Genomic DNA, 230,686 nt, shown 5'->3' with positions numbered 1-230,686 from the left:
TGACGCTGCCTTGGACGGTGAGGATGAATCGGAAGGCGCGGTAACATCTGCAGATGCGGTAATACCACAAACCGGTGATGTCGTTGCAGAAGCAGAAATTTATGTGGCCTATGGTCGCTATGACCAAGCGGCGAGTTTACTGAAAACGGCCATTTCTCAAGACCCAGAAAATGCCGAGCTCCGTTTAAAGCTTATCGATATTTATCTAGATACCCGTGATCAAGATAATTTTGAGCTGGCCTACCAAGACCTGCTTAGCTTAAATAACGATTCGGCAGTTGCCCGTGTTAAAGAGTCGATGTCGGCCATTGAGGGCGTTAGCCACTGGCTGGGTGACGAATCTCAGGCGTCAGATAATACGGTTGATGTAAGCCGAGCGAGTGTTGCAGTCGATGCGGCGGATGAGTTGGATTTTGATATCGCTGGTGAGGCAGAGGAAGAAATTCACAGTCTCAGTGACGATGATATTGATTTTGAGCTAGATGAGCCGGAGGCTAATGCTACTCCGCTTGAGCCAAGTCCGATCAGCAATATCAATGAATCAGGCACGATTGATGATATCGAGCCGGGCACTGACTCTGACACCTTGGAATCCTTAGATGTTGATCTAGCGGATTTAGATTTTGATTTTGACGGCGATTTCGGTGGCGCCTCCGGTGTGAGCGAAGAGGTTGTTGAGGACGTTTCCACGCCAAGTCCGCTTGCTTTAGAGGACGATGCTCCTGTTGTCGAAACAGTCGATGCCGAAGACGACGATGTTATTTCTTTCGACGAAGACGAACTTGGCAGTTTTGAATTGGATGATCTCGCCTCCAGCGAGCCAAAGTCTGGCGACGAAGACACGCTGGAATTTGATATCGGTGCCTCTGGCTTAGGTGATTCCGAACTCTCTGACATAGCGGCATCTGGCGATGAATTAGGCGCAGAGCTTGAAGAGCAGCCAGAGCAGGTGCTAGAGCCGCTGGCTGAAGAAGAAAGTGTTGATTTGGACCTCTCTGACCTGGATATGGATTTGGCGGAGCCAGCGCAGGCTCCTTCTGTGTCAGATTTACAAGATGATGAAGATGAGATCGATCTCGAGCTTTCTGACTTTGATATGCCGCTTGGCGAAGTTGCAAGCACAGAGCCGGTTTCCTCTGTTGATGATGAGCTCGAAATTGATGAGACCTTCTTTACCGAAGATGACGCGAATTCAGACGCTAGCTTAGAGTTTGCTGAAACGCCTGCTCAAGAAAGTGATGCGCCGGCAGAGTCATCGTCAACTTCGTCCGAAGCGGCGTCACCTGTTGACGAAGCGATCTCTGTTGAGGATCTCGTGTTTGACGAGTTTGATGCTGGTGAGGAAGAAGCCGAAGGGTTTGACGCGCTGGTAGATGCTGAGTCAGTTGCGACCAAGCTGGACTTGGCCCGCGCCTACATCGATATGGGTGACAGTGAGGGTGCTCGCGAAATGTTGGAAGAAGTCCTTCAAGAGGGCGACATTCAGCAGCAAAGCGATGCACAGACACTTTTAGACAATATCGGATAATACTGGCTGTAGACTCCTGTGATTGCAGATGTAGATTGTTTCGACCGGTTTGAGGACGAGCCCTTGCCGGTCGGTTGCCGTATTGCGATGGCGGTGGAATATCAGGGCAGCGCCTACCGAGGCTGGCAAAGCCAGGATAAACCCCGTGTCGCCACCGTTCAGGATTCACTCCAAGCCGCTATTTCTTCAATTGCCGCGACGACAGTGACGGTAATTTGTGCTGGTCGCACTGACGCCGGTGTGCACGCCACCCATCAAATAGTCCATTTTGACGCCACCGTTTCCCGTTCATTAAAGGCCTGGGTTGCAGGTGTAAACGCCAAGCTTCCAGAAGACATTGCTGTGCAATGGGCTAAGCCTGTCAGTAATGATTTTCATGCTCGGTTTTCCGCTACGGCACGGCGTTATCGCTATATTATTTTGAACCAGGCGCGTCGTTCCGCGCATTTGGCTAAGGGCGTGACCTTGATTGACCAACCTCTCGATGCAGACTTAATGCATCAAGAGGCTCAGGTATTACTCGGTGAGCAAGATTTTAGCGCGTTTCGCGCGGCTTCTTGTCAGTCAAAGACCGCTATGCGCAATATTCACCATGCCAATGTGAGTCGCTACGGTCGCTATATTGTGCTGGATATTGCGGGCAATGCATTCTTGCATCATATGGTCCGAAATATTGCTGGGGTTCTTATCGCGGTGGGAAGTGGGCAGATGCCGGTGGGGTGGACCCAGCAAGTTCTAAATAGCCGTGATCGCAATCAAGGTGGGGTGACGGCTAAACCACACGGCTTGTATTTGGTCGATGTAAGCTATCCCGCGCACTTCGAATTGCCGGAATCGCGCGTCGGCCCTGATTTTGTTCCCAGTTAGCGACCACATCTACAGACAAATAATGCAGTTATTTGTTAGTATTCGTTCCGGTTAATTGTCTGGCTGTACATCCAAGTGTTTCGTACTCGCGTAAAAATTTGTGGTATCACTCAAGCTGAAGATGCGCTTGCCGCAGTTGATGCCGGTGCTGATGCCTTGGGGTTTGTATTTTACCCGCGCAGTCCGCGTGCGGTCAGTGTTGAACTAGCAGCTAGTATCATGTCGATGTTACCGCCATTTGTAAGCAAAGTAGGCTTGTTTGTGGATGCTAGTGAGGCGGAAATTCAGAATGTACTGACGAGCTGTTCGCTTGATCTCATTCAATTTCACGGCGATGAGACCCCTGAGTTTTGCAACTTGTTTTCCGTGCCTTATATGAAAGCGCTACGTATGCGAGATGGTCTGGATGTGGCTGCGGCCGCGCGGGCTTATTCTTCAGCAAGCGCGCTATTGTTAGACAGCTATAAGCCAGGTATTCCCGGTGGGACTGGTGAATCTTTTGATTGGGATAGAGTGCCCCGTGAATTGGCGCTCCCGATTGTGCTAGCGGGTGGACTAACCCCGAGTAATGCCGGTGCAGCAGTAGCGGCCTGCCATCCCTTTGCCATGGATGTGAGTGGCGGGGTGGAGAAGGCGCCCGGCATAAAATGTACGCAAAAAATGACAGAATTTATTAAGGCGGTCAGCCGTGCTGATCGACGGGAGGATTGAGTGAGTAGTAAAGTAGCTAAAGCTGATTTTAGCCAGTTTCCAGATGCCTCTGGGCATTTTGGTATCTACGGTGGTCGCTTTGTTTCGGAAACCTTGGTGTTTGCCTTGGATGAATTGGAGGCAGCCTATCAGCGGCTTCGCAAAGACCCGGACTTTCAAGCCGAGTTTGATCATGACTTGGCGCATTACGTGGGTCGTCCTTCACCGCTGTATCACGCCAAGCGCTGGTCTACAGAAGTAGGCGGCGCGCAGATTTACCTTAAGCGCGAAGATTTAAATCACACTGGCGCGCACAAGGTTAACAACACCGTCGGACAGGCGCTGCTCGCGAAATACATGGGTAAAAAGCACGTTATCGCGGAGACCGGTGCGGGGCAGCACGGTGTCGCCTCTGCGACGGTTGCGGCTCGTTTAGGGATGAGCTGCAAAGTATTTATGGGTGAGGATGATATTCATCGCCAAGCCTTGAATGTATATCGTATGAAGTTGCTCGGCGCTGAGGTGATCTCAGTTAAATCGGGCTCTAAAACCTTGAAAGACGCTATGAATGAGGCGATGCGCTACTGGGTTACAAATGTTGAAGATACGTTTTATATCATTGGCACTGCCGCTGGCCCGCATCCCTATCCGATGTTGGTGAGAGATTTTCAGTCGGTGATAGGCCGCGAAGCGCGGGAACAATGTTTGACTCAGAATGGACGTCTGCCCGACGCACTGGTTGCCTGTGTTGGTGGCGGCTCTAATGCGATTGGTCTTTTCCATCCTTTCTTAGACGATGAAGACGTCGCGATGTACGGTGTCGAGGCGGGTGGCGACGGCGTTGACACAGGACGTCACGCCGCCCCCTTAAATGACGGCATTCCTGGCATATTGCACGGCAACCGTACTTATTTGATGCAGGATGAAGGCGGTCAGATTATCGAGACGCACTCGGTCTCCGCCGGTTTGGATTATCCCGGCGTCGGTCCAGAGCATTCATGGCTCAAGGACTTAGGGCGCGTGAACTACGTCGCCATTAACGACGATGAGGCGCTGGCAGCGTTTCGCAAGCTAACCCTTGTGGAAGGCATTATGCCTGCTCTAGAGTCAGCCCATGCGGTGGCCTATGCAGAGAAGCTGGCCAAAACCATGAGTCCAGAGCAAAGCATCGTGGTCAACTTGTCGGGTCGTGGTGACAAGGATATTCATACCGTCGCGACTATTGACGGTATTGGCATTGAATAACGGGGAAGTACTTTGAGTCGTTTAGCTGCAGTATTTGCGAAATTAGAGAAAAGCGGCCGCAAGGCATTGGTACCGTATATCGTGGCGGGCGATCCTTCGCCCGCACTGACTGTGCCGCTAATGCACGAATTAGTGCGACAAGGTGCTGATATTTTAGAAATTGGCGTGCCTTTTTCAGATCCCATGGCCGAAGGTCCTGTAATTCAGCTTGCGCATGAGCGCGCTTTAGCGAATAAGGTTACCTTGACGATGGTGCTTGAGTTGGTTACCGAGTTTCGCAAGTCCGACCAGGAGACGCCATTGGTGTTGATGGGGTATGCCAACCCGATCGAGCGTATGGGTTATCAAGTATTTGCTGACCGCGCTGCGTCAGCCGGTGTAGATGGCTTGTTGACCGTTGATATGCCGCCAGAAGAGGCAGAGCAGCCAACCCGAATTCTGCGCGCCGCCGGCATCGATAATATTTTTCTGCTTGCACCGACAAGCAGCGAAGACAGAATTAAGAAAATCGTGTCCTTGGCAAGCGGCTATTTGTACTGCGTGTCCTTGAACGGGGTAACCGGTGCCGGGAATTTGGATATCAAGGCCGTCTCTGAAAAATTAGCCAGTATTAAACGCTTCACAGACCTGCCAATAACCGTTGGCTTTGGTATTAAAGACGGCGTGTCTGCGGCCGCCTTAGCGCCGTTATGTGAAGGTGTGGTAGTCGGAAGCGCGCTGATCGAACGGTTGGTTGCGACGGATGCCGACAAGACAGTAGAGCAGCGAGCCGCATTGGCTGCCGCATTGATCGCCGAGATTCGCTCAGCAATCGATGCCTGAGAATTATCGCCTTAGCCTATTGTATGTTGGCAGGGTTTATAGGGTAAAGTAATGCACAGCTAATGCCTGCGTGCATTTTATAAACAGATTAAAAATGACTACAGGAATGGATTATGAGTTGGGTTGATAAGATTCTTCCCTCGGGAGTGCGACGTGTTGATTCGGATGAGCGTCGAGGTGCAAAAGGTGTTGTACCCGAAGGGCTTTGGAAGAAATGCGTTAAGTGTGAAGCGGTACTTTATCGTCCCGAACTAGAAAGTAACCAAGATGTTTGTCCTAAATGTGATCATCACATGCGTATTGGCGCGCGGCGTCGAATTGCTTTGTTTTTAGACGAGGCGGGCCGCGAAGAAATTCTTAGTCATATCGAACCCGTCGACCGACTCAAATTCAAAGACAAAAAGAAGTATCGCGATCGTTTAACCGCGGCGCAAAAAGCAACTGGTGAGAAAGACGCGTTAATTGCCTATAAAGGTAAGGTAAAAGATTTACCCGTAGTGGTTGTTGCCTTTGAGTTTAATTTCCACGGTGGCTCGATGGGATCTGCGGTGGGCGAGAAATTCACGCAAGCGGCGAATGTTGCTCTTAAGGAACGCTGCCCGCTGATTTGTTTTTCTGCGTCGGGTGGTGCTCGTATGCAGGAAGCGCTTATCTCTCTTATGCAGATGGCTAAAACCAGCGCGGTACTGGAGCGGTTGAAGCAAAATAGTGTTCCCTATATATCGGTTATGACCGACCCAATTTACGGTGGGGTTTCCGCGAGCCTGGCCTTGCTGGGCGACATAAATGTTGCGGAGCCTGGTGCGCGTGCGGGCTTTGCTGGTCCGAATATTATCGAGCAAACGATCCGTCAAAAATTGCCGCCGGGATTCCAGCGCAGCGAGTTTTTGCTGGCACATGGCGCTATCGATATGATTGTTCGTCGCGCGGATATGCGTGACACCCTCGGTCGGGTGCTCGGCGGCTTGATGCATTATCAGCGCTAATTACACTTTATGAGGTACACACAGGTCGGCGATTGGTTGCGGTGGATGGAAACTCAGCATCCCCGCGATATCGATCTCGGTCTTGAGCGCATCGCGCGAGTCGCACTGCAACTTAATATCACGCTTAATATGCCGGTAATTACCGTTGCCGGTACTAATGGTAAAGGCTCTTGTGTGGCTCTGCTGTCGTCGATATTTGGTCAGCAGGGCTATCGAGTCGGCGCTTATACTTCCCCCCATATCATTCATTATCAAGAGCGCATCGTTGTCGCAGGTAACAATGTCGACGACGAGACTCTGTGCAGTGCGTTTGCTGCGATAGATGAAGCCCGAGGCGAGATCTCGCTGACGTACTTTGAGTTCGGCACCTTGGCTGCGCTGCTCATTTTTGAGCAGCAGGCTGTGGACGTTGCGGTGCTTGAGGTTGGTTTAGGCGGTCGTTTAGATGCCGTGAATATAGTTGACGCTGATGTTGCCATAGTCAGCTCTATTGCCATCGATCACGAAGCTTGGTTGGGCTCTGATCGAGAAATGATTGGCCGTGAAAAGGCGGGGGTTTTTAGATCTGGCCGGCCGGCAATTATTGGTGATCCTCAGCCTCCGCAGGCTCTTTTAGATTATGGCTTGCAGCTGGGGGCAACGCTCGTTTGTCGCGACGACGATTTTAGCTTCACAGAACAGACTGGCTCCACCTGGTCGTGGCAAGGCCTAGCAAAAAATGGTGAGCGGTGTGAATATAAGGACTTACCTCGTTCGCCGTTGCTCATAGACAACGCCGCGACCGTGTTGCAGGCCTTGCAATATATTGACTTACCCCTATCTGAAGAATCCATACGGCAGGGGTTGAGCACGGTTAACATTTCCGGCCGCTGTGAGCATATCAATTATCGCGGTATCGATCTTGTGTTGGATGTGGCGCACAATCCCGCATCGGTGCAAATACTGTACGATCACTTGGTTGCCAATCCTATTGGCGGTCGGACGACGTGTTTGTTTGCCGTGATGGCAGACAAGGCGATTGACCAGATTATAGCCATAGTCAAACCCTGTTTTGCACACTGGACTTTGGTGCCGCTGCTAGGGAATGATCGAGCGGCAACAGCTGAAGAAGTAAAAGTGGCGCTGCAAGCGCAGGGGGTTGCTCAGGTGTCAGTTGGCGATTCGTTTGGCGAAAACTTGGATAGCGCTTTGTCGAGTCTGTCGGCAGGTGATCGCTTAGTGGTTTTTGGTTCATTTTTCACTGTGGCCGCTGCCATGGCAGAATTCGCTGACAGGCTCAGCGCAGAATAAGTAGTAGGGGATACGACATGATGAGACAACGCTTGGTCGGTGCACTCGTTTTGCTATGTGGCGGGGTGATACTTTGGTCACTGTTATTTACAGGCCCTGCAGCGTACAAATTAGACAGAGATACGCAGATTCCAGACGCACCTTTGGTTGACCCGGTAATCGATACGCCGCCGCAGAAACCCGACGGCGTTATGCCGGCAGATACTCAGCTGGTGCCGGAACAGCCAAATATGCCTATTGCCGATGAAGACTCGGAAAAGGGGGCGGCAGTACGGGCGGAAGCGGCGAATGTTCCTGAACCTAGTGCTCGCGAAACGGCATCACCAGCTGTGGTTGCTAAGCCGAAACCTGTTGAGGTGAAAAAGTCAGCGCCTACACCGCTTAGCAAGGAAAAGTTAGACGCTAATGGCTTGCCACCGGCATGGGTCGTGCAGGTTGGGGTTTTTGGTAGCGAGTCGAATGCAGAAGCGTTACTGAAGTCCCTGCAGGGCGCAGGCTACAAGGCATTTATTGATAAAATTCAGCGAAACTCAAAGCCGCTCTATCGTGTATTAGTGGGGCCGGTAATTAGCAACGAGAAAGCTGTATCGCAGCAAGCTGCTATCAATAAGCGCTTTAATGTGAAGTCAATTGTTAACCGATTTGAGCCTTAGTTGGTGCTTAAAGCAAAATCTTACTTGGGATGCGGCGCTGGGCTTGTTAGAATTCGCGTCTCGAATTCTTGCGGGAGCCGCTTACAGTGCTAAGCACGTTTAACTGGGCTGACTGGGCCATTCTTGGCATTGTGACAGCCTCGGCACTTATCAGTTTGATACGTGGTTTTGTAAAAGAAGCGCTGTCTTTGTTGACCTGGGCTATCGCATTTTTTGTCGCTGTTGCCTTTCATCCTCAAGCAGTTGCTTTGCTCGAGCCCTTAATCGACAAAATATATATGCGCGAAATACTCGCCTATATTCTCGTCTTTATTACCACCTTAGTGGTGGGCAGTTTAGTCACTCATATAATTGCTGTCATGGTGAAACGCACGGGTTTAAGTGGTACCGATCGCTTGCTCGGCATGATCTTTGGTACCGCCCGAGGCTTAATTGTGGTGCTGGCAGTCTTGGTGTTATTACCGTCGCTGTTGACGGGTGTTGAAAATGATCAGTGGTGGAAGGAGTCTCAGCTGGTCCCCGAGTTTCTGTTGATGAAGGACTGGTCAGAGCAGAGCTTCAATGATGTGGTTAACTGGGGCTCGTCATTACTGGCCAGTCAGAGTAATTAATCGCGTTTGATCTTCGTCCTAATGAGGTAGTACTGCATGTGTGGCATCGCGGGTATAGTCGCTAAGACTAATGTAAACCAGGATTTGTACGATGCGTTAACGGTGCTGCAGCACCGTGGTCAAGATGCTGCTGGTATCGTGACATTTGAGCATGGAAAATTAAATCAACGCAAAGGCAATGGTTTAGTTAAAGATGTTTTTCACACGCGGCATATGCAGCGTCTATTGGGCAATATTGGCATTGGCCATGTGCGCTATCCAACCGCGGGTAGTTCAAGTCCCGCCTTGGCGCAGCCTTTTTACGTTAACTCGCCATACGGAATCAGCCTTGCCCACAACGGCAATTTAACCAACGCTGCTGAGCTGTCAAAAGAATTATTCCAATCTGATTTGCGTCACTTGAATACTGAGTCTGACTCCGAAGTATTGCTGAACGTGTTCGCCCATGAGCTGCAAAAATTGGGTAAATTAGTGCCGACTGCTGACGATGTGTTTGCTGCGGTTAGTGGCGTGCATTATCGTTGTAAAGGTGGTTATGCGGTTGTCGCGATGATCGCAAACTACGGCATTATTGGCTTTAGAGACCCCAATGGCATCCGCCCCCTGGTTTACGGCGTGCGCGAATCTGCGCAAGGTAAAGAGTATATGTTGGCGTCTGAGAGCGTGGCTCTCGATGGTTTAGGCTATAAATTAATTGGCGACGTTGCACCCGGCGAGGCGGTCTATATCGAAACCAATGGTGAGATTCATGTTCGCCGTTGCGCGGAAATTAGCGATTACCGCCCCTGTATTTTTGAACACGTCTACTTCGCACGACCAGACTCGATCATGGATGGCATCTCGGTTTATAAATCTCGTCTACGTCAGGGCGAGCGTTTAGCAGAGAAGATTTTGCGCGAATATCCGGATCATGACATTGATGTTATCGTGCCGATTCCAGATTCCAGTCGTATCGCTGCCCAGTCTATGGCGGCAAAATTGGGTGTTAAATTCCGCGAAGGTCTGGTGAAAAATCGCTACATTGGTCGCACGTTTATCATGCCCGGCCAAAGTGCACGCAAAAAATCAGTCAAACAAAAATTGAACGCCATTGGTTTGGAGTTTAAAGACAAGAACGTCATGTTGGTAGACGACTCTATCGTCCGTGGCACGACCTGCCAGCAAATTATAGAAATGGCACGCGATGCGGGCGCACGCAAAGTGTATTTTGCTTCCGCCGCGCCGCCGGTGCGTTACCCCAATGTTTACGGTATTGATATGCCCTCAGCTGAGGAGCTCATTGCACACGGCCGCACGCCAGACGAGGTGCAGACGGAAATTGGCGCCGACTGGCTGCTTTATCAGGACCTTGATGATTTGGTGAGTTGTTCCTCAGAAGGTAATCCCAAAATTACGCATTTCGAGTGTTCGGTATTTGACGGCAATTACGTCACCGGTGATGTTGATCAGGCCTATTTGGATAAGCTTGCAGCAGATCGCAATGACGACTCTCAAAGTGAGCGAAATGCGGTTATCGGTGAAGGTGCCTTGATTGGCCTGCACAACGACGTATCATAAGAGACGACGTAATATTGCGAGCTGAGTGGCGGAGAGAGCAACAATAATGACCGAGCAAGACTATCTGGCGCAGCGCCAAGCGGTATTGGCAGAGGCTGAGCTTGACACGCGCGCGGTGCGCGCAGGTCAGGTACGCACCGCCGAGGGCGAACACGCTGAGCCTATTTTTATGACCTCAAGCTATGTGTTCGCATCAGCAGCTGAGGCGGCGGCAAGATTCTCAGGCGAACAAGCCGGCAATGTTTATTCGCGTTATACCAATCCTACCGTGCGGACGTTTGAAGAGCGCATAGCCGCTTTGGAAGGCGCGGAAATGGGCGTCGCTACTGCGTCGGGTATGGCCGCAATACTAAGTACCTGCATGGCCTTGCTTCAGTCAGGCGATCATATAGTGTGTTCGCGCAGCGTATTTGGTACAACCACCGTTTTACTGACAAAGTATCTTGCTAAGTTAGGTATTGACGCGACCTTTGTGTCGCCGATTGATGTGCAGCAATGGCGCGATGCGATACGCCCGAACACTAAAATATTGCTGTTGGAAACGCCTTCCAACCCGCTGTCTGAGATTGCGGATATTCGCGCCTTGGCGGACGTAGCTCATCAACATAATGCCTGGCTAGTAGTTGATAATTGTTTTTGTACTCCGGCACTGCAACAACCCTTGGCACTGGGTGCTGATATCGTTGTGCATTCTGCGACCAAGTATCTTGATGGGCAGGGGCGCGCTGTGGGTGGTGCGGTCGTCGGTCGCAGAGAACAGATGAATGAAGTGCTTGGTTTTATTCGTACAGCGGGTCCTAGTATGAGCCCATTCAATGCATGGGTTTTCTTAAAAGGCCTAGAGACCTTGCGCTTGCGAATGACGGCACATAGCGCTAGTGCACTTGCATTGGCGACGTGGTTGCAAGAGCAAGCTGGTGTCAAAAAAGTGTATTACTCCGGGCTGCCCGATCATCCTCAGCATGCGCTTGCGGCATCGCAGCAAAAGGCGTTTGGCGGTGTGCTGTCCTTTGAAGTTGGCAGTGACAAAGATGCCGCTTGGCGATTTATAGATGCGACCCGTTTAGTTTCTATAACGGCTAATTTGGGTGATGCGAAGACCACTATTGTTCATCCGGCAACAACCACTCACGGTCGTCTTAGCCCCGAGCAGCGTCAGCAAGCTGGTATTGCTGATAATTTGATTCGAGTGTCTGTCGGTTTGGAAGATATTGAAGATTTGCGAAAAGATATGCAGCGCGGTTTGGGCGCGCTGTAATACATGGATATCTTCGCGCAGGTTATCCAAGAGATATCTAAAGTTGTGCTGGGCAAAGATAGGCAGGTGCGCCAAGCACTTTGCTGTCTGCTGGCGAGAGGGCACTTGCTGATAGAAGATGTGCCTGGTGTGGGTAAGACAACCTTGTCGCAAGCTTTCGCTAAAGTGACGGGGCTAGATTATCAGCGTATGCAATTTACCAGTGATCTATTGCCCTCTGATATTCTTGGGGTGTCTATTTTTGATCGGAATAGCAACGCCTTTCACTTTCACGCCGGCCCGGTTTTTACCCAATTTCTATTAGTCGATGAGATAAACCGCGCAAGCCCGAAAACCCAAAGTGCTCTGTTAGAAGCAATGGCTGAAAAGCAGGTTACTATCGAAGGTGAGACGCGAGTTCTGCCTGCCCCATTTTTCGTTATGGCAACGCAAAATCCGTGGTTTCAATCAGGTACATTTCCATTGCCGGAATCTCAGCTTGATCGTTTTCTAATGCGCATCTCGCTGGGTTACCCGGATGAATTGTCAGAGCGACAGTTACTTGCGGGGGGGGATCCCCGTGCCATTATTGGCCAATTGCGAGCCTTACTCAGCGCAGAAAAAATTATTTCCCTACAGGCGATGGTCGATAAAATTGAGATTCGCGATAGTGTTATATCCTATGTGCAGAGGCTAATCGCTTTCACTAGGCAGGATTCCCATTATGCTTTCGGGCTTTCTACTCGCGCCGCATTGGCATTGATACAAGCGGCAAAAGCGTGGGCAATGTTAGAGGGGCGCGAATACGTTTTGCCGGATGATATTCAATTTTTATTGGAACCGGTCGCCGCTCACCGTTTAAAACCAGCGGCGGACAATCAAAATGATGGCCCTGATTTAATACGGCGTTTGTTGTCACAGGTGCCGGTAGTGGTGTAATTATGGCGGGCAAAATGACAGCGTTTGTTCGTCGCCGCTTTGACGCTTGGTTAGAAAAGCGCAGCCCACCTTGTAGTCACGTAGAACTCAATCAACGCCGAATTTTTATTATTCCCTCCCGCGGCGGCGCTGCCTACCTGGTCATGCTTCTCGGCCTCCTTATACTGGCTATCAACTACCAAAATAATCTGATTTTTGCGCTGACCTTCTGGCTCTTCAGTCTTCTTCTGGTCGCGATTCTTCACACCTTTGCGAATCTAGCTGGAATAACCCTGCGCGCCGGGGCAGCGGAGCCGGTGTTTGCCGGTCAATTAGCTTCGTTTCACTTACATCTAGAGGCGGGCGGACGGGATAGACATCGATTGTATTTGGGGTTTACCGAGCAGGCCGCGGTGACGTGTAGCCTCGATGCAAAAAAAGGGGGTAGCAGCGTAATTCTAAAGTACCCAGCGCTTAAACGCGGTGCCATGCGGCCGAGTCGTATGACTATTACCACCCGTTATCCTTTAGGTATATTGCGCTGCTGGAGTGCGCCTAAACTTGATTGGCATTGTCTTGTTTATCCCCAGGCGCGGCTTTTGCGGCCTTTAGTGAATAGCGCTGCAGAAGGTGAGGGCAGTATTCCCGATATTAGCCGAGACGGAGATGAATTTACTGGCTTCCAGCTTTATCAGCCTGGCCAGCCACCCCGCCGAATTTTTTGGAAGGCTTACGCCAAAGGGCAGGTTTTGCAGACTAAGCAGTTTGAACAATCGCAATCTGATGAATTAATACTGGATTGGAATGAGCTTGAGGGCCTTGGGGTAGAGGAACGATTGAGTACCTTGTGCGCCTGGGCTCTGGATTGTAATACCCGAGGGTTATCCTTCGGCCTGCAAATGCCTGGAGTAAAGATCTCTGCAGCAAGCGGCGGCGATCAGTTGACCCGTATTTTACGTGCATTGGCTTTGTACTAGTGTCCCTTAAGTTAAGTTCATCGCCATTCAGAATGCGCAATCAGCCTCGAAATAAGGCGCAGCCTGCCGCCCATAGCGGGCCTATTGGCAAGGGCTGCAACGCAGTAGCGGGGCTGATTGATCATTCCCGCAGGGCGCCTCCCGTGTGCCTTGTGGGCGGCATTGCACGCCTTGAAAAGGGTGGCACCCTTACCGGCGAGCGCGCCTTGGCACAAGGCATACGGGAGACGCTGAGAATCGACGAACTTATGTTAAGGGACACTAGCGTGAAGACCTTAACTAGAACGAGGCAGAGGTCATGAACGCAGCTGAAAACCGTCATGCTGTTGTCTGGTTATTGCTCGCACAATTATTGGCGATACTTCCTTTAGTTGCGGTACTGCCGCTGTGGATTATTGCCGTGTGGGTGGCGTCAGCGTGGTGGTATTGGCGGATAATTTCGGCGGGGTGGTCGTTCCCCATAGGTGCGGTGAAAGGCTTGTTGGCTCTCGCAGCCATCGTCGGTGTTTATTTTTCGTTTGCGTCGCTTTTTGCCATTGAGGCGATGGTGGCAATACTTGTCCTCGCTGTCATTTTAAAGTTGCTGGAACTCAAAACCGAGCGAGATCACTGGCTAGTGCTTATGCTCAGTTATTTTGTAGTTGCCTGCAATTTGCTATTTTCCCAGCAAATAATTGATGTCTTACTCAGTTTGCTGCAGGTCGCGGCCTTACTCGGTGCTCAGCAAACTATGAATCGAGATAAAACAGCAGTCACTACGATGTTGCGATCGGTAGGGCTGATGGCACTGCAATCTCTGCCGTTGATGTTACTCCTATTTGTGATTTTTCCGCGCATCGGGCCGCTCTGGACAATGCCATTGCCCGGAGGGCAGGGCAAAGTCGGTATGTCAGACTCCTTAGAATTTGGTGACATCGCAAAATTAAGCCAGTCTGGCGAGTTGGCTTTTCGAGTTCGTTTTGACGGTGAGCTGCCGGATCTAGCATCGCTGTATTGGCGTGGATTGGTTCTTGATGAGTTTGATGGTCGACGCTGGAGTCGAAATACATGGTCAGCCCGAAATAAAATCTCGCAAGCTGCTCTTTCAGAACCTTTTGTATCTTACACAGTGACCCTGGAATCTGCCTTACACCAGTGGTTTTACGTCTTACCACTAGGCAAGATTGATCGCGACGACGTTTACTATTCAGCTCAGCACCAGTGGCTGAGTAAAAAGCCTATTAACGGTCGCGTAGAATATTCTGCTAAGAGTAATTTTGATCAGCCGCTTATGGATGACTCGGGCGGTCAGCGTCAAAATTTACAGCTGGGCAGTCGTTCAGAAAATTCTCAAGCGCGTGCTTTAGCTGCGCAATGGCAAGAAAAATTTTTAGAGCCAAGGGATCGAGTGAGTGCCGCGATTGCGTTCTATAAAGCAACTCCCTTTGTGTACACCCTGACTCCGCCGCTATTGGGACAAAATAACGTTGATGAGTTTTTGTTCAATACTCAGCAGGGCTATTGCGAGCATTTTGCTGGCAGCTTTGTCTATTTAATGCGAGCAGCGGGTGTGCCTGCACGGATTGTAGTGGGTTATCACGGCGGTGAGTTCAATAAGCGCGATGGCTATTTACTGGTGCATCAATCTGACGCTCATGCATGGGCTGAGGTTTGGTACGAGGACGAAGGGTGGGTGAGAGTTGACCCTACGGCGACAGTCGCCCCTTCTCGTATACGCCTCGGTGCAGAAGCACTATTGAGTAGACAGAGCGGCTATTTACAAGACTCACCGATGTCGCTAAGACGATTTGAGTGGGCCACTCGCCTGCGTTATTTTGTCGATAATATGAATTATGCTTGGGCTCGATGGGTGTTGAATTTTGACAGCAATATCCAAAACAATTTTTTGCGGGGAGTGCTTGGGGAAATTAGTCCCCAGCGTATGTTGATTGCGGTTATGCTAGTGGGTGGTTTACCGTTAGCGATTGTCGCCTTTTTTAGTTTGCGCCTACCTACGAGGCAGAGTGAGGATTTGGCTGCGCGATATTACTTGGCGAGCTGCAGGGCGTTGGCGAGACGGGGTGTTCCAAGATTGGCTGGCGAAACCCCCGAGGATTTTTTACGCAGAGTGATGTTTGAATATCCCGTTTGGTATGAATGGCTGGCGGTGCAAACACGTTTATTTAGTGAGTGTAGTTATTCTTCGGCTGGTGGTGAAAATTATCAGCGGAGTTTGCGAAAGTTGAAAACATATCGACGTCCGCGAAAATGGTTGGACAAGTCAGCTATTAAAGCATTAGAGGGTGAGTGAAGTGATTACCAAAGTAGTACTTGTTGTCGTTGTTGTTGCGCTAATGATTTATTTAAATCGAATTGTGACCGGTATACTGCTGCAGTTTGCAAATAAAAATCGAATATCTGCACTGCGTTTGGGCTATGTGAGAAAAGCGGTGAACATCGGTTTTTTACTGATGGGCTTTATTTTCACTTGTTTTCTTTTTGGCTTGGGCTATCAACAAGTCTTTATATTTATGTCGTCTTTTTTGGCTGTGTTGGGTATTGCTCTCGTAGCGCAATGGTCGATTCTCAGCAATATTACGGCAGGTGTGATTATCTTTTTTGCCTTCCCTTATCGTATCGGCGATCGAATCAAAGTTGTCGATAAGGATGATGATATTAGCGGCAAAATTGTGGAAATAGCGCTGTTTCATGTGCTGATTCGCCGAGATGACGGCAGCACAGTAACTTACCCAAATAGTATTATTCTACAAAAGGCTGTGATTCAACTAAACGGTTCTAAAAATACTGAGGTTGAAGCTTTCAGCGAAGATAAGTGTTAATCATTAACGGCTTATTGATACTCGGTGTGAGCCCCTCTGTAGTGCTGTGGTGGCAACTCCGATAACCTAACCTGTGCCTTGCTATGCTCGGTAGGATTTGTAAAACATTTCTGCACACTTTTCCGCGTAGAGATGTAGATCGGAATCTGATTTTAGCTTTTCTAACCCAAGTAGGCTGCGAAATTGAGACTCACATACCACCATGGCGATAAGTTGGCTTGCCGCCGTGTCAATATCGTCGATTTTTAAAGTTGATAATTTGTTTTGCTCCGCTAAATAGGCGTTGAGCTGGCTTCTTATTTTTTGAGGTCCTGCCTGCCAATATAAGTCGCTCACTTCTGAACGTCCGGCTTCGGCGACACAAACCCTAAACATACCGATTGCATCGTCACTTATGAGTAGGGCGGCGAGGTGAGTGCAAAAAAAACGCAAGTATTCTTCGCAGTGCATTGCGCTTGGTATTTTGTTGGGCGCAAGGTCGTATTCTTCACATTTACAGTCAATGGCGGCGGTAAATAATTGCTGTTTATTTCCAAAATGGCTGTACACCGTTTGCTTTGATACGCCCGCTGATTTGGCGATTTCCTCCATGCTGACTTTTTCAAAGCCATTCACGATGAATAGCGCTCCTGCAGCGTCAATAATCTGATTACGCTTTTCTTCGCTTTTTAGTCTAACGCGTTTTTCTTGCACGGTGTTGTTTGCCTTCTTTCAATATGTTGCGCGACGACGGATGTTGCTGAACTGTAATACTAATTTATCTAAAATAGACTAGACAGTCTAGTATGGTTTATTTATATTCGAGCGGTTCACACTATATCGAGTTTTGTTTATGCAGCGTTTTATTATGTTGGCGTGTTTTTTCGCGACAGCTTGGCTCACGCCACCCGGCGCACTCGCTGAAATCACCGTTCATCGTGTTAGTAGCGCAGTAATAGAGCGGCTACCGGCGTACGAGGCACAGCGCTTATTTGCAGGCAGAGTAGTGGGCAGTCAGCGGGCTGATATTGGCTTTGAGCTCGACGGGAAAGTTGCCGAGGTCTCGGTGGAAGACGGCCAACAAGTAAAGGCAGGGGACGTTCTTGCGCGCCTTGATACTCGATCTTTAGAAATAGAAAAGTCAGAATTGCTTGCCGCGCAACAAGAAGTTAGCGCGAGATTAGAGCAATTAGAGAAAGACGTTATTCGGTTTCGTAATTTGCGTGAGAGTGGCTACGTATCGGCAGGCCAGCTTGATGAATTAACTTCTCGGCGTAGTGCGACCGAGGCTCAGTTGTCACAGGTTGATGCCCGTCTGAGAGGTGTGGACTTGCGAATGAAAAAGTCTCGGATGACGGCACCCTTTAGCGGCGAGGTATCTACTCAGAATTTAGAAGAGGGCGTGTTGGTCAGCGCCGGACAGCCCTTGATGCAGTTAGTTGTTACTGGCAGTACCGAGGCGGTGTTTGGTATCTCCGATCGTTTAGGTCGAAATCTTAGCTATGGTCAACAGTTAGTGATTTCTGGTGACTTTGGCCGGTGGCCGGTATCTGTCATTTCCGTAGCTCAAAATTTAGACTGGCGAACTCAGACACGTACGGTGCGGGTTCAATTACCGCCCGAGACGTCTGCGGTTGATGGCAATACTACCTATTTGCACTTCCCTGAAAAGCGGCAGGTTGCCGGATTTTGGCTGCCATTGTCGGCTCTGTTAGAAGACGTTCGGGGAACCTGGGCGGTCTATTTTCTCGCTCCCGCAGATGACGGTTTGTATCAATTAAGAAAGCGTTCGGTGCAGCCGGTTTTTCAATACCAAGGTCGGGTCTATGTCGATGGTGAGTTACAGACCGGCGATCGGGTGGTTACGGCAGGTCTACACGGCCTTTCGCCGGGGCTGCATGTCAGCCTGGCGGCTGAGTAATTCGATATGATCTCTAAAATGCTGACTAATCCTCGCATGGTTGCGCTTCTGATCGCCTTGATACTGGTGGCTGGTCTTGCTGCTGTGGCCAGTTTGCCGCGACTTGAGGATCCCCACCTTGTAAATCGTCACGCAATACTAGTGACGCCCTTTCCCGGCGCCAGCGCAGAACGGGTGGAAAGCCTGATTGCTGAACCACTTGAAAATGCTATTCGTACGGTGCCTGAGGTGCTTCATATCACCGCCCATTCTAGTGGTGGTGTGTCTGTGATTGTTGTGCAGCTAGAAGATGCTGTATTGCAGGAGGATGGGGATCAACTCTGGGCTGAGTTAAGAGACAAAATTCAACAGACTGCACGTCAACTCCCTGATGGCGCGGGCGAGCCGTATTTAGACACCGACCGCCACTCGGCGTTTACGTGGATTGGCGCGTTAATGTGGGAGGGAAGCGGGTCAGCAGATTTATTGCGCTTGGGTCGTTACTCCGATGAGTTGGCGAGCAGGTTAAGAAACTTAACCGGTACCGACATTGTGGAGATTGTTGGTGCCCCAGCAGAAGAAGTACAAGTCAAAGTGGATGTTGTTAAGGCAGCGGCAGTTGGCTTGGATGTACCCAGAATCGCAGCAATACTGCGTGACAGTGACGCGAAAACGGCGGCCGGCGAGCTGACCAATGACCAGCAGCGTATCTCTATTGAGTTAATTGGCGGGTTTGATGCCGTTGAGCGCATTAAGCGCACCCCAATATTGACCTTTCCTGGTGGCGGATCCCTTCAGCTGCAGGATATTGCTCAGGTTTACCATGGGCAGCCAGATGTCCCCAGAGATATGGCAATAGTGAGTGGCGAGCGTGCCATCGCAATTGGGTCTCGGATGTTGCCTGATATGCGGGGTGATCGCTGGACCGCCGCACTGCAAGCAGAGGTCGCTAATTTTGCGACAACATTGCCGGATGAGATCAAACTAAAAGAACTTTTTGTTCAAGAGCGCTATAACGATGTGCGTTTGGGTGATTTAGTAAATAATATCTTGCTCGGTTTTGCGTTCATTTTCGCGATCCTACTTGTCACCCTAGGTTGGCGATCAGCTGTGATTGTCGCCCTGTCCTTACCATTGACGATGCTGTTTTCTCTGGCTTGTATGAGGATGACGGACCTACCTATCCATCAGATGTCGGTGACAGGTCTGATAGTGGCTTTGGGGATCATGGTAGACAATGCGATTGTCGTTGCTGATACCGTAATGCGATATCGCCGTGATGGCTATTCCGCTGTAGCAGCAGCGACAAAAGCACTCCGTCATCTATGGGTTCCTTTACTTGGGTCAACGTTAACAACGATATTAACCTTTATGCCGGTGGTCCTTATGCCGGGACCAGCAGGTGAATTTATAGGTCCATTAGCTCGCGCGGTTATATTTTCACTGCTTGGTTCTTGGGTGATTTCCCTCTTCATTATCGCGCCCGTGGCAGGGAAATGGCTGTCAAATAATCAGGCAAGCGGAATAGCTGCTCCGCGTTTAAATAGTTGGTTTCGTCGGTTATTGTCGTGGGTGTTACTCCGTCCTCGACGGATGATGATGGTGGCTTGCATATTACCTGTGCTGGGCTTTATTACCATTCAAACCCTGCCAGAACAGTTTTTCCCGCCGTCGGACCGCGACATGATAAACCTCGAAATTTACCTGCCAGCTGGCAGTAGTATTGAGCATACGCGGCGGGCGACAGAGCAAGTGGCTGAAGTGATAAATCGCCACCCGGAAGTGACTTCCTTGCACTGGTTTATCGGCCGCAGTGCATTGTCGTTTTATTACAATTTGACCAATACCAAAGACGGCGCATCTAACTACGCGCAGAGTATGATGACGATGGTGGACTTTGCGCAGGCCAACCGCTTAATCGCCGTATTGCAGGGGGAGCTGGATGAGGCCTTTCCCGATTATCAAATTATCGTGCAGCGTCTCTCTCAAGGGCCACCGGCCAATGCGCCGGTCGAGCTCCGTTTGTATGGCAGCAGTTTACCGCGCTTAAAATCCATGGGTGATGAGCTGCGTCGAATCGCACAGGAGACCGAAGGTGTTGTTCACGTGCAGGACACGCTTGGTCAAGTAGTGCCGAAAGTGTGGTTGGATATTGATGAGAGTGAAGCTCAGCGGAGCCAAGTTGGGCTGAAAGATGTGTCATCCTTACTCGCGGCGAGTATTGATGGCGTGGTGAGCAGTAGTATGTTGGACGGTACTCAGCAGTTACCAGTGCGTGTGTCCGGTGCTGATGTGAAAGCCACCAGTATCGATAGATTGATGACCTTTCCACTGGCACTGCCATCGGGCCCAAGGCCGTTGTCAGCTCTGGCCAATGTGGAGTTGCGGCCCGCGCAGGCTAAAATATCTCGACGCGATGGCCGGCGGGTAAATATGGTGGGGATATTTATTCGAGATGATGTACTCCCCTCAGAGGTGCTGGATCGCATAAAAGTCCGATTAGCGGAGGAAAATTTTGAAGTGCCAACGGGCTACACACTCGAAATTGGTGGTGAATCGGAAAGCCGTAATGAGGCAGTTGGTAACCTCATGGGCAGCGTTGGTATCATTTTTGTTCTGCTCATAGTTACCGTGGTGATGGCGTTTGACTCCTTTCGATTATCGGCCTTGGTATTTGCGGTCGCGTTTCAGTCGGCGGGAATGGGAATGCTAAGTTTGTGGCTTGGCCAGTATCCTTTTGGCTTTACAGCAATTATCGGTTTGATGGGCTTGATGGGGCTGGCAGTGAACGCAGCCATTGTGATCTTGACCGAACTTAAAGCGTCGCCTTTAGCTATGGCTGGCGATAAGGCAGAGATTGTAGATATTGTGTCGGTGTGCACGAAGCATATTAGTTCGACAACAATTACCACCGTTGCAGGACTGATTCCTTTGATTTTGTCAGGCGGCGGCTTTTGGCCGCCGTTTGCCGTGGTACTCGCAGGCGGTACGGTGTTAACCACCATTTTGTCATTGTTCTTTGTGCCCGCCGCGTTTTTGGTGCTGCGAAAGCCTTACGTGCTGAAGTATTTGCCGCAAAGATCGGGTGCCGATGCCAGTTAGTTTGGTTCTCAACCGTGTAAGTACTGGTTTGCATTTCTAGCACCGATATCGAACTTTTTCGGCTAGGCTCCTTAGTTACATGGGCGAACGTTACGATAACCTCGGTGCTTTATCGCCGTTTGTTTCCTGGATATTGTTATACTGCCGCCATTAGTGATACATGTCGAAAGAGCGTTCACTGTGTCATGTAAAAATTGAATGAGAGCGGACAATGAATTTAAACAAAGATATCCAGCAGTTAAACAATAAACTAGACCTTCTTCGACGGAAATTAGATGACGCGAAGGCCAAGGATAATCAGCCTCTGGTTCTTCAGTTTAAACGTGAGCTGGCAACAGTGAACAAGAAGATCGCCAGTATCAAAGGTATGCAGAGTCGTAATAATTCTGCTCAGGTTGAAGCTTTGAAGGCGCTGGCTTTTAATCGAGTGCTTACTAAAGTCGAACAGGCCGATATGGGCAAGTTTAAAAAGTCTGTACGCGGCCTTATCGTTGTTCATCCTTTGACAGCTTTAGGTAAGGAGATGGGCATAACGGAAGTTACCGGTTACGCACCTAAGTCATTCTAACAACTGCCAAGATAATAATGACGTTTTGAGTATTTTTTAGGGCTGCGTTTTATGTTTGTTTAGTAGGCTTTTTTAAAATACACATGAGGTTTAGCTGGCGTGTTTATCGTTCGATCCTTTAGAAATGCATCTTTTTTTCCTAGTGGTTTAAGTTTACATAAATCGCAGACGTAAAAAAGCCGCCCGAAGGCGGCTTCCTTTTAACGACTTAAGTCAAAGACTTGCGTCGCACTTACATAGTTACTTCTGTAATTTCTACCGATGCAATACGCTTGCCTTCTTCCGCACCTTTTTGGAAGGAGGCAATCTGATCGAAGTTCATGTAGCGATAAATCTCGCCAGACATGGCATCCAAATCTTTGCAGTATTCCATATACTCTGCCGGCGTTGGCAGGCGGCCAAGGATCGCGCCAACCGATGCTAGTTCAGCAGAGGTTAGGTAGACATTGGCGCCGTTACCGAGACGGTTGGGGAAGTTACGCGTAGAGGTAGACAGTACGGTTGAGCCGTCGGCAACACGAGCTTGGTTACCCATGCACAATGAGCAGCCAGGCATTTCCATACGTGCGCCAGATGCGCCGAAGATATTGTAATAACCTTCTTCCATTAGGGTGTGCTGGTCCATTTTCGTTGGTGGTGATAACCACAAACGGGTGGACAAGCTGCCTTTGTTGGCGTCGAGCAGTTTACCTGCAGCGCGGAAGTGGCCGATGTTGGTCATGCAGCTACCAATGAAGACTTCGTCAACTTTGTCGCCAGCAACTTCAGACAGCAGTTTCGCATCATCTGGGTCGTTAGGGCAGCACACAACGGGCTCTTTTAGCTGGTCTAGATCGATTTCAATAACCGCTGCGTACTCGGCATCGGCATCGCCTTCGAGCAGGCTTGGGTTCGCCAGCCACGCTTCCATATTGGCGGCGCGACGCTCTAGGGTACGCTTGTCGCCGTAGCCTTCGCTCACCATCCAGCGAAGGAGGGTGATGTTCGAACGCAGGTATTCAGAAATCTCTGGAATGCCTTGTTTGATGGTACAGCCGGCGGCAGAACGTTCCGCTGAGGCGTCAGACAATTCAAATGCCTGCTCAACGGTCAAACCGGCCAAGCCTTCGATTTCGAGAATACGGCCAGAGAAGATGTTCTTCTTGCCCTTTTTCTCAACGGTCAGATGACCTTCTTTAATGGCTTGGTAAGGAATGGCGTGAACCAAATCGCGCAGGGTAATACCGGGCTGCATTTTGCCTTTAAAGCGAACCAATACAGATTCAGGCATATCCAGTGGCATAACACCGGTAGCAGCAGCGAAGGCAACTAGACCAGAACCCGCCGGGAAAGAGATACCCATGGGGAAGCGAGTGTGTGAGTCGCCACCGGTACCGACCGTGTCAGGCAGCAGCATACGGTTCAGCCAGCTGTGGATGATGCCGTCGCCTGGGCGCAGCGATACACCGCCACGGGTCATGATGAAGTCAGGCAGATTGTGCTGGGTGTCGATATCGATTGGCTTGGGGTAGGCCGCGGTATGGCAGAATGACTGCATGGTCAAATCGGCAGAGAAGCCTAGGCAGGCCAGATCTTTCAATTCGTCGCGGGTCATTGGGCCAGTAGTATCTTGCGATCCTACCGTGGTCATTTTGGGTTCGCAGTACGTGCCTGGACGAATGCCTTCGCCTTCTGGTAAACCGCAAGCGCGACCAACCATTTTTTGCGCTAGGGTGTAGCCTTTACCTGTGTCGACGGGCTGCTCTGGCAGACGGAACAGGGTAGAGGTAGGAAGACCTAGTGATTCGCGAGCTTTAGCCGTTAGGCCGCGACCGATAATCAGGTTGATACGGCCGCCAGCGCGAACTTCGTCTAACAGTACAGGCGACTTCAGTTCGAAGGTACTCAGCGTCGCGCCTGTTTCAACATTTTTGATCACGCCGTCGTATGGGCGGATTTCAATGACGTCGCCCATGCTTAGGTCGTCAACCGGAGCTTCGAAAACCAATGCACCAGCGTCTTCCATGGTGTTGTAGAAGATCGGTGCCACTTTACTGCCGATACAAACACCACCAGAGCGCTTGTTAGGTACGCCAGGCATATCGTCACCGAAGAACCACAGTACCGAGTTGGTTGCTGATTTACGCGAAGAACCCGTACCGACAACATCGCCGACAAAGGAGATAGGGTGGCCTTTTTTCTCTAGCTCTTTGATTAGCGTTAGTGGGCCAACACTGCCTTGGACGTCTGGCTTGATGCCGTCGCGTTCCATTTTGAACATCGCCAATGCGTGCAGCGGGATGTCTGGGCGTGACCATGCGTCTGGTGCTGGTGATAAGTCATCGGTATTGGTTTCGCCGGTGACTTTAAAAACGGTATTAACGATGCTTTCCGGTACTTCGGGGCGATTCGTGAACCACTCAGCATCGGCCCAGCTTTGGATAACTTCTTTCGCCAGTGCATTTCCGGCTTTCGATTTTTCTTCTACATCGTGGAAGGCATCAAACATCAGCAGGGTGTGCTTGAGCTCTTTGGCGGCGAGTTTAGCTAAATCAGCGTGGTCGAGGAGTTCTACCAAGGTGATAATGTTGTAGCCGCCGTGCATATTGCCTAAGAGCTTAACGGCAACTTCTTTGCTGATTAGCGGGCTGCTTGCTTCGTCTTTTACCAGAGCGGCGAGGAAACCTGCTTTAACATAGGCGGCTTCGTCAACGCCTGGTGGTACACGGTTGGAGATCAGGTCAACAAGGGTTGCTTCTTCGCCAGCAGGCGGATTTTTGAGCAACTCGATTAGGCCCGCGACTTGTTCAGCGTTGAGTGGCTGGGGAACAATGCCTTGCGCGGCGCGTTCGTCGACGTGTTTCCGATATGCTTCGAGCACAGTGTAACTCCTCTTTTCAGTTTCGGTACCCGTATCCACCGGGATCGCCGGGGCCGGGGCTATCGATGCCCATCATCGATGCGAAATAGGGGGCTGCAAGTATACTGAAAAACCCTACATAGGTTAAGTGAATAAGCGCGCTTGCCTGTGCTTTGAGGGTAGCTTACTCTTTGCGCCTAAGCCTGCTGTCAAAATTGGAGCCAAATTTGTCGACCGCTATTCCCCGTGTCATTACACCCTGTACCGGCGTCTGTTCTACCGCGCTGGGCGATGATGTGTGCCGCGGCTGCAAACGATATAGTCACGAGGTAATCGACTGGAATAGTTATACCGATCAGCAAAAGCAGATTATTGATGAACGCCTGGATGGTTTCCTAATACAGGTGATGTCGAATAAATTAAGTATTCGCGATACCCGTATTTTGCAGTGGCAGTGTCAGGTTCAGCGGGTTCGCTATCCAGCTCATAAGAGCCCATATATTTGGCTGTTCCAGTTACTCCGGGCCGGCGCTGGCCAGATTAGCGACCCTGCGCAGTTTGGCTTTGTACTTGATTCGCAGTATCGGGATGTGCCCCTCTTACAGCTGCGAGACATGATAGATAAAGAGTTTTATCTTCTTTCGGAAGCGCATTATCAGCGGTATATAGGGATGTATCTTCACGCCGAGAAGTAGTTCTTTTGGTGACGCTAGCGCTACTCGGTTCTGATCCCGCGTCGGATTTTGGTATACTGCGCCGGTTTTATTAAGCCGGATACACTTCGATGTCAGTTGATATTAGCGAAATTTTAGCGTTTTTGCCCTGTGAAACCCCGCAGGGATGGGTTGACGCCGCCTTGGCTCACCCCGAAGAAATGCTGATTGATCATGCCAATTGTGAAAAAAAAGCAGCGGGTACTGCATTAAATTTGATTTTTCGCTATGTCGATAAGCCCGATTTAATGAATCGCATGTCTAAGCTCGCGCGCGAAGAACTGCGGCACTTTGAACAAGTGATGGCCATTATGAAAAAGCGCGGTATTGAATATCGGCATTTATCGTCGGCACGCTATGCCAACGGTTTACGAGCTGAGGCGCGGACCAGTGAGCCGCATAAGCTCATCGATATTTTAATTATTGGCGCCTTAATTGAGGCGCGCTCGTGCGAGCGATTTGCCCGCATAGCACCGCTGTTAGATACCGAGTTAAGCGCCTTTTATTACTCCTTATTAAAATCTGAAAGCCGCCACTTTAAAGACTATTTGAATTTGGCCGAGCGCTACGCTACCGAAGATATTGCGCCGCGAATTGCGGTGTTTAAACAAAAAGAACAAGAGTTGATTGAAACCGCTGACGAGTTATTTCGTTTTCATAGCGGGCCCTTGGCAGCTTAAGTTTGCTCGCGGCTATATTTTGTTAGACAAAAGACCCCGTTTCCATTAGCTGGCGAGCAACATCAGTAATAGAGCGCCCTTGGCGATTGGCGTTCTTGTTGAGTAGGTCGGTGGCTTGCTCGTCGGTAAGGCCATACGTGTCAACGATGAACTTCTTGGCACTGTTTAAAATTTGGCGCGCATCTATTTCAGGTTTCAGTGCCAGCACCTCAGCCCGCAAGCGATCAATGCTGTGGAAAAAGCTCAAGGTAATATCGATAAGTGACTGCAGTAAACGCGGCGGCATATTGTCTATGGCGTAAATGCTGATTCCCGCGTCAGCCGCAAGTCGATTAATACTTTCCGAGCGATTATTACCAAGTTTAATTACTGTGCGGGGATATTCTTTGTTGAGCTGCGCCAGGTGCTCAAGTGTGTCTCGGTTAGCTGAGTTGGTATCGACTAAAATGATTTCCGGGTGCATTTCACCCACAATGTGATAGATGTCGGCATGTTGATTGTTGAAATTGATTAACTCGATACCGGCCGATGCCAAAATAGAGTCAATTTTATTCGCGCGGCTATCATCAATATCAATCAGTAGTACTTTCATTTGCGCCTTCAGGCCTCTTTTTGCACGTTAATAAGTCGCAGCGCGGGGATGTCGGCCTTGGATAGGCTTTGTTGTTCCAGGTATTTAATAATGCCGCCGACACTAATTACCTGGCCATCTAAAAATTGATTGGGGCCTATTTGCAGCGACTTCATCAGCAAGTTTTTCTCATGTAAATTGCCTTCGGTTTTTCTGTCTATGCTGGGGCTTTCTAAACCAACGGCTTCGGCAGCGATGCGGAATAGCGATGGTTTATATACGGCGGCAACGGTCTCCTCGATGTTAATCGGTGTCGTTAGCTGGCCCCAGCGGTACATTTGGGAGATAAACCACTCGGCATGGTTGAGCCATGGAAAGTTTGCTGAGTACCGGTGGAATACATGGAAATCGTCAACCTTTTCTGGCATCTGCCCAAAATGCTTTAAGGATAAACCCATAAGGGAAAGCGCGACGGTTTCTTCGGGTAGGGCGATATAGGGTGCTTGGCTGATCATTTTTGCTGCGGTTTTACGGTTCTCTTTTTTATCGAGCCAAATACACGCTTTGATTAGAGCTCGTAAAATAGCCTGGTGAGTGGCGGGGTTTTCATTCGACCAACTCTCACTAACCGCAAACACTTTTTCAGGACTGTTATTCCAAAGTTGGTATTTTGTAGCCACCACGTGACCAAGTTGTTGTTGCACCGCTAAGGTGTTCCAAGGTTCTCCGACACAAAATCCGTGTATATCTCCGTCGGTCATGGCGGTTACCATTTTTGAGGGCGGAATGACCACAATTTCGATGTCTCTATCGGGGTCGATACCGGCACTAGCTAACCAGTAGCGCAGTTCATAACTTTGGGTGGAGCAGGGGTAAACCACACCGAAACGTAATTTTGGCCGCTTGGCGCGTTTATTTTCTTCAACGACGCATTGCAGTGCCTGGGCGGCAATCAATGGGCTGAACTCGCTGCGCGGATCAACGCTAAATAGGTGGTCGTAGAGGTCATTATTGACAGTGATGGCATTGCCATTCAAGTCCAGCACCATGGCGCTGATCATATCTATTCTTGGCCCGCCAACACCTAGGCGGGAGGCGACAGGAATAGAGGCGAGCATTTGTGCGCCGTCGAGTATGCCTAGACCTACTTTGTCGCGAATGCCCGCCCAAGATGCTTCCCTAGAGAGGGTTACATTCAGTCCTTCGTTGCGGAAATAGCCTTTTTCGAGAGCGATTACCAGCGGTGCGCAATCGGTTAACGGAATAAAGCCGAGACTAATGTCAGTTTTTTCCAAGCGAATACCATTTTTATTATTGATTGTGGGCATTTTAAGCTCCTGTTGCTTTTTTAAACGCTACTTCTGCTGGTTTGTTGGTGTCGGCTAGCCGTAATTCATGCGGCTTTTTTGTGCTCGTTTTGTGATCTGACTTCGCCTGCTTTTGGTGCAGGAATGTCAGTACTGCTGCGCGGTAGTGGTTGTAATCTACGTTGTCTGCTAACGCTAATCGCTCTCTTGGACGCGGTAAATCAATGCTGAGTATCTCCCCCACAGTAGCGGCAGGGCCGTTGGTCATCATCACAATTCGATCAGATAGCAAAACGGCTTCGTCGACGTCGTGAGTGATCAGAATAACGGTATTGTTCAATTCGGCTTGAATTTCCATTAGGGCGTCTTGTAAATGTGCTCGCGTAAGTGCGTCTAGTGCTCCAAAAGGCTCGTCCATAAGCAGTACTTTGGGCTCCATCGCCAGTGCCCGGGCAATCCCGACTCGTTGTTTCATTCCGCCAGAGATTTCTCCAGGCAGCTTGTGGCTGGCGTGTGACATTTGTACTAAGCCTAAATTGTACTCAACCCAATGTCGTATTTCAGCCTTGGACTTTCTGCCCTTAAACACTTGCTTGACCGCCAATTCGACATTTTGGTAAACCGTTAACCATGGGAATAATGAATGATTTTGGAACACTACTGCACGATCTGGGCCAGGTTGGTTAACTTCTTTAGACTCCAAAACAACAGCGCCTTCGGTAGCTTGATAAAGGCCGGCGACAATATTTAGTACGGTTGATTTGCCACAGCCCGAGTGGCCGATAAGTGATATGAATTCCCCTCTGGCTATTTTAAGGTCAACTTTTTCTAATGCTCTAAAGGGGCCTGTTTTGGTGGGGAAGTCGATACTGATTTGTGAAATATCTAAATAGGTAGACATGTCGTACTCCTTAAGCGCCAGCGTCGTCGTGGGCTATCATTTTGTGGAGCGTATGCATGAACGAGTCCAGTACAAAGCCAATAAAGCCGATAGTCACAACAGCGACCATTATGCGGGCGAGGGATTCGGAGCTGCCATTTTGGAATTCATCCCAAACAAACTTTCCCAGCCCTGGATTCTGAGCGAGCATTTCAGCTGCGATGAGAACCATCCAGCCAATGCCCAGTGAAATTCGAAGGCCGGTAAATATCATTGGTAGTGCGGCTGGTATGGCGATTTTCGTTACCTGAGTAAACCAGCCAAGTTGAATGACTCGGCCGACATTGATGAGGTCTTTATCAATATTGGCAACGCCAACGGCAGTATTAATGAGAGTTGGCCACATACAGCACAGCGTGACGGTAATCGCCGAGTTGATAAACGATTTGGAAAACGCGGGATCATCACTTACGTAAACAGCGCTGACAACCATGGTAACCAGCGGTAACCATGCCAGTGGCGACACCGGTTTTAATATTTGGATAATTGGTGCTATCGCGGTATTGAGCAGTGGGCTGAGACCGCAGGCTATCCCGATGGGAATCGCGATAATAGACGCCACTAGAAAGCCCGTGAAGACAGTAATTAAACTTGTAAAAATTTGATCGAAGTAGGTGGGTTTGCCGGTGTAGTCACGAATTTTAACTTCTGCGTCGGGGTTTTTTGCTAATTTGACTTTGTTGCGGTCCTCTTGTCGCTGGTAAAACGCCTCGGCTTTTTCTCGTTCCGCTAAATGTTCCTGATATAAGCCACTAGCGGCTGATGCGACAACGCCTGGCCCTGGAAAGGTACCGAGGCTGGTATCGATTTTTGAGGCGGCAGTGGACCAGATTGCTAAAAAAACGAGAATGGCAAATAGCGGTAATGCAATTAATCTAACGATTTCTTGCCCTTGTTCGCGAGGGTTTTCCCAGAAGGCGAGTTTTATTACCGGCACCATCCAGCGAAAGCCCGCCACACTCAAATAATGTAGGGTATTTTGTTTCAACATATGTGCTCCAAAATTGCCCCGCCGCGGCGGGGCAGGATGATTACTTCAGTAGATCTTTAGCTTTTAAGCCGATGCTAAATTTGCTGATGTACTCATTGGGCTTGCGACCGTCGTAGGTGATGTTGTCTATGAACTCTGATTGCGGTGGTTTGTAACCAGTTTCAGATGCGAAGTTTGGGAATTCGCTGGCGCTGACTTTACCTTCTGCAATTAGCTCTTCAGCAGCTTGTCGATAGATATCAGGGCGATACACTTTCTTGGCGATGTCCATATACCAGCTGTCAGGCTTGTGTTCGGCAATCTGCCCCCAGCGGCGCATCTGGGTTAAGTACCAAATGGCATCCGAGTAGTAGGGGTAAGTCGCGTTGTGCCGGAAGAACACGTTGAAATCGGGGACTTCGCGTTTGTCGCCTTTTTCGTATTCAAATGTGCCTGTCATAGAGTTGGCGATCACATCGTAGTCGGCACCAACGTAGCTCGACTTTGATAGAATTTTTACTGCCTCTGGGCGATTGGCGTTGTTGTTGTCGTCCAGCCATTTTGCGGCGCGAATCATCGCTTTGACGACCGCAATGTGAGTGTTGGGGTATTTTTCCGCCCATTCATTACTAACACCAAACACTTTTTCGGGATTGTTTTTCCAAATCTCGTAGTCGGTAATAACCGGTACCCCAATGCCTTTAAACACGGCTTGCTGGTTCCAAGGCTCTCCTACGCAGTAGCCGTGAATAGTGCCGGCTTCTAAGGTGGCAGGCATCTGTGGCGGCGGGGTGACCGACAGTAAGGCCTCTGCGTCGATAGTGCCGCTGGTGTCACCTTTCAGCGGCGCGTAGTAGCCGGGATGAATGCCGCCAGCTGCTAGCCAATAACGCAATTCATAGTTGTGAGTTGAGACAGGGAATACCATACCCATTTTGAAAGGCTTACCTTCACTTTTATATTTGTCGATAACAGGCTTTAAGGCGTCAGCCTTAATGGGGTGAACGGGTTTGCCGTCAGCTTGCATCGGAATATTCTTCTTCATCTCCGTCCAAACGTTATTGGAGACGGTGATGCCATTGCCGTTTAAATCCATGCTAAAGGCAGTGATGATATGTGCTTGGGTGCCAAAGCCAATGGTGGCACCCAGCGGTTGTCCCGCTAGCATGTGAGCGCCGTCCAATTCACCGTCTATTACGCGGTCAAGCAGCACTTTCCAGTTCGCTTGCGCCTCGAGAGACACATACAGGCCTTCGTCTTCGAAGTAGCCTTTTTCATAAGCGACAGCCAGCGGAGCCATGTCTGTTAACTTAATAAAGCCAAATTTTAGCTCTTCTTTCTCCGGTTCTGCCGCTATGGCAAGGCAACTTGTTGTTAATGCGATTGCGCTTAAGGTGCGGGTAAACAGGCTGTGATACCGAGGCATCGGTTCGTCTCCAAAGTAGTTAATGCCAGGCATCGATGTGATCAGCATTGATGCTTGCCATCGGTTCTATGCATGTCGAACATATGCTCGTTGCAAGGGGCGTAGAACGTTCTGAGGAGTTAATAGCAATAGCTATGCCATAAGACATAAGTTTATTAATATCATAGTCTTATCGTAACTTTTTGCCTATTGGTGAAGGGAGTTCGTGCACCGCTCTGAGGCGGATTTTGGGTGTGGTGCGCTATTTCACTTGCACAAGATCGCCTCAAATTGGTGCGATCTCTCTTTGGGGCGGGGGTTAGCTTACGATAGATGCGGAATTTAAGCTGATTTCGTTGTTGTCTACTTTTAAATACCACAGCTGGTGATCCCAGTCGCCGAGGACAATGCGCTCTGTGATTTCTTTAGTGGTGGTAATCGAGTGACGATTAGGGCGATGCGTGTGTCCGTGGATTAGTCTTGTGCAGCGGTGTTTCGCCATTTCGGCGTTAACTGCAGACGCATTCACATCCATTATATCTGTGGCTTTATTGCTATTTGATTCGCCGCTTACCATACGCATGTGTTTGGCTATCGCACGGCGTTCCGCAAGGGATTTGCTGAGCGCATCTTGCTGCCAGAGAGGGTCTCGCGCCATTTTCCTGAATTGCATATAGTCCTGGTCATCAGTACATAAACTGTCGCCGTGCATTAATAAGGTTTGTTCTCCCGCTAGGGAGATAACGCTTGGGTCGGGGAGAAGTTCGGCGCTGACGTCGCGACAAAATGTATCGCCGATTAAAAAATCGCGATTGCCGTGCATAAAATAGAGTGACGCGCCGCGATCGGTAAAATCTTTGAGGGCTTGCTTTACCGAGTTAACAAATGGTGATTCGTCGTCATCACCGACCCAGCTTTCAAAAAAATCCCCAAGGATATAGAGGTCGCTGGCATCGCTGGCGGTGGTTTTTAAAAACGAAAAAAACGCCCGGGTGATTTCCGGGCGCGATTCATCCAGATGGAGGTCTGAGATAAATAAAGTGCTCATAGCGATATCAGTCTACCCAAACCGCTTTTTCAATAATCACATCTTCTGCGGGCACGTCTTGATGGCCGGCTGCGCTAGTGGTTTTAACGCCTTTGATTTGGTTTACAACGTCCATACCGTCAACGACTTTAGCGAAAACAGCGTATCCCCAGCCTTGCATGGTTTTGCTGCTGTGGTTCAGGAAGTCGTTGTTCTTCACGTTAACAAAGAATTGTGAACTGGCTGAGTGGGGGTCAGATGTACGGGCCATAGAGAGGGTGCCTACATCATTTTTTAAGCCGTTATCCGCTTCATTTTCGATAGGGGCACGGGTTGTTTTTTGTTTCATGCCGGGCTCAAAACCGCCACCTTGCAGCATAAAGCCATCGATTACGCGGTGAAAAATAGTACCGTCGTAATAGCCGTCAACCACATACTGTTTAAAGTTTTCTGAGGTTTTCGGCGCATTTTCGAAGTCCAACTCAACCTTAATGTCGCCGAAATTTGTAGTGAAGATAATCATTTACGCTGATCTCGCTTATAACCGGAAATTAAAGCCGCTATAATACGGCTTTTGGCTGCGGGGCGAAACCGGCGCTAAACCTTTGTGTTTATCGCGTGCAGATTCCTGCGGCCTCGGCGGTTTACAGTAATTCGCCGATTTTGGACATTTGGAACCCATCAATGACTGACAATGCAGTATCCGGCAATAATTTTCTACGTACTATCGTAAAGGAAGACATCGCCTCGGGTCGTTTGAGCGGTGAACTCGTCACGCGCTTTCCACCAGAGCCAAATGGTTTTTTACATATCGGGCACGCTAAATCGATCTGCCTGAACTTTGGTCTTGCCAAGCAGTTTGGCGGGCGCTGCCATCTGCGTTTTGACGACACCAACCCAGCAAAAGAAGAGCAGGCCTATATAGATGCTATTCAAGAAGATATCCGCTGGTTGGGGTTTGAGTGGTCGGGTCCGATTCGCTATGCATCGGATTACTTCGACACCTTGTACGACTACGCACTGCATTTGGTTCGCAACGGAAACGCGTATGTGTGCGACTTAAGTGCGGATCAGGCTCGCGAGTACCGAGGCACCTTGACCGAAGCCGGTAAAAATAGCCCGTATCGCGACCGCAGCGTGGAAGAGAACCTCGCCTTGTTTGACGGTATGCGCAATGGCGAATTCGATGAGGGCAGCAGGGTGCTGCGCGCTAAAATTGATATGGCAGCGCCAAATATCAACCTTCGCGACCCTATCATTTACCGTATTCGCAAGGTGAGTCATCACCAGACTGGTGATAAATGGTGTATTTATCCGACATACGACTTTACCCACGGCCAGTCAGATGCGCTGGAAGGCATTACGCATTCAATCTGTACCTTGGAGTTTGAAGATCACCGTCCTTTATATGAGTGGTTTATCGCCAATTTGCCAGTGCCAGCGCAGCCCAAGCAGTATGAGTTTGCGCGTTTGAATGTAAATTACACCGTGACCAGCAAGCGTAAATTAAAAATGCTGGTTGATGAGAGCGTGGTAGACGGTTGGGATGATCCCCGAATGCCGACTATCGCGGGAATGCGCCGCCGCGGATTTACGGCGGCTGCGCTCAGAAATTTCTGCGATATGGTTGGTGTTGCACGCAGTGAAGGTGTGGTAGATGTCGCCATGCTCGAACACGCAATCCGAGATGATCTTGATAAAAATGCACCGCGCGCCATGTGCGTAATGGACCCGCTTAAAATTATTATTACTAACTATCCCGACGACAAAGTCGAGTGGTTAAATGCGCCGGGTCACCCCAATCGTGATGATTTGGGTGAGCGCAGCCTGCCTTTCAGTCGCGAAGTTTATATAGAGCGCGAAGACTTCCGCGAGGAGGCCAATAAAAAATTCAAACGTTTGGTATTAGGTAAAAAAGTGCGTTTGCGCAGTGCTTATGTACTGTTGGCTGAATCCGTTGTTAAAGACGCTGCCGGTAATATTGTAGAAGTGCATTGCAGCTACGATGCGGCAACCCACGGTGCTGACCCAGAAGACGGTATAAAGCCAAAAGGCGTTATTCACTGGGTATCGGCAAGTCACGGTAAGCAGGCGACAGTGCGTTTATATGACCGTCTATTTACTCATGAGTCGCCAGATAGAGGCGGGGAAGAGTTTCTTGATCATGTTAATCCAGCGTCATTGAGCATCATTGAGCATTGTTGGATTGAACCGAGCCTTGCCGACGCGGCGCCAGAGGCGAGTTTTCAATTTGAGCGAACGGGCTATTTTGTTGCCGACAAGCTTGAGCACACAAGCGGTGCGCCGGTATTTAACCGCACGATTGCCCTTCGTGATACGTGGGGTAAGGAGTCGGACGTCTGAGGTCGGATGTCTGTCGAAAGCGATGGCGCTAGATGCTAGACCGGAGAGGGGAGACGCAAAAGCTGTTTTCCCGCTTCGAGTCTGAAGCCTGGCAGCTGATGGATATAATCAAATTTTTATAACGGGCTTGGGTTGATTTTGACGTTGCATCTCCCGTCCCCCGTCCAGCATTAAGCGATCAATTATGACGATTCAAATCTACAACACCCTCAGCCGCAGCAAGCAGCCTCTTGTGCCCCTGCAGGACGGCAAGATTAATATGTACGTCTGCGGTATGACGGTATACGACTTCTGTCATCTCGGACATGCGCGGGTGTTGGTGGCGTTTGACGTCATTACACGGTATTTGCGTGGCAAGGGTTTTGCCGTCAACTACGTGCGCAATATCACTGATATCGACGACAAAATATTGCGCAGGGCGGATGAAAATAATGAGCCCTTTGAAGCGTTAACTGAGCGTTTTATTAAGGCCATGCACGAAGATGCCGCGCGGCTGGATATTATGCCGCCAGATATGGAGCCCAGAGCGACCGCTCATATCGCTGATATCTTAACTATGATCGCCACATTGATAGAAAAGGGCTTCGCCTATACCGCTGCAAATGGCGATGTGTATTATCGGGTCACTGCATTTGTTGACTACGGAAAGTTATCGGGTAAAAACCCGGATGAGTTGTTATCTGGCGCGCGTATTGCGGTCGATGAAGCTAAAGATGACCCCCGTGACTTTGCGTTGTGGAAAGCGGTTAAAGACGATGGTGTGAGCTGGCCGTCGCCTTGGGGGAAGGGCCGCCCGGGCTGGCATATAGAATGTTCAGCCATGTCTACTTGCTGCTTAGGAAATACCTTTGACATACATGGTGGTGGGCCGGATTTGGTTTTCCCGCATCATGAAAACGAGATAGCGCAGTCTGAAGCGGCAACAGGTCAGCGTTACGCGCAGACGTGGATGCATGCCGGCGCGGTGCGGGTCGATAATGAGAAAATGTCGAAATCGCTGGGGAATTTTTTCACCATTCGTGAAATTCTCGATCGCTATCATCCGGAAGTGGTGCGTTATTTTCTTATTTCCAGCCACTACCGCAGCGCTATTAATTATTCAGAAGATAATTTACTTATTGCCAAGCAAAACCTGGAGCGCTTTTATCACGCCTTTAAAGGATTGGGTGTTGTCATCGCGCGACCTTATGCAGAGCTAGATAAAGACGATGTTTACGTTAATCGATTTGATGCCGCTATGGCAGACGATTTTAATGCACCCGTCGCCTTGGCGGTGCTTTACGATATGGTAAGAGAGTTAAATAGTGCAAAAGAAGCACTCGAAACTGAACGTGTTGCGTGTTTGGCTAGCAATTTAAAATCCATGGCGGCCTTGCTCGGCATTTTACAGTTATCAGCCGATGAGTTTTTACAGGCGGGTAGCGGTGATCAGTTAGCGGCTGACGCTATTGAGGCGTTAATTGCAGAGCGCGTGCAAGCCAAGAAAGATCGGCAATTTGCTCGTGCAGATGAAATTCGCGATTCCTTAAAAGCGCAGGGTGTCATTTTGGAAGACAGCCGCGAGGGCACTACTTGGCGCCGTGAATAAAGGCGCCTCGTCGCAAAGGCTGTTCAAATTAATTATTGGTTGGGTAGGGCGTTGCGGTGAAAAAAAGTATTCTTCTATGGATGTTTGCAGTACTCGTCGGGTGCACCACGCCAAACCTATTGTTAGATGGTGGCTTCTTGGCGACGGCAGATTATTTTCCTGTTACTGGCCGGCAAGGCTGGTTGATTAATCAGCGTCTCGGTTTTGCGTCTTTTGTCACTGGCAAGGTAGACCGCGATTGGGACAAGACTAGCACGCTCGAAATTGGCGATTTTGAAAGTGTCCGTCAAGCCGGTGCATATCGCTTTTCATTTTCTGATGGCGTCGAAAACGTTGCTCAGCTTGATTGCAAAAGTGGAGAAGACAGCGACCATGTGAATCTTCGCGGCGTGCTCGGCGGCGACGCCAAGTGGATCGTTGATGCCGAATCCTTTCTGAATTGCTCGTTGTTAGAGTGGGGCGAAACCGTTGCTTGGAAGCTGGTGATGTCGGCTAACGACGAACACTTACGCGGCTATTTATTCTCCGGCAAAGAGGCGATGCCGGTATACGAAGTGCTTGGCACTGATGAGCTAGAAGGCAGCGCTTGGCCTGTGGGTAAGATTGTAGGCTATCTCGTTTATCGCGATGGCCTGCAGCTTGCGGCAATTCAGGTGATGAACGAAGGCGGTGTGTGGATCGATAGCAAATTATCCCCAGTTGAGCGGCGCAGGCTTGCTAGTCTCGCTGCGGCTTTGCTGCTTTATAGCCCGAGTGAATCTTAGTCTTATCCGAGCTGTTTGATTGGCGGACAAAGTCTGAGTAACAGTAGGCCGAAAATAGCGCCCAGACTATTTGCAAGGAAATCTAATATCGACGCATAGCGACCTGGTGAATAGGCTTGCGCTATCTCCAGTAGACCGCCGTAGGCACAAATTGCAATGACGGCAAGGTGTAAATGGTGACGTTTAAGCGTCAGCGGGTAGGTCAATAAGACAAACACCAGGTAGGCGCCAAAGTGCTGAAGCTTGTCCCACAGGTTTAGGTCTGGCATCGCCGCTGAGGGGACTATTGAAAAATAAGCGATGAAAAGCGCGAAGCTCAGAACGGGCATGAGTCTGAGCGTGTTTCCGGTGACTGTCATTTTGCCTGATAATCATCCGGTAACAGGGCCGCTAATCTCTTTTCTGCGGCGCTAACAATGTGTTCAATGTCTTGGCCGTCAAAGTCTTCTAGTGGAAAGCGCTCGCTGTGCAAGGTCACGTTACCAAAGGGTTTCGGGAATTTAGATTTGTCCCAAGTTGACTCAATTCTCCAGCCTTGATATTCCGCTCGGATGAGGTAGAGCGGCACCTTTGCCCGCATGGCTAACACGACTGCGCCGGCTTTCATTTCATGACGGGGGCCGCGAGAGCCATCGACGGCGAAGGCGACGGTTTTGCCTTTTCTCGCCGCTTTAAGTAGCTGCACAAAGGCGTCTTTGCCGCCCCGGCTCGGCGAACCGAGGGCGACTTCGTAGGTGTAGCGTTCCATCACCATTGCTATTGAGTAGCCGAAATGATTTTGTGAGGCTATTGCGGCGATATTCTGGTTTTTATATCTGTGAATAATGGGGAGGAGTTCGTCGTGATAAACCGCCATCACACAGGGTTGTTCTAACGCCAGCTGGCCTTTAAAGCGCAGAGTATTCATTACCCAGAAGAAGATCTGCAGAATACCGCTAAGCAGCAGCCGCGCAAACTTCTGCGCGGGTCCTATTTTTTTGGGTGGTTTGTTTACCCTAGCCATGATGCTTGTCCGTGTTAGGCGATGGCTTTTTCGCCGGAGTCCACGCTTTGGAATATCAGAGTATTGATCGTCATGGGGCCAACCCCGCCTGGTACAGGAGTGTAAGCACTAACCCGATCGACTAGAGGTGCAAGCTCAATATCGCCGACGCCGCCCGGATGGTAGCCGGCATCGACAACAACCGCGCCGTCTTTAATCCATTCCGCTTTGATAAATTCAGGTTTACCCACTGCGCCGACTAAAATATCCGCCTGCTTTATCAAGGCTGGTAGGTTTTGCGTGCGTGAGTGGCAGATAGTCACAGTGGCATTGGCCTCAAGTAGCATCATGGCCATTGGCTTGCCGAGAATGGCGCTACGACCGACTACAACAGCATGCTTGCCTTCGATCCCAATCTTATAGTGCTCTAATATGCGCATAATGCCCTTGGGGGTGGCGCAGCCATAAGCTTCTTCGCCCATTGCCATGCGGCCAAAGCCGAGGCAGGTCACGCCGTCGACATCTTTGTGAAGAGCAATCGCATCGAAACAAGCGCGCTCGTCTATTTGTTCTGGAACAGGGTGTTGTAGCAAAATGCCGTGAACATTGGGATCGCTATTTAACTCGTCAATTTTGGTCAGCAACTGCTCTGTGGTGGTCGATCCGGGCATTTCCACTGCCAGTGAATCCATGCCTACGCGTCGACAGGCATTGCCCTTCATCTTGACGTAAGTAGCGGAGGCGGGGTCATCGCCAACCAAAATTGTCGCGAGTATGGGGGTGCGGCCGTTTGAACGGCTTTTTAGCGCCGTTACGCGGTTTGTGAGTTGTTCTTCCCAGCTTGCAGCCAGTGTTTTACCGTCTAAAATCAACGCCGTCATTCAGATAGGTCTCGCATAAAAAGGTGATTTAAATTAGGATGTTATTGTCGCATGTGCACAAACTACAGGCCAACAAATCAATCGAATAATTTTTCCCAAAACCGTTGACGAGATAAAAAGGTCTGCGTATCATGCGCAGCTCCTGTAGCGGGGCATACGGGAAACGAAAAACGGGGTATAGCGCAGTCTGGTAGCGCGCCTGCTTTGGGAGCAGGATGTCGGGAGTTCGAATCTCTCTACCCCGACCATTTTTCGTATCTCAGTTCGGACGGTTTTGCGCCCGTAGCTCAGCTGGATAGAGCAACGGCCTTCTAAGCCGTCGGTCACAGGTTCGAATCCTGTCGGGCGCGCCATTTACAGGACGATTTTTCCCCCAATGGTGGCCGTAGCTCAGTTGGTAGAGTCCAGGATTGTGATTCCTGTTGTCGCGGGTTCAAGCCCCGTCGGCCACCCCATTTTCTAAATATCTCCCCTAAAAACAGTTCGCGTTTTCAGCGCGCAGTTCGCATTTTTAATGTTGGTTTTTATCTGTTTTTTTATTGCGGTTTCGATTTCTCGCCACACCTTATCTCCTCCTAAGTTATGGTTTTTTTAAATTTATCCTAGCCGTCAAGCCGGCAAATTGCTTCGAATGTGTCGTAGTCGCCATTTTCGCGTTTTGGCTGTGTGATTGCCGTCACAAAACAATATTAATAGCGGTTTCTACCTATTGCTTCGCTATTTAAGCTTCAAGGCTTTGATTAGTATTGGCGCCATAGGTTTAGCCTGTGTTTATGGTTCACTGGGATTTCTTTTTTTGTGTTGTTAAGTACCGCGGAACAATGACGTTCCAGTAGAGGGTTTCTGCTGCGTACATGGAGAATGCAATTTTGATCTATGTACGCAATTTGTTTGCGAAAATGTAATGTTGCAACTGTTTTTAAAGGCAGCTGCGGAAAACACGCTCTTATATCTCGCAATATTTTCGGCAAATCTTCTCAGCTGTATTTAATTTCCTTATTTATCCGTCGTTTGAGTTTTGTGACCGCTAGCAAAGTGATTGCTGGCGGTCGTCTGGCGTGTGGTTTTGGTAATGTGTCTTCGACAATTGAGTTGGAGATTTAGTGTTCAATTGGGAGCGTTATAATGGCGTGTTTACGCAAGCTATTGTCTATATTTACGGTGACGATGGCATTGTTATTTTCGACGGTTGCAACAGCAGATGCTCTTACAGATCTACTTAATACCTTAGGTTTAACTCAGCTTTTATCGGAGGTCGGAACCACAGTAGGGACCGTTGGTGCCTCAGTTTTGGATCCCGTCGGCACTGGTGATAATGACTTTCTTGGCGCGGATGCCCTCAACCCAGAGAATGATCTAGGCCTTACGTTGGCTTCGGGGGAGCTGCTTGGTTTTGGCAATAAAACCGGTTCTGGTACTGCAATACCTATAGATGCGCTGGGTTTGTCGCAGTTAATAGGTGCGCTTGGCTTAAATTATGAAAGCGGCATTGTCACGCAACTGCGCAGTTTAGTTGGTCCTGAGGGAGCGATAGTGGTTCCCGTGGTGGGCGCACTAGAAGGTCTTACCGACCAGCTTACTGCTGGTGGTGTTCAGATGGCTCAAATGTTGTCGCTGCCAGGCTTAGATGGTCAGCCAATAGGTCTAGCCTTACTTGGTGCGGCTGACTCGGGTAACGCCGCTGCAGACGGCTTGGCCGGAATTGCGTTGTTAACACCCGGTTCTTCAGGTAACGGCGGCATAATTGGTCTTGCAGTATTGTCTGGTAATAATTCAGGCAATGGCGATTTGATTGGTGTTTCTGTTTTAAGTGGCAGCAATAGTGGCAACGGCAGTCTTGCTGGCATAGCTGCAATATCTGGCAGTAATTCCGGTAACAGCGATGCTGTTGGCGCAGCTGTTTTGTCTGGCGACAATGTCGGTAATGGCGGTAGCGCGGGGCTGGCAGTATTGAATGGCGATAATTCCGGTAATTCTGACTTTGGCGCAATTGCTGTGTTGAATGGCGATAATTCAGGTAATTCCGAAACCGTCGCTGTTGGTGCATTAAACGGTGCTAACTCGGCGAATGGTGGATTAGTCGCTGTGGGCGCGCTGAACGGGCCTGGATCTGGAAATGGCGGTTTAATTACGGTTGCAGTAGCGAATGAGGCGGGTAATGGTGGTGATGGCTCTGGTGGTGGTGATGCAGGTAATTGTGCTGCTACCGGTGGGGTGGGCTGCGCGGATCGCAATAATGTAGCTTTGCTGGATAGCTGTAAAGATTTGGATGCTGACGGCGTTTGTGATGATCGAGATGAGTGTTTAGATACGCCGGCTGATATGCCGGTCTTTTTAACCGGCTGTCACTTAACCGAAGATGCGGCGCTTGTTTTGCGTGGTGTTAATTTTGAATTCGATCGCGCTGATCTTACGCCAGAGTCGTTGCCAATTCTTGAGCATGCCGTAAAGGTACTTGAGGCTAAGCCAGCAGCCTTGGTAGCTGTGGATGGGCATACTGATGCCAAAGGCAGTGATGAATACAATATCCGTCTTTCTTACGCTCGTGCAGCGACCGTGTATAACTATTTGATCGAAGCTGGCATTGAAGACAAGCGTCTTGCATATCGCGGCTATGGCGAATCTGTTCCAGTTGCTAGCAACGAAAATGACGACGGCAGTGACAATCCGGCAGGGCGTGCTGAAAACCGTCGCGTAGAGTTGAATATTCTCGACGGTGACGTGTTTCAATCCGTTAAAGAACAGAACAACGCTGATCAGTAATTATGACGACGGTCAGCTTTTGGCTGCCCCGTCGAATCTCTATTAAATTTAATATGCTTACAATTGCATATTAAGCCTTTATCAAAGGACTTGTATTTATGGCAATTGATTTTCCTCCGGCGTTACCACCACAGTTAACGACTCCGCAATATATCGAGTCAGTGTCTGGCGCCTCTGCAAGCTACAATGGGAAGGTTAACGGTTACGAGTTGCGGGTTTCTGGAACCCACTATTTAAGTAACGACGAGTTAGATGCCATTTTCGTGGCCGCGAAAACACCGTCACAAGCAATTTTTTTAATGAACTCGCTGGTTTTGCGCAAGGGTCATTTGTTGGTGACGATGCAATATGCACCGGACAGTAATGTTGTTTATATACACGCTGTACAAGGTCGAGTGGCGGATGTCCAGGGCGATCAGCTTGGTGAGTTTTTTGAGGGTTTAGTTGGTGATGCGGATTTAACGCGGGCTGAGTTTGAGCGCGCTCGAGTTATGGCAAATGTAAAGAGTCAGCGGATCGGAATGGATTACTCAGTATCGTATCAGAATGATGCTAATAATCCTGAAGATGTTGTGCTGGTTTTTGAGCCGCGGCCAGTAGAGGATTTTGACTCAACTGACGTGGTTTTCCAAATTGGCAACCAGGGGAGCCGCTACGTTGGCCGTTATTTTGGCGATGTGGGTATAAGTCATAATTTTGAGAACGGTACGCGAGCAACTTTTGGCTATGAAACGGCGTTTACTGACTTAGGTGAGTCGCGAAATGGTGAGGATTATCACCGCTTTCAGTTGTCCGCTGATCGTGCATTTAGTACTGGCCTATATGGCATTACAGCTAGTCATACTGAATACACACAAAATTTCGGTCCGGTTCCAATCACGACAATTACGGGCGGCGGAACCCCGCTTTGTGATTTGCTAGGGCCTTTGGGCGGGCTGCTTGGTTGCAGCGCGCCGACAACGACCACGACGACGCAAAACCTCTCTTTAGATGCGGACATTAATGCGGTCGCGTTAACAGGTGAGCAGGTTTTATCTGCTGATTTGACGCACCGCTTTAATTTATTTGAGCGAGTTGAGTATATTGATTCCCAGATTGACGCCGGGATGTTTGGCAGTCTGCAAGACGAAAAATATGGCACTGTGGAGCTTGGTGCAAAATATTTTTCTGCTACTTTGATCGACGGCAAAACCTTCCGTTGGTCGGCGCAATTGTCGTTAAAAGCAGGTGTAACTGGCGACAGCGGTACTCTTGGTACGGCAACAGCGACGTCGCCCGAAGTCGGGCCTACGACGCGCACTGCGGAATTTGTTGTGGTGTTGCCGAAGGTTGCGGCGAAACTGCCTTTATCCGACGCTTCGGAACTGAATTTTAATTTCTCTGCGCAGATTGCGGATGAGCAGCTACCGCAGCAGCAGCAATGGGTGCTTGGTGGTATGAGCGCACTTAGTGCTTACCTGCCAGGTGTATTGTCTGGTGATTCAGGTTACTTCACGGCAGCGGATTTTACGCATAAATTTATATTGGGTGGCGTTGATCTCTCGGCCTCAGTATTTGTTGAATACGGTGCATCGCAATTTGAAAATGCTAGTGGGTCAGCGGGTGCTGAACGCAGTATTGCCGATATGGGCGCGCGTATTGGAGCTGACTTAGGTTGGGGCATAACTCTTGATGCTGTGGCTGCTAGACCACTTATGGACGACGGTTTTGAGTCGAGCGATGAGCTAGATAAGCTTGAGGCAGACTTTTACGTTGTACTCAAAAAGGTATTTTAATTAAGCCATTGAATGGCGCTTACCTGCTTAATGTAGATAAGCGCCGCTTTTAATAAGTCTAGTAAAAACGCGACGATTTTAATTTTGGGGTTTTAACGCAGGCAGCTCAGATACGATTTAATACAGTTATCTAAGCCGAGTTCGATGGCGTCAACGGTAAAGGCGTGACCGATGGAGACTTCTAATAGTTTATGCACGCTATTCTTAAATAAAAATAAATTGTGAAGGTTTAGATCATGTCCTGCGTTAAGGCCAAGCCCGACTTCTACGGCTACGTCACTGGCGGCTATAAATTGCTTCAGCACGTTGTCCTGATGAAGTGAGCCGAAACTTTCTGCATACGGGCCGGTGTAAAGCTCAATGCGGTCTGCGCCAATGTCCTTTGCAAGTCGAATTTGAGCTGGATCTGGATCCATAAAAAGGCTGACGCGAACACCTAGGGATTTTAATTCTGCAATGATTGGCGTAAGGCGATCGCCATCTTTACGTAAGTCGAAGCCGTGATCAGAAGTAAGTTGGCTGTCGGTATCCGGTACTAACGTGCATTGCGCAGGTCGTGTTAAGCGGATTATTTCCATAAAGCCGGGATAGTCGCTTACGTCACGTCGATCGCTTTTGCAGGCTGGTGCGAAAGGGTTGCCCTCGATATTAAACTCGACGTCTAATAAGGTGGCGAGTTCGTAGCAATCATCCGCGCGAATATGGCGTTGGTCAGGGCGTGGATGCACAGTAATTCCGTGTGCGCCGGCGCTTATGCAGCGCACTGCGTGCAGGGCAACGCTGGGGTATTCTGTATCGCGGGAATTGCGAATTAAAGCAATTTTGTTCAGGTTGATACTTAGCGCAGTCAAAATGACCCCTCGCGCGTAGGCGCAATAGTTTCGCTTACTTGATTGTCGTGCTAATAATCAGAATTGGTTCAACCGGCACGTCGTCCATGCCGCCAACGGAGTGAGTGTTGCTGATGGCGATGTCGCGAACGATGTTCTCTCCCTCAATCACTTTGCCAAATACGGCATAGCCATCGCGTCCCATACGGGAGTCAAGGTCCAGATTCATGCGCATGTTAATGAAAAATTGAGAGCGGGCACTATTAGGGTCGTCTGTGCGAGCCATGGCAATAGTCCAGCGATCGTTTCTAAGTTTACTGGTTTTGGACTCGTTGACAATACTTTCGCCATTGGGCTTTTCCACTAAGTCTGGCGTAAAGCCGCCGCCCTGAACCGCAAAGCGGCGAATGACACGATGAAATATGGTGCCGTTATAAAACCCGCTTTTTACGTAGCCTAAAAAGTTTTCAACGGTGACTGGCGCTTTATCCGGGTAAAGCTCAAGGGTGATGTCACCCTTCGAGGTCTCTATCACAACCACGGGATTGGCCTTAGTTTCCTGCCCTAAAGCCGGCGTAACGGCGGCTAGGCCGAAAATGGCAAAGACCAGTGCAGGTAGAAAGCGCATGTTTAGCCCCAATCAGAACGTCGTTTAGGCATCATTCGCGGGGCTATAAGAGCAATCATCACGCCGATAAGTACGGCGAATGCCCCGTTTAAGAAGAATTCGTTTTCTTTGTTTTCACGAAGGCGGGCATTGTCGGTCTTTAATACGTCGACTTCACTGCTGAGCATTTGATTTGATTCAAGCAAGCGGCGGTTATCGTCATCGAGTTTAATGCTGTTGGCAGAAATACGTTTAATCTCTTCTAGCTCTTCGGCTAGTGATTTATTTTCAAGTTGAAGCTCTTCAACGATGCTATTGGTTTCCTGGCTGCTTTGGGTGGTGTTTTCCAGTTTTTTTTGCAGCTCCTTGTTGATGCCGCTCAGCTCATCAATTTGCTTCTTGTTGGCGGCCAACTGGCTTCTTGCGGCTGGAGAGCTTATCAAATAATGGCTTGGCAGCCAGCCTTCAACGCCCTTGTCAGTGCGAACCTTTGAGTAGCCGCTGTCTTCGTTTGTACTGATTAATTCGAGCTTCTCGCCACTTGGTAGGCCGCGATGAATGATGCGGTATTTTGAACCGTCACCTACGCGCAGTGGTACATAAATTTTATCGCTGATATAACGGGTGTCGGCGAAAGACGCGCTTGTCAAACAAAACAGGATCACTGACAAGCCGAATATAAATGATTTTTTCACTGTATTTTCCACGTTAATAAACTGCGCTAAATATTTAACATTGAAGGATAAAGCACTTATTAGAGTAGTTCAAATTCTGCATCAATTACGGTAATACTTTTTTGTAAGGCTTAACTAACACCTTGGCGTAAACACCGGCTTCAATATAGGGGTCGCTGTCGGCCCATTGCTGTGCTTCTTGAAGCGATGCAAACTCAGCTACGATCAAGCTGCCGGTAAAACCTGCTTCGCCCGGATCCTCGCTATCAATAGCGGGGTGAGGTCCAGCTAGCACGAGGCGCCCCTGGGCTTTGAGTGCTTGAAGTCGCTCAATATGTGCGGCTCGAGCGCCTAGTCTTTTACTGAGGCTGTCTGCAACATCTTCACTGATTACTGCGTATAACATAGAAAATCCTAATGTATTCTGAAAATGTCGTCGAAACTGAGCGCGGTTAATTTTTCGATCTGTTTGACTAAATAGAATAGGGCGCCCAGCATAACTAAGGTGCAAGGCAGCGCTATTACCGGAAAGCTGAGGCCGGTCATCTTTCCTAATTCCGCACTGTATTCAGCTGTTCCCGGTGGGCTCACCAAGAGTACTTTGGCGAGGATATAATTGAGCGTCGCCGACAGAAAAAATGAGAAGGCGACTAAATAGGTCGCGTTGCGAAGTGCCGCGTCAAACATGCTTGCGTTGTTATGCTCCTGCAGCGCGCTGCTTATTTTTTCAGTGTAGATAACTTCGTCATTGAAGAGGAAGGTTTTGATCAGGGGGTAAGGGGTATACAGTGACACTAAAGTGGCGATACCGATAATTGCCGGTATGCTGGCTTCCTTAATGGCGATGTATTCGGCGTCCAGCTCCAATAGGCTAATACCGCCTGTTAATAAGACGCTGATAAAGCCAAGGATCGCAAAGGCATTGGCGCGACGTGATTTCATGAAGTCGTAAATGCCAAAACTTAATGGGAAGGCGAGGGCAATCACGATACTATAGCGAGGCCCCAGGTAGGCATCGCCGCTGAGCTTAGTTAGTATCAATGTGGGTACAATGATGTTGAACAAAAGATTGACGATGACGCTGTGGCGCTGAGGTGTATTTGCCTGGTCCGGCATTGGAAATCCCGTCGATAAATGTCAGTAAAAGGGTTGGAGAAGATTATCCGCCCACTATACCCATTTTAATTTTTCACCACTAGCCTCGGAGCATATTTGGCGTGATAGTTGATTTACATACCCACACCACAGCCTCAGATGGCGGCTTGAGCCCAGAGGAGTTGGTGTTGCGCGCCAAGGAGTGTGGAGTGCAATTACTGGCGGTGACTGACCACGATACCATTGACGGCTATACATCGATCAGCGAAATCAGCACTGGAGAATTAAAACTCATCGCGGGGATAGAGCTATCGTGTACGTGGTCGGGCGTTAATATTCATGTGCTTGGCTTGGGTATAGATACCACTTGCAGTCGGTTACAGGCAGAGCTGTCTGATCAGAGCGCTGCGCGTGGCGAGAGAGCTAAAATCATCGGCGATCGGCTTGCAAAGCTCGGATTCAAAGACACATTTGAAGGTGCATCAGCGCTAGCTGATGGACGAGCCATTGGCCGCCCTGATTTTGCACGGTTTATGGTGGCACAGGGTTATGTAGATTCAATGGCGACTGCATTTTATAAATATTTAGGTGCGGGCAAAGTGGGTGATGTTAAGGCGATGTGGCCGTCACTTGAAACCATAATAAACTGGATTAAATCAGCAGGTGGGGTGGCGGTATTGGCACATCCACTGCACTACAAGCTGACCAATGCCAAGCTGCGGCGCATGTTGGCAGATTTTAAAGAAGCCGGTGGTGAGGGCTTAGAGGTCTGCAATGGCCGACCATCGCCTAGTGATTTAAATTACCTCCGTCAGCTCTGCACTCAATTCGACTTTGAGGCGTCTGCAGGCAGCGATTTTCACCAGCCCAGTAATTGGCTGGAACTCGGTTGCAATGCCGATATCGTGGCGCCGTGCAAGCCGGTTTGGGCGCGCTGGCAACATGTAGAATCAACAATATAAGTACTTTAAGGTAGGCGCAGTGACTCAATTTTTTCAAATACATCCAGAAAACCCGCAAGCTCGTTTAATTAAGCAGGCGGCCGATATCATTCGAGGGGGCGGGGTGGTTGCTTACCCAACCGACTCGGCTTACGCACTAGGTTGTCAATTAGGTGATAAATCAGCGCTTGAGCGTGTGCGAGCTATACGCCGCTTAGATGAAAAGCATAACTTCACCTTAATGTGCAGCGATCTTTCTGAGCTGGGAACCTATGCCAAGGTCGACAATAGCGCGTTTCGCTTGCTGAAAGCACATATCCCTGGGCCGTATACGTTTATATTGCGGGCGACGCCAGAGGTGCCAAAACGCTTACATCATCCTAAGCGTAAAAGTGTAGGTTTGCGTGTGCCGGCAAATCAGATTTGCTTGGATTTAATGGCGGAGCTCGGCGAGCCCTTGATGAGTGTGAGTTTAATATTGCCCGGTGAAGAGCTACCCATGACGGATCCCTACGATATTCGCGATACCATCGGCAATCTCGTAGACCTTGTTATTGACGGCGGTTACTGCGGCATGGAGGCCACCTCGGTGATCGATTTGGTTGACGATGTTCCCGTCATTATTCGCCGTGGTTTGGGTGATGTGAGTCAATTTGAGGATTCGCTGTGACGGGCGCCCAGATCAACGTATAATCGCGCCCTTGGTAGATGATATCGTGAGATCTCAGTAACAGTGCAAGATAAACCTTCAGAAAAGCTCGCCGTAGAACAGCCTGATGCAGCGCCGCTGGCTGAACAGGATTCGGTGTCGCCTGACATATTGCTCGGTCGTCTGGAGCCTTTGCCAGACGCTGCGCAGCAAGCCATCGAGATTGTTAGTCTCAAGGCTATTCGGCAATTACCACAGCAGGGCGAAATGCCTTTCGCGGTGGTGCAGGGCAAGCCGCTCACCGAAATTCCCAAAGATTTGTATATACCACCTGAAGCACTAGAGGTGTTTTTAGAGGCGTTCGAGGGGCCACTCGATCTGCTGCTTTATCTTATTAAGCGTCAAAACCTCGATATTCTGGAAATAAACGTCTCGCAGATCACTCAGCAGTATATGCAGTACGTGAATATGATGAGCGCGATGCAGTTTGAATTGGCGTCGGAATACCTCCTCATGGCGGCCATGCTGGCCGAGATCAAGTCGCGTATGCTGCTGCCTCGTTCGGCGGACGTGCTCGACGACGAAGAGGATCCGCGTGCGCAGCTGATTCGCCGCTTACAAGAATACGAACGCTTTAAACAAGCGGCTGAAAACATCGATCAACTCCCGCGAATGGGGCGTGATAATTACGCGGTTGTTATTGAGCCACCACCGATGTCAAAGGTGCGCGCTGAGCCGGATGTAGACCTAAAAGAATTGCTTATTGTGTTGGGCGAAGTATTGCGTCGTGCCGACCTATTTGAAAGCCATCAAATACAGCGCGAAAAGCTGTCAACTCGCGAACGTATGTCCGAGGTCTTAGCCGTATTGCGATCGGATAGCTTCGTGCCGTTTGTTACCTTGTTTAAAGCGGAAGAGGGACGTTTAGGCGTCGTGGTAACTTTTCTGGCGATTATGGAATTGATCAAAGAATCTTTAGTAGAAATTGTACAATCAGAGGCCTTCGCGCCAATCCACGTAAAAGCGAAAGTTATATGATGCCGGATTTACCGCAGTTAAAACGAATCATCGAAGCCGTCTTGATGGCAGTGGGGAGGCCCGTATCCCTGCAGCATATCGCCGAGTTATTTGACGCCGACGAAAGGCCGAGTACGGGTGATATTCAAGATGCGCTGAATGCGATTGGCCAGGACTGCGCTGGTCGAGGGTATGAGCTTAAAGTCGTCGCCAGTGGCTACCGCCTTCAGGTGTGTGAAGATCTCGCGCCTTGGGTAGGTCGCCTGTGGGAGGAAAAACCGCAGCGTTACTCCCGCGCCATGCTAGAAACCTTGGCTTTGATTGCCTATCGCCAGCCGATCACCCGCGGTGATATTGAAGATATACGCGGTGTAGCGGTCAGTTCGCAAATCATTAAGACTATGTTAGAGCGCGAATGGGTGCGCGTGGTGGGCCACAAAGATGTACCTGGTCGGCCTGCGATGTATGCGACCACCCGTAAATTTTTAGATTACTTCAATTTGCGTAATCTCGATGAATTGCCGAGCCTGGCTGAAATTACCGATCTCGATACGATGAACGGTGAGTTAGAGCTGCACACCGGTGAGTTTGCTTTAGATAGCAACAACGGCGAAGACACGACGGCGGAGTCAGACGCGCAGACGGAATCAGAGTCCGAGCTAGTTACCGAAATAGATACTGAAATAGAAGCTGAGTCGGAAAGCAACGTTATTGAAGACGAGGTTTACGACAAAGAATTCCCACCCGAGACCAACTTTTAATGATACAAACCGACGAAAAACTGCAGAAAGTATTGGCTCGAGCTGGCTTGGGTTCACGCCGGGAAATGGAAAAAGTAATTAGCGAAGGTCGTGTACTCGTCGATGGCCGCGTAGCAACGTTGGGCGACCGCGTAGACTCGGCAGTCAAAATACAAGTAGATGGTAAGCCTTTGCGTCTCGATACCGCTGCGGCAAAGCCGCGGGTATTGCTGTATAACAAGCCTGAGGGCGAGATCTGTAGCCGCAAGGATCCCGAGGGGCGACGCTCGGTATTTGATCGTTTACCGCGCTTACAAGGTGAGCGCTGGATATCCGTTGGGCGTTTAGATTTCAATACTACCGGCCTGCTATTGTTTACAACCGATGGCGATCTCGCGAATAAGCTAATGCACCCCTCAACAACCATTGAGCGCGAGTATCTGTGTCGGGTGATGGGTAATGCGACAGAAGACGTGTTGAAGCGCTTAACAGACGGTGTGCAGCTGGAAGACGGTGTCGCGCGCTTTAGCGATATCGTCGACGGTGGCGGAGAAGGCATTAATCACTGGTATTACGTGGTCATTATGGAAGGTCGCAACCGCGAGGTTCGGCGCCTGTGGGAATCCCAAGAATTACAGGTTAATCGTTTAAAGCGCGTGCGTTACGGTTCGGTATTCATTCCCTCTAAAGTCAAAGTGGGGCAGTGGATAGAGTTAGATGAAAAAGAGATTGCCAATGTCTACGGCATGGCAGAATTAGCGATGCCAGTTACCGAAGCACCTGCTGGCGGGCGGGGGCGTAGAACGCGGTAATTAAGTTGCTGATCAATTTTAACTTGGAATTGGATTGGTTTAACTAGGTATTGAGCGGGAATAAAAAAAGGCCCTAAGGGCCTTTTATCTACAGTATTTGATTAATGAAACGCCTGTTTTTCCAGAGCGGTGGCGGTATCAATACCATCCCAATGATCGGTGCGTCCCTCTCGCCAGCCTGTCATCCACTCCTGTTTAAGTTGCTCTTGATTATGGGGACAATTGTCTTTTTGCCTGCCGGAAATGCCTGCTTGATAACCACGTTGATATGCTCTTTCAGTCATGTCGCGTTTCTGTCTTCTCATAGGGCATTAGCCTCCACGTATTTAGTCAACATGTCGCTACGGTATTGCTTGTTCGCGCAACAGCCGGTTTTCTGTCACCATCGCGATGCGTTTGATCGCGACAGGATCTTCATGTAATCAAACTTTCATATGTTTCGTCGAAGACCTATTACTTATAAGTATTGCTGGTTTTAGATGTAAGACGTATAAAGAATTAAGTTGTTGTTAAGTAAGTTGAATTTTTCCATCACTAGCACCCATTAGAGGTTTTATGAGTCAAAGATATTCTTTTATTGCTACTTGCCCAAAGGGTTTGGAGCAACTTTTGGCTTCAGAAATCTCTGCCTTGGGGGCAGAGCTCAATCGCGAGACCGTCGGTGCGATGAGTTTTAGCGCGGATGTCGCGACAGCCTACCGAATTTGCTTGTGGTCGCGCTTGGCCAATCGTGTTTTGCTGGTCTTGACTGAATTTCGCGGCGAAAGCGCCGATGCACTGTATGACGGCTTAAAAAATCTAAAGTGGGATGAGCATTTATCTGCAGATAGCAAAATAACCGTCGACTTTAATGGCCAGTCTAATGATATCCGCAACACGCATTTTGGTGCTTTAAAAAGCAAAGACGCCATAGTCGATTATTTTTTGGCTAGGGGGGCGCAGCGCCCAAGTGTTGATAAAGAAAACCCTGATGTGCGAGTCAATGTGCGCTTGCGCAAGGGCTATATCACCGTAGCAATCGATTTATCAGGGGAGAGTCTGCACCGCCGCGCCTACCGCAGCAGTGGCGCTATGGCGCCGCTAAAAGAAAATTTGGCCGCGGCATTATTGTTGCGTGCCGACTGGCCGGGTATGGCAAGCCGAGGGGGTGGCTTAATTGATCCAATGTGTGGATCAGGCACCCTGCTGATCGAGGCGGCGATGATGGCGATGCAGATTGCGCCGGGTTTGTTACGAAGCCGCTGGGGGTTTACCGGCTGGCGTGGCCACGACTCAATCGCATGGGATAGTCTCTTGGAAGAGGCGCGCGCGTTGCGCAGTAAGGCGATGGCTAAAGACTGGCCGGAAATTCGCGGTTACGACGCCAACGGCAAAGTTGTCGCCCAAGCTGAGGAGAATATCGACAATGCGGGGCTAGGTCGCTTTGTAAAAGTATCTCGTCGTGAGCTTGCGCAATTAGCAATGCCGACTCACAGAACCGTGCCTGAAGGTTTGCTCATTACCAACCCGCCTTATGGTGAACGCTTGGGGGAGCAGGCGGAGTTGCTGCATTTATACCGTCACCTTGGTCAAGCCATGAAAGCTCATTTTACAGGCTGGCAAGCGGCGATATTTACCGGGAATCCGGATCTCGGTAAGCGTATGGGCGTGAGAAGCCATAAGCAATACCAGCTCTTAAACGGCACCATTCCTGCGAAGTTATTATTATTTAATATTAATTCTGAGGCATTTGTCGTCGAGCGCGATCAGGCGCAGCAGCAGGATAAAAACGCGGCGTCGGATGTGCAGCTGACTGCCGGCGGTCAAATGTTTGCGAACCGTCTTCGGAAAAATATTAAACGTTTAAGCAAGTGGAAAAACAAAAACGAGATTGAATGCTACCGGGTTTACGACGCCGACATGCCCGAGTACGCCGTGGCGGTAGATTGTTACGGCAGCGCAGTGCATATCGCCGAGTATATGGCTCCGGTGACTATTTCAGAAGAAGATGCTGAGCGCAGATTGCGGGAAGTCATCGAAGCGGTAAGCCAAGTATTTTCTGTTTCCGCCGGTAATATCGCTATCAAAGAGCGCAGGCGGCAACGCGGCAAAGATCAGTACCAGCGGCAGGCACCACGAAATTCTTTTATGGAATTGAGAGAGGGGCAGGCTAAGATTCTGGTTAATCTATTTGATTATCTGGATACGGGACTTTTTCTAGATCATCGTCCGGTTCGTTTAGATATTGCCGCGCGTGCAAAGGGAAAGCGGTTTTTAAATTTATTCAGCTACACCGGCGTTGCATCCGTGCAGGCTGGTATCGGCGGTGCGCGCTTTACTACGTCGGTGGATATGTCGCGAACCTATTTGCAGTGGGCGAGGCGTAATTTATCTCTAAATGGCCTCAGCGAGGCTAGGCATAGAACTGAGCACGCGGATTGTCGAAAGTGGTTAAAAAGCTGCGAAGATCAATATGACCTTATTCTGTTAGACCCGCCTACATTTTCAAATTCAAAACGCATGGATGATGTGCTCGATACTCAGCGCGATCACGGCGAGTTAATAGATGACACAATGCGCTGCTTAGCACCGGATGGCTTGCTGATATTCTCTACCAATAAACGCGACTTTAGTCTCGACGATGGCGTGGCAGAGAAATATCAAATAGAAGATAAAACGAAATGGTCCTTAGATGAGGACTTTTCCCGCGGTGGTAAACCGATTCACTACTGCTGGTATATACGCCACCGCTAGGGGGGGCGTTTTTCTTCAATAATGACGGCGAAGTTTAGTAGCTATAACCTATTCGCAGACCGTAGGTGTCGAGTCCACGATTGTCGTCGTTATTGAGAATGCTGCCATTAGATATGTGGTCCAAAAATAAGCTGGCAGATATCGCATCGCTTATTTGGTAGCCCAAGCTTATTTCAAATCGGAATAGTTCTCGCGATCCCAGCTCGCGCTTGTTATTCGATTTCTTTTCCAAATCACCATCGTGTACTGCGAAGCCGACACCGATCTCTCCATACACTGGGGAGGCACCGAAGGCGAGTCGCCCCGTGCCGCCAAGATAGGCGTAGCTGGTGCCATCTGATAAGTTGATGACAGCGCCGCCATGTGCGTAAAGGCCAGAATTGTCGAAGCGTTTCAGCAAATGATGATAGGCAATGTTTACGTCGGGCCCATCTTCGGTTTCACTGGCGATTGGACCCTTGTTGTGGGCTAAACCACCCAAAAAGACGATGTGTTTAGGTAGCATATTGGGTGTCGAAGATTCAGCGTGGGCGCCAAGACTCATTAATAAAGCTGCCGATGTTAAGCAGAGAGTGCGAGTGAAATGCATTGCGGTCATTGTTGTTTTCCCTGAAATAAATAGCGTGAACGGCTGTGCTCAACTTTCCAATGTTTACCACCTGCCACGGCAGAGCGGCGATCGCTAATTCGGCATATTACCGGCTTCGCTTGGGGAATAGCTGGGAAGAAAAAGGGCGCTGCAATTGCGGCGCCCTAGATAAATCAGAGAAGTGTTACGTTTGCTGCTTGAGGGCCTTTCTGGCCAGTCGTCACGTCAAACTCGACTGCCTGACCTTCTGCCAGGGTTTTAAAGCCTGAACCGCCAATGGCGCTAAAGTGAACAAAAACATCTGGTCCGGAGTCTTGCTCAATAAAACCAAAGCCTTTAGTTTCGTTAAACCATTTTACTTTTCCAGTGCTTCTGGACATATTGTGTACCTCGTTGCGTGGTTGCCTTTTTTGGTGCTTGAGCTGAGATAGGCAGGGACTTATGAAACAGAACGAGGTACTAAAAACGACTTCGTGGTGCTATATACATAAAACCAAGCTGCATCCGTAGCCAGCAGATCCATTATATACATACTCGCAAGCACGATAGGAAGACTTTTGCACCCTAAAAAATGAATTTTTTATTTCGTTTTTCTCGGCGGCAAACCCGTGTGCTGAGTGAGAATTCTGCGACCTTTGCCATTTTTGGGCGTCCAGTTGGCGGGTTGGCGCGGCGGGACCAAGTGCTTTTTGCCATAACCGATTAAATCTTTACGGCCCATGCTTAGCAGTGAGTCGCGAATCGATGGCCAGCCCTCGGGGTCGTGATAACGCAGATAGGCTTTATGTAAGCGCCTTTGTTTTAAGCCTTTAGCACTGACAACGTCTTCGCTGGTTCTCGATACTTTCTTGAGCGGATTTTTGCCGGAGTAATACATGGCGGTCGCGTTGGCCATTGGCGAAGGGTAAAAGGCTTGAACTTGATCGGCCCTAAAACCATTGCTTTTTAACCACATCGCCAGATTCATCATGTCTTTGTCGGTGGTGCCGGGATGAGCCGCGATAAAGTAGGGAATTAAATATTGTTCCTTGCCCGCTTGTTTTGAATATTTATCGAACATGGCTTTGAACTTGTCATAGCTACCCATACCCGGTTTCATCATTTTGGAAAGCGGGCCGTCTTCCGAATGTTCGGGGGCGATTTTTAAGTAACCACCAACGTGGTGAGTGACTAATTCCTTCACGTACTCCGGGGTTTCGATCGCTAAGTCGTAACGCAGACCTGAGGCGATTAACACTTTCTTCACGCCGTCCAGTGAGCGCACGTCACGGTATAAATCTATCAATGGTGTTTGATCGGTATTCAGACTTTTACAAATACCGGGAAACACGCAGGACAGGCGTCGGCAGCGACTTTCTATTTCGGTACTCTTGCAATTTAGCCGCCACATATTTGCTGTTGGCCCGCCAAGGTCCGAGATGACGCCGGTAAATTCCGGGGTTTTATCGCGGATGTTTTCAACTTCTTTGACGATCGATTCGTGGGAGCGACTCTGGATAATACGGCCTTCGTGCTCAGTGATAGAGCAGAAGCTACAGCCGCCGAAACAACCGCGCATGATGTTGACTGAAAATCGAATCATGTCGTAGGCGGGGATTTTTGCCTTGCCGTACACCGGGTGCGGTTTACGCTGGTAGGGTAGTTCAAACACCCAGTCGAGTTCTTCGGTGGTCAAGGGAATGGGCGGTGGATTCAGCCAGACTTCTTGATCGCCATGGCGTTGAACCAGGGCGCGGGCGTTGCCGGGATTGGTTTCAAGATGTAAAACCCGTGCCGCGTGGGCGTAGTTTACCGGGTCATTTTTAACGACCTCGTAGTCCGGCAGGCGAATGACTGTTTTTGCTGAATCGGTGCCAGCCTTGCGCGCTTGCAAGGGATCAATAATGCGGACGGTTTGAACTTCTTCTTGGGCTTTGGCAACGTCTTCATCGTCGTTCTTTTTACAGCTCTCGGTGGCGCTGGTATCGACGTAGGGGCTGGTAATGGGGTCGACCTTGCCTAATTGATCTACGCTCGCAGAGTCAATTACGGTCCAGCCCGTTGGGATGTCTCGAATAACGTAGGCTGTGCCGCGCAAGTCAGTGATGCTATCAATTGGGTCGCCGCGGCCTAGCCGGTGAGCAACATCAATTATTGCTCGCTCGGCATTGCCGTACAGCAGTAAATCTGCCCGAGAATCAAGTAGTACCGAGCGCCGAACTTTGTCGCTCCAGTAGTCATAGTGGGCGATACGCCTAAGGCTGGCCTCGATGGAGCCAATAATAATGGGCGTGTCTTTATAGGCTTCGCGGCAGCGCTGTGAGTAGACAATAACGGCGCGATCAGGTCTTTTGCCACCCTCGTTATCCGGTGAGTAAGCATCGTCATGACGCAAGCGGCGATCAGCCGTATAGCGGTTGATCATCGAGTCCATATTGCCCGACGCGACCCCAAAAAACAGATTGGGCTGGCCCAGTTGTTTAAACGCCTCAGCGGACTGCCAATCAGGTTGGGCAATAATGCCAACGCGAAAGCCCTGCGCTTCTAAGACGCGGCCAATGACCGCCATGCCAAAACTTGGATGGTCTACATAGGCGTCACCGGTCACAATGATGATGTCGCAGCTGTCCCAGCCCAGCGCATCCATCTCCGCCCGTGAGGTCGGAAGGTAGCTGGCGGTGCCAAAACATTCAGCCCAATATGGGCGATGGCTAAATATGACTTTAGGTGTTTGCATAACTGATGACATGGTGCGGACGCAGAATTCTGAATGAAGGCGCATTATACGTGATAATGTGGTTTCTTGCTGGCCTGAGTCAGCTTCCAACGAAATATAAAATCATGCAGTAAGTGCTTGAATATTTTAATAAATAATTACTAAATAGATGCCTTGTGGGCGGACCTTTTGTAAAGGGGTACAAAATGGAGTGGTTAAATACCAATATTGCGTATTGGCACTGGATGGTTTTTGGCATGCTGTTGGTGGCAAGTGAGATTTTTATCCCCAGTTTCGTGATGATCTGGTTTGGCGCTAGCGCCATTGCGGTAGGCCTAATTTTAGCCGCGATTGACATGCCGTTTAGCGTCCAGTTGCTGGTGTGGTTACTCATGTCGGTGATCGATTTGGCGGTGTGGTTTAAGTTTGTTCACCCCAAGATGAAAAACAAATCTTTGTCGGGTATGTCACGCGAGCAGGTGGTAGGGCAGGAAGCCATGGTAATAAAGCTGGGGGCAGAATTTGGTCACGGCACCTTGCGATTTTCCATACCGATATTGGGCAGCGACGAATGGGAGTTTATATGTCGCGACCCCGTATCTGTAGGTGATCGGGTAGCGGTTGAAGATGTGTCTGGCAATTCACTGATTGTCAAACTGGCTTTAGGGCAGGCGCACTAAGCAATTTATTGGAAATGGTATTACGTCATTAAAGGAGATGGGCGATGGATGGCTTAGCAGTGGTAGTCGCGTTGGCGATTTTGGTAGTGGTGACCTTAGCGAAGGGTGTTCGCACCGTGCCACAGGGTTACAAACACATTGTGCAGCGTTTAGGTAAGTATCATGTCACATTGAATCCCGGTTTGAATTTTATTATCCCCTACATTGATGCGGTAGCCTACAAGCTCACCACCAAAGATATAGTACTGGATATCCCCTCGCAGGAGGTCATCACCGAAGACAATGCGGTCATCATTGCAAACGCTGTTGCTTATATAAACATCGTCTCACCCGAAAAAGCGGTTTATGGCGTAGAAAATTATACCTTTGCCATTCAGAATTTAGTGCAAACCGCATTGCGTTCTATTGTTGGTGAAATGGCGCTGGATTCGGCCCTATCGTCACGGGATCAAATTAAAGCCAAGTTGAAAGCAGCGATATCAGCCGATATCGCTGACTGGGGCATCACCTTAAAGACTGTAGAAATACAGGACATAAATCCCTCCATGACCATGCAGCAGGCAATGGAAGAGCAAGCTGCAGCAGAGCGTCAGCGACGTGCTGCCGTGACTAAAGCCGAAGGTGAAAAACAGGCTGCGATTCTGGAGGCGGATGGTCGCTTAGAGGCATCTCGTCGCGATGCGGAGGCGCAGGTAGTGTTAGCCAAAGCCAGCGGCGAGGCAATTACCCTGGTGTCGGAAGCGGTTGGCGACCAGGATTTGCCAGTTTTGTATCTTTTAGGCGAGAAATACGCGGACGCCTTAGTGAAACTATCAACCTCAAACAATGCTAAAACAGTCGTATTGCCTGCAGATTTGCCACAGGCCTTGCGCGGAATTTTGAATAAGGTTTAAACATCTTCATGAATCATACATTTCGATTGGTAATCAGTTGCCCAGATCGGGTGGGTATTGTTGCGCGAGTAAGTCAGTTTGTAGCGGATCAAGGCGGCTGGCTTACGGAGGCTAACTATCATGCTGATGCTGAGAATAATTGGTTTTTTATGCGCAATGAAATCCGCGCCGATTCTCTGCAGATGGGGGCGGAGGCTGTTCGCGCCGCCTTTGCCCCGATCGCAGACGAATACGGTATGCGCTGGGAGTTGGTGGATTCGTCGGTAAAACGCAAAGTTGTCATATTGGCGAGTCATGCCTCGCACTGTATTGCAGATATTTTACACCGCTGGCATAGCGGTGAGCTGGATTGTGACATTCCCTGTGTCATCTCTAATCACGAGAATTTGCGTAGCATGGTGGAGTGGCACGGTATTCCCTTTGAATACGTCGCTATTGACCCCCAAAACAAGGCGCCGGCACACGCGCGCATTATGGAACTTACTGGCGAGTATCAAGCAGATTGCGTGGTGCTCGCGCGCTATATGCAGATTATTCAACCTGAATTTTGCCGAGCTTACACGGGGCGAATGATCAATATCCACCATAGCTTTTTGCCGTCATTCATTGGCGCAAACCCTTACCAGAAAGCGTTTGATCGAGGTGTGAAGCTGATTGGCGCAACCAGTCATTACGTGACGGAGCACCTTGATGAAGGGCCGATAATCGAACAAGATGTTATTCGCGTGTCGCATCGCTACAGCAAGGACGATCTTGTTCGGCTGGGTAAAGATGTCGAAAAGTCTGTGCTCGCGAGGGCGTTGCGAAATCATTTAGAAGACCGGGTGCTAGTGCTCGGGAATAAGACGGTAGTGTTTGATTAATCTAGATAAACGGGCACTGTCATAAAATTGTCACCAAATGTCGTTTTAATGCTGCTTACAAATATTGTTAAAAAAGGGTAGAGGGATGACTGCAACCACCATACTGATTGTCGACGACGAGGCCGCCATACGGGAAATGATCCGCGTTGGGCTAGAACTTGCCGGCTACGAGTGCCTGGAGGCAAGCAATGCACAGGACGCTCACGGTATTATTGTTGATCAGCGCCCCGATTTGGTCTTGCTAGACTGGATGATGCCGGTCACAAGCGGTATAGAGTTGTTGCGACGCTTGCGCAGAGATGAGCTCACCCGCGACTTGCTCGTTATCATGCTAACGGCGAAAGACGATGAAGATAATCGTGTGCAGGGCTTGGATGTCGGCGCAGACGATTACATTACCAAGCCCTTTTCCTCCCGTGAGTTGATGGCGCGGATTAAGGCGATTATGCGCCGGTCTACCACCCGTGAGCAGGAAGAAAGTATTGAAGTCGGCGGTTTAAAATTGGATCCCGCTAGTCATCGCGTTTTTGTCGACACTCAGCCCTTAGATATGGGGCCGACAGAATTTAAACTACTTAAGTTTTTTATGACCCACCAAGAGCGTGCCTACAGCCGTGGTCAGTTACTTGACCAAGTCTGGGGCAGCAATGTCTACGTCGAAGAACGCACGGTAGACGTGCATATTCGTCGCCTCCGCAAAGCCCTGCAAACTGATCAACGAGACTGTGGTTTGCTGATCCAGACGGTACGTGGCACCGGTTATCGTTTTTCGACGACAGGTGTTTGCGCTTAGCGCACATGAATTAATGCGCTATTACAATTGGAAAACGGAATTATTGCGCATTGGCCTACTGCTGACGGCGGTAGCGGCTGTTTGTGCAATTTTTGATTTGGGTTTGTGGCCTTTATTTATCGCAGCGCTGTTGGTTTGTGCTTGGTTGCTACGCAACTTGCAGCACTTGTCAGATTGGCTTTACAGCGGCGTTGATAAAGAGCCTCCGGAGGCATCGGGAATGTGGGGGCAGGTTTTTGATGTCATTTATGACATGCAGCGTGAGACCACGCAGAATAGCGCCAAATTACAGGCGATGATCGACTATCTTCACTCTTCATTCGCCTCGATGTCAGATGCCGTTGTGATGCTAGATCCCGTGGGTAATATTGAATGGTGTAATGCCTCAGCCCACGACTTACTCGGTTTACGACAGTCTGACGACACCGGTCGGCAACTGATCAACCTAATTCGAAGTCCGGCTTTTTTGCGCTATTTCGAAGCGGAGCGTTATCAGACACCACTTGAGATGACGTCGCCAGTGAATGGCGGTTTAAGTTTGAGCGTTAGTGTGAACTTCTTCGGCCAGCGCAATCGATTGCTTTTTGCCCGTGATGTCACCAGAACCCACCGCTTGGAAAAAATGCGCAAAGATTTTGTTGCCAATGTTTCCCACGAACTTCGCACGCCGCTAACCGTGATAAATGGCTACCTCGAAACGTTTTCAGAACACGGCGGTGATAACCCGCGCTGGGATCGTGCAGTAAGCCAGATGCTTCAGCAATCACGCCGTATGCATATGCTGATTCAGGATCTTATGCTGTTGTCGCGCTTAGAGGCGGTTCCCAAAGCCGGCGATGATACCGTTATAAGCTTGCGGTCTTTGATGGAGATGATTAGAGAGGAGTGCGGCTCCGCGGCGAAAGGTCCGCGTCGTATTGTGATTGAATGTGACGATACGATTTCAATCCGTGGAAATGCCAATGAGTTGCGCAGTGCGTTTTCTAATTTAGCGATCAATGCCGCTCGGTATACCGCAGAGAACGACACCATAACCCTGCGCTGGTACCGCGATGATGACCACGCTTACTTCGAGGTCGAAGACACCGGTATCGGAATAGAGCCGCAATATATACCGCGTTTGACTGAGCGGTTTTATCGCGTAGATCAAAGTCGCTCGCTGGACACTGGCGGTACAGGTCTCGGCTTAGCCATTGTTAAGCATGTTTTAATTCGACATCGGGCAGAGCTGCGGATTCGAAGTGTGCCAGAAAAAGGTAGTGTGTTTACCTGTGTATTTCCCCGTTCCGCCGCGGTTCAAGTTAAGACGGCTTAAAGTCGTCACTATTCCTAGCGACTGTCACAAAGTTGTCATAATTGCCCTATAAAGTGGCTGCGTTAATGTAATTAATTGGTTTGGGAGTAGGGTGCGTGAACATTAAACAGTATTTGGCGGGATCCATTGTTGCCTTGTCTTCAGTAGCGGCTATTGCGGCAACTGAAGTTGATTCGGCGTTGCCGACATACCAAAGTGCGTCCGGTGTCTCCGGCAACCTGTCCAGCGTTGGTTCAGACACGCTGGCCAACTTGATGACATTATGGGGCGAAGATTTCAAACGGTTCTACCCCAACGTCAATATTCAAATCCAAGCTGCGGGCTCGTCTACAGCGCCGCCAGCCTTGACAGAAGGCACCTCAAACATCGGCCCTATGAGCCGTAAAATGAAAGACAAGGAAATTGAGGCGTTTGAAATCAAGTACGGCTATAAGCCAATGGCCATTCCGGTAGCGATAGATGCCTTAGCGGTTTTTGTACACAAAGATAATCCGATTGAAGGCATGACCATGGCGCAGGTAGATGCGGTTTTTTCTAGCACGCATAAGTGTGGCCACCCCGACAACGTAGAGACCTGGGGCGCGTTGGGAATGAGCGACGCATGGACGACTCGCGATATTCAAATGTTCGGCCGTAACTCGGTATCGGGTACCTACGGGTACTTTAAAGAGGCTGCACTGTGTAAGGGTGATTTTAAAAATGGTGTGAACGAGCAGCCAGGATCAGCCTCTGTGGTGCAATCGGTTTCTACCTCAGTTAACGGCATCGGTTACTCGGGGATTGGTTATAAAACCTCTAGCGTGCGCACAGTGCCCTTAGCGAAAGATGACAAAAGCGGGTTTGTCGAAGCAAATTCAGAAAACGCGACATCTGGCACCTATCCACTGTCTCGTTTTTTGTATGTCTATTTAAACAAAGCACCGAATAAACCACTTGCTCCTTTGGAGCGTGAGTTCCTGAAACTGGTTCTGTCTAAGCAAGGGCAAGAAGTCGTCGTAAAAGATGGCTATATACCGCTCCCAGCGAGTGTCGTAGAGAAAATTAAGGCGAAGATGGCGCTCTAGCAATGATGGAGTGATCAGCATAAATGCCGTAGGAATACCCGCGGCATTTTTTTTGAAAAGCCTCCGTCATCAAACTGTAACAAAAGTGTCATATTGTGTTTGTGAGTTTTCAGAGAGCTAGAAGAAATGAGTCAATCTGAGGTACGAGCTACCGCTTCCGCCTACCGTAAATGGCGACAAGTAAAAGACGGAATCGCTACGACGACGATCACCGCTGGCGGCATCGGTGTGCTGTTCGCCATCCTCCTTATCTTTTTCTATCTGCTATATGAAATTATGCCGCTGTTTCAATCGGCGTCTATAAAGGCGGACTCGCAGTTCACAACGGCTAGCGAATCGCCAGCCCTATATCTTGCTATGGAAGAACAGGCGGAAATAGGTTTCCGTTTGGATTCTAAGGGTTATGCAGAGTTCTTCCAGCTCAGCGACGGCAGCGTGTCGTCCGCCTCAGATTTACCCTTGCAGGGAGCGGACATTCTCAGCTTTGCACTTGAATCTGAGCAAAGCCGTTTATTTGCTTTGGGTTTGAGCGATGGGAAAGTACTTATCGCCAAACATGATTACCGAACCAGCTACCCCAATGACCAACGCCTAATTACACCGGTATTACGTTACCCCTATGGTGAACAGGCTTTTTTACTCGCAGAAGACATGCCGATTGAACAGCTTGGCATTAGTGATAATGATGATGCGCTTATTGTTATAGGCATTAGCGAGGGTAAATTATTTGGCCGCCGTTGGGTGAAAGAAGAAGATTTCCTCAGTGAGGAAGTGACTCTCAGCGAAGAAGAACTACTGCTGCCTAAGTTAGATATTGTGCCCAGTCGAGTCTTAATTGGTCCTGCCCAGCAATGGCTTTATGTATTGGCGGCTGATGGCGGTTTTCGTTTAATTGATCTTCGCAAGCAGGTCGTTACAGATCGTGGGTATTTATTCGACAACGGCAAGCTGAGCCAAGCGCGGTTTTTACTGGGAGGTATTTCCCTATTAGTTGCCAGTGATCACGGTTCGGTTGGGCAGTGGTTTGTCGTCCGCGACAAAGAGCGTGAATCTGGTTATAAATTACAGCCGGTTCGGGATTTTGAGATACCCGATGGTGGCAGTGCCGCCTTGGTGACAGAGCACCGTCGAAAAGGGTTTGTGAGCATATCGCCTCAGGGCCAATTAGATTTATTTTACACCACCTCACATCGTCGCTTGCTGAGCAAAGACCTTGATGTTGGCAGTGTGAGTGCCCTGGCGATCTCGCCCCGTGCGAATAAAATATTAGTAGAAAATAGCAATGGCGGACTCGCCAGTTTCGACCTGCATAATGAGCACCCTGAGTTGTCATGGACAGCCCTGTGGAGCAAGGTGTGGTATGAAAGTTACCCCGAACCGGATTATGTATGGCAGTCATCGGCATCGAGTAATGATTTTGAGCCGAAGTACAGTTTTGCACCCTTGGCTTTCGGAACCTTAAAAGCCGCTTTCTACGCGATGCTAATTGCCGCGCCGCTGGCGATATGCGGCGCTATTTACACCGCCTATTTTATGGCGCCCGCTCTGCGCAGAAAGACCAAACCGCTAATTGAGTTGATGGAAGCCTTGCCAACCGTCATTCTTGGTTTCTTGGCGGGACTTTGGTTGGCGCCGTTCATTGAGAAAAATTTACCGGCGGTATTTTCATTATTCCTCTTACTTCCCGTAGGCATTTTGTTATTCGCTTGGTCGTGGTCAAAATTACCGTCTACGTTTCGGCGCCACGTCCCTGACGGCTGGCATTCGCTTTTGCTTGTGCCCGTCGTACTCTTTGTTGTGGTGGGCTGCGTCGAGATGAGTGCGCCAATGGAGCGATGGTTTTTTAACGGCGATATGCGTTCGTGGTTAACAAACGATATCGGCGTGTCGTTTGATCAGCGAAATGCCCTAGTTGTCGGTATCGCCATGGGGTTTGCGGTTATCCCCACCATTTTCTCGATCGCCGAGGACGCCATTTTTTCAGTACCAAAACACCTAAGCTACGGATCGTTAGCCTTGGGGGCAACGCCGTGGCAAAGCTTAGTTGGCGTGGTAATGCCCACTGCTAGCCCAGGGATATTCTCAGCGCTAATGATTGGTATGGGCCGAGCCGTTGGCGAAACGATGATTGTCCTGATGGCCACGGGCAATACGCCGATCATGGACGCCAATATATTTGAGGGTATGCGTACCTTAGCGGCGAATATTGCGGTAGAGATCGGTGAGACCGAGGTGGATAGCTCGCACTATCGCGTGCTGTTTTTAGCGGCCTTTGTGCTGTTTATGTTTACTTTCGCGGTGAATACCGTCGCCGAAACCGTGCGTCAGCGCCTGCGTATGCGCTACGGAAACCTATGATGTGTTTACTGAATTTACTGATGCGCCAGACTAAGAATTACGGGATGTTAAGTCATGTCATTGCACGATGATAACAAGCAAGGCTTTATAGAGTGGTGTAAGCGCGGCGAGCCTATGATTTGGCTCAATGCGTCGGCGGTAACCGTCAGTACCTTGGCTGTTATCGGCTTGCTTTTGCTATTAGCTGTTCGTGGTTTTGGTCATTTTTGGCCCGCGTCAGTAATGCAGGCTCAATATACGCTTCCTAGCGAGCAGGCTACTCCGGTTTTAGCTGAGCAGGTAGAATCCGAAGCAGTACCTATAGAGCAGCTGCTGAGTGCGGGTTTTAAGATTGAAACGGATGATGCATTTGTTGACCGTCAACTCGTTAAGTTAGGTAATCGTGATGTCACTGGTGCAGATTTTAAATGGGTAATCACGCGCTATTTGTCTGAGATAAGTTACCCAGCTGATGCTGTTGTTATAGAACGGCTTGAGTGGGGGAATTTTTATGGCTATTTACAAAATGTCAAAGAGCAGGGCAATGTCGTCGCTAGCATTGACGACGGCAAGGCGTGGGATGAATTCCAAGCGCGCATTGCACGCGCAAACAATATTCACGAAGAAATTAAAAGAATAGAAAAGAAAGACATTGGCGCAATTAATTATCGACTTGAGAAAATGCGCTTGAAAGAGCGCGGTCTTGAACTTGATAGCTCAGTAAGTGAAAGCCGGCGCCAACAAATGCAGGCAGATATCGCGGCAGAGCGCGCCGAGTTAGATGTTGAGTATAAAGTGTTGCAGGGCCAGCTTGCTGATCTCTATAAACAATGGCATCGCGATACCTTCACGATGAAAACGGCGGCGGGCCAAATTAAAGAGCAGCGTATTTCGACGGTAGTGAAAGCATATCAGCCTAATAGCATGAACCTGATTCAGAAGGTGGGCTTCTATTTTGCGAAATTTGGCGAGTTTTTAACAGACGAGCCGAGGGAGGCCAACACCGAAGGTGGTATTTTCCCAGCCATTTTTGGAACCGTCATTATGGTGCTGATTATGTCGGTATTGGTGACGCCGTTTGGTGTGGTGGCAGCAGTATATTTACGGGAATACGCCAAACAGGGCTTGATGACTCGTATCGTGCGCATCGCAGTAAATAATTTGGCTGGTGTGCCGTCTATTGTTTATGGTGTGTTTGGTTTGGGTTTCTTCATCTATTTCCTTGGTGCGGAGATGGACAAGGCCCTCTTTGCTGAAGCATTGCCTGCGCCAACCTTTGGTACACCTGGGTTATTGTGGGCATCAGTGACCTTGGCACTGCTGACGTTGCCGGTTGTTATCGTGGCGACGGAAGAGGGCTTGGCGCGTATTCCTCGCAATTTGCGTGAAGGTAGCTTAGCGTTGGGCGCAACGAAAGCTGAAACGCTTTGGCGTGTGGTTTTGCCGATGGCTAGCCCGGCAATGATGACCGGTTTGATACTTGCGGTTGCGCGTGCGGCCGGTGAAGTAGCGCCACTTATGCTGGTAGGGGTTGTTAAATTAGCGCCATCGCTGCCCGTTGATGGCAATTTTCCTTACTTCCACTTAGATCAGAAATTTATGCATTTGGGTTTTCATATTTACGATGTTGGATTCCAAAGCCCCAATGTAGAAGCGGCGAGACCCCTGGTTTATGCCACGGCCTTGCTGTTGGTTGTTATCATCGCCTTACTGAATTTAAGTGCGGTGGCTTTGCGTAATCATCTGCGCGAAAAATACAAATCATTGGAAATGTAATCGTGAATGAACTGAACGATAAGGCGGCGAGTTTTATGACAAGTGACAAATCAACGGTAAAGGCGCACGCTATTAATATGGAGTCGCTTGGACGTAATCGCGTGGAACAATCTATTCACGATGAAGACATCACCTTGACCGTAAATAATCTGGATCTCTATTACGGTGAGAAGCAGGCCTTATTTGATGTGAATATGGTCATCCCGCGTAAAAAGGTCACGGCATTCATCGGGCCAAGTGGTTGTGGTAAGTCTACGTTACTGCGCTGTTTTAATCGCATGAACGACTTGGTTGATACCTGTCGGACCGATGGCGGGATTTCCTTAGATGGTTCCAATATCTATGACAAGCGGGTAGATGTTGCCACCTTGCGCCGCCGCGTTGGTATGGTGTTCCAAAAGCCGAACCCCTTTCCTAAATCTATCTATGAGAATGTGGCGTACGGTTTGCGCATCCAGGGCATAAACAAAAAACGAGTGCTGGATGAAGTGGTTGAACGCTCTTTGCGAGGTGCTGCACTCTGGGACGAAGTAAAAGATCGCTTACACGACAATGCTCTAGGAATGTCTGGCGGGCAGCAACAGCGTCTCGTTATCGCTCGTACCATCGCGGTAGAGCCAGAAGTGCTATTGCTAGATGAGCCCGCGTCGGCCCTTGACCCTATTTCTACACTAAAAATAGAAGAACTTATTTACGAGCTAAAAGACAAATACACTATCGTTATCGTTACTCATAATATGCAGCAAGCGGCGCGTGTTTCAGACTATACGGCGTTTATGTATATGGGCAAATTAATTGAGTTTGATAACACGGATATTCTTTTTACAAACCCCAGTAACAAGCAAACCGAAGATTATATTACCGGTCGCTATGGTTAAGGCAGTTCTGACTCATTCGGTAATGCCTTGAGGTTTGCTATTAGATTTTTGGGAGATTGAAAATGAAAGAAAAAAATTTGCATACCCATCATATATCTCAGCAGTTTAATACTGAGCTGGACGATATAAAAACGCGTATGTTGGAAATGGGGGGCTTGGTCGAAAAGCAGGTTGCCGATGCCACTAATGCGTTTATGAACTTGGATACTGGCTTAGCCTCAGACGTAAAGCTGGGCGATAAAATCGTTAATAATTTAGAAGTCTCGATTGATGAAGAGTGCACCATCATTCTGGCGCGTCGTCAGCCGGCGGCAAGTGACTTACGGCTGGTGTTATCGATCAGCAAAATATTAAGTGATCTTGAGCGCATGGGCGATGAGGCCAGCAAGGTTGCGGACAGCGCTATTAAACTCACTGAGCTTGGCGGTTTACCGCGCAGCGTCTTGGAAATCCGTCACATTGGCGATCATGTGTCTGGCATGGTGCGCAATGCATTGGATTCCTTCGCACGCCTTGATATCGATTTAGCCTTGGAAGTCGCTGAAGAAGATAAGGCAGTCGACTTAGAATACGGCACCGCCATGCGCAGCTTGGTGACGTACATGATTGAAGACCCGCGTACGATTTCCTCTGTGTTACAGGTCATGTGGGCCTTGCGTTCATTAGAGCGAGTCGGTGATCACGCGCGAAATATTGCCGAGCATGTTATTTATTTAGTGAAAGGCGCCAACGTACGTCACGTCGATATCGATGAAATGGCGGCGACGGTTCAGGAGTAAGTGAGCCACTTTGCCTAGGTTCAGGTTTTAGCCTGGACCTAGGGGTAAACCTGCCGCGAGCCAAAGACTGAGCAGTAGGGCCCATCCGACAAGAAATATCACCGAGTAAGGCAGCATCAAGGCGATTAGGGTACCCATTCCCGCTTCACTGTCATGGCGCTGCATGAAGGCAACAACAACACCAAAATAGGGCATCAGCGGCGTGATAATGTTGGTGCTTGAATCGCCGATGCGATAGGCCATTTGTGCTGATTCTGGATCTACCCCCAATAGATATAACATCGGAATGAAAATGGGTGCCATCAAAGCCCATTTCGCTGACGCACTGCCAATCAAAAGGTTGATGCTCGCGCTGATTAAAATAAAGCCAACTAATAGACTAGCTTTCGACAGGCTGAGTCCGGCAAGCCAATTTGCACCATTTATGGCTGAGATGGCGCCCAGGCCGGTCCAGTTGAAGTAGTTCACGAACTGCGCGGCGAAAAACATCAACACCATATAGCCAGACAGGGTGCGTACACCTGTCTCCATGCCAGCAATCCAGTCGCGGTGACGTTGGTATTTACCGGTACTGTAACCAAATATCAGCCCACTAATCGTCGCGTATAGCGCAATAAAAACCACGATGCCATTTAACAGCGGTAAAGCGGCCAAACCATTGGGCTCGGGGTTTCGTAAGATGCCATGGTCGGGAACAACTAAGTAAACTAGCAACCCTATAAAAAATAGGCTGAATAGGCCGACTCTGCGCATGCCGGTTTTTAAGGCTGGGGATTCAATAGCTGTCGAATCTTCCGCAAGCGCAGTCTGATCGCTGGGTTTCGATAGTCTTGGCTCGACTATGGTTTCATTAATCCAGGCGCCAGTGATGGTGATAAATAATGTAGACGCTAAGGTAAAATAATAGTTGGCGCTGGTTAATACTTGCTGGTCCGGTGCGACTAACGCAACCGCTTCGGTGCTGATGCCCGACAAAATAGCGTCTACAGGACCAAGTAACAGGTTGGCGCTATACCCACCGGAAACACCCGCAAATGCGGCAGCTATACCCGCCAGTGGCGAGCGACCAGCTGCTCGGAAAATAAGCGCTGCCAATGGTATGAGCACGACGTAGCCAGAATCAAAACCGATGCTAGACATCACCCCCGCGAATACGATAAAGCTACTCAGGCTGCGCGGTGGGGCATTCGCCGTTAGACGCTGCAGTGTGTGGCCGAGCAGGCCCGAATCTTCCGCGACCGCAATGCCCAGTATCGCCACCAAAACTGAACCGACCGGCGCGAAATGAATGAAATTACCGACGGTATTGGCGACCATCCACTTTATACCGTCGGCACTTAGTAAAGATTTTGCGGCGATAATGTCATGGCTAACCGGATGAACGGCGGAGACTGCGAACATATCGGCAATGGCCGAAATACCGATAATGGCGATACAGAATAAAATGAATAGCAGTACTGGATCGGGGAGTCGGTTGCCCATTCGCTCAAGCCGATTTAGCCAGCGTTGGATTAAAGTTGGGCTTTGTTCCACATTATTCATCTTTGAAGCCTGCGTCTTAGATCTTTAATTCGTAAGTATAACCGCTAGCGCAGCTATTTTTTCAGCAATAGGTGTCGTCAATTCTATTCTGCAAGCGGTGTGTAAGTGATGTGCGGAAGCCCGTCGCTAGGCAGCCGTGTTAGCAGCATTCCCGTTTAAGCTATCTTTATTCTTAACTTTCTATTCTGGCATAGCTGCGGCGTAATTTTACTGGCTTACATTTTCGCTATTGCTTAGCAGTGCTAAAATCTCATGTGTGTAGTTTTGGCTTCGTGTATTTATTAATCAATTTCTGAATATTTTCAGCACGATTAAGGTATATAAAGCCCAACTAGGTCATAATTTAATCTCGGTTCGCCATGTCTCTGCGTTCCATTCGGCCGTGAGGTGGTGATTAGTGAGTAGTGTTTCAGAAGTAAACGCGATAAAGCCTAGTAATAAGGCGATGTTCAGTCTTTACCTTGCCATGATGTGTGTTGGCATGGGCCAAACAGTGGTGTTCGCAATACTGCCGATGCTCGGCAGAGAGCTTCAACTCGATAAGCTAGTATTCCACATTCCTTTTTTCAACCTCGACGTTCAGCCCAAAGAACTCGCAATTACCTCACTGTCAGCACTGACTGCGTTTGTATTTTTTATCGTGGCGCCAAAATGGGGGCGCCTCAGTGATCGCTGGGGGCGCAAACCGCTCATTATATTAGGATTGTTTGGCTATGTTATTGGCACGCTGCTATTTAATGCTGTTGCTCAATTAGGCCTTTCGGGGGTTTTGCTGGGCGTGCCTCTGTTTATTCTATTGATTATCAGTCGCGCATTTCACGCGGTGATAATGACGCCAACACACCCGGCATCGGCGGCGTATATGGTGGACGTTACGACGGTTCATGAGCGCACCAAGGGCATGGGCAAACTACAAGCCTTTAACCAAATAGGGGTGATGGTCGGCCCCGCTTTGGCATGGTTTGTAACGCTTAGTTATCTCGCACCCTTGTATATTCAAGCTGGAGTTTCCCTCATTGTTGGGGTACTAGTTTGGCGGTACCTGCCACCGATTGCCGCCAGTAACAGCAGTGGTAAAAAGCTGCCTAAATTGTCGTATTTTGACCCTCGATATCGGGTGTACATCGCCATTGGTTTTACCATATTCAGTTTGTTGGGAATGGTTCAGCAGACCTTGGGTTTCTATTATCAAGATATCTTAGGTGTGGATGGTAAACGTGCAGCACAATTGTTCTCGACTGCAATGGTTATTTCATCGATATCCGTATTACTGGCTCAGTTGCTTGTGGTGCGTCGCTATAGCGGGCTGCCGATGCGTTTACTGCGCGTCGGCCTGCCATTCATGTTGTTGTCGTATTTACTTTTGGCCAATGCCAGCAATATTGCAATGCTATATCTTGCGATGGCTTTGTTTGGCTTTGGCATGGGCTTAACCGGCCCCTCATTTACCGCTACTGCAACCATGACGGTTGAAGCTCACGAGCAGGGTGGATTAGCTGGTTTGTTGGGCGCTATAGCGGGACTTGGCTTTATGTTCGGACCCTTGTTGGGCGGTGCGCTATATCGTATCTCGCCGAGCTACCCCTATTGGTGTGCGGCGATGGTGATGTCAGCGGTCATTTTGTTATTTATGTTTTTCGAGAAGTCCTGGCGAGCATAAATCATAGGTATGTGACAGTTTGGTTAAAAACTATGCGGTTTCTCTCGTGTACCATGAGCCTTGCCTCAAGCTAGTAATCTACATGCTTATCCACAAGCTTATTCACCTTTATTGGGGAAAACTTTCTTTCGGTGCCATCTTTCAGCAAGGACTTATACACAGCTAAGTGAAAACTCGGCGATGGTAGTTACTTGACCCCTACGGGGCGAATTTGTGATTGTGTTCACATTTCGGTGGGCGTTTAATAGGAGTGTGCTTTTTGGCTTAATTTTTATAAGACGGGATTCTACTCTGCCTAATGAATATGATTGGTGACTGGCAGGGTCATTAGAGAGTTATATTATGGGACTAGGCAAACTACCAGCCCTACTGCCGCTGTGTATGGCGGTTTTCATGGCGCGAGATGCAATGGCCTTGGGTTTAGGGTCGGCAAATTTGGACTCAAAACTTGGGCAACCCTTGTTTGCGCGAATTCCGATCTTTGGCGCTGAGGGCATCGGTAGCGAGCAAGTGAGAGTCTCATTGCATTCCGTTATCGATCCAGACACGGGGGTCGAAGTTGGGAGCGTCGATACTCGGTCTATTTCCGCGGTGGGTGAAATGGGCAGTTTGGGCGCCGGGACAATTTATCTTCGAAGCAATGCGGTAGTTAATGAACCGTATCTTCATTTTTTGATCACGGTTCGCTGGCCGGGCGGTCAATTAAGCCGCGCTTATACCTTACTTCTAGATTTGCCTGACAGCATTGCGAGCACGTCGAATACCCAAGTTTTGAATAATGCTGCCCTTAGTATTGCTGGTCCGTTAAACGAACGTAGGCAGTCTGCCAGTATTTTGCCAGCGGCATTGAGTCGGGGGGGCGCAAGTGAAAATTCCCCGGCGCAAGCAATGAATGCTGATACCCGTGTTTATACAACTGTTCGCGGAGATAGTCTCTGGAGTATTGCGCAGCGCGCTGCCCGTGCAAAGGGGGGCAGTGCCAATGAATGGATGGAGCGCCTGTATTTAAATAATCCCCGTGCGTTTATTCGCAATAATCGTAATTTATTAAAAGAGCGTGTCACGCTGGATTTGTTTGAAAGTGTAGTTGATGCGGAAGTAGTAGCGCGAAGCGCGGCGGTTGAACCGCTGAAGCCAGCAAGAAAAGATGAATTGCGGGGTAGCCCGAGCGGACAACCAGGCTCATCAGCTGAGGCAATGAACAATGCCGGCCTACGGCGAGAGTTTGATTTAGGTGATTCATCGGGCAGTGAGGCACTGACCGAGAAACAATTCTTACAAGAAAGTCTAAAACAAGTACGCACACAGGTTGCGGACGTATCTGCCAATATCGCCCTGATGACAGATAAGTTAGCAGCATTAGAGGTGCAGTTAGCGAGTTTAAACGCGCAAGCGATATCATTGAATTCTGAACCGAGCGAAGAGGCTAATTCAACTCCTCAGCCTGAAGCCATGTTGCTGGAAAGTCAAAGCACGGATTCGTCGTCGCAATTTGATGATGGGGCATTTCGCGACGTTACCTTGGACGATGGCGTTATCGTCGCCGACCCAGCTCAAAGTGACGAGGCTGAATTCGTCGATGATGTCATGATTAACGGCGGAGTTGCTGAGCCGGCAGTGGCAAACGTTGATAATAGTCCGGTGATGGTATCTCAACACACTGAATCATGGTCTTGGCTGTGGTGGTTGTCGCTACCCGTAATTGGGGCGATATTGCTGTTAATGCGCAATCGACGTGAATCGCCGTCGTCGCACCATACCGATGATCTTAGTGTGACTGGCGAATTATCAGACGTAAGCGCTGCGGTTGCCGCTAAAGCACAGGCAGACCGGCATCTTTCCAAGGATAATTTCAACGATATTTTTTCGGCACTAGACGCAAAGTCAATCGGTAGACGGTTCGAGAATAGCGCACCAGATGGCGAAATAGACGAGGCAGAGCCTAAGTTGGGCAACCCGGCCGCGCTGTCTGCGGGCGCAATCGGCAACACCAATATGTCTGATATTGACGATGATTTTTTTGCTGATCTTGACGAGGACGCCCTCCGTCAGCACGGCAATTTGGAAGATGACAAAGAGTTTTTAGCACTAGATATTAATGATCTCGAACGAGATTGGTCGGCATCTGGAGCGAGCGATGAACAGATTGAAAGTTTTATTAGCCGAGCGTCCGCATGCATTGAGCTAAGCGACTATGCGGGCGCGCGGGAGATACTGGAAGAGGGTGCTATCATTCACCGCGATAACGTGGCGCTAAAAATGCAGTTGCTGGATCTATATGCCAGCAGTGGCGAGCGTGACGAGTTTGAAAATTTAGCCTCGCAGATTGAGTTGTCGTCGTCTGAGGCGTCAGTTAAAAGAGAGATAAAGGTGTTGCGTGAACAGCTAGAAAAAAATACGTTTTTCTTTGGCAACGGCAGAGCTGATTAAAAGATTCATGACGAGTACCCGCGAACTAACTTATTTAATTGTAGAAAATAATGAAGATTACCTCGTAGTCAATAAAGCGCCTGGCGTGAACTTACATCGAAATCAGCATCAACAGAGCTTGCTTGATGTTTTGCATGCAGATTTTCCCGGAGAGTCTTTGCATTTGGTACATCGCTTGGATGATGCGACGTCTGGTTTGTTATTGATTGCAAAAAGTCCACTAGCCGCCGCGGAGTTAGGCAATCTATTTGCGAATAGAGAGGTTGAAAAATTCTATTTTGCACTCGCCGATGGCAAGCCGAGTAAAAAGCAGGGCACCATTGTTGGCGACATTAAAAAGAGCCGCAGCGGCAGTTACCTGCTCAGCCGCACGCGCACTAATCCCGCGGTGAGCCAATTTTTTAGTTATTCACTAAGTGATGGGCGACGCGCCTACCTTCTAAAGCCCCATACGGGTAAAACACACCAATTACGCGTGGTAATGAAGAGTCTTGGGGTGCCTATCCTTGGTGATCGCCGCTACGGGCCGAGCAATCAAGAGTGTGGTCGCATGTATTTACACGCCATGGCATTGCGTTTCCAATTCCGTGGTATAGAAAAGCATTATGTCTGTTTCCCTCATGAAGGAGAGGCATTTAGCGATGCAGCCATACAAACAGTGCTGTTAGACTGTGATCCGCCTTGGGATATCAAATGGCCCGCCCTGAATTAACGTTAGCACGCTATGTAAAACGGCGAGTGATGATCTTTGTTTTTGAAAATATATAAGGTATTCGTGTGACCCCAGATGAATCTTCCGAGTTAATGCTCAAGTTGAATCGTGAAACCTCTCGTATTCTGTGGACTGAACTACAGCGTTTTTATGCGCAAGGCGCTGTATTAGTGGTGGCGCCAGAGTTAGATTTAATTGCCACTGCTGCAGCGGTCGCGAATGACGATGCCGCGGCTGTGTCGACGTGGATGAAAGACAATCTATTGCAGAAAGCAACGGAAGAGCTTGCGATGACATGGTTGGCGGAAAATTGCGAAGTGTGGGCGGTCGTTGTTGCGCCGTGGGTTTTGGTGCAACAGGATCGGAGTCCGGCGTGACAGCGTCAGTTTCGGTCCAGTATTTAGCCGCGTTGGAGGAGCGACTTACGGCATTTTTTGATGATCAAGCATCCGGCTTAGATATTCCTCCCGCCGTATTGTATCGATTAGAAGGGTTTATTGAGGCCGGAATTCTCTCCTCTTTTATTAGTGAAACTGAAATAAAAAGCCGCCTAGTCAAACTTGCAGGGCGTTATCTGGGTGACGATAGCGCTGCCCTGTATCGCGACGACGAGCGACTTGTTTTGCATCTCCGTATGCATGACGCGCCGGTATATCCTTCTAAGGTCGATTAGTATTATGAAAATAGCGAAGCTACAGCAGTTTGTTGAGCAGCTTCGTGAAGTGGCTCAACATAACGGTCATCGGTATTTAATATTTCTTAGTGGCGAGCCCAACTGGGCTGAGGAACAACTCACGTGCTTTGCGCTAGGTGAAACCGAAACCTTGTTACTCGCCGCACATCCACTGTGTGGTGTAAAACCTAAGATTGCAAAGCAACAATTGGGCCGAGAGTTTAGCTCTGTTGTTATTGACGCCAATTCCGCACAGTCCGTAGATGATTGGCTGGCGGCCGCGGGCACGCTGTTGGCCGGGGGGCTGCTCGTAATTTTATGCCCAGATTTTGGCCGTTGGCCGCAAATCTTTCAACGTCATTCTGCCGCTGCAAAGGATTACCCCGAGTCTCAATTCCTAGCCCGAATATTGACGATGGTCGGTGATAGCGCGGGGGTTTATCACCTTAGCCGGCAGGGATTGTTGGACAGTCAAAGCCTTCCGCAACTGCCAGGTAAAAGCCAGCAGTGGCTGTCGCAATTGCCGACGTTTGATCAGCAATCCGCGGTGGATGCGATCATCCGAGTTGTCACCGGCAGAGCGAAGCGACCACTGGTGATTCGATCAGATCGCGGGCGTGGTAAGTCCTCCTCACTTGGTATTGCGGTGGCAGAACTTTTTCAAGGTGGACTGTGTCGGCGCATTGCGATAACGGCGCCGCGCGCAGAGGCCGTTGAGGCCGCATTTCGCAGGGTTCAGACGTTGATGCCGGCGGGGGAGAGGCACGGCGATGCTTATTATTTCAATGACTGCGAACTGCAGTTTTTGCCGGCCTTTGCTTTAAAGCCTACTGATAATTGGGATTTAGTGCTGGTAGATGAAGCGGCGACTCTTCCCGTAAGCGTGTTGAGCGAGTTGCTACAGCACCCGAGAATTGTTTTTTCGACAACGGTTCACGGCTATGAAGGCAGCGGACGCGGTTTTGATATTCGTTTTAAGGATATTCTCCATCGGGAACGGCCTCAGTGGCGGCGCATAGAGTTGCGAGAGCCGGTGCGGTGGGCAAGTGATGATCCTCTTGAGCAATTCTTAAACAATGCATTTCTTCTAGATGCCGAGCCGAAAAAAACCAGTTCGTTAAATCACGTTAGCGTACGCGTGCTGCATCAAACAGATTTGGAGCAGCAGGGCGTGCTAAGCCAAGTTTTTGGACTACTTGTTCAGGCGCATTATCAAACTACGCCAAGTGATCTCCAGTATTTAATGGATTCACGATGCCAAGTGATTGCCGCAGAATCTGATGGCTGTATCGTCGGCGTTTGCCAACTATTGGCAGAAGGGGGGTTGGATGAGGCAACTACCAACGCAGTTATAGCGGGCGAGCGTCGCCCGAAAGGGCACTTGGTCGCGCAGCGTTTAGCGCATATCAGTGGCAATGCTAACTACGCTCGCGGTCACAGCTATCGTGTGAACCGTATCGCGGTAGCGGCTGAATGCCGTCGACAAGGTGTTGGCCGCCTGATGTTGGGGATGGCTGAGGAGTGCGCTCGACATAAAGGTGCGAGCTATCTATCATCCAGTTTCGCGGTATCTGCAGATGTTATTCTGTTTTGGCGGCGGCAGGAATTTCTACCCGTTTGGCTTGGGAGTCGCAGAGACTCCGCTAGCGGAGCGTATTCTCTTCTTGTCGTAAAATCGCTGGGTGACGGTTTGGATACCGATTTCAATCTTATGCAGCAGCGCTTGCGCAGTGATTTACCACTGAGCTTGAGAAGCGTGCATCGAAACCTGAGTACTGATTCACTGGCGACACTGTTGTCTTGTTTTGGGCCTGGAACGCTATCTCTGTTTGATAGCAATACGGTGCGCCGCTATTGCCGCAGAGAGTTGGTTTTCGAGCAGGCTGTCGCTAGCGCCACGCGCTTAAGTCTGTGTGTTGATCTTTGCGCAGTAACGTATTCGGCGCTGGCAGTCGATTTACTCTTGTTCGCACTTGATTGGGCTAGCGTGTCTCTCAAGTATCAATTAGCCGGCCGAGCTGCTGTTGAGCAAGAGCTCAGAAAGGTGTTTGAACAAATGCTAACTATTGTAGAAGTGGAGCAAAAATGAGCAGTATATTTACTAAAATAATTCAAGGTGAGCTGCCCGGTCACTTTGTATGGCAAGACGAGCATGCAGTCGCCATTTTAACCATTGAACCGATTCAGGAGGGGCATTTATTGCTTATTCCTAGGCAGGAGGTCGATCATTGGGACGATCTGCAGCCCGAGCTGGCAGCACATTTAATGTCGGTAGCTCAGACCTTAGCGAAGGCCTTGAAAAAAGCTTACGCCTGCCAGCGTGTCAGCATGATGATTATTGGCTTGGAGGTACCCCACACCCATATTCACCTCTCGCCAATTAATGACATGGCCGATGCAAATATAAGCAATGCCAAGCGCGCTGATGGCGATTCCCTAGCAGCCGCGGCGGAGAAAATACGCGCTGCTTTAAGTACACCCTGAATCAACTAGGTTGCACTGGTTTTACATTGGGGTGAAGTATTTTCACTGTCTGGATATCGACTTGGCGGTGCAAAATTTCTCCCCTCAGCCATGCGCCGCCGTCAGGATCTTTTAAGATACTGCCAACACCGCCTGGACTTTTGATCAAAAGACTTTGTGACGTCGAGGGGGCGAGGTCTTCCTCGCAGGGAAGGCTTAGGCAGTCGAGTGCCGCTTTGCTGCTGAGGGCATCGAAATCAAAGTCGTATGTGATTTCAGTTGCGCTACCACAGCGTGGTGACAGGGCGTGGTCTAAGGCCAGTATAAAGCGGGTATCAGCGATAAAATGGCTGTTAGCACTGGCTTGTAAAAAGTCACTGACTTCTTTCTCTATCAGTGAATACAGCCGTTTAGGGTCGTTAAGAATACACGTATATATTCTGGCGCGATGTTCATAGACCGTCATTCGGTCTTGTAGGTCTAGATCGGTCAGCTCGTCTTGATATTCGGTGCATACAGCGCGCAACAAGGCGCGGAGTAGCGGTGCAGTTGTGATGCCATTTTGCAGCGCAAGGAAACGTATTGCCAAAGGAATCAAATGGCCGTGGGCGAAGAGAATATGCGCAGTGATAAGGAAATAGCCTTCAATTCCTTCATTGCGATCAAACGTATGGCAGGCAACCACATATTCACCCTTGGCTTTGCCATAACCCGCGACGGGAATGGTTTCAATCTGATATTCAAGCCGCTTTTCATAAAACTCTGTGCCTGGTAATAGCGTGTAGGCAAAGATATTGAGGTTTGGAAAGGTTCGCAGTAATTGATCTAGATTGCGCTCAAAATCCGCGAGATTGTCCCCCGGTAAGCCCCAAATTAACTCGGCGGCGATTGGTACACCTTCGGCTGCCATTTGGCGGGCAATGGGCTCGTATTTATTAGCGGCCATATTCTGGCGATTACTCAGTTCTAAAGCCAGTGGTGTCAGTGTTTGCAGCGCTAATTGGTAGTGGGGAAGCAGCCCGTTTTTATGCAGCAGGAGTACAATCTCCTGCACTCTCGGGCTGTGTTTTTTTGACCACGACGTGGCGAAACTGCTGGGTAAGCCGGTTTTCTCTTTTAGTTCGCAAATCAGTTGCGCCTTCTCAAGATCTTCTTTTAATGCGCCAAAATTTGAATCGGCAAGCCATATATCTTTTATGCCTGCATCGACAATCCTGTGCCAATCGCTGCGCACTCTGTCCATTGAAAACTGGTACATTTTGCTGCCAATAGCGCCGGTGCCCCATTCGCAAAAAGCGCACTTAAAGGGGCAGCCACGACTGGTTTCATATGAAATGGAATCATAGAGGGGCTTGCCTTCTGCGTCGGATAGTTCAACAACATCAAGCGGCGAGGGCAGTTCATCGAGATTTTTTCTGCGCTGGCGCTCAGGCGTTTTTTGAATTACGCCGTTTTCTAAGTACGCGATACCGTTAATTGAAGGCCAATGAGAGCGTTGTGGTGCATCTAAAATTTCTTGGAAGCTAGTTTCACCCTCGCCAAGAATAATGATATCGATAGGGTCTTCACCGAGATAATCCTCCGCTTGTTGAACGTGCGGGCCGCCGGCGATGCAGAGCACATCTGGACATTGAGCTTTTATCTGGTGGATGAGATCGAGAAATTCGGCAGCGTTCCAGGTGTACATGCTAAAACCGACAATCACCTGTTCTCCGCGCTCGGTGGCGTCCTGTATCGCAGGCAGGTAGTGGTCTTGCCACGATTGCTGCCAACAGACGATGGCGGATTCATCCTTAAAATGAATTAAATCAATATGATATTTTTCAGTTTGACTACCGTATTTTTGGTAATAGGCTTTTAAACCGCCGGTTGTGGTGGGTGCCGCCCAAAATTGGTCCGAGTCCATGCTAAACAGCAGCACGGGCGTGGTTGGTGTAGCCTTCATATTTGTCTTCCGATCGTCTCGATATGCCTGACGCTTTTTATGTTAAGGGTCTGTTACCTAAGAGTAACAGCCTTTAAACAAGGCGCCAATTAGCGAAGGTTTACATTGCAAAAGGTTTAGGAAGAGATAAGCCGTTCGGGTGAGGCTTGATTTTTAGTGATGAGGCATGATGCGAGAAATAACTTACGTCATAAGGTAGCAATAAAGCATGGTTGAAACACATTTGGCGCGGGAGTTAGATATTCCCGCCGAGCGAGTCTGGGCACTTTTGGAAGATTTTGGCGATATAAGTTGGGCGCCAGGTATTGATAAAATCGAATTGATTGGCAGTGGTATCGGGATGACCCGTCGTTTACATATCAAGGGCATCGATCCTATTGACGAGGTATTAACCGCGCAAGACGCTTCTACGATGAGTTTCGCCTACGATATTCCACGGGGTGTGCCGATGCCGGTGACCAATTATTCAGCCAACGCGAAAGTTACTGCGCTAGATGATGGCCGCTGTCAAATTGATTGGTATGGCCGCGCTGAGCCCCAAGGTGTTAGCGATTCCGATGCGGTTGCAATGATCAACGGTGCCTACGAAATGCTGCTGCAGTGGATTGCCGATTGGTTTGCCGCCGAGAAATAAGCCAATGATGAGCTTAGTCCGACAGGGCTAAGCTCTGCGACGTGTCATTAACTCTGGAAGTCCCGGAATACCGTTTATATATCGTCTCAGAAGATCTAGGCCCAATGCCGTCACCAAGGTTTGAAATAGGCCGCGGTCTACGGGAAGGAAAAACTTTTCTACACGTAAGTCATCTCTACTACCCCATGCCATCCAGACGGTTCCGGCCGGCTTCTCTTTAGTGCCGCCATCTGGTCCGGCGATACCGGTGACGGCAATGACCAAATCAGCTTTGCAAACCTGCAAGGCGCCTAGCGCCATTTGCCTAGCGACGGTTTCGCTAACGGCTCCTTCGCTTGCCAAGCTGGATTCTGAAACGCCGAGAACCTGTTGTTTTAGTGCGTTGGAATAACTCACGATGCCGCCGGGGAATACCGTCGATGAACCAGGCACTCCAGTGAGCTCTGCGGCAATTCTGCCGCCTGTGCAAGACTCCGCGGTACAAAGACTTAGCTTATGTTGTTTGGCTGTAGCAATGACTGCCTGCGCGATCGTTAACGGCATATCCCCAAGTAAATGATCGCCAATTAGGGCAATTATTTTACTGCGCCATTCGCCTAATTTTTCGCCTGCGTCTTGGCCGTAAGTGGTGAGCTTTACTTCAAGTACTGGCATCGACGCTCGAAAGCCGAGTTCAACGTCATCCGGCCAGTCTGGGTAGGCTGCGTTGACCTTTTCTTGGATGGACGATTCTCCCAGACCGAATACAGCTAGTCGTTGAGTTTGCACGTAGTCGGATTCAAATTGCCTTTTCAGCAAGGGGATAATTTCATCGTTCATCATTGTGCGTAATTCGCTAGGCACGCCGGGTGTGGCCAGAACTAAGCAGTTGCCTATTGTCAGTCTTATGCCGACCGCGCTGCCCCCGGCATTGGCGATTATATGGCAGCCAGCTGGCAACATTGTTTGTTTTAGGTTTGATGCATTGAGGCGAAACCCTTTTTGCTCGCACCACTGAGTCAAATGAGTAAGGGCTTCCGGGTGCTCGCAGATGGTGTTGCCCGTCACCTTCGCAAGGGCTAGAGAGGTCATGTCGTCCACGGTTGGTCCGAGACCGCCGTTTATAATGAGTACTTCGCACTCCGCAGCTAAGCTGCGAATTTGATTCTCTAGTAATTGAAGGTTGTCACCAACCGTCACTTTTTTTCCAATACGCCATCCATAGTCGGTTATGAGCTCGGCTATCATGGCTGAATTTGAGTCAATGGTATCGCCGGCCATAAGCTCATTACCGGTGAGAAGTAGCTGTAATTTCATTCTGTACGGAATTCCCCAATGCTTAAATGATTGTCGCGGCTGGCTGTGCGGTATATAAAGTTGGCCTATGCTTTATTCTCGTAACATAGTAATGTCTTTAGAGATTAAGCTCTATTTTTAATGCGTGAAAGTGCGGTAGAGGTGTCTATGAAATCATCCGTTGGTGTGTTGCTCGCAGCCATTATTGTATTTGTTTTACTCGCCTTTGAGTATTGGCAGTATCGAGATGAGCAGGCTTATCGAAACGCCTTAAATACTCAGTTGATAAGTTTGTCGCAGCGGGTGGATAGTATTGATGAGCGGATCCAGTCAGCTAAAACAGAATTAGACACAATGAAGCAGAATTCGCTCGGCGGCTTAATTGAAAGCGCAAACGACGCTCTGATTCACGGCTGGTCCGCTATGATTGATTCAGTGGAAAAAGAGTTGGAGCGAGCGAAAAAGGGGATTGCAAGTCAAAAGCAAACAACGCAGCCTAGTCAAACATCACCGGGTACCGATCCTGCACCTAATACTGGTAACGGTCCGCTTTAATACGAGATTCTGTCAATGCCTGAAATAAAACGCCCGGTACAAGCAATAGAAGTAAATTATGTTTGCGATAAGTGCGGACACGGCATGATGGTCAGCGCGGGAGAGATGAATCCGTCGACCGGTGAAATCCCGCATAAGTGCATGATTTGCAGTTATCAGCAGATATTTAAATGGGTATCGTACCCAAAGATCAGCTATATCGGTTTAGACGAAGGAAATAGTTAAATCGTGGTGTACTACCTGCGCTAATAGCGCAGGCGTGCATCCAACTCATCGACAAGTTCGGCCCACTCGGCGTCAATATCTAGTGACTCTTTAAGAAATTGTGCCTGTGCTGGTTTCCAGAAGCTTGCTTCGTGAATTTGTAAGCCTCTGGGTAGGGGGCGGTGTCGCACAATGAAACGCTCTATCTCTTTGTCTTCGCTAGGCAGGCCAAGCTGGTCAAAGAGCAAGTTCATTGTATGTAGTTCGGTGTCCATTGGGTCCTCCACAGACGAAATCGTAGTTACCCGCCCAATATAGAAGACCCTTTGCTAGCTTTCCAGTGTTTGTTTAGATGTGGCCTAAATCAAGAGCTTGGCAACATGCTGAGACGGAGCCCCGCCTGCCAGCCACCGTCGACGAGAAACTCTGCGCCAGTTGAGTAGCTGCTCTCGTCAGAGGCTAGAAATAAGGACATATTTGCCACCTCAATTGGTAAACCTACTCGGGGAAGGGCGTGGTTAACGTAAAATGCATTGTCTTGTTCGGATGGCTCAGCTTGGCCTTCAGCGCCGTGCATGGCGGTGAATATTCCGCCTGGATGAACCGTGTTCACTCGAATCTTGTGTGGCCCTAATTCAATTGCAGCTGACTTGCTAAGGCCTCGTACCGCCCATTTGCTTGAGACATAGGCAGACAGGCCATTTTTTGCTTGTAGGCCATCGATGGATGAAATGTTAATAATAGAGCCGCCGCCTGCTTTTTTCATCGGCGCTATTGCCGCGCGAATACCCAAATAGGTGCCTAGCTGGTTGATTTTTATAACCCGCATATAGTCCTCGGCATTGGAATCGGCAATGGAGGCGGCGTGTAATATCGCGGCGTTGTTTACTAGAATATTTAAAGGGCCTAGCTTTTCCGCTTCACTTACTAGTTTTACCCAATCAGCCTCGCTTGATACATCGGCGTGTACATACTGAGCACTGTCACCAAGTGAGGTAGCCAAGGACTCGCCAGCGTCGTCGAGAATGTCTGCAATAATAACCTTAGCGCCTTGTTTAACGAATAACTTAGCGGTTACCGCACCCATGCCGCGAGCGGCGCCAGTGATTATGGCGACTTTTCCAGCTAGTCTGCTCATTTTATATTCCTTATTTCTTGGTGGTGTAAAATGAGCTAAATGTATACGCCACTTTTGATCTTGGCTATTGTCCAATTGGACTAGTACTCTTTCAATTTGAAAATGACGTGTGACTTTGTAGGTTGGGTGGAGCGGTAGCGATACCCAACAAGCGTTGGTAGGGCATCCCGCCATGTTGGGTTTGATAAACCCCTTCGGGGCGCCCTGACGGGCGTCCAGCCTGAAGGCATGTCGTTCCTCAATCTACAAACTTTGGCATTAGGCAACATCAAATTGAAGGAGTACTAGGGTTTGTGGATTGTCTTTAAATAAGTTGAAAGGTAGGTATGTTGAGTCGTTATTTGTTAATGATTTTTTTTAGTGTGCTACTACTTGCATGCGGTGAAAAAGTTAAACAGGAGCGTGGGGTATTGCAAGAGCAGGATTCCGGTTTAATTGAATTGAAGCAGGGCAGTGTTGAGGCCAAAGAAGCAATGGTTTCGGTGCCTGCGATACCACCTCCTGTTACGTCATCACAGGAATTAAAGCCCTTGGATTTAAGTTTGCCAAGCAGCGAGAAGTTAAATACCCAAGATTGGAATGCGCAGCAAGAAAGCCGTTATGGTGTTGAAACCTGGTTCGAGGAGGGCAAAAGTGAGGAGCGACGTTTAAAGTTAAAAACGAAACTTCGTATCAAGGAGGGCGCAGAGTTCGATAAAAATAGTAATTTAGGTAGTTACGGGGATTCGGTGGACGGCGCAGAAATGGGCTTTGAATATAAAACGTTTTAGCATTGCCGTTGCTGCAACGGTTATTAATAAATAGAAATAAAAAAGGCCGCAATAGCGGCCTTTTTTATTTATTAACGCTTGTCTAGAGGCACAAAATCGCGCTGAGCTGGTCCAGTGTAAAGCTGGCGAGGGCGACCGATACGGTAGCTGCCGCTTATCATTTCATTCCAGTGTGCGATCCAGCCTGGGGTGCGCCCCAGTGCAAAAATGACTGTAAACATGCTTGTCGGAATGCCAATCGCTTTAAGAATAATACCTGAGTAGAAGTCGACATTTGGATAGAGTTTTCTTTCAATAAAGTACTCGTCTTCCAGCGCGATTTGCTCAAGGCGTTTGGCAATAATCAAAAGTGGATCATTTTCTAAGCCTAGTTCTGCTAGCACTTCGTCAGCAGCTTGTTTCATTACCTTGGCGCGTGGGTCGAAGTTTTTGTAAACCCGGTGACCAAAGCCCATGAGGCGGAATGGGTCGTCTTTGTCCTTGGCTTTTGCAACAAACTCATCGATGCGCGATGCGTCGCCAATCTCGTTAAGCATATCCAATACGGCTTCGTTCGCGCCGCCGTGTGATGGTCCCCACAGTGCTGCAATACCGGCAGAAATGCAGGCAAATGGGTTTGCGCCGGTTGAGCCCGCTAAGCGCACAGTAGACGTTGATGCATTTTGCTCGTGGTCGGCGTGCAATAGGAAAATTTTATCCATTGCTTTAGCAAGTACGGGATTTACCTTGTCTTGCTCGCAAGGGTTGCCGAACATCATGTGCAGGAAGTTTTCTGAATAACTCAGGTGGTTCTGCGGGTACATAAAAGGCTGGCCAATGGTGTATTTGTAGGTCATTGCCGCCAGGGTTGGCATTTTTGCAATTAGGCGAATAGCTGAAATTTCGCGGTGTTTTTCGTCAGTAATGTCAAGTGAGTCATGGTAAAACGCAGACAGCGCGCCAACCACGCCACACATGATCGCCATAGGGTGAGCGTCGCGGCGGAAACCTTTGAAGAAGGTGCTCATTTGGTCGTTGACCATGGTGTGCATACGTACCTTGTTAACAAAGGTTTCTTTCTGCGTTGTGTTTGGCAGGGCGCCGTAAAGTAAGAGGTAACAAGTTTCTAGATAATCTGAGTGTTCTGCGAGTTGCTCAATAGGGTAGCCGCCGTGCAGCAATACGCCTTTGTCGCCGTCAATATAGGTGATTTTTGATTCACATGCGGCTGTTGAAACGAAGCCGGGGTCATAAGTGAAGTATCCGTTCCCCGTCAGGGCGCTGACTTCGATGACGTCAGGACCGATGGTGCCAGAGTGGACTTTAAGGTCCAGCGTTTTTCCATCGATACTCAGACTTGCTTTCTTATCGCTCATTGGGACGGGCTCCTGTAACTTTTGACATAGCTTGTGGCGTTAGTACCCCTTGTCTAGCATTTGGCAAGGTATTGCCAAGAGTAACAGAGGGGAAATCCGCTTTTGCGGGAGTGACAAATATAGAGAGCTGAAATGTTTTGTCAACGGTCGCATATTTTAGCCTGCTATTGGCTCGGATGGAATTCTAAATATACGGGAAGGGAAGGTTTTTATCGTTTGTACATAAATGTCCACTAAATATTGAATGTTAATTTGGGTCGCTCTGAAAAATTGTATGGCGCCATAATGGTGCGAAATAGCGCTTTAAGCCCTTGATATTCGAGTTTTTTGCCGCTGATTTATGGGGCCGTAAGGGTTTGTAATTGCACTTCGATGGCCCTATAATGCGCGGCGTTTCTACGGGAGTTTATCTACTCCTGTTCCTAAAGAAGCGATGCCGGATTGGAGAGTTCGGTGTCTGATTGATCCACTCCCTTTAAACCGCTCGTAAAAAACGGGCCAGAAATTAAAAGTGTGGCAAATACCGTGAACGATAAACGACCTGTAAACCTGGATATCGGAACAATCGCGCTGCCGATTACCGCATATACCTCTATTTTACACCGCATTAGTGGTGTGTTTCTTGTGGCGGGCGTAGCCCTGCTGTTTTGGTTCCTGGGCACTAGTTTGGATGGCCCTGAAGGGTTTGCTCAAGCTAAAGCCTGTTTGGCATCGTTCTGGGGCAAGTTAAGTATTTGGGCCGTATTGATCGGTTTGAGCTACCACTCTGCTGCCGGTGTAAAGCATCTGGTAATGGATGCCGGTATTGGTGAGAGTATGAAAGGTGGTGAGACTGGCGCTAAATTGGTGTTGGTCGTTACGGCGGTATTGGTTCTGCTGACGGGGTTGTGGATATGGTAAGTTCAGTAACAAATTTAGGCCGTAGCGGCTTATCTGACTGGTTGGTTCAGCGGGTTTCTGGTGTGGTGTTACTGGCATATATGCTGGTGGTTGGTTTTTATTTGCTGTGCAGTGGCTCAGACCTGACATATGTGCAGTGGAGCGGCTATTTTGATAGCACCTTTATGCGTGTTTTTAGTACCGCTGCGGTGTTGTCCATTGTTGCGCATGCTTGGATCGGTTTGTGGTCTGTCTCTACCGATTATTTAACTGAACGAACGATGGGTGGTCGAGGCACAGTGCTGCGCTTGGCGTTTCAGGCAGCGTCAGCTGTTGTGTTGTTCACCTACCTCGTTTGGGGCATCCAGATTCTTTGGAGTTAAACAATGGCTAATATTCGTACAATTTCTTTTGATGGTGTAATTGTTGGCGGCGGCGGTGCTGGTATGCGCGCGGCATTGCAGTTGGCGCAATCAGGTTACAAAACAGCAGTAATTTCTAAAGTATTTCCAACGCGTTCGCACACAGTGTCGGCTCAGGGTGGTATTACCTGTGCGATTGCCAGCTCAGATCCACAGGATCAGTGGCAGTGGCATATGTATGACACTGTAAAAGGGTCTGATTATATCGGTGACCAAGAAGCCATTGAGTATATGTGTCAGGTTGGCCCTGAGGCTGTATACGAGCTGGATCACATGGGTATGCCTTTTTCGCGTACCGAGGAGGGCCGTATTTACCAGCGTCCTTTCGGTGGTCAGTCTAAGAATTTTGGTGAGGGCGGTCAGGCTGCTCGTACCTGTGCTGCGGCTGACCGCACTGGTCACGCGCTGCTTCACACCTTGTATCAAGGTAACCTGAAAAACAATACCGTATTTTTCAATGAGTGGTATGCCACTGATTTGGTTAAAAACGACGATGGCGAAGTGGTCGGTGTTATCGCGATTTGCATCGAAACTGGCGAAGTGGTCTATGTAAAATCTAAGGCTACCGTATTCGCAACCGGTGGTGCTGGTCGTATTTATGCTTCTACTACCAATGCTCATATCAATACCGGTGACGGCGTGGGTATGGCTTTGCGTGCTGGCTTTCCAGTGCAAGATATCGAAATGTGGCAGTTCCACCCAACCGGTATCGCCGGCGCTGGTGTACTTGTAACAGAAGGCTGTCGCGGTGAGGGCGGTTACCTCGTCAATAAAGATGGCGAGCGCTTTATGGAGCGTTACGCCCCAAATGCTAAAGATTTGGCTGGTCGCGACGTCGTCGCGCGTTCAATGACCTTGGAAATTCTTGAAGGTCGTGGCTGCGGTCCCAATGGCGATCACGTTTACTTGAAGCTGGATCATCTTGGCGAAGAAGTATTGGAAAGTCGTCTTCCGGGTATCTGCGAACTGTCGCGGACCTTTGCTCACGCTGATCCGGTAAAAGAGCCGGTTCCTGTGGTGCCGACTTGTCACTATATGATGGGTGGTATTCCAACTAATGTTAACGGTCAGGCTCTGACTGTTGATGCCGACGGCAACGACACTGTTATCCCAGGTTTGTATGCCTGCGGTGAGGTGGCGTGCGTATCTGTGCACGGTGCGAACCGTTTGGGTGGTAACTCGCTGTTAGACTTGGTCGTATTCGGTCGCGCGTCAGGCTTATTTATTGAAAAGAGTCTGCGTGAAGGCATTGAAATGAAGGACGCCTCTGAAGCCAATATTGAAGTGGCTATGGAGCGCTTGAATAAGATCAACAATACAACTGGCGGCGAGAGCGTTTCGGCGTTGCGCACTGAGTTGCAAACCATCATGCAAAACCACTTTGGCGTATTCCGTCGCGGTGACTTTATGCAGGAAGGTATTAAAAAGCTGGCTGAACTTCGTGTTCGCATTGAAAACGCGCACCTTGAGGACAAGAGCAACGCCTACAATACAGCGCGTATTGAAGCGCTTGAGCTTCATAACTTGTTTGAAGTTGCCGAGGCGACTGCAATCGCCGCTGAAGCGCGCAACGAGAGCCGCGGTGCCCATGCTCGTGAAGATTTCACAGAGCGCGATGATGACAATTGGCTTTGCCACTCTGTGTACTTCCCTAGTGAGAAGCGTGTTGGTAAGCGGGCGGTAAACTTTACGCCTAAAACACGTGAAGCGTTTGCACCAAAAATTCGTACGTACTGATTCAGGGGAAAACGAATATGTTGAAAGTTAGTCTCTATCGTTACAATCCTGAAACTGATCAGGAACCGTACATGCAGGAAGTGGAGCTTGATACCGCAGGCAAAGACTTGATGGTATTAGATGTTCTCGAGTTGTTGAAAGGCAGTGATCCATCTTTGGCTTACCGCCGCTCTTGCCGTGAGGGTGTATGTGGCTCAGACGGTATGAATATCAATGGCAAAAATGGCCTGGCCTGTATTACGCCGATTTCCGAAGCGCTAAAAAATGGCAAAGGTGGCAATAAATTAGTATTGCGTCCGCTGCCTGGTCTGCCGGTAATTCGTGACCTCGTCATCGACATGAGTCTTTTCTACAAGCAGTATGAGAAGATTAAGCCATTCTTGCTAAACGACACGCCGGCTCCCGCGATCGAGCGCCTTCAGTCTCCTGAAGAGCGCGAGAAATTGGATGGATTGTACGAGTGTATTCTTTGTGCATGCTGTTCAACGGCTTGCCCGTCTTTCTGGTGGAACCCTGATCGTTTCATTGGTCCAAGTGGCTTGTTACAGGCTTATCGCTTTTTGGCCGACAGTCGCGATACCGCAACTGAGGAGCGCTTGAGTGATCTTGATGATCCATTCAGTGTTTTCCGTTGCCACGGTATTCAAAACTGCGTCAATGTTTGCCCGAAAGGTTTAAACCCTACAAAGGCAATCGGACATATTCGGAATATGTTGCTAAGCAGAGCAACTTAAGTATTCCCTCGGCTTTGGCCGAGCTATAAAACTCTGCGTATAGTTAGTCCTCTGGCGCTGCTTACGAGCAGCGCCAAATAAAATACAACTCGGTGCTTACCGGCACTATATGAGCGTTAAAGCGTATAAGAGGGAAGAAACGTTCCCTGTGGTGAGAGTCGGTTCTGCGGCGTACACTGATGTCGCTGGACTACACAGGGTGAGGAAGGCCTTATCGGGCCAGAATCATTCGAACTGCCACTTCCCTTATTTTTAGGTGGACAGGAATGCAGAAAAACTCAATGGAGCTTTTATGGAAGAGCTCACATATATCTGGCGGCAATGCGACTTACGTAGAAGAGTTGTATGAAGCCTACCTCACAGATCCCAATGCCGTTTCCGACGAATGGCGTGATTATTTTCAACAGTTACCCCGCGTAAGCGAAAAAACCACTCACGATATCCCTCACTCGCCGATTCGCGATCATTTTGCGCAATTAGCGAAGACGCCTATTCGGTATAGCGGTCCAGTGAGCAGCGATATTAGTGTTCACGAGCGTAAGCAGGTAAGAGTTATTCAGTTGGTCAGTGCCTATCGGCAGCGTGGTCATCAGGAGGCAGAGCTCGACCCGTTGGGTTTGTGGCAGCGCGCACGGGTCCCCGATCTTGAGCTCCAGTATCACCAGCTGACTGAAGCTGATTTTGACACTACTTTCCAAACTGGCAGTCTCTATATTGGCAAAGACCAGGCGACCTTAAAAGAAATCTACAATGCCTTGCGTTCGACTTATTGCCGCTCGGTCGGCGCAGAGTTTATGCACATCGTGGATACCCGCGAGCGCACTTGGATTCAGCAACGAATGGAGAGCGTTCGGTCTCAGCCGCAGTACGGGCTGGAGGTGCGTACCCATTTGCTGGAGCGCTTAACCGCTGCGGAGGGCTTGGAGAAATCGCTTGGCTCTAAATACCCAGGCACCAAACGCTTTGGTCTTGAGGGTGGCGAAAGCTTAATCCCTATGATGGATGCCATTATCCAGCGTGCTGGTTCTTACGGCGCAAAAGAAATGGTTATCGGAATGGCTCACCGCGGCCGTTTAAACTTACTGGTTAATATCTTGGGCAAAAGCCCTGCTGAATTATTTGATGAGTTTGAAGGTAAAGTTAAATACCAAGGCTCAGCAGACGTTAAATATCACCAAGGCTTCTCGTCTAATGTGATGACCCCAGGCGGCGAAGTTCACTTGGCTTTGGCGTTCAACCCATCGCATTTAGAAATCGTTTCGCCAGTGGTTGAGGGCTCGGTACGAGCAAGACAGGATCGCCGAAACGACCCAATTGGCGACAAGGTTGTCCCCATTGTATTGCACGGCGACGCAGCATTTGCCGGTCAAGGCGTGGTGATGGAGACATTCCAAATGTCTCAAACCCGTGCTTACAAAACGGGTGGCACGGTTCACATTGTTATCAACAACCAAGTTGGTTTTACCACTAGCCTGCAAGAAGATGCGCGTTCGACTGAATACTGTACCGATGTAGCAAAAATGGTTCAGGCGCCGATATTCCATGTTAATGGTGATGACCCTGAAGCGGTATTGTTTGTCAGTCAGTTGGCTGCAGATTTCCGTCAAGAGTTTAAGAAAGACGTCGTTGTCGACCTTATCTGCTATCGCCGCCGTGGTCACAATGAAGCTGACGAGCCCTCGGGCACTCAGCCATTGATGTATAGCAAGATCAGCAAGCAAAAAACAACACGCGAATTGTATGTTAATAAATTACTTGAAGAAGGTGTCGTAACTAAAGATCTGGCCGATAAAATGGCTGACGATTATCGTCAGGCCCTTGATAACGGTGAGCACGTTGCCAAAAGTCTAGTGATGCAACCAAATACTGAGTTGTTTGTTGATTGGACACCCTATCTTGGTCACGCTTGGGATGTTGCCGGTGACACCACAATTGATCCCAAGTTGTTAAAAGAAATAGCTGAACTCGTCAATGCGGTACCGGAAGGTATTGTTGTGCAGCGTCAAGTAGCCAAGATTTATGAAGACCGTCGCAAGATGGCCGCAGGCGCGATGCCGATAAATTGGGGCTTTGCTGAAGTTTTAGCCTATGGCTCACTGCTGAAGCAAGGTCATAAAGTGCGTCTAACCGGCCAGGATGTCGGTCGCGGTACTTTCTCGCACCGTCACGCAGTACTGCATAGTCAGAGCGATGCGAACCGGTATGTCCCGCTGCAGAATATGGCTGCAGATCAACCTAGTTTTTCAATTTTCGATTCCTTGTTATCGGAAGAGGCAGTGCTCGCTTTTGAGTATGGGTATTCGACTACTCAGCCAGACTCACTGGTGATTTGGGAGGCGCAGTTTGGTGATTTTGCCAACGGTGCCCAAGTTGTTATTGACCAGTTTATTAGCAGCGGTGAATTGAAGTGGGGGCGCCTGTGTGGACTTACCATGTTGCTGCCACATGGCTATGAAGGGCAGGGGCCAGAGCATTCGTCTGCTCGTTTAGAGCGTTTCTTACAGCTTTGTGCTGAGCACAATATCCAAGTGTGTATTCCGTCGACGCCTGCGCAGGTTTATCACATGCTGCGCCGTCAGGCGATTCGGCCTCTACGCCGCCCACTGGTGGTAATGTCGCCGAAGAGCTTGCTTCGTCATAAAGAAGCCGTTTCAAGTATTGAGGAATTAAGCGAAGGTCATTTCCAGAATGTGATCGATGAGACCGACGATATCGATAAGTCTAAAGTCACGCGGATGATCCTTTGCAGCGGTAAAGTCTACTACGACTTGCGTGCAGCTCGTCGTGAACATAGTAAAGACTCGGTAGCCATTGTTCGTCTAGAGCAAGTTTATCCATTCCCTTATGACGATTTGCGCAATGCGATTGCGGGTTACCCAAACCTCAAGAAGGTGGTTTGGTGTCAGGAAGAGCCGCGCAACCAAGGTGCTTGGTATAACAGCCGCCACCGTATGACCCGAGTGATTCGCAGCTTTAAGCCTGAGAAAAACCTGTTGTTAGGTTATGTGGGGCGTGAGCCTTCTGCATCACCTGCAGCTGGATACATGGCTTTGCACCTTGAACAGCAAGAGAAATTTATTAAACAGGCATTAAAACTTTAAGGTTTTAATCAACTTATAAAGACTGTCTCGTACAGCGAATTTAATGACAGGAAGAGTGATGAGTACTGAAATCAAAGCGCCAACATTTCCGGAATCAGTAGCAGACGGTTCTATTGCAACATGGCACAAGAAAGTCGGCGAAGCGGTGACCCGTGATGAACCCTTGGTAGATATTGAAACGGATAAAGTGGTTCTTGAAGTTGTGGCGCCTGCGGACGGCGTATTGAAAGAAATTATAAAAGGCGAGGGCGATACGGTTCTAAGCGATGAGGTTGTTGCCTTGTTTGAGGAAGGTGCGTCGGCAAGCGTTTCTGCTGAACCAGCAGAAGAAGCTACCGCGCCGGCTGCAGCAGCCGATCTAAAGATCAGTCCTGCGGCGCGTAAAATGCTAGATGAAAAAGGCATTGATGCGGCCGCTGTTACAGGTACGGGCAAGGGTGGACTTATTACAAAAGAAGACGTTGCTGCGCATAAACCTGCAGTAGCAGCTGCGAAATCAGCGCCAGCACCTGCCGCTGCGCCAGCCGTAGATGTGCCCGCAGGTGAGCGGGTTGAAAAGCGCGTGCCAATGACGCGCTTGCGTAAGCGTATTGCTGAGCGCCTTCTGGAGGCGACGCACACTACTGCTATGTTGACGACGTTTAACGAAGTCAACATGAAGCCGATTATGGATTTGCGCAATCAATATAAAGATTTGTTTGAAAAATCGCACAACGGCACCCGTCTAGGCTTTATGGGCTTTTTCGTGAAAGCGGCCTGTGAGTCGCTGAAGCGCTTCCCCGCCGTAAACGCCTCTATTGACGGCGATGATGTGGTTTACCATGGTTATCAGGATGTCGGTGTGGCGGTATCAACTGAGAAGGGGTTAGTTGTTCCTGTTCTCCGCGATGCTGAAAACATGAGTATGGCTAAAATTGAAGAGAAGGTCCGCGAATACGGTTTGCGCGCTAAAGATGGCAAGCTAAGTATGGAAGATATGACTGGCGGTACGTTTACTATCACCAACGGTGGTGTATTCGGTTCCTTGCTGTCAACGCCAATTCTAAACCCGCCGCAAACTGCCATTTTGGGAATGCATAAAATCCAAGATCGCCCAATGGCGGTAAATGGCGAAGTTGTTATTTTGCCGATGATGTATTTGGCGCTGTCTTACGATCACCGCTTGGTCGATGGTAAAGACGCGGTGCAATTTCTAGTTGCGATTAAAGACTTAATTGAAGATCCAGCGCGTATTTTGCTAGAAGTTTAATTGAGTGCGCCGGAATACGCCGGCGCGTGTATTTTTTAGCAGTGGTTGGCGGAAGGTAGGCTTATCTGCTGCAAACGACAGAACGGGAAGTGGAAATGTCGAAATTTGATGTGGTAGTAATTGGTTCTGGCCCAGCGGGTTATGTTGCCGCCATTCGTGCAGCACAGCTCGGTTTGAAAACCGCCTGCATAGAAAAGGCCCGCAACAAAAGCGACAAATTGGCCTTGGGTGGAACCTGCCTTAATGTTGGTTGTATACCGTCTAAAGCTCTGCTCGATAGCAGTTACAAATATCATGAAGCGAAGGATAACTTTGCTGATCATGGTATTGGCACTGGGGACGTAACGATTGATGTGCCCGCAATGATCAAGCGCAAAGATGCTGTCGTTGCGCAAATGATTGGTGGTATCGGAGGCCTTTTCCAAGCAAATGGCGTTACCTCTATTGAAGGCTTAGGCAAGGTACTTGCTGGTAAAAAAGTAGAAGTGACCGCCGCTGACGGCAGCACAAGCATTCTCGAAGCGGAGAACATTATTATCGCTACTGGTTCTATCCCAGTGGCAATTCCTCCGGCGCCGGTAGATCAAGACATTATCGTTGACTCTACAGGTGCGTTGGAGTTTCAAAGCGTGCCTGCCAAGCTTGGTGTAATTGGCGCTGGGGTTATCGGTTTAGAGTTGGGTAGCGTTTGGTCCCGTTTAGGTAGTGAAGTAGTGCTACTAGAAGCTTTGGACACTTTCCTGCCAATTGTAGATAGCCAAATTGCAAAAGAAGCGGCAAAAGTCTTTAAGAAGCAAGGCTTAGATATTCGTTTGGGTGCACGCGTTACTGCGACCAAAACTGCCAAGGGTAAAGTTGAAGTAAGTTATACCCACAACGACGAAGAGAAAACCGAAATCTTTGATAAGTTGATTGTGTGCGTTGGTCGTAAGCCCATGAGCAATGGTCTACTTGCCCCTGATTGTGGTGTTAATCTTGATGAGCGCGGTTTTATCTTTGTTGACGATCACTGCAAAACCGATGCCGCTGGCGTATTCGCTATAGGTGACGTGGTTCGTGGCCCAATGCTCGCCCACAAGGGGTCTGAAGAGGGCGTGATGGTTGTAGAGCGTATTGCTGGTCACAAAGTCACGATGAACTACGATTGCATCCCTTCGGTTATTTATACTCACCCAGAGATCGCCGGCGTAGGTAAAACCGAAGAGCAGCTGAAAGCAGAGGGGGTTCCGTATAAAGTCGGTACTTTCCCATTTGCGGCCATCGGCCGAGCTGTAGCTGCAAATGACTCAACGGGCATGGTTAAAATGCTCGCCCACGAAGAGACTGACCGTATTCTTGGTTGCCATATTATCGGTGCCAGTGCAGCGGATTTAGTGCAACAGATTGTTATCGCTATGGAATTTGGTTCTTCAGCGGAAGATATTGGCTTGACTGTATTTGGTCATCCAACGCTGTCTGAAGCTGTTCATGAGGCCGCGTTAGCGGTAAATGGACAGGCTATACACATGCCGAATCGTAAGAAGCGTAAATAGATTTGCGGTAGTGCGCGAAATTCGGGAAAATACGCATCCCGATTTCGCGTTGTTACTGCAATGTGCAGAGGGAGCGGGCCAAGTCACTGACAGGATCTAACTCGCTTAACACTTCCACAGACCGAGATGGTAATTCCAACATGAACCTTCACGAGTACCAGGGCAAACAGTTGTTTGCTGAATACGGGCTACCTGTTTCTACAGGATATGCCTGTGATACCCCGGAAGAAGCTGCAGCAGCAGCTGATAAAATTGGCGGCGACAAATGGGTAGTTAAGGCCCAAGTTCACGCTGGTGGCCGAGGCAAAGCTGGCGGCGTTAAGCTAGTTAGCAGCAAAGAAGAGATCAAGGCATTTGCTGAAAAGTGGCTAGGTAAAAACCTGGTAACTTATCAGACAGATGAACATGGTCAGCCCGTCTCTAAAATCTTAGTTGAGTCGTGCACTGACATTGATCAAGAGTTATATTTGGGCGCGGTTGTAGACCGTTCTTCACGTCGTATCGTTTTCATGGCATCTACCGAAGGTGGTGTTGAGATCGAGAAAGTTGCAGAAGAGACTCCAGAGAAGATTCTCAAGGCAATTATCGATCCGATGACTGGCGCTCAGCCATACCAAGGTCGCGAACTGGCGTTCAAATTGGGTTTAAACCCAACTCAGGTTAAGCAGTTTGTAAATATTTTCTTGGGCTTGGCTAAATTGTTCCAAGACAAAGACCTTGCGTTGATGGAAATCAACCCGCTGGTTATTACCAGTGAAGGTAATTTGCACTGCCTAGACGCCAAACTGGTTGTTGATAGCAATGCGATGTATCGCCATCCTGAATTGAAAAAAATGCATGATCCTTCACAGGAAGATGCACGTGAAGCGCACGCTGCGAGCTTTGAGCTTAACTATGTCGCGCTAGATGGCAACATCGGCTGCATGGTAAACGGCGCTGGCTTGGCGATGGGCACCATGGATATCGTTAAATTGCACGGTGGCGCTCCTGCTAACTTCCTCGACGTAGGTGGTGGTGCAACTAAAGAGCGTGTTTCTGAAGCATTCAAAATTATTTTGTCAGACGACAGTGTAAAAGCGGTTCTGGTAAATATTTTTGGCGGTATCGTACGCTGTGATTTGATCGCAGACGGTATCATCGGTGCAGTACAAGAAGTGGGCGTTAAGATCCCTGTTGTTGTTCGCCTTGAAGGTAACAATGCAGATGTTGGCTCCAAGATTCTTGCAGAAAGCGGCCTGAACATTATCGCTGCTAACAGCCTCACTGAAGCGGCTGAAACAGTCGTTAAAGCAGCGGAGGGTAAATAATGAGCGTTTTACTTAACAAAGATACTAAAGTTATTTGCCAAGGCTTCACTGGCGCACAGGGTACTTTTCACTCTGAGCAAGCCATCGCTTATGGTACAAAAATGGTCGGTGGTGTAACGCCGGGTAAAGGTGGCCAAGAACATTTGGGTTTGCCTGTATTTAATACTGTTGCTGATGCGGTTAATGCTACTGGTGCAGAAGCTTCAGTAATTTACGTTCCCGCTGCATTTTGTAAAGACTCTATCCTTGAAGCAGCCACTTCCGGTATCAAACTGATTGTTTGTATCACCGAAGGTATTCCGACGCTGGATATGCTGGAATGTAAAGTGAAGTGCGATGAGATGGGTGTGCGTCTGATCGGACCAAACTGCCCAGGTGTTATCACTCCAGGTGAGTCTAAGATCGGCATTATGCCTGGTCATATTCATTTGCCAGGTAAAGTGGGCATCGTATCTCGTTCAGGTACTTTGACCTATGAAGCAGTTAAGCAGACAACTGATTATGGTTTTGGTCAGTCTACTTGCGTAGGTATCGGTGGTGATCCGATTCCTGGTTCAAGCTTCATCGACATTTTGGAAATGTTCCAGAATGATCCACAGACCGAAGCGATTGTGATGATCGGTGAGATTGGTGGTACTGCTGAAGAAGAAGCTGCTGCTTACATCAAAGCAAACGTGACCAAGCCTGTTGTATCTTACATTGCTGGTGTTACCGCACCTGCTGGTAAGCGCATGGGCCATGCTGGCGCGATTATCTCTGGTGGTAAAGGTACTGCTGACGAGAAGTTTGCGGCACTGCAAGACGCTGGTGTTAAAACTGTTCGCTCGCTGGCGGATATCGGCAAAGCGCTGAAAGAAATTACCGGCTGGTAAGTTCAGTTTGCATTGTTAGAAAAGGCGGCTTCGGCCGCCTTTTTGCGTTTAAGGGCAGACGTAATTAATTAACTGAGTCTTGATTAAAGAAATGAATCATGATTCACTTCTTTAACATCTTAGGAAGTCTATATGGCATATCGCGAAACACCGATGGTAAAACAGCGCAAGCTTGCGCAAAAATCGGGTTTGCTCCGTGCAGCAGAATCCTTGGTGAGGGAGGGCGGTTTTGCCGCACTTACCATCCAAGCTGTCGCTTCCGAGGCCGGTATCGGTGTCGGCACTGTGTATCGCTACTTTAACAATAAAGATGAATTGAGCACTGAGGTGTTTAGACGCGCAACGATTCGAGAGCTCGAGGCGGTCAAGCTCGCCTTGTCAGCTGAGTTATCGGTTGCAGGGCGTCTCGCGGCTGCCGCTGAAGTATTTGCCCAGCGCGCATTTGCCGCGCCGAAACTAGCATGGGCATTAATCGCCGAACCTGTTGATCCGGCAGTAGATCTGGCGCGCCTAGAATATCGAAAAGCCTATTCCGCACTTTTCGAAGCGGTGATCGCCGAGGGCGTAGAAAGTGGGGTTTTGGTATCGCAGACGCCGTCCTTATCAGCCGCTGCCTTAGTTGGCGCAATGGCAGAGAGCCTGTTAGGGCCATTGGATCATCCTAGCAGCGACTCACTTACGACAGTCGCGTTGCGAGAGTTTTGTTTAAGAGCAGTTGGGGTTTTATATAAACCTTAGTACAAAATCATATTCAATGAGGAGGGCGTATGTCGCTTATACAAAAGCATGCTGAGCATATTGAAAGTACAAGTGGTGAAACTCACGAGGTATTTAACCAGTCCTCTGCCTTGGAAAATTACAATTTGTATAAAAGCGATATCGCTCTTCAAGAAGCCCTTCATCACTATGGCGTTGAAGATACCGAGAGCCTTGCTGCCCACGGTGCCCGTTGTGGTGAAGCAGAAGTGATTGCATGGGGCTTTGATGCCAATGAGAATAAACCGCAGTTCGATACTCACGATCGTTTCGGCAGGCGCGTCGATCTCGTTAAATTCCATCCCGCTTACCATAGCCTAATGGAATTGGCGCTTAGCAATGGGATTCACTCCGGTCCCTGGCGCGACAGCGCTAAAAGTGCCCACCTAAAGCGCGCTGCGCTTAGCTATATGCAGGCGCAGGTAGAAGCGGGGCACGGCTGTCCGCTAACGATGACCTTCGCATCGGTTCCGACGATAAAGTTAAGCCCGGTATTGGCTGCAATATGGCTTCCGAAAATACTGGCTAACAAATATCAGCCTGACAATGTCCCGTATTTTGAAAAGAGTGCTGTCACCATTGGCATGGGGATGACCGAGAAGCAGGGTGGCTCAGACGTGCGTGCGAACAGCACGGTGGCAGAGCCAATCACTGCTTCGGGCAATGGTGCCTTGTACACAATAAGCGGCCACAAATGGTTTTTATCGGCGCCAATGTGCGATGCCTTCTTGATGCTGGCGCAGGCGAAGGGTGGCCTGAGTTGCTTTTTAGTGCCGCGTTGGCGTGAAGATGGCACCAAGAATGGGCTTTACGTGCAGCGCCTTAAAAATAAAATGGGTAATGTATCCAACGCCTCCTCAGAAGTAGAGTTGCGTCAGGCCCACGGTTGGATGGTTGGCGACGAAGGGCGTGGGGTATCGGCGATTATCGAAATGGTGTCGCTGACGCGCTTCGACTGCATGGTTGGCTCAACGGCAGGGCAGCGCCAAGCGGTTGCCCAAGCAGTGAATCACGCTCAACAGCGCTCATCATTCGGCGCGCGCTTAATAGATCAACCTTTAATGCAGAATGTCTTAGCGGATCTACAGCTTGAGGTAGAGGGCTCGCTTGCCCTGACCATGCGCATGGCGAAGGCGCTCGATAACGCGGATGATCCGAGCGAACAACTATTAATGCGCCTAGGTACGGCGGTTGGCAAGTTTTGGATATGTAAACGCACTCCCGGCCACGCATATGAGGCTATGGAGTGTTTGGGGGGGAACGGCGTTATTGAAAATTGCATTATGCCGCGTCTATACCGCGAGGCCCCGATCAATGCCATTTGGGAAGGTTCGGGCAATATACAAGCATTAGATGTGCTGCGGGCGCTACAAAAAACACCGGCGGTGCTGGAGCGTTGGTTTAAGGAGTTGGCTAAATCCGCAGGCAGCTATCCCTTGCTAGACGCTGCAGTAGAGCGGCTGCAAACTTTCTTCAATAAGCCGGAAAGCCTCGAGTTTCGGGCGCGCTATTTGATTGAGCAGTTAGCATTAACGATGCAAGCGGCACTATTGGTGCAATCTGCCCCACCGCCGGTTGCGGACGCTTTTGTTCGCTCACGTTTGAGTGGTGGTCAGGCTGTTTACGGCTGTTTGCCCGAAGGTGTCGACGTACACATGATTTTATCAAGGGTGCTTCCAGAGTTTGATTGCGCTGAGTCTTGAAAAAAAAAGTGATGGCCCCATCTTATAAGCACTGACCGCAGAAGCTGTGGCCACACTTAATTTTTTTGAAGAAAGGTAGCAACAATGTCGACAGCAGAAAAAGAAACTCTGGGTTTTCAAACTGAAGCAAAGCAAATGCTGCAGTTAATGATTCACTCAATGTATAGCAATAAAGAAATCTTTCTTAGAGAGCTAGTATCAAACGCCTCTGACGCCGCTGATAAATTACGCTATGAAGCGCTATCCGATAGTGCGTTGTTTGAAAATGATCCTGATCTTCGAGTTCGCGTTACCCTTGATAAGGAAGGTAATACGCTATCCATTAGTGACAACGGTATTGGCATGTCACGCGATGAGGTTATTGCCAATTTAGGTACCATCGCGCGCTCAGGTACTGCTGAATTCCTTAAGAATCTCAGCGGCGATGGCAAAAAAGACTCCCAGTTAATTGGCCAATTTGGCGTTGGTTTTTACTCGGCATTTATTGTTGCAGAGCGCGTCGAGGTGTTTACCCGCCGCGCCGGTGACTCGGCTTCATCTGCCACCCATTGGGAGTCCACTGGTGAAGCGGATTTCTCAGTTGAGGAGTGCGAAAAAGTCGATCGTGGTACCACGGTTGTGCTCCATCTTCGTCCAGAAGATAGTGAGTTTGCCGACGATTGGCGCGTTCGCTCCATCATTAAAAAATATTCCGACCATATTAGTATTCCTGTGCAAATGCTGAATACCCCGCCTAAGGCCAAAGAGGGTGAAGAGCAAGCGGAGCCGGGTTTTGAGTCGGTGAACAGTGCAACTGCACTTTGGACGCGCTCTCGCAGTGAAGTGACTGACGAAGAGTATCAGGCGTTTTACAAGCACGTTAGCCATGACTTTAGCCCGGCCCTGCACTGGAGCCATAATAAAGTTGAGGGGAAGTTAGAGTACACCAGCTTGCTGTACTTACCTGGTCAAGCGCCGATGGACTTGTGGAATCGCGATGCAGCGCGTGGCCTGAAATTATACGTTCAACGCACCTTTATCATGGACGACGCTGAGCAGTTCTTGCCCTTGTATTTGCGCTTTGTGAAAGGCGTTATTGATTCAAACGACTTATCTTTAAATGTATCTCGAGAAATACTGCAGCAAGACCCCGCTGTCGACGCGATGAAGAGTGCCTTGACTAAGCGCGTGCTTGATATGCTTAGCAAATTGGCAAAAAGTGATGTTGAGAAATACCAGCAGTTTTGGAAAGCCTTTGGCCAAGTGCTGAAAGAAGGCCCCGCGGAAGATTTCACTAATAAGGAAAAAATCGCGAAGTTGTTGCGTTTTGCGACCACGTTCGACAATAAATCTGAACAAACGCACTCACTTGAAGATTATGTGGCGCGGATGAAGGAAGGTCAGACTAAAATTTACTATGTTGCCGGCGAGAGTCATAAAACAGCGTCAAGCAGCCCGCACTTGGAAGTGTTTCGCAAGAAGGGCATCGAAGTGTTGTTACTTTCCGAACGCGTAGACGATTGGTTGATGAACCATTTAGCGGAGTTTGATGGCAAGTCTTTCCTAGACGTAGGTCGCGGCGAACTGGATCTCGGCGATTTGGAAGACGAGGAAGAGAAAAAGGCACAGGAAGTTCTCGCAGAGGAGCACAAAGATCTGGTCGAGCGAGTGAATAAAGTCCTGGCTGAAAAAGTAGAGACAGTGCGAGTCACTAGCCGTCTAACCGAGTCCCCCGCGTGTTTAGTTGTCACTGAAGACGATATGGGTGCGCAAATGCGCCGTATGATGGAAGCTGCTGGGCAGGCTCTGCCTCCGAGCAAACCTATTTTTGAGCTAAATCCTGCTCATCCGCTTGTGCAGAAACTGGATCAAGAAAGTGATGAAGATCGTTTCGCTGATTTGGTTGATGTCTTATTCGATCAGGCTCATTTGGCGGAGGGCGCACAGCTGGAAGATCCGGCTAGCTACGTTCACAAGTTAAACAAGCTCTTGCTTGAGTTAAGTGCATAATTTATTTGCAGTAAAAGGCGGCGAAAGCCGCCTTTTTTGTTTTAGTCCGGTGTAGCAGTGATAAACTCCCAGTAAATAAGACAGGGGTTAAGTCTAGTATGGGAAAACAATATAAGGTTGCGATCATAGGCGGTGGCAGCTTTGGCACTGCAATAGCTAACATCATGGCGGATAATGGACATGATACCTGCCAGTGGATGAGAACGGTTGCACGTGTAGACGAAGTCAATGAACTACACACAAATGAAGTTTATTTGCCGGGGATTAAGCTTAATCCTGCCCTAAGGGCTAGTTCAGATCTTAAGGAGACAGTCGCGGGTTGCGATGCCGTCTTCTTTTCAATACCAAGTAAATCCAGTCGCGAAGTTGCGCGCCAGCTCGCCGATTACCTCGCGCCTGGCACAATTTTGGTTAGCACCACCAAAGGTATAGAGTTCGATACCAATAAGCTCATGAGCGAGGTGCTAAAAGAAGAATTGCCTCAGGTTCGCTTAGGCGTGATGAGCGGCCCTAATCTCGCCAAAGAATTAGCTGCCAGAATGATTACAGGCACCGTAATTGCAAGCGCAGATCCGGAAGTGGGTAGCGTCGTTCAGGATATTTTGCAGTGCTCATACTTTCGAGTTTACGCCGGCAGTGACATGTACGGCGTGGAGTTGGCTGGTGCACTGAAAAACGTATACGCAATAACCGCGGGTATGGCGGCGGCTATGGGGTGCGGTCACAATACGATCAGTATGCTCGTGACCCGCAGTTTGGCAGAAATGAGTCGCTACGCAGTGATGAAAGGCGCCGATCCACTGACATTCTTAGGGCTGGCTGGAGTCGGGGATTTATTTGTCACCTGCACGTCGCCACTGAGCCGAAATTATCGCGTTGGCTATGAGTTGGGGCAGGGGCGTGATCTCAACGAGGTGGTTGAAAGTCTGGGGCAGGTTGCCGAGGGCGTAAATACCCTCAGACTAATGAAAGAGCAGTCAGAAGCCTTAGGGATTTATATGCCTTTGGTAAATGGCCTCTACGATATTATTTACAATGGTCGTAAAGTCAGCGAAGTCATTGGCACGATGATGTGTGCTGAACAAAACCGCGATGTAGAGTTCATCATTAAGTAATGTAATAGGTAATATGGAAATTTTGTTAATACGCCACGGTTCAGCCTCGTGGGATACCAAAACAGATATCGAGCGTGAACTAACGGCGGTTGGTGAACAAGAAGTTAATGCAGCGGCGGGCTGGATAGCAGCCAGTTCCTGGCGACCCGACGAGCTTTGGGTGAGTCCATACAAGCGCGCGGTTCAAACCGCCGCGATTTTAAATCGCGACTGGCAGCTGCGACCAAGATTGAAATCGTCATTAACGCCAGATACGCCGCAGTCAGAATTAGAAGCTATGTTGGCAACGTTTCGCGGCGAGCGACTAATGGTGGTGTCGCACAACCCTCTGTTGAGCAATATCATTGCCTCTTGGCATGGCGGTGCCAATAAAAGCTACTGGGGTATGCAGCCGGCGAGTATGGCCCTTATCAGCGCAGAGGTATTTGCGCAGGGCTGCGGCAATTTAGAATGGCTTCGTCACTATCCTAATTACGATCATAACGGGCGATGAGTGTTCGTTTGGCATGTGAAAAACGTTTCAATGTTGAAGGTTTAAACATTGCGGCAAAATTGTGGGGCGACGATGCGGGACTCCCCGTTATAGCCTTGCATGGGTGGCTGGACAATGCTGGCAGCTTTGATTGCATCGCCGCCCAGCTGACAGATTTTCAGGTTTTGGCCATCGATTTACCGGGTCACGGTTTAAGTGATCACAAGCCAGCGTCTGGCAACTATGCGATTTGGGACGACTTGCGCGTTATCACCGCCGTCGTAGATCAAATGGGCTGGTCTGAGTTTTCTGTTATTGGTCATTCCCGCGGTGCCAATATCTCGACCCTGCTTAGCGCCACGCTGCCGGACAGAGTGAGCCATCTGATTTGTATAGATGGTTTACTGCCACCGCCAGAACCCGATAGCAACTTTCCGCTGCAATTGGGCAGGTATATCACTGATTTTGCGGATAGCAAATCCCCGCGTGGTGACCAGGGACACGCCAGTTTTGAGGCGGCGGTCGCGGCGAGGATAAGGGCGACGCCAATGACGGTCGAAGCCGCCGCTTTAATTGTAGAGCGAGCTAGCGTCAAGGCAGACGACGGTCGCTATTATTGGCGCAGTGATAGACGATTGAAATTTGCCTCCCCGGTAAAATTAAGCCTTGGCCAGTTGCAGGCGGCACTGGAAGCGATTTCCTCGCCGGCGCTGCTGATTTCCGCCAAACAGGGCCTGGGGCAATGGTTGCCAAAATTGCCCTTCGATATCACAAAGCGTTTCGTTGTTAAGGAAATTGAAGGTCAGCATCACTGCCATATGGAAGCGCAATCGGTACAAATGGTAGCGTGGATTAAGGATTTTATCGGGGCTAAAAGCGCTTAAAATAAGTGGCTTTCATGATAAAAATCCACACCAGTTGCTAATTTGAACTGATAGCGTCTGGTGCGGATACATTTACATGCTGATAAGAGATAAGAATTCGGTGCGAGTCGCTTGATTGTCTTTAAAGGCGCCGAGCATTGCGCTGGTGCGCATTACTGAGTTTTGTTTTTCCACACCGCGCATCATCATGCACATATGGCGGGCTTCAATGATAACGCCGACCCCGTCTGCGCCAGTGACATCCATCATCGTATTCGCAATTTGGGTAGTGAGACCCTCTTGGATTTGCAGGCGTCGCGCGTACAAATCGACGATTCGCGCTACTTTTGACAAGCCTAGCACTTTGCCGCGCGGGATATATGCAACGTGGCATTTGCCGATAAAGGGAAGCAAGTGATGTTCGCACAGGGAATAGAGTTCGATATCTGATACCACAACCATCTCATTGCAATCAGACTCGAATAGGGCATCGTTGACAACGTCTTTTACATTGCGACGATAGCCTTCGGTTAGGAACTCGAACGCCTTTGCTGCTCTAGTCGGCGTGTCTATCAGGCCGTCACGGGTCGGATCTTCGCCGATTTTTTTAATAATATCTGCAAACGCCTTTTCCACTGTTTATCCTTCATGCGTTATTGGGGCTGGAATGGTAGCAAACCCGCCGTGAGTTTCCAAACGATCTTGAACATAGCTGTTGTTTTCTGCGGCTGCTGCCAGTACTCCTTCAATATCATGTTGACGGGGTACTAGTCATGTCAAAACAGTGCAGGATTCTTTGTTTAGCTAGTGTAAAATTACGTCTTTACATTTTTTGGGTATCGTCGTGAGCCAAGTAAACAATATAACCAATGAACTAGTAAGCATCCGCGACTACCTTCGCTGGGGTGTCAGTGAATTCGGGCGCGCTGGCTTGTTTTTTGGCCACGGTACAGATAACGCTTACGACGAATCTCGGGTTTTGGTTTCACATGTTTTAAATTTGCCGTTTGATTTTGAGACAGAACTGTTGGATGCCCGCTTAACTATTGCCGAGCGCGAATCAATTCTGTCGCTGTTAGAACGCCGGATTACTGAGCGCGTTCCCGCAGCGTACTTAACGCGAGAGGCGTGGTTTGCAGGACTATCCTTTTACGTTGATGAGCGAGTATTGGTGCCGAGATCGCCAATCGCAGAATTAATAGCGCAGGATTTTGAGCCTTGGCTGTCTGGTATTTACCCGCAGCGAATCCTTGATCTCTGTTCCGGCAGCGGTTGTATTGGTATTGCTTGCGCCTATCAATTTGAAGATGCCAGTGTTGATTTGGCCGATATTTCCCTTGATGCCATTAATGTCGCCGATATTAATATTGCTCGCCATGAGCTTTCTGACCGCGTTCGGGCTGTGCAGTCAGATGTCTTTGAATGGCTGCCAGGTGAGCGCTATGACTTAATTGTCAGCAACCCGCCTTATGTCGATGCCGAAGACCTTGCCGATATGCCCATGGAGTATCACCGTGAACCAGCGCTAGGCTTAGCATCTGGGCCTGACGGTTTAGATATTACTCGGCAAATCTTGCGTCATGCCGCAGATCACCTAAATGTCGGCGGCGTATTGATAGTCGAGGTGGGGAATAGCTGCGTGGCCTTGGATGAGGCCTATCCAAACGTACCCTTTATGTGGCTGGAATTTGAGCGCGGAGGGCACGGGGTCTTTGTCATGACTCGCGAGCAATTGCTTGAATATGCAGACAGTTTTGCATGAGGTTCTGACGGCCTTTGTCGTTTTGCCGTATAATCCGCCAGCAGTGTGGCGCTAATTAAAGTCGATTCAGGAAGGTTCATGTCAGGTAATAGCATCGGTAAATTATTCACGGTAACCACCTTTGGTGAGAGCCACGGTCTCGCCTTAGGGGCGATTATCGACGGCTGCCCGCCAGGTATTGAGCTCTCCGAACTGGATATGCAGCTGGACTTGGATCGCCGCAAACCAGGCACCTCTCGCTATACAACTCAGCGCCGAGAGGATGACGTAGTTAAAATTCTGTCCGGTGTTTTTGAAGGAAAAACCACCGGTACCTCGATCGGTTTACTTATCGAAAACACCGACCAGCGATCAAAAGACTACGGCAAAATAAAAGATCGTTTTCGTCCCATGCACGCAGATTATACGTATCAACAAAAATACGGCGCCCGCGACTATCGCGGCGGCGGTCGCTCCTCTGCGCGGGAAACGGCAATGCGCGTGGCTGCGGGTGCGGTCGCTAAAAAATATTTGCTAACACACTGCGGAATTGAAGTGCGGGGCTATCTTTCCCAGCTCGGCCCGATCGCGGTGGAAAATGTAGATTGGAATGTGGTGGAGACCAACCCCTTCTTTTGTCCCGATGAAAGTAAAGTGGGGGAAATGGAAGAATATATGCAGAAATTGCGCAAATCCGGTGATTCTGTGGGGGCAAAATTAACCGTTGTCGCCAGCGGTATGCCAGTGGGTTTGGGTGAGCCGGTGTTCGATCGGCTGGATGCGGATATCGCTCATGCACTCATGGGCATAAATGCAGTAAAAGGTGTTGAATTGGGCGCCGGCTTTGATTGTGTTGATGCTTTAGGTAGCCTTCACCGCGACGAGCTCACGCCAGACGGTTTCACCTCTAATAACGCCGGCGGTGTGCTTGGTGGAATCTCCAGTGGCCAAGATTTGGTTGCCCATCTCGCGCTTAAACCTACCTCCAGTATTCTCGTGCCTGGCAAGACGGTAGACGTCGATGGCAATGCCGTTGAAGTCATCACCACTGGTCGTCACGACCCCTGTGTGGGTATTCGCGCGGTTCCCATTGCTGAAGCGATGGTTGCGATTGTGTTGATGGATCATTTGCTCCGCAATCGGGCTCAAAATGCCGATGTGCATTCCACAACACCAGTCATTCCCGCTGCTAACTCGTAATTAGTGTGTCTGCCTCGGTGCCGTACTGGCGCTTGTCGGGTTTCTATTTTTGCTATTTTGCATTATTGGGAACCTGGGTGCCGTACTGGGCCCTTTACCTTAAATCTCTAGGTTTTAGCTCCGAAGAAATTGGTGTTTTGTCGGCTCTGGTGATGGCGACTAAGATCGTTGCGCCGAACCTATGGGGATGGATGGCTGATAATTACGGTCACCGAAGCCGGATTATTCGCTATGGGGCTTTTTTCGGCATTGTGGCATTCAGCGGCGTGTATCTCCGCTCGGATTTTTGGTGGTTGGCCGCTGTTGTCGTGGCATACAGTTTTTTTTGGAATGCGGTGCTAGCACAGTTTGATGTGGTGACGCTTTCTCATCTCGCCGGGCGTTACGGGCGCTATAGTCGTATTCGAGTGTGGGGCTCAATCGGTTTTATCGTCGCGGTTCTAGGTGTGGGCTGGTGGTTAGATACCCATCCTATTGTTCATCTGCTCTATCTTATTAGCGCATTGCTAAGCGGTATTTGGCTTGCCAGCTTGTTGGTTTCCGAAAAGAATGGGAATCAGCGGGGGGCTCAAACCCGCGCGTCTCTCTTGATTATTCTGCGTCATCCCGCGGTGCTGGCATTTTTTGCGATCAGCTTTTTTTTGCAGCTATCCCACGGCCCGTACTACACATTCTTCAGCATTTATCTTGAGGCACAGGATTATTCAAAGTCCGCAATAGGTGTTTTGTGGTCGCTGGGCGTGATTGCCGAAGTACTCCTTTTTATCGGGATGCACCGGGTGTTGGCGGCGTTTAGCCTTCGCAATATTGTGCTGTGGAGTTTGGGCTTGTCATGCTTGCGTTGGTTGTTAATTGCTTATTTTGTCGAATACCCCGTGGTACTCATTTTTGCGCAGTGCTTGCACGCGGCCAGCTTTGGTAGTTATCACGCCGCGAGCATCGAGATTATTCGGCGGTCTTTTGTCGGTCATCAGGGCCAAGGTATGGCTTTATATAGCGGCTTAAGTTTTGGTTTAGGTGGCGCGGCTGGTGCCGTTCTGAGTGGCTGGGCTTGGGACTTAAGCGGGGTGTTGTGTTTTACCGTGGCCGCGTTTGCAGCTGCAGTCGCCTTTGCCATTGCCTGGCACTATCTTCGCTCGCCGCTATACGAACAATCTGCGATCACCGAGCATTCTTAAAATAACTAGCCGATGACGAGCAGCTTTTGTAGACTCGCTTGGAAATACTTATTTAGGTAGTGTTATGGCACAGGAATCGGTGGTTTACGGTTGTATCACAGATATGTTGTACGCGCGCAGCAAAGAGGACGTCGCTGAGCGAAGAGACAATAATCAGTTGGTGACAGCCTCTTTGCCAGCGTCGGAAGACTGGCCTTTGCTGTGTCGTGAAATGTTTTCGGCACCGCGACCCGCCATAGATTTTGGCGATTGCCAGACCGATGTGATTCATTTTGGCAGTTCCTATAAAGCAATAGAGCATGAGTGGGATGCTTGGCTGAAACAGTTTGAGAAGGTCCTTCACAAGATGTATTGGGTGACGGCAACGGTGCACCTACAAACGGCCTACAGCGGCACCCACACCTTTGTTTGGCAGGCAGAAGACGAATGTCATGTGCCGGGTCAGGGTACGGGGAAGTTGCGCTGTGAGTGGGTTAGGGAAGATTCGTTAAGCTAAGCGATACAAGTACATTAAAACGGTAATACAACGTGGCAAATCAGTATGTAAAGGCGTACAAACGCTATCGAACACCAGTGTTGGCGGTATTGGCGACAGTTATGTTGGTGTGCTCTGCGGTTTGGAGTTTCGATGTGCCTTGGCGTGATATTGCGCAGTATTTTTTACTGTGTGTGCTGGGCGTGGCGTTTATAGCGCTGCTGGCCGCAGCGCTGGTTTTTGTAATGAAAAAGATTCAAGGCTAATGGCCATTAAACTAGCTTAAAACGATATCAACACTGAGCTGTTCTGCGATGGTATCGAGGCTTTCTTCTAGCTCATCAAAATTACATCCTTGTGGCATTTCCGCGCTGACGTGGGCTTCAAATAAGGCATCGCCACTCATTGGGGCGCTGGTAATATTTGAGCTCATTTCGACAACATTGATTTGCTGTTGCTTTAGCGCGCGACTGACTTCGCGCACAATTCCCGGGCGGTCGTTACCTAAAATATGCAATTTACACAGTTTTGGCTTGGCGCCAGCTGCTGGTGCTTGGCCTGGTTGAATATTGATTGTTAAGCCTTCAATGTTAAGGCTTAGTAGTGCATTGCTGAGTTCGTCGATCTCACTTGCGGGAACGGTGACGCGGGCAATGCCAGCAAATTGGCCGGCGAGCTGGGTCATACGGCTTTCTAGCCAGTTGCCTTGGTGGTCAGCGACGATGTCGGCCAGCCGTTCAACCAGTCCTGGGCGATCCAATCCCAAAAAGGTAAAGACAAGAGAGTTGTTCACGGTGTCGTCCTTTTTATGCGTAGGTAGTGTTAGATTATAGTCTTAGCTGACGAACAGAGTAATACCATAGAAAGGCAGAGGCTTCGATATGAAAGTGATTGTGGATTTTTGCATTACCCCCTTAGGGGTTGAAACATCGCTGACGCCGTATATTGTAGAATGCCAATTAATCCTCATAGATATGGGTTTATCTCATCAACTACACGCTTATGGTACCAATATAGAGGGTGAGTGGGAGGTGGTAATGGATGCGGTGAAGCGATGTCATGTCCGCCTTCATGAAATGGGTGCGCCTAGGTTATCAAGTCAGTTAAAGATTGGAACACGATCTGATCGTGAACAAACTATTGCAGATAAAGTCGAACATGTGCGTGCTCATTTAGCCAAGTAGGCACCGTGAATGCGAGCAATTTATTAATTAAGGAAAGTAAAATGAAACGTATTTGTATGCTCGTGCTTATCCAGTCTTTGTGTATTGGAAGTGTTGTCGCGGCACCGGCGGTGAATGATTTAATGTGGGCGGAAGTGTTGGATGGTGAGCACCGCGGCGCCCAAAACCACCTCCGCGATGAGTATCGCCACCCATTGCAAACACTGCTTTTCTTTGGCGTTCAACCCTGTGACTCCGTAGTAGAGTTATGGCCCGGTGGGGGTTGGTACACCGAAATTCTTACACCGATAGTCAAAGATTGCGGCAAGCTCTACACAGCGCACTTTGCGCCAGATAGTGATGTGAGCTATTACAGCAAGTCGCGCTCTGCTTTTGAGGCCAAACTGGCGAAAGATCCCGCGGTTTATGAAAAAGTGGTGGTTACCACACTGCAGCCGCCAGAGTACCGAGATATCGCGCCAGCCGGCACAGCTGATAAGGTGCTTACCTTTCGCAATGTACACAACTGGCTTAAATCGGGCGTCGCTGAGGACGTTTTTGCCGCTGCATATAAAGCCTTAAAGCCTGGCGGTATCTTCGGTGTGGTTGAGCATCGGGCAGATCCAGATGCATCATTGCAAACCATGATAAAGAGCGGCTATGTCTCCGAAAAGCAAGTTATTGAGCTGGCGGAATCTGCTGGATTTTTACTGCTGGATAGCAGTGAAATTAATGCCAATAGCAAGGATAATCACGATCATCCGGCAGGTGTCTGGACTTTACCTCCCAGCTTGCGACTGGGCGACCAGCAGCGAGAAAAATATTTGGCGATTGGCGAAAGCGATCGAATGACCCTTAAATTTGGTAAACCTGTTCATGAGTGATTATGTTGAAATCCCCTGGCAGAAGCTGAGCGCGGATGCGTTTCAAGGCCTGCTAGAGGAAATGGTGACGCGGGACGGCACTGATTACGGCGAGACAGAAATAAGCCAGGAGGAAAAAATAAGCCAACTTCGCATGGCCTTGGAAAACAACAAGGCTATTATTGTGTTTAGTCCAGACACTGAAAGTTGGAGCGTTATTGCTAAGGACTAACGACATAAACGCAGCGAACAGCCGTGTTGTGCGCAACAACGATGACAATTTTGGAGTTTAAGTTTGGCTATAGTGGCAGATCACACACTTGATACCTGCGGGCTTTTTTGCCCGGAACCGGTCATGTTGTTGCACAATAAAATTCGCGATATTTCCTCTGGCGATGTTCTTGAAATAGTTGCCACTGACCCCGCCACGACGCGGGATATTCCCAAGTTCTGCACCTTCCTCGGCCATGAATTACTGTCGCAAGAAGAAGGCCCCGGCAACTATCGTTATTTCGTTAAAAAAGCTTAAACGCATGCACTTAGGTTAATAATTGCTGAAGTGCTCGCGTTGCAATTTGTCCTCCTGCTTTAATTTGATTGGCAATGTGGTATTGAAAAAAGTATCGAAAGTTTCCCTCGCGCTGAACCGGATAAAGGCACTCGTCACTCGGAAGTACTGGCGATTCTCGGGCAAGACTTAAGTCTGCCACAAGTGCCTCTAATTTCCCGTCGCTATGCAATCGCCAGCTGATCACAGGTTCTAGTAAAAACTGTTTGTCGTCACTCAATAATGCCGCGTGGCTGCCTATAAGATCAGGGATTTCCTGCACAATGTGCATACCACTTTGTTGTGGGTACTCACACATCGCATCTAATGCTGCAGCGTGATGGGGTGGAATGTCACTAAAATGACGAGAGCTGCGCGGGTCGTAATAGCCACGGGTTTGACCAGATTCAGGGTCTTTAAGGTCTATGCAACGAACAATACCGCTTAGCCAGGGTAAGATCGCGACATCTTGTCCGTTTGCCAAGCGCGCCCAAGCTAGAATTTTCACCGCATAGAGCTTGTCACGACTCAATGCGTGGTGGGCGTAGAGCAAACAGAGGCCCTCGTACTCTGGGGAAATCCGAAGGATTCGATGCTGCTCTGTGCGTGAAGAACGCAGAGGAAAGGGGATTATCTTCGCGGACGAAGGTTTACCGGGGTTACGTGGAGCCATATATCATTCCTCACGTAGCGGGCGGTACATGCCAGCGGATTTTGTGAGGTGTGCACCTTGCACAAAACCTTTCAAGGAAAACCTCGAATGATTACCGATATGAACTAAACTCGGTCGCTGCGATGTCCCTTTCTGCTAAAATTACTCTCTGTTTATTGATTTGCCAAGTGTTTGATCATGACTTCTTGCTATTTTGCCTATGGCTCCAATATGAATCCCGCCAGAATGAAGGCCCGCGGCTTACGCTTTTTGACGGCGGAAGCTGCGTCGCTGCGGGGGTTTAAATTGGTTTTCAACAAACAATCTCACTGCAAGCCGAGTGTCGCCTATGCCAACGTGCAGCAGGCAGGTAAATGCCATGTCGAGGGCGTTTTATATACATTAGCCAGTATCGATGAATTGCGCTTAATGGATCATTTTGAGGGTACGCCGGTACGTTACAGCCGAGAGTGCATGCACGTTCACACAAGTTCTGGTCAGCGTGCGACGTGGATTTACCTTGCCAACCCAGCTTATATCAACAATGCACTATTGCCGGAGAGTAGTTATCTCGCCCATTTATTGGCGGGGCGCGAGTTTTTGTCCAGTGAATACATCGACATATTGACCGGCCACGAGAGCGTATACTCTGAGCCTCTTCTCGGCGAGCAGGGCTTGTTGCGCAATGCCTGACGCCAACTTAGCACCGGAATACATTTCTACAGATGCGGACCTTATCTGTTCGGTATTTGAGTCTTGTTTTTGGGCGTCGGATCGAACGCGCTTGCGTGGCGGGGGTGAGGAGCCCTTATATCGACCTGCAGATGAGCAGATCGATTACCACCAGATTATTTTCCGCTCAGATTACGCGGCAAGCGCATTGCACGAGGCTGCGCACTGGTGTATTGCAGGCGAGCAAAGAAGATTGCTGCTTGACTACGGATATTGGTACGAGCCTGACGGTAGAGGCGTAGAGCAGCAGCGGACGTTTGAAGCGGTAGAGGCTAAACCCCAAGCTTTGGAATGGATGTTCAGTGTTGCGGCGGGCCGTCAGTTTAGAGTCAGCATCGACAATTTAGATGGCGGCGCCATTGATCCTTTTCCTTTTCAGCTTGCGGTGTGGCAAGCGGCGCATCGTTATCGGGTGTTTGGACTTCCGCGGCGGGCAGCGCTGTTTTGCCAGGCATTGCAAGCGCACTTCAGAACAGGCTTCTATGCGAACGCCGACAACTATTTAATTGGTAAAATAATATGCAATTAAATCAGTGAATTATGTATGTTTATTAATTCTTATTATAGATTTGTGTTTGAGCTAACCTGGGAGTTATAGAACGATTGAAGATATTGGTTGACGAAAATATTCCCGCGGCTGTGGCGTGTTTTTCCCAGTTTGGCGAAGTGCAGCAGGTCAATGGCAGGCAATTAACGAGGGACAGCATTGGCGATGCGGAGGTGTTAATTGTTCGTTCCGTCACCAAGGTTAACGAGAATCTTCTAGCGGGTAGCGGCGTTCATTTTGTCGGTTCAACCACCATCGGTACAGACCATCTCGATCTAAGCTATTTACACGCCAATGATATTCACTACTGTAATGCCCCCGGTTCAAATGCAGAATCGGTTGTGGACTACGTTCTCAGCGTAATATGCCGTATCGATAATATACTGGACCGTCTACTCGCGGGAGCAACTGTGGGCATTGTCGGTTACGGTAATGTCGGCCGTCGTTTGGGCCGTCGTTTAAGTGCTTTGGGTATAACGTGCCGTGCCTATGACCCACTATTAGATCAAAGTCAGTTCCCTGAACTATGTAGTTTAGAGGAGGTGATTGACAGTGATTTGTTGTGTCTGCATGCGCCATTAACCCGCGATGGTCCCTTTCCAAGCTACCATATGATGAGCGCAGACCAGCTGTGTGCGATGCCTAAGAATGCGGTGTTGCTCAATGCTGGGCGGGGAGAGGTCGTGGCGACCGAGGCTTTGCAGGAACTTATTGCGCGACGGCCAGATATTCAGTTGGCCCTTGATGTTTGGGAGGGGGAGCCTGATTTCCCTGTCGCCCTAGCTTCGGCTTGCCGCATCGCAACGCCACATATTGCCGGTTATAGCGCCGATGGCAAGTTAACGGGACTAAACATGGTCGCGTTAGAATTGGCGACGTTTTTGGGCGTGGAATTGACGTCTTTTGATAAGCCTGATTATATCGCTCACGCTGCTCCCATATGCTGTGACGGAAACGACGTAGCTGATTTCATTCGTCGCACGGTTGCCTCTGTCTATGACGTTGAGGAAGATAATCTGCGCTTTCGCGCAATCATTCAGTCATCTGCACGGGGAGAAGCGTTCGATCTCTTACGCAAATCCTACCCTGTTCGCAGAGAGCTTGCGTTTAGTGATCTCACAGTCGGCGATGCTAAATTCTTATCGCTGCTAAACGCTCTGCAGAGCGGTAAGTGAACATCTTTGTAACGTGTCTATTGGACAAATTAGCGGTGATTTAACGGGGTTTTGAAGGTTTAATGTTTAAACTTGGGATTGTGGTTAACCCCTTTGCGGGCCTTGGCGGCCCCATGGCAATGAAGGGAAGCGACGGACTGGATCTGTCTCGTGTTCACGCCGATGACTTGGGCCGATCTGCGGCGCGAGCTTTGCGATGCTTGGAAAGAATAGCTGAGAGTGGCATTGAAGAGTTGACCGTGTATGGCTTTGCCGGTTTGATGTCCGCCCAAAGCGCAGCGAATGATGTTCTCCGTATTGCCGGACTTCCCTTTATTTCCGTCGGCCAGCCTGCTGATCCTAATCTGACGACTCAAGTCGACACCCGGGAAGCGGCGCAAGCTATAGTGAAAGCCGGAGTTGATTTGCTGTTATTTGTCGGTGGTGACGGCACCGCTCGTGACATATTTACTGCGGTAGGTACGCGTATTCCCTGCCTTGGTGTGCCCGCGGGAGTGAAAATGCATTCCGGCGTTTATGCCGTGAGTCCGGAGAGTGCGGCAGATATTGTCGTTGCGCTGATCACCGGCAAATTGGTTGAAGTTACCCAGCAAGAGGTCAGGGATATTGATGAAGAGGCGTTTAGGGCGGGCACGGTGCGTTCTAAATACTTTGGCGAACTGACTGTGCCGAGTATCGGCGGATTTTTACAGCATGTAAAAGCGGGCGGTCGCGAACAAAAAGAGTTGGTGCTAGCGGATATTGCCGATCATATTATCGAAGAAATGGACCCCGAATCGCTTTATGTCGTCGGTCCCGGCAGTACTACCGCCGCGATTATGGCGCAGCTCGGTCTAGACAATACCTTGCTGGGTGTAGACCTCATCGCCAATTTTGAGCTGCAGGCCAGCGATGTTAATGCAGAGTTATTAATGCAGGCTATCACTGACCACCAAGGGCCAGTTAAAGCGGTAATTACCGCTATCGGCGGGCAAGGTCATATTCTTGGGCGCGGAAACCAGCAACTAACGCCGGCGATAATTAGGCGAATCGGTAGAGACAACTTCATTATTGTCGCAACGAAAACCAAGATTACCGAGCTAAACGGGCGCCCATTATTAGTTGATAGCAATGACCCAGACGTAGACCGAGAGTGGCAGGGTTTTATTAAAGTGGTGACCGGTTATCGGGATAGTGTGATGTATCGAGTCAGTGCCAGCGGTGAGTGAGTTTACGCGTTTCACCGATATTTCTGGTTTCACTGATTGGGCGTTAACGTCAGAAAAGGGCGCTCGGCGGCTGTTTCACGGTCGTGGCCAATGTTTTGTCGGCTTCGAATATTTCACCGTAGATTACTTTCAGCCAATACTTTGGATTGTCTTATATCGACAGCCGGATGAGGTGTTCTGGGCAGAATTTTGCGAAGCTTTAAAAGCTCGCTATAGTGCTTGCTGCGACGCAGCGGTGGTTCAACGGCGTTACGAAAAGACCGCGCCGATCCATTGTCTATGGGGCAAATGTCCAGAAAGGATATTTGCAGAAGAGGGTGATTGCAGATTTAAACTTGACTTAAGTAGCAAGCAAAATATCGGCTACTTTATGGACATGCAACCCGCTAGACAGTGGCTTGCTGAGCGGGCGGAAGGAAAGCGCATACTTAACCTGTTTTCATACACCTGCGCCTTTTCCGTCGCCGCTGAACAGGCTGGCGCGACTAGCATTGTTAATATCGATACCAGCAGACCCGCGTTGCGGCAGGGACGCGAGAATCATCTACTGAATCCTTCATCTAAGGAGTCTGCGGATATAACCTATCTCAGTCACGATATTCTTAAATCCTGGGGTCGATTAAAAAAAATGGGGCCCTTCGATATTGTGATATGCGATCCCCCGTCGCGCCAACTAGGTAGCTTCGATGCCGTCAAAGACTATCGAAAATTGGTGCGCCAATTTCCGGCACTGCTGGCAGAGGGCGGTGACGTCTTAGTTTGTTTAAATGCGCCCTATCTGGGGCAGGGCTTTCTGCAAGACTTGATGGCTGAGGATTGTTCCGCGGCCGAGTTTATCTCTCGCCTTGAGGGGCGGCCAGATTTTCCGGAAGCGGATAGTGATGCGGCCTTGAAAGTGTTGCTTTACCGGCTTTAATAATGCTCGATATTTTAGCTGTTTGATTCTGCTAAACGCGGAAAAGCGGATAAAAACCGCGAATGTTTGTCGAATTTTAATTGGCTATTCGACTATAGGTTGGCACGGTGTATACGGGAACGACCATACTGCACTGAACTCTTAACACCTTTGAGAAGGCAATAACGTATGAAGATAAATACCATAAACTGCCTGGCTTTGATCACTGTCGTTTTCACACTAGCTGCATGTGGACCGATGGCTGAGGATCAGACTACAGTGGCTATTGAACCCTTTGCAACTGAAGCGCCCGCCGGGGCTTATCACGTTGATCCTAGCCATGCTGATTTGTCGTTTCGTGTTAATCATTTGGGGTTTTCTTGGTATACAGCGCGCTTTACAAACTTCTCTGCTGATCTTCATTTTGATCCGCTTAAACCAGCAGAAATGAACGTCGTTGCCACCATTGATCCGCGTTCGCTGGTGTTGCCATCACCACCGGAAGATTTCCTCGATACCCTGTTGGGGACCCAATGGCTAGATGCGGCTCAGTTTCCAGAGATTAAATTCAGTTCGACACGGGTTGAGCCCACGGGGAAAAACTCGGTGCGGATTACTGGGGATTTAAGCTTACACGGGGTTCGCAAACCAGTTGTGCTCAATGCGGTCTTTAATGGTGGCTACGCTGGTCATCCCTTAGATCCACATGGGCGGATTGGCTTTTCGGCACGGGGGAGTTTTAAGCGATCTGATTTCGGCATTTCCTACGGTATTCCAGAGCCAGGATCGACGATGGGGGTAGGCGATAGCATTGAGGTGATAATCGAGGCTGAATTTACCGGACCGCCACTCACGCAATGAAGCGAGGGAAGAGCACCGCAGCGTAAACCGGCTGCGGTGCTTGGATAAGCGAGCTAGGCTTGTTTGCTTAGTAAAAGCTGCTTGCGATAGGACGCTAAGAAATTCGCAAAGCGCTCTATTGCGTCGGCGAGATCAAGCTTATTTGGCAAGAATACGATTCTAAGATGGTCTGGTTCATGCCAATTAAAGCCACTGCCTTGCACCAAGAGTATTTTTTCTTGATTCAGCAAGTCTAAAACCAATTGTTCGTCGTCGCGCACAGGATACACTTGGGGATCGAGGCGGGGGAACATATAGATCGCGCCGGCAGGCTTTGTGCAGCTGACACCGGGGATTTCATTTAGCATTTTGTGCGCAAGATCCCGTTGCTCCAGCAGACGTCCGCCGGGCAGGATTAGCTCGTTAATACTTTGGTAGCCGCCTAGCGCCGTTTGGATGGCATGTTGAGCCGGTACGTTGGCGCATAAACGCATAGAGGACAGTATATTCAGCCCCTCAATGTAATCGGTGGCGCGATCTTTCGCGCCGGAGACTATTAGCCAGCCGCTGCGGAAGCCCGCTAGTCGGTAGGCTTTAGATAGCCCGTTGAAAGTAAGGCAGAGAATGTCAGCTTTTAAACTGCCAATGGGAATATGCACTGCATCGTCATACAAAATCTTGCTGTAAATTTCATCGGCGAACACCACAAGGTTGTGCGCTTCGGCGATCGCAACGAGTTGCTCCAACATTTCGCGGCTGTAAACGGCGCCTGTTGGATTGTTTGGATTAATGATGACAATCGCTTTGGTATTGGGTGTGATCTTACTCACGATATCTTCAATAGACGGCTGCCAGCCATTATCTTCATCGCATAGATAGTGCACTGGGGTTGCGCCAGATAGGGACACAACAGCGGTCCATAATGGGTAGTCGGGGGCAGGTATAAGTACCTCGTCACCTTGATTTAGCAGCGCTTGGGTTGCCATGCTGATCAGTTCGCTGGCGCCGTTACCAAGGTAAATGTCGTTAACACCGACGCCGGGAATACCAATTTTCTGGCATTCCTGCATAACCGCTTTGCGTGCGCTGTATAGGCCTTTTGAATCGCTGTAGCCCTCGCTGTCTGGCAGCATGCGAATCACGTCTTGAATGATTTCGTCCGGCGCATTAAAGCCAAAAGGCGCAGGGTTACCAATATTCAACTTCAGAATACGGTGGCCTTCTTCTTCTAATTCATTGGCGCGTTGTAGTACCGGCCCACGAATTTCATAGCAGACGTTGTTTAGTTTTTTAGATTTTAAATGCTGGCCCATGTCCTGCCTTCTTATACCGGCAGCGTGCCGGAGTTTTTGTGTTCAGCTAGCAAAGTCTTATTGCGAACTGTGTTAATCATCTTGTGTGTCATTTAAAGCGGTATACACTAAGGTCACTTATGGACTTTAAATGGCGTAGCAAACAAGTATACGTGTTCAAAGGTGGCTAGGTGGAGAGGTATTCGTGGAAAAAGTAGTGAAATCTGAGCAAGAATGGCGGGAACTTCTAACAGACGACGAGTTTTACGTGTGTCGACAGAAGGGTACGGAGCGTGCTTTTACCGGTGAGTATTACAATGAAAAATCGACTGGTAATTATGTGTGTCGCTGTTGCGGGCAAGCCTTGTTTGAATCGGCCACGAAATATGATTCCGGTTCTGGTTGGCCTAGTTTTTACAAGCCTGTCGACGAAGAGGTCGTGGGGGTAAACCGCGATGTGAGCCACGGCATGGTTCGTGAAGAAGTGGTGTGCGCGCGCTGTGAGGCGCATTTAGGCCATGTTTTCCCGGATGGGCCTGAACCGACGGGATTGCGTTACTGTATCAACTCCCTTTCTTTGCGATTAGATGAGTCAACTGATTGAATTGTGGCCAATTTGGCTGTTAAGTAGTCGATTTATAGGGTTTTTTTGCTTTTTTGCGATTAACTGTAAAAAGCGACTTGACGGCGGGGCCTAAGGTTTCTAGAATTCGCGCCACTTTCAGACGTCAAGTGACTCGGAGTCTGGAAGGTTTGCGGCGTCCCCTTCGTCTAGTGGCCTAGGACACTGCCCTTTCACGGCAGTAACAGGGGTTCGAGTCCCCTAGGGGACGCCATTATTCCGCGATGTCGGCATCGCCGGCGACGCTAAAAGAGAAGCAGAAATGCTTCTCTTTTTTTTTGTTGTTTTTCCTCTATTTAGTGCCAAAATGGCCTTGACGGGGTGGGGGAGTCACTCTAAAATTGCGCCCTCTTTCAGGGACAGCAGTATCGCTCTGAAAGGCTCGCGGCGTCCCCTTCGTCTAGTGGCCTAGGACACTGCCCTTTCACGGCAGTAACAGGGGTTCGAGTCCCCTAGGGGACGCCAATTTCTACGTTACAGCGCGTAGAATAATGTCAGCAAAATGCCTGCCACGGCGCTGTTGACAGCTTAAAGAAAACTTTTTACTATGCGCCGGTCTTTAAAGAGGGGCAAAAAAGCGTTTCTTATCAAGGCTGTACGGTTATTTATTTGCTTGAGGTAAATACTAAAACCGGAATTTGCGGGAATAGCTCAGTTGGTAGAGCGCAACCTTGCCAAGGTTGAGGTCGGGAGTTCGAGCCTCCTTTCCCGCTCCAAATTTTAAAAAAGCGAAGCTTGTGCTTCGCTTTTTTTTCGTCTGCTATTTTAATCAGTGCATATTGAAAACTTGGGCGCGAAGGTTTCTATAGCAGCCATTGGCTTCGCTGTTGCAGAGCTCATAATAGCGCTCTTCTAAATCTTGGTATTTTTGTATTTCCTCGTCGCCCAAGTAGTGCAGGCAGTCACCGCCAAAAAACCATAGCAAGTCGCGGTGCAGCTGCGGTGTTATATCCGGATAGTGACTGACGATTCGAGTGATAATTTGCTGGCCGATGAGTGCATAATCATCTCCCGCAGAAAGGCTAGCATCAAGCTGTGTAAATAAACTCAACAATTCCTCGTTGCTTTCGTCGCTGTGCGAGGGGTGGTTTGGCACTGCCTTTAGGCATAGCGCCTTAAGTGCATCATTTAGCTGGTGGTAATACTCTAAACGCGTCGTCACTGTGTCTCCATTTGGCGTAGATTTCATACTTAGGTGTATTCCACTTCGTGGCCGTGGCAAAATAGACGGCTTTCATTTTCAATTTACCGTCGGTAGTAACAAGTCAGTTCGGGTGTCTTGCAAAAAATGAAGCTATAAGCCTCGATTTTTGCTGCAAAGTTCCAAAAGATCTCGCCGCCGAAGTGCTTGAATACATTTAGCTATCAATAATTTTAGGCGAATACTATGGCAATTGCCCTGCAAATTAAAGGATTGCGTAAAGTTTACGACAATGGCTTTGAAGCACTAAAAGGTATTGATTTAGAAGTAAAAGAAGGCGATTTTTTCGCGTTGCTCGGCCCCAACGGCGCGGGAAAGTCGACAACAATAGGTATCGTGTCCTCACTGGTAAAAAAAACGACAGGGGATGTGCACGTCTTCGGACACTCCATTCAGACTGATTTGGCCGCAGCCAAACGCGAGATCGGAGTTGTTCCGCAAGAGTTTAACTTTTCTAACTTTGAATCGGTCTGGGATATTGTCGTAAATCAGGCGGGTTACTACGGGTTAAACAGGGCGACTGCGGGCGAGCGCGCCGAGAAGTATCTAAAAAAGCTCGGGCTCTGGGATAAGCGCGATGTCGCGTCGCGGATGCTGTCTGGTGGTATGAAAAGGCGGCTAATGATAGCGCGAGCGCTCATTCATGAACCGCGCTTATTGATTCTTGATGAGCCTACCGCGGGTGTCGATATTGAGTTGCGGCGCTCAATGTGGGAATTTTTAACCGAGATCAATCGCAGCGGTACAACGATTATTCTCACTACCCACTATTTAGAAGAAGCGGAAAGTCTCTGTCGCCATATTGCGATTATTGACGGTGGTAATATCGTAGAAAACACCAGCATGAAGGCGCTGCTAAAACAGCTTCAGAAGGAAGTATTTATATTAGATACCCGCGATACTATTAGTCCCGACCTCGCTATTGAGGGCTTTGATACCCGCTATTTAGACGAGCATATGTTCGAGCTTGTGCTGAATAAAGGCAGTTCGCTCAACGACGTTTTCTCCGCTTTAGCTCAACAAAATATGGTTATCACCAGCATGCGGAACAAGGCAAATCGCTTGGAAGAGTTATTCGTGTCGCTATTAGCTGCTAAGTAAGCTTGGCGTTTTAAATTTAGGCTTGCCGGCGAAAATCGTCGACACAAAGTGGATGGAGTATTAAATGACATTAGCAGAGCAGTGGGTGGCGTTTTACACCATTGTCCGCAAAGAAATCCGCCGTTTTTTGCGTATTTGGATGCAGACCCTATTACCACCAGCGATCACCATGTCGCTGTATTTTGTCATATTTGGCGCGCTTATCGGCTCGCGAATTGGTCAGATGGGCGGCTTTAGCTATATGGAGTTTGTTGTTCCTGGTTTGATTATGATGTCGGTCATTACCAATGCCTACTCTAATGTGGTGTCTTCATTTTTTGGTGCGAAGTTTCAGCGTTTTGTGGAAGAAATTTTAGTGTCACCGATGTCAAACAACACGGTGTTGTGGGGTTTTGTTATCGGGGGCGTTGCTCGCGGTTTGCTGGTCGGCCTGATAGTAACGATGCTGTCCCTATTCTTTACCAGTTTGAACATACAGCACATCGGGGTCACTATCGCGATTGTATTAATGACCTCAATTATGTTCTCTTTGGCGGGCTTTATTAATGCGGTTTTTGCCAATAATTTTGACGATGTCTCGATCGTGCCGGTGTTTGTATTAACTCCGCTTACCTATCTTGGCGGTGTGTTTTACTCAATTGACCTACTTCCTGACTTTTGGGCAGCAGTGTCACGCTTAAACCCCATGCTTTACATTGTTAATGCCTTCCGATATGGCGTACTTGGTGTGTCTGACGTTAATGTGACTACCGCATTTTTGATGGTTGGCGGTTTCACTCTGGCTGCCTATGCCTACTGTATGTATTTGTTGTCTAGCGGTACGCGTCTGCGTCAGTAAAGAGGGCGTTAAGTGACTAAGCATAGCGGCCACGGGCCACTCGGCGAAAAGGTTAATTATCCGAGCCAATACGATCCGTCTTGCCTTCATCCCATTTTGAGGAAGCAGGGGCGGGATGGGCTGGGTATTGACGCGACGATGCCACTGCCATTCGCTGGCGTCGATATTTGGAACGCCTATGAATTATCCTGGTTAAACGAGTCGGGAAAGCCACAAGTCGCGTGTGCTGAGTTCCGTTTTCCTGCTGATAGCCCGAATATTATCGAATCAAAATCGTTTAAATTGTATTTAAACTCCTTTAATCAGAGCCGTTTTCGTGATGCCTCTGCCGTTCAGCAAACGCTGGCAGAGGATTTAAGCGCGGCTAGCGGTGCGGAAGTGCAGGCAAGTGTGTTTACCCCTGATCGGTGGGGCGAGGCCTACCAAATTGCCACGCCTGAGGGCGAATGCCTGGATGATTTAGATATAAATCCATGCTTCTACGCACCAAATGCTGAGCTGCTTGAAGTTAGTGGTGATGCAGTTTACAGCGAGATACTTTATAGCCACTTGCTGCGTTCGCGCTGCCCAGTAACGTCGCAGCCCGATTGGGCGAGTGTAGAAATCCGCTATCGCGGCACAAAAATTAATCGCGAACAGCTATTGGCCTATATTGTCTCTTTTAGGGAGCACGATGAGTTTCACGAACACTGCGTTGAGCGGATATTTAGCGATATTAGTCGGCGTTGCGTGCCAGAATTCTTAGCCGTTTACGCACGATATACACGGCGCGGGGGCTTGGATATTAACCCTTGGCGGAGTAGTGATCCTGTCTTTGATCCGGCCAATAGTCGCGGAGTTCGTCAATAGGTGCTGGCTTGAATGCATTGTTTGCGGGCGATAAGTAAATCACCGGATAGGCTAAATTCCTGAAAAGGGCATAATGACATCATTCCTAGTTTGAATGAGAGTCGCAATGCTGTTAGCAAGCTATCTACTCGGTTTCGACAATAAAGACAGCGTAAAGCATCTCGCGGTCGACAATATTCTGCCCGAGCAATTGGATTGTGTTGAGATGCGTCTGTTTTCTCGGGGCCGTTGTGACGACTCTGTTACGGAGGTTGTCGATCTCATCATGCTGTTTGCCGACGCGCCTGCACCCAATAATATTGTGTGCTTACCCTCACTTCCTGACAATGCGGTAAAACACCTCCTTGCTGGAAAGCCACTACAGGTGATTGATTTTGCTCACGGTCGAAAGTTATCACTGGTCTATCCACTTGATCAGCAGCGTTGTGCCTAGCATGGGGTATATGCAAAGAAGTCGCCCGCTAGAGTCGAACCACTACTCAGTACATGGGCCGCAATCTACTATTACGCTTTGCATACCAGAGAGGCGGGTGAGCTATGGCCCCAATTTCAAAGCGCAGATTCCTGAAAGCATCGGTGACCGCTTGGGCGATGATTATCGCGAGCTTGTCGGCGCGGACCTTTTAAATTACTTCATTGAACTAGGTGAAAATTTAGCGAAGTAATCTCGCTTGCAAACTCACCATCCGCGATAGAAAGCGACAAATAGTCGCTGCTTAATATGCCTTCCTTGTTTATCATGTGAACTCAGATTTTAGATGGGTGGGGTAAACAGTGTCCGATTCAACGCGTCGATCAGCATTTATTATAATGCTGGACTTGCAGAACCGTATGAATAGCAAAGTAAATGCCGATTGGATGGCTCGGGGTAATGCCTGGTATCGTGCCGCGTGGATCGAGTGCGGTGAGCTTATGGATCACTACGGCTATAAATGGTGGAAGAAACAGACTCCTGACTTGGCGCAAGTGCAGCTTGAAATAGTCGATATTTGGCATTTTGGGATGAGTGCCTTGTTTCGCGAGGGGGTAACCGTTGAGACGCTAGCAGATGAGATTATTGTCGCGCTTGACGGTCATCGTGTGAGCGAGGCCGGTGTGTTGGAATCTACCGAGGCCTTGGCCGAGTACTGCTTGCGTAGCAAAGGTTTTTCGGTGCCGCTATTTTGGGATTTGATGACCGCTGCTGAATTAAGCTTTGACGATCTTTACAAGCAGTACGTTGGCAAGAACGTCTTAAATTTTTTCCGCCAGGATCACGGCTACAAAGACGGTAGTTATATAAAAATTTGGCAAGGTCAGGAAGACAATGTCCACTTGGTTGAGATACTGGCTAATGCGAATGTCCTGTCCCCGCAATTTGCTGATGATGTTTATCAAGGTCTCTCGGCTAGGTATCCCACGGCCTAGGTGGAGGCGGTAATGTCGGACAAGCTATCTACATCGGCACTCGCTAAGCAGGGGGAAATCCCCGTTCAGCAGCTATTTTCGGTGCTTAAAGATTATGGCTGGATACGCAAAGTCGACGATGGTTGGGTGTTAACAAACAAAGGTGAGTTTGAGGGTGGTAGTTACCTAACTAGCAAGCGTTACGGTCGTTATATTGTTTGGCCGCAAAATTTGCTAGATCATCAATTATTTAAGGCGATGGAGAGCACCAAACTCCTTTCCGCCACGGCACTTGGCCGTTCAGAAGGGCTCAGTGGTCGTGAGTTGAATCGCGTTCTTGTCGAGTTAGGCTGGTTAAAGCCCAGTACCCGTGGCTGGGAGCTTACTAAAGCGGGTGGTGCGCAAGGTGGTCAGCTTTTTGAAAATCAGCAAAGTAGTCTGAGCTATGTGTTGTGGCCCGAAGATATTCGCAGTCGCGAGCCATTCACGCGATTATTGCGCGATTGTCAGATTGACGAGCAGGCGACTGATGATTTATTTGAGAAGAAAAATGGCGCCTGGGTCTCTCTAGATGGTGTCGCGTGCAAGACGCGGGAGCACTGCCAAATCGCGCAGTGGCTTTACCTTGCCGGAATTCGCTACAGTATTTATCGGCCATTACCGGTGGATGAATGTCAGCTAAGCGATTTTTATTTGCCAGAGGGTGGCGTGTGTTTGGAGTATTGGGGCGCTGGCGAACACTCTGACGCTATTTCGGCGCGCATGCGCCGAGCTGAGTTATGCAAGGAATTGAATTTATCGGTGCTGGACATTCACCCGGAAGATATGTCGGTATTAGACGATTATCTTAGTCGTCATTTGCAGCAGCTTGGTGTGGACTTCTACTAGCCCAAAATGCAGCAGATTGGTGGTGTTTAAGCTAGCGACCAAACTCAATCATTATCGCCTCTGCTAGAGCTAGGTCTTTTGCGGAAAGACCACCGGCGTCATGGGTTGTTAATGCAATGGTCACGGTTTTGTAAACGTTGCTCCACTCGGGGTGGTGGTCAATCTTTTCGGCGCGAATCGCAACGCGCGTCATAAAAGCAAATGCGCTGATAAAATCATCAAATTCAAAGACGCGATGTAATTTCTCGTCTTTTAGCGCCCATCCGTCTAAGTCTTTAAGCGCATTGCTAATTTCTAAATCGGTTAGCTTAACTGTCATGGCTTGACCCTTCTTTTTAAATACACTCCACATTCCATATGATGAGTGTACGGGAACTGGTCGAAGAGGGCGAAGGCATCGACGTCATGAGTTTTGGTTAATATTTGCAAATCGCGATGTAGCGTTTCTGGACTGCACGATATATAGACGATCTTCTCTAAGCCTGAAATTAGCAGGCGGGTATTTTCGTCGAGGCCAGCTCTTGGCGGGTCAACCAGCACGTGGCTAATATTGTAGCTGTCTAAATCGATATGCTCGAGTCTGCGAAAGCTGCGCTCTTTATTCAGTGCTGAGGTGAGTTCCTCGCTAGACATTCTTAATATGTCGATACTTGTGACGTTATTTCGCGCAAAATTTTCGTGTGCCGCTTTTACCGAGGTCTTTGAGATCTCCGTCGCCAACACCTTTCGGAATTGGGCAGACAGGGGAATGGTGAAATTGCCATTGCCGCAGTACAACTCGAGTAAGTCGGTATCAGGATTCTCGCCAACCTGCGCTTTTGCCCAACTAATCATCGTTGCATTGAGTTTGCCATTCGGCTGGGTGAATCCGCCTTCATATTGATTGTAAACATAGTGTTCGCCGTCTATCACTAGGTTCTCAACGACATAGTCGCGGCCAAGCACCAGTTTTTGCTTTTTGCTGCGACCAATAATTTGAATATCCAGTTCGCTAGCTAATTTCTCTGCTAAGACTTGCCATTCTTCATCTAGACGGCGGTGGTAAATAAGACTTACCAACATATCGCCGCTGAGGGTGCTGAGAAACTCCACTTGGAAAAGACGCTTGCTAAGCATCACTTGGCTATTAAGTTTTTCTAGCAATACTGGCATTAAATCAAAGATGCTTTTTGATGCGACAGTAAATTGCTCTACAGGAATTGGCGTTTTGGGTTCGGCGGGATCGAACATGGCGTAATACGCCGAATCTTTGTCGTGCCATAAGCGAAATTCTGCGCGCAAACGGTAGTGGGCAGGCTCAGACGGAAAGACAGTGGGTTTAGGTAAGGCCAATTCGCTAAACAGGGCCGTTATTCTCGTTGTTTTGTCGTCGAGAATTTTCGGGTAATTGTCTATGTCTACGGGGTTGATACTCATAAATTGTCCGGTGGTATGGCGCTTTTCAGCGTGAAGCGAGGCGAGTGCGGTCGCGGTTCTTCCAAATGTTATCGGCGCGATCCAGGCAACGCTGCTGATCAAGTTCGGGCGATTGTAAATGTAGAGCGATTGCGATGGTGCCAATTATCGCCAGCTTGCCATACTCGTCAACCTTATCTTCTCGCCATGCATTGACTAGATCATCGATGTTTAATGTTTCTTGTTTTTCTTGGCGGCCATCAATCAATTTTGGCCACTCGACTTCAGATAGCTCGCCACAGTGAACCATCTTCACCTTGCAGACTGCTTCTGGTTTGCGCTCAGCTTCGCCGGCCTCGCCTTTAAACACGGCTGCGTGAGCTTGGCCGAGCATGGCCGCCGCCTGTTGGTGGTTTTCGGCGTAGGCGGGGTGGAAGATGCTTTGCAGAGAGTAGGGCGCGGCTAAGGGATTTAATAACCTGGATAGTGTGTGTACCGGCGAGCGGAGGCCAAACTCATTGCGCAGGTCTATCATACGCTGCAATTGTGGGGAAAAAACCGACAAGGGCAGGTAGGCGAAGTTGCTTTGATCCAGTTTGTCACTTACCTCTTGCCAGCTTTTCGCCGGGCTTACCCCCATACTTTCAAGCACGTATTCACTATAAACTCGCTCGGCAGTATGGCCGGCCGCGCCGTGCATAAAGATCCGCGCGCCACTGTCTGCAAGCGCGAGTGCCGCAAGTAAATACCACGGTAATTGACGACGTTTGCCAGCGTAGCTTGCCCAATCAAGATCAACTGGTATTGACGGTGCAGAAACTGTGTCTCGGACTGCGCGAACGAACCCCGCTAGCTCTTGATAGCTTTCTTCTTTTACGCGAAGCAGCATAAGAAAGGCGCCAAGTTGTACGTCTTGAACTTCTCCGCTCAAAATCATTCCCATTGCTTCGCGCGCTTCGTCTTCGGTTAGTGAGCGCGAGCCGGTTTTGCCTTTGCCGAGAATACGCACGTACTGCGCGAAGGGGTGTTCTAGCGACATGATAATACTCGCATTGGATTAGAGGCAGTTGTCCGGTCGCGGCAGGCCAGCAACTTTGCTGAGAATTTTTGCTGGGCTGCCGGGAAAGTGTTGCAAGAAATAAAGGCTGTTTCCTTTGTCGACACCGAGTTCGAGCTTGGCGTATTTTATCAGCGGGCGCATGGCGGGGGATAGGCCAAATTTTTGGTAGAACTCTTGTACCAATGAAATCAATTCCCAGTGAGTGTCGGTCAATTGAATGTCGACAGTTTCTGCTAGCGCTGTCGCGACTTCCGGCGACCAATCGTCTAAATGTTTTAAAAAGCCATCTTTGTCGGTGGCGATTTCTTTTCCGTGTACGACGAGGTGGGTCATTTTACCAGCTTAAACATTGGCTATGTTCTGCGCACAAATCGACGAATTCTTCCATTGTGACAGCGTTTACATTGCTGGCAGCAATAATGCCCCTTCGTTTTAGATCATCGTCCAAAGCGTACAGGGAGATGTCGGCGTTTACGCCACTGAGTTGCCTGCACGCTAAGACGGCGGCGTCCTCGATGAATATCAATGAGTCCGTCTCAACTAAGATCGATTGGCATCGACTTAGGCTCTCTGGGCTGTTTAATATATGTAGGCGCATCAGAAGCTCTGAATCCGATCGGCTGAAGCCATTAATGCCTGAAGATCCGACGGTGAAATTGCAGTCGCATGGGCCAGTAAACTTTCTTCATTGATGCAGCGATCGTCACGATCCGTCGCTAGGTAAAATATGTTTTCTATGTCGTATAGGGGCAGGGCACTAATTACCCCGCAGTGTGGCTTTGTCTCAATGCTGCTGGCGTCCTTGCTACTAAGAAGCTGGTAAATACCATCTTGTAGAAACACCAGGCTAATCTTTTGGTCGAAGGCCGCCGTCGCTAGCGCCATATCTAGCGCCTCTCGTGCTAGGCTGTGCCCATAGGCTTGGTGAGTAAATAGATAGAGGAAGTGCATTTAATTCCCGAATCTTATGATGCGATCAGCGTTTATGCAGGCGTCTACCCATTGACCAAGACCACCTATGCTAAATCCCTCAGCCATATTGTGGCCGCCAATCTCGTAGCGTTGCGCTTCTTTTTCGTCGATGATGCCGCGCTTAAGTGCACTTGATACACATACTACTAAGTCAAGTTCGTGCTCTTGCTGCAGCTGTTGCCACTGATCCGGTAAGGCTTTTTCATCTTGTGGTGGGGTAATGTAACTGTTTGCACAGTGCACGCCGTCATTAAAAAAGAAAACGCGGTAAATTTGGTGCTGACGTGCAAGAACTGCTTTGCAAAATCGCAAGGCGGTGGCGCTTGATTGATCTGAATACGATTGGCCGGTAACCAGAATAGCAAAACAGAGGCTCATAGGAGCCTCTGTTTTAGAATTTGCATAGACTTATTGCTTTGGCGCTTAGTCATCGCCGCTAAAAACACCTAATAAGTGTAAGAGGTGAACAAACAGGTTATAAATATCTAGATATAGCGCGACAGTGGCCCGAATATAATTGGTTTCGCCGCCGTGAATAATGCGGCTGGTATCAAACAAAATAAGGCCAGACATAATAAATACAGCAGCTGCAGATATCGCCAGAGATGCCGCAGGCACTTGAAAGAACAGGTTTGCAATGCTCGCGACGACGATAACTAGCAGGCCGATCATCAAGAAGCCGCCAAGGAAGGAGAAGTCCTTACGAGTCGTCAATACATATGCCGACAAACCAAAAAATACCAAGGCCGTGCCGCCGAGCGCTTGCATAACAAGCTCACCGCCGTTTGGCAGCGCTAAATAGGCTTTCAGCATGGGCCCAAGCGCAGCGCCCAATAAACCAGTGAACACAAATATGGCGACGATACCTTTGCTAGAGTCTGCCGTTTTATTGACCACAAAGAGCATAACAAAACCCAAAAGCATAAGGACAAGACCGGTACCGTGGCCGATGTTCATTGCCATCGCTAGGCCGGCGCACATTGCGCTAGTTACCAGAGTCATGCCTAGTAATAGGTATGTATTGCGAAGTACCTTGCTTGTTTCCAGCGCAGGCATTGATCCCGCGTGTGTCTGAAAAACTGATTTATCTTGCATGTCTTACTCCGTTAATTGCCAAATAAAATTCTGATACCGAAGGCATATCATACTGGGTGTGGAGTGACTTGCAAAGAAAGATCGGAGGATACGAGAAGGGGGATAAAGTGGCGGAGGGGCAGGGATTTGAACCCTGGGTTGGGATAAACCAACGCCGGTTTTCAAGACCGGTGCAATCGACCACTCTGCCACCCCTCCGCAGCAGTTGCGAATTATACATAGCTTGTTTAGCGAAACAAGCAGTATTATAAAAAAGACTTATAAATCAGTTTGATGACGTTCTGATTGGATAAATTTTAGGCAAAAAAAGCCCAGCGTTTTAGCTGGGCTTACGTTTACTCCTTTAAAGAGTGCTGGCTTCAGTTGCGTGGATCGTTAACCGCCCGTGGTAATTTTGGACGGCTTGGATCTGGCAGAGCCATAATGGCGGCATCAAGTACCGGTGGTGTTGGCTTGGCAGTGGTAATCTGTAAGTTCTGAACCGGTTGCGGTGCGATACGCGGATCATTGGCTGCGCGTCCAACGGGTTTCACTTTTTCTACCGTAGCGGTACTCACGGGCTCAGCCGTTTTCGCAGGGGCAGGTTTGGGCGCAGGTGCTTTTGCTTCTTCGGCGACAGGTGCTTTTTCTCCGGCGGGAGCTGCTTCTGCGACTGTTTCTTCTTTTACCACGGCAATCGCTGCTGATTCCTCAGTTGCTGTGTTTTCAGCTATTGGGCTTGCAGTTGATTCTTCCGCTGCCTGCGGCTCTGAAGGCGTTTGGGGCTCGGAAGGTGCTTCCGACTCAGCAGCGGGCTGAGTTGCAGGTGCGTCCTCTTTTGCGACTTCGTTAACTTTAGCTTCAGTCGGCGCAGGCGTATCTGTGCTTACGCTTTCTACCGGCTTAGTATCTTCAGCCGTCGGTGTTGCGTTGCTTGTCCCGGTAGGTGAGCTTGCCGGAGCGTCGCTAACTTCAGCCCGTGCGTCGGTATTTGCCTGGCCACGTGAGCGGTTTGCGTTGCGGTTTGGCCTCTTGTTTTCTTGTTCGCCGGTGGCGGGCGTGTCGCTGACTACAGCTTGGCTGTCAGCGCTAGCTTGATCTGTCGCTGAATTTTCTTCTGATACTGGCGCGGGCGTACGCTTACGCTCCTGAGAGTTGCGCGGCTTGCGGTTCCCTGGGCGGCGTTTAGGGCGATTGCCATTCTCAGTTGCCGGATTTTGCTCAGGGCTAGCTGCATCGGTGCCAGTCACTGTTTCAGGCGCAGGGATGCTTTCTGCCTTGTTGCCGCGATTATCAGTGACTCGGTTGTCGTCGCGGGGTGCGCGCTCACGTTGATCTGGATTGCGGCGGTTGCGGCCACCACGGTTGTTATTTCTGTTACCCGAACGGTTGTTGCTGCGATTATTGTTGCTGCTGCGAGGCCGTGGCGCCGGTGTTGGCTCTGGTTCCGGCTCAGGCTCCGTGGTTTTAAATAATCCGCTCAGTGACTTGGCTAATTTGCTAAAGAAGCCTTCGCTACTTTCTGTTGTGCTTTTGCTTTCTACTTGCGTTTTTTCGCTACTTGCCGCTGCCACAGGTACTGGGCCTTTGGGGGCTAAGGTGCGAACAACGGCCGCTGCTATCGGCGCGCTTGAGGTAACTTCATCCAGCGCTTCTGCCTGAGCTTCCATTTCGGAAACAATTTTGTAGCTGATTTCTTTTTCGTCGCCAATATCGCTTTCGCGTAAACGCATTACTTCAAAATGCGGTGTATCTAGTGCGGGGGTTGGGATCACGACTACGCGGACACCGCTGCGCTGCTCTACATCATATATCGCTGTACGCTTTTCATTTAATAAATATGACGCAACATTGACGGGGACGATAACGCGAATTTCGGCGCTTTTCTCTTTATTGGCCTCTTCTTCAACTAGGCGAAGAATCGACAGTGCCAATGAGTTGGTATCGCGAATAGTGCCTTGGCCACTGCAACGTGGACAAACCTTTGCGCTCGTTTCACCGAGTGAAGGGCGAAGGCGTTGACGAGACATTTCGAGCAAGCCGAAGCGCGAAATACGGCCGATTTGAATGCGGGCGCGGTCTGGCTCCATGGCATCGCGTACGCGATTTTCGACTTCGCGTTGGTTTTTGGCAGCCAGCATGTCGATGAAATCGACAACAATCAATCCACCGATATCGCGTAGGCGAAGCTGGCGGGCGATTTCGTCGGCCGCTTCAAGGTTTGTTTGCAGTGCAGTTTCTTCGATATCGCCGCCCTTGGTTGCGCGGGCAGAGTTGATGTCGATTGAAACTAGGGCTTCCGTCGGGTCGATAACGATCGAACCGCCTGACGGCAGTTGCACTTCGCGTTGAAATGCAGATTCGATCTGGCTTTCAATTTGGTAGCGATTGAATAGGGGGACTTGATCTTTATACAGGCGAATCTTGTTTTTAAAGTGCGGCATGACTTGTTCGACAAAATGCATGGCCTCGTTAAAAGATTCTTCCGCATCTATCAAAACTTGGTCTATATCGTCGCGTAAATAGTCGCGAATGGCGCGAATAATAACATTGCTTTCTTGTAGGATCAGAATAGGTGCTTTGCGCTCTTCTGAGGCCTGTTTAATGGCAGACCAAAGGTGGAGGAGGTAGTCTAAATCCCACTGTAGTTCTTCTGAACTGCGGCCTACACCGGCTGTGCGGACGATAACGCCCATGGAGTCTGGGATGTTGATTGAGCTGAGTGCGTCGCGCAGTTCACTGCGCTCGTCGCCTTCAATTCGACGAGAAATGCCTCCAGCGCGCGGGTTGTTTGGCATTAGCACCATATAGCGGCCGGCGAGGCTGATAAATGTTGTTAAGGCCGCGCCTTTATTGCCGCGTTCTTCTTTTTCAACCTGGACGATGACTTGGGTGCCTTCCTTGACCAAATCTTTGATCTTGGCGCGGCCGCTGACATCGGAAGGATTGCGGTAGAAGTATTCTTTAGAGATTTCTTTAAGGGGAAGGAAGCCGTGGCGCTCGGCGCCAAAATCGACAAAAGCCGCTTCTAGGCTGGGTTCTACGCGGGTGATGGTGCCTTTGTAGACATTGGCTTTTTTCTGTACGCGAGTACGGTTTTCTATATCCAGATCAAATAAGCGTTGGCCGTCTACGAGGGCAACGCGCAACTCTTCTGGCTGAGTTGCGTTTATAAGCATTCTTTTCATGAGCTAAAAATCCCAAAAGCCGGGATTTGTCGCGCCACTCGTGCGATCGAGCATCTTTAAGCGTTCTGATGTGCGCTGCATTACCTTGTGGGTGCGGCAGTAGTTTATGCTGCTTTGCACGGGTACATCAGTTTTGGCCTGTAACCTGGCCTTTATATTCCAGTTCGCTAGGGTCTATATCTTTATGACCCCGCGCTGGGCGTCTTTCATCTATTACTGTTGGGCGCTTATCTGCTACGCCAGTATTGGTAACGTTCTTTACGTCGCTTTCTCAGAGTTCTTTCACAGCCGTGGTGTAAACAAATATCGGCAGTACTATTAATTAATGTACCGACACTGCGTTAGAATGCCGCCGGTACACTGCTATTCACTGATGGAAATAAGGCTATGCGTTTTAATCGCGGTCTTTGCCTTAGTAGATGGCCGGCGGTCTTCCCTCACGTCACAGCCATGCTGTGGCGGGAACCGGACCCGGTAGCTACCGGGCGACTATATCAGTATTCAATAACTAACTCAATGAGTTACGGGAGTGTAAGTGAGTCCAGAAACTGTCATCAATCCGACTGTGCGCTTGGTGACTGTCGAGGCTGATTATGCGGGTCAGCGTATCGATAACTTCTTAATGCGAGAATTAAAAGGCGTCCCTAAGTCACGGATTTATAACCTTTTAAGGCGCGGGGAGGTCAGGTTAAATAAGGCTAGAGTAAAGCCTGATCAAAAATTGGCTTTCGGCGATGTGGTGCGGGTTCCGCCGGTAAGGGTAGCTGTTCGCGAAGGGGTTGTGGTGCCGGGAGGCTTAGATTCAAATCTGCGATCCGCTATTTTGTACGAAGATGAGGGCTTAATCGTTATTAATAAGCCGTCGGGGCTTGCGGTTCATGGTGGCAGCGGTATTTCGCTGGGTTTAATAGAAGCGCTGCGGCAAATGTATCCTGAGCAGCGCAGCTTGGAATTGGTTCATCGTCTAGATCGCGATACCTCCGGTTGCGTGATGGTGGCAAAAAAGCGCAGCGTTTTAAAGCAGCTCCATGAATTGCTAAAAGCCCGCAAGGGGGTTGATAAGCGCTATTTGGCTTTGGTCGCGGGTAAATGGCCGATGAGAAAGCAGCAGGTGAATGCGCCACTTCAAAAGAATGTGCTGAACTCCGGTGAACGGATGGTGCGGGTTGAGTTGGAAGGTAAAAAGTCGCTGACCGAATACACCGTAATAAGTCGTATATCTGGTGCAACCTTGGTTGAGGCGCGTCCTGTCTCGGGTAGGACGCACCAGATTAGAGTTCACTGTCAGTACGCCGGTTATCCAATCCTTGGTGATGAGAAATACGGCGACGACGGGGCAAACGCGAATTTTAAGCAATTGGGCTTGAAGCGCTTATTTCTTCATGCGCACTCTTTGGCTTTTACTTTAGATGGGCGGCGAATTAACGTCCAGGCACCTTTGCCGTCCGACCTAGAAAAAATATTAGAAATAGGTGGTAGTGAGCTGTAATGCATATAATTTTTGATTGGGATGGTACGATTTTAGATTCTAGTAATAAGATCGTATTTTGCATGCAGCAAGGGGCGAGGGATTTCGGAGTTTCGGAGCGTAGTGCTGACGAGATACGAAATATAATTGGTTTGGAGCTAAGCTTGGCCATTGCCTATCTTTATCCTGAGCTAGATACGCAGGGGGTGGAGGAGATGCGCGGGCATTATGTGCGTTGCTGTATCGAGGCTGATCGTAGACCGTGCCAGCTATTCCCCGGTGTGACCGAAACGCTACATGCCCTAAAAGATGCTGGACACGATTTGTGTGTGGCGACAGGGAAAAGTCGCCGAGGCTTGGATCGAGTATTTGCTAATTTAGATATCTGTGCGCTATTCAGTGCTAGCCGCTGTGCCGATGAAACTGCGTCTAAGCCAGATCCCTTAATGCTTCGCGAGTTATGCGCTGAGCGTTCAGTGAACCCCGCTGATGCGGTAATGGTTGGTGATACTGAATATGATCTGGAGATGGCAAGCCGTATTGCCATGCCGCGTATTGGTGTTTCTTATGGTGCCCATAGCGTAGAGCGGTTATTGCGTTGGGATCCGCTGTCGGTGCTTGATGAGTTCTCCGAGTTATTGCCAGAAATTGAACGACATAGGCGATCCTTTAAATAATAGAGAGCCCTTCGTTTCTAAGAAATTCGCAGACTGTAATAAGGGGGAGGCCGATTAAGGCGTTGGGGTCGTCGCTGCGAATGTGTTTAAAGAGGCTGATCCCCAGCCCCTCCATTTTAAAGCTGCCTGCGCAATCCAAGGCTGGCTCCTTCTTTATATACCTGTCAATTTCTTCGCTGCTCAGATTTCGGAAGTGAACAAATACCTCTGCAGTGCGGTGTTGTAGGTGCTTGGTGGCGGAGTTTAATACGCAGACTCCGGTGTGAAAGATAATTTCGCGGCCCGAGCAATAAGCCAGTTGCTGCTTTGCGGTATTGGCATCCCCGGGCTTGCCTAACATGACGCCGCCGGCATCACATACTTGGTCGCCGGCGATAATAATAGCATTGCCGTGGTTTTCTGCGATTTTGTGCGCTTTTTCTATGCTTAATCGGCTTGCTAGCTCTCCAGCGCTTTCACCTGGGTGAGGCGTCTCGTCTATATCGGGGGAGATACAAAGTGGGTCTAAACCGATTTGCTGTAGTAGTTTTTGCCGATATTGGGAGCCTGACGCTAAAATTAATGATGGTTGAGCTTGGGTGCCGGTTTGCATTGGAGGCGGTGTCCTGTTTGTTGGGCGTGGGCCGAATTTTAGTCGTGAACACAAGGTGTAGTGCTTTTTAGCCCTAAGCCCCCAATAATACGGGTGTTTTTGCTTTGACAATAGACTGCGAAGTCCCTATGATTGCGCGCCTATGCAAAGACAGCCCCTGCCCAAGTTTGTTGATGCTCGTAAATTTGTTGCGTCTGGCATGGAGATTCATGCTTATCGACAAGTTGATGGCCTCGATCTTTTCGTTGCCGGTCTCGCCAATAACAGCGGCTCGGTAGACGTTGATTTGCGTTTTTTTCGAGACGAGCAGGGGTTTAAGTGCATACAAGGTAACGCGGTTGCGCAGGTTGAAGTTATTTGTCAGCGCTGTTTAAACCCGATGCCTATATGCATTGAAGCTGAATTTAATTTAGCTATCGTGTGGACGGATGAGCAGGCCAAGGCGCTGCCAAAATCATTGGATCCTTTGATTTTGGAAGAGGAAAGTCTAGTGCTCGCTGATTTGTTGCAAGAAGAGTTAATCATAAATACTCCCTTTGTCAGTTTTCATGATGAAGAGTGTCGCGAATTTATACCTGAGCCCGAACCGGTTGAGGTTGTTCAAGACGTAGAGGAAGGTGATAAGCCGTTTGCTATATTGGGGCAATTAAAGCCCCGCGATTAATCTTTAGTACGAGGAATTTTTAGGCCATGGCTGTTCAAAAAAGTAAAGTGACCCGTTCACGTCGCGGTCAGCGTCGTTCACATGATGCACTGACTGGTGCAACTCTGTCTGTTGATCAGACTAGCGGCGAAAAGCATCTTCGTCACAATGTGACTGCGGACGGATTTTTCCGCGGCCGCAAAGTTGTTGCTGGTAAAGACGACTAAATATTTGCGTGGCATCGCAGCTGCGATTAGCCGTTGATGCAATGAGCGGAGACCACGGTCTTCGCTCATCTATTTCTGCCTCGCTCAATGCGCTGAATCAAAATTCAGCCCTTCATATTTGTTTGGTCGGTGATGAAGCCGCCATTCGATCAGCTCTCCTTGCTAGCAATTACGACAGCGCGAGACTGTCAATTTGCCATAGCCCCGATGTTGTGGCCATGGACGATCTGCCCTCTAAAGCCCTTAGATACAAAAAACAATCCTCTATGTACCGCGCCCTTGAACTCCTTCGCGACGGCAATGTTGCAGGTGTTGTCAGCGCAGGTAATACCGGTGCGTTAGTGGCGATGGGGTGTATTATTTTGGATCGTTTGCCGGGTGTTCGTCGCCCGGCTATTTGTGCGCCGGTTCCCGCTAAAAATGGTTATACCCTCATGCTCGATTTGGGCGCGAATATTGAGTGTGATGCCGAACATTTATACCAGTTTGCGGTGATGGGAGCGGCGCTATCGAATGCATTAGATGGGCGCGATGCGCCGCGCTTGGCTTTATTAAATGTCGGTGCGGAGTTAATCAAAGGCACGTCTGTTGTAAAAGAAGCGGCCGAGCTGATATCTGCCGATTCCCGCCTCAATTACATTGGCTTTGCCGAAGGGAACGATATTTTTTCTGAAGATATCGACGTTATGGTGTGCGATGGATTCACCGGTAATGTTGCTCTTAAAGTTTGTGAGGGCACGGCTAATTTTATACGCGGTCAATTAAAAGAAACATTTATGAAAAGCCTGTATGGCAGACTGGCGGCGCTGGTGGTTAAGCCGGTATTAAATACCTTTCAAAAAGACATTAATCCTGAGCGTTACAATGGTGCTGCTTTATTAGGCTTAAATGGCGTGGTCATAAAAAGTCATGGCGGCTCTAGTGTGAAAAGCTTTGAGGCAGCAATTCACCAAGCTGCGCGTGCGGTTCGCGGTGATTTGACGCAGGCTATTGCTAGCCAATTACACGCAACTGAATCTTAATAACTCGACGTTAAAAAGGAAGACATAATGGATACTCAGCAGCTTGCACTGGTTTTTCCAGGTCAGGGTTCTCAGAAAGTCGGTATGCTGGCCGAACTAGGTGAGTCATTTAGTGTAATTAAAGACACGTTTGCCGAGGCGTCGGAAGCGCTTGCTTACGATATGTGGGACTTGATTCAGAACGGTGAGCAAGGCCAGCTTAATCTTACCGAAACCACCCAGCCAGTTTTGTTAACCGCGAGTGTTGCGGTGTGGCGCTTGTGGTGCGAGCAGGGTGGATTGCGGCCTTCGTTATTGGCGGGGCACAGCTTAGGTGAGTTTTCGGCGCTGGTGTGTGCCGGTGCCTTAAATTTTGCTGATGCGGTTCGCTTGGTGCGCGCGCGTGGTCAATATATGCAAACGGCGGTACCGGTAGGTGAGGGTGCGATGGCTGCGGTATTGGGCTTGGAAGATGCGCAGATTGTCGAGATTTGCGCTCAGGCGTCTAGCACTGGGGTGGTTGAGGCGGTGAATTTTAACTCGCCAGGGCAGGTGGTCATTGCTGGGCAGGTAGCCGCCGTTGATCAGGCGATAGAACTACTGAAGGCTGCAGGCGCCAAACGTGCCATGCCGCTACCTGTAAGCGCACCGTTCCATACGTCTTTGATGCGTCCTGCGGGCGATAAATTGGCCTTGGCACTGGCCGATATAACCGTGCAACAACCTAACATTCCTGTTGTGCACAATGTGCATGGCAAAACCGAATCTGATCCAGCGGTGATTAAGGCTCTGCTAGTGGAGCAAATTTACAGTGCAGTTAAATGGGTTGATTGTGTGGAGACCATGCTTGCTGCGGGAATTACCCACACAATCGAGTGCGGGCCAGGCAAAGTGCTTAGTGGCTTGAATAAGCGCATTAACAAAACGCTGAATTGCAGCAATATTGATTCTCCGGAAAGCCTGAGCGTCGCATTGGAATCTATCGCCTAATTTGTTGTTTGGGAAAATAAAATTGTTAAGGAGTTTGGCATGACTGCAAAAATTGCATTAGTAACCGGCGCTAGCCGTGGAATAGGGCAGGCCATTGCGATTGCCGTCGGAAAATTGGGGTATACGGTGGTTGGTACTGCCACCTCGCAAAATGGCGCCGACGCTATTAGCGCGCATTTTAAAGCGTCTGGCGTTGAAGGCGTGGGTATGATGTTGAATGTTGCCGACTCTGAGTCAGTGGACACCGTGGTTAAGGCTATTGGCGAACAGTACGGTGCACCATCGGTATTGATTAATAATGCCGGTATAACCAAAGACAACATCATGCTGCGCATGAAAGATGACGAATGGTATGACGTTATCGACACCAATTTGAATTCTCTGTATCGCTTAAGCAAGGCCTGCTTGCGCGGTATGACCAAAGCGCGCTGGGGCCGTATTGTAAATATAAGCTCAGTAGTCGGTGCCATGGGTAATGCGGGGCAGGCTAACTATGCCGCTGCAAAGGCGGGTATGGACGGGTTTACCCGTGCCTTGGCGCGTGAAATTGGCTCGCGCGGTATTACTGTAAATGGCGTGGCGCCTGGTTTTATCGATACCGATATGACTAAAAAATTGGGCGATGATCAGCGTGACGCGCTAAAAAATCAGATTCCGCTGCAGCGTCTTGGTAGCCCAGAAGAAATCGCAGGTGTTGTTGCGTTTTTGGTTAGCGATGCCGCAGCGTACGTAACGGGCGAAACTATACATGTGAATGGCGGCATGTATATGGCGTAAACATATGTTCAGGAAGGATTTTTCCTATCTGAATGTGAATTTTTCATATTTTGCTATGCACAAGCGACGTTAGTCGCGGTAGAATGAGCGCCCAAGTGCAGGCAGTATGAAACACGATTTCGGCGGCTGCGCTTTTACTTAAGGTTTTGTACCTTGGCAAAGTAAAGAGCAGGCCCAAAATTTTAATTTTAATTAGGAGTCACCAACGACCATGAGTAGCATTGAAGAGCGCGTCAAAAAGATTGTTGCAGAGCAACTAGGTGTTAAGGAAGAAGATGTGTCAGAGTCTGCATCATTCGTAGAAGACCTGGGCGCAGATTCTCTGGATACGGTTGAGCTGGTAATGGCTCTGGAAGAGGAATTCGAAACAGAGATTCCTGATGAAGAAGCTGAGAAAATCACAACTGTTCGTTTAGCTATTGATTACATCAAAGAAAACCTTCAGTAAGCAGTATGTAGCGGCCTAGCCGTTTAAAAAGCCGTTTCTATGTAATGTAGGGCGGCTTTTTTTATGCCTGTACGTACACATCTGTAGAGTAAAAATTACGTATAATGCGCGTAAAAATAAGCTCGGGAGTGGTTCATGACTAAAAGAAGAGTAGTCGTCACCGGTATGGGTATGATTAGCCCGCTCGGAAACTCGGTGGCAGAGACCTGGCAAAATGTATTGGCGGGGAAAAGCGGTATCGCATTGATCGATCGCTTTGACGTGTCTGAATTTACCACCCGTATTGGTGGTGCTATTAAAAATTTCGATGTTGCCGACTATATGGCCGCGAAAGAAGCGAAGCGCTTTGACCCATTTATTCACTACGGCGTTGCCGCTGCAGAGCAGGCGCTGTCTGATTCTGGTCTTGAAGTAACCGAATCCAATGCTCAGCGTATTGGCACTGCTATCGGTTCGGGTATTGGTGGGATAGGCTTAATAGAAAGTAGCCGAACAATTATAGATAAAAGCGGTCCGCGAAAATTATCCCCCTTCACCGTACCGGGTGCCATTATTAATATGGTAGCTGGGGTATTAGCGATTAAACACAATTTACAGGGCCCCAGTATTGCCATAGCTACCGCCTGCACAACGGGTACGCACAATATCGGCATGGCGGCCAGAATGATCGCTTATGGAGATGCTGACGCCATGTTGGTTGGTGGTGCAGAAATGGCGACTACGCCCGTTGGCCTTGGCGGTTTTGCAGCGGCGCGTGCGATGTCGACCCGCAACGATGATCCGCAAGCTGCCAGCCGGCCTTGGGATAAGCAGCGAGACGGCTTTGTCTTGGGTGATGGTGCCGGCATGCTGGTTTTGGAAGAGTATGAGTTTGCAAAACGTCGCGGTGCCGAGATTCACGCAGAGTTGCTAGGATTTGGTATGAGTTGCGATGCGTTTCATATGACATCACCACCAGAAGATGGGCGTGGTGCTCAAGCTGCTATGCAAAATGCACTCAATGATGCCGGTCTAAATGCCGAAAAAATTGATTATATTAATGCCCACGGTACGTCAACGGTCGCTGGTGATGTTGCCGAAAGTAAGGCGATTGAGCAATTACTTGGGGCGGCAGCCGCTAAAGTGGCTGTGAGCTCTACTAAGTCTATGGTTGGTCATTTGTTAGGTGCGGCGGGTGCGGTAGAAGCGATATTTTCGATATTGGCGCTTCGCGACCAAGTGGCGCCGCCGACGATAAATTTAGACGAACCCGACGACGCGTGTACGCTAAATTACGTTCCCAATACTGCGCAACAGCGCAATCTTGCCTACGTATTGTCAAATTCCTTTGGTTTCGGCGGCACCAATGGCAGCCTGCTATTTGGTCAATTGCAAAATTGATGACGAAGGGCGCAGATTTAACGCTGATAAATGGCCAGTTTTGCGAAGATGTCTCCGTCAGTAATCGAGGCTTAGCCTATGGGGATGGCCTTTTTGAGACCATTCTTGTGCGCGATTTTCGTCCGCTTTGGCTGGACGACCATCTTGCGCGACTAGTCAGTGGGGCAAAACAACTAAATATCCCCTGTGATATCGCGGAATTAAAGCGAGATTGCGCTCGCTTATTGGCCGATTTTTCCAAGCCGGTGGCGGCGCTTAAAATCGTAATTACTCGCGGCGCGAGTATGCGGGGTTACACTCCTCACGCGGCACGTTCAGAGCGCATCGTTAGCATTGCTGCTTATACCCAAAATCGACTGTTTTGGGATGACGGAATTGCCGTGGCAGTTTGCCAAACCCAGCTCTCATCCCAGCCCAAGCTGGCCGGTATCAAGCACTTAAATCGCTTGGAACAAGTCTTGGCGGCTGAAGAGATACATCGCCGCGGTTTCCATGAAGGGTTGATGACAGAGAGGGGCTTGGTTGTAGAGGGCAGCCGCAGCAACTTATTTGTGGTTGTTGACGGTATTTTGCTTACACCGTCCTTGAGTCGTTGTGGCGTAGACGGCATTATGCGTCAGCGTGTTTTAAAGCATGCCAATGCCTTGGGGCTTGAGACCCGCATAAAAGAGTTAGGTGTTTCAGTTTTGTGCGGTGCAGAGGAAGCCTTTGTTTGCAATAGCCTTTTCGGAATATGGCCAATTAGCAAAGTTGAATGCGCGCATATGCAAATTGGCCCAATAAGCCGCCTACTACAGCGGGAGTTTGATACCTATTTCTATCTATAAACTTTTTAAGGCCGCACTGGCGGTTCTATTTCCACTTATACTGACGGTGTTAGCGGCAACCTGGTATCTCAATACCTATTTAAATCGTGAGCTACGCCTCACAGAGCCAACCGCGGTGTTTGTTCTGGCGCCGGGCACCGGCTTTTCAGCGATGGTAAATCAGCTTCAAGGATTGGGCTGGCTTAAGCAGCCGCGGGTATTAAAGCTATACGGCCGACTCAACCCTGCCGCAGCGGAAATAAAAGCGGGCGAATATCGCTTTGAGAAGGGAGTGACGTTAGCAGAAACTTTGGCGATGATGCGCGCTGGAGATGTTGTTCGGCATCAATTAACGCTTCTCGAGGGATGGACGGTGGCGCAGGTACTCTTGTATTTAGAGAGCCAAGAGTTACTGGTGAAACAAGTACTAACAAATGATTCAAGTTTATGGAAGACGCTTGGTGTAGATGAGCCACTTGCAACACTGCCGGAAGGCCTGTTTTTTCCGGATACCTACGATTATCACCTCAATGATCAGCCAAGCAATATACTGCTACGTGCATATAAGCGCCTCCAGTTTGTACTGAATGAAGAGTGGGAGGCGCGCGAGGCTGGACTACCCTATGAAAATGCTTATGAAGCCTTGGTCATGGCGTCCATTATTGAAAAAGAAACCGGTGTACCTGAGGAGCGGGGGCAAATAGCTGGTGTATTTGTACGCAGATTGCGCATGGGGATGCGCTTGCAAACGGATCCGACCGTAATTTACGGCTTGGGTGATGTCTATAAAGGGAATCTGCGCGGCTCGCATTTACGTGACGAAAATAATATTTACAACACCTACAAGCAGCAAGGTTTGCCGCCAACTCCGATAGCCTTAGCCGGCAGGGAGGCAATTCATGCTGCGTTACATCCCGCCGATGGCGATGCCATCTTCTTCGTTGCCAAAGGTGATGGTACGCACGCTTTTTCAGCCACACTCCAAGAGCATGAAGCGGCCGTTAAGCGTTATCAACTGAGTCAACGCAAAACCAACTACCGTTCTGCGCCACCGATCTCGGAGAAATAAATGACTGAGCAAGTGAGAGGCCGTTTTATTACTGTTGAGGGCACTGAGGGGGTAGGTAAATCAACGAATATCGCGTTTATTCAAGGGTTACTTAGTTCAGCTGGCATTGAGCACATTGTAACAAGAGAGCCCGGCGGCACTGCCTTGGCAGAAGAAATTCGCAATGTGTTGGTTGTGCCCAGAGAGGAGCCAATGTGCGAACTTACCGAGTTGTTATTGGTTTTTGCCGCTCGTGCTCAGCATCTACAGTCACTTATTGAGCCGAATTTGGCCAAGGGCATCTGGGTGCTTTGTGATCGCTTTACTGATGCGACATTCGCTTATCAGGGCGGTGGTCGTGGATTGTCGACCGCGGTTATCGGCCAGTTACAGGACTTGGTGCAGGGCGGCTTAAGACCAGATTGTACGCTGTTGCTCGATGCCCCTGTCGATGTGGGTATGGCCAGAGCGGGCGCTCGCGGCGCACTTGACCGTTTTGAGCAGGAGAAACAGGTCTTCTTTGAAAAGGTACGCGGGGCATACTTGGAGCGTGTTGCGCAGGAGCCGGATCGGTTTGTAGTAGTGGACGCCAGCACTGATTTGCAAGTTGTTCAGGACAGTATCGCCAAGGCGTTGAGCTTGCAAATTGATAGTCACAAAGCTGCCTCTGACAAGGTAAATCTGGACGGCCGACATGGCTGAACCACTGCTTGCCTATTCTTGGCAAATGAATCAATGGCATGACTTGCAGCGCTTGATTGAGTCTGGCCGCCTGCCTCATGCGCTCCTTTTGGCGGGGCCGGATTCGATAGGCAAGCTTCGTTTTGCTAAAGCCCTTGCCGGGTTTCTATTGTGTGAATCGCCTAGTCAAGTAGGCGCTTGCGGCCAATGCCGTAGCTGCCATTTTCAAATTGACGCTAGCAACCCTGACTATCGTGAAATTTGTCCAGACGAGGGCAAACGCCAAATTGGTATCGATCAGGTTCGGGACTTGCAGAGTTTTTCTGCGCAACACGCTCATCGTGATAAAGGCAGAAAAATCGTGGTTATTCATCCTGCGGAAGCGATGAATGTGTATACGGCAAATGCCCTGCTAAAAACCTTGGAAGAGCCTAATTCAGGTACAATTTTGATTTTGATTAGTCACACTAGCAGTCAACTCTTGCCAACGATAAGATCGCGCTGCGTGCAATTACGGTTTGGTATTCCAGATTCTTCACTCGCGGAGTCCTGGTTACGTGACTATGTTGGCGATGCTGAGCTGAGTAAAAAATTGCTTCTAGAGGCGGGGGGGCGTCCCTTGGCGGCGAGGCAAACATTTGATGAAGATGGTTTGGCGGTGCGTGAAAGTTTTGATGCGGCGATGTCGGCACTGCTGGATGGCGGAAAAACGGCCTTGCAAGTTGCGCTAGAGTTAAAGGATAAGGATATATTGCAGGTTCTCGATTGGTGGTGCTCGCGATTGATGGAGTTGTCGCGTCACCAACTTGCGGGAGTGCCATTGCTTGCTAAAAGCTGGGCTAATTATAAAAACTTGCCCGCAAATCTCGTAATGCAGACTTTGCAGCGGGGCTTGGAGTTGCGTTCAGGTTTTAGCCGCGGTGTAGCGCTGAATAAGCAGCTTGTTCTAGAAACTCTGTTTCTTGAATGGGTGGCATTGTGCAAGCGTAGTGCGGCATCATAGCTGTATTGCTATAGTAGTTTGTGTTTTTGACATAGTGTCTAGGTTATTGGGGTTGAGTGTATGAGTGGTGCGCAGGGTGCACGTAACGGTATTTTGTCCCTTACCATCAGAGACAAGGCGGTGTTATACGCGGCCTATATGCCATTTATTCGCGATGGCGGCTTATTCGTGCCAACCACTAAACCTTATAAGGTTGGGGACGAGGTATTTATGCTTTTGACCCTGATGGATGAGCCCGAGAAACTTCCCATTGCCGGAAAAGTAGTCTGGATCACCCCGCGTGGTGCCCAAAGTAATCGTGCGGCTGGAATTGGCGTACAGTTTATTGGCGGTGACGGCGTCGCCAATAAAAAAATAGAGTCCTACCTAGCGGGTATTATGGAGTCGGATAAACCCACCCATACCATGTAAGTGCAAAACTGGCCGGCATCGGCCTGTCGTTAAACAAAAACTGTAAACGGAAATCCCATGCTCGTAGACAGCCATTGTCATCTCGACCGCATAGACTTAAAACCCTATGGCGGCGACTTAGATTTAGCGGTGCAAGCCGCAACAGAGCGCGGCGTTTCAAAGATGTTGTGTATAGGAATTGATTTAGGCAATGCGCCAACAGTTGTGGCGATTGCGGAGCGATTTCCGCAGATCTATGCCTCGGTCGGCGTGCATCCGCTCGATATCAGCGACGAAATTTGTTCAATACAAACCCTTGCGGAATTGGCGAATCACCCGAAGGTCGTCGCTATTGGCGAAACAGGGTTAGATTATTACTACAGTAGCGAGCGAAAAGTCGATCAGCAGCGGAGTTTTGCCCAACATCTTCAAGTATCTGCTTCCTGCGGTAAGCCCACCATCGTTCATACCCGCGATGCTCGCGAAGATACTTTGGCGATAATTGCTGAACATGGTTCTCCTGACGTTGGAGGGGTTCTGCACTGTTTTACTGAATCTTGGGAGATGGCAGAAGCCGCGATAAAAATGGGTTACTACATTTCCTTCTCGGGCATCATCACCTTTAAGAATGCCGAGGAACTCCGCGAGGTAGTGCGACGTGTTCCCATAGAGCGGCTGCTGGTGGAAACTGATTCCCCATATTTGGCGCCGGTGCCGTATCGGGGTAAGAAAAATGAACCCAAGTACGTGGTAGAGGTTGCCGAGTGTGTGGCGGATCTCAAGGGTCTTTCTTATCAGGACGTATTGCAGTACACCACTCAAAATTTTGAGCGGCTTTTCCCTTTAGCAAAGTAAATTAACGAAATTGCGGCAGGCTTATTCCGCCGAGGAGAAGTGCATTGAGCACAGAAAATTTATTGACTACCCCCTTGAATAGTTTGCACCGAGAGCTCTCGGCAAAAATGGTGCCCTTTGCTGGTTATGATATGCCGGTACAGTATCCAATGGGCGTACTTAAAGAACACTTACATGTGCGGAGCGCCGCGGGTTTATTCGATGTCTCCCATATGGGTCAAATTCGTGTGCGCGGGCCCAATTTGGCGCTCGAACTAGAGAAATTGATGCCGCAGGATGTACTTGGGCTTCCTTTAAATCGACAGCGCTATGGTCTTCTCACAAATGACAGCGGCGGTATTCTCGACGATTTAATGTTCGCAAATTGTGGTGACTACGTTCTACTCATTGTAAACGCGGCCTGTAAAAACCAAGATTTTGCGTGGTTGAGAGAACATCTGCCCGCAAGTATTGAAATGGATATGCTCGCAGATTATGGATTATTAGCCTTGCAGGGGCCGAGCGCACGCGACGTCCTTTCGCGTTTGGCGCCAGCTACTGCAAATATGATTTTTATGGATACCGCTGATTGCACAATCGAAGGCATACCCTGTTGGCTTAGTTGCTCGGGCTATACCGGCGAAGACGGCTTCGAGATTTCCGTTGCGCCTGAACATGCAGATTCACTAGCGCGCATTTTATTGGCGCAGCCTGAGGTTGAGTTTATTGGCCTCGGCGCTCGCGACTCGCTGCGTCTTGAGGCGGGCCTATGTTTATATGGCCACGATATGGATGACACCATCACCCCCATTACCGCTAATTTGCTGTGGTCTATTTCTAAGATTAGGCGGCCCAATGGCGAGCGCAGCGGCGGATATCCTGGGGCGGAAGTGATTGCCGATCAGCTCGCCAATGGCGTATCTGAAAAACGGGTGCTACTTGATGTTGAGGGCAGGGCACCGGTTCGTGAAGGGGCGGAAATCGTTAATGGTGACGGCCAGGTGTTGGGCCGGGTGAGCAGCGGTGGTTTTGGACCAAGTATTGGACGGCCCGTGGTGATGGCTTATGTGGCAACGGCAGCCTTAGATTCAGGGCAGGAATTATTTGCCAGTGTCAGAGGCAAACAGTTGCCTGTTATTGTTCGGCAGTCATCGTTTGTTGAGCAGCGCTATCATCGCGGATAATTTACTGGGCAAAATCGAAAGAGGTCACGTGCGCAAATCGTTTACGACGTCGATCATCGAAGGTTTTTACGGCCGTCAGTGGAGCTGGGAGCAGCGCTACGCATTGCCAGAGCTGCTCGCAAAGTGGCAATACAGCAGCTATATCTATGCGCCGAAAGGCGATACTAGTTTACGGCATAAATGGTCGCATGCCTTTTCTAGTGAGCAGTTCGCCAATTTTGAAAAGCTGTGTAGGGCATGTCATGCCGCGGATATCGCGTGGGGCTTAGGCTTGTCGCCGGTCGGCTTGCAGGCGAAATACGGTGTTAGTGAAAGGAAGAAATTAAAAAATAAAATTAATGAAATACAAATGGTTAAGCCTGATATCTTATGGGTTTTATTCGATGATTTGCCTGCTGGAAATAAACGGCTGGCAGAGAATCAGGTTGCGGTAGTCAGCGATATACAGCAGCAGCTACCCGATGCTCAACTTGCCATGTGCCCGAGCTATTACAGTTTTGATCCCATACTCGAAGAGCTGTTTGGGGCATGTCCAGCAAATTACTTTCAAGATTTAAATGCCGGTCTCGGGCTAGATATTGATATATTGTGGACGGGGAATCGCGTCATTAGCGACACCTATTCCGGCGACGATTGTCAGCGGGCTGCAATACTGCTGGGTAGAAAACCACTCATTTGGGATAACTATCCCGTTAATGATGGCCGTAAAACTAGTCGGTTTTTGCATCTGGCCCCCTTTAGTGGGCGATCACCGGACATGGTTGACTGGTGCCGCGGCCATGCGATAAACCCAATGAATCAATTTCATTTGTCCACGTTGGTCTTGCCAACGCTGGCAGACGTCTATACTTCAAAATCCAACTACGACCCTGCGCTTGCTTTCGAGCGAGCAATTGCTGTTTTGCCGGACGAATTGGCAAGGTTAATTGCCCGAGATGCTAGACTTTTCCAGCAGCAAGGCTTAGATGGTATAGGGCCTGCGGAGAAAATTAGCCTAGTGGATGAGTATCGCAATATAACGCATCCAGTAGCGATAGAGGTTTGCGATTGGCTAACTGAGGGTTATCAATTTGACCCTGCGTGTTTAACTGATTAATTGATTGCGGCGCTTGCCAAGATTTTAGTAATACGGTAGTTTTAGCACCCAATGTTTACATGGTAAACATGAAAGTATGGCAAATGCCGCCGCCACCACTCACTTTGAGGAACAAAAATGATTTATCAAGGCAAGGCGTTAACTGCAAAGTACCTGGATGATGGTATTGCGGAACTGTGTTTCGACCTGGAAGGCGACTCAGTAAATAAATTTAATCGGCTGACTCTAGAGGAGTTAGGTGAAGCCACTACAGCTCTAGCTGCTGAGGCGAGTTTGAAAGGTGTACTAGTGACCAGCGGTAAATCGGTGTTTATCGTAGGCGCTGACATTACTGAGTTTACCGAGCTGTTTAAACTACCAGATGCTGATTTGCGTGAGTGGGCGAGCAAGGCCAACGATATATTTAATGCTTTTGAGGATCTGCCGGTCCCTACCGTTGCCGCTATTAATGGTGTGGCACTGGGCGGCGGATTTGAAATGTGTTTAGCCTGTGATTTTCGAGTCATGTCATCTGCCGCGATTGTGGGTTTGCCCGAGGTGAAGTTGGGAATAAACCCTGGTTTCGGTGGCACGGTAAGGTTGCCGCGAGTGATTGGTTGCGACAATGCAATGCTTTGGGTTGCAACGGGTAATCAGCAAAAACCAGATGCAGCTCTTAAAGATGGCGGTGTAGATGCGGTTGTTGCGCCGGACGTACTGCATGAAGCGTCGCTAGACTTGCTTAAAAATGCAATCGCCGGCGAGTTTGACTACCAAGCGCGTCGGACCGAGAAAACGTCGCCAGTAAAGCTAAATGATATCGAACGCATGATGTCTTTCACCACCGGTAAGGCAATGGTTGCACAGCAAGCTGGACGAAATATGCCGGCACCATTGACCGCTGCAAAGTCTATGGAGCGCAATGCGGGTCTAGGGCGTGCGGAGGCAATTGAGGTTGAGATTGATCATTTTATCAAGCTCGTTCGCACGCCGCAGTCCGCAGCATTAGTCGGTTTGTTTTTAAGTGAGCAGGCTGTTAGCAAGGCGGCTCGCGGTTTTGCAAAAACTGGCGGCGATATTAAGCAGGCCGCGGTTTTGGGTGCGGGCATCATGGGCGGTGGTATCGCCTATCAATCGGCGTACAAGGGCACGCCTATATTGATGAAGGATATTGCTGACGCTGGTCTAGAGCTCGGTATGAAGGAAGCTGGCAAGCTGCTTGCTAAACGTGTGTCGCGCGGTCGTATGACGGCGGATAAAATGTCCGCGGTATTAAACAGTATTCGCCCCTCCTTGAATTACGATGGCTTTGATAAAGCAGACGTTATTGTCGAAGCCGTAGTCGAGAACCCCAAAGTGAAGCGGGCAGTGCTGGCGGAAACTGAAAAGCACATTCGCAACGATGCGGTCTTGGCGTCAAACACTTCCACAATTTCCATTACTTATCTTGCGGAAGCACTTGAAAGGCCGGAGAATTTCTGTGGAATGCACTTCTTCAACCCAGTGCACGCTATGCCCTTGGTCGAGGTTATTCGCGGTGAGAAGACCAGCGATAGTACGGTAGCAAAGGTTGTAAAATACGCGCTGCAAATGGGCAAGACTCCCATCGTAGTAAACGACTGCCCTGGCTTCTATGTGAACCGCGTTTTATTCCCGTATTTTGCCGGTTTTGACATGTTAGTCCGCGACGGTGCGGATTTCCGTAAAGTCGATAAGGTCATGGAAGGTTTCGGCATGCCGATGGGGCCTGCTTATTTGATGGATGTAGTCGGTATCGACACGGGTTACCACGCCGCAGAAGTTATGGCCGAAGGTTTCCCTGATCGTATGCGTCACGATTTTACCGGCATTTCGCAAATGATGTTTGAGGCCAAGCGCTACGGTCAGAAAAACGGCATCGGTTTCTACCGCTACGAAGAGGATGCCAAAGGCAAGCCTAAAAAATGCGAAGATGACACTGCGCTCTCTATGGCAGAGTCTGCTAAGCAAGCTGCCGTGACATTGTCTGACGACGATATCATTGCACGCATGATGATCCCGATGTGCATTGAAACAGTACGCTGTATAGATGAAGGTATCTTACGTGATCCCGCTGATGCTGATATGGGCTTGGTGATGGGTATTGGTTTCCCCGTATTCCGTGGCGGCGCACTGCGTTTCATCGATCAGATGGGTGCTAAAGCCTTCTGTGAAATGGCAGATCGCTACGCGGATCTTGGGCCGCTATACCAACCAACTGAAAGCCTTCGCCAAATGGCGAACAATGGCACTACGTTTTTCAAATAATCGGGCGGAGATATAACCATGACTTTTAAAGCAAATGATGTAGTAATCGTCGATTGCGCCCGTACTCCAATGGGGCGTTCAAAAAACGGTGTGTATAGAAATGTGCGGGCAGAAAATATGTCTGCATCTTTAATCGATAGTCTTCTAGCGCGTAATCCCGGCATTGATCCCGCTTTATTCGAAGATGTGATTTGGGGCTGTGTTAACCAGACCAATGAGCAGGGTTGGAACATTGCGCGCATGATTTCTGTGATGACCAAACTTCCGCATGAAGTAGCTGGGCAAACGGTAAGCCGTTTGTGTGGCTCCTCTATGTCGGCATTGCACACTGCAGCACAGGCCATCATGAGCGGCTACGGCGACACGTTTATGGTGGGTGGTGTTGAACACATGGGCCATTTGGCGATGAATCATGGTGTCGACCCCAATCCACAGGCCAGCAAATATGTTGCCCGCGCCGCCGGTATGATGGGAATGACCGCCGAGGCATTGGCGATGATGCACGGAATTGGCCGTGAGCAGCAAGATGAGTTCGGTTTGCGCTCGCATATGTTAGCTGCTGACGCGAGGGCTAATGGCCGCTTCGAGCGAGAAATTATTGCCATCGAAGGGCACGGTGATGATGGCCGTAAGATTCTGGTTAAGAATGACACCACTATTCGTCCAGAAACCACACTCGAAAGTCTTGCCCAGCTGCGTCCAGCGTTTGATCCGCGCAACGGTACCGTTACTGCGGGCACGAGTTCACAAATTGCAGATGGCGCCTCCGCAATGATCATGATGTCGGGCCAGCGTGCGATGGACTTAGGCTTGACTCCTCGCGCAAAAGTCACCGGCATGGCCGTCGCTGGTGTCGATCCGTCGATTATGGGCTATGGACCAGTGCCATCTACCCAAAAAGCGCTCAAACGTCTCGGTATGAGCATGGACGATATCGAAACAGTCGAGTTAAATGAAGCTTTCGCAGCACAGGCACTGCCTGTACTCAAAGACCTTAAGCTTTTAGATAAGATGGAAGACAAGGTAAACCTCAATGGTGGCGCTATAGCACTTGGTCATCCATTTGGTTGCTCCGGTACGCGTATTGTTACGACTTTGATCAATGTGATGGAGCAACGCGACACCTCGGTTGGTCTTGCGACAATGTGCATTGGCATGGGGCAGGGCATTAGTACAATTATTGAGCGGGTGTAATACCCTGTTAAGGGCTGCTATTGCTCGAGATTTATACAATAGCGGCCTTTAACAATAATTGTTTGCTGGTCTGCTTGATCGCGCCCATGTGCTGTGGCACAATCTCGTTCCTCGCGGAGCCATGGTTCTGCGATATCATTTGTAAACCGTGATAATTCAATACCTTAAGACGGTTTTACAAGTATGCGGATGTGGTGAAATTGGTATACACGCCAGATTTAGGTTCTGGTGCCGCAAGGCGTGAGAGTTCGAGTCTCTCCATCCGCACCATTTCATAGAATTCTTTTAAATGGCCGCTTTAACGATATAGTGGCCATTTATGTTTAACAGCCCTGTTTTGAGGACCCCCCATGCAAGTCTCAGTTGAAACGACTTCTGGCCTAGAGCGTCGCCTGATAGTAGGCGTTCCTGCTGCGCGTATTGATAGTGCAGTTGATTCTCGCCTGCAAAATGCTGCGCGCACTGTAAAATTAGACGGCTTCCGTCCTGGTAAAGTCCCTATGCGTGTGGTGCGTCAGCGTTTTGGCGAATCGGTCCGCATGGAAGTACTTGGCGAAGTGATGAATGAAAGTTTTTACGAAGCGATTCAACAGCAGGGCTTAAAACCCGCAGGTCGTCCAAGCATTGAGCCGAAAAGCCTAGAAGCTGGCAAAGATGTTGAGTTTGTTGCGACTTTCGAGGTTTTTCCAGAAGTTGAAGCAAAAGATTACAGCGCAATTGAGGTTAAGAAGCCAGTAACCGAAATTACTGCCGCTGACATCGACAAAATGATTGAAAATCTCCGTCAGCAACGCGCCGAATGGCAACCCGTTGAGCGCGCTGCGGCTGAAGGCGATAAAGCAAATATTGATTACCTTGGCACCAAAGACGGTGTTCCTTTTGATGGCGGCAAGGCTGAAGGTAGTGATTTAGAGCTGGGTTCTGGTCGAATGATTCCTGGCTTCGAAACTGGCGTAATCGGTATGTCTGCCGGCGAAGAAAAAGTAGTTGCTCTGTCTTTCCCGGATGATTACCACAGTGAAGAGCTTAAAGGCGCTGCGGTTGAGTTCAAAATCACTCTAAATAGCGTTAGCGAGAAGCAGCTGCCAGAGCTTGATGCTGAATTATTTGAAGCCTTTGGTGTAAAAGAGGGTGGTGAAGAGGCTTTTCGCGCAGAAGTAGAAAAAAATATGGCGCGTGAGTTGAAAAACGCTACAAAGTCCCGCATTAAGAATCAAGTGATGGAAGGTGTACTTTCCATCCATGCTGATCTCCAAGTGCCGAAAGCATTGGTTTCTCAAGAAATCGAAGCGCTTCGCAACCAGCAGATGCAGCAATTCGGTGCCATGGCAGAGAAATTGAATGCGGCTGATATCCTGCCAGATGAACTTTTTCGTGAGAATGCGGAGCGTCGCGTTAAGCTGGGCTTGGTGTTGAACGAGCTGATCAGCATAGAAGGTATTAAGGCAGAAGAAGGCAAAGTACGCGCTGCGCTTGAAGAAATGGCCGCAAGCTTTGAAGATAAAGACGAAATTATTAATTGGTATATGAGTAACCCGCAGCAGCTTCAACAAATCGAAGGTATGGTTATTGAAGAAGAAGTGGTTGAAAAATTGCTTGAAAAATCGAAGGTTAGCGAAGAAACTTTAAGCTACGAAGAAATTATGTCGCCACCAGCGCAAGAGGCAGAAGAATCCTAATTTGAATAAGGATACTCTGGCTTTTTCCGCTCAAGCGACTGAACGAAAGTTCCGTCGCTTGATTTTTTTCTGCTGGCCGTAAATTTAAAACATTTATTACGTACGGAAGAGTATTCAATATGTCGCGCAATTCGATTGATGGTTTTAATAATAATACTGTAACCAATTTAGGTTTAGTGCCTATGGTTGTAGAGCAAACGGCCCGTGGTGAGCGTTCCTACGATATTTACTCCCGTTTGCTGAAAGAGCGCGTAATTTTTTGCGTTGGTCAAGTTGAAGACCATATGGCCAATCTCATTGTGGCCCAGCTACTTTTCCTTGAATCAGAAAACCCCGATAAAGACATTCACCTCTATATCAATTCGCCAGGGGGTTCGGTGACGGCGGGCTTGTCAATTTATGACACCATGAAATTCATTAAGCCTGATGTGAGTACCATGTGTATTGGTCAAGCTGCGAGTATGGGCGCGTTTTTGCTGAGTGGCGGCGCTAAAGGTAAGCGCTTTATTGTGCCAAATGCCCGCACTATGATTCACCAGCCCAGCGGTGGTGCTCAGGGGCAGGCTACGGATATCGATATTCAAGCGCGAGAAATCTTGATCATTCGTGAGAAGCTTAACCATTTAATGGCTGAGCACACTGGCCAGACATACGAAACTATCGCACGCGATACCGAGCGCGATAACTTTATGAATGCGCAGCAGTCTTGTGATTATGGTTTGGTCGATGAAGTGCTATCTACCCGCGCGTAATAGCTTTTAGGGCGATATTCGAATCGATATCGGAATAGTGCAAACTTGCAAAAGTGGGTAAAAGGCGTCATCTTTACTTCAAGGTGATTCGATCATCCCGCAAAATTCGAACAAGGTAGGTATGAATGAGTAGTAAAGACGGCACAGATGATAACGGCAAGCTGCTGTACTGTTCCTTCTGTGGTAAAAGCCAGCACGAAGTCCGCAAGCTAATTGCAGGGCCGTCTGTCTTCATCTGTGATGAGTGTGTCGATCTTTGCAATGACATCATTCGAGAGGAAGTTCAGGAAGCGGCAAGCGAGGCAGGGCGTGACAAGCTGCCAACGCCACAGGAAATTAATGGCACGCTGGATCAATATGTTATTGGCCAGTCGCGCGCCAAAAAAGTGTTGGCGGTCGCGGTTTATAACCATTACAAGCGGCTGCGTTACGGTGACAAGCACAAAGATGAAGTCGAACTAGGCAAAAGTAATATTTTGCTGGTAGGGCCAACGGGTAGCGGTAAGACATTGCTTGCGGAAACGCTGGCACGCCTACTCGATGTTCCGTTCACTATTGCCGATGCAACAACATTGACCGAAGCGGGTTACGTCGGTGAGGATGTTGAGAATATTATTCAGAAGTTGCTGCAAAAATGTGATTACGATGTAGAGAAAGCCCAAATGGGTATTGTCTATATCGATGAAATCGATAAAATTTCTCGTAAATCGGATAATCCGTCGATTACACGCGACGTATCAGGTGAAGGTGTACAGCAGGCACTGCTTAAATTAATTGAAGGCACGGTTGCTTCGGTTCCGCCACAGGGTGGGCGCAAGCACCCTCAGCAGGAATTTTTGCAGGTTGACACCTCGAACATCCTCTTTATCTGCGGAGGTGCCTTTGCGGGCTTGGATCGCGTTATTCGCGACCGGTCGGAGAAGGGCGGTATCGGTTTTAGTGCTGAGGTTAAAAGTAAGAATGAGGCGCGTAATGTTGGCGAAATCCTCGCTGATGTCGAACCTGATGATCTGGTGCGCTACGGCTTAATTCCTGAGTTTGTCGGCCGCTTACCGGTGATTGCGACTCTGGAAGAGCTGGATGTTGATGCTTTGGTTAGTATTTTAACCGAACCTAAAAATGCCTTAACCAAGCAATACGCGAAGCTGTTTGACATGGAGGGCGTTGAAGTAGACTTCCGAGAAGATGGTTTGCGCTCGGTGGCAGAGAAGGCCATGACTCGCAAAACCGGCGCCCGCGGCCTGCGTTCCATTTTAGAGTCGGTATTGCTGGATACTATGTATGATTTACCGTCTATGGATAACGTCAGCAAAGTCGTTATCGATGACTCGGTGATTAGGGGTGATTCTGCGCCGATATTGGTGTATCACAATACTGAGCAGCGCAAAGCGGCTCCTAAAGAGTAATCCCCGCGCTATCTAACGCCGCGAAATGTCAATTTTCGCGGCGTTTTCTTTTTTTTCCGTTTCTTTACAGTCAAGTCTTGTTTTTAACACGCCAAATCCCCATCTTAGAACTAAGCTGACTTTATAGTGGGCATATATCCACAATATGTGGATTGCACATCTGATCAACTAAGAGGAAATGTAATGGCTGACAAACACGACACATTGGAATTGCCACTGCTTCCTTTGCGCGACGTGGTGGTCTATCCCCACATGGTAATCCCGCTTTTTGTCGGTCGTGACAAATCGATTCGGGCCTTAGAGCTGGCTATGGCCAGCAACAAGGAGATTGTACTTGCGGCACAACGCAACCCAGACTTAGATGAGCCCGGTACCGATGATTTGTACGATATTGGTACTGTTGCGAACATTCTCCAGTTGTTAAAGCTCCCGGACGGCACTGTTAAGGTCTTGGTCGAGGGTAGCTATCGCGCGCAATTGAATGCAGTGACGGCTGAAGAAGACTATTTTAGTGCAGAAATCACCGAGATAGTTGGTGAGCAAATTGCCGCAGAAGAGTCCGAGGTAATGCTTCGTTCTGCGATTTCTCAGTTTGAGAAATACATTAATCTTAGTAAAAAAATTCCCGCTGAAGTTTTAACATCACTATCAGGTATAGATGAACCTGGCCGGCTGGGCGATACGATTGCCGCCCACATGACCATGGAGTTAGAGCAAAAGCAGGCTGTGCTTGAAATGGCCAATGAGCGCGAGCGCCTCGAGCATTTAATGGGCTTAATGGAAGCCGAAATCGATCTGTTTCAGGTAGAAAAACGTATTCGCGGTCGCGTTAAAAAGCAGATGGAAAAAAGTCAGCGCGAATACTACTTGAATGAACAAATGAAGGCGATTCAGCGAGAGCTCGGAGAGTCTGAAGAAGGTGTTAACGAGCTTGAAGAGCTCGAGAACCGCGTTCAAAAGGCGGGGATGAGCAAAGAGGCGCTTGAAAAGGCGAAAGCTGAATTAGCGAAGCTTAAGATGATGTCGCCGATGTCGGCAGAAGCTTCAGTGGTGCGTGGTTATATAGATTGGTTAGTTAATATTCCTTGGCAGAAGCGCTCACGGGTTAAGCACGATCTTAAGCGCGCTCAAGAAATATTAGATGAAGATCACTACGGACTCGAAGAGGTTAAAGACCGTATTCTTGAATATCTCGCGGTACAAAAGCGGGTGAAAAAGGTAAAGGGGCCGGTACTGTGTTTAGTTGGACCGCCGGGGGTTGGTAAGACGTCCCTCGGGGAGTCGATTGCCCGTGCAACTAATCGTAAATTTGTACGTATGGCCTTGGGGGGCGTTCGCGATGAAGCGGAGATTCGCGGTCATCGCAGAACGTATATTGGCTCAATGCCTGGCAAAGTCATCCAAAAAATGTCAAAAACAGCAGTGCGTAATCCACTGTTTTTGTTAGATGAAATAGACAAAATGGGTATGGATCATCGAGGCGATCCAGCGTCGGCCTTGCTGGAAGTGTTAGATCCAGAGCAGAATCACGCTTTCAACGACCACTATCTCGAGGTGGACTACGACTTGTCAGATATAATGTTTATCTGTACGTCAAACTCCTTGAATATTCCACCGGCGCTAATGGACCGTATGGAAGTAATCCGGATTCCCGGTTATACGGAAGATGAAAAGATTAATATTGCTAGGCGTTATCTCATTCCCAAGCAATTGAAAAACAACGGATTAAAAGTAAGCGAAGCTGAAATAGACGACGAAGCACTGCAAGATATCGTGCGCTATTATACCCGTGAAGCGGGTGTCCGCGGCTTAGAGCGTCAGGTCGCCAAAGTTTGCCGCAAAGTCGTTAAAAGTGTGGCCTTAAACGGCGATAGCGGCATTATTTCTGTCACTAGCGCTAATCTAGAAGATTATCTCGGTGTGCGTCGATACACCTTCGGCAAGGCTGAGGAAGAAAACAAAGTAGGGCAGGTTACCGGTTTGGCTTGGACTCAAGTTGGCGGTGAACTCCTAACTATTGAAGCGGTTTCGGTGGTTGGTAAGGGGCGGCACATTAAAACGGGTTCGCTCGGTGATGTCATGCAGGAGTCTATCCAGGCGGCAACGACGGTTGTTAGAAGCCGTTCTAAGCGCCTAGGTATCCCCGCTCGTTATCACGACCGACATGACATACATATCCATATGCCTGAGGGAGCTACGCCTAAAGACGGTCCTTCAGCGGGTATTGGTATGTGCACGGCGCTGGTTTCGGTGATTACCGGCATTCCAGTGCGCTCGGATGTGGCAATGACGGGTGAAATTACCCTTCGCGGTCAAGTTTTAGCGATCGGTGGTTTAAAAGAAAAGCTACTTGCGGCTCACCGTGGCGGCATAAAAACCGTTATAATACCGCTGGAAAACGAGCGGGATCTGAAAGAAATTCCGGAAAATATAAAGGCCGATTTAGAAATTCGACCAGTAAAATGGATTGATGAGGTTCTAGATATCGCGCTGGAAAGTCTTCCAGAGGAAATTTCTGAAGAAGCGTACCTTGCAGGTGTTGACGAAAGTCATAAAAACGTAGATGGGAACGGCGATATTCTTGGCGAGTCGCGTGCAAACGCACACTAGGCGCAGAGATATCTTGACCATATACGGCGCAGTTGGTATAAATCCCACTCTTTACGCATCTGGCCTTTTCGGCCGATGTGTATGTTTGTGACGGTCACCAGTCAGTTAATGTAAAAATATTTTTTATAACAATTTGAAGGGGAAGAATAAGTGAATAAATCTGAGCTAATCGACGCTATCGCAGAATCTGCAGATTTGTCTAAAGCAGCAGCAGGCCGCGCATTGGATGCAGCCGTGGAAGCTATTACTAATGCACTGAAATCAGATGATTCAGTTTCTTTGGTAGGTTTCGGCACGTTTAGTGTTAAAGACCGCGCAGCACGTACTGGTCGCAATCCACAAACTGGCGCACCAATTGAAATTTCAGCAGCAAAAATCCCAAGCTTCAAAGCGGGTAAAGCGCTGAAAGATGCCTGCAACTAGGGTATAGATTGCCATTCCGGTTAATTCCGGGGGCCGTAGAGGTACAACCTCTTACAGAAGGCGCATCGAGAGGTGCGCTTTTTTTTTGATTCAGAGTCAGGTTTAGCATAGATGCTGCAAAATATTCGCAATAATATCCAGGGTACAGCGGCCAAAGTCATCATCGCGATAATCATAGTGCCTTTTGCACTTTTCGGGATTGACAGCTTATTCAGTAGTTCAGCACCTTCTTCGGCTGCGGTCGTCAATGGTGAAGAGATTTCAGAGGCGGAGCTACAGCAAGCCATAACGCTGCAAAAGCGCCGTCTATTAAGTATGATGGGTGATCAAATTGATCCCGCTATGCTCGACGATTCAATACTTCGTAAACCTGCCTTAAATACACTAATAAAGCAGCAATTACTTCTGCAGGCTGCACAAGCAGAAGACATTGAAATTTCAAATGCTCAGCTCAACGCCACCATTGCAGCTATGCCGCAATTTGAGGAGGATGGCCGTTTCTCTCAAGAGCGCTACGAGCAAGTGTTGCGTATGCAAGGCTATAACAGCAGTTTCTTTAAGCAGCTTTTGAAATCTGATTTAACAATTCAACAATTATCAACGGCGGTTGCCGGCTCAGCTTTTATTAGTGATGCAGAGTTATCTAGGTCGGTTGGATTACTTTATGAATCACGTGATTTTCACTATATAAATGTTCCGTTAGCGAATTACAGCAAGGATATCAGTGTTAGTGACGCAGAGGTTGCTAGCTACTATGCCGATAACTCAGAGTCCTTTTTAAGCGAAGAGCAGGTGCGTTTTTCTTATATAGAGCTCACTGAACAACAGTTTTATGAACCCGTGTCGGAAGACCAAGTTCAAGCAGAATATCAGCGTATGGTCGATATTAGTAATGCTCAAGTAGAGCGTGAAGCAGCGCATATATTGCTGGATATAAACGATGACCGCAGTCGCGAAGATGCGTTAGCGACGTTGCAAAAAATACGTGCCGATATTGTCGCTGGCGCTGATTTTGGCGACGAGGCCAAAAAGTTCTCAGTAGACGCTGGTTCTGCAGGCAGTGAAGGCTTATTGGGATTCACTAGTGGTGAAAGTTTCCCCGCTGAGTTTGAGGAGGCATTAGCTAACTTAGCAGTAGGGGAGGTGTCCTCCGTAGTGGAGACAGAGGCAGGACTTCATCTAATTAAGCTCGTCAGTATCCGTAAACCAGAGGTGCAAAGTATCGAGGAAGCGCGTTTAAATATAACCGAGCAACTTCGCGCGCAAAAGGCTCAGCCTCGATTAGTCGGCGCTGTAGATACCTTAAAAGATTTGGTATTCAATGCAGAAAGCCTTGCGATGCCAGCCAAGGAAATGGGCTTAAGCGTCGAGCAAGGTGAGTGGCTCAGCAAAAACTCTGACGACGGGCTATTCAGCTTCCCCAGTGTAAAACAAGCAGCGTTTAATCCTGAACTTCGTAGCCAGGGGTTAAATAGCGATGTGATCGAGCTGTCGCCCGAACGTTACGTAGTTATTCATATAGAAGAATACAAAGCACCTGAGCCAAAAGCGCTTGAATCAGTGCGGAATGAAATTAAAAGCGTATTGTCTGAGAATAAGGCTGATGCTGCCGCTGAAATTAAGGCACGTGAGCTACAAGCTGCATTAATTGCAGGTGGCCGTGCTGAGACCGTTGCTAAGGAGCAGGGCTTAAGTTGGAACGCGGTATTGGATGGAAAGCGCAGCGATATAAATATCGATTCCGGAATCCGCAATCAGGCGTTTGCAATGCCCCGTCCAGATTCGAATGCTAGCGTTAGCACTCTGCGAAAAAATAACGGCGACCGTGTTGTTTTGCAACTGCTGGACGTTCGCTACGGAGACCTTTCTGCATTAAATGAAAGTGTCGCTCTAGAAGCTAAAAAGAACGCATATCGTAACAAATCATCTCAGGAATTTTCCGCTTACTTTAATAGTCTGTGGGAGAGCGCCGAGATTAAAATTAATTGATGTAATGTGCTTGCCACCTTTGGAAATGGAGCGTGGCAAGCAACTGGATATATAAAAATAATGAATTCCGCTGTAGAAAAAAGATCGTCCTTATCGGGGCACGTTGATGTTTGGTATTGCTTTACAGATGACGCGCGCCTCAATAGTAAATTAGCTCGGTATGAAGCTATGCTGTCCCCTGCGGAGCAGCAACAGTATCAATTGTTGATGCATGGCAGCAATGACAGAGATTATCTCGTTAGTCGTGCGCTATTGCGTACTGTGTTGTCGGAATACTGCAATCTGGCTCCTGAAGATATTAGCTTCTGTGTTAATGCTTACGGGAAGCCGGAGTTAAGCAATAGTGAGGAGCTGGGATTAATTCAATTTAATACCGCTCACACTAGTGGTCTAACTGTATGTGTGGTTACGAGAGAAACTGATATCGGGGTCGACGTTGAGAGCCCTGCGGAAAACCGCGGCATTCTCAATATGGCCGATGATTATTTCTCAGCATCTGAATTACAGTCATTGAACAGTCGTGCAGATGATCAACAGCTTGATTATTTCTATCGCTATTGGACTTTGAAAGAAGCGTATATCAAAGCGCGCGGAGAGGGTTTATCGATCCCGCTACACGATTTCTCAATCTTATTAGATGAACAGGGTGCCTTTAGCGAATTTGTCGGCCCAGAGGCTGATCGATGGGATTTTAGTCTTGTCTGTAAGAATTTGAACTACACAGCGGCCATCGCTTTGGGCCGAAAAATAAACAGTATTACGTATTTCCATAGCATTCCATTGGTAAAGCAATTGGAGCTAAGTGCTGAGGAAGCGTTTAACAATTTTCCAGTTAGCGATAGCGGTCAACGCAATCGTATGATTGGGTGAAAAATCGAGGATTAGTTTGTGTATAAAGTTTTAACGCTTAATCAAATTTCAACAAAAGGCTTAGAGCGCTTACCTCGCGAACGCTATGAGATTGCCAGTGAATTCACTACGCCAGACGCAATTCTTCTTCGCAGCCATAAATTACAAGCGGACGATATTGCTACGACTGTTAAGGCAATTGGTCGGGCGGGAGCGGGAACAAATAATATCCCGGTTGGTGCCTGCACGGAACGTGGTATTCCTGTATTCAATAGCCCGGGTGCCAATGCGAATGCAGTTAAAGAATTAGTCATTGCAGGTTTAGCGTTGGGCTCGCGCGGTATCATGCAGGGGGTATCTTATGTCAATTCACTTGGACATATGACTGATGCCAGCGAAATGGCCAAGTTGCTCGAAAAAGAAAAGAAGCGCTTCAAAGGGAATGAACTTGCAGGGCGCACACTTGGTGTTGTCGGCCTTGGCGCGATAGGTTCAATGATTGCTAACGCTGCACTGAGCTTGGATATGGACGTTGTCGGCTATGACCCTGCGCTTTCTGTAGACGCAGCGTGGCGCTTACCGAGCTCCGTAAAGAAGATGGAGAATATCACTAGTTTGTTCGCTAAAGCGGACTACATTACGCTTCACCTACCGGTGCTGGATTCCACACGCGGCATGGTGAACGCTGAATTGTTAGCTGCGTGTAAGCCAGGAGCTTGTCTTCTGAATTTTGCGCGTGAGGAGATTGTCAGCGTCGATGCTGTGATCGCCGCGCTTGATAAAGGTCTGCTCCGTCAGTTTATTACTGATTTCCCCGTTCCATCTTTAATTGGCCGCGAAGACGTCATATTGATGCCGCATATTGGCGCGAGCACCGACGAGGCAGAAGATAATTGCGCGGTGATGGCTGCAGAGCAAATTGCTGATTTTCTTCAGAATGGCAACATAAAGAACTCTGTTAATTTTCCTAATCTTCAGTTAGAGCGCAGCGGCCATTGCCGATTGGCGATCGCCAACCACAACGTCCCTAAAATTCTAGGTAGTATTTTAGGTATATTGGCCGATGCTAATATCAATATTGTGGATATGCTAAATAAGAGTCGCGACGAAATTGCCTATAACCTTATTGATCTGGGCGGCGATGTTGGTTCGGAACTCGTAGGCGAACTCGCTGCTCTGGAAGGTGTGATTAATGTGAGGGTAATTTATTAATTACTACTTATAGAAGTAGGGAGGGGGATTGATGGCGACATTATCGAGTATAGAAACCTTATTGCGTGGTCAACGCGGCGCGCCCCCTATTGATAAATGGCATCCGGAGTTGAGTGGTGATATTGATATCGTGATAAAAGCGGATGGTCGCTGGATTCATGAGGGTGGTGAGATAAAGCGCCATAAACTAGTCAAACTTTTTTCCTCAATATTGCGCCGCGAAAATGATGGCGAATATTATTTAGTAACGCCTGTTGAAAAATGGCGAGTGACGGTTGAAGACCTTCCCCTGTTAATCATCGATTTTGAGTGTAGTGATTTAAGCTCCGGCCAGCGTATTGTGCTGAAAACTAATGTGGATACTTGGTTCGAGCTTGGTGCGGAGCATCCTTTAGTGGTGGATATTGATCCTGTTACACAGGAGCCTAAACCCTCTGTGCATTTGTCCCACGGCCTACAAGCTAGAATTAATAGAGCCAGTTTTTATAAATTAGTAGAAATAGCTGAGTGTAAAAATGAGTATTTAGTGTTGGAGGCAGGTGGGGCTGAGTTTGAGCTTGGTCGCGTATAAAACTGGTTTAGCTCAATATTTGAACGGTTTAAAATAATAAAAGGGCAGCTTAAGCTGCCCTTTTTTTATTACATATTGGGATAGTTGGGACCACCCAAACCTTCCGGTGTGACCCACACAATATTCTGAGCGGGGTCTTTAATATCACAGGTTTTGCAGTGGACACAGTTTTGACCGTTGATCTGAAAGCGCGGTCCATTTTCATCTTCAATCACTTCATAAACGCCCGCCGGACAGTAGCGTTGGGCGGGCTCGGCATATTTCGGTAGATTGTCACGAATAGGTAGCGCTGGATCTTTCAGGGTCAGATGGCAGGGCTGATCTTCTTCGTGATTCGTGTTTGACAAGAATACAGAGGTTAAACGGTCAAAGGTGATTTTATTATCCGGCTTGGGATAAGTAATCTTCTTCGATTCCGCCGCAGGCTTCATTTCTGCATGGTCAGGGTGGGTGTCACTTAATGTCCACGGCAACTTACCACCAAAGATATTAAGATCAAGGAAGGCGTAAGCCGAGCCAAAAAAGTTGCCCAACTTGTGCTGTGCTGGACCAAAGTTACGTTGCTCGTAGAGCTCTTTGTATACTGATGAAGCTTCGAAGGCCGTGGTATATTCGCTTAATTCTGCGCCGGTGGCTTCGTTCTCGGTGATTGCCTTGTGAACAACTTCCGCGGCAATCATGCCTGATTTCATCGCCGTATGGCTGCCTTTAATTTTGGCAAAGTTCAGCGTGCCGGCATCACAGCCAATCAGTAAGCCGCCGGGGAAGGTCATTTTGGGTAGTGACTGCAAACCACCTTTGGCGATAGCGCGGGCGCCATAAGAAATACGTTCACCACCTTCTAAGTATTGCATGACCTTCGGGTGCTTTTTAAAGCGTTGAAATTCTTCGAAGGGCGATAAGTATGGATTGTCGTAGCAAAGATCAGTAATCAAACCAATCGACACTTGATTGTCTTCAATATGGTAAAGGAAGCTACCGCCAGCTGCGCCATTTTCAGCAAGAGGCCAGCCTGCGGCATGCATTACCTTGCCTTCTTCGTGCTTGGCTGGATCGATTTTCCAAAGTTCTTTAATACCAATACCGTAATGCTGGGGGTCTTTGCCGGCATTAAGATCGAATTTTTCCATCAGGCGCTTGCCAAGGTGGCCGCGGCAACCTTCTGCGAATAGTGTGTATTTGGCGTGAAGTTCCATCCCTGGCATATAGCTGTCTTTATGGCTGCCATCTTCAGCAATACCCATATCGCCAGTAACAACACCCTTTACACTGCCGTCTTCATGGAATAGTACATCTGCAGCTGCGAATCCAGGGTATATTTCCGCACCCATCCCCTCGGCTTGCTCTGCCATCCAGCGGCACAAATTACCAAGGCTAATAATGTAGTTGCCTTCATTGTGCATGGTTTTAGGGACGGCAAAACCAGGAACTTTGATCGCTTTCTCCGCACTGGTCATATAGTAAATGTCGTCACCGGTGACCGGCGTATTGAGCGGGGCGCCTTTTTCTTTCCAGTCTGGGAAGAGCTCATTCAGAGCAGTGGGTTCAAAAACCGCACCTGACAAGATATGGGCGCCGACTTCTGAGCCTTTTTCTACAACGCAAACGCTGATGTCCTTTCCGGTACTTTCGCTTAACTGACGAATTTTACACGCCGCAGCTAAACCGGCGGGACCAGCCCCAACGATTAGGACGTCAAACTCCATTGATTCGCGTTCCACAGACTCTCTCCTCTGTATGCATTACCAGCATTGCCCTTATTTTGGGGCATTAATCACTGATGGAAAGCGCGAATTATAAAACTTGAGCCCTTAAAACGCTACTTTAGCACTGCTTTAATTCCTTACTTATTTCTTATTGTTTACGTAGATACAGTAAAAAAAACCTTTTTTAAACAAAACCTTATTAAGCTTGCACCAAAATATGATTCGCTTTCGGATAGTTGTTATTCGTGTCGTGAATATGCTGCTTTTATTGACCTTAGGTCTTATAAGCGTCAATATAACGGCGCTTTGAAAAGGGGCTTTATCCGGATGGGACTGTTTAACCGTTCCACAGCGTAGGGATATAAAGCCATTCCTATTAATTTACGCGTGTACTGGGGAATCCATGAAGGTTCTGGTTGCTGTCAAACGAGTAGTTGACTACAACGTAAAAGTACGTCCGAAATCGGACGGTACTGGCGTTGATCTGAATAATGTAAAAATGGCTATTAATCCATTTTGCGAAATTGCCATTGAAGAGGCCGTACGTCTGAAAGAAAAAGGCGTGGTAACTGAAATAGTTGCTGTCTCAATTGGTGCTAAAGTATGCCAAGAGCAGATTCGTACTGCGTTGGCCTTGGGCGCTGATCGCGGTATTTTGGTAGAGACAGACGTTGAAGTTCAGCCTTTAGCGATCGCTAAATTGCTGAAAGCCGTTGTCGACAAAGAAGAGCCAAAAATGGTTATTCTTGGCAAACAGGCTATCGATGGCGATAACAATCAAACTGGACAAATGCTGGCTGCATTAACTGGCATGTCGCAGGGTACATTTGCGTCAGAGGTCGTTGTTGAAGGCGATAGCGTGACTGTTACCCGTGAAGTCGATAGCGGCTCACAGGTTGTTAAGTTGGCATTGCCTGCGGTTGTAACAACTGACCTGCGCTTGAATGAGCCACGTTACGCATCGCTGCCAAATATTATGAAGGCAAAGAAAAAGCCTTTAGACACTATGACACCAGAAGAGCTAGGTGTTGAAGTGGCTCCTCGAGTGACCACCTTGAAGGTTGAGCCGCCTGCAGAACGTCAAGCGGGTATTAAAGTCGCAGACGTTGCTGAACTTGTTGATAAGCTGAAAAACGAGGCGAAAGTAATCTGATGAGTATTTTAATTCTTGCAGAACACGATAACGCCTCTATTAAAGGCGCTACGTTAAATACAGTTGCTGCTGCAAAAGCAATTGGTGGTGACATTACTGTTCTTGTTGCTGGTGAGGCCTGTGGCGCTGCTGCGGAAGCAGCGGCTAAGATTGACGGCGTTAGCAAAGTGCTAGTTGCTGACAACGCTGCCTACGGTCACCAACTCGCAGAAAATGTGAGCCTTTTGGTAGCTGAGCTTGGCAAAGACTATGGCTACATTTTAGCGCCAGCAACGACTAACGGTAAAAACACCTTACCGCGTGCTGCTGCACTGCTAGATGTTGCGCAAATTTCTGAAATTATCTCGGTTGAAAGCGCAGATACGTTCAAGCGTCCAATCTACGCAGGTAACGTAATTGCAACCGTTCAGTCTTCTGATGCGATTAAGGTCATTACTGTTCGTACCACTGCATTCGACGCAGTTGCTGCAGAGGGTGGTAGTGCATCGGTAGAAACAGTTGCGAGCGCGCATGATGCTGGGAAGTCGAGCTACGTTCGTGAAGAAGTTGCTAAGAGCGATCGCCCAGAACTGACTGCAGCCGGCATTGTAGTATCTGGTGGTCGCGGCATGCAAAATGGCGACAACTTCGCTATGTTGTATTCTTTGGCTGACAAGCTTGGTGCAGCAGTGGGTGCTTCACGCGCAGCTGTTGATGCAGGCTTTGTACCAAACGATATGCAGGTCGGTCAGACTGGTAAAATCGTTGCTCCCGGCTTGTATATTGCCGTTGGTATTTCTGGCGCGATACAGCATTTGGCGGGTATGAAAGACTCGAAGGTCATTGTTGCTATTAACAAAGACGAAGATGCGCCGATCTTCCAGGTTGCAGATTACGGTCTAGTTGCAGATTTGTTTGACGCTGTTCCAGAGCTTGATTCAAGCCTGTAAACAATTGCAAACAAGCAGTGAAATAAGCCCGGTATAAAAGCCGGGCTTTTTTTTTGCCTGTTTAAAGCTGTTTTATGGAATAGTTTTCGATCTCAAAGGTCACAACTGTTCTTATAAAATAAATTCCTGTATTTATCCGTTTTGAGCTTAGTATTTGTTATAAGTTATTTAAACACTGCAAAAGCAAAAGGAGTTAGTCATGAAAAAACTAGTATGTGCCTTAGCCTTATTACTTCCGATGGGCGGGCTGAATGCACTTGAACTAGTCAAAGAGGAGTCGGTTTTAAATTTTGTAACGGTCAAAAACGACGCGGTAGCAGAGTTGATGAGTTTCTCATCACTGACCGGCAGTATTGATGACGCCACCGGTAAAGCAGAGTTAATTGTTGATTTGTCTAGCGTAGAGACTGGTATCGATATTCGAAACGATCGCATGCGCGAGCACTTGTTTCAGATTGATAAATTTCCAAGCGCGACATATAGCGCAACGGTCGAAATGGCGAACTTAAATGCCATGGCTGTCGGGGAGCAAAAAAATATTGAATTACGGGGTGAGCTTAAGCTTCATGGTAATACGGCGCCTGTCGTTTTCAAGGTGATTGTCACCAAGCGTAGCGATGAAAGCTTCCATGCGGCAACAAGCTCGCCGGCGTTTATTAGTGCCAATAGCTTCGAGCTAGCGCCCGGTATCGGTAAGCTTCGCAGTTTGGCTGGGTTGCAAAATATTGATTTGGTTGTGCCCGTGACTTTCTCGGTGGTATTTCAGTAAAAAATACGCGGCGAGAGATTAGTCTCGCCGCAATTTATCTGATATCCCGATGGGCGTAGGGTAGTTAAACACCACAATATACGAGGAAACGACAAAGCTAATAATCGCGGTGGCCTGAATTAAGTGTGATGCCTCCTGCCCAATCAACACCATTTCCGCTGCCACATAGGCAATTAACAATGAGAACTCACTAATCTGCCCCATGCGAAACCCCAGATCCCACGCTAGTTTTTTAGTCTCACTCATGCCGTGAATGAGGTAGCGGAAAATGATCGGTTTTAAGGTGAGGACGAGACCGGCAAGTATCACCGCAGGTAAAAGGATTTCGGAAAGTAGACTTAAGTCAAAGCGTGCACCAAGTGAAAAGAAAAATAATATTAAGAAAAAGTCCCTCAATGGTTTTAGGCTGATTGCGATGTATTGTGAAATTGGACTTGTTGCCAAACTGATACCAGCCAAAAAAGCGCCAATTTCTGCAGATAGTCCCAGCGCATGTGCGGCCTCGCTCATACCCAAGCACCAGCCAATTGCCAGTAGAAATATATACTCGTGGAACCGGTCAAAGCGCATAAGCATTGGTAACAACACATAGCGAACTGAACCGAAGGCAAATAAAATCATTGCGGGAAGGGCGGCAAGCGTGATCAGCAAATTTGTGAATGAAAATTCACCCTGACTCATACTGAATAAAACAAGTAACACAAAAATCGCGATTATATCTTGTAATAGTAGTAAGCCCACCATCAGTTCGCCCGTGTGACGATGATGAAGCGCCGTGGTTGGTAGAAGTTTTATACCGATGATGGTGCTAGAAAACATCATCGCTGCGCCGACAATAAGGCTTTCAGTCGTGCTAAAGCCAAAATTGTAGGCGAGTACAAAGCCAATGGCGGCAAATGCTAGGGAGCTTACAAGCGCGACCACCGTCGCTTTTTTCAGGGTGCTCAGCAAGGCTTTGGGTTGCATATCCAAGCCGAGCAGAAACAGCAGAAAAATAATGCCAAATTCAGCAATTTCGGCTAGTAGCTTTAAATCAGTGACCCAGCCAGTTCCGTAGGGACCGATGATGGCACCCAAGACAATGTAGGCGATTAATAGCGGTTGTCTTGTGTAAAGGGCGATTGACGCAAGTACCGCCGCACCGCTAAATATCATAAAAAAAGATGAGGTCAGGCTGGCGTCCACGCGTGATACCCTCAAAGTGTGGCGGGAAAAACATCATCACACAGGCTTGCGTTACGAAACAACACTGGAAACAAAAAATGCCGTCATTTAGACGGCATTTTGGCTTCACTTACAGTATGGGTATTTAGCGACGGCGAAACAGTGGCAGCTTTTGATCGATGCCCACTTGGTATGACTCAGAAAAATCCTGGAAGCTTGCCAGCGACTCTTCAAGGTCAGCGGTCTCCAACGCAAAGCTATTAAAGCCACAGCGATTAAGGAAATACAGTTGATCGCGAATGAAGTCGCCTATTGCCCGCAATTCGCCCGTAAAACCTAATTGCTCGCGCAATTCGCGGCCATAGGAAAAGCCACGGCCGTCAGCAAATTTCGGAAAATCCACTGCGATAAGGCCTAGCTCGTTTATATCATTGCCAAGCGCTTTTGGTGATTCATCGCTGGCAAGAAAGACGGCAACATCACCCATAGACTTGAGGGCTTCCTTGTTGCTCAGCCATAAGCTCAACGGGACAATATACCCAGCGGTTTCTGGAAGGGTCTCAGTGTCGCGCCATACTTGCCAACTATCGTCACAGATTTGTTGGTCTTTAATAATCTTAGGCATAGGCGCGCTCCTTGAAGGGGTCAATGCCAACGCGACGGAATGTATCTAAAAAGCGTTCTTCTGGCTGGCGTAGATTTACATATGTTTCCAATACTTTTTCAATAACATCCGGCACTTGATCTTGCGCAAAGGATGGGCCGAGAATTGAACCGATAGATGCATTTAAACCTTGGCTACCGCCAAGGGACACCTGATAAAACTCTTGGCCTTTCTTGTCTACGCCCAATATTCCAATATTTCCAATATGATGGTGGCCACACGCATTCATACATCCAGATATATTGAGTTCAATCTCGCCGAGGTCGTATACGTAATCGATATCATCGAAGCGGCGCTGAATGGCTTCCGCGATAGGAATCGATTTCGCATTGGCTAAAGAGCAGAAATCACCGCCTGGGCAGCAAATAATGTCATTTAGGGTGCCTACGGTGGGAGAGGCAACTTCTAGGGCTACAAGCTCCTTCCAGAGTGCAAAAAGATCGCGTTGTTTTACATCAGGCAATACTAGGTTTTGCTGGTGGGTGCTGCGTATTTCACCAAAGCCATAGCGTTCAGATAGATCTGCAACCGCTTCGAATTGTTCAGCGGTGATATCCCCAGGTGCGACGCCAACGGTCTTCAGCGCCAAGGTAACGATGCGATAGCCAGACACCTTGTGTTCATGGGTGTTGTGTTGCAACCAGCGTGCAAAGTCAGCACTTTCTAGCGCGAGGGCCTGCATGTCCTCTTGCGCTAGCGTTTGGTAGCTAGGCGGTACAAAAAAGGATTTGGCGCGACTGATTTCTTCATCAGTCAGGCTAAGGGCGCCACTCTTAATATGTGCCCACTCTTTTTCGACTTCCGCTTTAAATGCCTCAGCACCCATTGCGCGTACTAGTATTTTTATGCGAGCTTTAAATTTGTTGTCACGACGCCCCAGCTGGTTGTATACCCGCAATATCGCTTCAAGATAAGTGAGTAGGTGTTCTGGTTCAAGCTTGTCGTGAATAAGGCTGCCGATGACAGGGGTGCGACCCAGACCGCCGCCTACAAAGACTTTAAACGCGGTTTTGCCTTCGGCGTCATGAATAATCTGCAAGCCGATGTCGTGCATCATAATAGCTGCGCGATCTGATTCTGAGCCACACACCGCAATTTTAAATTTGCGTGGTAAGAACGCAAACTCGGGGTGAAAGGTTGACCACTGACGAATGATTTCACAATACGGGCGGGCATCTTCAATCTCATCTGCCGCGACGCCAGAAAATTGATCAGCAGTCGTATTGCGAATGCAATTACCGCTGGTTTGCACGGCATGCATTTCAACTTCGAGCAATTCAGCCAATATATCGGGTACTTCTTCCAGCTTTGGCCAGTTTAACTGCACGTTTTGACGCGTGCTGATATGCGCATAGCCTTTGTCGTATTTGCGGCTAATATGGGCAAGCTTACGCAATTGGTTTGCGTTTAAAGTGCCATAGGGCACAGCGATGCGCATCATGGGCGCAAGGCGCTGCACGTATAGGCCATTTTGCAAACGCAGTGGCAAAAATTGCTCGTCCGTTATTTTTCCATCGAGATAGCGCTGAGTCTGATCGCGAAACTGCGCGACGCGCTGACTGACAATCTGACGGTCAAAGTTGTCGTAAGTGTACATAGAAACCTTTGTCTAAAGAGTTTTGGCGGGTAGTAGCGCAGTAGCGCGCTATAACTGCGCTGCTTAAAAAAACGCTCCGCATTTTACGCTGAAAATCACCTGAGATCACGTTTTACGGCCGTAATGGTAAAGAGTAAAGCGGCAATGTGCTAACTGATTTTGTGGGTAATGCTTATACGGTGTTCAGGTAAGCCCTTGGTAAGCCGGCAGTGCGGGAGGGGGCAGGCGCTATTTAATTTGCCCGTGCAGTCCTAAATATCTGCGAATCTCCCTATTGCTGCGAATAAAAGCTAACCAAGAAAGTATTTTTTGCTACAATGTCGTGGAATTTATCTGCCGAACTTCGGCGTCTTTTTACTCGTATTATGAGGCTCCCATGTCTGATCAAACTCAAGAACAGCGTGAAGACGATTTTGCTGATGTCTGCGCCGCTGTTGCTATTTTAGTTCTCGTTGTCGGCACTGTTGTATATTGGCTGCAAGGCATGCCAACTTAGAACCATGTTGACGTCATAAAAAAAGCCGCGTTAGCGGCTTTTTTTATGACTGAATATTAAGATGCAGTCTTATTTCAAGACTATTTGCACGATGGTATAGACGGTGGCGATAAAGACGCCAACGAAAATAATCGCGGTAATGACGTAGTTTCTAAAGCGGCCATGGGTGAAGTCGCGTTCTCGATTTTTACTGCTCTGCACACCAAAAGCCGCCGAAATTACGCTTCCAATAACCGCAATAAGGCCAGGTTTCTTGGTGTCGTCGTCGGAATCTGTCATTTGTAACTCCTATCAATATTCAATTCGTGCGCAGCGGTTAGTCCGAGCGGCTATGGATCGTAATCCAAAATTGGCGACAACCACCGCTCCATTGCGGTCATTTCCATGCCCTTGCGTTTGGCTATGGAGGCAACCTGATCCTTCGCAATACGGCCCACAGCAAAATAACGCGATTGCGGGTGAGAGTAATAAAATCCACTGACTGCCGCGGCGGGGTGCATCGCCAAGTGCTCTGTTAAGATAATGCCTGTTTCATTGGTGGCGTCTAATAACTCAAACAGCGTTGTTTTTTCAGTGTGGTCCGGGCAGGCGGGATAGCCCGGTGCCGGCCGAATTCCTTGGTAGCTTTCCTTGATGAGCTGCTCATTTGTCAGCTCTTCATCGGGCGCGTAGTGCCAAAACTCTTTACGAACACGGCGGTGGAGCGTCTCGGCAAAGGACTCGGCTAAGCGGTCAGCCAGCGCTTTGACCATGATGGAATTGTAATCGTCATTCGCTTTCTCGTATTGGGCCGCGAGTTCATCAGCGCCCAAGCCGGTTGTTACCGCAAAGCCACCTACGAAGTCGGCAATACCACTTTCTTCTGGCGCAATGTAGTCAGCCAAGCTCATCTGAGGCTTATCATCTGGCTTTTGGGACTGCTGGCGAAGGTGATGCAGCGTTGCCAGCTGCTCGTCGCCCGCCGGATTAAACACGGCAATATCATCGCTACCAGAGCGCTTGGCGGGCCAAAAGCCGATTACACCGTTTGCCTGTAGCAATTTCTCGCTAATGATTTTGTCCAGCATTTGCTGCGCGTCGTTAAACAGATTGCGCGCCGCTTCGCCAACCGTTTCATCATCGAGGATTTTCGGGTATTTGCCCGCCAAGCCCCACGAAATAAAGAAGGGGGTCCAGTCGATGGTTTCCCTTAACTCTTCTAGCGGGTAGTCGGTGAACGCCCGAGTGCCCAAAAATGTCGGAGTAGGGGGCGTGTAGTTTGCCCAGTCCCATTGATAGGCTAAATCACAGGCTGCTTGGTAGCTGTGAAGCCGTTTTTTGCCTTGGTTGCCGGCGCGGCGCGCGCGAACGCGCTCATATTCGTCTTTCCGCTCAGCAACAAAGGCTGCCTTTAAATCTTGGCTAATGAGCTGTGTGGCTACAGCAACGCTGCGTGAGGCATCGGCGACGTATACAGTGGCATCATTCTTGTATCTAGGTTCAATTTTTACGGCTGTATGTGCTTTTGATGTTGTTGCGCCACCAATCATGAGGGGAATCGTGAAGCCAAGGCGTTCCATCTCACTTGCCACATGAACCATTTCGTCTAAAGACGGCGTGATCAGGCCGCTAAGGCCGATTATGTCGACATTTTCGCGTTTCGCGGTTTCTAGTATTTTTTCACAAGAGACCATTACGCCGAGATCGATCACCTCGAAGTTATTGCATTGCAGCACAACACCGACGATATTTTTGCCAATATCGTGAACATCGCCTTTGACCGTTGCCATCAGTACTTTGCCGTTGGCTTTGGCGCCCACTTCTTTACCCGCCTCGATAAAGGGGTTGAGGTAGGCGACCGCCTGTTTCATTACCCGAGCGGATTTGACCACCTGCGGCAGAAACATTTTACCGTCGCCGAAGAGATCTCCAACCACGTTCATGCCGTCCATTAATGCGCCTTCAATAACATCTATGGGTTTAACGGCGGCGGCGCGCGCAGCTTCAGCATCTTCTTCTATATAGGTTGATATACCTTTTACCAAGGCATGCTCAATCCGCTTATTTACTGGCAGCTCACGCCAGCTCAGATCTTCTTTGTTTTCGGCGGTGCTGCCATCGCCTTTGTATTTGTCGGCAATGTTGAGCAGGCGCTCGGTGCTGTCGCTGCGGCGATTGAGAATAACGTCTTCTACGTGATCCTTCAGTTCAGCGGGTAGGTCGTCGTAAATAGCTAGCTGGCTGGCGTTAACAATCCCCATGTCCATACCGGCCTTAATGGCGTGGTATAGAAATACGGAGTGAATAGCCTCTCGCACAGGATTGTTGCCGCGAAAGGAGAACGACACGTTTGAAACGCCGCCCGATACCATCGCATAGGGAAGCTCTTTTTTGATATAAGCTGTCGCTTCAATAAAGTCGACGGCGTAATTGTTGTGCTCATCTATGCCGGTAGCGACTGCAAAAATATTCGGGTCAAAAATAATGTCTTGTGGCGGAAAGCCTATTTCATCAACCAGGATATCGTAGCTGCGCTTGCAGATTTCAGATTTGCGCTTAAAGGTGTCTGCTTGGCCGTCTTCGTCAAAAGCCATGACTACCACCGCAGCGCCGTACTTTAAGCAGGAGCGGGCGCGCTCGCGAAATTCTTGCTCGCCTTCCTTTAGCGAGATGGAGTTGACGACAGGCTTACCCTGAATGCACTTGAGTCCCGCTTCGATAACATCCCATTTGGATGAGTCGACCATAATGGGAACCCGGCAAATATCCGGCTCTGCGGCAACCAGGTTTAAGAAGGTGACGATGGCTTTCTCGGCATCGAGCATGCCTTCATCCATATTGATGTCGATAACCTGAGCACCATTCTCCACTTGCTGACGGGCAACCGACAGTGCTGCATCGTAGTCATTTTCCAGAATCAGGCGTTTGAATGCAGCCGAGCCAGTGACGTTGCAACGTTCGCCGACATTCACAAACAGGGAGTCGGGGCCAATATGAAAGGGCTCTAGACCGGCTAAACGGCATATGGGCTCCCGAATTGGCAGTGGCCGAGGAGCAATACCGTCCATCGCTTCGCCGATGGCTTTTATGTGTGCGGGTGTGGTGCCGCAGCAACCGCCCACCAAATTCAAGAAGCCGCGCTGAGCGAACTCTTTTAACTCGCCGTGCATGTCCTCAGGCGTTTCGTCGTATTCACCAAACTCATTGGGTAGGCCAGCATTAAAGTGACCGCTAAAATAGCAGTCAGATGCTTCACAAAGTTCTTCAACAAACGGGCGTATCTCACTGAATCTACGGCCACAATTCGTACCAATGATCAATGGCTTTGCGTGGGCGATAGAATTCCAGAAAGCTGTTGGGGTCTGCCCTGACAGGGTTCGGCCACTGGTGTCGGGGAAGGTCACGGAGATCATAATCGGCAGCTTTTTGCCGCTGTCTTCAAAGTATTGCAATACCGCGTAGACCGCTGCTTTGGCGTTGAGGCTGTCAAATACCGTCTCAATCATCAGAATATCGGCGCCGCCATCAATCAAGCCGCGAGTCGCTGCATAGTAGTTTTCTACGAGCTGATCAAAATTAATATTGCGGGCGCCGGGGTCATTTACGTCAGGTGAGATAGACGCGGTGCGCGGGGTGGGGCCGATGACACCGGCGACGAAACGGGGTTTGTCGGGATTCTTAGCCGTTTCTGCATCGCAGACTTCGCGCGCTAACGCGGCGCCAGCACGATTTAACTCTTCGGCTATCTCGCCCAGCTCATAATCGTCTTGGGCAACGGCCGTTGAATTGAAGGTATTGGTTTCGATGACATCGGCACCGGAATCTAAATAGGCTTGATGGATCTCTCGAATAACGTCTGGCCGAGTGAGGGTTAATAAATCATTATTACCCTTTAAATCTTTATGGAATTCAGCAAAACGAGAGCCGCGATAGTCCATCTCCTCAAGCTTATAGCTTTGAATCAAACTGCCCATAGCACCATCGATAATCAATATGCGATCTTTTAGTGCTTGGGTGAGTTGGGCGATGCGATGCGTGGGCTGGCTCATGAATATCCTGATATTAAAAACAATTAAATAGCTAAAGCGCGTCTCGGGCTGTGGCCGGAATGGGCTTCATGGTAAACTGTGCAATTCTAACAGATACACGGCCCAGCATTGAAATTGTTTGGCAAAACAGCGAGATATACAGAGGTAATTATGTCGACAGAGCAAACAGCCGTTAATTTGACGATCACAGAGTCAGCCCAAGACTACCTCGCGGATCTTTTGACAAAGCAGGATGATGTGATTGGCGTACGGGTGTTCATTACGCAGCCTGGTACACCGAAAGCGGAAACCTGCATCGCCTATTGCCGCGAAGGCGATATGACTGAACATGATGTGATACGTGACTACCCGCAATTCAAAGCCTATTTTGAAGGGCGGAGCATCCCATTCCTGGACGAAGCGTTTATCGATTACTCCAAGGATCGCATGGGTGGGCAGTTAACGATTAAGGCGCCTAATGCGCGGTTACCGCGCGTCGATGCAAATAGCCCGTTAGAAGATCAAATTAACTATGTTCTTTACAACGAAGTAAACCCTTCATTGGCAGCGCACGGTGGAGAAGTGTCACTCCAGGAGCTGACTGACGATAAGTTTGCCATTTTGAAGTTTGGCGGCGGCTGCCAAGGTTGCGGCATGGTCGATGTCACGCTTAAAGAAGGTGTTGAGAAAACCTTAATAGAAAAAGTGCCTGGCTTAGCTGGTGTTAAGGACTCTACCGACCACAGCAATACCGAGAACGCTTACTTCAAATAGTAACGCGCGATCGCCAGCGCACTCAAAAAAGCCAGCCCTTATGCTTAGGGCCTGGCTCTCTAGGAAAATACACTATGCAGTTACCCCATTCGCGCACAGAGATTCAGGTGCGGTTTTCCGACCTTGATATCCTCGGGCACGTATCAAACAGCTACTACGCTCAATATTTTGATTTGGCGCGGGTCACGTTTTTTAGAAACATTTCCAATCTTAGCGAGCGCGTCAATCCATCACACGTTGTTGCCAGCGTTAAAATGGATATGCTTCGCGAGATTTGCTTTGATAACACCGTGATAGTAGACACTTGGTGCTCGAAAATGGGTACCAAGAGTATGACCATCGAGCATCACATCTATGCTAATGGCGCGCTGGCGACTACCTGCCAAACGGTATTGGTTGGCTTTGATCGCGAAACCAGAAAGTCCACTGCGCTCCCAACCGAATGGGAGGCTACCGATATCAGTGGTGTGCTTCCCCCGGAAACGACAAACGAATCCTAGGTATCATGCTTTGTTACTGCGGCAGCGGTACTCATTTCGACCAATGTTGTAATAAGTACTTAAGTGGTGAGAGTGCGGCACCAAGTGCCGAAGCGCTAATGCGCTCCCGATTTAGTGCTTTTTGTCTTCAAAATGCAGATTACCTACTTGCCACTTTACATATAGATAAGCGGGCCAAGGAAAGTAAGAAGGCGCTGCTGCGCAGCTTTGGTAGTACCGAATGGCGCTCGCTCAAGGTCATTCGCAGCCAGCAAGGTAAGGATGGTCAGCGACAGGGCGAGGTCGAATTCGCGGCATTTTACATCGATGGCGATACCAGCGGGCAACTCCATGAGCGCTCGCGATTTCTTTTTGAAGACGGCCAATGGTTTTATGTGGATGGTGATATGCTACCGCCAATCTCACTTGCCAGGAATGAAACCTGCTGGTGTGGTAGCGGTCGGAAAATAAAGAAGTGCCACCCCGAATAGGAGCTTGAATGTCGGTATTACGCGTCCTTTCCTACAATGTGCACAAAGGTTTTTGTTCTGCTAATCGGCAATTCCTTCTCAAGCAAATTCGCGAAAGTATTCGTAGTGTCGATGCCGAAGTGGTTTTTCTTCAGGAAGTCGTTGGCGAAAACAGCCAGCACGCCTCGCAGATCGATGGTTGGATTGACGAGGGTCAATTTGAGTTTCTGGCTGACACGGTTTGGCCGCATTTCTCCTACGGTAAAAACGCAGTGTATGACCACGGTCACCACGGCAATGCCATTCTCAGCAAATATCCGATTGTCGACAGCGAGAATATTGATGTCTCTATGTATCGACGCTCACAGCGCGGATTGCTGCTCAGTGTAATTGAGCCTGGTATCTATGTGATTTGCGTGCATATGGGCTTATTGGGCTGGGAGCGCCGCCAGCAGTTCAAGCGCTTGGAAGCGGTTATAGCAGAGAAAATTCCTGCTGATGCACCGTTAATCATCGCCGGCGACTTCAACGACTGGAGTGGCTCGCTGCATTCACGCTTTAAGCGTATCTTAAATTTGCGAGAAGCATCTGTGCAGGCGAACGGTAGGCTTGCCAAAACCTTTCCGGCCAAGCGTCCCGTACTGCGATTAGATAGAATTTATTTTAGAGGTTTTACTGCGGTGACGGCGAAGCGGCTTAGTGGCGAACCTTGGCGCTCACTGTCAGATCACTGTGCACTTTACGCAGAGCTAGAGCTCATTAAGTAAGTATTTTGGGGCGGCTTTTTAGAGATGGCGATAAAAAGCCCCTAGAAGCTAGGGGCAAATAAACCATGCATTATGGTTGTGAAGCAGGCTGTATACGCAGCTATAGATAAATTGGATGTTCTTTACAGTTGCTAAAGCAAAAAAAAAGCGCCCGCAGGCGCTTTAATCACAGACTGTAAATGTAAAAACCTTAGCGTTTCCGCTGTGGCAGTACATCTTTTAAGCGTTCACGCATCGTTCGCAGCGCGGTTTCCGTGTCGTCCCAGCCAATACAACCGTCAGTGACCGATACACCGTATGCGAGCTTAGACAGATCCTCTGGAATGCTCTGGTTGCCAGCATTAATATTGCTTTCTACCATAAGACCAATAATCGAGGTATTGCCTTCAATCACCTGATTGGTCACGTTTTCAATAACCAGGGGCTGCAGCGAAGGCTGTTTACTGGAATTCGCGTGACTGGTATCCACCATAATATTTAAGGGTATGCCGCACTTATCCAACTCTGCTTCGCACAACTTAATATGCACTGAATCGTAATTGGGGCCTTGGCTGCCGCCGCGCAGAACGATGTGGGTGTAAGCGTTGCCTCGGGTATGGATGACCGCAACTTGCCCCTCGCCATTAATGCCCAGAAAACGGTGTGGTTTTACCGCTGAACCAATAGCGTTTAGTGCAACGGTTAAGCCGCCGTCGGTGCCATTTTTGAAGCCCACGGCAGAGGACAGGCCGCTGGCCATTTCTCGGTGGGTTTGTGATTCGGTGGTGCGCGCACCAATCGCCGACCAGGAAATGCAATCTTGTAAATACTGCGGCGAAATGGGGTCTAAAGCTTCGGTAGATGTTGGCAAACCCAGCTCGCTAATATCGAGTAGCAATTTGCGACCGATATGCAGACCCTCTTCAATTTTGAAGGTGTCATTCAAATAGGGATCGTTGATTAAACCTTTCCAACCTACGGTAGTGCGTGGTTTTTCGAAATAGACGCGCATGATTATAACCAGCGTGTCACTAACTTCATCGGCTAATTTCTTTAAGCGCCGAGCATAATCCATTGCCGCGTCTACATCGTGGATAGAGCAGGGGCCCACAACCACGAACATGCGGTGATCTTTGCCGTCTAGGATATTTCTGACGGTATCGCGACCACGTGAAACAACTTCTTTAGCGGCGTCGCTCATTGGCAGGGCAGCTTTTAATGCAGCAGGGGTGATAAGAATTTCCTGCGCATCGACATTGACGTTTTCAATAACGGTGTTAGACATAATACTTCCGGTTTCGGAGACCTATAAACTTAATTCAGCTCACCATTCTAACGTAAAAGTATGCCAATTAAATATCCAGTACCGCCTTAGGCAGGTAAAATACGCTGAAATTGCAGGGAAAATTGCCGAGTGAGCCAAAATCGTTTCCAAGTTAAGTGCATTCCGGGTGTTGCCCCGATATGTCGACTGGCGGGTATCTGCAGTTTTTCAGTTTGCTTGTTGTTAGTCACACCCGCCTATGCAAATGAAGAGGCTGACTTGCCCGTTGTGAAACTGACACCGCAAATTCGTATCGAGCCCAGCCAAAATCGCGACTTTACTGATATGTCCTGCGAGGAACTGGCCCAAACGACAGCGCAAAATGCCGTTGAACAACGGATCTTGGCTGAGCGCAAGCAGGCCTGTCTTACTCATTATCAGCAGTTTATTCCCAATAAGGGGCTAAAATAATGGCAAAACATCGCGCCATTAATACATTTAAGCCCGCTAGGAAAGTGCCGACGAAAGTACCGTCGCAGCTATTAGATTTGCAGATCGAAAGTTTGGCTGACGATGGTCGCGGCGTTGCTCGCTACAATAACAAGGTGGTTTTTGTTGGCGGTGCGCTCCCTGGCGAACACGTAAAGGCAAAAATTTCTCGCTCCCACAAACGCTTTGACGAAGCAGAGCTGGTTGAGATCAACACGCAATCACCAGATCGGGTTACCCCGATTTGCGCCATCTACGATCAGTGCGGTGGTTGCCAGCTTCAGCACCTGGACTACCAAGCACAACTTAACTACAAGCTGGCGAGACTCAGCAAACTTATTGATGGCGGAGAATCTGCTGGATTTAGTCCTGCAATAATTCAGGCTAGCGCGACCGGCTACCGGCACCGGGCGCGCTTAGCCTATGCCAATGGTGAACTTGGATTTAAAGCCAAATCAAGTCACAGTATTGTTGGTGTTGAACAGTGTCCCTTGCTCGAAGATGCCATCAATACTGCGCTAGCTAAGTCCAGAGATCCCCTGGCACGTTACTTTGGTCAAAAGGTCAGTGGCGAGGTGGTATTTAGCGCAGATCGCGAAGGTCGTGTTGGCATACGAATTCAGAAAGACGGCTTTGTAGATGTGAAGCGCAGCGAGCAGCTCGCGCAAGATATCGGCGCACCAGCGTTTTTGCACAGCGTAGTTGGTACAAAGGGGCCGTTGTGGCTAGGGGCTGGGGCGTCGCTGTCCTATCAAGTTACGGATTCACTGACATTGCGTTATCAGCCTGGGGATTTTACCCAGGTGAATACAGCAATTAATCGCCAGATTATCGCCCAGTGCATCGCTTGGCTGGCGCCAGAAGCGGATGAATTAATTGCTGACTACTTTTGTGGTCTGGGTAATTTCAGCCTTGCCCTGGCGCAATCTGGCGCACAAGTGATGGGCTTCGATGCGGGCGCGGGCATGATTGAAAGCGCAAATCAGCAAGCACTTGAGAAGAGCCTGCCTGCCACCTATTTTTGCGCAGATTTATTTGATCCCGATGCAATTACGATTCCGGCGGGCTGTCGTAAAGTGGTGTTAGATCCACCCCGTGCCGGCGCAAAAACGCTGTGCGAACAATTAGCGGCCTGCCAAGCAATTAACTGCATTGTCTATATTTCATGCGGCCCAGCAAGCTTGGCGCGTGATCTAGCGATCCTTAGGCAGGCGGGGTTTAAGGTCGACGATGCGGCTATGGCGGATATGTTTCCACATACCCACCATGTCGAAAGTGCGGTTTTTCTTAGGCGCTAATGTGCAGAGGCGTTAAACTCTAACGGTTAAAAGCGCTGATATAATCGTCCGCATAGCGTTTTATGCCGTCGATCTTCTTCTCCACATCCTGGGTGTCGCCGTGATAAAAGGGCCAAGGCATCGTCAAAATATGACTTACACCACCGTCCTCCAAGCGGCGGTAGCCGTCGATCGTAAACGCATCTGAAGGGGTTGCCATCACAGAAAATGGCAAATGGTCGCGGCCGTACTCACGGCGGTACTCCTTGATCTTTGCAATGCTGGCGAGAATATCATTGCTCGTTTGCAAATCTGTAACCCAGCCATCTGCCATTCTCGCTGCACGGCGCATCGCCGCTTCGCTAATGCCGCCCACCCATATGGGAATATACGCGCTGGGTGCTGGGTTCATTTCCAAGGGGGGGAATTGGTAGTGCTTACCGTGGTACTCAACCAGCTCACCGGTCCATAGCAGACGCATTATCTCGACCATCTCGTCGGCGCGCTTGCCGCGGGTGTGGAAATCCTGTTGTAACAACTCAAACTCATCCTTCGACCAGCCTACTCCGATCGCGGGTATCACCCGATTATCAGATATGATCGCCGCCGTGCTGATGGCCTTCGCGACTAAAAATGGATTGCGGATGGGCAAAACAAACACATTATTGGTGAATTTCAAATTGCGGGTGATACTGGCTAAGGCGCCGATCATGACCCAAGGATCAGGCCAGTCAGTAAAAGCTTGCCAGCGGCGCTCGCCGTTTTCGGTATAAGGGTAGGGAGTGGTAATTTTTTCTGGATTCACGACGTGATCAGAGAATGACATTGCTTCCCAGCCGCAGTCATCTGCGGCAATAGCTAATTTTTTTAAATCTGCGACGCTGCTAAACGACGTCGATAAAACAAATCGCATGACGATTTCCTATTATTGTTATTGGCTTAAAGTTTAAACCGCGTTGTCAGTAGGCTTTAAGTCATGTTTCGCACAAATATATGTCAACAAACCCGCAGCGGCATTCTCAATCTGTGCAATAACCAGATCAAACGCCGAGTCATCGCCATAGTAGGGGTCTGGAATTTGGGTGTTGCCGGCGTTGCCGCAGTAATCCATTAACAACTTTAATTCACCGCTGTAGCCCGCAGGTGCCCACGCCACAATATTCGTCAGGTTCATGCGGTCCATTGCTACCACGTAATCCGCGCGCTCGTAGTCGCTATCGTCAATTTGTCGCGCTATTTGATGATCAATGCGATAGCCGCGCTTCAGTGCTGCCTGTACCGACCGGGTGTCTGGGGATTTACCGATATTGAACGCTGCAGTGCCGCAGGAATCTACGCTTATCGCGGATGTTAAGCCGTTTTGTTTTAGTAGCTCTTCAAACACACCTTGTGCTGCAGGGGAGCGGCAGATATTACCCAGACAAACAAAAACCACATGAATTGACATTACAGCGCAGGCTTTCCAATCGATGAATACTGGGCCTAAAGTAGCATTCCTACCGCATTGTGACATCATCCGTTTGGTGGGGAGTCACCAGCGATAGCTGTTTTAGCGATAGGCCAGGAGCACAACAAATTTCGAATCAGACTCGATCACGTCGCAGTGTCCAAATAGTTTTTTTAGTGTGACGTGATAGCCCAAGTGGCGGTTGCCGACAACGCAAAGTCGGCCGTTATCCGCAAGGTGTTTTTGGCAATCGCGAAACATGGTTTGGGCAATGTGGTCGCCGACATGGTGATCTTGATGAAATGGCGGATTGCATAAAATCAAATCAAAGGCCGCGCCCTGGTAGTTGGACAAGCAGTCGTCAGCACTAAATGAAAGTTGGTCGGCGTCGGTTTGCGATACCGAATCCAGATTGGTGAGGCAGTTTTTACGGGCAGAATCTAGCGCTAAAAACGAATCATCAAAGAAGTGGAGTCGCGCCTGCGGCCATTTACGGCCAGCATAAATACCCAGCAAGCCATTGCCGCAGGCTAAATCTGCGACGTGACTGGGCGCTGCCAATTTATCCATGGCCCGCAGCATGAGCCGGCTACCTATATCTAACTTATCCCTGGAAAAGACATTGGCGCGGTTATGCAGTGTTAAATCGAATTCAGTTAGGGTAATGACTTTTGTGTCGTCGTTAACCGCGATACTTTGCGGCGCAGCCTCTAATTGAATCAGTCGCGCTTTTTTGCGCGCTAAACTCGGTCTGGCGGGAGCAAGGTTTTTAGCAAACGCGGCGACGACATGGTGGTCAATATGGCGAGCCATTGCTGCAGCAATAAACTGTTCCGGTCGCAAAACCAGCAACGCTAAATGCTGTAGCTGGTATTGAAGTAGAGAGCGACTTTTGGGCAGTTTGTACAATATGTAGTCAAAACGTCCTTCCGGCTTATCGGTGGCAGGCATAAATACCGGTGGCCTTAAGCCATTGCGAGCGCAATTCTCGGTAGCGGACAGAGCGCTTATTGCCGAATCTGCCCACAAAGTGCAGTGATAGCCGGAAAGTGCGGTACTTAATGTACCCTGACTGTCGTTAACAATTAGCAGGCGACTGTCGTCGGCAATATTTAGATCGGCGATGTGGTGCAATAAATATTCATCAGCCGCATCCCAAGCTTGCAGGGTTTCGCGCTCGCGGTGCGGCCGGCGGCTAAGTTGCAAGCTATTAAACGGCGTAGCAAAGATGGCGGTGTGGGGCATTAGAAATCGCTAACAGGTTCAAGAAGTAGGGCCTGTATTGCTAAGCGCTCAGTTTGCCCAAAACCTAAAGCGGTCTCGATGTAGTTGTCGACGTCGCCGTATTCTTCGGTGATGGCTTTAAAGGCTTCGGCTAAATACTGCTCTTGAACTGTAAATAAGGTTCGAATGACGTCCTGATTCACTTGGTGCATGGTTTTTTCATGCACGTAATGGACAATATGTTCAACCCGCTCTGCAGTGAACGTATTGGTTGAAAGATAATCTTCCAAAATCGTGTCGTAAGGTACACCCAGTATGCTCATCAGCAAGGCTGCGCCCAGACCGGTGCGATCTTTGCCAGCTGTGCAATGAAAAACCTGGGGGTAGCTGTTTTCGTTCAATAAATTTTGCAGCCACTCACGGTAGGTTGGAGTAAAGCGCTCAACCATTTCGCGGTTGGCTTCGATTAAAAAGTGCGCCATGTCGTCTGCAGTTACATTTTCTTCCTGGAGCCTGGCGGTTATATGCTCAATCTGTGCTGCATCGACTGTAATCGGTAGCTCTTTTACCGTAATTCCACTGCTGGCTGGCAGTTTATGAGGAGACTCTATGCGCTCTTCGTCCGATCGAAAGTCGCTTACCTGGCGAATTCCGAGGCGCACAATAAACTGCTGGTCTTCTGAGGTGAGTGAAGATAGCTTATCTGCGCGATAGACTTGTCCCCATTTAAGCTGACGATTGTCATTGGTGCGATACCCGCCGAGGTCGCGAAAATTATACATTCCGTCAAAGGCTAGCTTGCGGACAGACTGGCGCTGTGAGGCCGGCAATAGCGCGGGGATTGGGCGAATTTCAGCCGGTACCGATTGATCCGAAGATTGCGGTGTGGTGTGTATTAAATCTATGGCATTCATATAATTAGATTCTAATATTAATGTAATTTTTTAAAAATAAATCGCTAGTCTTTTGCATGTGGTTGCCGACTGGCGCGATATTCACCTGGCGTCATTCCCGTCCATTTTTTAAAGGAGCGGTGGAATGCACTGGGTTCATCAAAGCCGAGTAAGGCTGACACGGCATTCACTTTTAACTCGGGTTGATTCAACCAGCGGGTCGCATGTTCTTGACGCAATTCATCTTTAAAGCGCTGGTAGGTGGTGTCTAAATCTTTTAAGCGACGACGTAATGTTCGCACCGACATGTTTAGTTGTTCGGCCATCACCACAACGCTTGGGAATTCATGGCTGAGGTCGCTGCCCACGATTCTCTTCATTTGAGAGAGTAGGGAGCTATCGTCGTCTTCTTGCGATACCAGTAAATGATACGGCGCATTGCGAAGGAATTTTTGCAGTGACTCTTCGGTGTGAATAAGCGGGCAGTCAAGGCAGTATTCGGCCAACAAAAATGCGTTGTGTTCGCTACCGAAATGAACCTCGCAGCCGAACAACTGCTCAAAATATCCAAGCCGCGCCGGTGCATCGGCTTGCAAGTGAACCGCGATTAAATCTAAGGGCTTACCAATTAACCATTGGCAAAAGCGACGCCAAATTGCCATTGTTTGGGCGATCGTCGTGCTGGCAGAATTTATATCGCTGGCACCAACTAAGTCGGTGTTTTCAGGGAAGCGGTAGAGTGCTGTGCCGTCGGATAGACGCTCGACAGGCCTTCTGTAACTGCTAGGTGCGTCAGTTAGCGTGCGACAATAATTGATAAATTCTGCAGCTCGACGCAACGCTTGTTCAAGGGTTTCGCAGTGAATGATAAATAAGCACAGCATGCGGAAACTGCCGGCGGGTGTACGCCGATCCAGGCCCAAGCCAAAGGACTCATCCTGTAGTAACCACATTACCCGACGATATATTTGGCTGTAGTAACGGCCGTCGATCATGGTGTCTAAATTGGCGTTGGCAGCGAGTGGATCAATGGGTAAGTCTAGCGACCGTAACAACTCTGCACCGCTGTAACCCTGAGCTTCAGCTACCTGAAGCATACTCCGCGCATATTTAAGCGGAACAAGATCTTTATGTGATGGGTAATTGCTACGCACGCGAAACCTTAACGATATGATTCACTTAATGGGCTCTCGGTTAACCGAGCCCTCGATGTCTGAGTTGCATTTTACACGAGCTCCGAAGTTTACCTCGTATTGGCGACAAAAAGGACGTCCGATTAAACGATATTTAGGCGCTGGGGGTGAGCTCTTCCCAAAAGTGGCAGGCCGTGAAATGCCTATCGTCCTTGGCGGTCAATGATGGCACTTCCGCTTTACATTTTTGTTGGGCATAGGCGCAGCGGGTGTGGAAGCGGCATCCCGATGGTGGCGCCATTGGCGAGGGGATATCCCCCCCGATTTGACTGGTTTCCTCAGGCAGACGCCCAATCTTAGGGATTGCCGCGAGTAGACCTTGTGTATAGGGATGGCGAGCTTGTTGATAGATCGCTTGGGCGTCGCCAATTTCAACAATCTGACCTAAATACATCACCGCGATGCGGTCGCTCATATGACGAACGACACCCAGGTCATGGGAAATAAATAGCATACTAAGGTGAAGTTCACGCTGAATATCTAGCAACAAATTCAATATTTGCGCCTGAACAGAAACATCAAGCGCAGAGACCGCCTCATCGCAAATCAACACCTTGGGCTTGAGCGCGATGGCGCGTGCAATCCCGATCCGCTGGCGCTGCCCGCCAGAAAACTCATGGGGATATTTGCTGCTTGCCGAACTCGGCAAACCCACCATATCTAACAACGCTTCCACACGCTTGCGTCGACTCTCCCGATCGCCAATACCATGTATTAAAAGCGGTTCTTCTAATATTGCAGACACGGTGTGGCGGCTGTTAAGCGACTCGAAGGGATCTTGAAAAATGATCTGCAAGGAGCGGCGATATTCACGCATCGCGCGATCTGTGAGTCCGGCTATATCTTTACCTTGGTAGATCACGCTGCCATTGGTAGGGCGGTGTAAATTCAGAATCGCTTTGCCCAGACTACTTTTACCGCAGCCGGATTCGCCAACCAAGCCCAGTGTTTCACCCGCGCGAAGCTGAAAGCTGACATTATCTACTGCGCGAACCACCGCGCGCTCACGGCCGAAAATACCGCTTCGCTGTGAGAAGTGCAGCTGCAGATTTTGAACATCTAGAATCAGATCGCTCATTGTGCAATCTCCTTCCAGCGATGGCAGGCGACGACCGTGGCTTCTGTAGTGATATCTTGTGGAGGTATTTCCTCGCGGCAGATATCGGCGGCGTGAGGGCAGCGATTTACAAAACGGCAACCTTTGGGCATGTCTTGAATGGCAGGTACCTGACCTTCGAGCGCAAGTAAGGGCGACTTTGGTGGGTGATGAGCACCCGGTAGCGCCGCGAGTAAACTTTGTGTGTAGGGGTGATGTGGTTTAGCAAAAACCTGTTGCGCCGATCCGTATTCAGCGATTTTTCCTGCATACATAACCGCAATCTTGTCGCTTACCTGGGATACCAGCGCGAGGTCGTGGGTAATGAACAACATGGCCATGCCATTTTTTGCCTGCAGACCTTTCAAAAGCCGAACAATTTGCGCCTGTATTGTCACATCGAGCGCCGTGGTTGGTTCATCGGCAATTAATAAATCGGGTTCACAGGCTAGCGCCATTGCGATCATAACCCGCTGCCGCATTCCCCCGGAAAGTTGGTGCGGATAGGCGGATAAACGCTCTTGTGGGGCGGGTATGCCGACTTCATGTAATAGCGATAACACACGATCCGCGCGAATTTTTTTCGACTGTTCGGGAAAATGAATCGCGAGTACTTCACTTATTTGCTGTGAGACGGTTTGCACGGGATTCAATGCTGTCATCGGGTCTTGAAAAATAACGGCAATGTTTTTCCCGCGTATTTCACGCAGACGGCGTGGGCTGGCTGAGCTAATACTTTCGCCCTTGAAGGATAGTGTGCCAGCACTGCGAAGCGCTTGCGGTTTTGGCAGTAAATCTAAAATAGACATGGCCGTTAGGCTCTTGCCGCAGCCAGATTCTCCCACGAGCCCCATGGTTTCGCCGGCGGCAATGTCGAAAGACACCGCACTCACCAGTTCATGGAGGACACCGTCGTCACCACGAATCGCGACCGACAATCCCTGTACCGACAACAAGCTCATGGTGCCACCGCCCAGTCTTTGTCGATGATCATAATAGTGGGGAGTGCCTCGCCATCTTGTTTGGCGTCCAGGGTTTTTTGTTGTTCATCTTTGTCAATCCAAAAAAGGCCGCCACTGCCGCCAAGAGGATCAAACAGGGCGTCGCTGGTGCGGGTTCCGTGACTGGCTGGCAGCTTTATCCAGCGCCAAAACGCCTCCCGGGTATAAGGCACTTTGAAGGTTGGGATGAAAGAGCCTTGATCGTGCACCATTTGCTCTAATTCATGAGCGAGCGCGACGCGGGTGCTTTTTTCGGTGGCGGTGCGATAGGCCATTATTTTTTCGTCTAGGGTTTTATTGTCGGTGTTGGTGACATTATTGGTTTGTGACTTGTGGGCGTTGTCGGAATGGTAGAACTCCCAATAGCGGGGCGATAGTCCACCACCGGCCCAGCCCATCCACGCAGCTTGATGCTTATTTTCCATAATCTGTTTAAATGCAGCAGACATATCCAGTAGTTGTAACTGGAAATCGATACCCGCTTTGCGGGCTTCCTGCGCCAAAATCACCAGGCGATCATTGTGACCACTGTTGTAATAGGTAATACGAACGCTCAGGGGTTTACCATCTTTTACCCGAATACCGTCGTTGCCGCGCTTATCCCAGCCCGCTTTCTCTAGGTAGCTCGCTGCTTTTTTTAAATCGAACTCGCGGGCGCGAATGCTGGTGTTGGAGTAGTCGCCATAGCCATCATGCGCAGTTTGTAAGCGCTCGTAATCACCGTGTAAAACCGTGTTAATGACTTTGTCGACATTCAACGCGTGCGCAATCGCGTAACGAACATTGATATCGTCCAGCGGCGGGGCATCTTCATTCAAAAAAAGTCCGCTAATGGGTTGGGGGACATCGTTGTAAAATTTGATTTTTCCAACATAGCCCTTTTCATAGATGTCGCCCTGGGCTTTTTTATGCCAAAAGCGGGGCATTAGCAGGGGGAAGGTATCTAGCTCACCTTTTCGGAAATACTGATAGGCAATATTCAGGTCGCGGATGAGTTTGACGCGAATATGGTCGGGATTGTAGCGGTGCTTAAAATAGTACTTTTCGTTAGCCCACCAATCTTGCTTTCGGGAGAGCTCAACATATTTACCTTTGCGTATTTCCGTAATGATATACGGCCCCGTATTGGGCTCAATACGCCAGTTATAGTCCCTTACCCAATTTTCGTCGAGCTTGTGGAAATGTTTGGGCACTGGCGACACACTGTACTCAAATAACATTTCGTCGTCTGGCTTCGGTGTCGCGCCTTCAATGCCTATCGTGTGGTCATCGTATTTGACGAGATCAGTGATAATTTCGCTGAAATAATTGTTGTACCAGGGCGCCAAAATAAACTTCGAGCGCATAAATTCCAGACCAAATACATAGTCGTCGGCGGTAACCGGTGTGCCATCAGACCAACGTGCCTCTGGGTCTAAGCGAAAGTAAATACTGTGGCCATCTGTGCCAAATGCCCACTCCGTCGCCAGCTCGGGAATCGGTTTAAGGGTGTTCGGGTGGATGCCGACCAAGCTCAAATTGTTGGCCCGCATATAACCTGCAAAGCTGCCATTGGAATCTGGGCCAACCAGGCGCAGCGTCAATGGGAAGGTAGATACAAAGGTCCGAAATCGACCGCCCCGCTGCGCGTTTGGGTCTGCAAAAACAGGGTCGCTGTGGTTGGTTTGCCAAACCAAATCTGCAGGCAGCTTTTCGGGCAGCGCCAGCGTGTTAAGACTCAGTGAGCCGAGAGTGATGCCGAGCAAAAATAAGATCAGGTTACGCATAATGTGGTTTATTCATAAAAGCTGAATTTTCTGGGATCGTAGGCGTCTCGTATCGCTTCGCCAATATACGCAACAAGCATCAGGATGACGGTCATCGCGACGACAACAGAGCCAACCAGCCAAAGTGATTCAAGATTTTCAGTGCCTTGTTTAAGCAGTTCACCCCAGCTTGATACCGGCGGCGGCAGACCAAAACCTAAATAGTCGAGAGCGGTTAACGAGGTGATGCCGGAGGCTACCGAAAATGGCACAAAGGTAACTAAGGTCGAAACGCTATTTGGCAATATATGCCGAAAGACAATACGCGGTCCGGATGCCCCCAACGCTCTGGCCGCCATAACGTAGTCTCTCGCCACTTCTTTGTAGGTCGCGGTTCGCATATACCAGGTCATACTGGTCCAGCCAAAGAAGGCCATAATAAAGAGCAAGGTCCAGAACCCCGGGGTAATAACCGAGGCGACGATCATGATCACATAGAGAAAGGGGATGTTTGACCAAATTTCGATGATGCGCTGAAACACAAGGTCAAAGGCACCACCCCAAAACCCCATCATGCAACCGATCGCCACACCCACCGCATAATTAAAAAACAGCAGTAGCAATGAAAACGTGATTGCCGTACGAAAGCCATAGATTAAGCGTGCAGCTACATCTCTGCCGCTGGTATCCGTGCCTAAATAATGACGGGAATCCAAGGAGGGCGCGTGTGGGGGGAAGTCACCGGCTATCAAATCAGTCTCTAGTGGGCTAAAAGGGATAGGGGGCATTAGCACCCAACTTCGGTCTGAACCGGCCGATTGCGATTTTAACTCTCGGTAATTAACTTCATAGCTATAGTCTAGGCCAAAATCCTTACCAGAAAGCACATCACCATAGATAGGAAAGTGCCACTCTCCGTTATGGATTACGACTAACGCACGATTATTGGCCAGCATTTCCGCGCCAAAACTGCACAGGGTAAGTGCGAGTAGAATCCACGCAGAAAAATAGCCACGCCGAGACTCTCGGAAGCGCTGCCAGCGTTTTCTGGCAACCGGATTGTTAAACAAGCTCATGCGGCACCTCGACCGCCAAAGCGGATTCGTGGGTCAACTAAGGCCACACAAATATCAGATAGAATATTACCGATCAGATACAGCAATGATGAAATTACAAGTATCCCCATCACAATCGGGTAGTCACGCTCGATAATGGCTTCGTAGCCCAGTAAACCAATGCCGTCGATGTTAAAAATGGTTTCAATCAAAAATGAACCGCCAAGTAACAGCGAGATATTATTTCCGAATGAGGTCGCAACCGGAATGAGGCTGTTGCGCAAGGCGTGACCCCGAACACTTTCGCCGCGACTCAGGCCTTTTGCGGTCGCAGTTCGCATATAGTCAGAGGACAAATTGTCCATGAGTGAATTTTTCATCATTAGGGTAGTCACTGCAAAGCTACCCGCTAAGTAAGCAATTAAGGGTAATACCGAGTGATGGAAAATGTCGGCAGCTTTGCCGAAGGTGCTCAGGTCGTCATAGTTGTCGCTGATAAACCCGCCGAGGGGAAAAATATCCCAATAGCCGGCAAAAAGTGAAATGAGTGCGATACCAATCACATAGCTGGGCAGGGCATAGCCTAAAAACACCACAGCGGATGACCAGCTATCTAACGCACTGCCGTGGTACATACCCTTGGCAAGCCCGAGGGGGATACAGACCACATACGTTAAAATAAGTGTCGTTAATCCATAGAAAATCGAAATAGGGAAGCGTTCTTTAATAATTTGCCAGACGGGATCTTGATAGCGAGTCGATAAACCTAAATCAAATTGAACGACCTTTTTTAGCCAAATAGCATAGCTACTCAGCATGGGCTTATCAAAACCGTAATATCGCTTTAGTTCGTCTAATTGCTCATCTGATAGCGTTCCGCCGCCCTGACTGCGATGCAAACCGCCGGTCTCACCGCCCAATTGAATTTGCGTCATAAGACGCTCAATCGGCCCTCCGGGTACAACACGGGTGATGGCAAAAACCAATAAGGTAATGCCAATAAAGGTGGGTATAATTAATAAGAAACGGCGAACAAAATAGCCTGTCATAAACGCGATAACAACCTGGGCAAAGCGAAGAGGCTATACTATATCAAAACGCCGTTAAAGATCGGCGTGTGTGATATCTACATATAAGGTTAATGACTGGCCGGGGCGCAAGTACTGGCTAGCTTTAATCGAGTTCCACTCGATAATGTCGCGAATGCGCAGATTAAACCGGCTGGCTATCAGTGATAAAGAATCACCGTTGCGCACTTTATAACCCACTTTGCGAATAATGCCTTGATCCGATTGTTGTGGTGTTTTACCCCATACCACAAGCTTTTGACCCGTCTTGATAATTGAATCTGACTTTAATTTGTTCCAAGCGTATATTTGCTTGGTGCTTACGCCATATTTCTTGGCTATGCCACTGACGGTGTCGCCGCTATTCACTTTGTACTCGATACGCGAGGCCTCTGTTGAAGCCAAACCGCGATTCGCACCGTGAAGAGGCGATATTCCATTTCCGGCATCGGGAATTAGTAACACGTGACCTATTTTGAGAATGTCGCTATCTAACTGGTTGCTGGCCCGCAGGGTTGCCACATCGACGTGATGGCGACGTGCAATCGTAACCAAGTTGTCGCCACGCTGAATTTTGTACTGCTGCCAGCGCAGGCGATCGCGGGCTGGAATTTTCAATAACCGCGATGAAAATGTTTTCGCCTTCGCACTGGGAATTAATAAGCGATGCGGCCCTTCAGGTGCGGTCACCCATCGATTGAAACCGGGGTTTAAACGATAGAGTTCATCAACACTGATATCGGCCAGTTTAGCGGCTTGCGCTAAGTCTAGCTGGCTACCTGTATTCACTGCTATGAAGTGGGGTTCATTAGGCACTGAAGGTAAGGTTAGGTTATACGAGGCGGGATTTTTGAATATTTTCACCAGCGCCAACATTTTAGGGATGTAATTTCTGGTTTCTTTGGGTAGTTTTAGCGACCAAAAATCGGTAGGCAATCCTTTCTTCTTGTTTTTTGTTATTGCCTTATTTACCGTGCCTGCGCCAGCGTTATAGGCCGCCAAAGTTAGCAGCCAATCGCCGTCAAAGCGCTTATTGAGTTCGGTAAGGTAATCGAGAGCCGAGTTAGTGGCGACAATGACATCGCGGCGACCGTCGTACCACCAATTCTGATCGATCCCTAAATGCTTAGCGGTGTTAGGTACAAACTGCCACAAACCTGACGCTCGACCATGAGAGTACGCAAAGGGATCATAGGAGCTTTCAACAAAGGGAAGTAAAGCCAAATCGGCTGGCATATCCCGCTCTTCTAAGCTTTCAAGTATGTAGTGAATATAGCGCGACGCGCGCTTGCTGACGTTAGCGAGGTAATAGGAATGTTCGGCATACCATTCCTCCCGCTCCTCAACGCTAGCATGGCCTGTTAAGGCATCAAACTGCAGATCTGAGGCTAAGCGAGGCCAAATCTCTTTGACCTTTTTAACCTTCGTTGGCGATTCTTGCGCCGCGCGGCGCTGTGCTACTTGAGCTGGCTTTACTTTAGCGGTTTCTACGCTTGGCTTTGGTTTATATTTTAGGCCTTCGAGTGTGTCTCTCGCGGGATCACCACCGCCTTTTCGTCGTTCAACCACTTCTTGATATTTGCACAGTCTAGAATTTCGGTTTTCCGATCGCTCACAATACAGTTGGTCAGTTTTATTTCGCACGCTGCGCTGGCTAGGTGTTTGGGCACACGCGACCAGCAGTGACAATAGCACTGCACCAAAAATGACCTTATTTAGGTAACTACTGAGTGTCGTCATTATAAAATAATTTCGCTAACATCATTCAAAAGTCATCCTTCCATGCCCGTAATTTGGCAAAAATATCGTTTTGATTCCAATACTTAAGCTCTGCATGTGCCGCAACTTGCTGCTGCACAGCTAAGTGGTCCGTTCGCATGAAGGGATTCGTCAGCAATTCAAGTGCCAGTATAGAAGGGACCGTTGGTAAATTTTTCTCTCGTAGGTCTGCGGTATTCGCCATTCTCTCGCGTAATTCGCTGTTGTCCGGCTCCACCGCGAGCGCAAAACGCAGATTGTTTAACGTGTACTCATGTGCGCAGTACACCGCAGTATTTGCAGGTAAAGCTTGGATTAGTCCAAGAGACTGCAACATTTGTTCCGGCGTACCCTCAAAAAGCCGACCGCAGCCACCAGCAAAAAGGGTGTCACCGCAGAATAGGGCAGGCGCAGAAGTGGCGCTGTCTATATAGTATGCAATATGGTCTAGAGTATGTCCTGGAACGGCGAATACGCTAAACGTGTAGTCGAACAGAGTGATTTTATCGCCGTGTTTGAGGCGCTGATTGATACTTTCGCATTGATTTTCTGGACCGTACACCGGAATATTGGGGAAGCGTTCACAGAGTAATTCGATACCATTTACGTGGTCGTAATGGTGATGGGTAATAATGATTGCCGACAGGGTTAAGCCATTTTTGTCTAGATGATTAAGCACCGGCGCGGCATCGCCAGGATCGACAATTATTGCCTCTCCGTCGCGTGCGACACACCAAATATAGTTGTCGCTAAAAGCAGATATGGGTGATATTGACAGCATAATCATTATTTTAATGTGGACAGCGAAGCATAAACATTCCTTTATCTTGCCGCAAGTGGCGAAACAGGAAAATCGTTAGGAAGAATTATGGCAAAATGGCGCACACAGCATTCACCAGAAGTCCTGTTACCGGCCCTCAGGCGATGGTTTCAAGGGCCGGTAGGACGAACCGTTTTGGCGGAGGAGCGGCCTTTAATCGCCGATGCGATAAGCGATTCATCGACCGCGAAGTACAACCTGTTAAACCTTAGCGTTATTCCCGAGCGCTGCCCAATTGCGAGCGATGTGTTCCAGCGACAGTTTTGTATCGGCGGTATGCAGCATTACGGTTTGAGCCAAGTCCTAGATGTTATCTGCGATTTTGAAAATTTACCGGTCGCGAGTGAGTCACAAGATGTGGTGGTCTTGCACCACCTTTTAGAGTTTGTCGACAACCCACATAAGGTACTGCGTGAGGTAGAGCGCGTCATTGTGCCCCACGGCAAAGTCGTGATTTGCGGCATAAATCCTTATTCACTATTAGCTGTGCGCGGATTGCTTGGCCGAGTGAAGCGCAGCCCCATGTGGCAAAACCACCGCTTGCCAATCCATCGTTTACAAGACTGGCTGTCACTTTTAGGGTTTGAAGTTAGTGTGGTCGATTACGGTTTCCATCGCCTGCCGGTAAGCAGCCCGAGTTACTTCATGTCGCATAAAACAGTGGCAAAAAACGTCCCTATGGGTGGTGTTTTCATCCTCAGCGCGACAAAATACCGCGCGCCCTTAAGCCCTTCGGCTCAAAACTTGGCGCGCCGGGCGAAGATACTTCGCCACCCCACAATGGCGGGCGCCACACGCACCATAAAATCACGAGCTGACTATGAGCAAAACCCAAGAGAAAGTTGAGATTTTTACCGACGGCGCTTGTCGCGGAAACCCCGGCCCAGGCGGCTGGGGCGCCTTAATGCGCTGCCAAGGCAAGGAGCGCAGTTTATTTGGGGGCGAGCCGGCGACGACAAACAATCGCATGGAATTAATGGCAGCGATTGAAGCCTTGCGCGCTTTAAAGCGGCCCTGCGAGGTTATATTGACCACTGACTCCCAATATGTGCGGCAAGGTATTACAGAGTGGATGGTCAATTGGAAGAAGCGCGGCTGGAAGACAGCGGCAAAACAGCCCGTTAAAAATGCGGATCTTTGGCAGCAGCTTGACGCTGCGACGCAGGGGCATCAGATTGACTGGCGCTGGGTAAAGGGGCACAGCGGCCACAGAGAAAATGAGATTGCGGACACCTTAGCCAATCGCGGTATCGATGAATTAGAGAAAGCCTAATGCGACAAATAGTACTCGACACAGAAACTACTGGCCTAGAGCATGCGTCCGGCCACCGTATTATTGAAATCGGTTGCGTAGAGCTGGTCAATCGCAAATTGACAGGTCGGCATTACCATCAATATATCAACCCAGATCGCGAGGTTGAGGCGGGCGCAATTGAAGTTCACGGCATCACGAATGAGATGCTAAAAGACAAGCCCCGTTTTGCCCAAATCGCCGACGAGTTTTTTGAGTTTATTAAGGGCGCTGAGCTGATTATTCACAATGCCCCCTTCGATGTTGGTTTTATCGACGCTGAGTTTGCCTTGCTCGGACGCAAAATACCCAAAGTAAGAGCCATTTGTGGGGTTATCGATACCCTTATTATGGCGCGGCAAAAGCATCCTGGGCAGCGCAATAGTCTCGATGCACTTTGCCAGCGCTACTATGTCGACAATTCGCAACGGGATTTACACGGTGCACTGCTAGACGCAGAAATCCTTGCCGATGTGTATCTAATGATGACTGGCGGTCAAACAGCGCTAGCATTGGCTGGGGATGATGGTTCCCAGCAGAATGAGGGCGGGGCGGCCAGTGAGCACCGGCGCTTAGACAGCTCACCGCGAAAATTAAGAGTCATTCGCGCCACTAGCGAAGAACTTTCCCAACATCAAAAGCAGTTGGCCGAAGTCGATAAGGCCAGCGGCGGGAATTGCCTCTGGCAGCGTACATCACAAGAATAAAATAGCGAATCAAACTCGTTAGTACATCGGGTAAGAATCACATAATTGCGGTTTATATCGAATAATAATGCTGTGCTTCATGCCTTTTTAGTGCTAAATAGTCTATAAATAACCGTTAGTTAAGACTGATTCTGAAAAAAATTGTAATGTGTTTGTGATACCCCCTGTTTTGGTGAGGTAGTAAACACGAAACAAAATTTTGCAGTTTATCAACGTCAGAGTGATATTTGATGGCAAGCCCAATGGGCTATAAGGATGCTGTGTGGGACTGAAAGTAGAAATTAATACCAGCTCATATGCCATGGTTGCGGATGAGTTAGGTAAGACATTGCAGCAGGCCACCAATGTTTTTGAAACATTCCTGTCTGAACGTCACAATTTATCACTGTTAGAACAATGCGAAGCAAACTTGCGCCAGGTAGGTGGAACACTACGCTTGTTGCAGATTCCCGGCGGGGCCTTGCTCGCGGACGAAATGCGGGCACTGTGTAGTGCCATTTTAAAAAGCACTGCTGCCGTTCCAGAAGGTCAACTCAATGCCCTCAGTACGGCGTTCTTTGTCCTGCCTAGATATTTAGAATTTGTGCAATCCAGGCAGTCCGAGATTCCAGATCTGGTGATTTCTCACGTCAACGAATTACGCGCCGCTCACAACCAACTATTGTTACCAGATAGCTACTTCGCCGACGCCGACGATTTTCTTTTCAGTCGCGACTCTAATCTTGGTTTGCGGGGCAAGTCGCTCGCTGAGGCTGAGTTTATTGCAGGCTTAAAACGAGCCAGTCATCTCTATCAAAGCGGCCTATTAGGCTTGTTAAAAGACGCACATAGTCCGATGCAGCTCGTCATTATGTCAAGGGCAGTCAGGCGTTTGCGCAGCAGTTTAGAGCCGGGGCCACAGCAGCGGTTTTGGCTGCTAGCAGATGCGGTTTTAGACGCCTTTGTTAATCAAGGGCTGGAGTTAAATCCCTACCGCAAACGTGTTCTAGCCAGCCTGGAAGGGCAAATGCGGGCGCGCTTGAAAAATCGACTGGTGCTCAATGAAGTGCTTGAGCGCGAGCTCGTTTTTCTACTTTGTGTCAGCGCTTACCGCGATGGTTTTGTCGGCAAAGTTATGAAAGCAGCGAAACTTCAGGCAGCGGAGATTGATGACGGCCAGCTCAAAAATTTGCGCGGTATCATGCTCGGCCTGAGTTACGACACTGTGTCCTCGGTGATTCATGAATTGCGGACGGAATTGCGGCATGCCAAAGATGTATTGGAGTTACTTGCCCAGCACCAGCGCAGTGAAAGTGAAGAATTATTGCCGCTGACTTCAGTCCTAAAGCAAAGCGCCGACATTCTAGCTGTGCTTAATTTACCAGCCCTTGCGGGCACGCTTACCAGTCACGCTGACGCCCTGCATCAATTAGTGGGGTGTGATTTGAGTAAGGAGCGCGGCCGACTTGAAGACCTGGCAGACACCCTTCTATTTATAGATGGCAGTCTGGCGCAAATTGATCGCCGTAAATTAAACTATGAAGACCTGGGCGAAATTTCGCTTGAGCGCCGTGATGCCATCAGCGCCGATAACCAAGTTAGCGAAGCCCGTAGTATCGTCATTGAAGAATCTAAAGCGGCAATTGGCCTAGTGAAAAGAGCTATTTCGGCCTATATAGACTCAGGTTTTGATAATACACATATCGCCAACCTACCTCAGTTGCTCGATTCAGTGCGCGGCGCGTTTCAAATGATAAATGCCAACAAACTCCCGGCTGTGACACTAGGGGCAACTGAGTTCATGCGTCGTTTCGTTAACCGAGAGGCGGTAAATCCAGCTACAGATGTGCAAGCGCTAGAAACTCTGGCGGACGCCATGATCAGTATCGAATACTATCTCAACGAACTAGGTCGCCGTCATATCGCCGACGAGCGTATCCTACTAGTGGCAGAAGACAGTATCGCAACGCTACAGGCTTTCAATTAAATATATGGATACGTTTGTCGGATTAGATCAAGCCTTGCTCATCATCTGTGGTGTGGGCGTATTGCTGTGTTTCTTGGCGTTTATAAGGCTTCGCCGCCACGTGTTTACTGGTCTCATTGCAGTACTGTTATCGCTAAGCTTTACCGGTGCAGCGGTAGTCATTACCAAAGACGTATACAGCTATCGCCATTTAGCAGACGAACAACTTGTCGCCAGGATCTTTGTCGCGGGTAAAGCTAAGCAACAATATATAGTCAGCGTTGACACTGTTAACGAGGACCCCTTACAGACGTTTCTGATCATGGGCGATCAGTGGCAATTAGACAGCAGGGTGATTCGTTGGAAGCTGCCAATCGCGCGCCTTGGTTTTGATAATTTATATCGATTAGAGCGCCTTTCCGGTCGCTACCAAAGCATTGAAGAAGAGCGCAATATGGCGCGCACTATCTACCTTATCAGCCTTTCCGAACCTGTGGATATTTGGGCCTGGTTGCACAGCAACAGCTACTTAAATAAGTGGGTTGAAGCTGATTACGGCAACGCCGTTTTCGCGCCGATGGTAGATGGCGCTCAATTCAACGTTTATTTAGGCCGCGATGGCTTGTTTATTCGGGCGGGAAACCCCATCGCAGTCAAGGCCTTAGGCAATTGGCCAACTTGACTTAAACCACATCCACATACCACTATGTGGCACTTTTTACCTCTGGGAGTACGTAGTTGGAATTCTTACTGGAATACGGCTTATTTTTGGCCAAGTCGGTCACTGTTGTCATCGCCGTTATTGTTATCGTTAGTGCTATTGCAGTCGCAAGTCAGCGAAATAAGCGTGAAAGCAGTGACGGTCATATAGAAGTCACCACCTTAAACCACAAGTTTGAGGATTGGGAAGACATGCTAAAGTTTGAAATACTAGACGAAGCCGATTTTAAAAAAGATCGTAAGGCAAAGAAAAAGCAAGAAAAGCAAGATCGCAAGAAGGGCAGTGACGAAACCCGTAAACGCCTTTTCGTGTTGGATTTTGACGGTGATATGAGCGCCTCCGACGTAGAATTTCTGCGGCATGAAATATCCGCAGTTCTAACTGTCGCCAAACCTGAAGACGAAGTATTGCTGCGCTTGGAAAGCCCCGGAGGCATGGTTCATAGTTACGGTCTCGCCTCATCGCAATTACAGCGAATTAGAAGTCACGGAATTCCCCTCACCATTTCTATCGATCGCGTGGCCGCTAGTGGCGGTTATATGATGGCGTGTATCGGCAGTCGTATTCTCGCTGCGCCTTTTGCCGTGATCGGCTCCATTGGCGTGGTAGCTCAACTGCCTAATTTTAATCGCCTGTTAAAAAAGCATGATGTCGACATTGAGCTTCACACGGCGGGTGCGCACAAACGAACCTTGACCATGGTCGGTGAAAACACCGACGAAGGCCGGCAGAAATTTAAAGAAGAGTTAGAAGACACCCATGTACTGTTTAAAGAGTTTGTGAGCGAGAACCGACCGCAGCTCGATATCGACCATATCGCGACGGGTGAAGTTTGGTATGGAACGCGTGCATTGGATCAAAAGCTTATCGATGAAGTGCGTACCAGTGATGATTATTTGCTGAGTAAACGTCTTGATACCGACCTGTATTCCGTTAAATATCGTCAAAAACGGAGCTTGCCAGAGCGCTTGGGTTTTGCGGCGGAAACGGCAGTAAACCGCGGCGTTAGCAATTTATTAGGTAAATTGACGCAAAATCGGTACTGGGGATAATTGCTGACGAGCGACTGATTCACTGTCGCTTTGATTCAAAAAAGACAAAAGCATCGATAGTAAGTAGCGTGCGGAATGGGTAGAGATTTAAGAGCGATAAATGTTGATTAAACCGTACCAAGCCCGCGTCGCCAAGCGCGAAGTAATTAAGTTAAAACAAAAACAGCGGGGTATTAAACGCTGGGAGTTGATGCTTGTTCTACTTATCTCTGTCGCAATTGCTATCGGTGTTGGCGTTATCGTAAAAAAGCGCATTGGTTCAGCAATGGTTGAGCAAGTTGAGAGCGATTTTCGTCGAATCTCAGTTGCCTTGCACCAATATAAACTCGATAACAAGCGCTATCCGACCACCGAGCAAAATCTATTGGCGCTTTTTGAAAGGCCGCAAATCAAGCCCCTAGCTCACTTCTGGAAGGGTCCGTATATAAACCGCGAAACCCTCATCCATGATCCGTGGAAAAATGCCTATCTTTACGAGAGTTCAGATGCGCCGCCAGCTTTTGAATTAACCACTCTGGGCGCTGACGGCCAGCTGGGCGGAGAAAATTTAAATACTGATATGTCGATGCGGTTTCAAAGTGATGAAGGTTACTTCGAATAAGGGGCGGGCGCTTGAAAAGAGCAATAAAAAGGGCCCGAGTGGCCTTTTTTATTGCGTAGATTGCTATCTCGTATCTAGTTAAACTTTTCTTTCCTTACCGCTAGCAGCCCGTTTTTTATCATCAGCCTGGACGTACACCGTATCTGTTGTGGACATACTGGCATGACCAAGATCCTCTGATACATCTTTTAGCGCACGACCGCGTTCAATCTCTAAACTGGCGCCGGTATGACGCAGCCAGTGTGACGTCGCTTCTTTAAAGTTACTGGCATTTTCTTCGCCATAACGGGCTTTCATTCTCTCGTAAGCCATATCAAATACTTCTTGCACCAATCTTGATAATTGTCGCGCTGTCATCCCGCCACGGCCGCGGATTTTTTCAATAATAGGGTGGTTTTCACCGGCAACAGGGAGTTTATTTAGGCCTCGATAGAGTCGGTATCGGCTTAAATAGCTAAGAAAGCTCGGCGGCACCGTAATATCTCGGACTTTTCGGCCCTTACCATAGATCTTCAACCACCAATTATTGTCATTATCCTTCCAAAAGTGACTCATGGTGGGCGACCATTCTGCGCGATCTGAGTACTCAGAAATGCGGAGAAAAAGGGTTTTTAATGATGCAATGAGAAACAGGCTTCGCTCATATCGCGAGTCGTCATCGGCCATGGTATGAGCAACTTCCAGCAGGAAATTCCACTGGTCTCCTGTTAAGCGTTTTACGTCCTTGACCTGCGCATCTTTGATCAAATATCGACAGTCCTTCTTGGCTAATTGGACAGGGTTGCCGTAGCAGTATTCTTCATCAGTTAGATGTTTATAGAAGGCATTAATCGCGGTAAACGTCGCTTGTAAGGTTTCTTGCGAGGGACGGTATTTTTTCTTGTCTGGCGTTGATGTATCGCCTTTGGCAGTCATCAACCGGAATGGCGCCCATTCAGCGTTACTTGTGTAAAGGCCGCCTTTAATAAGAAATTTCTCAACATTCGATAAACATATCCACGTTAATGGCGGTCGCCAGCAGAAATCTGCATATTCTAAAATATCGGCTTTTCGGTATTGGTCGATTGGCTTATTTTTGATGAGAAATGCCCAGAGCAGAAATTTCTCGACTTCAGAACGAAATCGCGTGTATGTGTGTTCTGATTTGTTGCGGCCAATATAAGATAGAAATTCTTGGCCCCATAGCCACGCTTTAGATTTCCATTGATCGGTATCGGCTAACACGGCGGCGATGTCGGGAAACTCTTCAAGCCGTACATCTTTGAGGTCTTTGTATGTCGGGTACAGCGGGACAGGTTTAGGAATGGCCATGGATTTTCCTGATATTTACAGATAAGTGTATATAATCGGCTATCAGCATTCTAGCACCCCGCACGCCCTATTTCCAATACGTCACCGTATCGGATATGTTATAGCTATGACCTCCTCATGGTAATTCTAAAAAGCCATCTGAAATGAACGTCTTGCAGCTCAAGCAGGGAAAGAATAAAATCATCGAATGAAAAAGCGCCTCACCTACATACTTATCCTTTCGCTGATGCTGTTTACTACATCGGGCTGGGGCAGCGTATTGCAGGCCGCCTATTGTGATCCAACAACGTCCGTTGCGGCTGAACACATGACGCCGAACATGCAAGCCAGCGATATGCAGGCTGATTGCGATTCACCAGCAAACTGTTGTTGTGTGGATAGCAATAATAGCTGTGAAAACATCGATTGTGGCATTGGTGGACTAACAGCAAGTTTTCTACCACCCCTCCCTATCGCTGCACTTGAAAAAAAACCAACGACGCAGACAATCACCCTCCCGCCGCCACCCAATCCAGCGTTTCAGCGCGTACTGCTCAGACCCCCAAAATTTTCATAATTTACTAGTAGGCACCGGATAACGGTGCGTGGCTTGGCCTATTTATAGCGCCAAGCAAAAGGTATTTTATGAGGATTGATTATGTTCGCCCAACATTGGTGGTGTATCGCCGCCCTGGCCCGACGTTTTGTTGTTGCGGTCGTCGCCGTGTTGTCCCTGATTTCTGCCCCAGCACTGTATGCAGCTGAGGAATACACCCGCTCGGTAACGCTGTCATCGTCATCGGGGGCAGTAATGTCTGCCCAGGCGCTCGTTGACGAAGCGCTGCGTGCCAACCCTGGAATAACTGCCCTTGAAGCTGCGATTCAAGGGGCTGAAGCACGAATCGTTCAGTCTACTGCCTTGCCCGACCCACAGCTGCTTACTGCGGTTGCCCCCGACACCATCGGCGGTTACAACTCGCCGAACGGGCGCGGCAGCAATGTTCGAGTGGAATTAACGCAAACGCTTCCATGGCTGGGAAAGCTTCGTTTGCGCGGCGACGCTGCGACTAAAACAGCGGAGGCGGAGCGTGGTAATCTCGCGCTGCGGCGGCTAGAGCTACGTACAGTGGCGCTCAGCTACTATGCGCAGTGGAACTACATTCATCAGGCCATTACCATTAATGAGCGCAATAGCACCTTAGTTGATGAACTTCGTCGCGTGGCAGAAGCGCGTTACGCCGCGGGGATAACCAATCAACCAGACGTGCTGCTCGCAGAGGTAGAGCTTCAGCATATTCGTCACCGAAGTGTTCAATTGCGACGGCAAATGGCGACCCTGCGTGCGCAAATAAACACCTTGCTCAATCGCAGTACAACCGCCGACATTGCGCTTTCAAACGCTCTCCCCCCGCCAACGGCAATCCCTGATTTCGATACGCTTCGGCTTATCGCCCTGAGTCAGCACCCAGGTCTAGCAGCTGCCAAGCAACAAATAGCAGCAAGTCGCGACAGGGAAAAACTGGCCGATAAAGATTTCTATCCAGATTTTAAATTATTCACTGGCTATAACAGCCTTTGGGATGAAACGGCCAAACGCTGGGTAGTCGGTATTGGTATTAACTTACCACTAGGGCGGGATAAATATCGCGCGGCTAGGGATGAGTCCCGGGCGAACACCGTTGGCCGGCAATCTGAATTAGATGAGCTGCGCTCGCAGGTGCTGGGAGATTTAGAAGAAGCCCGTGTCCTCGTCAACGAAGCACTGCATACCATAGCCCTCTATGAGCACGATTTATTACCGAGAACAGCCGAGAATCTTAGCGCGACGCGGGCTGCCTATGGCGCAGGCGGCGGCCGTTTTAGTGAATTGATAAGCGCCGAGCAAGTTCATCTTGATGCCGAATTGAGCTTAGAGCGTGCTCGCGCTGATTACCTAATTGCAAAAGCCGCACTTGAGAACGCGCTCGGCGGACCGTTGGCCTTACCCAAAACTAGCCAGCATCACGCCAACATGGCGACGAGTCAAAATAGCGCTACCGCAAAAATCAAACCAAATACCACCTCGGAGCACGCCCAATGAAACAGCGATTGCTTGTCAGTATCATTATTATTTTAGCCGTGATTTTAAGCTATTTTAGCTATGTCTATCGTTCATCTACCAATGCCTTCACTCAGCAAATGAGTGATGCAAAGGAATATCGCACGGACGATTATCGCATCGCCATTGCATTCGAAGATGGCGTTCCCGCAGTGGGTAACAACACGGCCATTTTGCAATTGCGAGACGCCAAGGGAAATGCTGTTTCGGAGGCTAAAATTCGCGGGCAGGCAGAGATGGCCGCAATGGGCAGCATGCCATCAATGCGGGCTCCCGTGATATTTAATGAGATTTCCCCAGGCTTTTACACTGCCGAATTCGACCTCGCTATGCGCGGTGAATGGCCATTAAAATTACAGATCAGCAAAGACAATACGTCAGCCGATCTCAGTTTTGATATGGCGACTGGACGCTCAAGCCTCACAATCAGTGGCGGCGGAGTATCAATGGCTAGTGAAATGCCCGTCAACGACAACCAAGCCACATTTCCCTCTACGCCAGGTGTCGACCTTAGTTCAAATAAGCAAGGTTTCTATACCGTTGGCAAATACCTTATCAAAGTGGCGTTATTAGAAAATGCCAAACTCCGCCAAGGTGATAATCCGCTGATCATTACTGTGCAGGACAGCCAGAATAATGCGCTGAACAATATTGATATTCGCCTGCTAGTCACGCAGTCGATGACAAACCCCGGTGCCGAGGACACTCCAGCGCAAGACAATGCCGCCCTTGTGACGTTACTGCCAAGTACGGATGGCCGTTACCGCGGCACTATTGTCCTGCCACAAGCAGGGGATTACGACTTTGCTATCGACGTATCCAGTGAATTACTGGGCCACGGTGATTTAATTCTGACCGGTCAAACTGGCAGCAGTGAGTTACATGCTGCAACAGCAACACCTGCGGGAATTTCGCATTACACCTGTTCAATGCACACTCAGTTCGCGCGGCCGCCCCGGGATCTTGCCCTATCTGCGGCATGGATTTAGTGCCGGTCAGCAAACAACAAACGCAGTCTGGAGTCATTAGTATTGATGCTCGCAGAAGACAATTAATCGGCGTAAAAACGGCGACAGCAGAATATCGAGAGCTCAGTAAATCGATCACGGCGGTGGGACGTATTGCCTACGACCAGCACAGTGCTAGCGAAATAAATTTAAAATTCGATACCTGGATTGGTGAGTTAAAAGCCGATTTTATTGGCGCCCGTGTCAAGCGTGGCCAAGTACTGTTTACGGTTTACAGTCCAGAACTGCTATCAGCACAACAAGAATATTTAGAAACTCGAGGTCGATTAGCAAGTCGTGGATCAGACGACAGCTTGCTAAAGGCCGCCCGCTCCCGCTTAAGTCTATGGAATATTTCAAGTGCTGACATACGCGCACTAGAACAGCGCGGTAGGCCAATCGAGTTTCTGCCAATTTACGCCGAGAAAAATGGCGTCGTGGTGAATAAATCCATCGTGAGTGGCAGTTATGCAAAAGCGGGCAGTACGCTGCTGCAATTGGCTGATCTCTCGACTGTTTGGGTTGAGGCGGAGGTCTATGAAGCGGATTTGTCGTTACTGGAAAAGGGGATGTCTGCGACTGTTAACATGCGAAACCTCAGTGAGCGAGAGTACCCCGCAAAAATCGATTACATTTACCCAAGCGTCAACCCCCTCACCCGCACCACTCGCATTCGTTTAGTTCTCGACAACAGCGATGGCGAGCTCAGGCCGGATATGTACGCTCAGGTTCACTTCAACAAGGAATTAGGTAAACGCCTTTGGGTACCCGAAGAGGGAGTCATGATTGCGGGAGAAACTCGTGTTGTCTTTGTGGATTTAGGTAGCGAGGGGAAAATAAAACCCGTTTTAGTCAACACTGGCCAAAGAACAAAAGGCTGGATAGAAATTACAGAGGGCTTATCCGGCGGTGAACAGGTAATCACGTCTGGTAATTTCTTAATTGCCGCCGAAGCGAAACTGAAAACGGGGATTGCGCAATGGTAAACCCCCAAAGTAAGCATCCGCAGGGTTTTCTTGCGTCGCTAATTAGCTTTTGTGCCCGTAACTGGCTACTCACAATACTGCTGTGTGTGGGAGCATCACTCTGGGGTTGGCGCTCTCTCATGGCCGCGCCGCTCGACGCCATTCCCGATATGTCAGACACCCAAGTCATTGTTTTTACCGACTGGCCGGGGCGCAGTCCCGATTTAATGGAAGATCAAATCACCTACCCGTTAAGCACTACCCTACTCGCAGCACCTGAAGTGAAATTTGTGCGTGGCCAAAGCTTTATGGGGCTGTCGTTTGTCTACGTCATCTTTGAAGATGGCACCGATATTTATTGGGCGCGTTCGCGCGTATTGGAGTACCTCAATAGTGCCAGTGCCGATTTGCCAGACGGCGTTACCCCGACCTTAGGGCCGGATGCGACTGGGGTTGGCTGGGTCTATCAATATGCCCTTAGTGACAAAACGGGGAACACTAGCCTCTCGGAATTGCGCAGTCTGCAAGACTTCAATTTACGCTATGCGTTGGAGGCAGTACAAGGTGTTGCGGAAGTGGCATCCGTTGGCGGATATGAAAAAGAATATCAGGTTAATATCGACCCTGACCGTTTGGCCGCCTATAACATTCCGCTACAAAACGTCGCCGCTGCACTACGACGCTCAAATAATGATGTGGGTGGCAGGGTTCTGGAGATTTCAGGCCACGAACATTTTATTCGCGGTAGAGGCTACATCACCTCAACGGCAGATCTAGAAGGCGTCGTTCTTAGCACTACCGGCGATGGTATTCCTGTAAAGGTGTCTGACATTGCGACCGTGTCACTAGGACCCGCAATGCAGCGCGGCAGTGCCGAGCTTAATGGCGAAGGCTTAGCCGTCGGCGGCATCGTGGTCATGCGCTTTGGCGAAAATGCCTTAGACGTCATAAATCGAGTTAAAGCTCGCTTGGATGAGGTTAAGACATCTTTGCCTGATGGAGTTGAAATTATCCCCGTGTATGACCGCTCCGGCCTGATTGAACGGTCTATCGATACCTTAAGCCGAACCCTGAGTGAAGAGATCCTCATAGTCTCGCTCGTTATTATTGTATTTTTGCTGCATCTGCGTTCGGCGCTAGTCGCTATCATCACCCTGCCTATCGCCATATTATTAGCGTTTATTCCTATGTATTACCAAGGATTAACTGCCAATATCATGTCACTCGGCGGAATTGCGGTTGCCATTGGCGCGATGGTCGATGCGGCGATCGCCATTGTAGAAAACATACACCGCCGTCTCGCGCTGTGGCGAGAGCAAACTGATAGCTCGCAGAACCGCACAGACGTCATTATTGCCGCGATGCAAGAAGTGGGGCCATCCATTTTCTTCGCATTACTAATTATTGCCGTGTCATTTTTGCCGGTGTTTGCCCTTGAAGGCAGTGAAGGACGGCTTTTTAAACCCTTGGCTTACACCAAAACCTACTCCATGTTTTTTGCAGCCCTGCTGTCCGTTACTCTGATACCCGCTCTAGCAGTTTTACTTATTCGCGGGCGTATTCGCGGCGAATACAGTTGGTTAAATCGCAGTTTGATTGCGCTATATGCGCCCGTGGTACGCTGGGTGGTAGATAGGCGCTGGCTGGTGGTGGGTGTCAGTGTTCTTGTGCTGCTGTCCGCGATCATCCCCTTCCGTGGACTTGGCAGTGAATTTATGCCGCCATTGAATGAGGGTAGTATTTTGTATATGCCCACAGCCCTACCCGGAATGTCGATCAGTGAAGCTCAAAAGACGCTCCACACAATGAACCGGGAACTAATGACCTTCCCGGAAGTAAAAACGGTGTTTGGAAAAGTGGGGCGTTCAACGAGTGCTACTGACTCCGCACCACTATCGATGATTGAAACCAATATCACCCTCAAGCCGAAAAGCGAATGGCGCGAAGGAATGGATTGGGATAGCTTAATCGCCGAGATGGATCAAAAGTTACGCTTCCCCGGCATGCCCAATATTTGGTGGATGCCCATTCAGACACGGACACAAATGCTCGCTACGGGGATTCGCTCGGCATTGGGCATAAAAGTGTTTGGGCCGGATCTCGCGACGATTGAAAGCACCGCGACCGCGATCGAACGTGCACTTCAAAGTGATAGTCGTACCACTGCCTTTACGCGAAGCGCATTTGCCGAGCGCACCACGGGTGGCTACTTCTTAGATTTTGATATTGACCGAGACGCTGCGTCGAGATATGGATTGAATGTTGCTGATATTCAAGATGTTATTGAGATGGCCATCGGCGGTAAAGTAGTCTCTCAGACAGTTGAAGGACGTGAGCGATACAATATTTTAATGCGCTATAACCGTGACTATCGCGACTCGATAGCAGCTATAGAACGTACTTACGTCACTACCAGCCATGGCGGCCAAATCCCGATAAGCCAAGTCGCGACGTTACAGTATCGCAAAGGCCCGCCAATGATTCGCAATGAAGACGGCCAGTTAGTCGGCTTTGTTTTTGTCGACGTTGCCGACAATATCGGCATTCCGGACTACGTCGCGTTAGCCAAAAAAGTGGTCGCTGAAAATGTCGACATCCCCACTGGTTATCGCCTCGCCTGGGCTGGGCAGTTCGAAAATTACGAGCGTGCAAAATCGCGTCTAGAAATTCTCGTACCGATGACCCTAGGGCTGATTTTTATGATGCTGTACTTTCATCGAAAATCGCTAGTCGAAACGCTCATTGTCATGCTCGCGCTGCCTTTTTCTCTGGTTGGTAGCTTGTGGTTTTTGTGGATGCTCGAATACAAGATATCAGTCGCCGTGGCCGTGGGTATGATCGCCGTGGCAGGTTTAGCGGTAGAGCTTGGTCTACTGATGATGCTGTATTTAGATATATCTTGGCGACAACGTCGTGATGACGGCCTACTCAACTCCTTTAATGACCTTACTGAGGCAGTAGTCGACGGTGCAGCCAAACGACTACGCCCAAAATTAATGACTGGACTCGCATTAATTTTGGGCTTAGTACCGATCATGCTAAGTAATGGCAGCGGCGCCGATCTAATGAAACGGGTCGCTGCGCCAATGCTGGGTGGGGTTGTGACCTCGCTCATTATGGTTCTAGTGGTGTTTCCGGCATTGTTCGTGATCTGGAAGCAACGCTCTAAAAAAGTAGTACCGGCAATCAAATCCTCATAAAACTACTGCTTAACGCTGGCCGGGGAGCTAAGGCTACCCGGCATTATTATAAATTCGCAGCAAGTCTCCCTCCGATATATAGCGCCGTATTACAATGGAGCCTAGGTGAATCTCAATTTACAGTCGGCCAGCGTAATTGAATTGGAGTGAGTTTCAAATATTCAGGTTTGCTGATCCATTAGAATTATTCTGGAAAAGGTGCATGCTAGCGTATAGATAAATTTAGGCTGACTTTTCCTTAACGACTTTATATAAGATATCAAAGCGAAATAGTTGATCCAAGATAGACCCTGAGGACTCGATAAAATGCATCATAATCAATTGTTATCACAGCCTTGGCTAGGGTCGGCGGCCATAACAGCAGGCATGGGGGTATTTCTTGGCGCCTCGGGCGACAACAAACCTCACCGGCATTGGGCTCATCAAATCGCTATTGGCCTAGAAGAACCAATAGCGCTGCTATCTGACAAAACACGATATTTCGAACGCGGGCTATGGATACCTGCAGGTACCGCTCATCAACTAGAAACCGCACATGTATTATGCATCTATATCGACCCAACACATGATTTTTGTAAAACACTGCTACCGCAGGTAGCCGTAGAGGAATGGTCTATATCCTTGCTGAATGAAGAAATTTCATCCGCGTATGTAACGCGCTTTGCCAAAGTAAAAAACCTCCACGCAGCGTTGATTAGCTTCGACAAACAATGTCGCTGTCAATTCAGTGACACTCCAGACGAGCGATTGAATGTCATTTTGGCAGCACTTAACGATGATATTAGTAGCGGCAGCAATACTACGCAGAAAACCTTATCGAGTTTGGTAAATCTCTCACCCAGCAGGTTCTCTCATTGGTTTACAGAGCAAACAGGCATGCCATTACGCAGTTACAGGAAGTGGCTTAAACTGCTGGTCGGATTTGAACTATCGCGACGAATGCCTCTCACCGATGCAGCACTTTTATCTGGTTTTTCTGATCAGGCCCACTTCTGCCGAGCAGTAACGCAGGCCTTCAGCGTAAGCGCTACAACCATTAAGCAACTGCTGCTACCAAAATAGCTTTTTCGTTCAATGTGCCGCCATTGAAAAATGACAAACTAAGCACTCTGTAGCTCTGGAAGCTTTTGCATATGAAAAGCACATTGGAAATGTTTGTCAAAGTCCTCTACTTGCCTTTCTTTCTGATCGTAGGAAATGGCATCGCTATTTATATGGCGGAACAAGATTATTCGAAATTAGCCTTGGTTGCATGGGTCGGCTTACTCATCGTAGTGTCGTTCTTAATTGAACAATGGATGCCATTTAGTCCCGAATTCAACAAGCCTCAAGCAGACTCGGGGCGTGATGTTATTCACGCCTTCGTCAATGAATCACTGAGTATTGTCGGCGTATTAAGTGTCCCAATCATTGCTAGTTTTATCCCATTTAATTCAATTTGGCCCTCCTTCGCACCGCTGTGGTTGCAAGTGTTGTTGGCGGTGATCATCGCCGATATAGGCATTACACTGGCACATTACGCCAGTCATAGGTACAGCGCGCTGTGGCAGCTACATGCAGTACATCATAGTGTGAAACGTATGTATGGGTTTAACGGTCTTATGAAACACCCCTTGCATCAAACCATTGAAACCCTTGCAGGTACTGCCCCGCTACTCTTGATGGGCGCTCCACAAGAAGTCTTACTGCTGCTGGTTGTTGCGGTGGTTATTCAGCTGTTACTGCAACATTCCAATGTTGCCTATTTCGCAGGGCCGCTCAGATCTGTTCTGGCAATTAATCAAGTTCATCGCTTCCACCACCTGAATACGGCAAAAGAAGGCGATGTCAACTTCGGTCTATTCACAACGTTAACGGATCATCTCTTAGGCACTGCGTACTATGACAAAGAGAGAGTTATCCGTTCAGAAGATCTGGGCATCGGAACCGCGCCGGATTATCCCGTAGCTTATATTCCACAAATGCTAGCACCGTTCAAGCGCCTTGGCTGAACCGCCGACCCGCAGTACTTATCTCACGGCATTGCTAAATATATAGCTACTAACCCTTATTACAGTACCAAGCATCTGCGGACTTTTCAGATGCAGGTTATTACGCGGGAGTTATTATCGGAGGCTGATATTAAAAATCGTACTGGATGCCAACTAGTGTGGTGCGCGGTCGATTTGGACGGGCGCCGTCAGGATTACGTGAGACTATTTTCTGCTGGTCAAAGATGTTTTCAGTTTTCAGAAATATTTCAACATCTTGCGAGAGTTGGTAACGACTGATGAAGTCCATCACAAATAGTTCTTCAGTCTCTTCATAAGAGTCGCCAGTCCGATTACAGCCAGCAACAGAACACATTTCATCAATGTATTTGGCTACGATGTAATTATTCCAACCGCTTTGGTGCTCGAAGCCCGCTCGCAAACTAAAAACCCGGCCAGGAACATCCTTTCGCTTGTCACCTGATTCAAAGCCAGAAACGGCGTTGTCTTTGGTGATTTCGGCCTTGGTGTAGGTGAATGCAGCGTCCAGTGGAATCTGAAAAGCACCGATTGCGGCCTCTGCGCTTACTTGTAGTTCAAGACCTGACACCGCCGACTCGCCAAGGGCAAAAGAACCAGAAGTATCACCATTGCTGCATGGCGCAGCCACTGAGCAGTTTTCAGTGGTATCGGTAATGTCACTGTAAAATGCTATTGTTTCGACAAATATATGGTCGTTATTAAAGCGAACACCCGCCTCCCAGTTTTTACTTTCCTCCGGATCTTGCGATACTTTGGCACCACCACCTAGCGGCGAAAAACCCTTGTGAACACCGGCTAGCAATTGTATTTGGTCGTTCACGTCGAAGCTAAATGATACCCCGGGCAACCAAATAGCCGTGTCGTTTTGGCGATTTTTATCAGTGGCAAACGTGGTGCGAGCGGTATCAGAATATTCTAGCCTGCTACTTTCAATATCTTCGTATCGCAGGGCCAAATTAATATTTAAAGCGTCGCTAACTTGCCAGGAATCGGTTAACCAAAAACTAAGGGCGTCGGCTTCTTCCTCTCGGTTGTTACTACCCGAAACCTGTCCAGTATCACTGCTGCGAGATTGGAATACTAAGTCACCGTTTGATTCTTGCTTGTAGGTGTCTACTACTTGAAAACGATCCATTTCGTCGTGGTGACGCCTTAACCCTACAGCGAACTGATGAGCGCCCGCTTCGATATCAAAATTAAGCTGAACACCTTCCGAAATATACTTCCGATTGTTGTTCGTATAGTTCAGACCATCTTTTTCTGCGCTACCATCTAATATGGCTTGCTCAAGCGCTCCGCCCTCATTAGCAGCTCGAACGATATCTCCGCCGCCACTTAACTTAAACCAATTCCTAGCAAAGTCATTTCTATATACCGTTGCGGTGGACGTCACGGTATCAGACCACTTAAAAACGTGGCTTAGGTTGAGCGCTTGATGATCATTATCCATTTCATCAATACTGCTTAAGCCATACCGTCGATTAGGATCTTCATTGAAGTCCTTATCACTTAGTCCAAGATAGGTCTCGTTGGAAATTTCATCCGAAGATTGTAATTTCAACAAGACACTCTGACGCTCACCGCTCCAACCGAGCTTAAACACATAATCAGAAATATCATATCCTGGGTTCTGACTACTGCGGTCGATATCCTTAAAGCCCTCTCCATTACGCTGAACGGTTTCGAGCAAAAAGCGCCAATCGCCTGTCTGGCCACCAAAATAGGCATGTATATCTGAAGAACCGCGTTGATCGGCGGTGACTAACACTGATCCACTCATTTCCTCAGGGATCGGTGTAGACAACATATTTACAATGCCCCCAGTTGTTTGGGGCCCGTGACGTAACAAGGGGGCGCCCTTCAGTACTTCAAACAGCGACATACGAAGCGCCGTTGGGAAATAATAGGCTTCTGGGTTTGAATACGGCGCAGGCGCAATCAGCACACCGTCTTCCATCAAGGTAATTTTACCACTGCGCTCACTGGTCGCACCGCGAATACCAATATTTGGACGAAGACCTAAGCCGTCTTCTTCAAGGATATAAATACCGGGAACAGTTTTAAGTGCTTGGTTAATATCTGTGGTGACTTCTGTTCGCAGCTGTTCTGAGCTTATAACAGCACCTGAGCCAGGTAGACTTCGTGCTCCTTCAACACTGCCAATGACAAGCATTTTTTCGATACTAGCGATATCTGCGAATGCCGGAACTACGGGCGACAACACGATACACGTATACAATAGCGACTTCTTCACACCCAACCCCATTCTGTTAATGTTATTCATTTACGAATCGTAATGATAATGATTATCATATCTTAGGTCAATAAGGGGCGCGAGCTTGTGCATCTTTATCTCGGCGAATACAGCGAAACAGGCACTTATGAATTTGATCGCAATTGAGAATTGAGCGGTTAAACGAGAATGAGAATGGAGCTGCTATGCGCTTAGAATGGAGTTTCTAGGGTGCAGCCTTGTTAGTCATTGCGCCAAATTGGACTTCCTAGGGTTTGCTAGACACCAAGTAACGTTAGAATCTAGTTCTTCGAAAGCTCCTGCGTCACCAGACTGTGTGAAAACTATTTTCAAGTCATAATTTAGACAAGGATTGATGTGAATATGTGTCTTACATCAAAATCTGACCAAGTTTTCTAGCCCATCGTATACACATTTCACGTAGGATCGCGTGATTAATTTCATTATAGGAGTTTTCATACAGCCTCTCACAATAGCGGACATTTAGTGACAACACTTTGCCGGCCCTTCTTGCACAGTGAGGGAGGGAGGCTGACTTCTTAACGGAAATTGGTTATGAGTTTGATAGAAAATTTGAAAATCACCCAATGGCAATCATTATTGCGCGGTGTACAAAGTAACCCACAACCAGCAAAAGCAAACCCGATATATAACTTTGCCAAAAGCCAAGATGAAACCGCTCAGCCAGTAAAAACGGCAGGAAGAATAAATAAGAAATCGGCACGCCAAAAAGAATACTTTTGGCAAAGGTGATGCTGGCCTGCGGGTCTTTGTGTTCGATGTACGAAAATAACAAAGCCAAAATAGAAACCAGTGGTAGCGCGACAATAAAGCCCGCCAACACCGGTTTCTTATCCGATAGCCACGACGCATAACCAATAACCGCTGCTGCAAGAATCAGCTTAGCGGCAAATATATAGGCTGTCATAAGCTCACCTTTAGTTCACACCTTCGAACTTACCGCTGATGTTCGCATCAAATACTTCGCCTTCGGCGGACATCAGGATATAAAGTGCCCGCTCATCGCTAGGGTTAACAACCTTTACGATAAAGTAGCCGGGCCCACTCTGGTAAATCGTTGCTGATTCAGCGTCTACTTTCGACCAACTCTCAGGAACCTTGCCAAAGCCAAGCTGAGGGTCGGCGCCGGCAAAGCCTTGGGTGATTTCCGTTGCTATCACTAAAGCCTTTTGTTCAGTAATTGGCGCATGGCCACCGCCATGTGCTAATAGATTTGAGCTTATAAACAAACTTGCTAACAAACATAAAGCGATTCGGAGTTTCATATTTTCACCTTTCTTTAGTGGCTGTGATAAGCACCATCACCGTGCTCATGGGATGCTTCGTCCTGCAACGAAGGCTGAGGAGTAATCATACGCCGGGGATAGCGTTCCAGGATATTTGATTTCGCTTCCATCGCCATATCTTCATGGATATGCGCGTGGTCGTCGGTATTGATCGGGAAATTATCAGCAAAGGCAGTGTGCTGATAGCCGTGCAATTGATGCAGGAACAGCAAGCCACCAACGATGACCAGCAAGGTATTGGCCATGACGCTAAAGCGTTTGAATGATTCGGTTTTGCGCCACGCTGCCAGCAAGCCTAGCATTGCGGTAAGTGCCGCGATTTGACCCAGTTCAACACCGACGTTGAAGGCGAGTATTTTCATCACGATACTGCCGTCCCCCATCGGCAATTGCTGCAACCGAGTCGACAGACCAAAACCGTGAATCAGGCCAAAGCCAAACACCATCCACATTAGATTAGGCGACGCTACGCCCAGATAACGTTTGAAGCCGTCGAGATTCTCGAAGCCCTTGTAACAAACGGTGAGTGCAATCACCGCATCAATCAAAAAGTAATTTGCCTGTACTGTATAAAGCGTGGCAAACACCAGCGTTAGCGAGTGGCCCAAGGTGAACGCCGTGATGAATTTAATAATATCGACAAAGCGGCTGAGAAAGAAAATAACTCCAAACAAGAAGAGTAAGTGGTCATAGCCGGTAAGCATATGGCCTGCACCCAACAAGATATAGTCTGGCAGCCCCGCCTCAATTGCGCGTTGCTTATCTGCCTCAGACATGCCGTGGGCGAGCACATTTATACTGCTGAACATCAATACCGCTACGGCAGTAATGAGCGCGTAAAAACGAGTTGTAAACACTATTTTTTCCACATTATGTTTATTCACATTATGCTCCTTTATCGGCGCGGTGCAGCATACGGTATAAAGACGGCAGCACAAATAGGGTAAGCAGTGTTGACGATAAAATGCCGCCAATCACCACGGTAGCGAGGGGGCGCTGCACTTCTGAGCCTATCCCGGTGTTTAATGCCATGGGTACAAAGCCCAAGGACGCGACCAGCGCCGTGGTAATGACCGGCCTTAAGCGTGTCAGCGCACCTTCGATAATCGCAGGCTCTAGCCCCAGGCCATCGCGACGCAGCTCGCGAATAAACGACACCATCACCAAGCCGTTCAGTATTGCGATACCAGATAAGGCGATAAAACCCACCGCCGCTGAGATGGAAAAGGGGATATCTCTGAATACCAGCGCCAAAATGCCACCGGTAAGTGCGAGTGGCACACCGCTGAATATAATCATTGCGTCTTTTAATGAGCCAAGGGCCAGCAATAAGAGGCCGATAATCATCACTAAGGTCACTGGCACAACCACCGCCAGTCGCTGCGCAGCAGATTGCAAGGTTTGATAGGTGCCACCGTATTCCACCCAATAACCTGCTGGCAGGGTTACTTGCGATTCGATGGTTGCCTTTACGTCGCTAACGAAGCTGCCAAGATCGCGGCCACGAACGTTCGCCGTTACCACCACGCGGCGCTTACCGTTTTCGCGATTGACCTGATTGAGTCCCGTTGTCAGTTCAATATCCACCAATTCTTTCAGCGGCACATAGCCGCCACCGGCTATTTGAATAGGGAGTGAACCCAGCTGATCAATATCACTGCGGCGCTCTTCAGGCAGGCGCACAACAATCTCGGCACGACGGTCACCCTCGTAGAAAAAACCTGCGCCCTGCCCCCCCATTGCCGTGGCAACTTGATCTTGCAGAGTATTCAATTCAACACCGTATTGGCCTAAAGCGAACAGTTTAGGCTTGAGCGTTAGCATGGATAAGCCCGTGGTCTGCTCCATCTGGATATCGACAATGCCGTCAACAGCGCCAATTGCAGCTTCGATTTCACCGCCAAGGGCTTCGAGCTGAGCCAAATCATCACCAAATAGCTTTATGGCTAATTCTGCGCGCACGCCTGATAAAAGCTCGTTAAAGCGCATCTGAATCGGCTGAAGAAATTCATAGCGATTGCCCGGCACGGGTTCTACCAAGGCCGCGAGTTCTTCCACAACTTGATTTTTAGTCTTGCTCGGGTCTGGCCACTGATCCCGCGGTTTTAGAATAATAAAGTTATCTGCCACGCTAGGGGGAACCGCATCAGTCGCGACATCGGCGGTGCCGATCTTGGCAAACACACGCTCTACTTCAGGCATGGTCTTAATTGCGGCTTCTAAGGTTTCCTGTAAGGCCACTGCCTGACTTAGCGAGGTGCCAGGAATCCTAAGCGCGTGCATCGCGATATCACCTTCATCGAGATTTGGCACAAACTCACTGCCCAAGCGACTTGCCAAGCCCGCACACACAACAAGTAATACCAGCGCAGCTGCAACCACAGCGCCGCGCATGGCGATGGCTTTGCGCAGCAGTCCACCGTAAAGATGTTTAGTTGCTTCAAATGCGCGATTTTCTTTTTCTACTACTGGCCCCTTAAACATCAAGGCGATTGCCGCGGGAACAAAGGTGACGGACAACAGCATGGCTGCACTCAGGGCAATAACCACCGTCATGGCCATGGGGTGGAACATTTTGCCTTCTACGCCCGTTAAGGAGAAGATCGGTAAATACACTGCTGTGATAATGAATACGCCAAACAGTGCAGGTCGTATCACCTCTTTGGTGGCGCTAAACACAACATCTAGCCGCTCATTCAGCGACAAGGTCTGCTTGTCGCTGGCAAGGCCCAAGCGTCGCAGGCAGTTCTCTACAATGATAATTGCACCGTCTACTAGCAGGCCAAAATCCAATGCCCCCAAACTCATCAGATTGGCACTGACGCCGCTGCGCACCATGCCGGTAATGGTCATTAACATGGCAACCGGAATAACCGCCGCCGTCAGTATCGCCGCGCGCACATTACCCAGTAGTAAGAACAGAATAACAATAACCAGCAAAGCACCTTCGAGCAGATTGGTTGTTACCGTCTTCAGGGTTTTATCCACGAGGCCGGTGCGGTCGTATACCGCCGTCGCGGTAATGCCTTCTGGCAGGCTCGACTTAATTTCTTCAAGTCGTTCACCCACAGCTTTGGCAACGCTGCGGCTGTTTTCACCAACGAGCATAAATACCGTGCTCATAACGACCTCGCGGCCATTCTGGGTGGCGGCACCGGTACGCAGCTCCTTGCCTTCGCCCACGGTTGCCACATCAGCAACACGCAGAGGCTGACCATCCACCGTTTTAATGACGATCTTGCTAATATCGGCAAGCGTCTCGGCTTGTCCTGGAATACGTAGCAGCCACTGCGAACCTTTTTGCTCAACAAAGCCTGCACCGCGGTTTTGATTATTGTTGGCAACCGCATCGATCAGTTCTTGCTGAGAGACACCATAGGCGAGCATTTTTTCGGCTTGCAGGCCAATTAACACTTCCCGCTTGTAGCCGCCAATGGGGTTAACCTCAACCACACCGGGCACGCGCAATAGCTGGGGGCGAATAATCCAGTCGTGCGCTGAGCGTAAATCCGTTGGCGTAATTAGCTTGCCATCAGCATCAGTCGCACCGGGCTCAGCGTCCACGGTGAACATGAAAATTTCCCCCAGACCCGTCGCTATCGGCCCAAGTTCAGGCTCCAGCCCGATTGGCAATTTGGCCCGCACGTTGCCGAGCCGTTCGTTCACCAGCTGACGTGCGAAGTAAATATCGGTGTCATCGCCAAAGATGACCGTGACTTGGGAAAGCCCGTAGCGAGAAACAGATCGGGTGTACTGCAGCTCGGGCAGGCCTGCCATCGCGGTTTCTATGGCATAGGTGACGCGTTGCTCTACCTCCAGTGGCGTGTAGCCCGGTGCTTCAGTATTGATTATGACCTGAACATTGGTGATATCGGGAACGGCATCAATCGGCAGTCGGTTGAAATTCCATAAACCCAAACCGCAAAGCGCAAGCACAGCGGCCATCACCACACCGCGCCGCGCTAGGGAAAATTGTATAATTGCATCAAGCATGGGACGTCCTTTAGTGGTCGTGTGAAGCGCCGGATTTTTCGATATCGGCCTTGATGATGTAGCTATTCTCGGTAACGTATTCGGTTCCCAGCTTTAGTCCACCTAGGACTTCAATCCAGTCGCCCGCCTCGCGACCGAGTTCCAACATGCGCACTTCGTATTGATCGCCGACTTTGGCGTAGACCACGGTGAAATCCCGAAAGCCTTGCAGTGCTTGGCGCTTTACCGCGAGGGGTACTTCATAGCGAGCAACTTCCACATTGCCGCGTACAAAGCTCCCCACTGGCAGCGCAAGATTACTGGTGTCAACGCTAACGCGTATATCCGCAGATTGATCCGCATTGAGCAGCGGTGAAATCCACTGCACGACACCTTCGCCAATTTCTTCCATCGCATCGTTGAGCAGCTGCACGCTGTTGTTTAGCGCAATTCGACGCCGGTCGTCAGGGTAGGCTTTAAGTAGAACCACTTGGCGGGAGCGATCGACAATACTCACCAGCGTACGGCCAGCAGTCGCTTCGCCGATATTGACCGGCAGCGCCGCAATTTCACCTGCAATATCAGCGCGCAACACATAGGATTTCAGGCTTTCATTACTCTCGATGCTCATCAACGGAGTGCCCGCTTTCACCTGCTGACCCAAGCTTACGTGAATGGCTTTAATCACACCGTCGAAACGGGCGCTTAGCTGCGTTAAAGCATTGGTATCGGCTACCAGTCGACCGAAAAGCGGCAAGCGTTCGACGAGCAGTTGCGAACCCGCAGTGTCAGTGCTAATACCCATCGCCTCAGCAACGTCGGCATTAATCCGAGTTCGCCCTTCATAGTTTTCGTATTGCCACTGATAGCGCTTACCACCATAAGAAGCGTTAAGGGTAACTAGAAATGAATGTGGCTCGACTATTTCCATATCACCCCGCAAAAAATCATCCTGCGGCTTGAAATTGATTTGGTCGTCGCCGTCACCGAGTCGCCCTAAAGTAACGCTTACTTTGACCTTCTCTGGAGGCAAGGCCTCACCACCTTGACTTGCCCAAACACGAAACTCTGGCGGTACACCGGTCTCAAAGATTGCCAATTCAATGGCGAAATCATCCTCGCGCAACATACGCCCCCGATGCGGGCCTTTTTCAGGTTCAATTTCCTGCACTTCGGCGCCAACGGCGAGTGCAGCGCTACTTAAACTCATTAATAGCGAGACAAGCATACTGACGATTAACGATCGCTTTACTGAATTACTCATGGATTTACCTCATCGTTGCCTAACAGAGGCAAACCGGTTAGACGTTCAATTTCGACGCGTGTGAGCTGTGCTTTAAACTGGCTATCTAATAAATGACTTCGTGTCGCGAGCAACTCCTGCTGCACTCCGTGCCAATCTTGGTAGCTGTACCTGCCAAGCTGGTAGGCGTTTCGGGCTTCTTTCTGGGCTTGTTCAAGCGTTGGGATAATGTGCTCAAGCAGTGCACCAACCACATGCTGCGCGTGCTGAAACTCTTGCAGCAAAACGTACAAGCGCGCTTCCAGTACTATTTGCACCGCTTCAGCATCAGCACGATAAGCATCACGCTCCGCAGCTAAAGCGGCTACACGTCCACGATTACGCTGTTCGCCCCCTAAGGGGACGGTAAAGCCAGCCACTAAGGCGTAGTCGTCGGTATTTTCAAAACGCCTTACACCGGTTGAAAACTGCCATCGTGACTGGGCTTCCGTTTTTGCTAAGGCGATCTCGGATTGCGCAATGCGCTCTTGGCTGAGTAGTTTCTGCACGCGCGGATGACTGCTTAGCTGCAGCGCTAGCTCCTCGTAGTTCAGTTTGCCGGTGGCAATGGCGAGGGAGCCTGATACTGTATCAAAATCGAGTTGTCGCGCACTCCACTGGGTCGCCAACATCCGCTTAGCGCCACGAATTTCATGATCCAGATCTTCGAGTGTTATCTCTGCCCGCGCTAACTCGGCTTCAGCACGAAGCTTGTCAGCGAGCAGCGATTTGCCTGCATCCATGCGCTTTGACAGTTCTTTAACCACTGAATCCGCTTGCGCTCTTGCGGCTGCAGCGAGTTCTTTACGCTGCTGATAAACGACTACGGTGAGAAATTGACGGGCAGTCTCGGCGGCCACATCCAGCTTCTTTATCGCTTGCTCATCGCTAATCACCTGTTTTTGCACGTCAGCACTATGTCCGCGCTGCTGCAGTAAGTCACCCTCTAAAACCCAACTAATTCTGAGCGTTGACTGAAGGCTGTCAGAACCGCTGTAGTCCCCCGAGCCAAATCCATCTTCAACACTTAAGCCAAGCTGGGGGCGACTGCCGACCCGTGCCTGCTGCGCCATTCCATCGGCAGCTGCGCGACGGTAGTAAAAGGCTTGGAGCTCTGGGTGTTTAGTAAAGCTTCGTTGAATGGCCTCGTTTAACGTTAAGGATTTCTCTGCCACAGAGGCCGTCGACATAGTCAGCAATAACGGAATTAGGGCAAGCGTTTTACGCCAAAAAAACCGATCTACAATCGGTTTTTTTGGCGTTAGAAACGGACTAAAAACATACATAAATACGCCTCAATGACTAAAAATTGCTTCAACCGCATGATGATAGCTATCCACACTCAAAAGGCAGGAAGCCAAAAGTACACACAGAAATACAACAAACAACGATAAGGGGAAACTGCGGCCTGGTTCAGACCTCAGCTGATAATGAACACGCGCTTCAATTTCAGACGCATAGAAATGACAAGACAAGGGACTGGAGAATTGCTGCTGATTTCGCGACAAGCGGCATAGTTTTATCACGGTACTAGCAACGGTGGTGCCACCCGATCCGCCCACAGCCGCATAATCGTCTGCTGCAAGCTCCAAGCACAAAGAAAATTCGCGGCGTAACCGGTTGCTAGTGAATGGTAGGTAAAACGCCGCAAGAAAGGAAAAAGACCACTTCCGTAAAGGGTCAAACCTCTGCTGGTGGGCGAGTTCATGGCGACAAACGATGTCATTTTCAGCCGCAGATAATTGTGCTTGCAAGGCAGAACTAATGAAGACTTTAGGCCGAAAAAGACCAGCGGTGAACGCATAAATCACCGTAGAGTCCACGCTACTATTTTTAGTAAAACCATCAAGGGTAAGCAGCGCACCAAGGGCAGACCGATGCTTAAGCAATTGGTGAGTATGGCGAACTATCGCTAGAAAAGACGCCGCGGAAAATAGAAGTACTATCGCGCTGTGCCAGCTATATAAGTTGAAAACATTAATATGGTGCCAATGGGTAAGCGCCAAGAACCACGAGGGCATAACCGCGGCAGAATCAGGCATTAGTACAACGCTTGCAACGCTTAGAGCAACAAGCCAAGGGATCAAAACAAATGACCACAACACCCATTGGCGAGCGCCTGCGGATAATTTGACCCGCCACTGTTCAGTAGTTCGAAAAACGAAAGTAAGAATTAGTGAGCAATAGAAAAACACCGATGCGGCAATAAACACGCTATTTAGGGTAATCGCATAACCGCCGACAAGCATTCTTATTTCCCCGATTTATCGCTGGCGCGGCGCTGATCAATAAGCGATGCCAATGCCTGCAATTGCGTTTCAGTCATTTCTGCTGACAGGGAGCTAAATGCGGCCAATAAGGTGTCTTCATTGTCAGTGTAATCGGCGGCGACTTCGCGCATCAATTGCGCCAGAAAAGCATTTTTGGCCATAGCTGCACGATAAATGAAGGCGTGGCCAGCTTTATTACGGATTAAGAGCTTCTTTTTATATAGCCGGTCAAGGGTACTTTGGATCGTGTTTAACGTTCTCACCGAATCATCCGTAAGCTCGCGATGTACCCGCTTAGCGTCTGCTTCATCTGTATCCCAAAAATACTGGAGAACCAATTTTTCCAAATATCCCAATTGCATGCCACATTCGACCTAGGTTTACAGAAGAATAGTATAGTGCCTACGAAAAAACCGATCGTCAATCGTTTTTTTCGTAGGCACTACAACGAAGAAAATGGGTTAAATGATAAACAGAAGCGGAACCGCTGAGGGATCGCAGGTTGAGGCGCCAAATCCCCCGCTATACCCAACGTAGATAAATTCATGCGAGGTCGACCAATTATCAGCGATGACGAGCGCAACGAATTTAGGGTGGGTGAGTTAATTTATCCGCTTGAAATGACAATAAATGAAACTCTGCATTTTGCCTATCGGCGTTTGGTGAGATTCTTCTTCGTGGCCTAATAATTCAAACTGCGCACCTAATTCGGCGTGTAACGTACTCGGAGAATAACGGCGCACAGGCAGACCGCTGCATTGCTCGGGGCCATTCTCGGAAAAAGTCGCAATGATCATGTGCCCACCTAATTTAACGCAATCTAATACTGTTTCAACATAGCTGCGCCTATTGGCTCCCTCTATCAGGAAATGAAACACCGCACGGTCATGCCATAAGTCGATACCCTGCATAGGAAGAAGGAAGTGAAGAACATTCCCCTCAATCCACTGTACTTTTTTAGAAGTATCTCCTAGTCGTTTTTTGACCGCGTTAAGCGCGGCCCCAGATATGTCCATGACGGTTACATTAACAAAATCATTTTCCAGCAATGAATCTACAAGAGTGGATGCACCGCCGCCGACATCTATTATTTTTGCTGTTTTCTCAATATTGATTTGTTGAATAATGTGCAGCGAACGGGATGCGTGGGGCTGAAACCAGCTTACAGAGTCAGCTGATTTTGTTGTGTATACTGCATTCCAATGCGCTTTGGTGTCCATAAAGGCCCCTTCATCGAATTTAAAAACCGCGAATTTTTTTGGCGCACTGCTTTATAGTAAATATCCAATACGCACTAATATATCTTAACTTTCGATCATGCTGATAGGTAAACGTATTGAAAAGTATGTCACGCTGCTATTAGAGTCAGCATCGACCCTACCACCATGAGCTTCAACAATGGACTTAACTATTGCCAGGCCCAGGCCAGCTCCCTCACTGAGTCGCTGACGCGAAGGATCAACGCGATAGAATCGATCAAATATTTTTGGTAGATGTTCTGGGGGGATCTCTAAACCGGGGTTTTCAACACGGAGCTCTACCCATGCATCATCTGTTTTTTTTAGTTTCACGTTAATTGTTTGCCCGGCCGGTGTATATCGCAATGCATTTGATAGCAAATTAGATATGGCGCGCCTCAACATAGCCCGATCGCCACTCAGCATGGGTGTGCTTCCGTCTAAAGTCAGAACAATCTGTTTCTCCTCTGCCAAAGCCTCAAAAAAGTCAAATAACTCCCGCACTTCATGCCCGAGATCCAGCCACTCACGTACTGGATTACGTAAACCGTGTTCGCTTTGAGCCAACCACAGCATGTCGTTGACCATTTTCGCTAAGCGCTCCTGTTCTTCTAAATTTGAGTATAGTAACTCTTGGTATTCCTCCAAGCTTCTGGCCCGATTAAGCGCGACTTGGGTTTGGGTAATGGAATTTGTTAAGGGTGTACGCAGTTCGTGGGCGATATCAGCAGAAAAGTGCGAAAGTCGAGCAAAGCTGTCTTCCAAACGACCGATCATGTAATTGAATGAGTCAACAAGCCCTCGCAGCTCACCCGGTACAATATTTGGGTCTATTCGCACATGCAGGCGATCGGCTTGGACATCGCGCATAGTGTCGCTTAAGCCGCGCAGCGGCGCATGCCCCTGATGTACGCCAAACCAAGCGGCCAACAACGTGACGACGCCAGCTAAAGTCATAATAAGCCACAGGCTGCGCCTAAAATTATCGAGAAAGAAGATATGGAAGTTCATATCCATGGCCGCGACAATACGATAATTACGTCCACTAATTAGAGTTTGGGTAATGGCACCTCGGTAAGCATTTCCCCCTGCGCCCCAGCTATGTAAATTAGCTGCTAAAATACGGGAGACGGGCGTATAGAGAGTCACTGGCGTGAGCAGTTCGTCATCACTCGGCCCGTAGATGAGTTGTCCGTCTGGGCTCCAAACTTGGAAATATACGCCATGATGTCCTGAAACCGCGTGGGATAGCACTTCAGGTAGCCGCGGGATGTCGTCTGCGCCTGCCCGTAACGCCCGTTCCACGGCCTGAGTAATAACAATGAGCTCATCGGCATCCTGCTCAGCAAAGTGACGTTTTACGGCTTGTTGAACAAGGTGTGCAGTCATCAGTAGGCTTAGGCCGATGGCAAGGGCAACGAAGACCATCACTCTTGTTGTTAGCGATAACGGGCGACGCTTAACTCGACTAAGCCACTTCATTATCGTCTTCGATCTCCAGTTTGTAGCCCATGCCACGCACAGTGTGAATCAACTTTGCTGGGAAATCGTCGTCGATTTTGGCACGCAGACGGCGAATCGCAACGTCAATAACGTTTGTATCGGAATCAAAATTCATATCCCAAACTTGGGAGGCTATCAGGGATCGTGGTAATACCTCGCCCTCTCTACGCGCTAAAAGCTCCAACAGGCAGAATTCCTTGTGGCTAAGACTAATTTTTTTACCTCCACGGCTAGCGCGGCGGCGCGGAAGATCTAAGGTGAGGTCTGCAACAGTAATTTGATCTGAAAGCACAGGCGCTACACTTCTGCGCAGCAAGGTACGAACTCTAGCTAGTAGCTCAGCAAAGGCAAATGGCTTAACCAAATAATCATCTGCGCCAAGCTCAAGCCCTTTAACCCGGTCTTCTACGCTATCTCGGGCGGTAAGAAAAAGTACTGGAGTTTGCCGACCAGCTTCCCGAAGGGACTGCATTATTCGCCAGCCATCAACATCGGGTAACATGACATCTAACACCATCAGGTCAAAAACTTCCGTCATTGCAAGATGATGGCCATCGAGGCCGTTGCGCGCCAGCGTGACCATAAATCCTGCCTCAGAAAGCCCCTGGCGCAAGTAATCGCCGGTCTTGAGTTCATCTTCCACTACCAATATCCGCAAAATTGCGTCGCTCCGTCGTTTGGCTTAAGTCAGTTTGATAAACATTATGGATGAGGCCTTCCAACACAAAGATGACTTAAAGATTACAGATTTGTAATCTTTAAGTCATGCGAGTGACAGGTGTAGGTCTCTAGTATTACGAACACAAATCACTGAATGTATGAGGTAGTTGCCCGTGAGCCAATGGCTTCCCCAACAAAAAAGATCTTTGCAACCAAACCGCCGTCGCTTTGTGCAAGGCCTTGCGGCTGGCGGCGTACTGGCGGCAACACCCACTTGGTTACAGGCAGCAATGAGCAGCAAAGTGGCACAGGGGCAAACGCCTGTTCTAAGTGGGCGTGAAATCAATCTTGTTATAGCCGAAAGTCCCGTCAACTTTACCGGCGTGACACGTATGGCAACAACGATCAACGGTTCCATACCCGCTCCTACTTTGCGTCTGCGCGAAGGCGATGAAGTGACGATTCGCGTCACCAATCACCTAGCAGTTGCCACCTCCATCCACTGGCATGGCATTCTTCTACCCTACCAAATGGATGGCGTGCCTGGCATCAGTTTCAAAGGCATAGCGCCGGGCGAGACCTTTACGTATCGATTTACCCTACAGCAAAGCGGTACCTACTGGTATCACAGCCATTCCGGTTTTCAAGAAATGACGGGGATGTATGGCGCACTAATCATTGAGCCTAGAGCAGGCGAAAGACACCGTTCTGACCAGGATTATGTGGTGCAACTTTCAGATTGGACTGACGAAGATCCTATGCGCGCTTTCAGTAAATTGAAAATGCAGAGCGATGTCTACAATTTCAATCAGCCCACCTTCTTTGACTTTAGCGAAGATGTTTCAAAGGTCGGTTTACAGGGCGCACTGGAAAAGCGTCAGATGTGGAACCAGATGCGCATGAATCCCACCGACTTAAACGATCTATCGGCGGCCACGCTGACCTTCCTCATGAACGGTACAGCGCCTAATGGTAATTGGACGGGACTGTTCCAAAGAGGGCAACGCATACGCCTGCGCTTTATTAATGCGGCAAGCAATAGCTTTTATGATGTGCGTATTCCCGGCTTAAAATTGACGGTCATTCAGGCCGACGGCCAAGATGTCGAACCGGTTTCCGTCGATGAATTTCGCTTTGGCCCCGGCGAAACCTACGATGTATTGGTTGAACCTGCAGACGATGCGTACACCATCTTTGCCCAGAGTATGGATCGCACCGGTTATACCCGAGGCACATTAGCATTGCAGCAAGGTCTATCTGCGCCAGTCCCTGCGCTTGATCCGGCAGAGTGGCTGACGATGTCAGATATGATGGGTGCAATGGGCAGCATGGCCGGCATGAATCATGATTCCATGAAAGGTATGGAAGGAATGAATCATGGCTCGATGAAGGGCATGCAGGGAATGGGCAGCATGGACGGTATGAAGGGCATGGCAGGAATGAAGGGTATGGATCATTCCGCCATGAATCACCAGCCAAAGAATCCTTTGGCCAAGCCCTCTAGCACTGTCAACCACGCCAGTAGTGAATACGGCGCGTCTGTCGATATGCGAGTGGATACACCGCGCACCAATCTTGATGATCCAGGTATCGGTTTACGTAACAACGGCCGACGAGTATTGACCCTAGCCGACCTGAAATCAATTAACGGGCTGCTGGATGATCGTCGCACACCAACCAAGGAACTTGAACTACACCTCACAGGCAATATGGAGCGCTACAGCTGGTCATTCGACGGTTTGGAGTTTGGTAAAAGCACACCGGTGTCGTTGAAACACGGTGAGCGCGTTAGAGTTATTCTGCAAAATGACACCATGATGACGCATCCAATGCATTTACACGGCATGTGGAGTGAACTCGAAACCGACCAGGGAGAGTTGCGAGTTCGGCGCCACACCATTCCCGTTCAGCCATCGCAACGCATCAGCTTTTTAACAACCCCCAATGACCTTGGTCGCTGGGCGTGGCATTGCCACCTATTATTTCATATGGATGCGGGCATGTTCCGCGAAGTGGTGGTGTCATGAGTAATATGAAACATATCGTCGGCTTCGCGGTGATTAGCGCAGCTTTTAATGCCTCGACCTCATGGGCGCAAATGGATCATGGCGAAATGCAAATGCAAGGTGGTAGTGCACCAGATAACGCTCGCGACCCACATGCCTATTCAGATGGCTACACGCTTACAGACGGCCCATATGCCCAACAAGGCCCGAGGCAACTAAAGCTGGCTGATGAACATGCGTTCCTTTCTGTATTAGGCGACCGCCTTGAATACAGCGAGGATAGTGGCGATACGACCTTCGACCTTTTAGCTCGGTATGGTACTACTTACGATAGTCTCGTTGTAAAAGCTGAAGGTGATACTAAGGGTAGTCAATTGGAAGAAAGTCAGACAGATCTACTCTGGAGTCACGCTATCAGCGTCTTCTTTGATACTCAGCTGGGTGTGCGGCTGGATCAGTACAAAGAAGGTAGCGATCGCCAATGGCTCGCTGCGGGCATCCAAGGTTTAGCGCCGTATTGGTTTGAGCTAGACGCTACCGCTTATCTCGGTGACGATGGACGTACGGCGCTTACCTTCGAAGCGGAATACGAGCTATTACTAACCCAAAAGTTAGTATTACAGCCTCGAGCCGAGCTTAACCTTTACGGTAAAGATGACCCGAGTAATGGCCTTGGCAGCGGTCTATCAGATCTATCTATAGGCTTGCGACTGCGCTATGAAATCAGCCGTCAATTCGCCCCCTATGTCGGCGTGGAGTGGTCGGACGCATATGGCGGTACCGCTGATTATCGACAAGCTGCAGGACAGGACATTAACGATACGCAATTAGTAGCAGGCCTGCGGTTCTGGTTTTAATTAAATTATCGATTGCTCATATTCCCAACTCAAAGATTAAGGATTATTCCAATGCGCTCAAAATTTATAACAATGTCAATTGCAATCTCTACGCTGGCTTTTACTTTATCAGCCCAGGCTCATGATCCCAAAGAGCACATGAACAACGCAGAAAAGCCAGATTGCGCGGCCATGGAAAATATGGATCACAGCAAAATGGATATGAACGACCCTGTCATGCAAGCCATGATGAAACAGTGCATGGGCGACATGGAAGGTATGGAAGGTATGAGTGGCAGTGAAGCGCCTCAAGGCGCTAAACCGGCGCAACACGGAAATGAAAGTAGCACGGAACAGACTGGCCATAATCACTGATATAACTATTTCGAGTCACCCAGCAAGACTTCATTAACTCTTTAGACGATTTGGAAATATTATGGCCGCAAACAAATTTCTACGCTGTGGTAAATGTTTGATGATTACCGCCGTTGTCGCGATGTTGGGCGGTCTAGCATTTCTTTACTCTGGTCTCTACCCGATGGGAGCTGATGTGCCGCACAATGGCCTAACATATTGGGGGCTCGAAACGATGCGGGAACGCTCCATTTCCCGAGCGGCAAGTACGATTGAGGTTCCCAATGATCTAGCCTCATCAGAGCGACTGCTAAAAGGTGCTGCTGACTACAATGCGATGTGCGCGAGCTGCCACCTGAAACCTGGTAAAAACCAAAGCGACTTTACTTTGGGCCTCTACCCTGCCCCACCCAATCTCGCACAGAAGGGTGATGATCATGGCCATGATGGCGGCCACGATGACAACACCTATGCTTTACAACGCCAATTCTGGATTATTAAACACGGTATCAAAGCATCTGGCATGCCATCATGGGCACCTGGGCATGACGATGAGCGTATATGGAATATGGTGTCATTTTTACAACGATTACCTGAACTAAGTACTGGGCAGTACCAGGTTCTCACTGCACGTAGTGACAACACCAAAAAACAGGAACATTGATTACTGCCTAATCAATGTTCCAATTAACGCTATACACTCGATAATTCAATATGAATACCGCACTACCCTTCTGTGATGACATTTAAAAACTCTACTAACAACCAGAGAAATAGCCATGGCAAGCGCTAATTATACTTTGAAATATATGCTGGCAGTATTCATCCTTAGCCCCCTTTTCGCCGCAGCCCACTCAGCACATGACCCTGTTAAGGAAATTCACAAAAAAGATCAGACGATTGCGACCCGACAGTCCGAATTTGATCAATTACAGTACTCAGGGCAAAAAATAGAAAATCTCCAAGACCAAATTACCGCCATGGAAAGTAAAATACTTATGATACGAAATTTGATGGCTAGCGATTATCCTCATATCAAGGAAAAAATGAGCAAGTACTCTTTCGACTACATTAAAAGTGTAGAAGAATCACTAGCGCAGTTAAAAAACACATTACAGCAAACTGATACATTACTTAATCAATAGTGATGGTTCGTAAATTGCGTCGAGCGCAGTCAACAAGCTCTAGTAGGAAGCTTCAAACGACTCTCTGTATTTTGTACGCACTAATCTAATCGGCTAAATACAATTTTCTCGATCGCTACCGCTGTCACAATTCGGCGGTCGCTTCCATATCACCTGGCATGGACAAGCTTTTAATAGTGGAGTGAGTGTATTACTAATAAGGCGGAAATAATCAATACGCTGTGTTAGACTACCGTGCATGGAAA

At 49.0% G+C, this 230,686-nt stretch carries 220 protein-coding genes and 8 tRNA genes (1 of these 228 cut by a window edge); 154 read left to right on the top strand and 74 right to left on the bottom strand.

Annotation, left to right across the window (positions count from 1 at the left end; translation table 11 throughout):
• From AAC007_RS03390 to AAC007_RS03320, 15 genes are all read left to right on the top strand, one after another.
• Nucleotides 1–1,528, top strand: partial view of a FimV/HubP family polar landmark protein gene (locus AAC007_RS03390; protein WP_295871894.1) — the 3' end only. 1,748 nt of this gene lie to the left of the window's left edge; the window shows 1,528 of its 3,276 coding nt (coding positions 1,749–3,276); the start codon falls outside the window, past its left edge; the stop codon is at nt 1,526–1,528.
• 18 nt (nt 1,529–1,546) lie between these two features.
• Nucleotides 1,547–2,395, top strand: coding sequence for a tRNA pseudouridine(38-40) synthase TruA (gene truA, locus AAC007_RS03385; RefSeq protein ID WP_295871896.1), 849 nt, complete (start codon nt 1,547–1,549; stop codon nt 2,393–2,395).
• Between the two features lie 75 nt (nt 2,396–2,470).
• Complete coding sequence (locus AAC007_RS03380) at nt 2,471–3,106, top strand: phosphoribosylanthranilate isomerase (protein WP_295871897.1); 636 nt, start codon at nt 2,471–2,473, stop codon at nt 3,104–3,106.
• Nucleotides 3,107–4,330, top strand: a complete 1,224-nt coding sequence (gene trpB, locus AAC007_RS03375) for a tryptophan synthase subunit beta (RefSeq protein WP_219041607.1) — start codon at nt 3,107–3,109, stop codon at nt 4,328–4,330.
• Between the two features lie 12 nt (nt 4,331–4,342).
• Entirely contained in the window at nt 4,343–5,152 is an 810-nt protein-coding gene (trpA, locus tag AAC007_RS03370; RefSeq protein WP_295871902.1) for a tryptophan synthase subunit alpha, read from the top strand.
• Between the two features lie 113 nt (nt 5,153–5,265).
• Nucleotides 5,266–6,138 (top strand): acetyl-CoA carboxylase, carboxyltransferase subunit beta, encoded by an 873-nt coding sequence (gene accD, locus AAC007_RS03365; RefSeq protein WP_296435286.1) that lies wholly within the window; start codon nt 5,266–5,268, stop codon nt 6,136–6,138.
• A 9-nt stretch (nt 6,139–6,147) separates the two neighbouring features.
• A complete protein-coding gene (gene folC / locus AAC007_RS03360; protein WP_339674608.1) occupies nt 6,148–7,428 on the top strand; it encodes a bifunctional tetrahydrofolate synthase/dihydrofolate synthase in 1,281 nt (426 codons plus the stop codon).
• Nucleotides 7,429–7,445: 17 nt separating this feature from the next.
• Entirely contained in the window at nt 7,446–8,081 is a 636-nt protein-coding gene (locus AAC007_RS03355; RefSeq protein WP_339674606.1) for an SPOR domain-containing protein, read from the top strand.
• 86 nt (nt 8,082–8,167) lie between these two features.
• Entirely contained in the window at nt 8,168–8,692 is a 525-nt protein-coding gene (locus AAC007_RS03350) for a CvpA family protein (RefSeq protein ID WP_295871912.1), read from the top strand.
• Nucleotides 8,693–8,728: 36 nt separating this feature from the next.
• On the top strand, nt 8,729–10,249 hold the full coding sequence (purF, locus tag AAC007_RS03345; protein ID WP_339674604.1) for an amidophosphoribosyltransferase: 1,521 nt from the start codon (nt 8,729–8,731) through the stop codon (nt 10,247–10,249).
• 46 nt (nt 10,250–10,295) lie between these two features.
• Nucleotides 10,296–11,507, top strand: a complete 1,212-nt coding sequence (locus AAC007_RS03340; RefSeq protein ID WP_339674603.1) for an O-succinylhomoserine sulfhydrylase — start codon at nt 10,296–10,298, stop codon at nt 11,505–11,507.
• A 3-nt stretch (nt 11,508–11,510) separates the two neighbouring features.
• On the top strand, nt 11,511–12,425 hold the full coding sequence (locus tag AAC007_RS03335) for a MoxR family ATPase (RefSeq protein ID WP_295871921.1): 915 nt from the start codon (nt 11,511–11,513) through the stop codon (nt 12,423–12,425).
• Nucleotides 12,426–12,439: 14 nt separating this feature from the next.
• Nucleotides 12,440–13,381, top strand: coding sequence for a DUF58 domain-containing protein (locus AAC007_RS03330; protein ID WP_339674602.1), 942 nt, complete (start codon nt 12,440–12,442; stop codon nt 13,379–13,381).
• Between the two features lie 298 nt (nt 13,382–13,679).
• Nucleotides 13,680–15,671, top strand: a complete 1,992-nt coding sequence (locus tag AAC007_RS03325) for a DUF3488 and transglutaminase-like domain-containing protein (protein ID WP_339674601.1) — start codon at nt 13,680–13,682, stop codon at nt 15,669–15,671.
• A gap of 1 nt (nt 15,672) precedes the next feature.
• Nucleotides 15,673–16,200 carry a mechanosensitive ion channel domain-containing protein gene (locus AAC007_RS03320; protein ID WP_295871929.1) on the top strand — a complete coding sequence of 176 codons (528 nt, stop codon included), beginning with the start codon at nt 15,673–15,675 and terminating at the stop codon, nt 16,198–16,200.
• Between the two features lie 81 nt (nt 16,201–16,281).
• Here AAC007_RS03320 and AAC007_RS03315 read toward each other — a convergent pair whose 3' ends face one another.
• Nucleotides 16,282–16,893 carry a TetR/AcrR family transcriptional regulator gene (locus tag AAC007_RS03315; RefSeq protein WP_339674599.1) on the bottom strand — a complete coding sequence of 204 codons (612 nt, stop codon included), beginning with the start codon at nt 16,891–16,893 and terminating at the stop codon, nt 16,282–16,284.
• Nucleotides 16,894–17,032: 139 nt separating this feature from the next.
• On the opposite strand from AAC007_RS03315, the gene AAC007_RS03310 reads away from it, so the two are divergent.
• The 3 genes from AAC007_RS03310 to AAC007_RS03300 all read left to right on the top strand — a co-directional run bounded on the left by AAC007_RS03310 (nt 17,033) and on the right by AAC007_RS03300 (nt 21,749).
• Nucleotides 17,033–18,100: an efflux RND transporter periplasmic adaptor subunit gene (locus AAC007_RS03310; RefSeq protein WP_339674598.1), complete on the top strand. Its 1,068-nt coding sequence runs from the start codon at nt 17,033–17,035 to the stop codon at nt 18,098–18,100.
• A gap of 18 nt (nt 18,101–18,118) precedes the next feature.
• The gene (locus AAC007_RS03305) at nt 18,119–21,181 is read left to right on the top strand and encodes an efflux RND transporter permease subunit (protein WP_339674596.1); all 3,063 of its coding nucleotides are present in this window, start codon (nt 18,119–18,121) and stop codon (nt 21,179–21,181) included.
• Nucleotides 21,182–21,392: 211 nt separating this feature from the next.
• Complete coding sequence (locus AAC007_RS03300; RefSeq protein WP_339674595.1) at nt 21,393–21,749, top strand: YibL family ribosome-associated protein; 357 nt, start codon at nt 21,393–21,395, stop codon at nt 21,747–21,749.
• Nucleotides 21,750–21,981: 232 nt separating this feature from the next.
• Here AAC007_RS03300 and acnB read toward each other — a convergent pair whose 3' ends face one another.
• Nucleotides 21,982–24,609, bottom strand: a complete 2,628-nt coding sequence (acnB, locus tag AAC007_RS03295; RefSeq protein WP_339674594.1) for a bifunctional aconitate hydratase 2/2-methylisocitrate dehydratase — start codon at nt 24,607–24,609, stop codon at nt 21,982–21,984.
• A 206-nt stretch (nt 24,610–24,815) separates the two neighbouring features.
• Here acnB and AAC007_RS03290 point away from each other — a divergent pair, with 206 nt between their 5' ends.
• Nucleotides 24,816–25,283 (top strand): DUF1289 domain-containing protein, encoded by a 468-nt coding sequence (locus AAC007_RS03290; RefSeq protein ID WP_339674593.1) that lies wholly within the window; start codon nt 24,816–24,818, stop codon nt 25,281–25,283.
• Nucleotides 25,284–25,372: 89 nt separating this feature from the next.
• Complete coding sequence (locus AAC007_RS03285) at nt 25,373–25,981, top strand: tRNA-(ms[2]io[6]A)-hydroxylase (RefSeq protein ID WP_339674592.1); 609 nt, start codon at nt 25,373–25,375, stop codon at nt 25,979–25,981.
• A 22-nt stretch (nt 25,982–26,003) separates the two neighbouring features.
• Here AAC007_RS03285 and AAC007_RS03280 read toward each other — a convergent pair whose 3' ends face one another.
• The 7 genes from AAC007_RS03280 to AAC007_RS03250 form a co-directional block, all read right to left on the bottom strand.
• Nucleotides 26,004–26,573 carry an ANTAR domain-containing protein gene (locus tag AAC007_RS03280; protein ID WP_339674591.1) on the bottom strand — a complete coding sequence of 190 codons (570 nt, stop codon included), beginning with the start codon at nt 26,571–26,573 and terminating at the stop codon, nt 26,004–26,006.
• An 8-nt stretch (nt 26,574–26,581) separates the two neighbouring features.
• On the bottom strand, nt 26,582–27,880 hold the full coding sequence (locus AAC007_RS03275) for a CmpA/NrtA family ABC transporter substrate-binding protein (RefSeq protein WP_295871953.1): 1,299 nt from the start codon (nt 27,878–27,880) through the stop codon (nt 26,582–26,584).
• Nucleotide 27,881: 1 nt separating this feature from the next.
• Nucleotides 27,882–28,760, bottom strand: coding sequence for an ABC transporter ATP-binding protein (locus tag AAC007_RS03270; protein ID WP_295871955.1), 879 nt, complete (start codon nt 28,758–28,760; stop codon nt 27,882–27,884).
• Nucleotides 28,761–28,770: 10 nt separating this feature from the next.
• Nucleotides 28,771–29,790, bottom strand: coding sequence for an ABC transporter permease (locus tag AAC007_RS03265; RefSeq protein ID WP_295871957.1), 1,020 nt, complete (start codon nt 29,788–29,790; stop codon nt 28,771–28,773).
• Between the two features lie 40 nt (nt 29,791–29,830).
• On the bottom strand, nt 29,831–31,195 hold the full coding sequence (locus AAC007_RS03260; RefSeq protein ID WP_339674825.1) for a CmpA/NrtA family ABC transporter substrate-binding protein: 1,365 nt from the start codon (nt 31,193–31,195) through the stop codon (nt 29,831–29,833).
• 298 nt (nt 31,196–31,493) lie between these two features.
• On the bottom strand, nt 31,494–32,222 hold the full coding sequence (locus AAC007_RS03255; RefSeq protein ID WP_339674590.1) for a UDP-2,3-diacylglucosamine diphosphatase: 729 nt from the start codon (nt 32,220–32,222) through the stop codon (nt 31,494–31,496).
• A 7-nt stretch (nt 32,223–32,229) separates the two neighbouring features.
• Nucleotides 32,230–32,724, bottom strand: coding sequence for a peptidylprolyl isomerase (locus AAC007_RS03250; protein ID WP_295871960.1), 495 nt, complete (start codon nt 32,722–32,724; stop codon nt 32,230–32,232).
• Nucleotides 32,725–32,885: 161 nt separating this feature from the next.
• Between AAC007_RS03250 and AAC007_RS03245 the strand changes: the two genes are divergently transcribed.
• From AAC007_RS03245 to AAC007_RS03235, 3 genes are all read left to right on the top strand, one after another.
• Nucleotides 32,886–34,565 (top strand): glutamine--tRNA ligase/YqeY domain fusion protein, encoded by a 1,680-nt coding sequence (locus tag AAC007_RS03245; protein WP_339674589.1) that lies wholly within the window; start codon nt 32,886–32,888, stop codon nt 34,563–34,565.
• Nucleotides 34,566–34,749: 184 nt separating this feature from the next.
• Nucleotides 34,750–36,153: a cysteine--tRNA ligase gene (gene cysS, locus AAC007_RS03240; RefSeq protein ID WP_339674587.1), complete on the top strand. Its 1,404-nt coding sequence runs from the start codon at nt 34,750–34,752 to the stop codon at nt 36,151–36,153.
• Nucleotides 36,154–36,209: 56 nt separating this feature from the next.
• Nucleotides 36,210–36,917, top strand: a complete 708-nt coding sequence (locus AAC007_RS03235) for a hypothetical protein (protein WP_339674586.1) — start codon at nt 36,210–36,212, stop codon at nt 36,915–36,917.
• Nucleotides 36,918–36,919: 2 nt separating this feature from the next.
• Here the strand turns inward: AAC007_RS03235 and AAC007_RS03230 are convergent, their stop codons facing one another.
• The 3 genes from AAC007_RS03230 to folD are packed head-to-tail and all read right to left on the bottom strand — an operon-like array spanning nt 36,920 to nt 38,780.
• Nucleotides 36,920–37,276, bottom strand: coding sequence for a VanZ family protein (locus AAC007_RS03230; RefSeq protein WP_339674584.1), 357 nt, complete (start codon nt 37,274–37,276; stop codon nt 36,920–36,922).
• Complete coding sequence (locus AAC007_RS03225; RefSeq protein ID WP_295871969.1) at nt 37,273–37,920, bottom strand: DUF374 domain-containing protein; 648 nt, start codon at nt 37,918–37,920, stop codon at nt 37,273–37,275. The genes AAC007_RS03230 and AAC007_RS03225 overlap by 4 nt, the downstream gene beginning before the upstream one ends.
• Before the next feature lie 14 nt (nt 37,921–37,934).
• Nucleotides 37,935–38,780 (bottom strand): bifunctional methylenetetrahydrofolate dehydrogenase/methenyltetrahydrofolate cyclohydrolase FolD, encoded by an 846-nt coding sequence (gene folD, locus AAC007_RS03220; RefSeq protein ID WP_296435260.1) that lies wholly within the window; start codon nt 38,778–38,780, stop codon nt 37,935–37,937.
• Nucleotides 38,781–38,951: 171 nt separating this feature from the next.
• Between folD and AAC007_RS03215 the strand changes: the two genes are divergently transcribed.
• The 5 genes from AAC007_RS03215 to AAC007_RS03195 all read left to right on the top strand — a co-directional run bounded on the left by AAC007_RS03215 (nt 38,952) and on the right by AAC007_RS03195 (nt 43,318).
• A tRNA-Pro gene (locus tag AAC007_RS03215) sits at nt 38,952–39,028 on the top strand.
• 28 nt (nt 39,029–39,056) lie between these two features.
• Nucleotides 39,057–39,133, top strand: a tRNA-Arg gene (locus AAC007_RS03210).
• Nucleotides 39,134–39,159: 26 nt separating this feature from the next.
• Nucleotides 39,160–39,235 (top strand) — tRNA-His (locus AAC007_RS03205).
• Nucleotides 39,236–39,905: 670 nt separating this feature from the next.
• Nucleotides 39,906–41,543 carry an OmpA family protein gene (locus AAC007_RS03200; protein ID WP_295877485.1) on the top strand — a complete coding sequence of 546 codons (1,638 nt, stop codon included), beginning with the start codon at nt 39,906–39,908 and terminating at the stop codon, nt 41,541–41,543.
• A gap of 98 nt (nt 41,544–41,641) precedes the next feature.
• Entirely contained in the window at nt 41,642–43,318 is a 1,677-nt protein-coding gene (locus AAC007_RS03195; RefSeq protein ID WP_295877487.1) for a ShlB/FhaC/HecB family hemolysin secretion/activation protein, read from the top strand.
• Nucleotides 43,319–43,410: 92 nt separating this feature from the next.
• On the opposite strand, the gene AAC007_RS03190 is transcribed toward AAC007_RS03195, so the two are convergent.
• The 5 genes from AAC007_RS03190 to AAC007_RS03170 all read right to left on the bottom strand — a co-directional run bounded on the left by AAC007_RS03190 (nt 43,411) and on the right by AAC007_RS03170 (nt 46,545).
• On the bottom strand, nt 43,411–44,169 hold the full coding sequence (locus tag AAC007_RS03190; RefSeq protein WP_295877489.1) for a pyridoxine 5'-phosphate synthase: 759 nt from the start codon (nt 44,167–44,169) through the stop codon (nt 43,411–43,413).
• 34 nt (nt 44,170–44,203) lie between these two features.
• Entirely contained in the window at nt 44,204–44,776 is a 573-nt protein-coding gene (locus AAC007_RS03185) for a peptidylprolyl isomerase (protein WP_295877491.1), read from the bottom strand.
• A 2-nt stretch (nt 44,777–44,778) separates the two neighbouring features.
• On the bottom strand, nt 44,779–45,450 hold the full coding sequence (locus AAC007_RS03180) for a TIGR04211 family SH3 domain-containing protein (RefSeq protein ID WP_295877492.1): 672 nt from the start codon (nt 45,448–45,450) through the stop codon (nt 44,779–44,781).
• Between the two features lie 85 nt (nt 45,451–45,535).
• Complete coding sequence (locus AAC007_RS03175) at nt 45,536–45,835, bottom strand: YciI family protein (RefSeq protein ID WP_295877494.1); 300 nt, start codon at nt 45,833–45,835, stop codon at nt 45,536–45,538.
• Nucleotides 45,836–45,843: 8 nt separating this feature from the next.
• Nucleotides 45,844–46,545, bottom strand: a complete 702-nt coding sequence (locus AAC007_RS03170; protein WP_295877496.1) for a VC0807 family protein — start codon at nt 46,543–46,545, stop codon at nt 45,844–45,846.
• A gap of 101 nt (nt 46,546–46,646) precedes the next feature.
• Between AAC007_RS03170 and AAC007_RS03165 the strand changes: the two genes are divergently transcribed.
• From AAC007_RS03165 to rluB, 5 genes are all read left to right on the top strand, one after another.
• A complete protein-coding gene (locus AAC007_RS03165) occupies nt 46,647–47,486 on the top strand; it encodes a PHP domain-containing protein (protein WP_339674581.1) in 840 nt (279 codons plus the stop codon).
• Nucleotides 47,487–47,505: 19 nt separating this feature from the next.
• Nucleotides 47,506–48,135 carry an L-threonylcarbamoyladenylate synthase gene (locus tag AAC007_RS03160; RefSeq protein WP_295877499.1) on the top strand — a complete coding sequence of 210 codons (630 nt, stop codon included), beginning with the start codon at nt 47,506–47,508 and terminating at the stop codon, nt 48,133–48,135.
• A gap of 195 nt (nt 48,136–48,330) precedes the next feature.
• Nucleotides 48,331–49,152: a ScpA family protein gene (locus tag AAC007_RS03155; RefSeq protein ID WP_295877668.1), complete on the top strand. Its 822-nt coding sequence runs from the start codon at nt 48,331–48,333 to the stop codon at nt 49,150–49,152.
• A complete protein-coding gene (scpB, locus tag AAC007_RS03150) occupies nt 49,149–49,892 on the top strand; it encodes an SMC-Scp complex subunit ScpB (RefSeq protein ID WP_339674580.1) in 744 nt (247 codons plus the stop codon). The genes AAC007_RS03155 and scpB overlap by 4 nt, the downstream gene beginning before the upstream one ends.
• Nucleotides 49,892–50,683, top strand: a complete 792-nt coding sequence (rluB, locus tag AAC007_RS03145) for a 23S rRNA pseudouridine(2605) synthase RluB (RefSeq protein ID WP_295877500.1) — start codon at nt 49,892–49,894, stop codon at nt 50,681–50,683. The genes scpB and rluB overlap by 1 nt, the downstream gene beginning before the upstream one ends.
• 101 nt (nt 50,684–50,784) lie before the next feature.
• Here the strand turns inward: rluB and rmf are convergent, their stop codons facing one another.
• Nucleotides 50,785–50,988 (bottom strand): ribosome modulation factor, encoded by a 204-nt coding sequence (gene rmf, locus AAC007_RS03140; protein WP_219041569.1) that lies wholly within the window; start codon nt 50,986–50,988, stop codon nt 50,785–50,787.
• A 250-nt stretch (nt 50,989–51,238) separates the two neighbouring features.
• Between rmf and rlmKL the strand changes: the two genes are divergently transcribed.
• Nucleotides 51,239–53,416, top strand: coding sequence for a bifunctional 23S rRNA (guanine(2069)-N(7))-methyltransferase RlmK/23S rRNA (guanine(2445)-N(2))-methyltransferase RlmL (rlmKL, locus tag AAC007_RS03135; RefSeq protein WP_295877502.1), 2,178 nt, complete (start codon nt 51,239–51,241; stop codon nt 53,414–53,416).
• Nucleotides 53,417–53,450: 34 nt separating this feature from the next.
• Here the strand turns inward: rlmKL and AAC007_RS03130 are convergent, their stop codons facing one another.
• The 3 genes from AAC007_RS03130 to AAC007_RS03120 all read right to left on the bottom strand — a co-directional run bounded on the left by AAC007_RS03130 (nt 53,451) and on the right by AAC007_RS03120 (nt 56,733).
• The gene (locus tag AAC007_RS03130; RefSeq protein WP_295877504.1) at nt 53,451–54,014 is read right to left on the bottom strand and encodes an acyloxyacyl hydrolase; all 564 of its coding nucleotides are present in this window, start codon (nt 54,012–54,014) and stop codon (nt 53,451–53,453) included.
• 164 nt (nt 54,015–54,178) lie between these two features.
• Nucleotides 54,179–54,385 carry a cold-shock protein gene (locus AAC007_RS03125; RefSeq protein ID WP_219041566.1) on the bottom strand — a complete coding sequence of 69 codons (207 nt, stop codon included), beginning with the start codon at nt 54,383–54,385 and terminating at the stop codon, nt 54,179–54,181.
• A 200-nt stretch (nt 54,386–54,585) separates the two neighbouring features.
• Entirely contained in the window at nt 54,586–56,733 is a 2,148-nt protein-coding gene (locus AAC007_RS03120; protein WP_339674577.1) for a YgiQ family radical SAM protein, read from the bottom strand.
• Nucleotides 56,734–56,906: 173 nt separating this feature from the next.
• Between AAC007_RS03120 and AAC007_RS03115 the strand changes: the two genes are divergently transcribed.
• From AAC007_RS03115 to phoU, 10 genes are all read left to right on the top strand, one after another.
• A complete protein-coding gene (locus AAC007_RS03115; RefSeq protein ID WP_295877509.1) occupies nt 56,907–57,380 on the top strand; it encodes an NfeD family protein in 474 nt (157 codons plus the stop codon).
• 44 nt (nt 57,381–57,424) lie between these two features.
• Entirely contained in the window at nt 57,425–58,273 is an 849-nt protein-coding gene (locus tag AAC007_RS03110; protein WP_295877511.1) for a stomatin-like protein, read from the top strand.
• An 8-nt stretch (nt 58,274–58,281) separates the two neighbouring features.
• On the top strand, nt 58,282–59,136 hold the full coding sequence (purU, locus tag AAC007_RS03105) for a formyltetrahydrofolate deformylase (RefSeq protein ID WP_295877513.1): 855 nt from the start codon (nt 58,282–58,284) through the stop codon (nt 59,134–59,136).
• 85 nt (nt 59,137–59,221) lie between these two features.
• Nucleotides 59,222–59,929: a phosphate regulon transcriptional regulator PhoB gene (phoB, locus tag AAC007_RS03100; protein ID WP_219041561.1), complete on the top strand. Its 708-nt coding sequence runs from the start codon at nt 59,222–59,224 to the stop codon at nt 59,927–59,929.
• Between the two features lie 13 nt (nt 59,930–59,942).
• Complete coding sequence (gene phoR, locus AAC007_RS03095; protein WP_339674575.1) at nt 59,943–61,244, top strand: phosphate regulon sensor histidine kinase PhoR; 1,302 nt, start codon at nt 59,943–59,945, stop codon at nt 61,242–61,244.
• A gap of 95 nt (nt 61,245–61,339) precedes the next feature.
• A complete protein-coding gene (locus AAC007_RS03090) occupies nt 61,340–62,308 on the top strand; it encodes a phosphate ABC transporter substrate-binding protein PstS family protein (RefSeq protein ID WP_295877517.1) in 969 nt (322 codons plus the stop codon).
• Between the two features lie 126 nt (nt 62,309–62,434).
• Nucleotides 62,435–64,666 carry an ABC transporter permease subunit gene (locus tag AAC007_RS03085; RefSeq protein WP_295877518.1) on the top strand — a complete coding sequence of 744 codons (2,232 nt, stop codon included), beginning with the start codon at nt 62,435–62,437 and terminating at the stop codon, nt 64,664–64,666.
• Nucleotides 64,667–64,720: 54 nt separating this feature from the next.
• Complete coding sequence (pstA, locus tag AAC007_RS03080; RefSeq protein ID WP_295877520.1) at nt 64,721–66,421, top strand: phosphate ABC transporter permease PstA; 1,701 nt, start codon at nt 64,721–64,723, stop codon at nt 66,419–66,421.
• Nucleotides 66,422–66,498: 77 nt separating this feature from the next.
• Nucleotides 66,499–67,299, top strand: a complete 801-nt coding sequence (pstB, locus tag AAC007_RS03075) for a phosphate ABC transporter ATP-binding protein PstB (protein WP_255558240.1) — start codon at nt 66,499–66,501, stop codon at nt 67,297–67,299.
• A 62-nt stretch (nt 67,300–67,361) separates the two neighbouring features.
• The gene (gene phoU, locus AAC007_RS03070) at nt 67,362–68,078 is read left to right on the top strand and encodes a phosphate signaling complex protein PhoU (RefSeq protein WP_219041556.1); all 717 of its coding nucleotides are present in this window, start codon (nt 67,362–67,364) and stop codon (nt 68,076–68,078) included.
• A 27-nt stretch (nt 68,079–68,105) separates the two neighbouring features.
• Here phoU and AAC007_RS03065 read toward each other — a convergent pair whose 3' ends face one another.
• Complete coding sequence (locus AAC007_RS03065; protein ID WP_295877523.1) at nt 68,106–69,620, bottom strand: AbgT family transporter; 1,515 nt, start codon at nt 69,618–69,620, stop codon at nt 68,106–68,108.
• Between the two features lie 397 nt (nt 69,621–70,017).
• Here AAC007_RS03065 and AAC007_RS03060 point away from each other — a divergent pair, with 397 nt between their 5' ends.
• From AAC007_RS03060 to AAC007_RS03030, 7 genes are all read left to right on the top strand, one after another.
• A complete protein-coding gene (locus AAC007_RS03060; protein WP_295877524.1) occupies nt 70,018–71,280 on the top strand; it encodes an MFS transporter in 1,263 nt (420 codons plus the stop codon).
• Between the two features lie 342 nt (nt 71,281–71,622).
• Nucleotides 71,623–73,710 (top strand): hypothetical protein, encoded by a 2,088-nt coding sequence (locus AAC007_RS03055; protein WP_295877526.1) that lies wholly within the window; start codon nt 71,623–71,625, stop codon nt 73,708–73,710.
• Nucleotides 73,711–73,717: 7 nt separating this feature from the next.
• Entirely contained in the window at nt 73,718–74,422 is a 705-nt protein-coding gene (locus AAC007_RS03050) for a TIGR01621 family pseudouridine synthase (RefSeq protein ID WP_295877528.1), read from the top strand.
• Between the two features lie 65 nt (nt 74,423–74,487).
• The gene (locus AAC007_RS03045) at nt 74,488–74,799 is read left to right on the top strand and encodes a DUF2288 family protein (RefSeq protein WP_295877530.1); all 312 of its coding nucleotides are present in this window, start codon (nt 74,488–74,490) and stop codon (nt 74,797–74,799) included.
• Nucleotides 74,796–75,095 (top strand): hypothetical protein, encoded by a 300-nt coding sequence (locus tag AAC007_RS03040; RefSeq protein ID WP_295877532.1) that lies wholly within the window; start codon nt 74,796–74,798, stop codon nt 75,093–75,095. The genes AAC007_RS03045 and AAC007_RS03040 overlap by 4 nt, the downstream gene beginning before the upstream one ends.
• A 4-nt stretch (nt 75,096–75,099) precedes the next feature.
• Nucleotides 75,100–77,184 (top strand): GNAT family N-acetyltransferase, encoded by a 2,085-nt coding sequence (locus AAC007_RS03035; protein WP_339674573.1) that lies wholly within the window; start codon nt 75,100–75,102, stop codon nt 77,182–77,184.
• Nucleotides 77,181–77,579, top strand: coding sequence for an HIT family protein (locus tag AAC007_RS03030; RefSeq protein WP_296434605.1), 399 nt, complete (start codon nt 77,181–77,183; stop codon nt 77,577–77,579). The genes AAC007_RS03035 and AAC007_RS03030 overlap by 4 nt, the downstream gene beginning before the upstream one ends.
• A gap of 1 nt (nt 77,580) precedes the next feature.
• Here AAC007_RS03030 and AAC007_RS03025 read toward each other — a convergent pair whose 3' ends face one another.
• Nucleotides 77,581–79,503 carry a cobalamin-dependent protein gene (locus AAC007_RS03025; RefSeq protein WP_339674571.1) on the bottom strand — a complete coding sequence of 641 codons (1,923 nt, stop codon included), beginning with the start codon at nt 79,501–79,503 and terminating at the stop codon, nt 77,581–77,583.
• Nucleotides 79,504–79,711: 208 nt separating this feature from the next.
• On the opposite strand from AAC007_RS03025, the gene AAC007_RS03020 reads away from it, so the two are divergent.
• A complete protein-coding gene (locus AAC007_RS03020; protein ID WP_296434602.1) occupies nt 79,712–80,137 on the top strand; it encodes an SRPBCC family protein in 426 nt (141 codons plus the stop codon).
• Between the two features lie 27 nt (nt 80,138–80,164).
• Here AAC007_RS03020 and AAC007_RS03015 read toward each other — a convergent pair whose 3' ends face one another.
• Entirely contained in the window at nt 80,165–81,433 is a 1,269-nt protein-coding gene (locus AAC007_RS03015) for a CinA family nicotinamide mononucleotide deamidase-related protein (protein ID WP_339674569.1), read from the bottom strand.
• A gap of 147 nt (nt 81,434–81,580) precedes the next feature.
• On the opposite strand from AAC007_RS03015, the gene AAC007_RS03010 reads away from it, so the two are divergent.
• A complete protein-coding gene (locus AAC007_RS03010) occupies nt 81,581–81,967 on the top strand; it encodes a hypothetical protein (RefSeq protein ID WP_339674568.1) in 387 nt (128 codons plus the stop codon).
• Nucleotides 81,968–81,982: 15 nt separating this feature from the next.
• Nucleotides 81,983–82,192: a type II citrate synthase gene (locus tag AAC007_RS03005; protein WP_219041544.1), complete on the top strand. Its 210-nt coding sequence runs from the start codon at nt 81,983–81,985 to the stop codon at nt 82,190–82,192.
• A 20-nt stretch (nt 82,193–82,212) separates the two neighbouring features.
• On the opposite strand, the gene AAC007_RS03000 is transcribed toward AAC007_RS03005, so the two are convergent.
• On the bottom strand, nt 82,213–82,446 hold the full coding sequence (locus AAC007_RS03000) for a DUF2789 domain-containing protein (RefSeq protein WP_219041543.1): 234 nt from the start codon (nt 82,444–82,446) through the stop codon (nt 82,213–82,215).
• Nucleotides 82,447–82,535: 89 nt separating this feature from the next.
• Nucleotides 82,536–83,309, bottom strand: coding sequence for a glucose 1-dehydrogenase (locus tag AAC007_RS02995; RefSeq protein WP_339674567.1), 774 nt, complete (start codon nt 83,307–83,309; stop codon nt 82,536–82,538).
• A gap of 326 nt (nt 83,310–83,635) precedes the next feature.
• Between AAC007_RS02995 and AAC007_RS02990 the strand changes: the two genes are divergently transcribed.
• Complete coding sequence (locus AAC007_RS02990; protein ID WP_339674565.1) at nt 83,636–84,079, top strand: hypothetical protein; 444 nt, start codon at nt 83,636–83,638, stop codon at nt 84,077–84,079.
• 71 nt (nt 84,080–84,150) lie between these two features.
• On the opposite strand, the gene gltA is transcribed toward AAC007_RS02990, so the two are convergent.
• Complete coding sequence (gltA, locus tag AAC007_RS02985; RefSeq protein WP_295877550.1) at nt 84,151–85,434, bottom strand: citrate synthase; 1,284 nt, start codon at nt 85,432–85,434, stop codon at nt 84,151–84,153.
• A 525-nt stretch (nt 85,435–85,959) separates the two neighbouring features.
• On the opposite strand from gltA, the gene sdhC reads away from it, so the two are divergent.
• The 15 genes from sdhC (at nt 85,960) to AAC007_RS02910 (ending at nt 104,186) form a co-directional block, all read left to right on the top strand.
• A complete protein-coding gene (sdhC, locus tag AAC007_RS02980) occupies nt 85,960–86,334 on the top strand; it encodes a succinate dehydrogenase, cytochrome b556 subunit (protein ID WP_295877552.1) in 375 nt (124 codons plus the stop codon).
• Nucleotides 86,328–86,696: a succinate dehydrogenase, hydrophobic membrane anchor protein gene (gene sdhD, locus AAC007_RS02975; RefSeq protein ID WP_295877554.1), complete on the top strand. Its 369-nt coding sequence runs from the start codon at nt 86,328–86,330 to the stop codon at nt 86,694–86,696. The genes sdhC and sdhD overlap by 7 nt, the downstream gene beginning before the upstream one ends.
• Nucleotides 86,697–86,699: 3 nt before the next feature.
• Nucleotides 86,700–88,472, top strand: coding sequence for a succinate dehydrogenase flavoprotein subunit (sdhA, locus tag AAC007_RS02970; protein WP_219041537.1), 1,773 nt, complete (start codon nt 86,700–86,702; stop codon nt 88,470–88,472).
• Nucleotides 88,473–88,489: 17 nt separating this feature from the next.
• Complete coding sequence (locus tag AAC007_RS02965) at nt 88,490–89,206, top strand: succinate dehydrogenase iron-sulfur subunit (protein WP_219041536.1); 717 nt, start codon at nt 88,490–88,492, stop codon at nt 89,204–89,206.
• Between the two features lie 266 nt (nt 89,207–89,472).
• Nucleotides 89,473–92,307, top strand: a complete 2,835-nt coding sequence (locus AAC007_RS02960) for a 2-oxoglutarate dehydrogenase E1 component (protein WP_339674564.1) — start codon at nt 89,473–89,475, stop codon at nt 92,305–92,307.
• A gap of 58 nt (nt 92,308–92,365) precedes the next feature.
• Complete coding sequence (odhB, locus tag AAC007_RS02955; RefSeq protein WP_339674562.1) at nt 92,366–93,556, top strand: 2-oxoglutarate dehydrogenase complex dihydrolipoyllysine-residue succinyltransferase; 1,191 nt, start codon at nt 92,366–92,368, stop codon at nt 93,554–93,556.
• 95 nt (nt 93,557–93,651) lie between these two features.
• The gene (gene lpdA / locus AAC007_RS02950) at nt 93,652–95,088 is read left to right on the top strand and encodes a dihydrolipoyl dehydrogenase (protein ID WP_339674561.1); all 1,437 of its coding nucleotides are present in this window, start codon (nt 93,652–93,654) and stop codon (nt 95,086–95,088) included.
• Nucleotides 95,089–95,228: 140 nt separating this feature from the next.
• On the top strand, nt 95,229–96,395 hold the full coding sequence (sucC, locus tag AAC007_RS02945) for an ADP-forming succinate--CoA ligase subunit beta (RefSeq protein ID WP_219041532.1): 1,167 nt from the start codon (nt 95,229–95,231) through the stop codon (nt 96,393–96,395).
• Complete coding sequence (sucD, locus tag AAC007_RS02940) at nt 96,395–97,267, top strand: succinate--CoA ligase subunit alpha (RefSeq protein WP_219041531.1); 873 nt, start codon at nt 96,395–96,397, stop codon at nt 97,265–97,267. The genes sucC and sucD overlap by 1 nt, the downstream gene beginning before the upstream one ends.
• A gap of 132 nt (nt 97,268–97,399) precedes the next feature.
• Nucleotides 97,400–98,005, top strand: coding sequence for a TetR/AcrR family transcriptional regulator (locus tag AAC007_RS02935; protein WP_339674560.1), 606 nt, complete (start codon nt 97,400–97,402; stop codon nt 98,003–98,005).
• 29 nt (nt 98,006–98,034) lie between these two features.
• Nucleotides 98,035–99,726 carry an acyl-CoA dehydrogenase family protein gene (locus AAC007_RS02930; protein ID WP_339674558.1) on the top strand — a complete coding sequence of 564 codons (1,692 nt, stop codon included), beginning with the start codon at nt 98,035–98,037 and terminating at the stop codon, nt 99,724–99,726.
• An 84-nt stretch (nt 99,727–99,810) separates the two neighbouring features.
• Nucleotides 99,811–101,715 carry a molecular chaperone HtpG gene (gene htpG / locus AAC007_RS02925; RefSeq protein WP_339674557.1) on the top strand — a complete coding sequence of 635 codons (1,905 nt, stop codon included), beginning with the start codon at nt 99,811–99,813 and terminating at the stop codon, nt 101,713–101,715.
• 98 nt (nt 101,716–101,813) lie between these two features.
• Nucleotides 101,814–102,830, top strand: a complete 1,017-nt coding sequence (locus AAC007_RS02920; RefSeq protein ID WP_295877565.1) for an NAD(P)H-dependent glycerol-3-phosphate dehydrogenase — start codon at nt 101,814–101,816, stop codon at nt 102,828–102,830.
• A 13-nt stretch (nt 102,831–102,843) separates the two neighbouring features.
• Nucleotides 102,844–103,323, top strand: coding sequence for a phosphoglycerate mutase family protein (locus tag AAC007_RS02915; RefSeq protein ID WP_339674556.1), 480 nt, complete (start codon nt 102,844–102,846; stop codon nt 103,321–103,323).
• Nucleotides 103,320–104,186 carry an alpha/beta hydrolase gene (locus AAC007_RS02910; RefSeq protein ID WP_339674554.1) on the top strand — a complete coding sequence of 289 codons (867 nt, stop codon included), beginning with the start codon at nt 103,320–103,322 and terminating at the stop codon, nt 104,184–104,186. Before AAC007_RS02915 ends, AAC007_RS02910 begins: the two co-directional genes overlap by 4 nt.
• A gap of 72 nt (nt 104,187–104,258) precedes the next feature.
• Here AAC007_RS02910 and folE read toward each other — a convergent pair whose 3' ends face one another.
• Nucleotides 104,259–104,801: a GTP cyclohydrolase I FolE gene (gene folE / locus AAC007_RS02905; protein WP_295877568.1), complete on the bottom strand. Its 543-nt coding sequence runs from the start codon at nt 104,799–104,801 to the stop codon at nt 104,259–104,261.
• A 208-nt stretch (nt 104,802–105,009) separates the two neighbouring features.
• Here folE and prmB point away from each other — a divergent pair, with 208 nt between their 5' ends.
• From prmB to AAC007_RS02880, 5 genes are all read left to right on the top strand, one after another.
• A complete protein-coding gene (gene prmB / locus AAC007_RS02900) occupies nt 105,010–105,927 on the top strand; it encodes a 50S ribosomal protein L3 N(5)-glutamine methyltransferase (RefSeq protein ID WP_296433695.1) in 918 nt (305 codons plus the stop codon).
• A gap of 78 nt (nt 105,928–106,005) precedes the next feature.
• Nucleotides 106,006–107,106, top strand: coding sequence for a chorismate synthase (aroC, locus tag AAC007_RS02895; RefSeq protein WP_295877570.1), 1,101 nt, complete (start codon nt 106,006–106,008; stop codon nt 107,104–107,106).
• Between the two features lie 5 nt (nt 107,107–107,111).
• Nucleotides 107,112–108,284 carry an MFS transporter gene (locus tag AAC007_RS02890; protein ID WP_339674552.1) on the top strand — a complete coding sequence of 391 codons (1,173 nt, stop codon included), beginning with the start codon at nt 107,112–107,114 and terminating at the stop codon, nt 108,282–108,284.
• 64 nt (nt 108,285–108,348) lie between these two features.
• Nucleotides 108,349–108,780 (top strand): hypothetical protein, encoded by a 432-nt coding sequence (locus AAC007_RS02885; protein WP_295877571.1) that lies wholly within the window; start codon nt 108,349–108,351, stop codon nt 108,778–108,780.
• Between the two features lie 32 nt (nt 108,781–108,812).
• The gene (locus AAC007_RS02880; protein ID WP_295877572.1) at nt 108,813–109,025 is read left to right on the top strand and encodes a hypothetical protein; all 213 of its coding nucleotides are present in this window, start codon (nt 108,813–108,815) and stop codon (nt 109,023–109,025) included.
• Nucleotides 109,026–109,036: 11 nt separating this feature from the next.
• Here the strand turns inward: AAC007_RS02880 and AAC007_RS02875 are convergent, their stop codons facing one another.
• Entirely contained in the window at nt 109,037–109,552 is a 516-nt protein-coding gene (locus AAC007_RS02875) for an ACT domain-containing protein (protein ID WP_295877573.1), read from the bottom strand.
• An 88-nt stretch (nt 109,553–109,640) separates the two neighbouring features.
• Between AAC007_RS02875 and AAC007_RS02870 the strand changes: the two genes are divergently transcribed.
• From AAC007_RS02870 to tusA, 4 genes are all read left to right on the top strand, one after another.
• On the top strand, nt 109,641–109,943 hold the full coding sequence (locus AAC007_RS02870; protein ID WP_295877574.1) for an MTH1187 family thiamine-binding protein: 303 nt from the start codon (nt 109,641–109,643) through the stop codon (nt 109,941–109,943).
• Between the two features lie 41 nt (nt 109,944–109,984).
• A complete protein-coding gene (locus AAC007_RS02865; RefSeq protein ID WP_295877575.1) occupies nt 109,985–110,806 on the top strand; it encodes a methyltransferase in 822 nt (273 codons plus the stop codon).
• Entirely contained in the window at nt 110,799–111,017 is a 219-nt protein-coding gene (locus tag AAC007_RS02860) for a YheU family protein (protein WP_255558145.1), read from the top strand. The genes AAC007_RS02865 and AAC007_RS02860 overlap by 8 nt, the downstream gene beginning before the upstream one ends.
• 63 nt (nt 111,018–111,080) lie before the next feature.
• The gene (gene tusA, locus AAC007_RS02855; protein ID WP_295877576.1) at nt 111,081–111,314 is read left to right on the top strand and encodes a sulfurtransferase TusA; all 234 of its coding nucleotides are present in this window, start codon (nt 111,081–111,083) and stop codon (nt 111,312–111,314) included.
• A gap of 10 nt (nt 111,315–111,324) precedes the next feature.
• Here tusA and AAC007_RS02850 read toward each other — a convergent pair whose 3' ends face one another.
• A complete protein-coding gene (locus AAC007_RS02850; RefSeq protein ID WP_339674550.1) occupies nt 111,325–112,005 on the bottom strand; it encodes a hypothetical protein in 681 nt (226 codons plus the stop codon).
• Nucleotides 112,006–112,182: 177 nt separating this feature from the next.
• On the opposite strand from AAC007_RS02850, the gene AAC007_RS02845 reads away from it, so the two are divergent.
• From AAC007_RS02845 to AAC007_RS02820, 6 genes are all read left to right on the top strand, one after another.
• Nucleotides 112,183–112,677, top strand: coding sequence for a gamma-glutamylcyclotransferase family protein (locus AAC007_RS02845; RefSeq protein ID WP_295877578.1), 495 nt, complete (start codon nt 112,183–112,185; stop codon nt 112,675–112,677).
• Nucleotides 112,670–113,245 carry an elongation factor P hydroxylase gene (locus tag AAC007_RS02840; RefSeq protein ID WP_339674549.1) on the top strand — a complete coding sequence of 192 codons (576 nt, stop codon included), beginning with the start codon at nt 112,670–112,672 and terminating at the stop codon, nt 113,243–113,245. Before AAC007_RS02845 ends, AAC007_RS02840 begins: the two co-directional genes overlap by 8 nt.
• 74 nt (nt 113,246–113,319) lie before the next feature.
• Complete coding sequence (locus tag AAC007_RS02835; RefSeq protein ID WP_339674548.1) at nt 113,320–114,438, top strand: 4-phosphoerythronate dehydrogenase; 1,119 nt, start codon at nt 113,320–113,322, stop codon at nt 114,436–114,438.
• A gap of 62 nt (nt 114,439–114,500) precedes the next feature.
• Complete coding sequence (locus tag AAC007_RS02830) at nt 114,501–115,646, top strand: ATP-NAD kinase family protein (RefSeq protein ID WP_339674547.1); 1,146 nt, start codon at nt 114,501–114,503, stop codon at nt 115,644–115,646.
• Nucleotides 115,639–116,562: a class I SAM-dependent methyltransferase gene (locus AAC007_RS02825; protein WP_339674546.1), complete on the top strand. Its 924-nt coding sequence runs from the start codon at nt 115,639–115,641 to the stop codon at nt 116,560–116,562. The genes AAC007_RS02830 and AAC007_RS02825 overlap by 8 nt, the downstream gene beginning before the upstream one ends.
• 258 nt (nt 116,563–116,820) lie before the next feature.
• Nucleotides 116,821–117,402: a YceI family protein gene (locus AAC007_RS02820; RefSeq protein ID WP_339674545.1), complete on the top strand. Its 582-nt coding sequence runs from the start codon at nt 116,821–116,823 to the stop codon at nt 117,400–117,402.
• 53 nt (nt 117,403–117,455) lie between these two features.
• Here AAC007_RS02820 and AAC007_RS02815 read toward each other — a convergent pair whose 3' ends face one another.
• Entirely contained in the window at nt 117,456–118,694 is a 1,239-nt protein-coding gene (locus tag AAC007_RS02815; protein ID WP_295877584.1) for a pyridoxal phosphate-dependent aminotransferase, read from the bottom strand.
• A gap of 184 nt (nt 118,695–118,878) precedes the next feature.
• Between AAC007_RS02815 and msrB the strand changes: the two genes are divergently transcribed.
• The 4 genes from msrB to AAC007_RS02795 all read left to right on the top strand — a co-directional run bounded on the left by msrB (nt 118,879) and on the right by AAC007_RS02795 (nt 120,011).
• Nucleotides 118,879–119,277: a peptide-methionine (R)-S-oxide reductase MsrB gene (gene msrB / locus AAC007_RS02810; protein ID WP_295877585.1), complete on the top strand. Its 399-nt coding sequence runs from the start codon at nt 118,879–118,881 to the stop codon at nt 119,275–119,277.
• A gap of 156 nt (nt 119,278–119,433) precedes the next feature.
• Nucleotides 119,434–119,509 (top strand) — tRNA-Glu (locus AAC007_RS02805).
• A gap of 175 nt (nt 119,510–119,684) precedes the next feature.
• A tRNA-Glu gene (locus tag AAC007_RS02800) sits at nt 119,685–119,760 on the top strand.
• Between the two features lie 175 nt (nt 119,761–119,935).
• Nucleotides 119,936–120,011: transfer RNA gene (locus AAC007_RS02795), tRNA-Gly, on the top strand.
• Nucleotides 120,012–120,064: 53 nt separating this feature from the next.
• Here the strand turns inward: AAC007_RS02795 and AAC007_RS02790 are convergent.
• Complete coding sequence (locus AAC007_RS02790; RefSeq protein WP_295877586.1) at nt 120,065–120,457, bottom strand: PA2817 family protein; 393 nt, start codon at nt 120,455–120,457, stop codon at nt 120,065–120,067.
• Nucleotides 120,458–120,682: 225 nt separating this feature from the next.
• On the opposite strand from AAC007_RS02790, the gene AAC007_RS02785 reads away from it, so the two are divergent.
• The 7 genes from AAC007_RS02785 to AAC007_RS02755 all read left to right on the top strand — a co-directional run bounded on the left by AAC007_RS02785 (nt 120,683) and on the right by AAC007_RS02755 (nt 125,558).
• The gene (locus tag AAC007_RS02785) at nt 120,683–121,597 is read left to right on the top strand and encodes an ABC transporter ATP-binding protein (protein WP_339674543.1); all 915 of its coding nucleotides are present in this window, start codon (nt 120,683–120,685) and stop codon (nt 121,595–121,597) included.
• 64 nt (nt 121,598–121,661) lie between these two features.
• The gene (locus AAC007_RS02780; RefSeq protein ID WP_295877588.1) at nt 121,662–122,435 is read left to right on the top strand and encodes an ABC transporter permease; all 774 of its coding nucleotides are present in this window, start codon (nt 121,662–121,664) and stop codon (nt 122,433–122,435) included.
• Nucleotides 122,436–122,447: 12 nt separating this feature from the next.
• A complete protein-coding gene (queF, locus tag AAC007_RS02775; RefSeq protein WP_339674541.1) occupies nt 122,448–123,284 on the top strand; it encodes an NADPH-dependent 7-cyano-7-deazaguanine reductase QueF in 837 nt (278 codons plus the stop codon).
• A 106-nt stretch (nt 123,285–123,390) separates the two neighbouring features.
• Nucleotides 123,391–123,717: a hypothetical protein gene (locus tag AAC007_RS02770; RefSeq protein ID WP_219041501.1), complete on the top strand. Its 327-nt coding sequence runs from the start codon at nt 123,391–123,393 to the stop codon at nt 123,715–123,717.
• A 10-nt stretch (nt 123,718–123,727) separates the two neighbouring features.
• Nucleotides 123,728–123,949 carry a hypothetical protein gene (locus AAC007_RS02765; protein WP_219041500.1) on the top strand — a complete coding sequence of 74 codons (222 nt, stop codon included), beginning with the start codon at nt 123,728–123,730 and terminating at the stop codon, nt 123,947–123,949.
• A 145-nt stretch (nt 123,950–124,094) separates the two neighbouring features.
• Complete coding sequence (locus AAC007_RS02760) at nt 124,095–124,691, top strand: dUTP diphosphatase (RefSeq protein WP_339674823.1); 597 nt, start codon at nt 124,095–124,097, stop codon at nt 124,689–124,691.
• A gap of 12 nt (nt 124,692–124,703) precedes the next feature.
• On the top strand, nt 124,704–125,558 hold the full coding sequence (locus AAC007_RS02755) for a hypothetical protein (RefSeq protein WP_339674539.1): 855 nt from the start codon (nt 124,704–124,706) through the stop codon (nt 125,556–125,558).
• Nucleotides 125,559–125,589: 31 nt separating this feature from the next.
• Here AAC007_RS02755 and AAC007_RS02750 read toward each other — a convergent pair whose 3' ends face one another.
• The 9 genes from AAC007_RS02750 to rne form a co-directional block, all read right to left on the bottom strand.
• Entirely contained in the window at nt 125,590–125,877 is a 288-nt protein-coding gene (locus tag AAC007_RS02750; RefSeq protein WP_295877591.1) for a 4a-hydroxytetrahydrobiopterin dehydratase, read from the bottom strand.
• On the bottom strand, nt 125,874–126,974 hold the full coding sequence (gene trmA, locus AAC007_RS02745) for a tRNA (uridine(54)-C5)-methyltransferase TrmA (RefSeq protein WP_339674538.1): 1,101 nt from the start codon (nt 126,972–126,974) through the stop codon (nt 125,874–125,876). Before trmA ends, AAC007_RS02750 begins: the two co-directional genes overlap by 4 nt.
• A 25-nt stretch (nt 126,975–126,999) precedes the next feature.
• Nucleotides 127,000–127,992 (bottom strand): glycosyl transferase family protein, encoded by a 993-nt coding sequence (locus AAC007_RS02740; protein ID WP_296434974.1) that lies wholly within the window; start codon nt 127,990–127,992, stop codon nt 127,000–127,002.
• Between the two features lie 18 nt (nt 127,993–128,010).
• A complete protein-coding gene (locus AAC007_RS02735; protein ID WP_339674536.1) occupies nt 128,011–128,346 on the bottom strand; it encodes a TusE/DsrC/DsvC family sulfur relay protein in 336 nt (111 codons plus the stop codon).
• Nucleotides 128,347–128,610: 264 nt separating this feature from the next.
• The gene (gene tusC / locus AAC007_RS02730; protein ID WP_295877596.1) at nt 128,611–128,964 is read right to left on the bottom strand and encodes a sulfurtransferase complex subunit TusC; all 354 of its coding nucleotides are present in this window, start codon (nt 128,962–128,964) and stop codon (nt 128,611–128,613) included.
• Complete coding sequence (tusD, locus tag AAC007_RS02725; RefSeq protein ID WP_339674534.1) at nt 128,965–129,363, bottom strand: sulfurtransferase complex subunit TusD; 399 nt, start codon at nt 129,361–129,363, stop codon at nt 128,965–128,967.
• Between the two features lie 45 nt (nt 129,364–129,408).
• Complete coding sequence (locus tag AAC007_RS02720; RefSeq protein ID WP_295877598.1) at nt 129,409–130,080, bottom strand: Bax inhibitor-1/YccA family protein; 672 nt, start codon at nt 130,078–130,080, stop codon at nt 129,409–129,411.
• A 108-nt stretch (nt 130,081–130,188) separates the two neighbouring features.
• Nucleotides 130,189–130,278 (bottom strand) — tRNA-Ser (locus tag AAC007_RS02715).
• Nucleotides 130,279–130,439: 161 nt separating this feature from the next.
• On the bottom strand, nt 130,440–133,247 hold the full coding sequence (gene rne / locus AAC007_RS02710; RefSeq protein WP_339674533.1) for a ribonuclease E: 2,808 nt from the start codon (nt 133,245–133,247) through the stop codon (nt 130,440–130,442).
• Between the two features lie 535 nt (nt 133,248–133,782).
• Here rne and rluC point away from each other — a divergent pair.
• Both rluC and AAC007_RS02700 read left to right on the top strand, forming a co-directional pair.
• Entirely contained in the window at nt 133,783–134,736 is a 954-nt protein-coding gene (gene rluC, locus AAC007_RS02705) for a 23S rRNA pseudouridine(955/2504/2580) synthase RluC (RefSeq protein ID WP_339674532.1), read from the top strand.
• On the top strand, nt 134,736–135,392 hold the full coding sequence (locus tag AAC007_RS02700) for an HAD-IA family hydrolase (RefSeq protein WP_339674530.1): 657 nt from the start codon (nt 134,736–134,738) through the stop codon (nt 135,390–135,392). Before rluC ends, AAC007_RS02700 begins: the two co-directional genes overlap by 1 nt.
• Here AAC007_RS02700 and AAC007_RS02695 read toward each other — a convergent pair.
• A complete protein-coding gene (locus AAC007_RS02695; RefSeq protein ID WP_339674529.1) occupies nt 135,385–135,984 on the bottom strand; it encodes a Maf family protein in 600 nt (199 codons plus the stop codon). The genes AAC007_RS02700 and AAC007_RS02695 overlap by 8 nt on opposite strands.
• A 142-nt stretch (nt 135,985–136,126) precedes the next feature.
• Here AAC007_RS02695 and AAC007_RS02690 point away from each other — a divergent pair, with 142 nt between their 5' ends.
• The 27 genes from AAC007_RS02690 (at nt 136,127) to AAC007_RS02560 (ending at nt 163,442) form a co-directional block, all read left to right on the top strand.
• Nucleotides 136,127–136,648: a YceD family protein gene (locus AAC007_RS02690; protein WP_103684677.1), complete on the top strand. Its 522-nt coding sequence runs from the start codon at nt 136,127–136,129 to the stop codon at nt 136,646–136,648.
• A 26-nt stretch (nt 136,649–136,674) separates the two neighbouring features.
• Nucleotides 136,675–136,854, top strand: a complete 180-nt coding sequence (gene rpmF, locus AAC007_RS02685; RefSeq protein WP_103684678.1) for a 50S ribosomal protein L32 — start codon at nt 136,675–136,677, stop codon at nt 136,852–136,854.
• 8 nt (nt 136,855–136,862) lie between these two features.
• Nucleotides 136,863–137,876, top strand: a complete 1,014-nt coding sequence (gene plsX, locus AAC007_RS02680; protein WP_339674528.1) for a phosphate acyltransferase PlsX — start codon at nt 136,863–136,865, stop codon at nt 137,874–137,876.
• 27 nt (nt 137,877–137,903) lie between these two features.
• On the top strand, nt 137,904–138,845 hold the full coding sequence (fabD, locus tag AAC007_RS02675) for an ACP S-malonyltransferase (RefSeq protein ID WP_339674527.1): 942 nt from the start codon (nt 137,904–137,906) through the stop codon (nt 138,843–138,845).
• A gap of 39 nt (nt 138,846–138,884) precedes the next feature.
• Entirely contained in the window at nt 138,885–139,622 is a 738-nt protein-coding gene (gene fabG, locus AAC007_RS02670; RefSeq protein ID WP_339674526.1) for a 3-oxoacyl-ACP reductase FabG, read from the top strand.
• Between the two features lie 211 nt (nt 139,623–139,833).
• A complete protein-coding gene (gene acpP, locus AAC007_RS02665) occupies nt 139,834–140,070 on the top strand; it encodes an acyl carrier protein (RefSeq protein ID WP_103684682.1) in 237 nt (78 codons plus the stop codon).
• 135 nt (nt 140,071–140,205) lie between these two features.
• On the top strand, nt 140,206–141,450 hold the full coding sequence (fabF, locus tag AAC007_RS02660; RefSeq protein WP_295877607.1) for a beta-ketoacyl-ACP synthase II: 1,245 nt from the start codon (nt 140,206–140,208) through the stop codon (nt 141,448–141,450).
• Nucleotides 141,450–142,277: an aminodeoxychorismate lyase gene (gene pabC / locus AAC007_RS02655; RefSeq protein WP_339674525.1), complete on the top strand. Its 828-nt coding sequence runs from the start codon at nt 141,450–141,452 to the stop codon at nt 142,275–142,277. The genes fabF and pabC overlap by 1 nt, the downstream gene beginning before the upstream one ends.
• The gene (gene mltG, locus AAC007_RS02650; RefSeq protein WP_339674524.1) at nt 142,255–143,325 is read left to right on the top strand and encodes an endolytic transglycosylase MltG; all 1,071 of its coding nucleotides are present in this window, start codon (nt 142,255–142,257) and stop codon (nt 143,323–143,325) included. Before pabC ends, mltG begins: the two co-directional genes overlap by 23 nt.
• On the top strand, nt 143,326–144,006 hold the full coding sequence (tmk, locus tag AAC007_RS02645) for a dTMP kinase (protein WP_339674522.1): 681 nt from the start codon (nt 143,326–143,328) through the stop codon (nt 144,004–144,006). It abuts the gene before it with no gap.
• Nucleotides 143,999–144,988, top strand: a complete 990-nt coding sequence (locus AAC007_RS02640; protein ID WP_339674520.1) for a DNA polymerase III subunit delta' — start codon at nt 143,999–144,001, stop codon at nt 144,986–144,988. The genes tmk and AAC007_RS02640 overlap by 8 nt, the downstream gene beginning before the upstream one ends.
• A 60-nt stretch (nt 144,989–145,048) precedes the next feature.
• A complete protein-coding gene (locus AAC007_RS02635; protein ID WP_219041480.1) occupies nt 145,049–145,399 on the top strand; it encodes a PilZ domain-containing protein in 351 nt (116 codons plus the stop codon).
• Between the two features lie 57 nt (nt 145,400–145,456).
• Nucleotides 145,457–146,233, top strand: coding sequence for a TatD family hydrolase (locus tag AAC007_RS02630; RefSeq protein ID WP_295877612.1), 777 nt, complete (start codon nt 145,457–145,459; stop codon nt 146,231–146,233).
• 44 nt (nt 146,234–146,277) lie between these two features.
• A complete protein-coding gene (gene gcvT, locus AAC007_RS02625; RefSeq protein WP_339674518.1) occupies nt 146,278–147,396 on the top strand; it encodes a glycine cleavage system aminomethyltransferase GcvT in 1,119 nt (372 codons plus the stop codon).
• Nucleotides 147,323–148,492 (top strand): beta-N-acetylglucosaminidase domain-containing protein, encoded by a 1,170-nt coding sequence (locus AAC007_RS02620; RefSeq protein ID WP_339674517.1) that lies wholly within the window; start codon nt 147,323–147,325, stop codon nt 148,490–148,492. The genes gcvT and AAC007_RS02620 overlap by 74 nt, the downstream gene beginning before the upstream one ends.
• A gap of 117 nt (nt 148,493–148,609) precedes the next feature.
• Nucleotides 148,610–150,757: a fatty acid oxidation complex subunit alpha FadB gene (gene fadB, locus AAC007_RS02615; RefSeq protein WP_339674516.1), complete on the top strand. Its 2,148-nt coding sequence runs from the start codon at nt 148,610–148,612 to the stop codon at nt 150,755–150,757.
• 18 nt (nt 150,758–150,775) lie between these two features.
• A complete protein-coding gene (fadA, locus tag AAC007_RS02610; protein WP_295877616.1) occupies nt 150,776–151,951 on the top strand; it encodes an acetyl-CoA C-acyltransferase FadA in 1,176 nt (391 codons plus the stop codon).
• Between the two features lie 185 nt (nt 151,952–152,136).
• Nucleotides 152,137–152,221, top strand: a tRNA-Leu gene (locus AAC007_RS02605).
• A gap of 80 nt (nt 152,222–152,301) precedes the next feature.
• Complete coding sequence (gene tig, locus AAC007_RS02600) at nt 152,302–153,630, top strand: trigger factor (protein ID WP_295877617.1); 1,329 nt, start codon at nt 152,302–152,304, stop codon at nt 153,628–153,630.
• A gap of 119 nt (nt 153,631–153,749) precedes the next feature.
• Entirely contained in the window at nt 153,750–154,382 is a 633-nt protein-coding gene (clpP, locus tag AAC007_RS02595; RefSeq protein ID WP_295877618.1) for an ATP-dependent Clp endopeptidase proteolytic subunit ClpP, read from the top strand.
• A gap of 125 nt (nt 154,383–154,507) precedes the next feature.
• Nucleotides 154,508–155,788 carry an ATP-dependent Clp protease ATP-binding subunit ClpX gene (gene clpX / locus AAC007_RS02590; protein WP_295877619.1) on the top strand — a complete coding sequence of 427 codons (1,281 nt, stop codon included), beginning with the start codon at nt 154,508–154,510 and terminating at the stop codon, nt 155,786–155,788.
• A gap of 183 nt (nt 155,789–155,971) precedes the next feature.
• Entirely contained in the window at nt 155,972–158,398 is a 2,427-nt protein-coding gene (gene lon / locus AAC007_RS02585; protein WP_339674515.1) for an endopeptidase La, read from the top strand.
• Nucleotides 158,399–158,548: 150 nt separating this feature from the next.
• The gene (locus tag AAC007_RS02580) at nt 158,549–158,821 is read left to right on the top strand and encodes an HU family DNA-binding protein (RefSeq protein ID WP_103684697.1); all 273 of its coding nucleotides are present in this window, start codon (nt 158,549–158,551) and stop codon (nt 158,819–158,821) included.
• 111 nt (nt 158,822–158,932) lie between these two features.
• The gene (locus AAC007_RS02575; protein ID WP_295877621.1) at nt 158,933–160,810 is read left to right on the top strand and encodes a SurA N-terminal domain-containing protein; all 1,878 of its coding nucleotides are present in this window, start codon (nt 158,933–158,935) and stop codon (nt 160,808–160,810) included.
• A gap of 60 nt (nt 160,811–160,870) precedes the next feature.
• Complete coding sequence (locus AAC007_RS02570; protein ID WP_339674514.1) at nt 160,871–161,680, top strand: 4'-phosphopantetheinyl transferase superfamily protein; 810 nt, start codon at nt 160,871–160,873, stop codon at nt 161,678–161,680.
• 18 nt (nt 161,681–161,698) lie between these two features.
• Entirely contained in the window at nt 161,699–162,871 is a 1,173-nt protein-coding gene (locus AAC007_RS02565; RefSeq protein WP_339674513.1) for a phosphoglycerate dehydrogenase, read from the top strand.
• A 31-nt stretch (nt 162,872–162,902) separates the two neighbouring features.
• Nucleotides 162,903–163,442, top strand: a complete 540-nt coding sequence (locus AAC007_RS02560) for a DUF1285 domain-containing protein (RefSeq protein ID WP_339674512.1) — start codon at nt 162,903–162,905, stop codon at nt 163,440–163,442.
• 68 nt (nt 163,443–163,510) lie between these two features.
• On the opposite strand, the gene AAC007_RS02555 is transcribed toward AAC007_RS02560, so the two are convergent.
• Entirely contained in the window at nt 163,511–165,163 is a 1,653-nt protein-coding gene (locus AAC007_RS02555; RefSeq protein WP_219041466.1) for an electron transfer flavoprotein-ubiquinone oxidoreductase, read from the bottom strand.
• A gap of 388 nt (nt 165,164–165,551) precedes the next feature.
• Here AAC007_RS02555 and AAC007_RS02550 point away from each other — a divergent pair, with 388 nt between their 5' ends.
• From AAC007_RS02550 to AAC007_RS02540, 3 genes are all read left to right on the top strand, one after another.
• Entirely contained in the window at nt 165,552–166,301 is a 750-nt protein-coding gene (locus tag AAC007_RS02550; protein ID WP_219041465.1) for an electron transfer flavoprotein subunit beta/FixA family protein, read from the top strand.
• Nucleotides 166,301–167,230, top strand: a complete 930-nt coding sequence (locus AAC007_RS02545; RefSeq protein WP_339674510.1) for an FAD-binding protein — start codon at nt 166,301–166,303, stop codon at nt 167,228–167,230. The genes AAC007_RS02550 and AAC007_RS02545 overlap by 1 nt, the downstream gene beginning before the upstream one ends.
• Before the next feature lie 199 nt (nt 167,231–167,429).
• Entirely contained in the window at nt 167,430–167,999 is a 570-nt protein-coding gene (locus AAC007_RS02540) for a YceI family protein (protein ID WP_339674509.1), read from the top strand.
• Nucleotides 168,000–168,017: 18 nt separating this feature from the next.
• Here AAC007_RS02540 and AAC007_RS02535 read toward each other — a convergent pair whose 3' ends face one another.
• From AAC007_RS02535 to AAC007_RS02525, 3 genes are all read right to left on the bottom strand, one after another.
• Nucleotides 168,018–169,184 (bottom strand): cation:proton antiporter, encoded by a 1,167-nt coding sequence (locus AAC007_RS02535; RefSeq protein ID WP_295877627.1) that lies wholly within the window; start codon nt 169,182–169,184, stop codon nt 168,018–168,020.
• 124 nt (nt 169,185–169,308) lie between these two features.
• Nucleotides 169,309–169,788, bottom strand: a complete 480-nt coding sequence (locus AAC007_RS02530; RefSeq protein WP_339674508.1) for a DUF934 domain-containing protein — start codon at nt 169,786–169,788, stop codon at nt 169,309–169,311.
• Nucleotides 169,781–171,424, bottom strand: coding sequence for a nitrite/sulfite reductase (locus AAC007_RS02525; RefSeq protein ID WP_339674507.1), 1,644 nt, complete (start codon nt 171,422–171,424; stop codon nt 169,781–169,783). The genes AAC007_RS02530 and AAC007_RS02525 overlap by 8 nt, the downstream gene beginning before the upstream one ends.
• 376 nt (nt 171,425–171,800) lie before the next feature.
• Between AAC007_RS02525 and AAC007_RS02520 the strand changes: the two genes are divergently transcribed.
• Nucleotides 171,801–171,920, top strand: coding sequence for a methionine synthase (locus tag AAC007_RS02520; RefSeq protein ID WP_219041459.1), 120 nt, complete (start codon nt 171,801–171,803; stop codon nt 171,918–171,920).
• Nucleotides 171,921–171,989: 69 nt separating this feature from the next.
• Here the strand turns inward: AAC007_RS02520 and AAC007_RS02515 are convergent, their stop codons facing one another.
• Together AAC007_RS02515 and metH are read right to left on the bottom strand one after the other, a co-directional pair.
• Nucleotides 171,990–172,199, bottom strand: a complete 210-nt coding sequence (locus AAC007_RS02515) for a DUF2970 domain-containing protein (RefSeq protein ID WP_339674506.1) — start codon at nt 172,197–172,199, stop codon at nt 171,990–171,992.
• Nucleotides 172,200–172,249: 50 nt separating this feature from the next.
• Complete coding sequence (gene metH / locus AAC007_RS02510) at nt 172,250–175,948, bottom strand: methionine synthase (protein ID WP_295877631.1); 3,699 nt, start codon at nt 175,946–175,948, stop codon at nt 172,250–172,252.
• A gap of 150 nt (nt 175,949–176,098) precedes the next feature.
• On the opposite strand from metH, the gene nfuA reads away from it, so the two are divergent.
• The 4 genes from nfuA (at nt 176,099) to AAC007_RS02490 (ending at nt 178,417) form a co-directional block, all read left to right on the top strand.
• The gene (gene nfuA, locus AAC007_RS02505) at nt 176,099–176,701 is read left to right on the top strand and encodes a Fe-S biogenesis protein NfuA (RefSeq protein WP_219041456.1); all 603 of its coding nucleotides are present in this window, start codon (nt 176,099–176,101) and stop codon (nt 176,699–176,701) included.
• Between the two features lie 74 nt (nt 176,702–176,775).
• Entirely contained in the window at nt 176,776–177,201 is a 426-nt protein-coding gene (locus AAC007_RS02500; RefSeq protein WP_295877632.1) for a thioesterase family protein, read from the top strand.
• Entirely contained in the window at nt 177,144–177,671 is a 528-nt protein-coding gene (locus AAC007_RS02495) for a YchJ family metal-binding protein (RefSeq protein WP_339674505.1), read from the top strand. The genes AAC007_RS02500 and AAC007_RS02495 overlap by 58 nt, the downstream gene beginning before the upstream one ends.
• A gap of 8 nt (nt 177,672–177,679) precedes the next feature.
• On the top strand, nt 177,680–178,417 hold the full coding sequence (locus AAC007_RS02490) for an endonuclease/exonuclease/phosphatase family protein (protein WP_295877634.1): 738 nt from the start codon (nt 177,680–177,682) through the stop codon (nt 178,415–178,417).
• Nucleotides 178,418–178,607: 190 nt separating this feature from the next.
• On the opposite strand, the gene AAC007_RS02485 is transcribed toward AAC007_RS02490, so the two are convergent.
• Complete coding sequence (locus AAC007_RS02485; protein ID WP_339674503.1) at nt 178,608–179,681, bottom strand: 3-deoxy-7-phosphoheptulonate synthase; 1,074 nt, start codon at nt 179,679–179,681, stop codon at nt 178,608–178,610.
• A 129-nt stretch (nt 179,682–179,810) separates the two neighbouring features.
• On the opposite strand from AAC007_RS02485, the gene AAC007_RS02480 reads away from it, so the two are divergent.
• Entirely contained in the window at nt 179,811–180,131 is a 321-nt protein-coding gene (locus AAC007_RS02480) for a hypothetical protein (RefSeq protein ID WP_339674502.1), read from the top strand.
• Nucleotides 180,131–181,447, top strand: a complete 1,317-nt coding sequence (gene rlmD, locus AAC007_RS02475; protein ID WP_339674501.1) for a 23S rRNA (uracil(1939)-C(5))-methyltransferase RlmD — start codon at nt 180,131–180,133, stop codon at nt 181,445–181,447. Before AAC007_RS02480 ends, rlmD begins: the two co-directional genes overlap by 1 nt.
• 19 nt (nt 181,448–181,466) lie before the next feature.
• Here the strand turns inward: rlmD and AAC007_RS02470 are convergent, their stop codons facing one another.
• The 12 genes from AAC007_RS02470 to gloB form a co-directional block, all read right to left on the bottom strand.
• The gene (locus AAC007_RS02470) at nt 181,467–182,339 is read right to left on the bottom strand and encodes a TIGR03619 family F420-dependent LLM class oxidoreductase (protein ID WP_339674500.1); all 873 of its coding nucleotides are present in this window, start codon (nt 182,337–182,339) and stop codon (nt 181,467–181,469) included.
• A 33-nt stretch (nt 182,340–182,372) separates the two neighbouring features.
• Entirely contained in the window at nt 182,373–182,873 is a 501-nt protein-coding gene (locus tag AAC007_RS02465; RefSeq protein ID WP_295877639.1) for a low molecular weight protein-tyrosine-phosphatase, read from the bottom strand.
• Nucleotides 182,874–182,975: 102 nt separating this feature from the next.
• The gene (locus AAC007_RS02460) at nt 182,976–184,118 is read right to left on the bottom strand and encodes a methyltransferase (RefSeq protein WP_339674499.1); all 1,143 of its coding nucleotides are present in this window, start codon (nt 184,116–184,118) and stop codon (nt 182,976–182,978) included.
• The gene (locus AAC007_RS02455; protein WP_339674497.1) at nt 184,118–185,011 is read right to left on the bottom strand and encodes a tyrosine-protein phosphatase; all 894 of its coding nucleotides are present in this window, start codon (nt 185,009–185,011) and stop codon (nt 184,118–184,120) included. Before AAC007_RS02455 ends, AAC007_RS02460 begins: the two co-directional genes overlap by 1 nt.
• 44 nt (nt 185,012–185,055) lie before the next feature.
• Nucleotides 185,056–186,087, bottom strand: a complete 1,032-nt coding sequence (locus AAC007_RS02450; RefSeq protein WP_339674495.1) for an AraC family transcriptional regulator — start codon at nt 186,085–186,087, stop codon at nt 185,056–185,058.
• A 190-nt stretch (nt 186,088–186,277) separates the two neighbouring features.
• Nucleotides 186,278–187,261: an oligopeptide/dipeptide ABC transporter ATP-binding protein gene (locus AAC007_RS02445; RefSeq protein ID WP_339674493.1), complete on the bottom strand. Its 984-nt coding sequence runs from the start codon at nt 187,259–187,261 to the stop codon at nt 186,278–186,280.
• Nucleotides 187,258–188,241, bottom strand: coding sequence for an ABC transporter ATP-binding protein (locus AAC007_RS02440; RefSeq protein ID WP_339674491.1), 984 nt, complete (start codon nt 188,239–188,241; stop codon nt 187,258–187,260). Before AAC007_RS02440 ends, AAC007_RS02445 begins: the two co-directional genes overlap by 4 nt.
• Nucleotides 188,238–190,046, bottom strand: a complete 1,809-nt coding sequence (locus AAC007_RS02435) for an extracellular solute-binding protein (protein WP_339674490.1) — start codon at nt 190,044–190,046, stop codon at nt 188,238–188,240. The genes AAC007_RS02440 and AAC007_RS02435 overlap by 4 nt, the downstream gene beginning before the upstream one ends.
• Nucleotides 190,047–190,054: 8 nt before the next feature.
• Nucleotides 190,055–191,101, bottom strand: a complete 1,047-nt coding sequence (locus AAC007_RS02430) for an ABC transporter permease subunit (protein WP_339674488.1) — start codon at nt 191,099–191,101, stop codon at nt 190,055–190,057.
• A complete protein-coding gene (locus tag AAC007_RS02425; RefSeq protein WP_295877647.1) occupies nt 191,098–192,129 on the bottom strand; it encodes an ABC transporter permease subunit in 1,032 nt (343 codons plus the stop codon). The genes AAC007_RS02430 and AAC007_RS02425 overlap by 4 nt, the downstream gene beginning before the upstream one ends.
• 54 nt (nt 192,130–192,183) lie before the next feature.
• Nucleotides 192,184–193,887, bottom strand: a complete 1,704-nt coding sequence (locus tag AAC007_RS02420) for a LysM peptidoglycan-binding domain-containing protein (protein ID WP_339674487.1) — start codon at nt 193,885–193,887, stop codon at nt 192,184–192,186.
• 25 nt (nt 193,888–193,912) lie between these two features.
• Nucleotides 193,913–194,686: a hydroxyacylglutathione hydrolase gene (gene gloB / locus AAC007_RS02415; RefSeq protein WP_339674486.1), complete on the bottom strand. Its 774-nt coding sequence runs from the start codon at nt 194,684–194,686 to the stop codon at nt 193,913–193,915.
• 87 nt (nt 194,687–194,773) lie between these two features.
• Between gloB and AAC007_RS02410 the strand changes: the two genes are divergently transcribed.
• The 7 genes from AAC007_RS02410 (at nt 194,774) to gspG (ending at nt 201,042) form a co-directional block, all read left to right on the top strand.
• A complete protein-coding gene (locus AAC007_RS02410) occupies nt 194,774–195,571 on the top strand; it encodes a class I SAM-dependent methyltransferase (protein ID WP_295877650.1) in 798 nt (265 codons plus the stop codon).
• Nucleotides 195,546–195,998, top strand: a complete 453-nt coding sequence (gene rnhA / locus AAC007_RS02405; RefSeq protein WP_219041437.1) for a ribonuclease HI — start codon at nt 195,546–195,548, stop codon at nt 195,996–195,998. The genes AAC007_RS02410 and rnhA overlap by 26 nt, the downstream gene beginning before the upstream one ends.
• Nucleotides 195,998–196,723 (top strand): DNA polymerase III subunit epsilon, encoded by a 726-nt coding sequence (dnaQ, locus tag AAC007_RS02400; protein ID WP_295877652.1) that lies wholly within the window; start codon nt 195,998–196,000, stop codon nt 196,721–196,723. Before rnhA ends, dnaQ begins: the two co-directional genes overlap by 1 nt.
• 262 nt (nt 196,724–196,985) lie before the next feature.
• A complete protein-coding gene (locus AAC007_RS02395) occupies nt 196,986–198,689 on the top strand; it encodes a hypothetical protein (RefSeq protein ID WP_295877653.1) in 1,704 nt (567 codons plus the stop codon).
• 4 nt (nt 198,690–198,693) lie between these two features.
• Nucleotides 198,694–199,350 (top strand): hypothetical protein, encoded by a 657-nt coding sequence (locus tag AAC007_RS02390; RefSeq protein WP_295877654.1) that lies wholly within the window; start codon nt 198,694–198,696, stop codon nt 199,348–199,350.
• Nucleotides 199,351–199,406: 56 nt separating this feature from the next.
• Nucleotides 199,407–200,441, top strand: a complete 1,035-nt coding sequence (gene sohB, locus AAC007_RS02385; RefSeq protein ID WP_339674483.1) for a protease SohB — start codon at nt 199,407–199,409, stop codon at nt 200,439–200,441.
• Nucleotides 200,442–200,541: 100 nt separating this feature from the next.
• Nucleotides 200,542–201,042 carry a type II secretion system major pseudopilin GspG gene (gspG, locus tag AAC007_RS02380; protein ID WP_339674481.1) on the top strand — a complete coding sequence of 167 codons (501 nt, stop codon included), beginning with the start codon at nt 200,542–200,544 and terminating at the stop codon, nt 201,040–201,042.
• Nucleotides 201,043–201,120: 78 nt separating this feature from the next.
• Here the strand turns inward: gspG and AAC007_RS02375 are convergent, their stop codons facing one another.
• Nucleotides 201,121–202,353: a site-specific integrase gene (locus AAC007_RS02375; protein ID WP_339674479.1), complete on the bottom strand. Its 1,233-nt coding sequence runs from the start codon at nt 202,351–202,353 to the stop codon at nt 201,121–201,123.
• 187 nt (nt 202,354–202,540) lie between these two features.
• Between AAC007_RS02375 and AAC007_RS02370 the strand changes: the two genes are divergently transcribed.
• From AAC007_RS02370 to AAC007_RS02340, 7 genes are all read left to right on the top strand, one after another.
• Nucleotides 202,541–202,909 carry a hypothetical protein gene (locus AAC007_RS02370; RefSeq protein ID WP_296434163.1) on the top strand — a complete coding sequence of 123 codons (369 nt, stop codon included), beginning with the start codon at nt 202,541–202,543 and terminating at the stop codon, nt 202,907–202,909.
• A gap of 81 nt (nt 202,910–202,990) precedes the next feature.
• A complete protein-coding gene (locus AAC007_RS02365; RefSeq protein ID WP_296434162.1) occupies nt 202,991–204,412 on the top strand; it encodes a TolC family protein in 1,422 nt (473 codons plus the stop codon).
• The gene (locus tag AAC007_RS02360) at nt 204,409–205,419 is read left to right on the top strand and encodes a FixH family protein (RefSeq protein WP_296434161.1); all 1,011 of its coding nucleotides are present in this window, start codon (nt 204,409–204,411) and stop codon (nt 205,417–205,419) included. The genes AAC007_RS02365 and AAC007_RS02360 overlap by 4 nt, the downstream gene beginning before the upstream one ends.
• A complete protein-coding gene (locus AAC007_RS02355; protein WP_296434160.1) occupies nt 205,419–206,423 on the top strand; it encodes an efflux RND transporter periplasmic adaptor subunit in 1,005 nt (334 codons plus the stop codon). Before AAC007_RS02360 ends, AAC007_RS02355 begins: the two co-directional genes overlap by 1 nt.
• On the top strand, nt 206,417–209,602 hold the full coding sequence (locus AAC007_RS02350; protein WP_339674474.1) for a CusA/CzcA family heavy metal efflux RND transporter: 3,186 nt from the start codon (nt 206,417–206,419) through the stop codon (nt 209,600–209,602). Before AAC007_RS02355 ends, AAC007_RS02350 begins: the two co-directional genes overlap by 7 nt.
• A gap of 306 nt (nt 209,603–209,908) precedes the next feature.
• Nucleotides 209,909–210,664, top strand: a complete 756-nt coding sequence (locus tag AAC007_RS02345) for an AraC family transcriptional regulator (protein WP_339674472.1) — start codon at nt 209,909–209,911, stop codon at nt 210,662–210,664.
• 71 nt (nt 210,665–210,735) lie between these two features.
• Nucleotides 210,736–211,593, top strand: coding sequence for a sterol desaturase family protein (locus tag AAC007_RS02340; RefSeq protein ID WP_339674470.1), 858 nt, complete (start codon nt 210,736–210,738; stop codon nt 211,591–211,593).
• A gap of 130 nt (nt 211,594–211,723) precedes the next feature.
• On the opposite strand, the gene AAC007_RS02335 is transcribed toward AAC007_RS02340, so the two are convergent.
• From AAC007_RS02335 to AAC007_RS02280, 12 genes are all read right to left on the bottom strand, one after another.
• A complete protein-coding gene (locus tag AAC007_RS02335; RefSeq protein WP_296434593.1) occupies nt 211,724–213,898 on the bottom strand; it encodes a TonB-dependent receptor in 2,175 nt (724 codons plus the stop codon).
• A 550-nt stretch (nt 213,899–214,448) separates the two neighbouring features.
• Nucleotides 214,449–214,796, bottom strand: coding sequence for a hypothetical protein (locus AAC007_RS02330; protein WP_339674468.1), 348 nt, complete (start codon nt 214,794–214,796; stop codon nt 214,449–214,451).
• A 10-nt stretch (nt 214,797–214,806) separates the two neighbouring features.
• Nucleotides 214,807–215,154 (bottom strand): DUF6488 family protein, encoded by a 348-nt coding sequence (locus AAC007_RS02325; RefSeq protein WP_339674467.1) that lies wholly within the window; start codon nt 215,152–215,154, stop codon nt 214,807–214,809.
• A gap of 14 nt (nt 215,155–215,168) precedes the next feature.
• Nucleotides 215,169–216,059: a HupE/UreJ family protein gene (locus AAC007_RS02320; protein ID WP_339674466.1), complete on the bottom strand. Its 891-nt coding sequence runs from the start codon at nt 216,057–216,059 to the stop codon at nt 215,169–215,171.
• Nucleotide 216,060: 1 nt separating this feature from the next.
• Nucleotides 216,061–219,168 (bottom strand): CusA/CzcA family heavy metal efflux RND transporter, encoded by a 3,108-nt coding sequence (locus AAC007_RS02315; RefSeq protein WP_339674465.1) that lies wholly within the window; start codon nt 219,166–219,168, stop codon nt 216,061–216,063.
• Nucleotides 219,169–219,178: 10 nt separating this feature from the next.
• Entirely contained in the window at nt 219,179–220,411 is a 1,233-nt protein-coding gene (locus tag AAC007_RS02310; protein WP_339674464.1) for an HlyD family efflux transporter periplasmic adaptor subunit, read from the bottom strand.
• The gene (locus tag AAC007_RS02305) at nt 220,408–221,715 is read right to left on the bottom strand and encodes a TolC family protein (RefSeq protein ID WP_339674463.1); all 1,308 of its coding nucleotides are present in this window, start codon (nt 221,713–221,715) and stop codon (nt 220,408–220,410) included. The genes AAC007_RS02310 and AAC007_RS02305 overlap by 4 nt, the downstream gene beginning before the upstream one ends.
• 9 nt (nt 221,716–221,724) lie before the next feature.
• Nucleotides 221,725–222,471 carry a M56 family metallopeptidase gene (locus AAC007_RS02300; protein ID WP_296436735.1) on the bottom strand — a complete coding sequence of 249 codons (747 nt, stop codon included), beginning with the start codon at nt 222,469–222,471 and terminating at the stop codon, nt 221,725–221,727.
• 209 nt (nt 222,472–222,680) lie between these two features.
• Nucleotides 222,681–223,061: a BlaI/MecI/CopY family transcriptional regulator gene (locus tag AAC007_RS02295; RefSeq protein ID WP_008250312.1), complete on the bottom strand. Its 381-nt coding sequence runs from the start codon at nt 223,059–223,061 to the stop codon at nt 222,681–222,683.
• Between the two features lie 240 nt (nt 223,062–223,301).
• Complete coding sequence (locus AAC007_RS02290) at nt 223,302–223,919, bottom strand: class I SAM-dependent methyltransferase (RefSeq protein ID WP_008250311.1); 618 nt, start codon at nt 223,917–223,919, stop codon at nt 223,302–223,304.
• 84 nt (nt 223,920–224,003) lie between these two features.
• Nucleotides 224,004–225,419, bottom strand: coding sequence for a heavy metal sensor histidine kinase (locus AAC007_RS02285; RefSeq protein ID WP_296436736.1), 1,416 nt, complete (start codon nt 225,417–225,419; stop codon nt 224,004–224,006).
• On the bottom strand, nt 225,406–226,098 hold the full coding sequence (locus AAC007_RS02280) for a heavy metal response regulator transcription factor (protein WP_008250303.1): 693 nt from the start codon (nt 226,096–226,098) through the stop codon (nt 225,406–225,408). Before AAC007_RS02280 ends, AAC007_RS02285 begins: the two co-directional genes overlap by 14 nt.
• A gap of 175 nt (nt 226,099–226,273) precedes the next feature.
• Here AAC007_RS02280 and AAC007_RS02275 point away from each other — a divergent pair, with 175 nt between their 5' ends.
• The 5 genes from AAC007_RS02275 to AAC007_RS02255 all read left to right on the top strand — a co-directional run bounded on the left by AAC007_RS02275 (nt 226,274) and on the right by AAC007_RS02255 (nt 230,441).
• A complete protein-coding gene (locus AAC007_RS02275) occupies nt 226,274–228,127 on the top strand; it encodes a copper resistance system multicopper oxidase (RefSeq protein ID WP_219043701.1) in 1,854 nt (617 codons plus the stop codon).
• The gene (locus AAC007_RS02270; protein ID WP_159268317.1) at nt 228,124–228,963 is read left to right on the top strand and encodes a copper resistance protein B; all 840 of its coding nucleotides are present in this window, start codon (nt 228,124–228,126) and stop codon (nt 228,961–228,963) included. Before AAC007_RS02275 ends, AAC007_RS02270 begins: the two co-directional genes overlap by 4 nt.
• Nucleotides 228,964–229,014: 51 nt before the next feature.
• On the top strand, nt 229,015–229,317 hold the full coding sequence (locus AAC007_RS02265; RefSeq protein ID WP_200842626.1) for a hypothetical protein: 303 nt from the start codon (nt 229,015–229,017) through the stop codon (nt 229,315–229,317).
• Between the two features lie 61 nt (nt 229,318–229,378).
• Complete coding sequence (locus AAC007_RS02260) at nt 229,379–229,960, top strand: cytochrome c (protein ID WP_200842625.1); 582 nt, start codon at nt 229,379–229,381, stop codon at nt 229,958–229,960.
• A 115-nt stretch (nt 229,961–230,075) separates the two neighbouring features.
• The gene (locus AAC007_RS02255) at nt 230,076–230,441 is read left to right on the top strand and encodes a hypothetical protein (RefSeq protein WP_123181029.1); all 366 of its coding nucleotides are present in this window, start codon (nt 230,076–230,078) and stop codon (nt 230,439–230,441) included.
• The last annotated feature ends 245 nt before the right edge of the window (nt 230,442–230,686 follow it).

It is taken from the genome of uncultured Zhongshania sp., from assembly GCF_963975605.1.
Classification (GTDB): Bacteria; Pseudomonadota; Gammaproteobacteria; order Pseudomonadales; family Spongiibacteraceae; genus Spongiibacter; species Spongiibacter aquimaris.
Note: the sequence above shows the minus strand (reverse complement) of the source record. Positions and strands in the feature narration are given on the sequence as shown.

What these genes read in the sequence shown, in the direction of transcription:
- lpdA (WP_339674561.1), top strand. Translation starts at nt 93,652, where the DNA reads ATGTCGAAATTTGATGTGGTAGTAATTGGTTCTGGCCCAGCGGGTTAT.
- AAC007_RS02330 (WP_339674468.1), bottom strand. Translation starts at nt 214,796, where the DNA reads ATGACAGCCTATATATTTGCCGCTAAGCTGATTCTTGCAGCAGCGGTT.
- fadB (WP_339674516.1), top strand. Translation starts at nt 148,610, where the DNA reads ATGATTTATCAAGGCAAGGCGTTAACTGCAAAGTACCTGGATGATGGT.
- AAC007_RS02495 (WP_339674505.1), top strand. Translation starts at nt 177,144, where the DNA reads ATGGGAGGCTACCGATATCAGTGGTGTGCTTCCCCCGGAAACGACAAA.
- AAC007_RS03330 (WP_339674602.1), top strand. Translation starts at nt 12,440, where the DNA reads ATGACAGCGTTTGTTCGTCGCCGCTTTGACGCTTGGTTAGAAAAGCGC.
- AAC007_RS02450 (WP_339674495.1), bottom strand. Translation starts at nt 186,087, where the DNA reads ATGCTTCAGGTAGCTGAAGCTCAGGGTTACAGCGGTGCAGAGTTGTTA.
- AAC007_RS02445 (WP_339674493.1), bottom strand. Translation starts at nt 187,261, where the DNA reads ATGAGCGATCTGATTCTAGATGTTCAAAATCTGCAGCTGCACTTCTCA.
- AAC007_RS02995 (WP_339674567.1), bottom strand. Translation starts at nt 83,309, where the DNA reads ATGAGCAGACTAGCTGGAAAAGTCGCCATAATCACTGGCGCCGCTCGC.
- AAC007_RS02440 (WP_339674491.1), bottom strand. Translation starts at nt 188,241, where the DNA reads ATGAGCTTGTTGTCGGTACAGGGATTGTCGGTCGCGATTCGTGGTGAC.
- sdhD (WP_295877554.1), top strand. Translation starts at nt 86,328, where the DNA reads ATGGTAAGTTCAGTAACAAATTTAGGCCGTAGCGGCTTATCTGACTGG.
- clpX (WP_295877619.1), top strand. Translation starts at nt 154,508, where the DNA reads ATGAGTAGTAAAGACGGCACAGATGATAACGGCAAGCTGCTGTACTGT.
- AAC007_RS03035 (WP_339674573.1), top strand. Translation starts at nt 75,100, where the DNA reads ATGAAAATAGCGAAGCTACAGCAGTTTGTTGAGCAGCTTCGTGAAGTG.
- AAC007_RS02325 (WP_339674467.1), bottom strand. Translation starts at nt 215,154, where the DNA reads ATGAAACTCCGAATCGCTTTATGTTTGTTAGCAAGTTTGTTTATAAGC.
- AAC007_RS02435 (WP_339674490.1), bottom strand. Translation starts at nt 190,046, where the DNA reads ATGCGTAACCTGATCTTATTTTTGCTCGGCATCACTCTCGGCTCACTG.
- phoR (WP_339674575.1), top strand. Translation starts at nt 59,943, where the DNA reads ATGCGCTATTACAATTGGAAAACGGAATTATTGCGCATTGGCCTACTG.
- AAC007_RS03300 (WP_339674595.1), top strand. Translation starts at nt 21,393, where the DNA reads ATGAATTTAAACAAAGATATCCAGCAGTTAAACAATAAACTAGACCTT.
- AAC007_RS03265 (WP_295871957.1), bottom strand. Translation starts at nt 29,790, where the DNA reads ATGTTGAAACAAAATACCCTACATTATTTGAGTGTGGCGGGCTTTCGC.
- AAC007_RS02465 (WP_295877639.1), bottom strand. Translation starts at nt 182,873, where the DNA reads ATGTCAATTCATGTGGTTTTTGTTTGTCTGGGTAATATCTGCCGCTCC.
- AAC007_RS02930 (WP_339674558.1), top strand. Translation starts at nt 98,035, where the DNA reads ATGTCGCTTATACAAAAGCATGCTGAGCATATTGAAAGTACAAGTGGT.
- rluB (WP_295877500.1), top strand. Translation starts at nt 49,892, where the DNA reads ATGATACAAACCGACGAAAAACTGCAGAAAGTATTGGCTCGAGCTGGC.
- AAC007_RS03065 (WP_295877523.1), bottom strand. Translation starts at nt 69,620, where the DNA reads ATGAATAATGTGGAACAAAGCCCAACTTTAATCCAACGCTGGCTAAAT.
- sucD (WP_219041531.1), top strand. Translation starts at nt 96,395, where the DNA reads ATGAGCGTTTTACTTAACAAAGATACTAAAGTTATTTGCCAAGGCTTC.
- AAC007_RS02630 (WP_295877612.1), top strand. Translation starts at nt 145,457, where the DNA reads ATGCTCGTAGACAGCCATTGTCATCTCGACCGCATAGACTTAAAACCC.
- AAC007_RS03020 (WP_296434602.1), top strand. Translation starts at nt 79,712, where the DNA reads ATGGTTGAAACACATTTGGCGCGGGAGTTAGATATTCCCGCCGAGCGA.
- rpmF (WP_103684678.1), top strand. Translation starts at nt 136,675, where the DNA reads ATGGCTGTTCAAAAAAGTAAAGTGACCCGTTCACGTCGCGGTCAGCGT.
- AAC007_RS02735 (WP_339674536.1), bottom strand. Translation starts at nt 128,346, where the DNA reads ATGACCCACCTCGTCGTACACGGAAAAGAAATCGCCACCGACAAAGAT.
- AAC007_RS02345 (WP_339674472.1), top strand. Translation starts at nt 209,909, where the DNA reads ATGCATCATAATCAATTGTTATCACAGCCTTGGCTAGGGTCGGCGGCC.
- AAC007_RS02350 (WP_339674474.1), top strand. Translation starts at nt 206,417, where the DNA reads ATGGTAAACCCCCAAAGTAAGCATCCGCAGGGTTTTCTTGCGTCGCTA.
- tusD (WP_339674534.1), bottom strand. Translation starts at nt 129,363, where the DNA reads ATGAGCCTCTGTTTTGCTATTCTGGTTACCGGCCAATCGTATTCAGAT.
- accD (WP_296435286.1), top strand. Translation starts at nt 5,266, where the DNA reads ATGAGTTGGGTTGATAAGATTCTTCCCTCGGGAGTGCGACGTGTTGAT.
- trmA (WP_339674538.1), bottom strand. Translation starts at nt 126,974, where the DNA reads ATGAGTATCAACCCCGTAGACATAGACAATTACCCGAAAATTCTCGAC.
- AAC007_RS02885 (WP_295877571.1), top strand. Translation starts at nt 108,349, where the DNA reads ATGGCACAGGAATCGGTGGTTTACGGTTGTATCACAGATATGTTGTAC.
- AAC007_RS03280 (WP_339674591.1), bottom strand. Translation starts at nt 26,573, where the DNA reads ATGAAAGTACTACTGATTGATATTGATGATAGCCGCGCGAATAAAATT.
- AAC007_RS02270 (WP_159268317.1), top strand. Translation starts at nt 228,124, where the DNA reads ATGAGTAATATGAAACATATCGTCGGCTTCGCGGTGATTAGCGCAGCT.
- AAC007_RS03125 (WP_219041566.1), bottom strand. Translation starts at nt 54,385, where the DNA reads ATGTCCAGAAGCACTGGAAAAGTAAAATGGTTTAACGAAACTAAAGGC.
- AAC007_RS02255 (WP_123181029.1), top strand. Translation starts at nt 230,076, where the DNA reads ATGGCAAGCGCTAATTATACTTTGAAATATATGCTGGCAGTATTCATC.
- lon (WP_339674515.1), top strand. Translation starts at nt 155,972, where the DNA reads ATGGCTGACAAACACGACACATTGGAATTGCCACTGCTTCCTTTGCGC.
- rlmKL (WP_295877502.1), top strand. Translation starts at nt 51,239, where the DNA reads ATGAGTCAAAGATATTCTTTTATTGCTACTTGCCCAAAGGGTTTGGAG.
- fabD (WP_339674527.1), top strand. Translation starts at nt 137,904, where the DNA reads ATGGATACTCAGCAGCTTGCACTGGTTTTTCCAGGTCAGGGTTCTCAG.
- gspG (WP_339674481.1), top strand. Translation starts at nt 200,542, where the DNA reads ATGTTGATTAAACCGTACCAAGCCCGCGTCGCCAAGCGCGAAGTAATT.
- AAC007_RS02315 (WP_339674465.1), bottom strand. Translation starts at nt 219,168, where the DNA reads ATGCTTGATGCAATTATACAATTTTCCCTAGCGCGGCGCGGTGTGGTG.
- AAC007_RS03340 (WP_339674603.1), top strand. Translation starts at nt 10,296, where the DNA reads ATGACCGAGCAAGACTATCTGGCGCAGCGCCAAGCGGTATTGGCAGAG.
- AAC007_RS02520 (WP_219041459.1), top strand. Translation starts at nt 171,801, where the DNA reads ATGTCTGATCAAACTCAAGAACAGCGTGAAGACGATTTTGCTGATGTC.
- purF (WP_339674604.1), top strand. Translation starts at nt 8,729, where the DNA reads ATGTGTGGCATCGCGGGTATAGTCGCTAAGACTAATGTAAACCAGGAT.
- fabG (WP_339674526.1), top strand. Translation starts at nt 138,885, where the DNA reads ATGACTGCAAAAATTGCATTAGTAACCGGCGCTAGCCGTGGAATAGGG.
- AAC007_RS02485 (WP_339674503.1), bottom strand. Translation starts at nt 179,681, where the DNA reads ATGTCTAACACCGTTATTGAAAACGTCAATGTCGATGCGCAGGAAATT.
- sdhA (WP_219041537.1), top strand. Translation starts at nt 86,700, where the DNA reads ATGGCTAATATTCGTACAATTTCTTTTGATGGTGTAATTGTTGGCGGC.
- rnhA (WP_219041437.1), top strand. Translation starts at nt 195,546, where the DNA reads ATGAGCAAAACCCAAGAGAAAGTTGAGATTTTTACCGACGGCGCTTGT.
- AAC007_RS03120 (WP_339674577.1), bottom strand. Translation starts at nt 56,733, where the DNA reads ATGTCATCAGTTATGCAAACACCTAAAGTCATATTTAGCCATCGCCCA.
- AAC007_RS02575 (WP_295877621.1), top strand. Translation starts at nt 158,933, where the DNA reads ATGCTGCAAAATATTCGCAATAATATCCAGGGTACAGCGGCCAAAGTC.
- AAC007_RS02540 (WP_339674509.1), top strand. Translation starts at nt 167,430, where the DNA reads ATGAAAAAACTAGTATGTGCCTTAGCCTTATTACTTCCGATGGGCGGG.
- AAC007_RS02915 (WP_339674556.1), top strand. Translation starts at nt 102,844, where the DNA reads ATGGAAATTTTGTTAATACGCCACGGTTCAGCCTCGTGGGATACCAAA.
- AAC007_RS02525 (WP_339674507.1), bottom strand. Translation starts at nt 171,424, where the DNA reads ATGTACACTTACGACAACTTTGACCGTCAGATTGTCAGTCAGCGCGTC.
- AAC007_RS02690 (WP_103684677.1), top strand. Translation starts at nt 136,127, where the DNA reads ATGCAAAGACAGCCCCTGCCCAAGTTTGTTGATGCTCGTAAATTTGTT.
- clpP (WP_295877618.1), top strand. Translation starts at nt 153,750, where the DNA reads ATGTCGCGCAATTCGATTGATGGTTTTAATAATAATACTGTAACCAAT.
- AAC007_RS02570 (WP_339674514.1), top strand. Translation starts at nt 160,871, where the DNA reads ATGAATTCCGCTGTAGAAAAAAGATCGTCCTTATCGGGGCACGTTGAT.
- nfuA (WP_219041456.1), top strand. Translation starts at nt 176,099, where the DNA reads ATGTCGACAGAGCAAACAGCCGTTAATTTGACGATCACAGAGTCAGCC.
- tig (WP_295877617.1), top strand. Translation starts at nt 152,302, where the DNA reads ATGCAAGTCTCAGTTGAAACGACTTCTGGCCTAGAGCGTCGCCTGATA.
- AAC007_RS02455 (WP_339674497.1), bottom strand. Translation starts at nt 185,011, where the DNA reads ATGAATGCCATAGATTTAATACACACCACACCGCAATCTTCGGATCAA.
- AAC007_RS03115 (WP_295877509.1), top strand. Translation starts at nt 56,907, where the DNA reads ATGGAGTGGTTAAATACCAATATTGCGTATTGGCACTGGATGGTTTTT.
- AAC007_RS02425 (WP_295877647.1), bottom strand. Translation starts at nt 192,129, where the DNA reads ATGACAGGCTATTTTGTTCGCCGTTTCTTATTAATTATACCCACCTTT.
- AAC007_RS02640 (WP_339674520.1), top strand. Translation starts at nt 143,999, where the DNA reads ATGGCTGAACCACTGCTTGCCTATTCTTGGCAAATGAATCAATGGCAT.
- AAC007_RS02720 (WP_295877598.1), bottom strand. Translation starts at nt 130,080, where the DNA reads ATGCAAGATAAATCAGTTTTTCAGACACACGCGGGATCAATGCCTGCG.
- AAC007_RS02545 (WP_339674510.1), top strand. Translation starts at nt 166,301, where the DNA reads ATGAGTATTTTAATTCTTGCAGAACACGATAACGCCTCTATTAAAGGC.
- AAC007_RS02750 (WP_295877591.1), bottom strand. Translation starts at nt 125,877, where the DNA reads ATGACAGTTAAGCTAACCGATTTAGAAATTAGCAATGCGCTTAAAGAC.
- AAC007_RS02360 (WP_296434161.1), top strand. Translation starts at nt 204,409, where the DNA reads ATGAAACAGCGATTGCTTGTCAGTATCATTATTATTTTAGCCGTGATT.
- AAC007_RS03000 (WP_219041543.1), bottom strand. Translation starts at nt 82,446, where the DNA reads ATGGACACCGAACTACATACAATGAACTTGCTCTTTGACCAGCTTGGC.
- scpB (WP_339674580.1), top strand. Translation starts at nt 49,149, where the DNA reads ATGATGCCGGATTTACCGCAGTTAAAACGAATCATCGAAGCCGTCTTG.
- AAC007_RS02960 (WP_339674564.1), top strand. Translation starts at nt 89,473, where the DNA reads ATGCAGAAAAACTCAATGGAGCTTTTATGGAAGAGCTCACATATATCT.
- AAC007_RS03310 (WP_339674598.1), top strand. Translation starts at nt 17,033, where the DNA reads ATGCAGCGTTTTATTATGTTGGCGTGTTTTTTCGCGACAGCTTGGCTC.
- AAC007_RS02850 (WP_339674550.1), bottom strand. Translation starts at nt 112,005, where the DNA reads ATGGCTCCACGTAACCCCGGTAAACCTTCGTCCGCGAAGATAATCCCC.
- odhB (WP_339674562.1), top strand. Translation starts at nt 92,366, where the DNA reads ATGAGTACTGAAATCAAAGCGCCAACATTTCCGGAATCAGTAGCAGAC.
- AAC007_RS02515 (WP_339674506.1), bottom strand. Translation starts at nt 172,199, where the DNA reads ATGACAGATTCCGACGACGACACCAAGAAACCTGGCCTTATTGCGGTT.
- AAC007_RS02785 (WP_339674543.1), top strand. Translation starts at nt 120,683, where the DNA reads ATGGCAATTGCCCTGCAAATTAAAGGATTGCGTAAAGTTTACGACAAT.
- AAC007_RS02765 (WP_219041500.1), top strand. Translation starts at nt 123,728, where the DNA reads ATGCAAAGAAGTCGCCCGCTAGAGTCGAACCACTACTCAGTACATGGG.
- AAC007_RS03335 (WP_295871921.1), top strand. Translation starts at nt 11,511, where the DNA reads ATGGATATCTTCGCGCAGGTTATCCAAGAGATATCTAAAGTTGTGCTG.
- AAC007_RS02470 (WP_339674500.1), bottom strand. Translation starts at nt 182,339, where the DNA reads ATGCGATTTGTTTTATCGACGTCGTTTAGCAGCGTCGCAGATTTAAAA.
- AAC007_RS02910 (WP_339674554.1), top strand. Translation starts at nt 103,320, where the DNA reads ATGAGTGTTCGTTTGGCATGTGAAAAACGTTTCAATGTTGAAGGTTTA.
- AAC007_RS03025 (WP_339674571.1), bottom strand. Translation starts at nt 79,503, where the DNA reads ATGAAGGCTACACCAACCACGCCCGTGCTGCTGTTTAGCATGGACTCG.
- AAC007_RS02840 (WP_339674549.1), top strand. Translation starts at nt 112,670, where the DNA reads ATGCCTGACGCCAACTTAGCACCGGAATACATTTCTACAGATGCGGAC.
- aroC (WP_295877570.1), top strand. Translation starts at nt 106,006, where the DNA reads ATGTCAGGTAATAGCATCGGTAAATTATTCACGGTAACCACCTTTGGT.
- AAC007_RS03255 (WP_339674590.1), bottom strand. Translation starts at nt 32,222, where the DNA reads ATGAGCACTTTATTTATCTCAGACCTCCATCTGGATGAATCGCGCCCG.
- AAC007_RS03260 (WP_339674825.1), bottom strand. Translation starts at nt 31,195, where the DNA reads ATGCCTCGGTATCACAGCCTGTTTACCCGCACCTTAAGCGCAATCGCA.
- AAC007_RS03200 (WP_295877485.1), top strand. Translation starts at nt 39,906, where the DNA reads ATGGCGTGTTTACGCAAGCTATTGTCTATATTTACGGTGACGATGGCA.
- AAC007_RS02430 (WP_339674488.1), bottom strand. Translation starts at nt 191,101, where the DNA reads ATGAGCTTGTTTAACAATCCGGTTGCCAGAAAACGCTGGCAGCGCTTC.
- AAC007_RS03325 (WP_339674601.1), top strand. Translation starts at nt 13,680, where the DNA reads ATGAACGCAGCTGAAAACCGTCATGCTGTTGTCTGGTTATTGCTCGCA.
- AAC007_RS03030 (WP_296434605.1), top strand. Translation starts at nt 77,181, where the DNA reads ATGAGCAGTATATTTACTAAAATAATTCAAGGTGAGCTGCCCGGTCAC.
- AAC007_RS02770 (WP_219041501.1), top strand. Translation starts at nt 123,391, where the DNA reads ATGCTGTTAGCAAGCTATCTACTCGGTTTCGACAATAAAGACAGCGTA.
- AAC007_RS03130 (WP_295877504.1), bottom strand. Translation starts at nt 54,014, where the DNA reads ATGACCGCAATGCATTTCACTCGCACTCTCTGCTTAACATCGGCAGCT.
- metH (WP_295877631.1), bottom strand. Translation starts at nt 175,948, where the DNA reads ATGAGCCAGCCCACGCATCGCATCGCCCAACTCACCCAAGCACTAAAA.
- AAC007_RS03010 (WP_339674568.1), top strand. Translation starts at nt 81,581, where the DNA reads ATGAAATCATCCGTTGGTGTGTTGCTCGCAGCCATTATTGTATTTGTT.
- AAC007_RS03275 (WP_295871953.1), bottom strand. Translation starts at nt 27,880, where the DNA reads ATGCCCACAATCAATAATAAAAATGGTATTCGCTTGGAAAAAACTGAC.
- AAC007_RS02740 (WP_296434974.1), bottom strand. Translation starts at nt 127,992, where the DNA reads ATGTCGCTAGAACACCCCTTCGCGCAGTACGTGCGTATTCTCGGCAAA.
- AAC007_RS03195 (WP_295877487.1), top strand. Translation starts at nt 41,642, where the DNA reads ATGGCAATTGATTTTCCTCCGGCGTTACCACCACAGTTAACGACTCCG.
- AAC007_RS02695 (WP_339674529.1), bottom strand. Translation starts at nt 135,984, where the DNA reads ATGCAAACCGGCACCCAAGCTCAACCATCATTAATTTTAGCGTCAGGC.
- AAC007_RS02420 (WP_339674487.1), bottom strand. Translation starts at nt 193,887, where the DNA reads ATGACGACACTCAGTAGTTACCTAAATAAGGTCATTTTTGGTGCAGTG.
- AAC007_RS03050 (WP_295877528.1), top strand. Translation starts at nt 73,718, where the DNA reads ATGACGAGTACCCGCGAACTAACTTATTTAATTGTAGAAAATAATGAA.
- pstA (WP_295877520.1), top strand. Translation starts at nt 64,721, where the DNA reads ATGTCATTGCACGATGATAACAAGCAAGGCTTTATAGAGTGGTGTAAG.
- AAC007_RS02285 (WP_296436736.1), bottom strand. Translation starts at nt 225,419, where the DNA reads ATGAAGTGGCTTAGTCGAGTTAAGCGTCGCCCGTTATCGCTAACAACA.
- AAC007_RS02305 (WP_339674463.1), bottom strand. Translation starts at nt 221,715, where the DNA reads ATGTATGTTTTTAGTCCGTTTCTAACGCCAAAAAAACCGATTGTAGAT.
- AAC007_RS02550 (WP_219041465.1), top strand. Translation starts at nt 165,552, where the DNA reads ATGAAGGTTCTGGTTGCTGTCAAACGAGTAGTTGACTACAACGTAAAA.
- AAC007_RS02390 (WP_295877654.1), top strand. Translation starts at nt 198,694, where the DNA reads ATGGATACGTTTGTCGGATTAGATCAAGCCTTGCTCATCATCTGTGGT.
- AAC007_RS02265 (WP_200842626.1), top strand. Translation starts at nt 229,015, where the DNA reads ATGCGCTCAAAATTTATAACAATGTCAATTGCAATCTCTACGCTGGCT.
- AAC007_RS02760 (WP_339674823.1), top strand. Translation starts at nt 124,095, where the DNA reads ATGCTGGACTTGCAGAACCGTATGAATAGCAAAGTAAATGCCGATTGG.
- AAC007_RS02870 (WP_295877574.1), top strand. Translation starts at nt 109,641, where the DNA reads ATGAAAGTGATTGTGGATTTTTGCATTACCCCCTTAGGGGTTGAAACA.
- AAC007_RS03005 (WP_219041544.1), top strand. Translation starts at nt 81,983, where the DNA reads ATGCCTGAAATAAAACGCCCGGTACAAGCAATAGAAGTAAATTATGTT.
- phoB (WP_219041561.1), top strand. Translation starts at nt 59,222, where the DNA reads ATGACTGCAACCACCATACTGATTGTCGACGACGAGGCCGCCATACGG.
- AAC007_RS02295 (WP_008250312.1), bottom strand. Translation starts at nt 223,061, where the DNA reads ATGCAATTGGGATATTTGGAAAAATTGGTTCTCCAGTATTTTTGGGAT.
- dnaQ (WP_295877652.1), top strand. Translation starts at nt 195,998, where the DNA reads ATGCGACAAATAGTACTCGACACAGAAACTACTGGCCTAGAGCATGCG.
- AAC007_RS03015 (WP_339674569.1), bottom strand. Translation starts at nt 81,433, where the DNA reads ATGAAATTACAGCTACTTCTCACCGGTAATGAGCTTATGGCCGGCGAT.
- AAC007_RS03285 (WP_339674592.1), top strand. Translation starts at nt 25,373, where the DNA reads ATGTCAGTTGATATTAGCGAAATTTTAGCGTTTTTGCCCTGTGAAACC.
- cysS (WP_339674587.1), top strand. Translation starts at nt 34,750, where the DNA reads ATGACGATTCAAATCTACAACACCCTCAGCCGCAGCAAGCAGCCTCTT.
- AAC007_RS02635 (WP_219041480.1), top strand. Translation starts at nt 145,049, where the DNA reads ATGAGTGGTGCGCAGGGTGCACGTAACGGTATTTTGTCCCTTACCATC.
- AAC007_RS02370 (WP_296434163.1), top strand. Translation starts at nt 202,541, where the DNA reads ATGAAAAAGCGCCTCACCTACATACTTATCCTTTCGCTGATGCTGTTT.
- acpP (WP_103684682.1), top strand. Translation starts at nt 139,834, where the DNA reads ATGAGTAGCATTGAAGAGCGCGTCAAAAAGATTGTTGCAGAGCAACTA.
- AAC007_RS02300 (WP_296436735.1), bottom strand. Translation starts at nt 222,471, where the DNA reads ATGCCTGATTCTGCCGCGGTTATGCCCTCGTGGTTCTTGGCGCTTACC.
- AAC007_RS02335 (WP_296434593.1), bottom strand. Translation starts at nt 213,898, where the DNA reads ATGAATAACATTAACAGAATGGGGTTGGGTGTGAAGAAGTCGCTATTG.
- AAC007_RS02780 (WP_295877588.1), top strand. Translation starts at nt 121,662, where the DNA reads ATGACATTAGCAGAGCAGTGGGTGGCGTTTTACACCATTGTCCGCAAA.
- htpG (WP_339674557.1), top strand. Translation starts at nt 99,811, where the DNA reads ATGTCGACAGCAGAAAAAGAAACTCTGGGTTTTCAAACTGAAGCAAAG.
- rlmD (WP_339674501.1), top strand. Translation starts at nt 180,131, where the DNA reads ATGGCAAAACATCGCGCCATTAATACATTTAAGCCCGCTAGGAAAGTG.
- AAC007_RS02700 (WP_339674530.1), top strand. Translation starts at nt 134,736, where the DNA reads ATGCATATAATTTTTGATTGGGATGGTACGATTTTAGATTCTAGTAAT.
- gltA (WP_295877550.1), bottom strand. Translation starts at nt 85,434, where the DNA reads ATGAGCGATAAGAAAGCAAGTCTGAGTATCGATGGAAAAACGCTGGAC.
- AAC007_RS02310 (WP_339674464.1), bottom strand. Translation starts at nt 220,411, where the DNA reads ATGAGTAATTCAGTAAAGCGATCGTTAATCGTCAGTATGCTTGTCTCG.
- AAC007_RS03245 (WP_339674589.1), top strand. Translation starts at nt 32,886, where the DNA reads ATGACTGACAATGCAGTATCCGGCAATAATTTTCTACGTACTATCGTA.
- phoU (WP_219041556.1), top strand. Translation starts at nt 67,362, where the DNA reads ATGAAAGAAAAAAATTTGCATACCCATCATATATCTCAGCAGTTTAAT.
- AAC007_RS03175 (WP_295877494.1), bottom strand. Translation starts at nt 45,835, where the DNA reads ATGTTATACGCAGTAATCAGTGAAGATGTTGCAGACAGCCTCAGTAAA.
- AAC007_RS02755 (WP_339674539.1), top strand. Translation starts at nt 124,704, where the DNA reads ATGTCGGACAAGCTATCTACATCGGCACTCGCTAAGCAGGGGGAAATC.
- AAC007_RS02460 (WP_339674499.1), bottom strand. Translation starts at nt 184,118, where the DNA reads ATGCCCCACACCGCCATCTTTGCTACGCCGTTTAATAGCTTGCAACTT.
- tusC (WP_295877596.1), bottom strand. Translation starts at nt 128,964, where the DNA reads ATGCACTTCCTCTATCTATTTACTCACCAAGCCTATGGGCACAGCCTA.
- AAC007_RS03110 (WP_295877511.1), top strand. Translation starts at nt 57,425, where the DNA reads ATGGATGGCTTAGCAGTGGTAGTCGCGTTGGCGATTTTGGTAGTGGTG.
- AAC007_RS02490 (WP_295877634.1), top strand. Translation starts at nt 177,680, where the DNA reads ATGTCGGTATTACGCGTCCTTTCCTACAATGTGCACAAAGGTTTTTGT.
- AAC007_RS03250 (WP_295871960.1), bottom strand. Translation starts at nt 32,724, where the DNA reads ATGATTATCTTCACTACAAATTTCGGCGACATTAAGGTTGAGTTGGAC.
- AAC007_RS02410 (WP_295877650.1), top strand. Translation starts at nt 194,774, where the DNA reads ATGGCAAAATGGCGCACACAGCATTCACCAGAAGTCCTGTTACCGGCC.
- folD (WP_296435260.1), bottom strand. Translation starts at nt 38,780, where the DNA reads ATGACGGCGTTGATTTTAGACGGTAAAACACTGGCTGCAAGCTGGGAA.
- purU (WP_295877513.1), top strand. Translation starts at nt 58,282, where the DNA reads ATGAATCATACATTTCGATTGGTAATCAGTTGCCCAGATCGGGTGGGT.
- AAC007_RS03055 (WP_295877526.1), top strand. Translation starts at nt 71,623, where the DNA reads ATGGGACTAGGCAAACTACCAGCCCTACTGCCGCTGTGTATGGCGGTT.
- AAC007_RS03170 (WP_295877496.1), bottom strand. Translation starts at nt 46,545, where the DNA reads ATGCCGGACCAGGCAAATACACCTCAGCGCCACAGCGTCATCGTCAAT.
- AAC007_RS03185 (WP_295877491.1), bottom strand. Translation starts at nt 44,776, where the DNA reads ATGCGCTTTCTACCTGCACTGGTCTTTGCCATTTTCGGCCTAGCCGCC.
- AAC007_RS02860 (WP_255558145.1), top strand. Translation starts at nt 110,799, where the DNA reads ATGAGTGATTATGTTGAAATCCCCTGGCAGAAGCTGAGCGCGGATGCG.
- AAC007_RS02290 (WP_008250311.1), bottom strand. Translation starts at nt 223,919, where the DNA reads ATGGACACCAAAGCGCATTGGAATGCAGTATACACAACAAAATCAGCT.
- AAC007_RS02830 (WP_339674547.1), top strand. Translation starts at nt 114,501, where the DNA reads ATGTTTAAACTTGGGATTGTGGTTAACCCCTTTGCGGGCCTTGGCGGC.
- rne (WP_339674533.1), bottom strand. Translation starts at nt 133,247, where the DNA reads ATGAAAAGAATGCTTATAAACGCAACTCAGCCAGAAGAGTTGCGCGTT.
- folC (WP_339674608.1), top strand. Translation starts at nt 6,148, where the DNA reads ATGAGGTACACACAGGTCGGCGATTGGTTGCGGTGGATGGAAACTCAG.
- AAC007_RS03270 (WP_295871955.1), bottom strand. Translation starts at nt 28,760, where the DNA reads ATGTCTACCTATTTAGATATTTCACAAATCAGTATCGACTTCCCCACC.
- AAC007_RS03305 (WP_339674596.1), top strand. Translation starts at nt 18,119, where the DNA reads ATGCTGACTAATCCTCGCATGGTTGCGCTTCTGATCGCCTTGATACTG.
- AAC007_RS02365 (WP_296434162.1), top strand. Translation starts at nt 202,991, where the DNA reads ATGTTCGCCCAACATTGGTGGTGTATCGCCGCCCTGGCCCGACGTTTT.
- AAC007_RS02935 (WP_339674560.1), top strand. Translation starts at nt 97,400, where the DNA reads ATGGCATATCGCGAAACACCGATGGTAAAACAGCGCAAGCTTGCGCAA.
- AAC007_RS03355 (WP_339674606.1), top strand. Translation starts at nt 7,446, where the DNA reads ATGATGAGACAACGCTTGGTCGGTGCACTCGTTTTGCTATGTGGCGGG.
- AAC007_RS02340 (WP_339674470.1), top strand. Translation starts at nt 210,736, where the DNA reads ATGAAAAGCACATTGGAAATGTTTGTCAAAGTCCTCTACTTGCCTTTC.
- AAC007_RS02990 (WP_339674565.1), top strand. Translation starts at nt 83,636, where the DNA reads ATGTTGAGTCGTTATTTGTTAATGATTTTTTTTAGTGTGCTACTACTT.
- AAC007_RS02965 (WP_219041536.1), top strand. Translation starts at nt 88,490, where the DNA reads ATGTTGAAAGTTAGTCTCTATCGTTACAATCCTGAAACTGATCAGGAA.
- fabF (WP_295877607.1), top strand. Translation starts at nt 140,206, where the DNA reads ATGACTAAAAGAAGAGTAGTCGTCACCGGTATGGGTATGATTAGCCCG.
- AAC007_RS02865 (WP_295877575.1), top strand. Translation starts at nt 109,985, where the DNA reads ATGAAACGTATTTGTATGCTCGTGCTTATCCAGTCTTTGTGTATTGGA.
- sucC (WP_219041532.1), top strand. Translation starts at nt 95,229, where the DNA reads ATGAACCTTCACGAGTACCAGGGCAAACAGTTGTTTGCTGAATACGGG.
- AAC007_RS02560 (WP_339674512.1), top strand. Translation starts at nt 162,903, where the DNA reads ATGGCGACATTATCGAGTATAGAAACCTTATTGCGTGGTCAACGCGGC.
- AAC007_RS02920 (WP_295877565.1), top strand. Translation starts at nt 101,814, where the DNA reads ATGGGAAAACAATATAAGGTTGCGATCATAGGCGGTGGCAGCTTTGGC.
- rmf (WP_219041569.1), bottom strand. Translation starts at nt 50,988, where the DNA reads ATGAGAAGACAGAAACGCGACATGACTGAAAGAGCATATCAACGTGGT.
- AAC007_RS02500 (WP_295877632.1), top strand. Translation starts at nt 176,776, where the DNA reads ATGCAGTTACCCCATTCGCGCACAGAGATTCAGGTGCGGTTTTCCGAC.
- AAC007_RS02815 (WP_295877584.1), bottom strand. Translation starts at nt 118,694, where the DNA reads ATGGGCCAGCATTTAAAATCTAAAAAACTAAACAACGTCTGCTATGAA.
- AAC007_RS02375 (WP_339674479.1), bottom strand. Translation starts at nt 202,353, where the DNA reads ATGGCCATTCCTAAACCTGTCCCGCTGTACCCGACATACAAAGACCTC.
- gloB (WP_339674486.1), bottom strand. Translation starts at nt 194,686, where the DNA reads ATGCTGTCAATATCACCCATATCTGCTTTTAGCGACAACTATATTTGG.
- tmk (WP_339674522.1), top strand. Translation starts at nt 143,326, where the DNA reads ATGACTGAGCAAGTGAGAGGCCGTTTTATTACTGTTGAGGGCACTGAG.
- AAC007_RS03085 (WP_295877518.1), top strand. Translation starts at nt 62,435, where the DNA reads ATGAGTCAATCTGAGGTACGAGCTACCGCTTCCGCCTACCGTAAATGG.
- pstB (WP_255558240.1), top strand. Translation starts at nt 66,499, where the DNA reads ATGGAGTCGCTTGGACGTAATCGCGTGGAACAATCTATTCACGATGAA.
- fadA (WP_295877616.1), top strand. Translation starts at nt 150,776, where the DNA reads ATGACTTTTAAAGCAAATGATGTAGTAATCGTCGATTGCGCCCGTACT.
- AAC007_RS03225 (WP_295871969.1), bottom strand. Translation starts at nt 37,920, where the DNA reads ATGGCTAGGGTAAACAAACCACCCAAAAAAATAGGACCCGCGCAGAAG.
- AAC007_RS02260 (WP_200842625.1), top strand. Translation starts at nt 229,379, where the DNA reads ATGGCCGCAAACAAATTTCTACGCTGTGGTAAATGTTTGATGATTACC.
- AAC007_RS03230 (WP_339674584.1), bottom strand. Translation starts at nt 37,276, where the DNA reads ATGACAGTCACCGGAAACACGCTCAGACTCATGCCCGTTCTGAGCTTC.
- AAC007_RS02845 (WP_295877578.1), top strand. Translation starts at nt 112,183, where the DNA reads ATGACTTCTTGCTATTTTGCCTATGGCTCCAATATGAATCCCGCCAGA.
- AAC007_RS02530 (WP_339674508.1), bottom strand. Translation starts at nt 169,788, where the DNA reads ATGCCTAAGATTATTAAAGACCAACAAATCTGTGACGATAGTTGGCAA.
- pabC (WP_339674525.1), top strand. Translation starts at nt 141,450, where the DNA reads ATGACGAAGGGCGCAGATTTAACGCTGATAAATGGCCAGTTTTGCGAA.